Source organism: Photorhabdus laumondii subsp. laumondii (assembly GCF_003343245.1).
GTDB classification, from domain to species: domain Bacteria; phylum Pseudomonadota; class Gammaproteobacteria; order Enterobacterales; family Enterobacteriaceae; genus Photorhabdus; species Photorhabdus laumondii.
Window position 1 is genome coordinate 1 of record NZ_CP024901.1, and the last position, 230,686, is coordinate 230,686.

Annotated in this window: 216 protein-coding genes, 2 tRNA genes, 3 rRNA genes and 7 pseudogenes (1 of these 228 cut by a window edge); 125 read left to right on the top strand and 103 right to left on the bottom strand. The window is 41.7% G+C overall.

Annotated features, from left to right (window positions below; all coding sequences use genetic code 11):
- Positions 1-233: 233 nt before the first annotated feature.
- The 5 genes from dnaA to PluTT01m_RS00025 all read left to right on the top strand — a co-directional run bounded on the left by dnaA (position 234) and on the right by PluTT01m_RS00025 (position 6,894).
- Positions 234-1,622: a chromosomal replication initiator protein DnaA gene (dnaA, locus tag PluTT01m_RS00005; protein WP_011144414.1), complete on the top strand. Its 1,389-nt coding sequence runs from the start codon at positions 234-236 to the stop codon at positions 1,620-1,622.
- A 4-nt stretch (positions 1,623-1,626) separates the two neighbouring features.
- On the top strand, positions 1,627-2,727 hold the full coding sequence (gene dnaN, locus PluTT01m_RS00010) for a DNA polymerase III subunit beta (RefSeq protein WP_011144415.1): 1,101 nt from the start codon (positions 1,627-1,629) through the stop codon (positions 2,725-2,727).
- Between the two features lie 21 nt (positions 2,728-2,748).
- Positions 2,749-3,840 carry a DNA replication/repair protein RecF gene (gene recF / locus PluTT01m_RS00015; RefSeq protein WP_011144416.1) on the top strand — a complete coding sequence of 364 codons (1,092 nt, stop codon included), beginning with the start codon at positions 2,749-2,751 and terminating at the stop codon, positions 3,838-3,840.
- Between the two features lie 19 nt (positions 3,841-3,859).
- On the top strand, positions 3,860-6,274 hold the full coding sequence (gene gyrB, locus PluTT01m_RS00020; RefSeq protein ID WP_011144417.1) for a DNA topoisomerase (ATP-hydrolyzing) subunit B: 2,415 nt from the start codon (positions 3,860-3,862) through the stop codon (positions 6,272-6,274).
- A gap of 140 nt (positions 6,275-6,414) precedes the next feature.
- Positions 6,415-6,894, top strand: a complete 480-nt coding sequence (locus PluTT01m_RS00025; RefSeq protein ID WP_011144418.1) for an Hcp family type VI secretion system effector — start codon at positions 6,415-6,417, stop codon at positions 6,892-6,894.
- Between the two features lie 795 nt (positions 6,895-7,689).
- On the opposite strand, the gene PluTT01m_RS00030 is transcribed toward PluTT01m_RS00025, so the two are convergent.
- From PluTT01m_RS00030 to PluTT01m_RS00080, 11 genes are all read right to left on the bottom strand, one after another.
- Positions 7,690-8,013: a hypothetical protein gene (locus PluTT01m_RS00030; protein WP_041379844.1), complete on the bottom strand. Its 324-nt coding sequence runs from the start codon at positions 8,011-8,013 to the stop codon at positions 7,690-7,692.
- Positions 8,013-8,768, bottom strand: a complete 756-nt coding sequence (locus tag PluTT01m_RS00035) for a DUF4225 domain-containing protein (protein WP_011144419.1) — start codon at positions 8,766-8,768, stop codon at positions 8,013-8,015. Before PluTT01m_RS00035 ends, PluTT01m_RS00030 begins: the two co-directional genes overlap by 1 nt.
- 166 nt (positions 8,769-8,934) lie before the next feature.
- On the bottom strand, positions 8,935-10,041 hold the full coding sequence (gene asd, locus PluTT01m_RS00040; RefSeq protein ID WP_041379845.1) for an aspartate-semialdehyde dehydrogenase: 1,107 nt from the start codon (positions 10,039-10,041) through the stop codon (positions 8,935-8,937).
- Between the two features lie 209 nt (positions 10,042-10,250).
- Positions 10,251-10,472, bottom strand: a complete 222-nt coding sequence (locus tag PluTT01m_RS00045; protein ID WP_011144421.1) for an ogr/Delta-like zinc finger family protein — start codon at positions 10,470-10,472, stop codon at positions 10,251-10,253.
- A gap of 76 nt (positions 10,473-10,548) precedes the next feature.
- Positions 10,549-11,634: a phage late control D family protein gene (locus tag PluTT01m_RS00050; protein ID WP_011144422.1), complete on the bottom strand. Its 1,086-nt coding sequence runs from the start codon at positions 11,632-11,634 to the stop codon at positions 10,549-10,551.
- A complete protein-coding gene (locus PluTT01m_RS00055) occupies positions 11,631-12,095 on the bottom strand; it encodes a phage tail protein (RefSeq protein WP_011144423.1) in 465 nt (154 codons plus the stop codon). Before PluTT01m_RS00055 ends, PluTT01m_RS00050 begins: the two co-directional genes overlap by 4 nt.
- Before the next feature lie 2 nt (positions 12,096-12,097).
- Positions 12,098-14,524, bottom strand: coding sequence for a phage tail tape measure protein (locus PluTT01m_RS00060; RefSeq protein ID WP_232507890.1), 2,427 nt, complete (start codon positions 14,522-14,524; stop codon positions 12,098-12,100).
- Positions 14,517-14,636 carry a GpE family phage tail protein gene (locus PluTT01m_RS00065; RefSeq protein ID WP_011144425.1) on the bottom strand — a complete coding sequence of 40 codons (120 nt, stop codon included), beginning with the start codon at positions 14,634-14,636 and terminating at the stop codon, positions 14,517-14,519. Before PluTT01m_RS00065 ends, PluTT01m_RS00060 begins: the two co-directional genes overlap by 8 nt.
- A 14-nt stretch (positions 14,637-14,650) precedes the next feature.
- Entirely contained in the window at positions 14,651-14,968 is a 318-nt protein-coding gene (locus tag PluTT01m_RS00070; RefSeq protein WP_011144426.1) for a phage tail assembly protein, read from the bottom strand.
- A gap of 26 nt (positions 14,969-14,994) precedes the next feature.
- On the bottom strand, positions 14,995-15,510 hold the full coding sequence (locus PluTT01m_RS00075; protein ID WP_011144427.1) for a phage major tail tube protein: 516 nt from the start codon (positions 15,508-15,510) through the stop codon (positions 14,995-14,997).
- Between the two features lie 10 nt (positions 15,511-15,520).
- The gene (locus PluTT01m_RS00080) at positions 15,521-16,693 is read right to left on the bottom strand and encodes a phage tail sheath protein (protein WP_011144428.1); all 1,173 of its coding nucleotides are present in this window, start codon (positions 16,691-16,693) and stop codon (positions 15,521-15,523) included.
- A gap of 417 nt (positions 16,694-17,110) precedes the next feature.
- Between PluTT01m_RS00080 and PluTT01m_RS27310 the strand changes: the two genes are divergently transcribed.
- The 3 genes from PluTT01m_RS27310 to PluTT01m_RS28125 all read left to right on the top strand — a co-directional run bounded on the left by PluTT01m_RS27310 (position 17,111) and on the right by PluTT01m_RS28125 (position 18,380).
- Positions 17,111-17,662, top strand: coding sequence for a hypothetical protein (locus tag PluTT01m_RS27310; protein WP_011144430.1), 552 nt, complete (start codon positions 17,111-17,113; stop codon positions 17,660-17,662).
- A 15-nt stretch (positions 17,663-17,677) separates the two neighbouring features.
- Positions 17,678-18,208, top strand: a complete 531-nt coding sequence (locus PluTT01m_RS00095; protein ID WP_011144431.1) for a tail fiber assembly protein — start codon at positions 17,678-17,680, stop codon at positions 18,206-18,208.
- Positions 18,209-18,287: 79 nt separating this feature from the next.
- Positions 18,288-18,380 (top strand): tail fiber assembly protein, encoded by a 93-nt coding sequence (locus PluTT01m_RS28125; RefSeq protein ID WP_071824074.1) that lies wholly within the window; start codon positions 18,288-18,290, stop codon positions 18,378-18,380.
- 57 nt (positions 18,381-18,437) lie between these two features.
- Here the strand turns inward: PluTT01m_RS28125 and PluTT01m_RS00105 are convergent, their stop codons facing one another.
- The 9 genes from PluTT01m_RS00105 to PluTT01m_RS27065 all read right to left on the bottom strand — a co-directional run bounded on the left by PluTT01m_RS00105 (position 18,438) and on the right by PluTT01m_RS27065 (position 24,586).
- The gene (locus tag PluTT01m_RS00105) at positions 18,438-19,034 is read right to left on the bottom strand and encodes a tail fiber assembly protein (protein WP_011144432.1); all 597 of its coding nucleotides are present in this window, start codon (positions 19,032-19,034) and stop codon (positions 18,438-18,440) included.
- Complete coding sequence (locus tag PluTT01m_RS00110; protein WP_011144433.1) at positions 19,034-19,522, bottom strand: phage tail protein; 489 nt, start codon at positions 19,520-19,522, stop codon at positions 19,034-19,036. The genes PluTT01m_RS00105 and PluTT01m_RS00110 overlap by 1 nt, the downstream gene beginning before the upstream one ends.
- Positions 19,522-20,649 carry a phage tail protein gene (locus PluTT01m_RS00115; protein WP_011144434.1) on the bottom strand — a complete coding sequence of 376 codons (1,128 nt, stop codon included), beginning with the start codon at positions 20,647-20,649 and terminating at the stop codon, positions 19,522-19,524. Before PluTT01m_RS00115 ends, PluTT01m_RS00110 begins: the two co-directional genes overlap by 1 nt.
- Complete coding sequence (locus tag PluTT01m_RS00120; protein WP_011144435.1) at positions 20,646-21,260, bottom strand: phage tail protein I; 615 nt, start codon at positions 21,258-21,260, stop codon at positions 20,646-20,648. Before PluTT01m_RS00120 ends, PluTT01m_RS00115 begins: the two co-directional genes overlap by 4 nt.
- Positions 21,253-22,251: a baseplate assembly protein gene (locus PluTT01m_RS00125; RefSeq protein WP_011144436.1), complete on the bottom strand. Its 999-nt coding sequence runs from the start codon at positions 22,249-22,251 to the stop codon at positions 21,253-21,255. The genes PluTT01m_RS00120 and PluTT01m_RS00125 overlap by 8 nt, the downstream gene beginning before the upstream one ends.
- 4 nt (positions 22,252-22,255) lie before the next feature.
- Positions 22,256-22,597, bottom strand: a complete 342-nt coding sequence (locus PluTT01m_RS00130) for a GPW/gp25 family protein (protein ID WP_011144437.1) — start codon at positions 22,595-22,597, stop codon at positions 22,256-22,258.
- Complete coding sequence (locus PluTT01m_RS00135; RefSeq protein WP_011144438.1) at positions 22,597-23,439, bottom strand: phage baseplate assembly protein V; 843 nt, start codon at positions 23,437-23,439, stop codon at positions 22,597-22,599. The genes PluTT01m_RS00130 and PluTT01m_RS00135 overlap by 1 nt, the downstream gene beginning before the upstream one ends.
- A gap of 496 nt (positions 23,440-23,935) precedes the next feature.
- Complete coding sequence (locus tag PluTT01m_RS00140) at positions 23,936-24,139, bottom strand: tail protein X (protein WP_011144439.1); 204 nt, start codon at positions 24,137-24,139, stop codon at positions 23,936-23,938.
- Positions 24,140-24,421: 282 nt separating this feature from the next.
- Positions 24,422-24,586 carry a hypothetical protein gene (locus PluTT01m_RS27065; RefSeq protein ID WP_164488458.1) on the bottom strand — a complete coding sequence of 55 codons (165 nt, stop codon included), beginning with the start codon at positions 24,584-24,586 and terminating at the stop codon, positions 24,422-24,424.
- Positions 24,587-24,982: 396 nt separating this feature from the next.
- Between PluTT01m_RS27065 and PluTT01m_RS00145 the strand changes: the two genes are divergently transcribed.
- Entirely contained in the window at positions 24,983-25,597 is a 615-nt protein-coding gene (locus PluTT01m_RS00145; protein ID WP_011144441.1) for a helix-turn-helix domain-containing protein, read from the top strand.
- Positions 25,598-25,879: 282 nt separating this feature from the next.
- Here PluTT01m_RS00145 and PluTT01m_RS00150 read toward each other — a convergent pair whose 3' ends face one another.
- Entirely contained in the window at positions 25,880-26,452 is a 573-nt protein-coding gene (locus PluTT01m_RS00150; RefSeq protein WP_011144442.1) for a recombinase family protein, read from the bottom strand.
- Positions 26,453-26,543: 91 nt separating this feature from the next.
- On the opposite strand from PluTT01m_RS00150, the gene PluTT01m_RS00155 reads away from it, so the two are divergent.
- Both PluTT01m_RS00155 and PluTT01m_RS00160 read left to right on the top strand, forming a co-directional pair.
- The gene (locus PluTT01m_RS00155; RefSeq protein ID WP_049789712.1) at positions 26,544-27,587 is read left to right on the top strand and encodes a phage tail protein; all 1,044 of its coding nucleotides are present in this window, start codon (positions 26,544-26,546) and stop codon (positions 27,585-27,587) included.
- Complete coding sequence (locus PluTT01m_RS00160; protein ID WP_041379846.1) at positions 27,587-28,219, top strand: tail fiber assembly protein; 633 nt, start codon at positions 27,587-27,589, stop codon at positions 28,217-28,219. The genes PluTT01m_RS00155 and PluTT01m_RS00160 overlap by 1 nt, the downstream gene beginning before the upstream one ends.
- Positions 28,220-28,636: 417 nt before the next feature.
- Here PluTT01m_RS00160 and PluTT01m_RS27315 read toward each other — a convergent pair whose 3' ends face one another.
- From PluTT01m_RS27315 to asnC, 19 genes are all read right to left on the bottom strand, one after another.
- Positions 28,637-28,978 carry a tail fiber assembly protein gene (locus tag PluTT01m_RS27315; protein WP_011144445.1) on the bottom strand — a complete coding sequence of 114 codons (342 nt, stop codon included), beginning with the start codon at positions 28,976-28,978 and terminating at the stop codon, positions 28,637-28,639.
- 9 nt (positions 28,979-28,987) lie between these two features.
- Positions 28,988-29,986 (bottom strand): pyocin knob domain-containing protein, encoded by a 999-nt coding sequence (locus tag PluTT01m_RS27320; RefSeq protein ID WP_049789711.1) that lies wholly within the window; start codon positions 29,984-29,986, stop codon positions 28,988-28,990.
- Between the two features lie 426 nt (positions 29,987-30,412).
- Positions 30,413-30,553, bottom strand: a complete 141-nt coding sequence (gene ykgO, locus PluTT01m_RS00175; RefSeq protein ID WP_011144448.1) for a type B 50S ribosomal protein L36 — start codon at positions 30,551-30,553, stop codon at positions 30,413-30,415.
- A 19-nt stretch (positions 30,554-30,572) separates the two neighbouring features.
- Positions 30,573-30,827, bottom strand: a complete 255-nt coding sequence (locus PluTT01m_RS00180; protein WP_011144449.1) for a type B 50S ribosomal protein L31 — start codon at positions 30,825-30,827, stop codon at positions 30,573-30,575.
- Between the two features lie 148 nt (positions 30,828-30,975).
- Positions 30,976-32,805: a glutamine--fructose-6-phosphate transaminase (isomerizing) gene (glmS, locus tag PluTT01m_RS00185; protein ID WP_011144450.1), complete on the bottom strand. Its 1,830-nt coding sequence runs from the start codon at positions 32,803-32,805 to the stop codon at positions 30,976-30,978.
- Between the two features lie 107 nt (positions 32,806-32,912).
- Positions 32,913-34,286 carry a bifunctional UDP-N-acetylglucosamine diphosphorylase/glucosamine-1-phosphate N-acetyltransferase GlmU gene (gene glmU, locus PluTT01m_RS00190; protein ID WP_011144451.1) on the bottom strand — a complete coding sequence of 458 codons (1,374 nt, stop codon included), beginning with the start codon at positions 34,284-34,286 and terminating at the stop codon, positions 32,913-32,915.
- Between the two features lie 128 nt (positions 34,287-34,414).
- Entirely contained in the window at positions 34,415-34,837 is a 423-nt protein-coding gene (locus tag PluTT01m_RS00195) for a F0F1 ATP synthase subunit epsilon (RefSeq protein ID WP_011144452.1), read from the bottom strand.
- Positions 34,838-34,858: 21 nt separating this feature from the next.
- Positions 34,859-36,241: a F0F1 ATP synthase subunit beta gene (gene atpD / locus PluTT01m_RS00200; RefSeq protein WP_011144453.1), complete on the bottom strand. Its 1,383-nt coding sequence runs from the start codon at positions 36,239-36,241 to the stop codon at positions 34,859-34,861.
- A gap of 34 nt (positions 36,242-36,275) precedes the next feature.
- Positions 36,276-37,139 carry a F0F1 ATP synthase subunit gamma gene (atpG, locus tag PluTT01m_RS00205; protein WP_011144454.1) on the bottom strand — a complete coding sequence of 288 codons (864 nt, stop codon included), beginning with the start codon at positions 37,137-37,139 and terminating at the stop codon, positions 36,276-36,278.
- 58 nt (positions 37,140-37,197) lie between these two features.
- A complete protein-coding gene (gene atpA / locus PluTT01m_RS00210; protein ID WP_011144455.1) occupies positions 37,198-38,739 on the bottom strand; it encodes a F0F1 ATP synthase subunit alpha in 1,542 nt (513 codons plus the stop codon).
- A gap of 14 nt (positions 38,740-38,753) precedes the next feature.
- Complete coding sequence (gene atpH, locus PluTT01m_RS00215) at positions 38,754-39,287, bottom strand: F0F1 ATP synthase subunit delta (RefSeq protein ID WP_011144456.1); 534 nt, start codon at positions 39,285-39,287, stop codon at positions 38,754-38,756.
- Positions 39,288-39,299: 12 nt separating this feature from the next.
- Positions 39,300-39,770 carry a F0F1 ATP synthase subunit B gene (gene atpF / locus PluTT01m_RS00220; RefSeq protein ID WP_011144457.1) on the bottom strand — a complete coding sequence of 157 codons (471 nt, stop codon included), beginning with the start codon at positions 39,768-39,770 and terminating at the stop codon, positions 39,300-39,302.
- A gap of 58 nt (positions 39,771-39,828) precedes the next feature.
- On the bottom strand, positions 39,829-40,068 hold the full coding sequence (atpE, locus tag PluTT01m_RS00225; protein WP_000429386.1) for a F0F1 ATP synthase subunit C: 240 nt from the start codon (positions 40,066-40,068) through the stop codon (positions 39,829-39,831).
- Positions 40,069-40,121: 53 nt separating this feature from the next.
- Positions 40,122-40,946 (bottom strand): F0F1 ATP synthase subunit A, encoded by an 825-nt coding sequence (gene atpB / locus PluTT01m_RS00230; RefSeq protein WP_011144458.1) that lies wholly within the window; start codon positions 40,944-40,946, stop codon positions 40,122-40,124.
- Between the two features lie 30 nt (positions 40,947-40,976).
- A complete protein-coding gene (gene atpI, locus PluTT01m_RS00235; RefSeq protein ID WP_011144459.1) occupies positions 40,977-41,354 on the bottom strand; it encodes a F0F1 ATP synthase subunit I in 378 nt (125 codons plus the stop codon).
- A gap of 610 nt (positions 41,355-41,964) precedes the next feature.
- The gene (gene rsmG / locus PluTT01m_RS00240) at positions 41,965-42,585 is read right to left on the bottom strand and encodes a 16S rRNA (guanine(527)-N(7))-methyltransferase RsmG (RefSeq protein WP_011144460.1); all 621 of its coding nucleotides are present in this window, start codon (positions 42,583-42,585) and stop codon (positions 41,965-41,967) included.
- A gap of 13 nt (positions 42,586-42,598) precedes the next feature.
- On the bottom strand, positions 42,599-44,488 hold the full coding sequence (gene mnmG / locus PluTT01m_RS00245; protein ID WP_109791223.1) for a tRNA uridine-5-carboxymethylaminomethyl(34) synthesis enzyme MnmG: 1,890 nt from the start codon (positions 44,486-44,488) through the stop codon (positions 42,599-42,601).
- A 380-nt stretch (positions 44,489-44,868) separates the two neighbouring features.
- The gene (gene mioC / locus PluTT01m_RS00250; RefSeq protein WP_011144462.1) at positions 44,869-45,309 is read right to left on the bottom strand and encodes an FMN-binding protein MioC; all 441 of its coding nucleotides are present in this window, start codon (positions 45,307-45,309) and stop codon (positions 44,869-44,871) included.
- A 91-nt stretch (positions 45,310-45,400) separates the two neighbouring features.
- A complete protein-coding gene (asnC, locus tag PluTT01m_RS00255; RefSeq protein WP_011144463.1) occupies positions 45,401-45,862 on the bottom strand; it encodes a transcriptional regulator AsnC in 462 nt (153 codons plus the stop codon).
- A 166-nt stretch (positions 45,863-46,028) separates the two neighbouring features.
- Here asnC and asnA point away from each other — a divergent pair, with 166 nt between their 5' ends.
- A complete protein-coding gene (gene asnA, locus PluTT01m_RS00260; RefSeq protein WP_011144464.1) occupies positions 46,029-47,021 on the top strand; it encodes an aspartate--ammonia ligase in 993 nt (330 codons plus the stop codon).
- A gap of 6 nt (positions 47,022-47,027) precedes the next feature.
- Here the strand turns inward: asnA and viaA are convergent, their stop codons facing one another.
- Positions 47,028-48,485, bottom strand: a complete 1,458-nt coding sequence (viaA, locus tag PluTT01m_RS00265; protein ID WP_011144465.1) for an ATPase RavA stimulator ViaA — start codon at positions 48,483-48,485, stop codon at positions 47,028-47,030.
- Positions 48,486-48,489: 4 nt separating this feature from the next.
- The gene (gene ravA, locus PluTT01m_RS00270) at positions 48,490-50,001 is read right to left on the bottom strand and encodes an ATPase RavA (protein WP_011144466.1); all 1,512 of its coding nucleotides are present in this window, start codon (positions 49,999-50,001) and stop codon (positions 48,490-48,492) included.
- 252 nt (positions 50,002-50,253) lie between these two features.
- Here ravA and rbsD point away from each other — a divergent pair, with 252 nt between their 5' ends.
- The 6 genes from rbsD (at position 50,254) to rbsR (ending at position 56,076) form a co-directional block, all read left to right on the top strand.
- Entirely contained in the window at positions 50,254-50,673 is a 420-nt protein-coding gene (rbsD, locus tag PluTT01m_RS00275) for a D-ribose pyranase (protein ID WP_011144467.1), read from the top strand.
- A 7-nt stretch (positions 50,674-50,680) separates the two neighbouring features.
- Entirely contained in the window at positions 50,681-52,186 is a 1,506-nt protein-coding gene (gene rbsA, locus PluTT01m_RS00280) for a ribose ABC transporter ATP-binding protein RbsA (RefSeq protein WP_011144468.1), read from the top strand.
- A 6-nt stretch (positions 52,187-52,192) separates the two neighbouring features.
- The gene (gene rbsC / locus PluTT01m_RS00285) at positions 52,193-53,164 is read left to right on the top strand and encodes a ribose ABC transporter permease (RefSeq protein WP_011144469.1); all 972 of its coding nucleotides are present in this window, start codon (positions 52,193-52,195) and stop codon (positions 53,162-53,164) included.
- 24 nt (positions 53,165-53,188) lie between these two features.
- Positions 53,189-54,079: a ribose ABC transporter substrate-binding protein RbsB gene (gene rbsB, locus PluTT01m_RS00290; protein WP_011144470.1), complete on the top strand. Its 891-nt coding sequence runs from the start codon at positions 53,189-53,191 to the stop codon at positions 54,077-54,079.
- A 63-nt stretch (positions 54,080-54,142) separates the two neighbouring features.
- A complete protein-coding gene (rbsK, locus tag PluTT01m_RS00295) occupies positions 54,143-55,072 on the top strand; it encodes a ribokinase (protein ID WP_011144471.1) in 930 nt (309 codons plus the stop codon).
- A 2-nt stretch (positions 55,073-55,074) separates the two neighbouring features.
- Positions 55,075-56,076, top strand: coding sequence for a ribose operon transcriptional repressor RbsR (gene rbsR, locus PluTT01m_RS00300; protein WP_011144472.1), 1,002 nt, complete (start codon positions 55,075-55,077; stop codon positions 56,074-56,076).
- Here the strand turns inward: rbsR and mdtD are convergent.
- From mdtD to PluTT01m_RS00315, 3 genes are all read right to left on the bottom strand, one after another.
- On the bottom strand, positions 56,073-57,464 hold the full coding sequence (mdtD, locus tag PluTT01m_RS00305; protein WP_011144473.1) for a multidrug transporter subunit MdtD: 1,392 nt from the start codon (positions 57,462-57,464) through the stop codon (positions 56,073-56,075). The genes rbsR and mdtD overlap by 4 nt on opposite strands.
- A 69-nt stretch (positions 57,465-57,533) precedes the next feature.
- Complete coding sequence (locus tag PluTT01m_RS28130) at positions 57,534-57,767, bottom strand: FCD domain-containing protein (protein ID WP_049789713.1); 234 nt, start codon at positions 57,765-57,767, stop codon at positions 57,534-57,536.
- A complete protein-coding gene (locus PluTT01m_RS00315; protein ID WP_049789714.1) occupies positions 57,760-57,981 on the bottom strand; it encodes a hypothetical protein in 222 nt (73 codons plus the stop codon). The genes PluTT01m_RS28130 and PluTT01m_RS00315 overlap by 8 nt, the downstream gene beginning before the upstream one ends.
- Before the next feature lie 455 nt (positions 57,982-58,436).
- On the opposite strand from PluTT01m_RS00315, the gene PluTT01m_RS00325 reads away from it, so the two are divergent.
- From PluTT01m_RS00325 to PluTT01m_RS00355, 7 genes and pseudogenes are all read left to right on the top strand, one after another.
- Positions 58,437-59,981, top strand: a 16S ribosomal RNA gene (locus PluTT01m_RS00325).
- 82 nt (positions 59,982-60,063) lie between these two features.
- Positions 60,064-60,139 (top strand) — tRNA-Glu (locus PluTT01m_RS00330).
- Between the two features lie 187 nt (positions 60,140-60,326).
- Positions 60,327-63,235: ribosomal RNA gene (locus PluTT01m_RS00335) — 23S ribosomal RNA — on the top strand.
- 143 nt (positions 63,236-63,378) lie between these two features.
- A 5S ribosomal RNA gene (gene rrf / locus PluTT01m_RS00340) occupies positions 63,379-63,494 on the top strand.
- Together the 16S, 23S and 5S rRNA genes with 1 tRNA gene alongside form the textbook arrangement of a ribosomal RNA operon.
- 170 nt (positions 63,495-63,664) lie before the next feature.
- Positions 63,665-63,967 carry an IS66 family insertion sequence element accessory protein TnpA gene (gene tnpA / locus PluTT01m_RS00345; protein WP_011144474.1) on the top strand — a complete coding sequence of 101 codons (303 nt, stop codon included), beginning with the start codon at positions 63,665-63,667 and terminating at the stop codon, positions 63,965-63,967.
- Entirely contained in the window at positions 63,961-64,296 is a 336-nt protein-coding gene (gene tnpB / locus PluTT01m_RS00350) for an IS66 family insertion sequence element accessory protein TnpB (protein WP_011144475.1), read from the top strand. The genes tnpA and tnpB overlap by 7 nt, the downstream gene beginning before the upstream one ends.
- A 63-nt stretch (positions 64,297-64,359) precedes the next feature.
- Positions 64,360-65,864 (top strand): annotated as a pseudogene (locus PluTT01m_RS00355) (IS66-like element ISPlu20 family transposase).
- A gap of 279 nt (positions 65,865-66,143) precedes the next feature.
- On the opposite strand, the pseudogene PluTT01m_RS00360 reads toward PluTT01m_RS00355, so the two are convergent.
- The 5 genes and pseudogenes from PluTT01m_RS00360 to acs all read right to left on the bottom strand — a co-directional run bounded on the left by PluTT01m_RS00360 (position 66,144) and on the right by acs (position 73,256).
- Positions 66,144-67,093, bottom strand: a pseudogene (locus PluTT01m_RS00360) (IS1595 family transposase).
- A gap of 324 nt (positions 67,094-67,417) precedes the next feature.
- Positions 67,418-68,491 (bottom strand): phosphoethanolamine transferase, encoded by a 1,074-nt coding sequence (locus tag PluTT01m_RS00365; protein ID WP_011144476.1) that lies wholly within the window; start codon positions 68,489-68,491, stop codon positions 67,418-67,420.
- A 787-nt stretch (positions 68,492-69,278) separates the two neighbouring features.
- Positions 69,279-70,928, bottom strand: coding sequence for a cation/acetate symporter ActP (gene actP / locus PluTT01m_RS00370; RefSeq protein WP_011144478.1), 1,650 nt, complete (start codon positions 70,926-70,928; stop codon positions 69,279-69,281).
- Complete coding sequence (locus PluTT01m_RS00375; RefSeq protein ID WP_011144479.1) at positions 70,925-71,236, bottom strand: DUF485 domain-containing protein; 312 nt, start codon at positions 71,234-71,236, stop codon at positions 70,925-70,927. Before PluTT01m_RS00375 ends, actP begins: the two co-directional genes overlap by 4 nt.
- 64 nt (positions 71,237-71,300) lie before the next feature.
- Positions 71,301-73,256, bottom strand: a complete 1,956-nt coding sequence (gene acs, locus PluTT01m_RS00380; RefSeq protein WP_011144480.1) for an acetate--CoA ligase — start codon at positions 73,254-73,256, stop codon at positions 71,301-71,303.
- A 373-nt stretch (positions 73,257-73,629) separates the two neighbouring features.
- Between acs and sodA the strand changes: the two genes are divergently transcribed.
- From sodA to PluTT01m_RS00400, 4 genes are all read left to right on the top strand, one after another.
- Positions 73,630-74,256 (top strand): superoxide dismutase [Mn], encoded by a 627-nt coding sequence (gene sodA, locus PluTT01m_RS00385; protein WP_011144481.1) that lies wholly within the window; start codon positions 73,630-73,632, stop codon positions 74,254-74,256.
- Positions 74,257-74,374: 118 nt separating this feature from the next.
- Positions 74,375-75,046, top strand: a complete 672-nt coding sequence (gene yiiM / locus PluTT01m_RS00390; protein ID WP_011144482.1) for a 6-hydroxyaminopurine reductase — start codon at positions 74,375-74,377, stop codon at positions 75,044-75,046.
- A gap of 384 nt (positions 75,047-75,430) precedes the next feature.
- A complete protein-coding gene (locus PluTT01m_RS00395) occupies positions 75,431-76,021 on the top strand; it encodes an RNA polymerase factor sigma-70 (protein WP_011144483.1) in 591 nt (196 codons plus the stop codon).
- Positions 76,014-76,214 (top strand): anti-sigma factor family protein, encoded by a 201-nt coding sequence (locus tag PluTT01m_RS00400; RefSeq protein ID WP_011144484.1) that lies wholly within the window; start codon positions 76,014-76,016, stop codon positions 76,212-76,214. Before PluTT01m_RS00395 ends, PluTT01m_RS00400 begins: the two co-directional genes overlap by 8 nt.
- Positions 76,215-76,224: 10 nt before the next feature.
- Here the strand turns inward: PluTT01m_RS00400 and PluTT01m_RS00405 are convergent, their stop codons facing one another.
- The 16 genes from PluTT01m_RS00405 to pilM all read right to left on the bottom strand — a co-directional run bounded on the left by PluTT01m_RS00405 (position 76,225) and on the right by pilM (position 88,946).
- A complete protein-coding gene (locus tag PluTT01m_RS00405; RefSeq protein ID WP_011144485.1) occupies positions 76,225-76,704 on the bottom strand; it encodes a DoxX family protein in 480 nt (159 codons plus the stop codon).
- Between the two features lies 1 nt (position 76,705).
- Positions 76,706-77,455 carry an HvfC/BufC N-terminal domain-containing protein gene (locus PluTT01m_RS00410; RefSeq protein WP_011144486.1) on the bottom strand — a complete coding sequence of 250 codons (750 nt, stop codon included), beginning with the start codon at positions 77,453-77,455 and terminating at the stop codon, positions 76,706-76,708.
- Entirely contained in the window at positions 77,424-78,347 is a 924-nt protein-coding gene (gene bufB, locus PluTT01m_RS00415; protein WP_011144487.1) for an MNIO family bufferin maturase, read from the bottom strand. The genes PluTT01m_RS00410 and bufB overlap by 32 nt, the downstream gene beginning before the upstream one ends.
- Before the next feature lie 27 nt (positions 78,348-78,374).
- A complete protein-coding gene (locus PluTT01m_RS00420; RefSeq protein ID WP_011144488.1) occupies positions 78,375-78,668 on the bottom strand; it encodes a BufA1 family periplasmic bufferin-type metallophore in 294 nt (97 codons plus the stop codon).
- Between the two features lie 194 nt (positions 78,669-78,862).
- On the bottom strand, positions 78,863-78,976 hold the full coding sequence (locus PluTT01m_RS28135) for a DUF4160 domain-containing protein (RefSeq protein WP_109791225.1): 114 nt from the start codon (positions 78,974-78,976) through the stop codon (positions 78,863-78,865).
- A gap of 394 nt (positions 78,977-79,370) precedes the next feature.
- Positions 79,371-80,408 (bottom strand): tryptophan--tRNA ligase, encoded by a 1,038-nt coding sequence (gene trpS, locus PluTT01m_RS00430; RefSeq protein ID WP_011144490.1) that lies wholly within the window; start codon positions 80,406-80,408, stop codon positions 79,371-79,373.
- Positions 80,409-80,412: 4 nt separating this feature from the next.
- Positions 80,413-81,117: a phosphoglycolate phosphatase gene (locus PluTT01m_RS00435; RefSeq protein ID WP_011144491.1), complete on the bottom strand. Its 705-nt coding sequence runs from the start codon at positions 81,115-81,117 to the stop codon at positions 80,413-80,415.
- Entirely contained in the window at positions 81,107-81,787 is a 681-nt protein-coding gene (rpe, locus tag PluTT01m_RS00440) for a ribulose-phosphate 3-epimerase (protein WP_011144492.1), read from the bottom strand. The genes PluTT01m_RS00435 and rpe overlap by 11 nt, the downstream gene beginning before the upstream one ends.
- A 60-nt stretch (positions 81,788-81,847) precedes the next feature.
- On the bottom strand, positions 81,848-82,660 hold the full coding sequence (gene dam, locus PluTT01m_RS00445) for an adenine-specific DNA-methyltransferase (RefSeq protein ID WP_011144493.1): 813 nt from the start codon (positions 82,658-82,660) through the stop codon (positions 81,848-81,850).
- Between the two features lie 84 nt (positions 82,661-82,744).
- Entirely contained in the window at positions 82,745-83,671 is a 927-nt protein-coding gene (locus tag PluTT01m_RS00450) for an SPOR domain-containing protein (protein WP_011144494.1), read from the bottom strand.
- Between the two features lie 292 nt (positions 83,672-83,963).
- Complete coding sequence (gene aroB, locus PluTT01m_RS00455) at positions 83,964-85,064, bottom strand: 3-dehydroquinate synthase (RefSeq protein WP_011144495.1); 1,101 nt, start codon at positions 85,062-85,064, stop codon at positions 83,964-83,966.
- 47 nt (positions 85,065-85,111) lie between these two features.
- Positions 85,112-85,633 (bottom strand): shikimate kinase AroK, encoded by a 522-nt coding sequence (gene aroK / locus PluTT01m_RS00460; protein ID WP_011144496.1) that lies wholly within the window; start codon positions 85,631-85,633, stop codon positions 85,112-85,114.
- 369 nt (positions 85,634-86,002) lie between these two features.
- The gene (pilQ, locus tag PluTT01m_RS00465; protein WP_011144497.1) at positions 86,003-87,037 is read right to left on the bottom strand and encodes a type IV pilus secretin PilQ; all 1,035 of its coding nucleotides are present in this window, start codon (positions 87,035-87,037) and stop codon (positions 86,003-86,005) included.
- Complete coding sequence (locus PluTT01m_RS00470; protein ID WP_011144498.1) at positions 87,030-87,575, bottom strand: hypothetical protein; 546 nt, start codon at positions 87,573-87,575, stop codon at positions 87,030-87,032. Before PluTT01m_RS00470 ends, pilQ begins: the two co-directional genes overlap by 8 nt.
- Positions 87,562-88,116: a PilN domain-containing protein gene (locus tag PluTT01m_RS00475; RefSeq protein ID WP_011144499.1), complete on the bottom strand. Its 555-nt coding sequence runs from the start codon at positions 88,114-88,116 to the stop codon at positions 87,562-87,564. The genes PluTT01m_RS00470 and PluTT01m_RS00475 overlap by 14 nt, the downstream gene beginning before the upstream one ends.
- Positions 88,116-88,946: a pilus assembly protein PilM gene (gene pilM / locus PluTT01m_RS00480; RefSeq protein WP_011144500.1), complete on the bottom strand. Its 831-nt coding sequence runs from the start codon at positions 88,944-88,946 to the stop codon at positions 88,116-88,118. Before pilM ends, PluTT01m_RS00475 begins: the two co-directional genes overlap by 1 nt.
- Positions 88,947-89,065: 119 nt before the next feature.
- Here pilM and mrcA point away from each other — a divergent pair, with 119 nt between their 5' ends.
- Entirely contained in the window at positions 89,066-91,594 is a 2,529-nt protein-coding gene (mrcA, locus tag PluTT01m_RS00485; RefSeq protein ID WP_011144501.1) for a peptidoglycan glycosyltransferase/peptidoglycan DD-transpeptidase MrcA, read from the top strand.
- A gap of 43 nt (positions 91,595-91,637) precedes the next feature.
- Here the strand turns inward: mrcA and nudE are convergent, their stop codons facing one another.
- Positions 91,638-92,186: an ADP compounds hydrolase NudE gene (gene nudE, locus PluTT01m_RS00490; RefSeq protein WP_011144502.1), complete on the bottom strand. Its 549-nt coding sequence runs from the start codon at positions 92,184-92,186 to the stop codon at positions 91,638-91,640.
- Positions 92,187-92,662: 476 nt separating this feature from the next.
- On the opposite strand from nudE, the gene PluTT01m_RS00495 reads away from it, so the two are divergent.
- From PluTT01m_RS00495 to pckA, 4 genes are all read left to right on the top strand, one after another.
- A complete protein-coding gene (locus PluTT01m_RS00495) occupies positions 92,663-94,795 on the top strand; it encodes an intracellular growth attenuator family protein (protein WP_011144503.1) in 2,133 nt (710 codons plus the stop codon).
- 67 nt (positions 94,796-94,862) lie between these two features.
- Positions 94,863-95,279 carry a ribosome-associated heat shock protein Hsp15 gene (gene hslR / locus PluTT01m_RS00500; protein ID WP_011144504.1) on the top strand — a complete coding sequence of 139 codons (417 nt, stop codon included), beginning with the start codon at positions 94,863-94,865 and terminating at the stop codon, positions 95,277-95,279.
- A 22-nt stretch (positions 95,280-95,301) separates the two neighbouring features.
- Positions 95,302-96,174, top strand: coding sequence for an Hsp33 family molecular chaperone HslO (hslO, locus tag PluTT01m_RS00505; protein ID WP_011144505.1), 873 nt, complete (start codon positions 95,302-95,304; stop codon positions 96,172-96,174).
- A 239-nt stretch (positions 96,175-96,413) separates the two neighbouring features.
- The gene (gene pckA / locus PluTT01m_RS00510) at positions 96,414-98,033 is read left to right on the top strand and encodes a phosphoenolpyruvate carboxykinase (ATP) (protein ID WP_011144506.1); all 1,620 of its coding nucleotides are present in this window, start codon (positions 96,414-96,416) and stop codon (positions 98,031-98,033) included.
- A gap of 47 nt (positions 98,034-98,080) precedes the next feature.
- Here the strand turns inward: pckA and PluTT01m_RS00515 are convergent, their stop codons facing one another.
- Positions 98,081-98,776 (bottom strand): pirin family protein, encoded by a 696-nt coding sequence (locus PluTT01m_RS00515; RefSeq protein ID WP_011144507.1) that lies wholly within the window; start codon positions 98,774-98,776, stop codon positions 98,081-98,083.
- A gap of 717 nt (positions 98,777-99,493) precedes the next feature.
- Between PluTT01m_RS00515 and PluTT01m_RS00525 the strand changes: the two genes are divergently transcribed.
- From PluTT01m_RS00525 to PluTT01m_RS00560, 8 genes are all read left to right on the top strand, one after another.
- A complete protein-coding gene (locus PluTT01m_RS00525) occupies positions 99,494-100,831 on the top strand; it encodes a sensor histidine kinase (protein WP_041379851.1) in 1,338 nt (445 codons plus the stop codon).
- Positions 100,831-101,457: a response regulator transcription factor gene (locus tag PluTT01m_RS00530; protein ID WP_011144509.1), complete on the top strand. Its 627-nt coding sequence runs from the start codon at positions 100,831-100,833 to the stop codon at positions 101,455-101,457. The genes PluTT01m_RS00525 and PluTT01m_RS00530 overlap by 1 nt, the downstream gene beginning before the upstream one ends.
- Positions 101,458-101,564: 107 nt before the next feature.
- Positions 101,565-102,059 carry a GlcG/HbpS family heme-binding protein gene (locus PluTT01m_RS00535; protein ID WP_011144510.1) on the top strand — a complete coding sequence of 165 codons (495 nt, stop codon included), beginning with the start codon at positions 101,565-101,567 and terminating at the stop codon, positions 102,057-102,059.
- 703 nt (positions 102,060-102,762) lie between these two features.
- A complete protein-coding gene (pulA, locus tag PluTT01m_RS00540) occupies positions 102,763-106,035 on the top strand; it encodes a pullulanase-type alpha-1,6-glucosidase (protein ID WP_011144511.1) in 3,273 nt (1,090 codons plus the stop codon).
- Between the two features lie 354 nt (positions 106,036-106,389).
- Complete coding sequence (locus tag PluTT01m_RS00545; RefSeq protein ID WP_011144512.1) at positions 106,390-107,850, top strand: DUF3375 domain-containing protein; 1,461 nt, start codon at positions 106,390-106,392, stop codon at positions 107,848-107,850.
- 51 nt (positions 107,851-107,901) lie between these two features.
- Positions 107,902-108,795 (top strand): DUF4194 domain-containing protein, encoded by an 894-nt coding sequence (locus PluTT01m_RS00550; RefSeq protein ID WP_011144513.1) that lies wholly within the window; start codon positions 107,902-107,904, stop codon positions 108,793-108,795.
- Between the two features lie 13 nt (positions 108,796-108,808).
- Positions 108,809-112,204, top strand: a complete 3,396-nt coding sequence (locus PluTT01m_RS00555) for an ATP-binding protein (RefSeq protein WP_041379852.1) — start codon at positions 108,809-108,811, stop codon at positions 112,202-112,204.
- Positions 112,201-113,397 (top strand): Wadjet anti-phage system protein JetD domain-containing protein, encoded by a 1,197-nt coding sequence (locus PluTT01m_RS00560; RefSeq protein WP_011144515.1) that lies wholly within the window; start codon positions 112,201-112,203, stop codon positions 113,395-113,397. Before PluTT01m_RS00555 ends, PluTT01m_RS00560 begins: the two co-directional genes overlap by 4 nt.
- 41 nt (positions 113,398-113,438) lie before the next feature.
- On the opposite strand, the gene cynR is transcribed toward PluTT01m_RS00560, so the two are convergent.
- On the bottom strand, positions 113,439-114,341 hold the full coding sequence (cynR, locus tag PluTT01m_RS00565; RefSeq protein ID WP_011144516.1) for a transcriptional regulator CynR: 903 nt from the start codon (positions 114,339-114,341) through the stop codon (positions 113,439-113,441).
- Positions 114,342-114,685: 344 nt separating this feature from the next.
- Between cynR and PluTT01m_RS00570 the strand changes: the two genes are divergently transcribed.
- Both PluTT01m_RS00570 and cynS read left to right on the top strand, forming a co-directional pair.
- Positions 114,686-115,345, top strand: coding sequence for a carbonic anhydrase (locus PluTT01m_RS00570; RefSeq protein ID WP_011144517.1), 660 nt, complete (start codon positions 114,686-114,688; stop codon positions 115,343-115,345).
- Positions 115,346-115,372: 27 nt separating this feature from the next.
- Positions 115,373-115,843, top strand: a complete 471-nt coding sequence (gene cynS / locus PluTT01m_RS00575) for a cyanase (RefSeq protein ID WP_011144518.1) — start codon at positions 115,373-115,375, stop codon at positions 115,841-115,843.
- A 155-nt stretch (positions 115,844-115,998) separates the two neighbouring features.
- On the opposite strand, the gene PluTT01m_RS00580 is transcribed toward cynS, so the two are convergent.
- The gene (locus PluTT01m_RS00580) at positions 115,999-116,874 is read right to left on the bottom strand and encodes an alpha/beta fold hydrolase (RefSeq protein ID WP_011144519.1); all 876 of its coding nucleotides are present in this window, start codon (positions 116,872-116,874) and stop codon (positions 115,999-116,001) included.
- A 753-nt stretch (positions 116,875-117,627) separates the two neighbouring features.
- On the opposite strand from PluTT01m_RS00580, the gene PluTT01m_RS00585 reads away from it, so the two are divergent.
- From PluTT01m_RS00585 to PluTT01m_RS00605, 5 genes are all read left to right on the top strand, one after another.
- Positions 117,628-118,125 carry a hypothetical protein gene (locus PluTT01m_RS00585; protein WP_011144520.1) on the top strand — a complete coding sequence of 166 codons (498 nt, stop codon included), beginning with the start codon at positions 117,628-117,630 and terminating at the stop codon, positions 118,123-118,125.
- On the top strand, positions 118,125-118,598 hold the full coding sequence (locus tag PluTT01m_RS00590) for a hypothetical protein (protein ID WP_011144521.1): 474 nt from the start codon (positions 118,125-118,127) through the stop codon (positions 118,596-118,598). Before PluTT01m_RS00585 ends, PluTT01m_RS00590 begins: the two co-directional genes overlap by 1 nt.
- A gap of 1,632 nt (positions 118,599-120,230) precedes the next feature.
- Positions 120,231-120,443 carry a hypothetical protein gene (locus PluTT01m_RS00595; RefSeq protein ID WP_041379853.1) on the top strand — a complete coding sequence of 71 codons (213 nt, stop codon included), beginning with the start codon at positions 120,231-120,233 and terminating at the stop codon, positions 120,441-120,443.
- Positions 120,436-121,644 (top strand): ATP-grasp domain-containing protein, encoded by a 1,209-nt coding sequence (locus PluTT01m_RS00600; protein WP_041379854.1) that lies wholly within the window; start codon positions 120,436-120,438, stop codon positions 121,642-121,644. Before PluTT01m_RS00595 ends, PluTT01m_RS00600 begins: the two co-directional genes overlap by 8 nt.
- Positions 121,645-121,668: 24 nt before the next feature.
- Positions 121,669-122,880: an MFS transporter gene (locus PluTT01m_RS00605; RefSeq protein WP_011144523.1), complete on the top strand. Its 1,212-nt coding sequence runs from the start codon at positions 121,669-121,671 to the stop codon at positions 122,878-122,880.
- 280 nt (positions 122,881-123,160) lie between these two features.
- Here PluTT01m_RS00605 and PluTT01m_RS00610 read toward each other — a convergent pair whose 3' ends face one another.
- Positions 123,161-124,345: a BaiN/RdsA family NAD(P)/FAD-dependent oxidoreductase gene (locus PluTT01m_RS00610; RefSeq protein ID WP_011144524.1), complete on the bottom strand. Its 1,185-nt coding sequence runs from the start codon at positions 124,343-124,345 to the stop codon at positions 123,161-123,163.
- Between the two features lie 269 nt (positions 124,346-124,614).
- Here PluTT01m_RS00610 and pitA point away from each other — a divergent pair, with 269 nt between their 5' ends.
- Positions 124,615-126,105 carry an inorganic phosphate transporter PitA gene (gene pitA / locus PluTT01m_RS00615; protein WP_011144525.1) on the top strand — a complete coding sequence of 497 codons (1,491 nt, stop codon included), beginning with the start codon at positions 124,615-124,617 and terminating at the stop codon, positions 126,103-126,105.
- A 54-nt stretch (positions 126,106-126,159) separates the two neighbouring features.
- Here the strand turns inward: pitA and uspB are convergent, their stop codons facing one another.
- Complete coding sequence (uspB, locus tag PluTT01m_RS00620; RefSeq protein ID WP_011144526.1) at positions 126,160-126,495, bottom strand: universal stress protein UspB; 336 nt, start codon at positions 126,493-126,495, stop codon at positions 126,160-126,162.
- 464 nt (positions 126,496-126,959) lie between these two features.
- Here uspB and uspA point away from each other — a divergent pair, with 464 nt between their 5' ends.
- Together uspA and gdhA are read left to right on the top strand one after the other, a co-directional pair.
- Positions 126,960-127,391, top strand: a complete 432-nt coding sequence (gene uspA / locus PluTT01m_RS00625) for a universal stress protein UspA (RefSeq protein ID WP_011144527.1) — start codon at positions 126,960-126,962, stop codon at positions 127,389-127,391.
- A 261-nt stretch (positions 127,392-127,652) separates the two neighbouring features.
- Positions 127,653-128,996, top strand: a complete 1,344-nt coding sequence (gdhA, locus tag PluTT01m_RS00635) for an NADP-specific glutamate dehydrogenase (protein ID WP_011144528.1) — start codon at positions 127,653-127,655, stop codon at positions 128,994-128,996.
- A gap of 37 nt (positions 128,997-129,033) precedes the next feature.
- Here gdhA and rsmJ read toward each other — a convergent pair whose 3' ends face one another.
- On the bottom strand, positions 129,034-129,777 hold the full coding sequence (rsmJ, locus tag PluTT01m_RS00640; protein WP_011144529.1) for a 16S rRNA (guanine(1516)-N(2))-methyltransferase RsmJ: 744 nt from the start codon (positions 129,775-129,777) through the stop codon (positions 129,034-129,036).
- A 6-nt stretch (positions 129,778-129,783) separates the two neighbouring features.
- The gene (gene prlC / locus PluTT01m_RS00645; RefSeq protein WP_011144530.1) at positions 129,784-131,826 is read right to left on the bottom strand and encodes an oligopeptidase A; all 2,043 of its coding nucleotides are present in this window, start codon (positions 131,824-131,826) and stop codon (positions 129,784-129,786) included.
- A gap of 235 nt (positions 131,827-132,061) precedes the next feature.
- Here prlC and PluTT01m_RS26520 point away from each other — a divergent pair.
- From PluTT01m_RS26520 to PluTT01m_RS00660, 4 genes are all read left to right on the top strand, one after another.
- Positions 132,062-132,156: transfer RNA gene (locus PluTT01m_RS26520), tRNA-Sec, on the top strand.
- Positions 132,157-132,318: 162 nt separating this feature from the next.
- Positions 132,319-133,533 (top strand): tyrosine-type recombinase/integrase, encoded by a 1,215-nt coding sequence (locus PluTT01m_RS00650; RefSeq protein WP_011144531.1) that lies wholly within the window; start codon positions 132,319-132,321, stop codon positions 133,531-133,533.
- A gap of 62 nt (positions 133,534-133,595) precedes the next feature.
- Positions 133,596-136,847, top strand: coding sequence for a hypothetical protein (locus PluTT01m_RS00655; RefSeq protein ID WP_011144532.1), 3,252 nt, complete (start codon positions 133,596-133,598; stop codon positions 136,845-136,847).
- Between the two features lie 188 nt (positions 136,848-137,035).
- Positions 137,036-138,652: an IS1634-like element ISPlu4 family transposase gene (locus PluTT01m_RS00660; RefSeq protein ID WP_011144533.1), complete on the top strand. Its 1,617-nt coding sequence runs from the start codon at positions 137,036-137,038 to the stop codon at positions 138,650-138,652.
- Positions 138,653-138,834: 182 nt separating this feature from the next.
- On the opposite strand, the pseudogene PluTT01m_RS00665 reads toward PluTT01m_RS00660, so the two are convergent.
- Positions 138,835-139,229 (bottom strand): annotated as a pseudogene (locus tag PluTT01m_RS00665) (VOC family protein).
- A 194-nt stretch (positions 139,230-139,423) separates the two neighbouring features.
- On the opposite strand from PluTT01m_RS00665, the gene PluTT01m_RS28140 reads away from it, so the two are divergent.
- Complete coding sequence (locus PluTT01m_RS28140; RefSeq protein WP_082302939.1) at positions 139,424-139,591, top strand: DNA alkylation repair protein; 168 nt, start codon at positions 139,424-139,426, stop codon at positions 139,589-139,591.
- Positions 139,592-139,634: 43 nt separating this feature from the next.
- Here PluTT01m_RS28140 and PluTT01m_RS00675 read toward each other — a convergent pair whose 3' ends face one another.
- Positions 139,635-140,231, bottom strand: coding sequence for a hypothetical protein (locus PluTT01m_RS00675; RefSeq protein ID WP_011144536.1), 597 nt, complete (start codon positions 140,229-140,231; stop codon positions 139,635-139,637).
- 279 nt (positions 140,232-140,510) lie between these two features.
- Between PluTT01m_RS00675 and PluTT01m_RS00680 the strand changes: the two genes are divergently transcribed.
- From PluTT01m_RS00680 to PluTT01m_RS26765, 9 genes and pseudogenes are all read left to right on the top strand, one after another.
- Complete coding sequence (locus tag PluTT01m_RS00680; RefSeq protein ID WP_011144537.1) at positions 140,511-141,641, top strand: ISAs1-like element ISPlu17 family transposase; 1,131 nt, start codon at positions 140,511-140,513, stop codon at positions 141,639-141,641.
- A gap of 314 nt (positions 141,642-141,955) precedes the next feature.
- The gene (locus PluTT01m_RS00685; protein WP_125043731.1) at positions 141,956-142,423 is read left to right on the top strand and encodes a hypothetical protein; all 468 of its coding nucleotides are present in this window, start codon (positions 141,956-141,958) and stop codon (positions 142,421-142,423) included.
- A gap of 137 nt (positions 142,424-142,560) precedes the next feature.
- Positions 142,561-143,034 carry a RadC family protein gene (radC, locus tag PluTT01m_RS00690; RefSeq protein ID WP_011144539.1) on the top strand — a complete coding sequence of 158 codons (474 nt, stop codon included), beginning with the start codon at positions 142,561-142,563 and terminating at the stop codon, positions 143,032-143,034.
- Positions 143,035-143,076: 42 nt separating this feature from the next.
- Positions 143,077-143,403, top strand: a complete 327-nt coding sequence (locus PluTT01m_RS00695) for a type IV toxin-antitoxin system YeeU family antitoxin (RefSeq protein WP_011144540.1) — start codon at positions 143,077-143,079, stop codon at positions 143,401-143,403.
- Between the two features lie 74 nt (positions 143,404-143,477).
- A complete protein-coding gene (locus PluTT01m_RS00700; protein WP_011144541.1) occupies positions 143,478-143,765 on the top strand; it encodes a TA system toxin CbtA family protein in 288 nt (95 codons plus the stop codon).
- Positions 143,766-143,878: 113 nt separating this feature from the next.
- Positions 143,879-144,712: a DUF4942 domain-containing protein gene (locus tag PluTT01m_RS00705; RefSeq protein WP_011144542.1), complete on the top strand. Its 834-nt coding sequence runs from the start codon at positions 143,879-143,881 to the stop codon at positions 144,710-144,712.
- Positions 144,713-144,799: 87 nt separating this feature from the next.
- Positions 144,800-145,837 (top strand): virulence protein RhuM, encoded by a 1,038-nt coding sequence (rhuM, locus tag PluTT01m_RS00710; protein WP_011144543.1) that lies wholly within the window; start codon positions 144,800-144,802, stop codon positions 145,835-145,837.
- A gap of 129 nt (positions 145,838-145,966) precedes the next feature.
- Positions 145,967-146,113, top strand: a pseudogene (rhuM, locus tag PluTT01m_RS00715) (RhuM family protein); the annotation flags it as partial.
- Between the two features lie 239 nt (positions 146,114-146,352).
- Positions 146,353-146,523, top strand: a complete 171-nt coding sequence (locus tag PluTT01m_RS26765) for a hypothetical protein (protein ID WP_157852154.1) — start codon at positions 146,353-146,355, stop codon at positions 146,521-146,523.
- Here PluTT01m_RS26765 and PluTT01m_RS00720 read toward each other — a convergent pair.
- On the bottom strand, positions 146,502-147,272 hold the full coding sequence (locus PluTT01m_RS00720) for an IclR family transcriptional regulator (protein WP_011144544.1): 771 nt from the start codon (positions 147,270-147,272) through the stop codon (positions 146,502-146,504). The two genes, PluTT01m_RS26765 and PluTT01m_RS00720, sit on opposite strands and share 22 nt — an antisense overlap.
- Positions 147,273-147,416: 144 nt before the next feature.
- Here PluTT01m_RS00720 and PluTT01m_RS00725 point away from each other — a divergent pair, with 144 nt between their 5' ends.
- The 10 genes from PluTT01m_RS00725 to PluTT01m_RS00775 all read left to right on the top strand — a co-directional run bounded on the left by PluTT01m_RS00725 (position 147,417) and on the right by PluTT01m_RS00775 (position 156,471).
- A complete protein-coding gene (locus tag PluTT01m_RS00725; protein ID WP_011144545.1) occupies positions 147,417-147,917 on the top strand; it encodes a cupin domain-containing protein in 501 nt (166 codons plus the stop codon).
- Positions 147,918-147,960: 43 nt separating this feature from the next.
- Entirely contained in the window at positions 147,961-148,938 is a 978-nt protein-coding gene (locus tag PluTT01m_RS00730) for a hypothetical protein (protein WP_011144546.1), read from the top strand.
- A 19-nt stretch (positions 148,939-148,957) separates the two neighbouring features.
- Complete coding sequence (locus PluTT01m_RS00735; RefSeq protein WP_011144547.1) at positions 148,958-150,427, top strand: aldehyde dehydrogenase family protein; 1,470 nt, start codon at positions 148,958-148,960, stop codon at positions 150,425-150,427.
- 21 nt (positions 150,428-150,448) lie between these two features.
- Complete coding sequence (locus tag PluTT01m_RS00740; protein ID WP_011144548.1) at positions 150,449-151,312, top strand: CoA transferase subunit A; 864 nt, start codon at positions 150,449-150,451, stop codon at positions 151,310-151,312.
- A 26-nt stretch (positions 151,313-151,338) separates the two neighbouring features.
- Positions 151,339-152,088, top strand: a complete 750-nt coding sequence (locus PluTT01m_RS00745; protein WP_255562998.1) for a CoA-transferase subunit beta — start codon at positions 151,339-151,341, stop codon at positions 152,086-152,088.
- Positions 152,085-153,149 (top strand): maleylacetate reductase, encoded by a 1,065-nt coding sequence (locus PluTT01m_RS00750; protein ID WP_011144550.1) that lies wholly within the window; start codon positions 152,085-152,087, stop codon positions 153,147-153,149. Before PluTT01m_RS00745 ends, PluTT01m_RS00750 begins: the two co-directional genes overlap by 4 nt.
- A 60-nt stretch (positions 153,150-153,209) precedes the next feature.
- Positions 153,210-154,418 carry a 3-oxoadipyl-CoA thiolase gene (gene pcaF, locus PluTT01m_RS00755; protein WP_041380485.1) on the top strand — a complete coding sequence of 403 codons (1,209 nt, stop codon included), beginning with the start codon at positions 153,210-153,212 and terminating at the stop codon, positions 154,416-154,418.
- Positions 154,419-154,611: 193 nt separating this feature from the next.
- The gene (locus tag PluTT01m_RS00765) at positions 154,612-154,998 is read left to right on the top strand and encodes a Rieske (2Fe-2S) protein (RefSeq protein ID WP_011144553.1); all 387 of its coding nucleotides are present in this window, start codon (positions 154,612-154,614) and stop codon (positions 154,996-154,998) included.
- Positions 154,999-155,735: 737 nt separating this feature from the next.
- On the top strand, positions 155,736-155,909 hold the full coding sequence (locus PluTT01m_RS26770; protein ID WP_157852157.1) for a hypothetical protein: 174 nt from the start codon (positions 155,736-155,738) through the stop codon (positions 155,907-155,909).
- Positions 155,910-156,024: 115 nt separating this feature from the next.
- On the top strand, positions 156,025-156,471 hold the full coding sequence (locus PluTT01m_RS00775) for a hypothetical protein (RefSeq protein WP_125043733.1): 447 nt from the start codon (positions 156,025-156,027) through the stop codon (positions 156,469-156,471).
- Here PluTT01m_RS00775 and PluTT01m_RS27330 read toward each other — a convergent pair.
- Positions 156,468-156,665 (bottom strand): annotated as a pseudogene (locus tag PluTT01m_RS27330) (IS982 family transposase); the annotation flags it as partial. The gene PluTT01m_RS00775 and the pseudogene PluTT01m_RS27330 sit on opposite strands and share 4 nt — an antisense overlap.
- A gap of 344 nt (positions 156,666-157,009) precedes the next feature.
- On the opposite strand from PluTT01m_RS27330, the gene PluTT01m_RS00785 reads away from it, so the two are divergent.
- Together PluTT01m_RS00785 and PluTT01m_RS27190 are read left to right on the top strand one after the other, a co-directional pair.
- Complete coding sequence (locus tag PluTT01m_RS00785) at positions 157,010-158,869, top strand: DEAD/DEAH box helicase (RefSeq protein ID WP_011144555.1); 1,860 nt, start codon at positions 157,010-157,012, stop codon at positions 158,867-158,869.
- Positions 158,866-159,291, top strand: coding sequence for a hypothetical protein (locus tag PluTT01m_RS27190; RefSeq protein WP_011144556.1), 426 nt, complete (start codon positions 158,866-158,868; stop codon positions 159,289-159,291). The genes PluTT01m_RS00785 and PluTT01m_RS27190 overlap by 4 nt, the downstream gene beginning before the upstream one ends.
- Before the next feature lie 388 nt (positions 159,292-159,679).
- Here PluTT01m_RS27190 and PluTT01m_RS00800 read toward each other — a convergent pair whose 3' ends face one another.
- A complete protein-coding gene (locus PluTT01m_RS00800; RefSeq protein ID WP_011144557.1) occupies positions 159,680-160,579 on the bottom strand; it encodes a DNA-3-methyladenine glycosylase 2 in 900 nt (299 codons plus the stop codon).
- Between the two features lie 144 nt (positions 160,580-160,723).
- Here PluTT01m_RS00800 and PluTT01m_RS00805 point away from each other — a divergent pair, with 144 nt between their 5' ends.
- The 15 genes from PluTT01m_RS00805 to PluTT01m_RS26775 all read left to right on the top strand — a co-directional run bounded on the left by PluTT01m_RS00805 (position 160,724) and on the right by PluTT01m_RS26775 (position 180,393).
- Positions 160,724-161,662, top strand: a complete 939-nt coding sequence (locus PluTT01m_RS00805; protein ID WP_011144558.1) for an alpha/beta hydrolase family protein — start codon at positions 160,724-160,726, stop codon at positions 161,660-161,662.
- Positions 161,663-162,597: 935 nt separating this feature from the next.
- On the top strand, positions 162,598-162,900 hold the full coding sequence (locus PluTT01m_RS00810; protein ID WP_011144559.1) for a hypothetical protein: 303 nt from the start codon (positions 162,598-162,600) through the stop codon (positions 162,898-162,900).
- Between the two features lie 763 nt (positions 162,901-163,663).
- On the top strand, positions 163,664-164,764 hold the full coding sequence (locus PluTT01m_RS00815) for an amidinotransferase (protein WP_011144560.1): 1,101 nt from the start codon (positions 163,664-163,666) through the stop codon (positions 164,762-164,764).
- A gap of 9 nt (positions 164,765-164,773) precedes the next feature.
- A complete protein-coding gene (locus PluTT01m_RS00820) occupies positions 164,774-165,784 on the top strand; it encodes a fatty acid desaturase family protein (RefSeq protein WP_011144561.1) in 1,011 nt (336 codons plus the stop codon).
- 91 nt (positions 165,785-165,875) lie between these two features.
- Positions 165,876-166,739, top strand: a complete 864-nt coding sequence (locus PluTT01m_RS00825) for a 2OG-Fe(II)-dependent halogenase WelO5 family protein (RefSeq protein ID WP_041380490.1) — start codon at positions 165,876-165,878, stop codon at positions 166,737-166,739.
- 159 nt (positions 166,740-166,898) lie between these two features.
- Complete coding sequence (locus PluTT01m_RS00830) at positions 166,899-167,780, top strand: DMT family transporter (RefSeq protein WP_011144563.1); 882 nt, start codon at positions 166,899-166,901, stop codon at positions 167,778-167,780.
- A 372-nt stretch (positions 167,781-168,152) separates the two neighbouring features.
- A complete protein-coding gene (locus PluTT01m_RS00840; RefSeq protein ID WP_011144564.1) occupies positions 168,153-169,745 on the top strand; it encodes a serine hydrolase domain-containing protein in 1,593 nt (530 codons plus the stop codon).
- Positions 169,746-169,904: 159 nt separating this feature from the next.
- The gene (locus PluTT01m_RS00845) at positions 169,905-170,411 is read left to right on the top strand and encodes a hypothetical protein (RefSeq protein WP_133148733.1); all 507 of its coding nucleotides are present in this window, start codon (positions 169,905-169,907) and stop codon (positions 170,409-170,411) included.
- 492 nt (positions 170,412-170,903) lie between these two features.
- Entirely contained in the window at positions 170,904-172,496 is a 1,593-nt protein-coding gene (locus PluTT01m_RS00850) for a serine hydrolase domain-containing protein (protein ID WP_011144566.1), read from the top strand.
- 434 nt (positions 172,497-172,930) lie between these two features.
- Positions 172,931-174,523, top strand: coding sequence for a serine hydrolase domain-containing protein (locus PluTT01m_RS00855; protein WP_049789717.1), 1,593 nt, complete (start codon positions 172,931-172,933; stop codon positions 174,521-174,523).
- A 308-nt stretch (positions 174,524-174,831) separates the two neighbouring features.
- Positions 174,832-176,427, top strand: coding sequence for a serine hydrolase domain-containing protein (locus PluTT01m_RS00860; RefSeq protein WP_011144568.1), 1,596 nt, complete (start codon positions 174,832-174,834; stop codon positions 176,425-176,427).
- A gap of 92 nt (positions 176,428-176,519) precedes the next feature.
- Entirely contained in the window at positions 176,520-178,109 is a 1,590-nt protein-coding gene (locus PluTT01m_RS00865) for a serine hydrolase domain-containing protein (protein WP_011144569.1), read from the top strand.
- Positions 178,110-178,717: 608 nt separating this feature from the next.
- Positions 178,718-179,968, top strand: a complete 1,251-nt coding sequence (locus PluTT01m_RS00875; RefSeq protein WP_228956905.1) for an anti-phage dCTP deaminase — start codon at positions 178,718-178,720, stop codon at positions 179,966-179,968.
- 27 nt (positions 179,969-179,995) lie between these two features.
- Positions 179,996-180,226 carry a hypothetical protein gene (locus tag PluTT01m_RS27335; RefSeq protein ID WP_228956904.1) on the top strand — a complete coding sequence of 77 codons (231 nt, stop codon included), beginning with the start codon at positions 179,996-179,998 and terminating at the stop codon, positions 180,224-180,226.
- Positions 180,223-180,393 carry a hypothetical protein gene (locus PluTT01m_RS26775; RefSeq protein WP_011144571.1) on the top strand — a complete coding sequence of 57 codons (171 nt, stop codon included), beginning with the start codon at positions 180,223-180,225 and terminating at the stop codon, positions 180,391-180,393. The genes PluTT01m_RS27335 and PluTT01m_RS26775 overlap by 4 nt, the downstream gene beginning before the upstream one ends.
- A 341-nt stretch (positions 180,394-180,734) precedes the next feature.
- Here the strand turns inward: PluTT01m_RS26775 and uxuA are convergent, their stop codons facing one another.
- From uxuA to PluTT01m_RS00890, 3 genes are all read right to left on the bottom strand, one after another.
- Entirely contained in the window at positions 180,735-181,922 is a 1,188-nt protein-coding gene (uxuA, locus tag PluTT01m_RS00880; RefSeq protein WP_011144572.1) for a mannonate dehydratase, read from the bottom strand.
- Positions 181,923-181,959: 37 nt separating this feature from the next.
- On the bottom strand, positions 181,960-182,703 hold the full coding sequence (locus PluTT01m_RS00885; protein ID WP_011144573.1) for an FCD domain-containing protein: 744 nt from the start codon (positions 182,701-182,703) through the stop codon (positions 181,960-181,962).
- A gap of 118 nt (positions 182,704-182,821) precedes the next feature.
- Positions 182,822-183,802, bottom strand: coding sequence for a TRAP transporter substrate-binding protein (locus PluTT01m_RS00890; RefSeq protein WP_011144574.1), 981 nt, complete (start codon positions 183,800-183,802; stop codon positions 182,822-182,824).
- A gap of 297 nt (positions 183,803-184,099) precedes the next feature.
- Here PluTT01m_RS00890 and PluTT01m_RS00895 point away from each other — a divergent pair, with 297 nt between their 5' ends.
- The 6 genes from PluTT01m_RS00895 to PluTT01m_RS00920 are packed head-to-tail and all read left to right on the top strand — an operon-like array spanning position 184,100 to position 190,465.
- Positions 184,100-184,606: a TRAP transporter small permease gene (locus PluTT01m_RS00895; protein WP_011144575.1), complete on the top strand. Its 507-nt coding sequence runs from the start codon at positions 184,100-184,102 to the stop codon at positions 184,604-184,606.
- Positions 184,607-184,633: 27 nt separating this feature from the next.
- Entirely contained in the window at positions 184,634-185,947 is a 1,314-nt protein-coding gene (locus PluTT01m_RS00900; protein ID WP_011144576.1) for a TRAP transporter large permease, read from the top strand.
- A gap of 27 nt (positions 185,948-185,974) precedes the next feature.
- Entirely contained in the window at positions 185,975-187,456 is a 1,482-nt protein-coding gene (locus PluTT01m_RS00905; RefSeq protein WP_011144577.1) for a fructuronate reductase, read from the top strand.
- Positions 187,453-188,877, top strand: a complete 1,425-nt coding sequence (uxaC, locus tag PluTT01m_RS00910) for a glucuronate isomerase (protein WP_011144578.1) — start codon at positions 187,453-187,455, stop codon at positions 188,875-188,877. Before PluTT01m_RS00905 ends, uxaC begins: the two co-directional genes overlap by 4 nt.
- The gene (locus tag PluTT01m_RS00915) at positions 188,874-189,818 is read left to right on the top strand and encodes a sugar kinase (RefSeq protein ID WP_011144579.1); all 945 of its coding nucleotides are present in this window, start codon (positions 188,874-188,876) and stop codon (positions 189,816-189,818) included. Before uxaC ends, PluTT01m_RS00915 begins: the two co-directional genes overlap by 4 nt.
- Positions 189,819-189,835: 17 nt before the next feature.
- On the top strand, positions 189,836-190,465 hold the full coding sequence (locus PluTT01m_RS00920) for a bifunctional 4-hydroxy-2-oxoglutarate aldolase/2-dehydro-3-deoxy-phosphogluconate aldolase (protein ID WP_041379857.1): 630 nt from the start codon (positions 189,836-189,838) through the stop codon (positions 190,463-190,465).
- A gap of 82 nt (positions 190,466-190,547) precedes the next feature.
- Here the strand turns inward: PluTT01m_RS00920 and PluTT01m_RS00925 are convergent, their stop codons facing one another.
- Both PluTT01m_RS00925 and PluTT01m_RS00930 read right to left on the bottom strand, forming a co-directional pair.
- Positions 190,548-191,036 carry a GNAT family N-acetyltransferase gene (locus PluTT01m_RS00925; RefSeq protein WP_011144581.1) on the bottom strand — a complete coding sequence of 163 codons (489 nt, stop codon included), beginning with the start codon at positions 191,034-191,036 and terminating at the stop codon, positions 190,548-190,550.
- Positions 191,027-191,299: a type II toxin-antitoxin system TacA family antitoxin gene (locus PluTT01m_RS00930; protein ID WP_011144582.1), complete on the bottom strand. Its 273-nt coding sequence runs from the start codon at positions 191,297-191,299 to the stop codon at positions 191,027-191,029. Before PluTT01m_RS00930 ends, PluTT01m_RS00925 begins: the two co-directional genes overlap by 10 nt.
- A gap of 1,135 nt (positions 191,300-192,434) precedes the next feature.
- Here PluTT01m_RS00930 and cpmA point away from each other — a divergent pair.
- From cpmA to cpmH, 8 genes are all read left to right on the top strand, one after another.
- Positions 192,435-193,940, top strand: a complete 1,506-nt coding sequence (gene cpmA, locus PluTT01m_RS00935) for a carbapenam-3-carboxylate synthase (RefSeq protein WP_011144584.1) — start codon at positions 192,435-192,437, stop codon at positions 193,938-193,940.
- A gap of 2 nt (positions 193,941-193,942) precedes the next feature.
- The gene (cpmB, locus tag PluTT01m_RS00940) at positions 193,943-194,692 is read left to right on the top strand and encodes a carboxymethylproline synthase (RefSeq protein ID WP_011144585.1); all 750 of its coding nucleotides are present in this window, start codon (positions 193,943-193,945) and stop codon (positions 194,690-194,692) included.
- Between the two features lie 13 nt (positions 194,693-194,705).
- Positions 194,706-195,527 (top strand): (5R)-carbapenem-3-carboxylate synthase, encoded by an 822-nt coding sequence (gene cpmC / locus PluTT01m_RS00945; protein WP_011144586.1) that lies wholly within the window; start codon positions 194,706-194,708, stop codon positions 195,525-195,527.
- Between the two features lie 76 nt (positions 195,528-195,603).
- Positions 195,604-196,788, top strand: a complete 1,185-nt coding sequence (gene cpmD, locus PluTT01m_RS00950) for a carbapenem biosynthesis protein CpmD (protein WP_011144587.1) — start codon at positions 195,604-195,606, stop codon at positions 196,786-196,788.
- Positions 196,775-197,029: a carbapenem biosynthesis protein CpmE gene (cpmE, locus tag PluTT01m_RS00955; RefSeq protein WP_011144588.1), complete on the top strand. Its 255-nt coding sequence runs from the start codon at positions 196,775-196,777 to the stop codon at positions 197,027-197,029. The genes cpmD and cpmE overlap by 14 nt, the downstream gene beginning before the upstream one ends.
- 7 nt (positions 197,030-197,036) lie before the next feature.
- On the top strand, positions 197,037-197,885 hold the full coding sequence (gene cpmF, locus PluTT01m_RS00960) for a carbapenem biosynthesis protein CpmF (protein ID WP_011144589.1): 849 nt from the start codon (positions 197,037-197,039) through the stop codon (positions 197,883-197,885).
- Entirely contained in the window at positions 197,875-198,411 is a 537-nt protein-coding gene (gene cpmG, locus PluTT01m_RS00965) for a carbapenem biosynthesis protein CpmG (protein ID WP_011144590.1), read from the top strand. The genes cpmF and cpmG overlap by 11 nt, the downstream gene beginning before the upstream one ends.
- The gene (gene cpmH, locus PluTT01m_RS00970; RefSeq protein ID WP_011144591.1) at positions 198,408-198,953 is read left to right on the top strand and encodes a carbapenem biosynthesis protein CpmH; all 546 of its coding nucleotides are present in this window, start codon (positions 198,408-198,410) and stop codon (positions 198,951-198,953) included. The genes cpmG and cpmH overlap by 4 nt, the downstream gene beginning before the upstream one ends.
- 164 nt (positions 198,954-199,117) lie before the next feature.
- Here the strand turns inward: cpmH and PluTT01m_RS28145 are convergent.
- Positions 199,118-199,259: pseudogene (locus PluTT01m_RS28145) on the bottom strand (IS5 family transposase); the annotation flags it as partial.
- A 261-nt stretch (positions 199,260-199,520) separates the two neighbouring features.
- On the opposite strand from PluTT01m_RS28145, the gene PluTT01m_RS00980 reads away from it, so the two are divergent.
- Positions 199,521-200,075 (top strand): hypothetical protein, encoded by a 555-nt coding sequence (locus tag PluTT01m_RS00980; protein ID WP_011144592.1) that lies wholly within the window; start codon positions 199,521-199,523, stop codon positions 200,073-200,075.
- A 222-nt stretch (positions 200,076-200,297) separates the two neighbouring features.
- Here the strand turns inward: PluTT01m_RS00980 and PluTT01m_RS00985 are convergent, their stop codons facing one another.
- On the bottom strand, positions 200,298-201,185 hold the full coding sequence (locus PluTT01m_RS00985) for an alanyl-tRNA editing protein (RefSeq protein ID WP_041379858.1): 888 nt from the start codon (positions 201,183-201,185) through the stop codon (positions 200,298-200,300).
- A gap of 345 nt (positions 201,186-201,530) precedes the next feature.
- Between PluTT01m_RS00985 and PluTT01m_RS00990 the strand changes: the two genes are divergently transcribed.
- Positions 201,531-201,761: a hypothetical protein gene (locus PluTT01m_RS00990; RefSeq protein ID WP_011144594.1), complete on the top strand. Its 231-nt coding sequence runs from the start codon at positions 201,531-201,533 to the stop codon at positions 201,759-201,761.
- A 276-nt stretch (positions 201,762-202,037) separates the two neighbouring features.
- On the opposite strand, the gene glpD is transcribed toward PluTT01m_RS00990, so the two are convergent.
- The 6 genes from glpD to gntX all read right to left on the bottom strand — a co-directional run bounded on the left by glpD (position 202,038) and on the right by gntX (position 207,198).
- Positions 202,038-203,540 carry a glycerol-3-phosphate dehydrogenase gene (gene glpD / locus PluTT01m_RS00995; protein ID WP_011144595.1) on the bottom strand — a complete coding sequence of 501 codons (1,503 nt, stop codon included), beginning with the start codon at positions 203,538-203,540 and terminating at the stop codon, positions 202,038-202,040.
- 240 nt (positions 203,541-203,780) lie between these two features.
- The gene (locus PluTT01m_RS01000; RefSeq protein WP_011144596.1) at positions 203,781-204,539 is read right to left on the bottom strand and encodes a DeoR/GlpR family transcriptional regulator; all 759 of its coding nucleotides are present in this window, start codon (positions 204,537-204,539) and stop codon (positions 203,781-203,783) included.
- A 17-nt stretch (positions 204,540-204,556) separates the two neighbouring features.
- A complete protein-coding gene (gene glpG / locus PluTT01m_RS01005) occupies positions 204,557-205,405 on the bottom strand; it encodes a rhomboid family intramembrane serine protease GlpG (protein WP_011144597.1) in 849 nt (282 codons plus the stop codon).
- A gap of 8 nt (positions 205,406-205,413) precedes the next feature.
- Positions 205,414-205,749, bottom strand: a complete 336-nt coding sequence (glpE, locus tag PluTT01m_RS01010; protein ID WP_011144598.1) for a thiosulfate sulfurtransferase GlpE — start codon at positions 205,747-205,749, stop codon at positions 205,414-205,416.
- Positions 205,750-205,879: 130 nt separating this feature from the next.
- A complete protein-coding gene (gene nfuA, locus PluTT01m_RS01015) occupies positions 205,880-206,455 on the bottom strand; it encodes a Fe-S biogenesis protein NfuA (protein WP_011144599.1) in 576 nt (191 codons plus the stop codon).
- Positions 206,456-206,514: 59 nt separating this feature from the next.
- Positions 206,515-207,198: a DNA utilization protein GntX gene (gene gntX, locus PluTT01m_RS01020; protein ID WP_011144600.1), complete on the bottom strand. Its 684-nt coding sequence runs from the start codon at positions 207,196-207,198 to the stop codon at positions 206,515-206,517.
- A gap of 39 nt (positions 207,199-207,237) precedes the next feature.
- On the opposite strand from gntX, the pseudogene PluTT01m_RS27340 reads away from it, so the two are divergent.
- A pseudogene (locus PluTT01m_RS27340) lies at positions 207,238-207,366 on the top strand (pimeloyl-ACP methyl ester esterase BioH); the annotation flags it as partial.
- Between the two features lie 180 nt (positions 207,367-207,546).
- Entirely contained in the window at positions 207,547-208,746 is a 1,200-nt protein-coding gene (gene tyrS, locus PluTT01m_RS01030) for a tyrosine--tRNA ligase (RefSeq protein ID WP_011144601.1), read from the top strand.
- Between the two features lie 10 nt (positions 208,747-208,756).
- Here the strand turns inward: tyrS and PluTT01m_RS01035 are convergent, their stop codons facing one another.
- A complete protein-coding gene (locus PluTT01m_RS01035; protein ID WP_011144602.1) occupies positions 208,757-209,200 on the bottom strand; it encodes a TylF/MycF/NovP-related O-methyltransferase in 444 nt (147 codons plus the stop codon).
- A 16-nt stretch (positions 209,201-209,216) separates the two neighbouring features.
- On the opposite strand from PluTT01m_RS01035, the gene PluTT01m_RS28150 reads away from it, so the two are divergent.
- A complete protein-coding gene (locus tag PluTT01m_RS28150) occupies positions 209,217-209,531 on the top strand; it encodes a hypothetical protein (protein WP_350404442.1) in 315 nt (104 codons plus the stop codon).
- 175 nt (positions 209,532-209,706) lie between these two features.
- Here the strand turns inward: PluTT01m_RS28150 and PluTT01m_RS01045 are convergent, their stop codons facing one another.
- Positions 209,707-210,000, bottom strand: a complete 294-nt coding sequence (locus PluTT01m_RS01045) for a hypothetical protein (RefSeq protein WP_041379860.1) — start codon at positions 209,998-210,000, stop codon at positions 209,707-209,709.
- Between PluTT01m_RS01045 and bioH the strand changes: the two genes are divergently transcribed.
- The 3 genes from bioH (at position 210,000) to PluTT01m_RS01060 (ending at position 211,489) form a co-directional block, all read left to right on the top strand.
- On the top strand, positions 210,000-210,785 hold the full coding sequence (bioH, locus tag PluTT01m_RS01050) for a pimeloyl-ACP methyl ester esterase BioH (protein WP_011144604.1): 786 nt from the start codon (positions 210,000-210,002) through the stop codon (positions 210,783-210,785). The two genes, PluTT01m_RS01045 and bioH, sit on opposite strands and share 1 nt — an antisense overlap.
- Before the next feature lie 76 nt (positions 210,786-210,861).
- A complete protein-coding gene (locus PluTT01m_RS01055) occupies positions 210,862-211,194 on the top strand; it encodes a type II toxin-antitoxin system RelE/ParE family toxin (RefSeq protein ID WP_011144605.1) in 333 nt (110 codons plus the stop codon).
- Positions 211,187-211,489: a helix-turn-helix domain-containing protein gene (locus PluTT01m_RS01060; RefSeq protein ID WP_011144606.1), complete on the top strand. Its 303-nt coding sequence runs from the start codon at positions 211,187-211,189 to the stop codon at positions 211,487-211,489. Before PluTT01m_RS01055 ends, PluTT01m_RS01060 begins: the two co-directional genes overlap by 8 nt.
- Before the next feature lie 122 nt (positions 211,490-211,611).
- Here PluTT01m_RS01060 and PluTT01m_RS01065 read toward each other — a convergent pair whose 3' ends face one another.
- The 5 genes from PluTT01m_RS01065 to greB form a co-directional block, all read right to left on the bottom strand.
- Positions 211,612-211,851, bottom strand: coding sequence for a FeoC-like transcriptional regulator (locus tag PluTT01m_RS01065; RefSeq protein ID WP_011144607.1), 240 nt, complete (start codon positions 211,849-211,851; stop codon positions 211,612-211,614).
- 9 nt (positions 211,852-211,860) lie between these two features.
- The gene (gene feoB, locus PluTT01m_RS01070; protein ID WP_011144608.1) at positions 211,861-214,173 is read right to left on the bottom strand and encodes a Fe(2+) transporter permease subunit FeoB; all 2,313 of its coding nucleotides are present in this window, start codon (positions 214,171-214,173) and stop codon (positions 211,861-211,863) included.
- Positions 214,174-214,225: 52 nt separating this feature from the next.
- Complete coding sequence (gene feoA, locus PluTT01m_RS01075) at positions 214,226-214,459, bottom strand: ferrous iron transporter A (protein WP_011144609.1); 234 nt, start codon at positions 214,457-214,459, stop codon at positions 214,226-214,228.
- A 397-nt stretch (positions 214,460-214,856) separates the two neighbouring features.
- Positions 214,857-217,187, bottom strand: a complete 2,331-nt coding sequence (locus PluTT01m_RS01080; RefSeq protein WP_011144610.1) for a Tex family protein — start codon at positions 217,185-217,187, stop codon at positions 214,857-214,859.
- Between the two features lie 422 nt (positions 217,188-217,609).
- Complete coding sequence (gene greB / locus PluTT01m_RS01085) at positions 217,610-218,083, bottom strand: transcription elongation factor GreB (RefSeq protein WP_011144611.1); 474 nt, start codon at positions 218,081-218,083, stop codon at positions 217,610-217,612.
- An 853-nt stretch (positions 218,084-218,936) separates the two neighbouring features.
- Between greB and ompR the strand changes: the two genes are divergently transcribed.
- From ompR to PluTT01m_RS01135, 10 genes are all read left to right on the top strand, one after another.
- Positions 218,937-219,656, top strand: coding sequence for an osmolarity response regulator transcription factor OmpR (gene ompR, locus PluTT01m_RS01090; RefSeq protein WP_011144612.1), 720 nt, complete (start codon positions 218,937-218,939; stop codon positions 219,654-219,656).
- The gene (gene envZ / locus PluTT01m_RS01095) at positions 219,653-220,984 is read left to right on the top strand and encodes a two-component system sensor histidine kinase EnvZ (protein WP_011144613.1); all 1,332 of its coding nucleotides are present in this window, start codon (positions 219,653-219,655) and stop codon (positions 220,982-220,984) included. The genes ompR and envZ overlap by 4 nt, the downstream gene beginning before the upstream one ends.
- A gap of 338 nt (positions 220,985-221,322) precedes the next feature.
- Positions 221,323-222,363 carry a phosphate ABC transporter substrate-binding protein PstS gene (gene pstS, locus PluTT01m_RS01100; RefSeq protein WP_011144614.1) on the top strand — a complete coding sequence of 347 codons (1,041 nt, stop codon included), beginning with the start codon at positions 221,323-221,325 and terminating at the stop codon, positions 222,361-222,363.
- Positions 222,364-222,494: 131 nt separating this feature from the next.
- A complete protein-coding gene (gene pstC, locus PluTT01m_RS01105; protein ID WP_041379861.1) occupies positions 222,495-223,451 on the top strand; it encodes a phosphate ABC transporter permease PstC in 957 nt (318 codons plus the stop codon).
- Position 223,452: 1 nt separating this feature from the next.
- Entirely contained in the window at positions 223,453-224,337 is an 885-nt protein-coding gene (gene pstA / locus PluTT01m_RS01110) for a phosphate ABC transporter permease PstA (protein ID WP_011144616.1), read from the top strand.
- Positions 224,338-224,363: 26 nt separating this feature from the next.
- On the top strand, positions 224,364-225,140 hold the full coding sequence (gene pstB / locus PluTT01m_RS01115) for a phosphate ABC transporter ATP-binding protein PstB (RefSeq protein WP_011144617.1): 777 nt from the start codon (positions 224,364-224,366) through the stop codon (positions 225,138-225,140).
- A gap of 14 nt (positions 225,141-225,154) precedes the next feature.
- Entirely contained in the window at positions 225,155-225,874 is a 720-nt protein-coding gene (gene phoU, locus PluTT01m_RS01120; protein ID WP_011144618.1) for a phosphate signaling complex protein PhoU, read from the top strand.
- A gap of 168 nt (positions 225,875-226,042) precedes the next feature.
- Positions 226,043-226,879, top strand: a complete 837-nt coding sequence (locus tag PluTT01m_RS01125; protein WP_011144619.1) for an ABC transporter substrate-binding protein — start codon at positions 226,043-226,045, stop codon at positions 226,877-226,879.
- A gap of 81 nt (positions 226,880-226,960) precedes the next feature.
- Positions 226,961-227,698, top strand: coding sequence for an amino acid ABC transporter permease (locus PluTT01m_RS01130; RefSeq protein WP_011144620.1), 738 nt, complete (start codon positions 226,961-226,963; stop codon positions 227,696-227,698).
- A gap of 1 nt (position 227,699) precedes the next feature.
- Positions 227,700-228,443, top strand: coding sequence for an amino acid ABC transporter permease (locus tag PluTT01m_RS01135; protein WP_011144621.1), 744 nt, complete (start codon positions 227,700-227,702; stop codon positions 228,441-228,443).
- Between the two features lie 426 nt (positions 228,444-228,869).
- On the opposite strand, the gene cdiI is transcribed toward PluTT01m_RS01135, so the two are convergent.
- The 4 genes from cdiI to PluTT01m_RS01155 all read right to left on the bottom strand — a co-directional run.
- The gene (cdiI, locus tag PluTT01m_RS01140) at positions 228,870-229,238 is read right to left on the bottom strand and encodes a ribonuclease toxin immunity protein CdiI (RefSeq protein ID WP_011144622.1); all 369 of its coding nucleotides are present in this window, start codon (positions 229,236-229,238) and stop codon (positions 228,870-228,872) included.
- A gap of 123 nt (positions 229,239-229,361) precedes the next feature.
- Positions 229,362-229,646: an Imm42 family immunity protein gene (locus tag PluTT01m_RS01145; protein WP_011144623.1), complete on the bottom strand. Its 285-nt coding sequence runs from the start codon at positions 229,644-229,646 to the stop codon at positions 229,362-229,364.
- 130 nt (positions 229,647-229,776) lie between these two features.
- Positions 229,777-230,322, bottom strand: a complete 546-nt coding sequence (locus tag PluTT01m_RS01150) for an immunity 42 family protein (protein ID WP_011144624.1) — start codon at positions 230,320-230,322, stop codon at positions 229,777-229,779.
- Positions 230,323-230,327: 5 nt separating this feature from the next.
- A protein-coding gene (locus tag PluTT01m_RS01155) for a DUF637 domain-containing protein (RefSeq protein WP_011144625.1) crosses the window boundary here: on the bottom strand, positions 230,328-230,686 show its 3' portion. The gene runs 4,801 nt beyond the window's last position; only the last 359 of its 5,160 coding nucleotides appear in the window; its start codon lies beyond the right edge, outside the window; the stop codon is at positions 230,328-230,330.

The following is a 230,686-nucleotide window of genomic DNA, read 5'->3' on the forward strand; positions in this document are numbered from 1 at the left end:
GCTTAAACTGTGTAAAAGAATGAAGATCTATATCGTCTTTTGCGCTATGATCCCAAGCCATGATTTGGATCTTATCCTCGGATCATGGGGGAGCGATGACATTAAAAATCGCCATACACATGACAATTGATCCTTCCTCACCTTAGAGGAGTCGTTGTTTTGTACCCAACATAATGAGCTAACCACTCCGATTTCTTTAATTGTTAATTGGCCTTGTTTTAGGGGAGTCCACCGTGTCACTTTCGCTTTGGCAGCAATGTCTTGCCCGATTGCAGGATGAATTACCTGCCACAGAATTCAGTATGTGGATACGCCCCCTTCAGGCAGAGCTAAGTGGTAACACGCTGGCACTTTATGCCCCAAATCGGTTCGTTCTGGACTGGGTAAGAGAGAAGTATATCAACAATATCAATGGATTGTTGAATGACTTCTGTGGAGCAGAAGTACCATTATTACGTTTTGAAGTTGGCAATAAACCCGTTTCCCAAAACGATAGCCCACCACAAAGGGTTGTTACTCATACGCCGGTTGCACCTGCACCACAAAACACATCAGTACGCCCCAGTTGGGATAACACCGCGGTACAACCCGAGCTCTCTTATCGCTCTAATGTTAACCCAAAACATACTTTTGATAACTTTGTTGAAGGTAAATCCAACCAACTCGCTCGTGCTGCTGCAAGACAGGTCGCTGATAATCCCGGCGGTGCCTATAACCCACTATTTCTTTATGGTGGTACCGGTTTGGGTAAAACCCATCTATTACATGCCGTAGGTAACAGTATTATGGCACGTAAGGCAAATGCCAAGGTGGTCTATATGCATTCTGAACGTTTTGTTCAGGATATGGTCAAGGCATTACAAAATAATGCAATAGAAGAGTTCAAACGCTATTACCGCTCTGTCGACGCATTATTGATCGATGATATTCAGTTTTTTGCCAATAAAGAACGCTCGCAAGAAGAGTTCTTCCACACATTCAATGCATTACTGGAAGGTAATCAACAGATTATTCTGACATCAGATCGCTACCCAAAAGAGATCAATGGGGTAGAAGATCGGTTAAAATCCCGTTTTGGCTGGGGACTAACCGTTGCAATTGAACCACCGGAACTCGAAACCCGTGTCGCTATTTTGATGAAGAAGGCAGACGAAAACGAAATCCAGTTACCAGGAGAAGTCGCTTTCTTTATAGCCAAACGTCTGCGTTCTAATGTCCGTGAGCTTGAAGGGGCATTAAATAGGGTAATAGCAAATGCCAATTTTACTGGCCGAGCGATTACCATTGATTTTGTACGTGAAGCATTACGTGATCTGTTAGCATTGCAAGAAAAACTGGTTACCATTGATAATATTCAGAAAACAGTCGCTGAGTATTATAAAATTAAGGTGGCCGATTTACTTTCCAAACGGCGCTCCCGTTCCGTTGCCCGTCCAAGGCAAATGGCAATGGCGCTGGCAAAAGAGTTAACCAACCACAGCTTGCCTGAAATCGGGGATGCCTTTGGTGGACGTGACCATACAACTGTGCTGCATGCTTGTCGTAAAATCGAGCAACTGCGTGAAGAAAGTCACGACATCAAAGAGGATTTTTCTAACTTAATCAGAACATTGTCTTCCTAGTGCTATGAAATTTATCATTGAACGTGAGCAATTGTTAAAACCACTGCAACAGGTCAGTAGCCCGCTGAGTGGGCGCCCTACTCTGCCTATTCTTGGTAATTTATTACTACAGGTTACAGAAGGCTCCCTGTTGCTGACCGGCACAGATTTAGAAATGGAAATGATGGCAAGAGTCACGCTTTCATTGCCACACGAAGTAGGTGCAACCACAGTACCGGCACGTAAATTCTTTGATATCTGGCGAGGTTTGCCAGACGGGGCCGAGATCAGTGTAGAACTGGATGGTGACCGCCTATTGGTGCGTTCTGGTCGCAGCCGCTTCTCACTTTCCACATTGCCCGCATCTGATTTTCCAAATCTTGATGACTGGCAAAGTGAGGTGGAGTTTTCACTGCCTCAGGCCACACTGAAGCGCCTTATTGAATCAACTCAGTTCTCAATGGCTCACCAGGATGTCCGCTATTACCTCAACGGTATGTTGTTTGAAACCGAAGGAGAAGAGCTACGTACAGTTGCAACCGATGGTCACCGTCTGGCAGTCTGTTCTATGGGAATTGGTCAAAAATTGCCTTCCCATTCAGTCATCGTGCCACGTAAAGGCGTTATTGAACTCATGAGATTGCTGGATGGTGGTGATACTCCGCTACAGTTACAAATCGGTAGTAACAATATTCGTGCCCACGTTGGCGACTTTATTTTCACCTCTAAATTGGTGGATGGACGTTTCCCTGATTATCGTCGTGTATTACCAAAGAACCCAGATAAAACTCTGGAAGCTAATTGCGATATGCTGAAACAGGCTTTTTCACGTGCAGCTATTCTCTCTAATGAGAAATTTCGCGGAGTTCGCCTTTATTTCAGTGAAAACCAGCTAAGAATCACAGCAAATAACCCTGAACAGGAAGAAGCCGAAGAGATTGTCGATGTCAGCTACCAAGGGGCTGAAATGGAAATAGGCTTTAATGTCAGTTACGTACTAGATGTTCTCAATACACTAAGATGTGAAGAGGTCCGTTTACTACTGACTGATGCTATTTCTAGTGTTCAGATAGAAGACTGTGCAAACCACAATGCGGCTTATGTCGTGATGCCAATGCGCCTGTAACCGGATTTTTATTTCAGGTATATGACTCTCACGCGTTTACTTATCCGCGATTTTCGTAATATCGCCGCCGCTGATTTGCCTCTAGCTACCGGATTTAACTTTCTGGTTGGCTCTAATGGCAGCGGTAAAACCAGCGTACTGGAAGCGATTTATACGCTGGGTCACGGGCGCTCTTTTCGTAGCATTCAGGCAGGACGGGTAATCCTTCATGGCTGCGATGAGTTCGTTCTGCATGGGCGGCTAGGGCAACAGGAGAATGAGCGGGAACGGTCTATCGGCCTGAGTAAAAACCGTAATGGCGACAGTAAAGTCAGAATTGATGGTAGTGATGGCGGTAAAATTGCAGAACTGGCTAAGATGTTACCTATGCAGCTTATTACTCCAGAAGGGTTTACCCTGTTAAATGGCGGGCCAAAGTATCGACGGGCTTTTATTGACTGGGGGTGCTTTCACAATGAGCCACGCTTTTTTTCTGCATGGGTAAACTTAAAACGGCTACTCAAACAACGCAATGCAGCACTACGGCAAGTTACCCGCTACAGCCAGATACGGCCTTGGGATCAGGAATTGATACCACTCGCTAACCAAATAAATCAGTGGCGTGGTGAATATGTTACAAACATCACTCAGGATATCACGAATACCTGTAAGCAGTTCTTACCCGAATTTACATTAAGTTTCTCTTTTCAACAGGGATGGGACAAAGAGAGTGATTATGCTGAATTACTGGAGCGCCAATTTGAGCGTGACAGAACGTTAACCTATACAGCTTCCGGCCCACATAAGGCAGATCTGCGCATTCGTGCAGAAGGAACGCCAGTAGAAGATATGCTATCCCGCGGTCAATTAAAGTTACTGATGTGCGCACTGCGGCTAGCACAGGGTGAATATTTCACCCGACAGAGCGGACAACAATGTCTGTATCTGCTTGATGATTTTGCCTCCGAACTGGATACCAGCCGCCGTCAGTTGCTGGCCGCTCGTCTAAAATCCACGCAAGCTCAGGTATTTGTCAGCGCGATAAATCCTGACCAAATAACAGACATGCTTGATGGAAATAGCAAGATGTTTCGCGTGGAAAATGGCAAAATAGAGGTTCAACCACAGGATTAAAAATGAGCGAGAAACGTTGATGTCGAATACATATGACTCCTCAAGTATCAAGGTATTAAAAGGGCTGGATGCGGTGCGTAAACGTCCGGGCATGTATATCGGTGATACAGACGATGGTACCGGCTTACACCACATGGTCTTCGAGGTTGTCGACAACGCTATCGACGAAGCCCTCGCAGGCCACTGTAGTGAAGTTATCGTCACTATCCATGCTGATAACTCAGTCTCCGTACAGGATGATGGCCGTGGTATTCCTACCGGTATACACGAAGAAGAAGGTGTTTCAGCAGCCGAAGTTATTATGACGGTGCTGCATGCGGGGGGTAAATTCGATGATAACTCTTATAAAGTCTCCGGCGGTCTGCACGGCGTAGGGGTTTCTGTTGTTAACGCCTTGTCTGAAAAGCTGGAATTGGTTATCCGCCGTGACGGCAAAGTTCATGAACAGACTTATCACCTTGGTGTGCCACAAAGCCCACTGAAAGTCGTTGGAGAAACTGAACAGACAGGTACCCGTGTCCGTTTCTGGCCGAGCATGGATACTTTCCGTGATAACACAGAATTCCAGCACGACATTCTGGCTAAACGCCTGCGTGAACTATCCTTCCTGAATTCCGGTGTATCCATCCGCCTCATTGATAAGCGCACTAATATAGAAGACCACTTCCATTATGAAGGTGGAATTAAAGCGTTTGTTGAGTTCCTAAATAAAAACAAAACTCCCATTCATCCAAATGTTTTCTATTTTTCTACAGAAAAAGATGGCATCGGTGTTGAAATCTCAATGCAATGGAACGATGGTTTCCAGGAAAATATTTATTGCTTTACCAATAATATCCCACAACGCGATGGGGGAACTCACTTAGTTGGCTTCCGTACTGCGATGACACGTACTCTTAATAGTTACATGGATAAAGAAGGGTACAACAAGAAATCCAAAGTCAGCGCCACTGGTGATGATGCTCGTGAAGGTTTAGTTGCTGTTATTTCCGTTAAAGTACCTGATCCAAAATTCTCTTCTCAGACTAAAGACAAACTGGTCTCTTCCGAAGTGAAAACTGCGGTTGAAACGCTGATGAATGAGAAGCTAGTGGAATACTTATTAGAAAATCCAAACGACGCTAAAACTGTCGTCAGTAAAATTATTGATGCTGCCCGTGCTCGTGAAGCAGCCCGTAAAGCGCGTGAAATGACACGTCGTAAAGGCGCTCTTGATCTGGCTGGGTTGCCAGGCAAACTGGCGGATTGCCAGGAACGTGATCCGGCACTCTCTGAACTCTACTTAGTGGAAGGGGACTCTGCGGGTGGTTCGGCAAAACAGGGCCGTAACCGCAAAAATCAGGCAATTTTGCCGCTAAAAGGCAAAATCCTGAATGTCGAAAAAGCGCGTTTCGATAAAATGCTCTCTTCTCAGGAAGTGGCAACCCTGATCACCGCATTGGGCTGCGGTATTGGCCGTGACGAATATAACCCAGATAAGCTGCGTTATCACAGCATTATTATCATGACGGATGCGGATGTCGATGGTTCTCATATTCGTACTCTCTTGCTGACTTTCTTCTATCGTCAAATGCCAGAAATCATTGAACGTGGTCATGTGTTTATTGCTCAGCCGCCACTGTATAAAGTCAAAAAAGGCAAACAAGAACAATATATTAAAGATGATGAAGCAATGGATGAGTACCAACTATCCATTGCACTAGATGGTGCCTCACTTTACACCAATGAGCACGTACCAGCCCTGAGAGGCGAACCGCTAGAAAAATTAGTGACCGAATTTAATGGTGTTCAAAAAATCATTAAACGCATGGAACGTTTGTATCCGCTAAGTTTATTGAATAGCCTAATTTATCATCCGAATCTGACCGAAGAAACATTGTCTGATAAGGCGAAAGTTGAAGAATGGATTGAAATGCTGGTCACCCGTTTGAATGACAGTGAACAAAACGGCAGCAGCTACAGTTATCGCCTCCATGAAAATCGTGAGCGCCAAATGTACGAACCGGTTCTGTGTGTTCGTACACACGGTGTTGATACTGATTATCTATTGGACTTCGATTTTGTCCACGGCGGTGAATATCACCGCATCACTCTACTAGGTGATAAGCTTCGCAACTTGATCGAAGAAGACGCGTACATCGAACGTGGTGAACGACGCCAACCGGTTAGCAGTTTTGAACAAGCGCTAAACTGGTTGACTAAAGAGTCTCGCCGTGGGTTGTCTATACAGCGTTATAAAGGTTTGGGAGAAATGAACCCTGAACAGTTATGGGAAACAACCATGAACCCGGAAACTCGCCGCATGATGCGTGTGACAGTAAAAGATGCCATTGCAACTGACCAACTGTTTACAACTCTGATGGGTGATGCTGTTGAACCTCGTCGAGCATTTATTGAAGAGAATGCCCTGAAAGCAGCTAATATTGATATCTAGTTGATATTATTATAAATTTAAAAAAGCGCTCATATTGATTCTCTATGAGCGCTTTTTTTATCTGTTATTTATAACCAATAAAGTGTAATTTATTTAATGTTTCTGTAAAACATCACTTAAATATAATCTAAGGGTATAATATGGCTGACATGATTTACATGACAATAAAGGGAAAAAAACAAGGATTAATATCGGCTGGATGTTCTTCTGTTGATTCCATTGGTAATAAATATCAAGCAAACCACTTTGATCAGATATTAGTTTATAGCTTAAGCCATGCGATAACACGGACTCAAAATGTCGATCATCAACCCATTATTATCCAAAAACCTATCGACAAATCATCACCATTACTCGGTGTTGCTATTTCTGAGAATGAGTCTCTTGAATGCTCTATTGATTTTTACCGAACTAATTCAAATGGTGCTCAAGAACGTTATTACAATATAAAGATCACTGGTGCCACAATCACTGAAATAAGTGTCTTACATCCACATTCATTGAATCATAATGAGCTTCCACCACAGGAAAGTATTTCGTTAAAATATACCAATATTACCTGGAATCACCTTATCGCAGGTACTGGCGGTTATAGTATTTGGGATGACAGAATTTATTAAATAATCAAAACAAGGCGTTTTAATTTAACGCCTTTTTTCATTAACGAATTTTCTTGGTAGAGCCAAAGCATATAAAACAGAAAATATCACACTACCTATTCTGATTACTTCACTATTTAAATTAATAAACATTGATATAATATCATGGTAACCATCATATTTAACAATAAACAATTGAATTGAACCAAACATTACTATTATAAAGAAACCAAAAACAGAGAGTACATAACTTCTTTTTTTTCTATGGAAATTTTCATAAAAAAAAGAAAAAATAAAATAATCAATGATAAAGAATAGTACAGAAAAATATCCTGCCAATTAGATTGAATGGAAATTGTAACATCTATATAGTCCATCATTATTTTTCCTTTTCTAGCTGACAAATACTCAGAGCTGTAGCGTTATCAACAATTAGTCCAGTAACTAAATTAATTCTGACATTTTATTATATCTTTGAAAAAATCACCTAGAATATCTTCTTGGCATTAAAATAATATACAATAAGGAAAATATAAAACCACCAACCTTTATACTTTCATTTTTAAAATTAATAAAATTAGGTATATTGTACTCATATCCTGTCAAAATCAATTGAACACTAAATAACTTTCCAAAATAGTACTAAACGTTACATAACATATAATTCTATGTATAACAATTAGTTGAAGAAAATCATATATATCGGAATTATGAAACCTTATTTAATATAGCATACTATGTTTTCAATAATTAAACATTAACTTAAAACTTACTCTACCCATTGATAAGTTAATTTTACAACCATTTAATTTTAAATTAATCCCCATATTTTCTTGGTAACATGCACGCATATAAAACAGAAAATATCACACTACCCACTCTAATTACTTCACTATTTAAATTAATAAACATTGATATAATTTCATGATAACCATCATATTTAACAATAAACAATTGAATTGAACCAAACATTACTATTATAAAGAAACCAAAAACAGAGAGTATATAACTTCTTTTTTTTTCTATGAAAATTTTCATAAAAAAAAGAAAAAACAAAACAATCAATGATAAAGAATAGTACAGAAAAATATCCTGCCAAGTAGATTGAGTGGAAATTGTAACATCAATATAATCCATCATTATTTTTCCTTTTCTAGCTGATAAATACTCAAAACTGTAGAAACATCAACAATACCTTCTGTAGTTAAGCTCACAACTCCCATTTCTCTCCATCCTCTGATAAAATCACTATTAATATTTCTAAATAAACTCCAAGATTTCTCTCTTGGCTTCAAAACTTTTCTAAAAATGCCATAACCTGAAAGCACTAAATCAACAGTTGCATAAGTAATATCTGCATCTTTATCACTTAAACCAATTTTATTAGCAACATACCTATATCCTTCTCTGACACCACCATTAATATTTTCTCTGTACAGTAGATAATATCCATTTTCAACAACATTATTATACCCATGGGCCATTAATGGCGCACCGAATGAGGCACATGCTAACCCTAAAGAAGCTTTACAGACTGTATAACCTGCAAGAATTTGAGTGCCGCCACCAACAAACCCGATCTGTTTTAATATAAGATTAGTATAACTTGATTTCTCTTTTTCCCTTTCAATTATTGCATATTGCTTTACTCTGTTTGCTGTCAAACAGAAAGCTTGTTCTTTTAAGTGATCTATTTCAAACTGAATAATCTCAATTGCACCATTTGAAGATAAACAGTGAATACGAACCTGACCTAATATATCCTCTACAAAAAGATTTATTTTTGAATTAAAATCCATTCTTATTTTACTATGAGTTAGATAGCGAAAAGATAAAGTTTTCGCTAACTCTCTTAATTCCCTTACCTTTAAATCCAGTAGGTTATCTTGCTTCATATCTCCCCTTATAAAACCGATTTCTTATTTTCAAATCACAAAACCATTAACATAACTTATGTAACATAACAAAAAAAAACCAATAAAGAAACAATGAACAGAGCTATATAGATAAATCCACTCGAATAACGAGTGGATTTTCACATAAATAGATAGATTAAAATTATTAAATCAAGATACGTAGCATACGACGCAGAGGCTCTGCTGCTCCCCACAGCAATTGGTCACCGACAGTAAAAGCAGATAAATACTCTGGTCCCATATTCAGCTTACGTAAACGCCCTACAGGAGTATCCAAAGTTCCCGTTACCGCCGCCGGAGTTAATTCACGCATACTCAATTCGCGATCATTTGGAATAACACGAACCCAGTCGTTATGCGCAGCCAGTAATTGCTCAATTTCAGGAATCGAAATATCTTTTTTCAATTTCAAAGTAAATGCCTGGCTGTGGCAACGCAGCGCCCCAATACGTACACACAAACCATCCACAGTAATGATGTTATTACCGGTATTCAGGATCTTGTTGGTTTCTGCCTGACCTTTCCACTCTTCACGGCTTTGGCCATTATCAAGCTGTTTATCAATCCACGGAATCAAACTACCTGCCAACGGCACGCTAAATTTCTCAGTTGACATAACTCCGCTACGGGTGAAATCCGTTACTTTTCTTTCAATATCCAGAATAGCCGATGCCGGATCTTGCAACTCTTTTGCTACCTGAGTATGTAGAGATCCCATCTGAACCAGTAGTTCCCGCATATGACGAGCACCTGCACCAGAAGCTGCCTGATAAGTTGCAACAGAAGCCCATTCAACCAAATCATTAGCAAATAAGCCCCCTAAAGACATCAACATTAGGCTAACGGTACAATTACCACCAACAAAAGTTTTTATGCCTTTATTAAGACCTTGCTGAATATGCGTATGGTTAACTGGATCTAAAATAATGATGGAATCATCATTCATACGCAGCGCTGACGCTGCATCAATCCAATATCCCTGCCAACCCGTTGCCCTTAACTTTGGATAAATCTCATTAGTATAATCTCCCCCTTGACAGCTAATAATAATATCCAAAGCACCAAGAGCTTCGATATCGAAAGCATTCTGTAACGTACCTTGCTGACCAGTAAAATCAGGTGCTGGCTGTCCGTGTTGTGATGTCGTGAAGAATACCGGACAAATAACATCAAAATCCTGCTCTTCAATCATACGCTGCATTAATACTGAGCCGACCATACCGCGCCAGCCGATAAAGCCCACATTTTTCATCATTATTGTCCTACTTTGGTAAGTGTTGATCAGTGATTCTGATTACACCAAAGCTGACAAAATATGACTAGGGACGCAAGTGAATTTATTAACTAATTCACAAGATATTTAGCAACGTAGCTAGCAGAAAGATATATAACAAATCGAGCATCCGAGTAAAAAGCCACCTGTTTTTTTGGTGGCAAATATTTACAATTAACTTTTAATTTTCAAGTCACATTCAATTGAGTTTTAGTTTTTTCTTTGGGATGCGGCTTAACACTTATTACTTCACCAGGTTTGGAAATAAAGCGGACAAACGTTTCATGGCTGACGAAAGTTGCACCACAATTGATGTTTTGACATTGATTATAACGTTCTTTTGTATGGCAGGAATGCTCAAAGCTGCTGCGTGCATGAGCCGCTTTACCACAAAGAGGACACTTGATCATATTTTCTTACCCTTAACTAAAACATGAACTCTCATAATGTGAACAATATAGCAATGAGATCTCATTTGAAGAACATTTATTTCATATCGAGATCATCAATTTTTAATTCCAGAGTCAGTGCTGTTGTAAAACCACCATCAGATCCATTCACCGTGTGAGTGACTGTCGTTAATGTCCATTCGGCAGCATCTATTTCTGGTTTAAAGCCGGTAACTTTGATTGGTATTTCAGGGTAGAGATCTGCACGCCCCTGAGCCAGTTGAATCGAAAACGTCGCTGCCCCACGTTGTATTTTCTCCCAAGCAACTTTGGCAGCACGTTTAGCGCTGGCTTCATCAGCATAAATACGGGAAAGTTCCAATACGTTATCTTTGCTACCTACTAAATAAGAGGTTAATTTATCAGCATTTTTCTGACTTTTTCGCTCAACGGTTAAGGTATGTTTTTTCTCCGGTTTACGGACATCCAACCAGTTTGCTACCACGCCGGTATAAGCCTCACGATCGGACAGCGTAAAATTATGATTGTCACCAGACCGACGTGTAATCACTAATCCAGGGATAACCGCACCACTGGCTGTTTTATTCTGTCCTTGCCGAATAAATATCAACTTACCATTTTTTACTGAAGCAATTGCTCCTTCCTGCCTTGCCAAGCGCGTAAGAAAACTACCATCTGACTCATTCGTCTGATCAATATGGTTAATAAATATCTTCGCAATATCCTGATGCAAATCGGCGGTAAGGTTATTTCTCGCCGCGATAGTATGGACAATATCACCTATCGTTTTCTTATGATAAGACTCTTCACGTCTCATATTGAGAGATTCACGGAAATCAGCACTACGGGCACGAATTGTTAATTTATCCGGCGCTCCACTGTGACCAATTTCATCCACAGTAAAACGCCCTTTACTAATCAGTGGCTGATCACGCCATCCTAACGCCAATGAAATTACATTACCTCTGGAAGGTAGCACCAAACTTCCATCTGCATCATCCAGTTCAATATCAAGCTGGTCAGCTTCAAAGCCACGATTATCGGTCATTGTGAGTGACATCAGGCGCGATTGAATGCGCCCGCTGATATCTTTATTGTCAATTTCCAAAAGAAATGCCGGTGCACTGCCTTTTTCGGAACCTCTGCCAAATTCAGATGTCATGACAATACCTCTCTGACTCTATCTGACAAATTGTCTGTAAGCATAGAGAATTGTTCCTGAAGATCACCGAACATTTCACCTAGAGAACTATCCACTCGCCGTAATGTCAATGTGAAATCAATTTTGCGGGCAGAACCATTCGACATAAATTCAGTTTTCGTCTGGTCAATACTCTCAATGACAAACATACCGTAAACCGTGCCACTGCCATCTATAAAGGACCAAGCTTTACCGCTATCAGCCATCACTTGTAATACCGTCAATGATAAACGACCACCGGTAATTTCTGGATATAACGAACCGGAAAGTGTCATTGTGTCGTTACCCGGCCCCAGAAATTGCCAAGCAGGCCGTATCCCGATACGGCTGTTAAAAGCATGCCGCCATGACTGCTGATGTTGCATACTCTGGTATGGTGTGGTCTTCAACATAAAAACAAATAAACCCAGTGCAGCCATCATAATTAGAATTCTCCTCTATCAGAGAATGAACTGCGTAAACGCGCCTGCTGTTTACGTTCCCGATCATCCAATTCGCGCCTAACCGCTGCTGCAATATCCTGCGCAGATTGCCCCGGTGCACCATAGATATTTATATGATAGACCGGTGATTCACTGCGATACTCTACCATCTGCCGTTTGTCTGCTTTCTTTTCCTGAATCTGAGGATAAGCATGAACCGGTAAGCTCTGAACATGCAATGGTGCGGTTCTGGCTGCGGCAGAAGGTGCCATTACGCTCAAAGAAAATGCCGCAGCGGCAGCAAGTTTGGCAGTCTGTCGTCGGCTAATAACATTGACAGGGCCAGTGACAATCTCTGGTCCATATTCACCCACAATACCAAATCGGCCAGCCGGAATAATGCCCCCTTTGTCATGCTTGGGCAGAACCGAACTAACATTAGGACTCACATTATTACTGGCGTCTTTTGAAATATCTTCCTTTGACCGCATCCAGTCAGGGAGATACTCAGACAATGAAGTCAGTTTATTTTTCAGGGCTTCCCATTTTTCATTAATCCCCTCCAATAAACTGTTAACTATCGCTGTGCCAACCTCTTTAAATTTACTGGGCAGATTCATTACGTCAGTAATAATTTCATTCCATTTATCCGAAATCGATATTTTAATATTCTCCCAGATATCCAACGTGTTCTGCTTAACTAATTCCCAAGCATTACTGATATTAGTTTTAATACTTTCCCAGGTTTGCAGAACACTCTGTTTAATGGATTCCCATTTCTCACTTAGGCTAATTTTAATATTTTCCCAAAGCTGAGAAATTTTCGGCCCCAATGTTTCCCAGTTTTGCCAAATATAAACAGCAGCCATAGCAATGACACCAATAATGGCGAGGATTGGGTTAGCCATCATCAAACGACCAACGATCATCATGGTGCTACCCAACATTTTCAGAGCATTCCCGACTAATCCGAGCGCCCTCACACCAGTACTACCAAAGAAAGTAAGACTATATTTCGCTACAGCTAATGGAAGCAATATCGAAGCGATCGCCTGTGCCAATGCGCCAAACACAGTTAATATGCCTCCGACCACCACCGTAATAGTCGCAAGCGTTGCAGCCAAGCGTGGGTTGGCTTCCATCCATTCACTGACTTTATTGACTACATTTGTTACTTGCTGAGTGACTTCTCTTGCAGGACCTTCTACGCCAGAAAACATCTGAACGCCCAGATTACTCCAAGCGGCATTGAGTTTTTGGATATCACCGGTGAGATTATTCGTCACTACAGATGCAACTTTTTGGGATTCGCCTTGAACACGTTTTAGTTCAGCGATAAAAGTTTGCAATCCTCCCTGCCCTGCCTGATTTACCAATACATCCAAAGCAGGAGCAGCATTTTCACCACCAATTGCGGTGAAATAACTCGTACGTTGTTTACCGCTCATTGAACGGGTTTTATCATCTAGTTCAACGAGAATATCAGGTAATTGCCGTAAATTACCTTTAGCATCACGAGTTTTAATATCTAGTTGTTTCAATACGGCAGCAGCAGCTTTAGGCGGTTCAGCCAACCGACTTAGTACATTGCTTAAAGCCTCTCCAGCTTCACTTCCCTTAATATTGGCATCACTTAACTTTCTTGTAGCAGCCGCAACGGTTTCAATATCAATCCCCAAAGAAGTGGCCGCTGGAGCGACAGATTTCATGGTGTCACCCAATCCCGCCAACGTTGTTTTTGAGCCAATAAGCGTTGCCGTCAAAACATCACTAACATGCCCCATCTCTTCGGATTGTAATTTAAACCCTTCCAGTACATTAGTACTAATATCAACCACATTGGCGAAATCTGTACCGCTTGCCTGAGACATTAATACCGCACCAGGCATCACATTCTTTATCTGGTCAGGAGAATACCCCTTGGAGGCATACAGGCTCTGTCCCTGTGCAATCTGACTGGCCGGAATCCCTGTACTTTTGCTCAACTCACGACTTTGGTTAAGCAACATGGCGTATTCAGGAGAATTTTTTTCAATATTGGTTTGTGCCTGAATTTTAGACATTTGAACATTAAGATCATAACCGGGCATCAGAAAGTTTTTACTGGTTGTCAGTATCTTACTACCGGCTGATTTTGCACTAGCACCATATTGACTAACGCGGTCACGAAGCTCTTTGATTTTGCTATAACGACCTTCACCGCGATTTTCTTCCTTTTTGTCACTGGTATGCGCAGTTTCCTGCGCATATTCAGGAGCAGAATAAGATTTAATTGCTTCATAAGTCTGATTTAATCGCTTAAATTCATCACGATTTTGCCGGAGAGAATCTGCCAACCTTTTATTGTTTCGCTGGGCAGATTTCAAGGCGCTGGTCAGCTTATTAACGGACTGTATTACCAATTTAAGCTGTGACTGTGTATTACTCATTTTCTGCACCACTTCGTAAGATGGCCCGATGTCGCCAGTCCAGTAATTCCGGTAGTGACATTTCATCTGTCACTGCCGGAGACCAGTGGAAAACGGTGGCAATATCTGCCACCAATTCATCTACGGTTAGTCGGTCTGGAAACCGGACTTCGCCGACTTCGGTAACAAAAAATTGACCACCTCAACACTGAGATTAATCAGATCGCCGGGTGTCATTGACAACAGGTCGCTTTTAGTGAGCGCTGGTGTGGTAACACGTGGCAAAACCAATATCATTGAATCCACATCCATCTCCAGCAAAGCCTGTAGCCGAGCACCACGCAGCGCGCCACTGTTCGGTTTGCGCACCACCACTTCAGTGATGTTGCTACTACCACGTGCAAGCGGTTCTTCTAATACGATTGTGCGCTGCTCGTCGTTTTGAGTAATTAGTGTTTCTGTCATGGTTCAACCTTGTTTATCCGATTAGATTAAAGACCCATAGCGCGACGGTGATCTGCCAAGCGATCCTCACCATTAACGACTTCAACCATGTTAACGGTATCCACTTCGATCAGAACTTCACCATCCCATGTCAATTTGAAATAGGTGTTTTTAGCGCTGATTTTGGTCTGAGTATTATCTCCCTGCTTATAAGCACCGTGGTCAAACTCATGGAAACGGCCACGCATCACGATTTCAACAGCAATCACATCGCTGGTATCATCGCGCTGGCAGGAGCCCGCAAAGCGCAACATTACGCCATCAGCTTTGGTCAGACCCCATTGCCGATAATGTTGAGCTTCCATACCTCCCAGAGTAAATTCAACGTCCAATGCACCTTCATCCAAGCCTAAGTCCACGGTTGCGCTACCGTTCATACCACCGCCACGATAGGTTTCCAGTTTACGACTCAGCTTAGGCAGAGTAATTTCTTCCACGATTCCCTGATAACTATTGCCATCATTAAACAAGTTCAGGAATTTAAGTTTGCGAGGTAATGCCATCTGTGTCCCCTTAGCCGTTTATGCTTTTCGCGAAATCCATCAGGTAACGATCTGTAATACGCTGGCGTAACATCATGTTTTCCAGTGGTGGTACAGGTGTATAGTCGTAATCGAGGGTCAATTTGCCCGCTTTCAAGGTGTCTTTATCATTGGCGTTTTCGTCATACCAACACTGACCGTCAATAATGTAACCCCCAGATTTCAGTTCGCGGAACTTAGCATTGATACCTTCGATAATGTCTCGTACCAGTGAAGGAGTCAGTGGTTTATCGATTGCCCACATATGTGCTTCCGCCATAGTGTCAGCTAATACTTGGGCAGTACGAGTGTAACTTTCGAACTGGAACAATGGGTCATCAGCGCAAGTACGGGAACCCCAGAAACGGAAACCGTTCTTACGGATAAGTGTCGTGATACCATTTTGGTTTAGCAGGCCTGAGTCTGTTGCTGGATCTTGAAGATCCCAGAAGACGTCTGCTGAAAGACCGGTCACACCATTGACACCGATGTTGGACAGTGTTTTGTGCCAACCTGTTTCTTCATCAATTTTTGCACGCAAACCCAATGCACGAGCAGTCGCGTAGGCGATAGTTTCTTTATTAGAAACCGTATCCCAACTCAGGAAATCAGGCCAAATCAACATCAGTTCTCGTTGACTGAAGTTTTTGCGATATTCGATAACTTCTGAGATAGTCTTACTGCCATAGGCACTGATATAAGCCATTGCTCTCAGTTTCTGCGCGATACTCGCCAACTCAACAGCAACAGCTTTTGTATCCAGCCCAGGGACTCCCAGAATACGAGGCTTCACACCTAATTGGCTTTGTGCTGCCAACAGTGCCTGTATACCGGTTTTCTTACCTTCACTAGTTGTAGTACCAATGATATTGGTGGTGGTATCACCTTCCGTTTCACCTTGTGCTACACGGACAACAACAGTAACGGGTTTAGACTGGTCTGAAATAGCTTTAAGTGCCTGAGGCAATGTACCGGTTTTACCAGCTTTGCCAATGGCGAGTGAAACATCAGTAATCAAGACCGGAGTGTTTAGTGGAAAAGTTTTTTCGTCTGCTTCAGGACCAGTACAGACCATACCAACAATAGCGGTGCTAACTGTAGTGATGGTACGCGTGCCCTCGTTAATTTCCTGTACACGGACGCCGTGATGATAATCTTGTGCCATATTAGCGGTTCTCCTGTTAAGGTGTCCCGCTATGTTGAAGTATCCGAATTATTAAATCATTCGATGGGAAATGTGTGGGAGATGGTACAAATCAGGTTGCTTAATTTATTATTTTTTCTAATTATTCAACTATCTGTACTTTATAGAAAGTGGAAAAGGAAACCTCTATAAATCAATATCTGTTTCTTCTGTCGTGAACTTTTAGTTCTGTTCATTGATTATTTTTTCACAGATTTTCCCTACAAAAATAGATGATAATTTATACACATCAACGCATTTCTCTGTAAACCACAGTTCTGGTCATTTATTGACACCCGAATATAGCCAATCTTCGCCATATGTAACCCTGCCTAATACCATTATGAGACTATTATTATCGAAATTATCACGGATTGGCGAGCTTTTAAAAACCTTGGTTTGATAGAAACCGTTACTAAAGCCGCAGACGCGTTGCAACGCAGCGGTGGCAATGTAACAGGTGACATAACTATTACTACTGATTCTATGCTGAGTTGGAACAGAAACACCGACTTTGCCTCTATCGGTTTTAAAAACACCGGAGATGGTGATGCAGACTCCTATATGTGGTTTAAAACAGGGGATAATGGTAACGAATATTTCAAATGGCAGCATGCCCTTTCTGGAGGGCCAACTAATGAATGGATGAGCCTTAAATCTGATAATCTTCGGGTTAGAGGGTATCAAGTCTATCATGAAGGATATAGACCAACCGCTGCGATTATTGGCGCTTATACAAAATCAGAATCAGACACGCGTTATATTCAAGATATTCGTTTTGGTGCCAAAGAGAGCGCGCAAGTACAGAAAAGTTCTGGAGATACAAACGCAAGTGGGTATGCCATTACTGCTGTAATAAATGGAAACAGAAATGAGCTAGTTGACACCGTAAACCGTAGGCCGATACAGAAGAAAGTTAACGGCATATGGATGAATATATCCAATATTTAGTAAGGTGATTAATATATGCAAAACATTAAAAATTTTTCCCAATATACACCTGACTCAGAACAAGCCAGAAAAATCATTGAAGATTTTAATGTCATTTATTTGAAATCAGAAGACGGTCAAGACTGGTATGAATGCCAGAAAAGCTTTAATCCTGATACAATCAAAGTAATGTATGATTTTAATAATGTAATCCGTTCTATATCAGGAGATGTATCAGCTTTTAATCCAGAGGGAATGAGTGTGGCTGAAGTAAGTAATCTGCTTGATTCTTGTGATATTTCAGGCCAATGGCAATATATAAATGGCGCTATTGTTCCGCGTAAGTACACAAAGGGCGAGTTAGTTGCTCAAGCAGAAAGACGTAAAGAAGAATTGTTAGCCCTTGCCAGCAATACTATTGCTCCCTTACAGGATACCGTTGAGCTAGAAGAAGCAACTCTGGAAGAGATAGAGCGACTCAAAGCCTGGAAAAAATACCGAATGCAAGCAAACCGCATTGATCCCACCATAGCACCAGATATTGAGTGGCCCGCACAACCAGTATAAATAATATAGGCCCGCCGTTCACAAACCGCAGGCCTTTTTCTACTCTGACTCTTTAGGTTAATCAATAAGTATTTACCTAATGTGCCAGGTCTTATTGGAATGGAAAAAATACCTAGCCATACTAAACCGGGTTGATACTTCAAAAGCATCGGAAATCGACAGGCTAACATAGCCTGTCATCACAGAAAAAAGACCGGGGACAGGATAATGCCCGGTCTTGATAATTTTATTATTTTGGTATTTGTGGCCAATCAACATCTGAAACCATTGAAGTATCAACACGGCTCAGTAATACCACATATTTCTTCCAGGCAAGCAATAATGCTTTTTCTGTGTCAGAGGCCATCTCAGTCTCAATAGCATATTGTAATAAAGTCATGACTTCATCAGCCTGTTGGCGAAGAGTGACACGGTGTTGTTCTGCCTGTTCAATCTGACTGTTTTTTTGAGCTTCAATGTCCGTTACCCATTTTTCACCATCCCACTTATCAAAATCAGTGTTTGGTTGTTTGCACGTCAGTGTTTCTGGTAATTCGCCCGGTTTAATGATTTCCTTCTGTTCCCCAGTTTGGGTGTCGTAAGCTATTTTTCCTCGATAATCTGGTACAATTTGCCAATCGGTTAAATCAGATGAACGGCAGGCGATATATCCCTCTTCGGTATCAGGTGGCACGTCTGTGCAAGAATTAGCAGGAAGACCGACACCAACGGGAAGATACTCATCAGAACTGTTTAAATATTCCAGCGTAATCGCATCGTAATTAAACACAACGATACTTCCGGTACTGATAGCAATATTATTTTTATCCAGTACAGCCTTATTCATCAGGCAATCCTCACAATGTAATTAAATGCCACGCTTCGTGGGCGTGTTTCTATTCCTGTTGAAGCAGCAATCGCATTATCCATATAACCGAAACCACCAGCTCCCATTCCCATAGCGATGCCTAGTCCGCGAGGATCAATACCGTAGTTAACGTTTTGGTAGACACTATTGAGAATATAGCTTGGTGTACCCACCTTCTCAGTTCCACCATTTGAGTTGGACCACATCCGTTCAATTCTGTGACTATGTGGAGCAATATCTGCCAATTGAAAGGATAGGAGATATCGACCGACATCCACCCCACGTCCATCATCCCAGCCCCGGATAAATTCACCACGTAAATCAGGTAATCTACCACTGGGATAAGTTTCCGCTAATTTGGGATATAAAGACTTATCAAAGATTGCCCCATTACATTTCACCCAACCATTTGGTGGTATGTCAGTCGGTATTCCTCCCGGGATCTCTTCAAGTACAGACATGAGCATTATGCTGCCCTTACAATATAGTTAAACGCTACGTTACGTGGCCTTGATACCCCTATATAAGCTGCATTGGTAGTCCAGGTTGTTGCTGAACCTCCAGAAGCTCTAGCTCTTAATGGAATATCTTTATTTTGGGGAGTATCCCATTGTAATTTCGTACGCTCATTAACTGAGAAGTTAACAACATTATCAGCAGCTTGTTGAGTTTCCTGTAGTAAATAAGACCCTTCTTGCCATACCAATAATGTACGGTCTGGATCAACGCCACGTTTGTCATCCCAACCGCGAATAAATTCCCCGCGCAAATCGGGCAAATTACCACCAGGATAAGCCTTGGCTAATTCCGGAAATTTCGCTTTATCAAAGGCCGCACCATTGCATTGTAACCACCCATCCGGCAGTGTTGCCGTCGGCCAAGGAAGTGGTACACCTATCGGAATTAGCTTTTCCAATAAACCAAGGTTTTTCACAAAAGCATTTTTATCTAGGATATCCGCGCCATTTTGGTTTTTTGCCAATTTACTATTAGCATTATCATAAGCTGCTTTTACCGCTTTGGGTGTTGCTGCTGTAGTTTCATCATTACTGTTAATGGCACTATTAAGTTTTGTAAAACCTTTCTCTGTCAATGTGGCATCTGGGTGATTACGGCTTTTTTCATGTTTCTGGATAGAGCTATCTACATAATCACGAGTCGCCAGAACGACAGAGGGATCGATTTTCAGCGTTACCGAATCCGTATTGCTGACAATCAAGATCATTCTGATAGTTTGTGTTCTACCCGAACCTTCCTGTAATTGTGGTTTATAGGTTTCCGGGCAGTTTGCTACTGCAATCAAGTTACCTTCACCATCAAACAAACCAATTTCACGCATCCACCAACCACCCTCACCTTCAGGGATAATTTGTTCGGCAATAATTTGGTTTGTGTTTACCGGGTCGACACTTAATGTATTAATTGCAGCACGACGCTTTTCATTAATTAATTTTGTCTGATTGACGTCAGGATCTGGTAATTTACCGCCACCGTCACCAACAGCCATGTGAGTAATATCGACTTTTGTCCCCAAAGCAGCAGCGTTCGCCAGTTTCGCCGCGCCTAGGTTAGTTAAAATTGCAAAGTATTTCATGGTGAAACCCTCAATGTATCTGTCTCGATCAAATGAATTGCAGCTCCTAAAGGAGCATTGTCGCTAGTTGTGATGACGTCAGGGAGATATTGGTAAACAGTGAGGTCATCTCCACTATAACTCGTCGCAGCGCAATAAAACTCGCCCTTAACATCCAGGTTGATTGACAAACCTATCAAATGACGGCTTACAGGCTTGGCATCAGAAATTAGCCGTTCCAGCTCTAAAAAAGTTTCTTCGGTGATCCCATTTTCCTGTACCCCTATCGCCAACCGGAATGTGCCCGGTGTTTCGTTGTTCAGCCACCATTCCTTTATTTGAATGAGATAGCCAAGCGGTTCTACCACACGACGGACAGCACCAATGGTTCCCTTATGTTTGTGCAGAAATAGCGAATTTTTTATTACGTCCCGCTTAGTGCTTACAGGCCAGTTTTCGTCCCAACGATCAACCGACCACGCCCACGCCAGATAGGGTAGTAATTCCTCAGGGCAAATATCAGGATTCCAGAGTTGGCGAAGTGGTACTGGAATATTCTGCAATTGCGAACATGCCTTAGCAGCAGCCAATTCCAAAACCGTAGAACCTGTTGGTAACAGGCGGTCATTCATCAGAACCTCCCACTATCAAACCTGGATTTGGCTTGGAACAATCATCAGTTTGTGTTTTCCCTATTTCCAGTTTTGCACCGGTACAATAAGGAGCCTGATCTTTACACAGAATTATGTCCTTCGTCGGGGCTCTCAGTTCTACCTGTTGTACTCCTGCGACATGCAGGGCAGCATAAATGGCAGATAACCGAATATCTCTCCCCAACTTATGTTGATCTAGCACGTACTTATCCATATTTTGTTGAGCCAGTTTACGGATAGGTTCAGATTCAGGTGTCGGATAGAGATAAAGCACAGCATCAATTTGATATTCCACTATGTTGGCTGACTGTACTTTTACCCGATCAGCAACCGGTCTGACGTTTTCGTCATTAAGTGCCGCAATCACTTTATCCAATAACTCTTGTGAAGCTACACCGCTATGCTCTTTATCCTCTTCGTCTTCTTTATCTTTTTCCCATTTCCATTTCCGCGACAAAACAGTCACCGTCACATTGGCTGGTGATGGGCTGACGACGGAAACATCTGCAACAGTTTGATATTCGCCTTTGTATTCATTTCTATTAGCATGAATACTTTCATTAACTTTAAGGGCATGATATTCATACGCACCTATCGGCCCTGCAACACTTAGCCCTTCGAAGGCTCTTTGGATACGATCACGGAAGGTACTATCAGGCTCCATAACTGCCCGAGTAACGTTATAGTTCGCTCCTAACTGGTCTAAATCTCTATTGGTTGCATAGGCCAACATTACTGCACGAGCGGCTTCATTAACCCGCTGGCGCAATATCAACTCCCGGTACGCGTTTTCCTCAAGTAACTTAACCAGAGGTTCGGATTCCAATTCCAATGTTCGTGTAATAGCATCCCGTTGCTCTTCAGGATAAAGAGATATTAATTTGGCTTTACGTTCAGCCAACAGGCTTTCATAATCCAGTGGCTCGACTACATCAGGTGGCGGCAACTGGCTTAGATCAATGGTCGGCATTGTTTTACCTCACAGGGATAGATAGAGAAAACCCCCCAGGGGACAGCTGATAATGACCAGAGATATCTACTGTCATTTTGCCGTCTTGTTGGGTATTTATGGTGATAGCTGTCAGATTAATTCTCGGTTCCCAGCGGCTGATAGCTGTATAGGTGGCTGCCATCATTTGCAGGCGTAGAGCCGCGTTCTGTGGCCAGTCAATTAATTCGGGTAGCAGGGAGCCATAAGTACGACGTTCCAAACGACTACCAACGGGGGTTAGTAAGATGTCGCTGACAGACTGGCGTACATGATCCAAATCCGTCAGGCTACGACCGGTTTGTCGATTCATTCCAAGGTACATCATTATACTGGGCCTCCTGTTGTTGCACCGCCTGCCATGACACCGGTGTGTTGGTGCGAATGTAGGGTTACACCATTAGAACTGAGTTTTCCGCCTGTGTTCTCGACATTACCTTCCAGTTTCGTGTTACCTTTCAACGTCAGTTCTGATGCCTTCAATTCGATTTTTTCTTCTGCTTCACACTTGACTTCATGTGATTTCAGTTCGAGCTCTTTTTTTGCATCCAGCCCAATCTTGTTGAGTGCTTTCAAGTCAATTTTGTTTTTTGCATCCAGCCCAATCTCGTTGTATGACTCCAATTTAATCTCGTTATATGACTCTAGTTTTATTTCGTTGTTTGCTTTTAGTTTTATATTCGTCGCTTCAAGATCTATAGAATATGAAGCCTGTACCTTAGCAGTCTTAATACCTGTTACCTTTAAGGCTCCAAATTTCGGCTCATATTCCATTCTTGCCCCATCAGGAAAAACAATATGAACAGCTTGTTCAGAACGACCCGATGGTGCCGCAGATTGATTAGAATAGATGGCTGGTAATCCACTATCAGGAAAATCAATATGGTCAAAAGTCGATGGCTCCGGAAATTGATTAGAATAAATAGCTGGCAATACAAAGGAGGTGGTCAATTCACCACCAACAGATAACAGCAAAACTTGCTCACCACGGCTGGGAGCCCACCAAGTTCGGGAATTACCTGCTCGCATTGTTAACCAAGGCCGCCAGTCAGTTTCGAGATTGCCTGTTGCAATCCGGCACACTCCCCGGTTGGTATCTACCTCGGTAACAACACCAGTTCTGATCAGATTACGCAATAAGCGCAAAAGTTCTGTTAGTTGTGTATCCATGTTTGGAAAAATGCCATTTGGTGGTTGTGGGTTTATGTATGAAAGAATGCCAGCAAAGACAGTTGCCAACATCAAAGAGGAATTGTAAGAAAGACAAAACAAGTTTCTTGAAAAGGGAAAAGATAACAATATAAATTAAAAAGCCCCTCCCGTAATCGAGAAGGGCCTTTATGTAATCTATGTTACTAGGTAATTCTTTTGTTAAAGTTTGACTCTAATAGTTCAAAAAATTCAAATTTTCGCTGCTTGACTATATATTAAGTATAACGTTCCAGTTCAACTGTTTATTTATCTAGCCAAAATAGATAAGTTTAATTTCCTGATATATACCTGTCATCTTTCAAGTTGCTTCTTTGTTGGCTGCACTCACTCACCCCGGTCACATCGTTATCTATGCTCCCGGGGATTCGCTCCCTTGCCGTCGCGATGCATCTTGAAATCCATTGGGTATAGAGTGATAACTCTGTTTAAAACCATCAAATTAGTATGGATATCTTTAATCCCATAGTTGCAAAATAGGTTTCGTTGTAGCTGTCATAATTTCCGGCATCTCAACTTCTGTACCATGTGGCAGAATTACACCATATTCAGCCAAACCTGGGTTAACTAATAGTACTTGTTCTGTCATGCCTTGAGTCCGACCATAATGACGCCAGCATAAAGCATCAACAGTATCATTCTGCTGTGCAATTATTTTCATTAGGTATACCCCCCTCTAATTTAGTCAATATTGTTAAGTTAAAGTGTTATGGTGCGCTGAATAGTGGGAGAGAACCAATGAAACAATATTGTTAAGGAAACAGTACAAATGAGAAGCAAGAAGCCACTTTTCAGTGGCTAATTTATAATTAATCATATCTTCCAAAATTTGCTGAGTTCATAGGCAAAGTCTATTTCTCAGCTCATTTTCCAATGCAATCATTATCAACTTAGAAACTTTAGATTATTTATCATACAGAATTCCCACATTTATCTGCCGCATTTATTCTTCAAGCGTTTCGTGGTGGTTAATAAGTTGTTCTGCAAGTGGTGTCGACAACTCAGCAATCCAAACTAAAGCAAGTTCTTTATCTTCAGCATGATTACATTCACAGCTCGTTGCCATTCTGGCTATAAAATTAATACGTTGCGCTATTACTGATTCCATAAGAAAGTCCACTGACAAACTTACCTCCGCATAACATAACTGTATATAAGAACAGTACACTTTGATTAGAAAAATTTAAAGTGGTTTTTCATCTTTTTTGAGAACTATATTTGATAGTGTTAATATATTAATTATTGTTTTTATTGAAATAATTAATGGTTAAAAAGGTTTCTTTCCAATCACAATCCATTGTAATTAATAAGTTTTTCTTATTTTATCGATTAGAAGATTTTTTCTCTTTATTTAGATGATATAGTTTCACAAAGTATATAGATTGAAATTTATATGCCCATGATGCAATATCCCCTATCGGATCTAATAAATTTATTTGGGATCACTATAGCTCTTAATCAGAGGGCTTTGTGGAGATGGCAAACTCACCAAACTGTACTTTCAATGAAAAAAAACATAACTGAGATAAAAATGGGTGCAGATAGTGGAGGAAAACAAGCTATCGAACGCCTTGTTAGTGCATATGGGTTTAAATCGCGTCAAGCATTGAGCGACCATTTAGGTGTGTCTAAAAGCACAATGGCGAACCGTTATTTAAGGGACAGCTTTCCAGCCGATTGGGTTATTCAATGCAACCTTGAAACCAATGCTTCATTGTTATGGCTAAGCACAGGACAAGGAGAGATGTTCCCTGATCGAGAAAAGAAAAAGGAATCTTTAAAAAACATTATTACCCCAAAAATACAACGCGTTAAATTGGTTGGTGGAAAGCTAAGCGATGACGACCCAGTGATTTTAGATAATCAACTTATTGCCAGAAAAATAAAAAAACCTCTTATTATCGATAATAATAATACCTGGTATTTGCTAGATACAGAAGAACATGATGTTCAGGATGGTTTATGGTTAATTGATATTGAAGGCATGCACAGCATTAAAAAAATTACAAAAATCCCAGTCAGTAAGATCCGAGTTTGTGATAATGACGTAACTTTTGATTGTGCAATTAATGAAATCAACTTTATTGGTCGCGTTTACCTAATGATTTCCAGGTACTGACACACTTTTCAAGTGTAAATTAATTTACTTAGATGTATAAATCCTATGCTGATGGCAATTCGTTACCTAAAAACGTCCAGATGCAGTGGATTTCATACACAATAGATTCTTTTGCTAGCAATAGCTGATTGTCAACTTATTCCGTTGTTTCTTTATCTTATAGTGCGGCAGACGTTTTTTGTATAGAAAAGAAACGTGATATATTTTGCATAAATTAATAACCAATTAGCCTTGGACATTACGAATACAAAATTAAACATTTAACTAGCCGCACTGCAAATACTAATTTGATCGACAATTTGTTTTATTTACTGGAAAATATTTATATATTGTAGATAACGATATGTTGTAAATTAATGATAACTGTTTCCGTGTGTGGCCTTTCGCCAGCAATCTTGCTGCTTGTTGTTGTTCAACGAATGAAAGTGATACTGGTCTACCACCAATTCGCCCTTGGGCACGAGCCGCTATTAATCCTGCATTCGTTCTTTCAACGATTAATTCCCGTTCCATTTCAGCTAGTGCACTCATAATGTGAAAGAAAAATCGCCCCATAGAAGTGCTGGTATCAATGCTATCAGTCAAGCTTTGAAAATGAATACCGCGTTCACTTAAATCAGAAATTAAAGTTACCATATTTTTTACGCTACGCCCCAATCTATCTAGTTTCCAAACAACTAGAGTGTCACCTTTTTTAAGTTGTTTTAAAGCTCGTTTTAAACCTGGTCTGTTGGATGTTTTTCCACTAATTTTATCCTCAAAAATTTGCTCACAATTTATACTTATCAATGCGTTTCGCTGTAAATCACTGTTTTGGTCATTTGTTGACACCCGAATATAGCCAATCTTCGCCATATGTAACCCTGCCTAATACCAGTATGAGACTATTATTGTCGAAATTATCACGGATTGGCGAGTTTTTAAAAACCTTGGTTTGATAGAAACGATGAATTTGGCGAAAAATGCTCTTCCTAAGGACTCAACTGAATCATTCACATCAGGCAATCACAATATTAAAACAGGTGGAAATTATTCCAGTTTGTCACTAACAAAGGGAGATGGCCGATATGTTTTCATAGAAACTACTTCTCATGAAGAAGGATCTTTTTGTGCAATAGGACATCGTGAGTCTAATTCCTCAAATATAAATGTTGTTCACCTCCCTCGAAAGAGTGGCTATATTGCAATAGCTAATGAACATTATTCTAAATCAGAGTCTGACAGTCGATTTATTCAGTTAAATACCGATACAAAAACATCAGGTTATATATTAGTTAAAACCGCAAACTATTATGATGATCCTAATTCACGTCATTTGGGGCGTTCGGGATTTTTGAGGCCCAATGGAATTGATAATCTGGGGGCATTAGCAATTCATATAGCTCATCCTGACGTTGATAGTCCGCAGCACGCTCGTGGGCTTTCTTTCGGATATGGCGGTTATTCAGAAGCATTCAGCGTTTCTACTTATGCTTTCGATGAAAGTGGTAACTTTAGGGGGAAACGTAAAATATTAACAGAGGATGATATTCTTGTTGGTATTCCACTACCGTGGTCTAAACCAACTGCACCAGCAGGTTATCTTATTTGTAGTGGTCAGCAGTTTGACAAATCTATGTACCCTAAATTAGGGGAAGCATATCCCTCTGGTGCACTCCCTGATCTACGTGGTGAATTTATTCGAGGTTGGGATAATGGGAGAAGTATTGATTCTGGGCGGGAGATTTTATCTCATCAGAATTCAACAAAGTTACCGAATCTTTACACCCATGCAGCCTCTGAAAATATAGGGCTACTGGTATCTCCTCCTATTAATCATTTTTCAAGTAATTATCCATCAGAAATTATGGCTAGTGATTTTGAGGAAGCAGAATTCGGGAGCGGCCAATATTTTTCGACCCCATTAAATCCTACTGGTTCAGTTTCATTATCTACATTTAGAGTACGTCCCCGTAATATCGCATTTAACTATATAGTGAGAGCAGCGTAATGATAACACAGAAACAAAAATATTCCCTAGAACTAGAAACCGCAATATTGGGAAATAATGGATTAGCAACCAAAGCCGGTTGGTTGATAATCTACCATGCAGAGCCTTATTCCAGAGAATTTATTGGTGCCAGACCAGAATATTTAATGGAAGGAGTGGGACTTCCTGCCAATTCTTATCCAGATGCACCACAACTTCCAGATTCTGATGACATGGCTGTTTGCCGCAGCGAAGATAAAAGTTGTTGGCAAATTGTACCTGATTACCGAGGAAAAATAGTTTATAACACACAAACCTTAGCACAATATGAAATTACAGAGTTAGGTGAACTACCAGAATCTCTGACATTCAAACAACCTGTCACTGATTTTGATAAATGGGATGGTAAACAGTGGGTAACTGACAAATATGCAATAAAGGATAGCCAGATTAAACAGGCAGATCAGCAGCGGGTAGCACTATTACGACAAGCGAATGAAACAGTTACATTATTACAACATGCTGTAGATATTGAGTTGGTTTCAGAAAAAGAAAAATTATTGTTGTTAGATTGGAAAAAGTATTTAGTATTGCTTAGCCGGATTGACATTTCATCAGCACCAGATATTAACTGGCCTGAAAAACCAGAATAAATAATAACGGCCTGTTTTTCAGGCCGTAGATTTAAGACTTATAAACTAAATTGTAGGAGTTTATCATTTCTGAAACCATTTTTATATTAAATTAATCAACAGCTTTTTCAGTAAACGTTTTTAATTCTTGAAATAAAAATCTCACAATTAATTTCAGTAATTTATGTATTTATATTTAATTACATGTTGTTGTAATTAAAACATTAACATTCAATGTCTTCTAGTATCCTACAAAAATCACTAATAATAACAAGGAAATTATAGTTGATTGTTTTTAATCATTGGTGTTGTTTTGAATATAGAATGGAAAGTTTTTAAAATTATATAAACAGCCAACTCAATATGGATGGCTATTTATAAATTTCAATGTTAAATTTTAATTAAATTAACAAATCACCACCTTAAAAATGATTAATTTTATTCTGGTTTTTCCGGCCACTTAATATCTTTTGCCGTGGTATCCATTCTATTTAACGCCACGCGATATTTTTTCAACTCCATCAACATTGTTATTTCACTATCAGTAGCAATGCCTAAATCAATAGCATCTTGCAATGGTGAAATTTTAATTGTTGCTTGTTCTAATAAATAATATTTTTGGCGGTGATAGGTTTTATTTTTCTGTTCGATAATGGCTTGCTGATATAATGCTTGAGCTTCTTGAGCACTGAAACCCATTGAGATTAATTGATGGGGTTCAGCTGGCACATTAACATATTCATAGCCATTTTTGTCTATTAATTTATTTAATATTATCATATATCCTCATTACGGTTTCTTTTGATAACGCGCGTCATATTCAAGAGAATAAGGTACTGTATTATCAGTATATTCTTCACCTAATAATGGATCATTGATGGCTAATGATTTCACCATCCACTTCATTTCCCGTTTAATATCTTCACTTGACCATCTATGTATTTCTGCCTCTCCTTCTTCACGTGAATAATGGATTGACTGAAAATTGCTTGTCGTAAAATAGGTTAAACCACCACGTAAATAACAACCACTATAAACGTAACAATCTACAATATCACCGGATTTTACATCACCATAAAGGGGATATTTGCCGTCAATGGGTCTAGCGATGCTTATCATGGCATGATGGATTGCTTTTACCGTTTTACGATAGGTTTGATTTATGCGTTTAATATTAAGATAGCGGGCATCACCTCCCCATGGCACATCTCCTCCTTCTATTTGTACAAGTAGTCCAGCAACATGTGTCACACCTTCACCGAATGGTTTTTTTTCTGCATCATATGGATAGGGTCTATGAAGTGTTAACCAAGAATTCGCTCCGACATTAGGTGGGAGGCTCCACCAAACCGGATAATAGCGTTCAGTACTTAGGCCAGTAAGATCAATCGTGGTGGTATAGCGCGGTTCACTCTGAATATCCGATGCCGTGGGTCTATTGAGCGTGTTATATTCTTGAGCCCAAGGTGTCCACGGTAAATTATGATATTGGCTGCGCGTATATACTCGACTACTGTTATAAACAAAATAACGCTGAATGATCCCTGCAGCCTGTAAAACAACAAGCGAACCAGCAAGCGGTTCAGGGTAGTTAGCACCATTTTGAGCATAAAGATTGTAATCTTGATAATAAACTCCTGGTATTTTGTAGTTATCCAAATTTGCCTTATCACCCAAATAAACCACTTGCCCATTAAAGATATCCTGAGACGTAATATTGATATCCTCAGTCAGAACTTTGCCATTCACTTTCCGGCTATTTTGCACTGCTCCCTGAGCCAAATTCATCGTTTCTATCAAACCAAGGTTTTTAAAAGCTCGCCAACCCGTGATAATTTCGACAATAATAGTCTCATACTGGTATTAGGCAGGGTTACATATGGCGAAGATTGGCTATATTCGGGTGTCAATAAATGACCAGAACTGTGGTTTATGAAAAAATGTGTTGATAAGAGTAAATTATGAACTATTTTGGAGGATAAATTTGTAGTAAAAGCAACCAATTTAAGGTTTAACTTTATACTATACAACAAGCACTAATAAGGTTTCATTTTGCATAAAATCTAAATCTTATTTATCTTAAACTTAATTACGCTAACTACACTCCCAAATAAAGTTTAGGTCAGTTATTTTTAAGATAATCAGAAGTAAAATTAAATATGGACAATAAACCCGCAGTTATAAGCTGCGAGTTCTACTATTAGTAATTGGATATCAACGTCTCTTTTTCTTTCCCTGAACTGCCTTAAAACGCGGATTAGATTTACAAATAACATATAATCGACCACGACGGCTGACGATTTTACAATCCGGATGACGAGTTTTTGCTGTTTTAAGTGAACTTAACACCTGCATTTTTCCATGATCTCTCAATTTATTTATTACCAATAAAACGCCCGAATTTTTTCTGGAATCGCGCAGTACTGCCTTCCTGAGATAAAGTTTTCTGCTTACCCGTATAGAAAGGGTGTGATTCCGATGACACATCAACAGTGACATATGGATACTCTTCCCCATTCAGAGTAATTGTCCGTTCTGTGCGAATCGTGGAGCCAATTGTAAAATAGGCATTAGCACTGGTATCGTGAAATACAACTACCCGATAGTTTGGATGGATATCTGGTTTCATAATTTCGCCAAATTGTAATAATATAACATTACAATGGCGTGATTTATTTTTATCGGCAAGAAAATAATGAGAAATTTTCTCAGTTCAAAAAAAAGCCTCTGTATTTTTAATGTACAGAGGCTTATTTCAACTTCTTACTATAAAACGATTATTCTACAGTCACTGATTTAGCCAAATTACGAGGCTGATCAACATCAGTTCCTTTGATCAGAGCAACATGATAGGAAAGCAATTGCAGTGGTACTGTATAAAATATTGGTGCAATCAGCTCTTCAACATGCGGCAATGGAATAATCTTCATTCCTTCACTATCGGTAAAACCCGCGTCCTGATCAGCAAAAACATATAGCAATCCACCACGGGCACGTACTTCTTCGATATTAGATTTCAGTTTTTCTAGCAGTTCATTGTTCGGTGCTACAATGATAACCGGCATATCTGCATCAATCAGTGCCAATGGCCCATGTTTTAATTCACCGGCAGCATAAGCCTCAGCATGGATATAAGAAATCTCTTTTAATTTCAGAGCACCTTCAACCGCAATCGGATATTGATCACCACGGCCAAGGAATAAAGCGTGGTGTTTGTCAGAAAAATCTTCCGCCAGCACTTCAATAATTTTATCTTTCGATAACATGCCTTCGATACGGCTTGGCAATGCATGTAATGCATGAACAATTTCTTGCTCCTGTTCTGCATCAACACCTTTCAAACGTCCAAGGTAAGCCACCAGCATCAGTAATACTGTCAACTGAGTTGTAAATGCCTTAGTTGAAGCAACACCAATTTCTGCACCAGCTTTGGTCATCAGAGCAAAATCAGATTCACGTACTAATGAAGAACCCGCTACGTTACAGACAGTTAACGATGTGAGATAGCCAAGTTCTTTGGATAAACGCAGTGCTGCTAATGTATCCGCAGTTTCACCCGATTGAGACAATGTGATCAGTAAGCTTCCTGAACGGCGTGCTGATTTGCGGTAACGAAATTCAGAAGCAATTTCCACATCACAAGGAATACCAGCCAATGCTTCAAACCAATAACGGGAAACCATACCTGCGTTATAGGATGTACCACAGGCAACAATCTGAATATGCTCTACTTTAGCTAATAATTTAGCTGCATTAGGGCCAAGTTCAGACAGATCTACTTGTCCATGACTCAAGCGCCTTTCCAAAGTGCTTTTAATTGCCATTGGCTGTTCATAGATCTCTTTTTGCATGTAATGACGGTAGATACCTTTGTCACCAGCATCGTACTGAATATTGGATTCAATCTGTTCCCGTTCAACCGGTTTGCCCTGAGTATTAAAAATACGCACAGTACGACGAGTGACTTCAGCGATATCCCCCTCCTCAAGGAAGATAAAACGACGAGTAACAGGCAATAGCGCCAACTGATCAGACGCCAGAAAGTTTTCTCCAACGCCCAAGCCTATAACTAAAGGACTGCCCGATCTTGCAGCAATTATTGTTCCAGGATCACGGCTATCCATGATGACTGCACCATAAGCACCACGCAACCGAGGAATAACTCGTTGAATAGCTTCCAACAAAGTACCACCTTGTTTTTGTTCCCAATGAACAAGGTGAGCAATAACTTCTGTATCAGTATCCGAGATAAACTGATAACCGAGTGCAATTAATTGAACGCGTAATTCTTCATAGTTTTCAATAATACCGTTGTGAACAACAGCAATATAATCAGATACATGCGGGTGAGCATTTTTCTCGTTCGGTTCGCCGTGTGTAGCCCAACGGGTATGAGCAATACCTGTCCCACCAAGGACTGGCTGCTTATCAACCTCATCAGCAAGTACTTGTACCTTACCGACTTCACGCAGGCGGAACATATTTTTTTCGTTATCAACAACCGCCAAACCAGCGGAGTCGTAACCACGGTATTCCAAACGACGAAGTCCTTCAATCAGGATTTCGGCAATATCTCGTTGTGCTACTGCACCAACAATTCCACACATCAGTTTTATTCCTAAAAATAGGGCTGATGAAAGCCCTTTATATGTCAAGAGCCTGATTGTTTTCCGGTTTTTCCGGTCCCCGAGCCTGTAGAGTGGGGATTATTATTTTATTTTTTTTCCTTCACAGGGCGTTTCCACCCTTGAATATGTGTTTGTTTAGTTCTGCTTACAACCAGCTCATTTTCAGCGATGTTTTTTGTCACTGTTGTCCCCGCTCCGATTGTAGCGCCTTTAGCAACAATCACCGGAGCAACAAGCTGAGTATCAGAGCCAACAAAAACATTGTCACCAATAATGGTCTTAAATTTATTAGCGCCGTCGTAATTACAGGTAATAGTACCTGCACCAATATTTACATCACGACCAATATCTGCGTCGCCAAGATAAGTCAAATGTCCAGCTTTAGAACCTTTACCCAGATAAGATTTCTTCATCTCAACGAAATTCCCTACATGGGCTTTTTCAGCAAGTTTAGAACCGGGACGCAAACGTGCAAAAGGCCCAACAGTACAACCAGTTTCCATTTCAGAATCTTCAACTATTGTATAGGGGCTAATAATAGAATCATCACCAATGATGCAATTCTTCAACACACAACCGGTACCAATCTGTACGTTATTACCAAGGGTTACATTACCCTCAATAATGACATTAGTGTCAATAACCACATCACGGCCATGAATTAATGTACCACGTAAATCAAAACGGGCAGGATCCAACAACATAACACCCGCTAGTAATAATTGTTCCGCTTGCTCAGATTGATAAATCCGTTCAAGAGCGGAAAGTTGAAGACGGTTATTTACACCTTCCATTTCACTCAAGCGAGTTGGATGCACCGCTTCAATTTTTCTACCTTCTTTATAAGCCAACGCAATCACATCAGTAAGGTAATATTCACCCTGAACATTGTTGTTATCCAATTGGGACAACCAACGTTTTAAATCACTACCATTAGCAACCAAAATACCTGTGTTTATTTCATTGATTTTACGTTGTTCTTCAGTCGCGTCTTTTTGCTCAATGATGCCCGTTACTTCTCCGTTTTCACGAACAATACGACCATAACCTGTTGGATTGTCCAAAATTGCTGTCAATAAACCGATACCACCCTCAGGTTTAACAGCGAGTAGGCGTTCAAGGGTATCTGCACCAATAAGCGGTACGTCGCCATACAATATTAAAATATCTTCATCACCAGCGAAATGTGGTGCTGCCTGCTGCATCGCATGACCAGTCCCTAACTGCTCTGCTTGTAATACCCAGTTCAGTGTTTGATCAGAAAGGGTTTGCTCTATCAGGTCACCACCATGTCCATAAACTAGATGAACATTTTTAGCCCCTAATGCCATTGCAGTATCAATCACATGCTGAACCATAGGTTTACCGGCCAGCAAGTGCAGCACTTTAGGGAGATCAGAGTACATGCGGGTTCCTTTACCCGCGGCAAGGATCACAACACTTTTTGCACTGTTAGACATAAGAAACCCGATAACTCCAATTTAAGAGAGAAAAGTAAACCTGCTTATAAGATAAATTACTACATATTTCGCAATACAAAAAAGCCAGTTAGCTCGCACCAACTGGCTTTTTTATTTAACTGCCTATATTACATCGCTTTTTTTGTTAACTCGATTACACGAAGTTTCGCAATCGCTTTAGACAATTCAGCTGATGCCTGAGCATAGTCAACATCACCGTGAGAATTACGGATGTGTTCTTCAGCTTTACGTTTAGATTCCAACGCCTTAGCTTCATCCAAATCTTTACCACGGATCGCAGTGTCAGCCAGTACGATAACGCCGCTCGGTTGTACCTCAAGGATACCCCCAGAAAGGTAAATGACCTCTTCTTCACCGAACTGCTTAACAATACGTACCATGCCAGGTTTTATGGCAGTCAGTAGCGGAGCATGCCCTGGGTAAATACCCAGTTCACCTTCACTACCTGTCACCTGAATTTTCTGTACCAAGCCTTCAAACATCCGGCTTTCAGCACTGACAACATTCAGATGGTAAGTCATTGCAGCCATGTCAACCTCCGGTCAGCCGTATTAAAGTTTCTTCGCTTTTTCCACAGCTTCTTCGATGGTACCTACCATGTAGAATGCCTGTTCTGGTAGGTGGTCATAGTCGCCGTCTAAGATACCTTTAAAGCCACGGATAGTATCTTTCAGGGAAACGAACTTACCTGGTGAACCAGTAAAGACTTCTGCAACGAAGAACGGCTGAGACAGGAAGCGCTGGATCTTACGAGCACGCGCAACTACTAGCTTATCGTCTTCTGACAGTTCATCCATACCCAAGATAGCGATAATATCTTTCAGTTCCTGATAACGTTGCAGGATAGACTGAACGCCACGAGCAACATTATAGTGCTCTTGACCAACAACCAATGGATCGAGCTGACGACTGGTAGAATCCAACGGATCAACCGCAGGATAAATACCCAAAGAAGCAATTTGACGGCTCAGTACTACGGTCGCGTCCAAGTGGGCGAAAGTCGTCGCTGGAGATGGGTCAGTCAAGTCATCCGCAGGTACGTAAACAGCCTGTACGGAAGTGATAGAGCCGGTTTTGGTAGAAGTAATACGTTCTTGCAGAACACCCATTTCTTCCGCCAGAGTTGGCTGATAACCTACCGCAGATGGCATACGACCAAGTAGTGCGGATACTTCAGTACCTGCCAAGGTATAACGATAGATGTTATCAACAAATAACAGAACATCGCGGCCTTCATCACGGAACTTCTCAGCCATTGTTAGACCCGTCAACGCAACACGCAGACGGTTTCCTGGCGGCTCGTTCATCTGACCATATACCAGAGATACTTTATCCAGTACATTAGAGTCAGTCATTTCGTGGTAGAAGTCGTTACCTTCACGAGTACGTTCACCTACACCGGCAAATACAGAGTAACCCGAATGCTCAATCGCAATGTTACGGATCAACTCCATCATGTTTACGGTTTTACCTACACCCGCACCACCAAACAGACCAACTTTACCACCCTTAGCGAATGGACAAATTAGGTCCATTACCTTAATACCGGTTTCCAGTAGTTCTTGAGAGTTAGATAATTCTTCATAGCTTGGAGCCGGACGATGAATAGCCCAACGCTCTTCTTCACCGATATCGCCTTTCATGTCGATTGGTTCACCCAATACGTTCATGATACGGCCCAATGTCGCTTTACCAACCGGAACTTCAATTGGGTGGCCTAAATCAGTGACACTTAAACCACGGCTTAAGCCATCAGAAGTACCCATTGCAATACAACGAACAACGCCGCCGCCCAACTGCTGCTGAACTTCCAGCACCAGCTTAGCTTCGCCGTTTTGAACCTCAAGAGCATCGTATACTTTTGGTACGGTATCTTGAGGGAATTCGACGTCCACCACGGCGCCGATTACCTGGATAATCTTTCCAGTAGCCATCTTGAATCCTCTACGTAATTCATAAACCTAGCTGTTAAACCGCGGAAGCACCCGAGACAATCTCGGTCAGCTCCTGAGTTATGCTGGCCTGACGAGCTTTGTTATAAACCAACTGCAACTCTTTGATCAGGCTGCCACCATTATCAGTTGCGGCTTTCATCGCCACCATTCGTGCGGCCTGTTCACTAGCCAGGTTTTCAACGACGCCCTGATAAACCTGCGATTCTACATAACGACGCAGCAGTATATCTAGCAACGCCTTAGGATCAGGTTCGTATAAATAATCCCAGGATTTCTTCTTCAGTGTTTCATCATCTCCGGCAGGCAGAGGTAATAACTGAGTAATAGTCGGTTCCTGGGACATTGTATTGATGAACTTGTTTGTCACCACATACAGTTTATCCAGACGTCCCTCATCGTATGCCCGCAGCATGATATTCACTGGCCCGATCAATTCAGACAGTGAAGGGTTATCTCCCATGCCTGTTACCTGAGCAACAACGTTACCCCCAACAGAAGCAAAGAAAGAGGTAGCCTTAGAGCCGATAAGCGCCAGCTCACACTGGACATCTTTATCAGACCAGTCTTTCATTTCTGAAAGCAGTTTTTTGAACAGATTAGTATTCAAACCACCGCACAAGCCACGATCGGTAGAAACAACCAGATACCCGACACGTTTGGTTTCACGCTCTTCAAGGTACGGATGTTTATATTCCAGATTACCTAACGCAAGGTGACCAATCACGCTGCGTATGGTTTCTGCATAAGGACGGCTGGCCGCCATGCGATCCTGCGTTTTACGCATTTTGGACGCAGCAACCATCTCCATCGCTTTAGTGATTTTTTGCGTGTTTTGCACGCTGGCGATCTTGGTACGTATCTCTTTTGCGCCGGCCATTCCTGATTCTCCTCATTAACCAGACGGCCCATGTTTAATTAAACCGGGCCGAATAGTGTTACCAGGACTGAGTTGCCTTGAAGGAATCCAGCAGAGCTTTCAGCTTTGCTTCGATCTCTTCGTTGTAACCACCAGACTGGTCAATCTCTTTTAGAAGATCAGCATGTTCACGGTTGGCATATGCAAGCAACGCAGATTCGAAATCAATAACCTTAGCAATTTCGATATCTTCCAGATAACCACGTTCCGCAGAAAACAGAGACAATGACTGCTGTGCAACAGACATTGGCGCATACTGTTTCTGTTTCAGCAATTCAGTTACTTTTTGACCATGATCCAACTGCTTACGGGTTGCATCATCAAGGTCAGAAGCAAACTGAGAAAACGCTGCCAGTTCGCGATATTGAGCCAGAGCAGTACGAATGCCCCCAGACAGTTTCTTAACGATTTTAGTCTGAGCAGCGCCACCTACACGGGATACGGAAATCCCTGGGTTAACTGCTGGACGAATCCCCGCATTGAACAAACTAGATTCCAAGAAAATCTGACCATCAGTAATTGAAATAACGTTTGTTGGTACGAATGCTGATACATCACCTGCCTGAGTTTCAATGATAGGCAGGGCCGTCAGAGAACCGGTTTTACCTTTCACTTCACCATTGGTGAATTTTTCCACATATTCAGCATTAACACGTGCAGCACGTTCCAGCAGACGAGAGTGCAGATAGAAAACGTCACCTGGGAATGCTTCACGTCCTGGCGGACGACGGAGCAACAGAGAAATTTGACGATAAGCTACAGCCTGCTTAGACAAATCATCATAAACAATCAGCGCATCTTCACCGCGGTCACGGAAGTATTCGCCCATTGCACAACCCGAATATGGTGCCAGGTATTGTAATGCCGCAGATTCTGAAGCAGTCGCAACAACCACAATAGTATTGGCAAGAGCACCATGCTCCTCTAATTTACGAACAACGTTCGCAATAGTAGAAGCTTTCTGACCAACTGCGACATAGACACATTTTATGCCTGAGTCACGTTGGTTAATGATTGCGTCAATAGCCAGTGCTGTTTTACCCGTCTGACGGTCACCGATAACCAGTTCACGTTGACCACGACCGATAGGGATCATAGCGTCAACGGATTTATAACCAGTTTGTACCGGCTGATCAACAGATTGACGATCAATAACACCAGGAGCGATCATTTCAACAGCAGAGAAACCATCATGCTCAACAGGGCCTTTACCATCAATTGGCTCACCCAGCGTGTTTACTACACGACCAAGCAGACCACGACCAACAGGTACTTCAAGAATACGGCCTGTACATTTGACCTTCATACCTTCTGCTAAGTCAGCATACGGACCCATTACAACCGCACCTACGGAGTCACGCTCCAAGTTCAATGCGATTGCATAACGATTGCCAGGCAGTGCGATCATCTCACCCTGCATAACTTCGGCTAAACCGTGAATACGAATGATACCGTCGTTAACGGATACAATCGTACCTTCATTGTGAGCTTCACTCACTACATTGAACTGAGCAATGCGCTGCTTGATCAGTTCGCTGATTTCGGTGGAATTCAGTTGCATATGCTCCAGTCCCCTTAAGACTGCAAGACGTCTGTTAAGCGATCTAAACGGCCACGAATACTGCCATCGATCACCAAATCACCTGCGCGGACAACCACACCAGCAATAACAGACTTATCAATTTTGCAATTCAGCTTAACTTTGCGTGACAGACGTTTTTCCATCGCTACAGAAATTTTAGCCAGCTGTTGTTCTCTCAGTTCGGTGGCAGAAATCACTTCAACATCAACGGTTGATTCAAGTGATGCACGCAATTGAATAAATTGCTGCAAAACTTCCGGCAATGCCAATAAGCGACCGTTTTCTGCCATAACACGAATAAAGTTCTGAGCATGTTCATCGACCTGTTCACCGCAAATTGCGATAAAGGTATTAGCTAATGTTTCCGATGCCAATGAACCAGAAAGCAGCTCACCAACTTGCTCATTACGAGTCACCTCAGCTGTGAACGCCAGCATATTCTGCCATTGTTCAAGCGATTGTTTTTCCACAGCAAAGTCAAAAGCTGCTTTGGCGTAGGGGCGAGCTACAGTAGCAAATTCAGACATGCCCCTCCCTCCTTACAGTTCAGCGACCAGTTTATCAACGATGTCGCTATTAGCAGCTTCATCCACGGAACGTTCGATGATTTTCTCGGCACCTGCGATAGCCAACATAGCGACCTGCTTACGCAACTCTTCCCGAGCACGCTTACGCTCGGCATCAATTTCTGCCTGAGCTTGCGTTACGATTCTGTTACGTTCCTGCTCAGCTTCCGCTTTTGCATCATCAAGGATCTGGGCTTTTTGTTTATTAGCCTGTTCAATGATGACCTGAGCTTCCACTTTCGCTTTCTTCATTTGGTCGGTCGCATTGGCTTGCGCTAAGTCCAGGTCCTTTTTGGCACGTTCCGCAGAAGATAAACCGTCAGCAATTTCTTTTTGACGTTTTTCTATGGCCGCCATGATCGGTGGCCATACGAACTTCATACAGAACATAACAAACAAGACAAACGCAATGGCCTGGCCGAGGATTGTTGCATTAATATTCACAGCACAATACCTCTTTTAAAATTAATGAGTTGACGTAGTTTCAGATTATTTCTACAAACTACGCGACAGCAAACATTACGTACAAGCCAAGGCCCACAGCAATCATTGGGATGGCGTCAACCAGACCCATAACGATAAAGAACTGTGTACGCAGAAGAGGGATTAAATCTGGCTGACGAGCAGCGCCTTCCAAAAATTTACCTCCGAGGATGCCGATACCGATCGCAGCACCGATTGCCGCTAGGCCCATCATTACAGCGGCAGCCATGTACAGCAGATCCATATTCAGGTTTTCCATGACAGTCTCCAGTTTGTTTCAGTTAAAACACAGTTAGTTATTGTGGTAAAAAATTAATGTTCTTCAGATGCCATCGACAGATAAACAATCGTCAGAACCATGAAAATAAAGGCTTGTAACGTAATAATCAGTATGTGGAAAATAGCCCAAGGCAGGCTGAGTAACCACTGCGACCACCACGGTAACAGACCAGCTATAAGAATAAAGATCAATTCACCCGCATACATGTTACCAAACAGTCGCAGACCGAGTGATACCGGTTTTGAAAGCAGGCTAACTCCTTCCAGAATTAAGTTAATTGGAATAAACAGTGGATGATTAAAAGGCTGTAAAGTCAGCTCTTTTGTAAAACCACCAATCCCTTTCATCTTAATGCTGTAGTAGAGGATGAGGACAAAGACACCAATAGCCATCGACAAGGTAACACTGACATCTGCTGTTGGCACGACACGCAGAGCAGGTAAACCAAAGAAATGTTCACCGATATAAGGGAGAAAATCGATTGGCAATAAGTCCATCACGTTCATTAATAACACCCAAACGAACACTGTCAGTGCCAAGGGGGCAATAACCTTGCTCTTGCCGTGATACATATCACGAACGCTGTTATCAACAAAACCCATGATCAATTCTATAGCAGTCTGAAGTTTGCCAGGTACGCCACTGGTGGCATTAACCGCAACCTTTCTGAATACATACAGAAATAAAATCCCTAATACGACTGAGAAAAAAAGCGAGTCAATGTTCAACGTCCAGAACGTTGCAGAACCACCAGAGTTGGGATCGACCAACTCAAAGGTACGTAGGTCCAACTGAAGGTTATTCAGGTGGTGGCCTATGTAGTCCCTTGCAGTTGAAACTTCTCCTGATGCAGACATGATGCCTCTTACCCTTTTATTGTTGAAAACCTAATCGTTTATCACAGCAGGTGCGATAATTTGCACAATCAGCACCGCTAAATAAGCTAAACCTAGTGGTGCAAACGCCGCTTTAAACACGCCTAAAGCAACAACCAGCACAGCTATTGTAATAATAACTTTCAACCCTTCGCCAACAGCGAAAGACCACGCAATACGTACAGGAACCTCTTCTTCTTTTGCTTTTTGAAAACTGGCAAACAGCATGAATATGGCATTAGGTAACCAACATGCTAACCCACCAGCAAAAGCAGAAGCGCCCCATTCTATACTTTTGGTGCAAAAAGCCACACTGAGAACAACAAAAGTCATTAACTGCAAAAAAAGCAGCTTCAGTGCAATTTTACCGCTGTAAAGGGATACAGACATGACTTTTGTTTTCTCCCCTTGCACGCCTTGCATATCAGGTTTTGCTAAATGTTGTATAAAACTGCCTTTGCTTAAGAGTGTCAAGTGACAAAAACGTGCAAATTATACGGGCCACCAAAATGAATTCAATCTATAAGTAGCGAAAAGGTGAACAATTATTTAAATTTTTTATTTTAGTGCCCGATTGCAAGCTAATGATTGTGCTGATTTCTTGTTTTTAATAATTTCATACATTTCAGGCACAAATGTGATTTAAATCACATAAATTTTTTATTTGTTAATTATATTTAACATTCACAGTAAATGAAAATAAAATACATTAATAATAAAATCAATTGGTTAATTTAATTCCATACAAAAGAGTGATTATATTATTGACTTAAATTCCCAAGCTAATTTTTAGCTAGTTTAAAAAAGTGGATCTGATGAAAAAATGCTTTATCTGATTTTTAAAGGTTCAACTATCTTAATATCAAGATAACGTTATTTTTATGTAATAACTCGGTAAATTAAAGCTGAAACGATGCAAACCATAATTAACGATGCTGACTACAGTATAATTGTGCTCAACATCACTAATTATTTATAACTTTATTGACAAATAACAAAATTAGTTTGATTTAAGGATAACCAAATGACGTTGCCCTTCCAGTTCAGGAACATTTAATTTAATAACCGAATCGATAGAAATTCCAAAAGGCAAGATAGTCAGTTCCTCTTCTGGAAGCACACCTTTAAGTGCATAGAAACGTCCATGAATAGGCTCAGGCAAATGACTACACCAAGAGACCATATCTTTTAACGAAGCAAAAGCACGGCTTATTACGCCATCAAAAGGTGGTTCAGAAGAATACGCTTCAACCCTACTTTGTACTGGTTCGATATTTACCAAATCAAGTTCATGCTGAACCTGACGCAAAAATCTCACTCTTTTGCCTAAACTATCCAGCAATGTGAAATGAGAATCTGGACGAACAATAGCTAACGGAATACCTGGCAACCCCGGGCCCGTGCCCACATCAATAAAACGATGGCCTTGCAGATAAGGGCTGACAACAATACTGTCCATGATATGACGCACCAGCATTTGTTCTGGCTCACGTACTGATGTGAGATTGTAAGCCTTATTCCACTTATTGAGCATATCAACATAGGCTACAAGCTGCTGTTTTTGCTGTAGTGACAGTTCTATTCCTGCTTTGGTCAGCAACAATTCTAGTTTGTTAAGCATAATCAAGATCCTCTCAGGAGCTGCGGCGCAATAATCCTTGTTTTTTCAACCACACAAGTAAAATTGAAATTGCCGCAGGTGTTACCCCTGAAATACGTGAAGCCTGACCAATTGAACTCGGTTTATGATCATTGAGTTTAGCGACAACTTCATTGGAAAGACCGCTGATTTGGCGGTAGTCGAGATCGACTGGTAATGATGTGTTTTCATTACGTAGCTGCTTTTCGATTTCTTCCTGCTGACGGGCAATATATCCCTCGTATTTGACCTGAATTTCAACTTGATCAGCGGCTTGTGGTTCTTCAAGACTTGGAGAAAACAGGGGCAATGAGGTCAAAAGTTTATAGTTCATTTCAGGACGACGTAGTAGATCTTCACCATTAGCTTCTTTCGACAATGGCATTTTCAATATATTGTTTATATCATTAAGATTATTTGAATTAGGGTGAATCCAAATATTACGTAAACGCTGGCGTTCTTGTTCAACCATTTCCAATTTACGGCAATAATGTTCCCAACGTGAATCATCTACCAGACCTAACTCACGGCCTTTTTCTGTTAAACGCAGGTCTGCATTATCTTCACGTAACATTAAGCGATACTCGGCTCGTGAAGTAAACATACGGTACGGCTCTTTAGTCCCTAAAGTACATAAATCGTCAACTAAAACGCCAATATAAGCTTGATCACGGCGAGGGAACCAACTTTCTTCTTCTGAAGCGTAACGAGCTGCATTAAGGCCTGCCAAGAGTCCTTGAGCAGCCGCTTCTTCATAACCCGTCGTGCCGTTGATTTGTCCAGCAAAAAATAGACCGTGGATAAATTTACTTTCTAATGTTTGTTTCAGATCTCTTGGATCGAAGAAATCGTATTCTATTGCATAACCAGGACGAATAATTCGAGCATTTTCCATTCCTTTCATGGAGTGAACAATTTGCATCTGTACGTCAAACGGTAAGCTGGTAGAAATACCGTTTGGATAGATTTCATTACTAGTCAATCCTTCAGGTTCAAGGAAGATCTGGTGGGCATCACGATCCGCAAAACGCATGACCTTATCTTCGATTGAAGGGCAGTAGCGAGGACCGATCCCTTCAATGATCCCCGTATACATTGGGCTACGATCTAAATTATTGCGGATCACATCGTGGGTTTTTTCATTCGTATGGGTGATGTAACACGGTATTTGTTGTGGATGTTGCTTCACATTTCCAAGGAAAGAGAATACTGGCGTTGGATTATCACCTAGTTGTTGTGTTAGCTGACTAAAATCGATAGTTCTGGCATCAATACGTGGTGGTGTTCCTGTTTTTAATCTGTTTACACGTAAAGGCAATTCACGTAAGCGCTGTGCCAACGAAATGGCTGGGGGATCACCAGCTCTTCCACCACTATAATTTTCCAAACCAATGTGGATCTTACCGTCAAGAAATGTTCCTACAGTCAAAACAACAGCTTTAGCTCTGAACTTAAGGCCCATGCGTGTTACTGCGCCAGTAACGGTGTCATTTTCAACAATGAGATCTTCTACAGGTTGTTGGAAGATCATTAGATTAGGTTGGTTTTCCAATGCCATGCGTACAGCTTGACGATAGAGAACCCTATCTGCTTGGGCACGTGTTGCACGAACTGCGGGCCCTTTGCTGGCATTTAAAGTTCTAAATTGGATACCAGCTTGATCAGTCGCTTTAGCCATTAAGCCACCAAGCGCATCAATTTCTTTAACCAGATGCCCTTTACCGATTCCACCAATGGCTGGGTTACATGACATTTGGCCCAAAGTGTCAATATTGTGGGTCAGCAATAGGGTTTGACGACCCATACGAGCGGCTGCCATAGCCGCTTCGGTACCGGCGTGACCACCACCGATAATGATGACGTCAAATTGTTCTGGATAAAACATGGTGATGAACCTTTAGTTATAAAAATGCTCAGTGTTGCATTAAGGGAGGAGAATTCTACTCAAGTTTCGGTGATAGACCAAGTGGGTGAGATCACCGGTAATTAAAAGAAGATCTTTTTTATTTAAAGATCTGTTTATTAGATCTTTTATTAGGATCATGATCTTTTGTGGATAAGTTATTTTTCCTTAGAAAGATCATAAAGCTGTAAAGGATCATTTGTTGTGAATGATCCGTGATCCCACAAGGTATAAACTGGGATCTAAATCGGTAGTTATTCACAAGGTGATCATTGTCATATAGTTATACTATGGATAACTACGGGTTAACCCCGGCTTTTTAGATGAGTTATCCACAATCGTTTGCTGTTTTTTTGTTCTTATTAGAGTGTGTTTGCCCAATATTTAACCCATTCTCCTGCTGGATCTTCAGGGATCTCATGTTGTTGAATATCAATTTCCAGACGATCGCCGAGACGTTTAGCACCATTTTCTATCAATAGTTGGTCAAATGATCTTATTGCACCGCAAAAAGTATCGTATTCGGAACTACCAAGGCCAACAGCACCAAACGTTACCTTGCTGAGATCGGGTTTTTGGTCAGAAATTTCTGCGGCCAATGGTTGTATATTTTCTGGCAATTCTCCTGCTCCATGTGTGGATGTGACGACTAGCCAGATTCCTTCCTGAGGAAGTTCATCTAAGGAGGGGCCATGTAGCATTTCAGTGGAAAAACCAGCATCTTCCAGAATTTCAGCCATATGTTCAGCTACATATTCGGCACTGCCCATTGTGCTGCCGCTGATTAAGGTAATAGTAGCCATAGTGATCCCAACAGATTTTAAGAGTCGCTATTGTACGCTGTGAATCTGTTGGGATCTACCTGTGGATAATATGGTTATAACAAATTTTATGTTATGGCTTGATTGTCCGCATAATCGGGTTTTGTAAGGAGATCAGGGTTTCTGTTGATTGAATTTCATCGATAGTCTGTATTTTGTTGATAAGTACATCTTGAAGGGATTCAATTGAACGGCACATAACTTTAATAAAGATGCTGTAGTGGCCTGTTGTGTAGTAAACCTCAACTACTTCATCCAGGTTGTCTAGTTTTTTTAGAGCTGATGGGTAATCTTTAGCACTCTTGAGAATAATGCCAATAAAGCAACACACATCATAACCAAGTTGTTTCGTGCTGATATCGACTCTGGTACCGGTAATGATTCCTGCTTGCTTCATTTTTTCCACGCGAACGTGAATTGTTCCCGGACTGACAGCAAATTTCTTTGCTAGTTCGGCATAAGGTGTACGTGCGTTGTCCATTAAAGCGTGAAGTATGTCACGGTCTAGATTGTCGATCTGATAAATTTCTGCCATTTTCAGCGCCTTTTTTTAATGAATTTTCATTTTTTTAATCTTAAAAATGAATTTTATGAATCATAAAGTCTATTTTTATTAAAGTATATTGAATTTATCCCTCATTTTATTGCTTAATGTTTCCAACAGGACATCAGGGTCACCTAAAAAATTAGAGAATAACATTATGAAAAAGTCGTTTATTGAAAAGCAGCAACAAATCAGTTTTGTTAAATCCTTCTTTTCCCGTCTGCTGGAAAGCAAACTGGGTCTGATTGAAGTACAGGGACCAATCCTAAGTTGTTTGGGAGATGGTATTCAGGACAACTTGTCCGGCCATGAAAAAGCTGTTCAGGTGAAAGTAAAAACTTTACCGGATTCAACTTTCGAAGTCGTACATTCGTTGGCTAAATGGAAACGTAGGACACTGGGTCGTTTTGGCTTTCAGCCTGAACAAGGGCTTTACACTCACATGAAAGCATTGCGTCCAGATGAGGATCGCTTAACACCAATTCACTCTGTTTATGTTGATCAATGGGATTGGGAAAAAGTGATGGAAGATGGGCAACGCTCACTTGCTTATCTTAAACAGACAGTAGGTAAAATCTACGAAGCAATAAAAGAAACAGAAAAAGCTGTCAACAAAGAGTTTGGTCTGGCACCGTTCCTGCCAGATCAAATTCACTTTGTTCATAGCGAAACGCTTCTGAGCCGTTATCCGGATCTGGATGCAAAAGGCCGTGAACGGGCTATTGCTAAAGAATTGGGTGCTGTTTTCCTCATTGGTATTGGTGCGAAATTATCTGATGGTCAATCTCATGATGTGCGTGCGCCTGATTATGATGACTGGACGACACCAAACAGCGATGGTTTCGTTGGTCTAAATGGCGACATCATTGTCTGGAACCCTGTTTTGGAAGATGCGTTTGAGATCTCTTCTATGGGTATCCGTGTTGATGCAGAAGCATTGGAGCGCCAGTTAGCTCTGACTAGTGATGAAGAGCGTTTACAATATGATTGGCATCAGGCGTTACTCAAAGGCGACATGCCGCAGTCGATTGGTGGCGGTATTGGTCAATCCCGCTTAGTGATGTTACTGCTGCAAATGAAACACATTGGTCAAGTTCAGTGCAGTATCTGGTCACCTGAAGTACGCGAAACTGTAGAAGATATGCTTTAATTCAAGTTAGTGACGCCATTTTCGCAGTAAACGGCTTTTAAGTCCGGTATCAAAGTGCCAGATATGATCAAATATCCGCATAATATCGGGCTTACCATATTGGGACATGGAGACCGCATGGAAGCGGTATTGCTGATGCAGTTGCAGATTTTTTATCTGATGGATTAGTGAGTTCGGCAGACGCTGGGCAATGAAATCTGAGATAACAACAGCATCAGCATTTTTCCAACATTTTTCTTTCATTTTTTCTATTGTGCTTGTCAGACAGAAAGCGAGATCTGTCCCTCCTTTGAAAGTTTGGCTGAGAAAACGAGTAGCTTGCTCCAGACCATCTGGTGAAGATAGTTCATAGTGCACAATTCCCGTTGTAAATAGCATGATATGACAGTTGCGATTATCAGCTAGAGCAATGCGTAACAGTGCCAGACAAAAAGCTTTGGCACATTTTTCATTGAATTTCCCCATAGAACCGGAAGTATCTACACAAATAATAAATGGTCCTTGAGGTTTTTCTTCCTGGCTATAATGAGTGACTGGCTGTAATGTTGTTTTTTCTCGCCAGTTATCACCTTGTAAGCGATAGGTCAGGAGTTTTTTTTCCACTAATTTGCGATAAAACTCATATTCCAGATCTTCAATTCCTAATATTGCTAATTCTATTGGTAATAGGCGCAGAATATCATCACTTTGTCCGATACCATTTACCTGTTCAGGAATGATGTCGGGTGTTCGCTCGATTGTAGTAACTGGTTCGAAAAAATGGTTTTCTTGTGGTTTTGATTTTACAGATTGGCTGCGTCCAAGTAATTGAGCTAATTTTTTCAGTTCCGGCTGTTGGTGAAGAAATTCACTATAGTGGATCAATAACTGCTTATCATTTTGAGAATGATTTAACTGACTTTTGCTCATATCCCATAATCGCCCCGCTGCCCTATCATTTTCACTAAAAACAGGATCAAGATTACCGCTTAGTGTCAGCTTTTGTTGCAGTTCTGCCAGTAATTGCTCTTTTTCTTGCTCCAGCAATTGCTTATGGAAGGTTGTAGTTTGCAGGATCAAACTGATCCTCCATCGTTGAATAAATAGGGTTTGTAGTGTATTTGAATCAGCAATGGTGTTGGTTGCGAGTTTCTGTGCTTCTTCACTAAAAGGGGATTCAATTCGGTTCAGCGTTTCTAAAATATCGGGAAGTTTAAGGTAAAAATAATTTGTATTGGCAGACAGTATTTGTTGATATAACTGAAATTCTTCTGCCAGAGTTACAGGAATGAGCGCTTCTTTAATCCTTTGCTGTAAATCGTGTTTCCAGCCAGGGATATCTTTTAATAGTGCACGTTTCAAGCGAGGATGTTTTTCAAAAAAGATAGCTAACTGAGGTGAAGCTAAAAGCGTTAATATGATCTCTTCTATCATCTCTCCTTCGTTTATTGACAGTAAGAGATCAAGGGTTGTCAAACTAATCATTTAATTAGCTGCCTATTTTTATTTTCAACTGCTTAATTTTATCTGATAACTGGATAAAGCTTTGCTCTATCGTAGCAAGCCAATGACTTTCAATAAATAAACATGGCTGATGCTGATTAAACAATTGGTGTTGGTGATGGATTTCTTGATTAAATTTTTCTAATCTTTCCTGCCACTCGTTGTTTTCTTCATTTTGCTGATGTTGATGATCTGGTAAATATAGCGTGGATGAACGGCGGCTGATATCAAAAATCTCTGGCTGATGTGCTGAATTAACTTCGGCTGCTATATTTTGTGGAAAACCAATGCCGTTCAGACGTGCTGATAATTCTCTGCCTTTGTTTATCCAGATATTCAACGCTTTTTTTTCCAATTCAATAAAATTAACTTTAATATCATGGAGATGAAGAGGTGTATGCAGGAATAGAATCAATTTTTCTTCATTGATATGATCGGGTAGAGAATATTGTATTTTACGTCCAAACAGACGGGTTTGTTTTTCCAGCTTTAACGCCTGCTGATCATTTTTATCCTGACAGGCTTGAGTCCATTGGTGATAAAGCGAATCAATTTGTTGAGATAATATTCTTTGCCTATATGCTTGTTCGGTCATCAGAGTATTCAAGTATTGGGGTAATAATTTAAAAGAGTGAAGATCATGCCACAGGCAATCTTTCAGTAATATTAAATCAAGAGGTGATATCTCTTTTCTGCCATTGAAGAAAGCACTTGCTTGTAATAAATGAATGGCTTTCTTCCAGCGCCTGTCTGAAACGTAAGGTGAATGTTCTGTTGCATCAAGTTGCTGACGTAGATGATAAATAATATCAAAACAACTGTCTGGTAAAACTATTTTATCAATCTCTTTTTGCCATTGATGGAATTCTTCACTTGTTATTTGAATGTTTGCCGGAACAGGGTTATCATTTTCATTTTTGTGGCTAGAGAGTAACGCTCGGAAATTCTTCTTTTCTTGAATTTTATCCAGCCAGATACGAATTAGCATTCTGTCATAAAGCGCCTCCAGACTGTTATCTGCTTCAGGTAGCTCATTGGATGCAGTTATAAGTAATCGCATTGGAATTTTATCTTCTGTATCCCCATTTCTGAATTTTCTTTCATTAATTGCAGTCAGTAGGGTATTAAGAATTGCCGGGCCGGCTTTCCATATTTCGTCAAGGAAGACAATTTCAGTTTCAGGTAAGTATCCGTTGGTTAGACGTTGATAACGTCCTTCTTCCTTCAGTGCCTGAATAGAGAGAGGGCCGAAAATTTCTTCAGGGGTTGAAAAGCGAGTCATTAGATATTCAAATGCTCTGGCATCACGAAATGCAAATTTCAATCGGCGGGCTATCAAACTTTTTGCGATGCCTGGAGGACCAAGTAGAAAAACACTTTCCCCACACAATGCCGCTAGCAAACATAAACGAATAGTCTGTTGTCTTTCATACAGACCACTTTCCAGATAATGACTTAAGCAAACTATTTTTTCTGCTAACAACATGATTCTTACCAATATTATCTGTTGGATTAGATAAAACCTAATTAACCTTCTCCATAGATTTTAATCATTATTTGTTGATATAGACAATATTTACCTTAAAAATCGATTCAGCGTCAAATATTCAATAAGTTAACGTTTTTTTTCGTTTCTTTTATTATCGAAACGTTTCGATAGTGATCACATTTTTGTATCACTAATGTTGCATTTTAAATATTACTTTCTATATTACTAAATAGCGAAACGTTTCGCTAATGGAATAAAAAAATGAAAAAAGGTGTATTACTTAATTCTGAAATTTCAGCCGTAATTTCTCAGCTAGGGCATACTGACCAGATTACAATTGGTGATGCTGGATTACCAATTCCTTCTTTAGCCCAGCGGATTGATTTAGCGCTAACCCAGGGAATTCCCAGTTTTATATCCGTTCTTAATGTTGTTACACAAGAAATGCAGATTGAAGCTGCATTCTTAGCTGAGGAGATCATTGGCCATAATCCTTTAATACATCAATTAATATTAACTCAAATTAAAGAGCTTGAGAAACAGCAAGGGAATTCAATTACTGTAGATTATATTAGTCATAATGTGTTGAAAGAAAAAACAAAACATAGCCGAGCAGTGATTCGCACAGGAGAGCATTCTCCTTATGCCAATATTATCCTTGGTGCTGGTGTGACTTTCTGAGGTGATTATGCAGCCTGTACTGGAACTAAAAGGAATTAGTAAATCTTTTCCTGGTGTCAAAGCATTATCTGGTGCGGCATTACGTGTTTATCCAGGTAAAGTGATGGCACTGGTGGGAGAGAATGGTGCAGGTAAGTCCACGATGATGAAAGTGTTGACTGGGATATATACCAGAGATACAGGCACAGTTCATTATTTAGGAAAAGAAGTGATTTTTTCTGGCCCTAGATCCTCTCAGGAAGCGGGGATCGGGATTATCCATCAGGAATTAAATCTTATTCCCCAACTGACTATTGCTGAAAATATTTTCCTGGGACGCGAATTTGTTAATAAATTCGGTGCAATTGACTGGAGAAAAATGTATCAGGAAGCCGATCGCCTGTTAAAAAAATTGAATCTGAGTTACAGCAGTCACCGTTTAGTCGCTGAACTTTCTATCGGTGATCAACAAATGGTTGAAATTGCTAAGGTGCTGAGTTTTAAATCCAAAGTTATCATTATGGATGAGCCGACGGATGCGCTGACTGATACAGAAACTGAATCATTATTTCGCGTAATATATGAACTAAAATCTCAGAGATGTGGCATTGTTTATATCTCCCATCGTTTGAGAGAAATTTTTGAAATTTGCGATGATGTAACGGTATTTCGTGATGGACAATTTATTGGTGAAAAGTCAGTAAAAGAGCTAAAAGAAGAGACTCTGATTGAAATGATGGTTGGGCGAAAACTGGAAGATCAGTATCCTCGCCTGAATTTACCTCGGGGTAAAAAACGACTTGAAGTTAAGCAGATTTCTGGCCCCGGTGTGACAAATGCCAGTTTTTCCCTTTATAGCGGGGAAATTTTGGGTATATCAGGGCTAATGGGGGCTGGCCGCACTGAATTGATGAAAATTATTTATGGTGCGTTGCCAAAAACTCAGGGGCAAATCACACTGGATGGAACCCCCATTGTAATTCGTAACCCTCAGGATGGGTTAGCTTGTGGGATTGTTTATATTTCAGAAGATCGTAAACGTGATGGCTTAGTTTTGGGAATGTCAATCAAAGATAATATGTCTCTTACTGCCTTGCGTTATTTCAGTAACCGGTTAGGTGGTCTTAATCATAAAGAAGAACAGAATGCAGTTAGTGACTTTATTAAATTGTTTAGTATCAAGACACCTTCAATGGGACAAGTTATTGGTTTACTTTCTGGTGGTAATCAGCAAAAAGTAGCTATTGCCCGTGGATTAATGACCAGACCAAAAGTTCTTATTCTGGATGAACCTACGCGTGGTGTAGATGTTGGTGCAAAAAAAGAAATTTATCAGTTAATTAATCAATTCAAGAAAGAGGGGTTAAGCATTATTCTCGTTTCTTCTGAAATGCCAGAAGTGATAGGAATGAGTGATCGTATTTTGGTTATGTGTGAAGGCCAGATCAGTGGAGAATTTTTTGCTGAACAGGCAACTCAAGAAATTTTGATGGCAGCGGCTGTAGGCAAACAATATGGAGCGATTCAGGAGTAATTCAGTATGAATTCTAATATATCACCGACATTTAAACGTTGGTTTACTAAAGAGTGGTTACTGAAACAAAAGTCACTGATTGCGTTGCTAGTGCTGATAGCAGTAGTTTCTTCTCTTAGCCAAAACTTTTTCACTTTAAATAACTTGTTTAATATTCTGCAACAAACATCAGTCAATGCCATTATGGCCGTTGGGATGACATTGGTTATCCTGACATCAGGTATTGACCTGTCTGTTGGTTCATTGCTTGCGTTAACAGGTGCAATAGTAGCTTCATTGGTTGGTACGGAAGTTAATGCTCTGGTGGCTATCGTGAGTGCTTTGGCTTTAGGTGCTGCAATTGGTGCTTGTACAGGAATAATAATTGCTAAAGGTAAAGTACAGGCTTTTATTGCCACTCTAGTCATGATGTTATTACTTCGTGGAATAACCCGTGTCTATACTGATGGTAGTCCAATAAATACAGGATTCAGTGATAATGCCGATCTGTTTGGCTGGTTTGGTATTGGTCGCCCACTGGGAATTCCTACTCCAGTATGGCTGATGTTGATAGTTTTTGTTATCACATGGTATATCCTGCATCACACCCGTTTAGGTCGTTATATTTATGCCTTGGGGGGGAATGAATCGGCTACCCGTTTATCTGGTATCAATATCGATAAAATTAAAATTATCGTTTACTCCTTATGCGGTTTCCTGACGGCATTGGCAAGTATTATTGAAGTTGCTCGTCTTTCTTCTGCTCAACCTATGGCGGGGGGAGGTTATGAATTAGATGCTATTGCTGCCGTAGTTCTGGGAGGAACTCGCCTGGCTGGTGGTAAGGGGTTAATTATTGGTACTTTGATTGGTGCACTAATCCTCGGTTTTTTAAATAATGGCTTAAACTTATTAGGTATTTCTTCTAACTATCAGATGATTGTTAAAGCAATTGTAATATTGTTGGCAGTTCTGGTTGATAACAAAAGTGGTAAATAACCTCACCCTACAGGAAATAACACGATGAAAGTGAAGAAATTAGTAACAATTTTATCTGCTGTTGCGCTAAGTATGACTGTAAGTGTAAATGCATTGGCGAAAGACACTATCGCGTTAGTCATTTCTACCCTGAATAATCCATTCTTTGTCACAATGAAAGATAGTGCTCAAAAAGAGGCGGATAAGTTGGGCTATAACCTAATTGTGTTGGATTCTCAGGATAATCCAGCGAAAGAATTAGCTAATGTTCAGGATTTGACGGTACGTGGTACTAAACTCATGCTAATTAACCCGACTGACTCCGATGCTGTTGGTAATGCTATTATTATGGCTAACAATGCCAAAATTCCGGTTATTACTCTAGATCGGATAGCGAATAAAGGTACTGTTGTCAGTCATATTGCTTCTGATAACCGCTTGGGGGGTAAAATAGCGGGTGATTTTATCGCCGAAAAATTAGGGAATGAAGCCAAAATTATTCAGCTAGAAGGTATTGCCGGCACTTCTGCTGCCCGTGAACGTGGTGAAGGATTTAATAAGGTAGCACAGGAACATAAATTTAATGTGCTAGCTAGTCAGCCTGCTGATTTCGATCGAACCAAGGGACTGAACGTTATGCAGAACTTACTGACGGCTCATCCGGCTGTACAAGCTGTATTTGCTCAGAATGATGAGATGGCGTTAGGTGCTTTGCGCGCTTTACAGACAGCAGGTAAAAGCGATGTATTAGTTGTTGGTTTTGATGGTACTGGAGATGGTATCAAAGCTGTTCAACGTGGAAAACTAGGAGCGACAATCGCTCAGCGTCCTGATCAAATTGGTATCGTTGGTGTTCAGACTGCAAATAAAGTGCTGAGGGGCGAAAAAGTTGAGGCCGTCATCCCTGTAGAATTGGAGTTAGTTATTAAAAAATAAATCGGTATTTATGCCGTTACTTATTGGTGATGGTGACGGCATAATTGAAAAGGAATAAATGTAATGAGTACAGCAAAACTTGCGGTGCTTGGCAGCATTAATGCTGACCATATTTTGAATCTTAAGTCATTCCCTCGACCGGGGGAAACGGTGATCGGAGAACAATATCAGGTTGCTTTTGGTGGTAAAGGTGCTAATCAGGCGGTAGCAGCAGGCCGTAGCGGTGCTGACATTACATTTATTGCTTGTGTTGGTGAGGACGATATTGGTTTTCGTATCTGTCAGCAGTTAGCAAAGGATAATATTAACACTTCTGGCATTGAAGTGATTAAAGGAGAAACAACGGGTGTAGCGTTGATTTTCGTTAATCATCAAGGTGAAAACATTATTGGTATCAATGCAGGCGCTAATGCAGCGTTGACACCGGAATATTTCTATCGCTACCAAAATATTATTGAGGAAGCAGATGCATTATTGATACAACTTGAGTCTCCATTGGAAACAGTGCAACTTGCTGCAACAATAGCTAAACAAAATAATACAAAAGTAATACTCAATCCGGCGCCGGCCCGAAAATTATCTGATCAATTGCTCTCATTGGTGGATATCATTACACCGAATGAAACTGAAGCGGAATATCTCACCGGCATTAAAGTAGAAAATGATTCAGATGCGGAAAATGCGGCTCAAATACTGCATGGGAAAGGTATTGAAACTGTAATTATCACATTGGGTAGCCGTGGGGTATGGTTGAGTGAAAGTGGTCAGAAAGGAAAAATTGTTCCGGGATTTAAAGTTAACGTTGTAGATACTGTTGCGGCAGGAGATACTTTCAATGGTGCGCTGGTGACAGCATTATTGGAAAGAAAATCCATGTTATCTGCCATACGATTTGCTCATTCTGCTGCTGCGATAGCGGTAACCCGTCAGGGAGCTCAGCCTTCTGTTCCGTGGCGAAATGAAATTGATGCATTTTTAATTGAACAGGATTAACTGTGGCTACAATGAAAGATGTTGCTCGTTTTGCAGGTGTTTCTACATCAACTGTATCTCATGTTATTAATAATAATCGTTATGTCAGTGATGGTGTGAAAAAGAAAGTTAATGATGCGATTGAGCAATTGAATTATGCGCCATCAGCGCTTGCACGAAGTCTTAAAATCAAGCAAACCAAAACCATTGGTATGTTGGTAACGACCAGTAATAATCCTTTTTATGCTGAAATTGTAAGAGGGGTTGAACGAAGCTGTTATGAGCGTGGTTACAGCCTTATCTTATGTAATACAGAAGGTGATACCAAACGAATGGATTACAGCATGGAAACGTTGCTGCAAAAGCGAGTAGATGGGGTGCTGATTATGTGTACTGAAAATCAACACAATTCCTGTGATGTTTTGCGCCGTTATCCTCCTTTACCTGTGGTTATGATGGATTGGTCTCCATTTGATATTGTCGGTGATGTTATTCAGGACAACTCCTTGTTGGGAGGTGAGATGGCCACTAATCACCTTATTAGCTGTGGTTTTAAAAAAATAGCCTGTATTGCAGGTCCACAAGATAAAACACCTGCTAATCATCGATTGAAGGGGTATAGAAAGGCAATGGCAAATGCTGGCCTTACTATTCCTGACGGATATGAAATTTACAGTGATTTTGAATTTGCTGGTGGTTTTAAATCAATGCAGGAATTACTACAACATCCAGAACCGCCAGAAGCTGTTTTTGCAGGAAATGATGCAATGGCCGTTGGCGCTTATCAGGCTCTGTACCAAGCCGGACTTTCTGTACCGGATGATATTTCCATCATAGGTTATGATGATATCGACCTTGCCCCTTATATGATCCCACCATTGACAACCATTCATCAGCCAAAAGATGAGTTAGGAAAGTTAGCTGTTGATACTTTGCTTTATCGGATGGATAACCCAGAAAGTGATCCTAAATTATTAGTATTGACTCCGACACTGATTGAGCGTAGTTCAGTTTCTCGTTCTTAAGTGTTCTTTTTCTTGATCATGTTATCTCCATCTTCCTTATGTAATAGTAGGAAGGTGGAAGAAGAGAGTAAAGTGATTATTCCTACGGTAATAAAAGTACTGTGGAAGTTATCAACTGTTGTTCCATTAGGCATAGATTCATAGAAACGAAGAATAGCTGCACTTACCGCAACACCGAAGCTAATAGATAACTGCTGAGTTACAGCTAATAAACTATTTCCTGAACTGGCATTATTATCGGTCAGATCAGCGAGAGTAATGGTATTCATCGAAGTAAATTGAATAGATACAGCCATGCCTAGTAAGAATAGTGGAATAGACAAAAGAACAGCAGACATTTCTGGTGATTGCAGTGAAAATTGAGAAATCATTAATCCAATAATAATGGTTATGCTAACCAGCGTTTTACGATATCCAAAGCCAGTTAATACATTAGTAACGAAAGATTTGGCTATAACAGAACCAATAGCTGTTGGTGCCATCATCATTCCGGCAATGACCGCTGAATAACCAAATCCAACTTGTAGCATCAAAGGCATCAGGAAGGGAATGCAACCCGTTCCCAAGCGTGTAACAATATTACCTATAATACCGATAGAGAATGTGCGAATACGGAATAATTCCAGGCTGATAAGGGGTTGGGGTTGTTTTCTAGCATGCATCAGATAACCAAATAATATCATAAAACCACCAACCATAATTGTCAGAGGTATATAGCCGGGTAACGAACTCTCTCCTAGTAAATCCAAACTGACAGAAACCATGATTAAACTCAGCCCAAAAAGTATGAAACCGAAAAAGTCAAATGAACGTTTTGGCATTGTAAAATTAGGCATATGCTTTTTAGCGTAAATAATCCCCAATAAACCGATTGGAATATTGATAATAAATATCCAGTGCCAGGTAGCATAAGTGACTAATAGCCCGCCGAGCATGGGACCAAGAATTGGTCCTACTAACCCTGGTATGGTGACAAAATTCATAACAGGTAGAAGTTCGCTGCGTGGGTATGCACGTAATAAAGCAAGACGGGCAACTGGCATCATCATTGCGCCACCAATTCCTTGAATTACACGTGAAACCACTAGAAAAGCTAAATTACCTGACAAAGCACAGGCAAGGGAGCCTAAAGAAAATAAGGATACAGCAAACATAAATATCCGGCGGGTACCGAAACGATCTGCTAACCAGCCACTGACTGGAATTAGCAAAGCGACAGTCAGAGTATAGCTGACAACAGCAGATTGCATCGCCAGAGGTGAATGTTTGAGGCTTTCAGCAATAGCGGGCAATGCTGTGTTGAGAATTGTTGCATCTAAAGCTTGCATAAAGAAAGCTATTGCAGCAATCCAGGGTAGCCCCGCCATATTACGAGCGGTTTTTACCATTAATAGTCCTGCTTATTTTATCTAGACAATGTTTGGTTGGATATTAATCTAATGCACTACTATATAAGATCATTCGCGTTCTGTTAATAACTTTCGGCAAGCGAGAAGTGCACTGTAACTGTCACCTTGGGTAATAGAATTAACAATTGTTTTATGAGCTTTCAGTGGTACAACTTTATCGAAAATAATAGCTTCAAAGCAGTTCTGGTAAACTAGGTTAAACAGGTTGGCAAAAGAGCATAAGAATGGATTTCCACAAGATTTATAAATGGTGTAGTGAAACTGGTAATCGATCCTATCCATTTTTCCCGGTTTTTAGTAGATACATTTCATCTATTATCTGTAAGAGCTGCTTCTTTTGCTTTTGTGTGGCATTTTGTGCAGCAAGAAAGCAAACTTGTGGTTCTATTACTAATCTTACTATATGGAAATGTTCGACCACTTGACTAAGATTGTCACGATTCATCCACCACTTTAATAAATCCTGATCAAGGAAATTCCAATGAATCGTTGGCATGATTCGAGTACCAATACGTGGAATAGTACTTTAGTTTGGGAATAATTATTGTCGATGCCATCAATTTTGTATGAAAAAAACACGAAATCGCGGATTTTGTTGAAAAAAACTGCGAACGGCAGTTTTTTTTTAATAAATGCTTGCCAGCGTCAAAGAACGCCCTATAATGCGCCACCACTGACCGACACAACGCTGATAAACATTGTGAGGTCGGGCAGAGAAAGCGATAATCAGTGCTTGACTCTGCGGGTGAACAGCGTAGTATACGCAGCCCGGCTGAACGAGAATGTTATTTTTTATGTCAGCCTGCTCTTTAACAATTAATCAGACAATCTGTGTGGGCACTCACAAGACCGTATCACAAAAAAATACGTTTTAAAGTCTTGAAGAGTGAACAACAGTTAATTCATTACGAAATAATTAGTCAGAATTCTTTGAGCATCAAACTTTGATTTAAATTGAAGAGTTTGATCATGGCTCAGATTGAACGCTGGCGGCAGGCCTAACACATGCAAGTCGGGCGGTAACAGGAAAGCGCTTGCGCTTTTGCTGACGAGCGGCGGACGGGTGAGTAATGTCTGGGGATCTGCCCGAGGGCGGGGGATAACCACTGGAAACGGTGGCTAATACCGCATAATGTCGCGAGACCAAAGTGGGGGACCTGAAAGGGCCTCACGCCGTCGGATGAACCCAGATGGGATTAGCTGGTAGGTAGGGTAATGGCCTACCTAGGCGACGATCTCTAGCTGGTCTGAGAGGATGACCAGCCACACTGGGACTGAGACACGGCCCAGACTCCTACGGGAGGCAGCAGTGGGGAATATTGCACAATGGGCGCAAGCCTGATGCAGCCATGCCGCGTGTATGAAGAAGGCCTTCGGGTTGTAAAGTACTTTCAGCGGGGAGGAAGGGTTTAGCCTGAAGAGGGTTAGATTTTGACGTTACCCGCAGAAGAAGCACCGGCTAACTCCGTGCCAGCAGCCGCGGTAATACGGAGGGTGCAAGCGTTAATCGGAATGACTGGGCGTAAAGCGCACGCAGGCGGTCAATTAAGTTAGATGTGAAATCCCCGGGCTCAACCTGGGAATGGCATCTAAGACTGGTTGACTGGAGTCTCGTAGAGGGGGGTAGAATTCCATGTGTAGCGGTGAAATGCGTAGAGATGTGGAGGAATACCGGTGGCGAAGGCGGCCCCCTGGACGAAGACTGACGCTCAGGTGCGAAAGCGTGGGGAGCAAACAGGATTAGATACCCTGGTAGTCCACGCTGTAAACGATGTCGATTTGGAGGTTGCGGTCTTGAACGGTGGCTTCCGAAGCTAACGCGTTAAATCGACCGCCTGGGGAGTACGGCCGCAAGGTTAAAACTCAAATGAATTGACGGGGGCCCGCACAAGCGGTGGAGCATGTGGTTTAATTCGATGCAACGCGAAGAACCTTACCTACTCTTGACATCCTCAGAATTTGCTGGAGACAGCGAAGTGCCTTAGGGAACTGAGAGACAGGTGCTGCATGGCTGTCGTCAGCTCGTGTTGTGAAATGTTGGGTTAAGTCCCGCAACGAGCGCAACCCTTATCCTTTGTTGCCAGCACGTGAAGGTGGGAACTCAAAGGAGACTGCCGGTGATAAACCGGAGGAAGGTGGGGATGACGTCAAGTCATCATGGCCCTTACGAGTAGGGCTACACACGTGCTACAATGGCGGATACAAAGTGAAGCGACCTCGCGAGAGCAAGCGGAACACACAAAGTCTGTCGTAGTCCGGATTGGAGTCTGCAACTCGACTCCATGAAGTCGGAATCGCTAGTAATCGTAGATCAGCATGCTACGGTGAATACGTTCCCGGGCCTTGTACACACCGCCCGTCACACCATGGGAGTGGGTTGCAAAAGAAGTCGGTAGCTTAACCGAAAGGGGGGCGCTGACCACTTTGTGGCTCATGACTGGGGTGAAGTCGTAACAAGGTAACCGTAGGGGAACCTGCGGTTGGATCACCTCCTTACCTGAGAGAGGTTGAGTGCAGTGCTCACACAGATTGTCTGATGAAAATAGAGTGCAAATGAGTCTGCGAAGCTGACCTGCGGGTCCCCTTCGTCTAGAGGCCTAGGACACCGCCCTTTCACGGCGGTAACAGGGGTTCGAATCCCCTAGGGGACGCCATATTGCGGGATGACGGGTGAAAGGCGTTGTCAGGTTATCTTTAAGCGGATTTAGGTGAATCTGTTTAGCGATAGATGCTCTTTAACAATCTGGAACAAGCTGAAAAATTGAAATACTCAATAATATCGCCGAGGTATTGTTGAGGTGTCTCTCAAGCTGAACAGTCCGAGACAGTTTCGGGTTGTGAGGTTAAGCGACTAAGCGTACACGGTGGATGCCTAGGCAGTCAGAGGCGATGAAGGACGTGCTAATCTGCGAAAAGCGTCGGTGAGCTGATATGAAGCGACAGAGCCGGCGATGTCCGAATGGGGAAACCCAGTGCAATGCGTTGCACTATCATTAACTGAATTCATAGGTTAATGAGGCGAACCGGGGGAACTGAAACATCTCAGTACCCCGAGGAAAAGAAATCAACCGAGATTCCCCCAGTAGCGGCGAGCGAACGGGGAGGAGCCCAGAACCTGCATCAGCGATAGCATCAGAGGAACGGTCTGGAAAGGCCGGCGAGAGAGGGTGACAGCCCCGTACTCGAAGATGGTATGGCTGTGAGTTCGATGAGTAAGGCGGGACACGAGAAATCCTGTCTGAAGGTGGGGGGACCATCCTCCAAGGCTAAATACTCCTGACTGACCGATAGTGAACCAGTACCGTGAGGGAAAGGCGAAAAGAACCCCGGCGAGGGGAGTGAAAGAGAACCTGAAACCGTGTACGTACAAGCAGTGGGAGCCGTGATTAATCAGGGTGACTGCGTACCTTTTGTATAATGGGTCAGCGACTTATATTCTGTAGCAAGGTTAACCGGATAGGGGAGCCGCAGGGAAACCGAGTCTTAACTGGGCGAAAGAGTTGCAGGGTATAGACCCGAAACCCGGTGAGCTAGCCATGGGCAGGTTGAAGGTTGGGTAACACTAACTGGAGGACCGAACCGACTAATGTTGAAAAATTAGCGGATGACCTGTGGCTGGGGGTGAAAGGCCAATCAAACCGGGAGATAGCTGGTTCTCCCCGAAAGCTATTTAGGTAGCGCCTCGTGAATTCATCTTCGGGGGTAGAGCACTGTTTCGGCTAGGGGGCCATCCCGGCTTACCAACCCGATGCAAACTGCGAATACCGAAGAATGGTATCACGGGAGACACACGGCGGGTGCTAACGTCCGTCGTGAAGAGGGAAACAACCCAGACCGCCAGCTAAGGTCCCGAAGTCATGGTTAAGTGGGAAACGATGTGGGAAGGCCCAGACAGCCAGGATGTTGGCTTAGAAGCAGCCATCATTGAAAGAAAGCGTAATAGCTCACTGGTCGAGTCGGCCTGCGCGGAAGATGTAACGGGGCTAAACCATGCACCGAAGCTGCGGCAGTGACACGCAAGTGTTATTGGGTAGGGGAGCGTTCTGTAAGCCGGAGAAGGTGGCGCTGTGAGGCCTGCTGGAGGTATCAGAAGTGCGAATGCTGACATAAGTAACGATAAAGCGGGTGAAAAACCCGCTCGCCGGAAGACCAAGGGTTCCTGTCCAACGTTAATCGGGGCAGGGTGAGTCGACCCCTAAGGTGAGGCCGAGAGGCGTAGCTGATGGGAAACAGGTTAATATTCCTGTACTGAATGTGACTGCGAAGGGGGGACGGAGAAGGCTAGGCCATCCGGGCGACGGTTGTCCCGGTTTAAGCGTGTAGGTGGGAGGAGCAGGTAAATCCGCTCTTCTGTGAACACTGAGGCGTGATGACGAGCCGTTACGGCGGTGAAGTGGTTGATGCCCGGCTTCCAGGAAAAGCCTCTAAGCCTCAGGTCATATTGAATCGTACCCCAAACCGACACAGGTGGTCAGGTAGAGAATACTCAGGCGCTTGAGAGAACTCGGGTGAAGGAACTAGGCAAAATGGTGCCGTAACTTCGGGAGAAGGCACGCTGGCGGTAGGTGAAGGGGTTTGCCTCCGGAGCTGAAGCCAGTCGCAGAGACCAGCTGGCTGCAACTGTTTATTAAAAACACAGCACTGTGCAAACACGTAAGTGGACGTATACGGTGTGACGCCTGCCCGGTGCTGGAAGGTTAATTGATGGGGTTAGCCGCAAGGCGAGGCTCTTGACAGAAGCCCCAGTAAACGGCGGCCGTAACTATAACGGTCCTAAGGTAGCGAAATTCCTTGTCGGGTAAGTTCCGACCTGCACGAATGGCGTAATGATGGCCAGGCTGTCTCCACCCGAGACTCAGTGAAATTGAACTCGCTGTGAAGATGCAGTGTCCCCGCGGCAAGACGGAAAGACCCCGTGAACCTTTACTATAGCTTGACACTGAACATGGAGCCTTGATGTGTAGGATAGGTGGGAGGCTGAGAAGTGCGGACGCCAGTCTGCGTGGAGCCATCCTTGAAATACCACCCTTGAATGTTCGATGTTCTCACCTGGGCCCGTAAACCGGGCCGGGGACAGTGTCTGGCGGGTAGTTTGACTGGGGCGGTCTCCTCCCAAAGGGTAACGGAGGAGTACGAAGGTTGGCTAATCACGGTCGGACATCGTGAGGTTAGTGCAAAGGCATAAGCCAGCTTAACTGCGAGAGTGACGGTTCGAGCAGGTACGAAAGTAGGTCTTAGTGATCCGGTGGTTCTGAATGGAAGGGCCATCGCTCAACGGATAAAAGGTACTCCGGGGATAACAGGCTGATACCGCCCAAGAGTTCATATCGACGGCGGTGTTTGGCACCTCGATGTCGGCTCATCACATCCTGGGGCTGAAGTAGGTCCCAAGGGTATGGCTGTTCGCCATTTAAAGTGGTACGCGAGCTGGGTTTAGAACGTCGTGAGACAGTTCGGTCCCTATCTGCCGTGGGCGCAGGAAGATTGAAAGGGGCTGCTCCTAGTACGAGAGGACCGGAGTGGACGCACCGCTGGTGTACGGGTTGTCATGCCAATGGCATAGCCCGGTAGCTAAGTGCGGGAGAGATAACCGCTGAAAGCATCTAAGCGGGAAACTTGCCTTGAGATGAGTCTTCCCCTGACTGAGGTCACGGAAGGAACGTTTAAGACGAAGACGTGGATAGGCTGGGTGTGTAAGTGCAGCGATGCATTGAGCTGACCAGTACTAATGAACCGAGAGGCTTAACCTTACAACACCGAAGGTGTTTTGGTGTTCAGAGGGCAGCCGGCAGAAGCCGGTTGACAGCAGAGAGATGACTTTTCAGCTTGTTCAGAGATTGATTCGGGTGGTTGTGGCAGAAGAGCGACAACGGCCGGAAGAAAACCGAATATGCCTGGCGGCGATAGCGCGGTGGTCCCACCTGACCCCATGCCGAACTCAGCAGTGAAACGCCGTAGCGCCGATGGTAGTGTGGGGTCTCCCCATGTGAGAGTAGGACACTGCTAGGCTTCAAATACCGTAGAAACCCTCAGCGAAAGCTGGGGGTTTTTGCATTTATGAGCCAGATACAGATATAGCGTGCATAGTTCATCTGTAAACGTCCGGTCATCTCACCTTGTTCTTCCTCTCCGGCCCATGCACGCTACCGCTTCCTTATCTTCACCTGGAGACTGACACCATGAGCCGTAGCCGATATACCCCGGAACAAAAACAACACCATGTGACCCAATGGCGCCACAGTGACCTGACCCGAAAACAGTATTGCGAACAGCATCAGCTGAGTTTTTCCGCTTTCCGCGACTGGATTGCCGACAGTAACAACATCCCCCAACCTCTCAGCCAGACACTGCCCGCCCTCTTACCGGTTTCACTCCAGCCTGACGACGCGCGCACCGTCACCCTGCATACCCCAGACGGCTATGCCATCGCCTGTCCATTGACGCTGTTGCCTGACGTGATGCGGGTACTGACCCGATGCTGAAACCGCAACAGCTCTTTCTGGTGCGAGAGCCCGTCGACATGCGCCGGGGCATTGATGCCCTGACCCAGCACCTGGAGGGGCTGAATTTGCGCTGGCAGGACGAAGCCGCTTTTATTTTCTGCAACAAGGCCCGCTCCCGTCTCAAGGTGTTGCGCTGGGACCGACACGGCGTCTGGCTGTGTACCCGCCGTCTGCACCGGGCCCATTTTGTCTGGCCGAAGCAGGGCGAGCGCAGCTGGGTGATGACGCCCGCCCAGTTTGACTGGCTCATCCGCGGCATTCACTGGCAACAGGTCGAGGGAGATGACCTGTCCGGCTGGCGAAACTAATTCCGCTACCCCGGTCACACTTTTACCGGATAACGACGGGGAATTATCCGGTACACTGTCGGCATGACGCTCAATGACTTAATCGCGCTGGATGACCCCGGCCAGTTCCGCCTGCGGGCACTGGCGCTGCTTCAGCAACAAGGTGATTATATTCGCCAGCTGGAAGAGGCCCTGAAACAGGCGCAACGCTGGCGTTTTGGCGCGCACAGCGAAACCCTGCCTGCCGGTCCCAAACGCAGTCAGTTTGAGGAAGATGCCGATACCGATATCGCGGTGCTGGAAACCCGGCTGTCACGCCTGCATATCAAGGAAAACGCGACCCCGGCCCAGCCTAAACGTCAGCCTTTGCCGGCGACTTTACCCCGTGAAGATATCCGGCTGGCGCCGGAGACGGAGAGCTGCCCGGATTGCGGTCATGCCCTGCGCTTTTTGCGTGATGAAATCAGTGAGCGACTGGAATACCGTCCGGCCACGTTTATCGTCCGGCGCTATATCAGCCCGCAGTACAGCTGCGCGCGCTGTCAGTGTGTGCATGCTAAAGCCCAGCCCGCCCATCTTATTGAAAAGGGCCTTCCAGAGCCGGGGTTGCTGGCTCAGGTGGTGGTCGCTAAATATCGTGACCACCTGCCGCTCTACCGTCAGCAGCAAATCTATGCCCGCAGCGGTGTCACCCTGGCCCGCAGCACCCTGTCGGACTGGGTGGGGCAGGTGGCGGTGGCGTTGCAACCGTTAGCCGATGCCCTGAAGCAGACGCTGCTGACGTCCCCGGTGCTGCATGCCGATGAGACCCCGTTGCCGATACTGGCCCCGGGAAAAGGCCAGACCCAGCGAGCTTACCTGTGGACGTCTGTCACCGGCCCCGATACCTCGCCGGCAGTGGTATACTATGAGCTGCATCCCGGCCGCAGCGGCCGTTATGCCCAGAGCCTGCTGAAAGACTGGTCGGGCGGCACGTTGGTGACGGATGACTATGCCGGTTACAACGCACTGCATGCCCGGGCGGATATCACCGAAGCGGGTTGCTGGGCTCACGCCCGCCGCAAATTCTTTGACCAATACAAAGCGAGCCAAAGTCCGGTGGCGAAACAGGCGCTGGATGGCATTCGTGACCTGTACAAGCTGGAGCGAAAAATCAAACACCAGCCGCCGGATAAACGGCGTCAGTGGCGGCAGCGTTATGCCCGGCCGTGGCTGAATGAGTTCCGGTCCTGGTTGCAAACGATGCAGACCCAAACGGCCCCCAACTCGGGGTTACGCAAAGCGATAGATTACACGCTGAAGCGCTGGTCGGCGCTGGTGTGTTATCTGGATGACGGGGGGTGCCGATAGACAACAACCGGGCGGAGAATGCGGTCCGGGGTGTGGCGCTCGGCCGAAAGAACTGGCTTTTTGCGGGTTCACTGGCCGCGGGGCAACGGGCGGCCATGATAATGAGCCTGCTGGAAACGGCCAAAGCCAACGGACATGAGCCCTGGGTCTGGTTACGTGATGTCCTCAGCCGGCTGCCTGTCTGGCCGAACAATCGGTTGAATGAGCTGTTGCCCTGGCCTGAGAATCCCTTCCGTTAACATCCCATTTTGTGGTTATCTGACCACGCAAGGTGAGTTCACCGGAACATTACGTTCATCTAGGCATGTTTTCTGGTCAGGGGTCTGATACTGCCAAATCATTTAGGCACACTTCATGTGTAATCGCTTCTGTTACGGCTACGGCTCATTGAGAGGTAGAGTTTGAAGGCGGTTGCATACAAGGGGTAGGAAGGTGAGAACCATTTTTAGAGCCCATATGGATGCAGAAGGCTGTTTAGTTATTTTGGATTTCCATCTGGTGAGCATTCTTTTACCTGATTACCATCGAATCTCAGCTAGCTTGAGTAAATACTCAGGTATAGGTGCTGCCCGGATACATGAATAAATAAGCTGTTCGAATGTTTTTTTAAGGTTAAAGCGCCAATTGAACTTGAAACAGAATTCGGCAAGATAACGAGGTAAATACTTTTTGCTAATCGAATGATATGTTCCGCGTATCGAATTTTTTACATTACTTATCATTGTGTTAACCCACTGAAAATAAGGAAGCTTAACACTCTGCGCTCCACCGCCGGTGACGCGGGGCAAATGGAAAGTCCCGGCTTGCTTAATCCCCCGAAAGCAAGCTAATCCATTTGAAATAACAAGGGATTTTGGTTTAAGATACACTTTAGCCCAACGGGTAAGTTCCTCGGTCTTAAACCCTTTCACAACGCTGAAACGCATGAACATAGGGTGGCCCTTTTCATTCATTGAAACCTCCGCAACGAAAGGGCATTTCCCTTTTGCCCCTCGCCCTCGGGGCCATGCTGAGCCCCTCCCCAGTATGCGTCGTCAAGCTGAATAAACCCGCCGAGAGGCTTTTCGTCATCCCGTTCTTTCATTGCTTTCATTAGCTTGTGTTTCATACGCCATGCCGCGTTGTAGGAAATGCCCAGTTGACGTGACAATTCAAGTGCAGAAATCCCATTTTTCTCCTGAGTCATGAGATAAATCGCCAAAAACCACACAGTTAAAGGTAATTTTGACGCAGAAAACAATGTGCCGGCCGTCAAAGATGTCTGATGATGGCATTGATTGCACTGATAAAGGAGACGAGATTTTAACTGGCAATACTTATCATGCCCACAATGAGGGCAGTGATACCCCGTAGGCCAGCGCATATCGAACACCTGTTTCTGGCATTGTTCTTCATGACCATATAATGAAATAACCTCATGAATAGAAATGCCTTTTTGGAATTGAATCTGATTTTTAGCCATTTTCATTTACCTCCACACAGACTTATTTTAAGTATACGCCTATGGGAGCTGAATTTAAGTGATAATCAGGTTCTTTTAAGAAAATTAGCCAGCTCTTATCTATCCGTTAATAATTAAAACCCGCTATAAGTAGCTGATACGAAAAATAACTCAAACCTATTTTTTAAGCTTATATAAAGTCAGTAGTGAAATTCCAAATTTAATTCATCATTATGGCTTATTATTGTATTAAAAATTTGAGAAATTACAGATTGTGGTTATCCTTCTTTCATGTATATGAATCATTTATTTGAGTTGATGCCAAGGATAATAGACTTAAACATCTGGGAATCACTTGTTTGAATTTTTGATATATTTTTCACCAAGAAGATCATTATATTTTATTAAGTTTTTATTACCATCGATCACCATTAGATCTTTCTCTGATTTGAAACAATTGCTTAATGGTGAACGGCAGTATTCTGGAGATTTATGATAAATACCTAGCCAATCACTGATAAGGTAATAATTATCTGAAGTTGAGAAAGGGGTATTTATTACACCAGTATGATGATATCTTGGATTAACATTATCGTTATACCAGATAAATAAGGGGACATTATAAGCCTCTTTTCGAGGATGACTAACTCCGTGGTGATAACGGATGTCACCATTTTTATCTAAACGTTGTAATCCATGATCTGAAAAATAGAGAATAGATGCTTTATAATCTTTGATTTTATTAATAACTTTCTCTATTAGCTGATCTGTATAAACTATTGAGCTGTCATAGCAATTATCATCTTCGTTCGATGAAAAAGATATTAGTTTATTTTCGGGAAATCGGTTACAGGATGGCTCATGACTGCCATAGATATGCATAATAATAAATTTCTTACCTTTCTGTTTTAATGAATCATCTAAATAGGTTAGTAACTCTTCATCATATCCAATATATTCATTCCATTTTTGGCTTTCAGCCATATTAGCAATAATTGTGATCAGACTATTGTTTTTACCTGATCTTCCTTGGTTACTTATCCAAGTTGTCTTAAACCCTGCATCTTTAGCTAAAGATATAACATTGTCAGCATAATGAGCCTTATTTCTGAGCTGGTATAAAGTAATATTAGAAAGTGAAATAGGTACGGATAATATAGTAACTGGAGCTGGAGAAATAGCTTGATTGAATATCAGCATATTTTTCTGCATCGTGTCTAATGTTGGTGTTGTGGTTTTCTCATAACCGTACAGAGACATATGATCTCTTCTTGCTGATTCTCCTATCAGTAATATGTAGATATCAATATCTTTATCTTCTTTTATATAATTAAAATTCACTTTAACAGAAGAAATATTTTTAATTTGTTGATTATCATATATTGCTTTTACCATTGCTGATGAGTTATAGAATGGTGTTCCCATTAAAAAGTGTTCTGATAAAATAATATCATCTGAATATTTTTTTCTGAGATATAGTAGTCAATAGGCCCTAATAGGCAGAAAAAAATAAAAACCCATAAACTGAATTTTAGTAATCTTTTGTCTATATTATTTGAGAGCCATCTAATAGACAAAAAATATATTAACAGCATGAAAATAAAGAAAAATACATAGTATTTATTGTAGGACAACATACCTACAGCTTCATTGCTATTTGTATTGATAAAAGTGTTGGCAATAGTTGAAGAAAAATTTATCTGATGTTCATTAAAGAAAAAAAATGATGTGGATATATTAAGCGACCACAATATAGAAATAAGTAAAACCAATGGCTTAAGATATTTATAACAATAAAAAAATGCGTTAACATTTGCTAGTAAGAAACTCAGTAATATTATTTTTAACTTATACTCACCTTTTAAATCACTAATGAAGATTATCGGTAGTAAAGAGAGAGTCAAAAAAATAATAATCGGCCATTTATTTCGCATACAGATTAATAACTTAATTAATATACCCAATGGATTTCAAGATGGATCGCGACGGCAAGGGAGCGAATCCCCAAGAGCATAGATAACTATGTGACCGGGGTGAGTGAGCGCAGCCAACAAAGAGGCAACTTGAAGGATAACGGGTATAAATTGAAATAAAAGAGTTAATCATTAACCTGGGATTAAAACAAGAGGTTAATTTGTGAAATAGCTCTGAATTCAGATGGCTTTTAATGAAAATACCTCTCCCGAAGGAGAGGTTGGCCATACAAACGTAATTAATGTGTTTTTCCTTGTGCGATACCAAGTCCTGTTTGTGATCGAATAAATTGGATTCTAAATTGTTCTCTTTCCTGCATACCTTGTTGTGAATTATCGGTGATAGAAAATAGCCATGAACCAATAAAAGCGATAATCATTGAGAATAATGCTGGATATTCATAAGGATAGATTGGTTTCTCGTGACCGAGAATGCTGACCCAAATTGTTGGACCGAGAATCATTAAAACGACAGCTGTAATTAATCCTAGCCAACCTCCGACTAACGCACCACGGGTAGTGAGTTTATGCCAGTACATAGACAAAAGAATGATTGGGAAGTTACAGCTTGCAGCAATAGAAAATGCTAATCCAACCATGAAAGCTATATTCTGGTTCTCAAATAGAATACCTAATCCGATTGCGATAAACCCAAGTATCACAACTGTTATTTTTGAAACTCTCAGTTCATCTCGTTCATTGGCTTTACCGCTTTTAATGGCGTTTGCATATAGGTCATGTGATACTGCTGATGCGCCAGCCAGCGTTAGCCCCGCAACAACGGCTAGAATTGTGGCAAAGGCGACAGCAGAGATAAAACCCAGAAACAGGTTGCCTCCAACTGCGCTAGCGAGGTGAACGGCTGCCATGTTAGTACCACCAATGAGTGCGCCGGTAGTATCTTTAAAGGAAGGGTTTGGACTAACCAGTAAAATAGCACCGAAGCCGATGATAAAAGTCAGAATGTAAAAATAACCAATAAAGCCAGTAGCGTAGAAAACGCTCTTTCGGGCTTCTTTCGCATCACTTACAGTAAAGAAACGCATGATAATATGAGGTAAACCAGCAGTACCAAACATCAATGCCAGACCAAGAGAAAGTGCGGATATTGGGTCAGATACCAACCCTCCTGGACTCATGATGGCTTCACCTCTTGAGTGGACTGCAATGGCTTCTTTGAACAACGTATTGAAATTGAAGTTTACTATTTTCATGACCATAAGGGCCATAAAGGTGGCACCAGCTAGTAATAGGATAGCTTTGATAATTTGTACCCAAGTCGTTGCTAGCATACCGCCAAACAGAACATAAAGTACCATTAGGATACCAACCAATACGACCGCTACATGGTAATTAAGCCCAAAAAGCAATTCGATAAGTTTACCTGCACCAACCATCTGAGCAATAAGATAAAGGGCGACAACAAACAGCGAGCCAATTGCAGATAATATACGGATTGGGCGTTGCTGTAACCGATAAGACGCGACATCGGCAAAAGTATAGCGCCCAAGGTTTCTTAATCTTTCAGCAATCAGAAATAGGATAATAGGCCAGCCAATCAAGAAGCCGATAGAATAAATTAGTCCATCATAACCAGACGTATAGACTAAAGCGGAAATGCCGAGGAATGATGCTGCGGACATAAAATCTCCCGCAATTGCCATTCCATTTTGGAAACCCGTAATACGTCCCCCCGCCGTGTAGTAATCAGTCCGGGAGCGTGTTTTTTTTGAGGCCCAGTAAGTGATATAGAGTGTGAAACCAACAAACAGGACAAACATGATAATAGCCTGAATGTTGACAGGTTGCCTTTCTCCAGTTTCAGAGATTACGTTAGCCCAAGTAAGATGAGGAAATAACATTATTGCTAATAACAGGAAATTTTTCATTTCGTTACCTCACTGAGAATTTGTGAGGTAAGGTGATCAAACTCGCTATTGGCTCTGATGACATATAGGCCGGTTAAGATGAATGAAATAACAATTAAACCAATACCAACCGGTATTCCGCGGGTAATATTGGAACCATTATAAAGGGGAGTGCCTAGCCATTCAGGTGCAAATGCAATGAGAAAAATAAAACTGACATACAGAATTAATGTGATTATTGATAGCAACCATGCAAAACGTCCTCGCTTTTCAACCAATTCTTTGAAACGCGGGTTATTCTCGATCCCTTGGTAAATGTCATCATTCATCGGAGTATATCCTCATTATATTTATTATATTTTGATTACAGCCGCCTTACGGCGGCATGATTTGTCACGAAATACTCATTGTTTGTTTTTCTTCTAACAATTTTTCTACTACTCCTGGATCTGCTAGTGTTGAAATGTCCCCTAGATTGTTGGTATCGCCGGAGGCTATTTTGCGCAGGATACGACGCATAATTTTTCCTGAACGGGTTTTTGGTAAGGAGTCTGTCCAGTGTAGGATATCTGGTGTAGCAATCGGGCCGATTTCTTTACGTACCCAATTACGGACTTCTGTATAGAGTTCTGGAGAGGGTTCTTCACCGTGATTTAAGGTGACATAGGCATAAATTGCCTGCCCTTTAATATTATGTGGGGTACCTACGACAGCAGCTTCTGCAATTTTAGGATGGGAGACCAAAGCTGATTCAATTTCAGCAGTACCTAGACGGTGGCCGGAAATATTCAGCACATCATCAACACGACCAGTTATCCAATAGTAGCCATCTTCATCACGGCGTGCGCCATCACCACTAAAATACATTCCCTTAAAGGTAGAGAAATAGGTTTGTTCGAAACGGTCATGATCGCCAAATAGTGAGCGTGCTTGTCCTGGCCAGGAATCGGTAATAACTAGGTTTCCTTCACAAACACCTTCTAGTTGTTCACCAAGATTATCAACCAATGCGGGCTGAACACCGAAGAAAGGTAGCGTTGCGGAACCTGCTTTTAGTTCGGTTGCGCCTGGTAGTGGTGTGATCATGAAGCCACCAGTTTCTGTTTGCCACCAGGTATCGACAATCGGGCATTTGCTGTTACCAATTTTCTGGTAATACCATTCCCAAGCTTCCGGATTAATCGGTTCGCCAACTGATCCCATAATACGCAGGGAAGTACGTTTTGTTCCTTCAATAGCTTTATCACCTTCCGCCATTAGGGCACGAATCGCTGTGGGTGCTGTATATAGGATATTTACCTGATGTTTATCAATAATCTGACTTAGGCGGTTAACCGCAGGATAGTTTGGTACGCCTTCAAACATTAGGGTAATAGCACCACAGGAAAGGGGGCCGTAGAGCAGGTAGCTATGTCCGGTAACCCATCCCACATCGGCTGTGCACCAATAGACTTCCCCCGGCTGATAATCGAATACGTATTTAAATGTTAGAGATGCATATACAAGGTAACCTCCAGTGGTGTGCAGTACCCCTTTGGGTTTACCGGTAGAGCCTGAGGTATAGAGAATAAACAGCGGGTCTTCTGCATTTATCTCTTCAACTGGACAGTCAGCACTCGCGTCTGCGACCAATTCATGCCACCAAAGGTCACGGCCAGATTGCCAGTGACCAATATTTCCAGTACGTTTAAAAACGATTACATTGGATACATTGACAACGGCTGCATTATTTAATGCGTCATCAACATTCTTTTTCAGGGGGATTGTACGTCCGGCTCTTAATCCTTCATCGGCGGTAATGACCAATTTGGTGTTTGAATCGATGATACGCCCGGATACAGCATCAGGAGAAAAACCTGCGAAAATAACAGAGTGAATAGCACCAATGCGGGCACATGCTAACATGGCAACCGCTGCTTCTGGCACCATCGGCATGTAAATAGCAACAACATCGCCTTTTTTAATACCCATATTTTTCAATACATTGGCAAACTGACATACATCATGGTGTAGTTCACGATAGGTTATTGCTTTGGATTCTGTTGGATCATCACCTTCCCAGATAATAGCGGTTTGCTCACCACGTTCTTTTAGATGACGATCGAGACAATTTGCGCTTAAGTTTAGTGTTCCATCTTCAAACCAGCGGATATTGATATGTCCAGGATCAAAAGAGGTATTCTTTACCTTGGTGTAAGGCTTAATCCAGTCAACAATTTTTCCTTTTTCACCCCAGAACCTGTCGGGATCTTGCAACGATAATTGGTAGTCTTGCTGATATTGTTGCTCATTCATCAGGGCATGTTCTGCAATGGCGATAGGAATAGGGTGCTTCATTATTTTGGTCATGTAATATTCTCCTTACGAATGTTAATATTATGTCAAATCAAAGTTAACTAAAGTGTAAAGAGAATTTTTGTTTTTTTTTTGCGCGGAAGATCACGCAATAAAAAGAATATTTTTCACGTGATTGTCATTTAGTGTTGCAGGTTTATTTAGGTTTAATTGCTAATCAAAAATAGTAATTCAAAATCCTAATCCAATAATAATGTTTAATATAGACAAATTGACTGATAAGTTACTGAAACACAGTTGTATGATAAAACCATAATAAGAATATGGTATTGATAAGCATTTCCAATAATATTTAATTAACTATAATGATCACGTTGTTCACAAGGTGTGGACTTTGAACCATTCTTATATGACTGGAGTACATGATATGAGCTATTCATTACCTTCTCTTCCTTATTCTTATGAAGCTCTGGAACCTCATTTTGATAAGCAGACGATGGAAATCCACCATACCAAGCATCATCAGACTTACGTTAATAATACCAATAGCGCCCTAGAAGCCTTCCCTGAGCTGGCAGGACTGGGTATTGATGATCTGATTCAGCAATTAGATAAGATACCTGCTGATAAACGTACTTTTGTTCGTAATAATGCTGGTGGGCACGCTAACCATAGCTTGTTTTGGAAAGGTCTGAAATTAGGCACAACTCTGCAAGGCCCATTAAAAGAAGCTATTGAGCGCGATTTCGGTAGCATAGATTCTTTTAAAGAGAAATTTGAGCAGGCAGCGGCTACCCGTTTTGGTTCTGGCTGGGCGTGGCTAGTACTGAAAGATGATGGCAAACTGGCAGTTGTATCGACTGCTAACCAGGATAGCCCATTAATGGGTGAAGCGATTTCTGGTGCATCTGGTTATCCGATTACTGGTCTGGATGTTTGGGAACACGCTTATTACTTACAGTACCAAAACCGTCGTCCTGACTATATTAAAGCGTTCTGGAGCGTTGTTAACTGGGATGAAGCAGCGAAGCGTTATCAGGAAAAAGTGAAATAACTTGCTGAATAATTTCTCTTTTCTGCTATGCCGGCTGATATGACTGCCGGCATTTTTATTGGTTGAATGTTGGTTTATGATGGTGATGTCAGACTGATTTCAATAAGGAAAGTGAATTATGTATTGTCCGCAGGTATATACGGGTAAAATTGAAATATCAGGAAAACTTTCTGCCAGCGCAATTAACAAACGGATGGTTGATGGTGGCCTGCGTCTGACTTCTCTAGGATTAGACGGTGATGAGCAGGCCGAAACCCATTTCCACGGCGGCCCTGATCGTGCACTTTGTCATTATCCTCGTGAACACTATGATTTCTGGAAACATCAATTTCCTGATCAAGAAGATTTTTTTATTGCTCCAGCGTTTGGTGAAAATATTTCCACAACTGGGTTGACTGAAGAAAATATTTGTATTGGTGATATTTTCAGTTGGGGAGAGGCAATGATTCAAGTAACTCAGCCTCGTTCGCCTTGTTACAAACTTAATTGTCATTCTGGTATCAGCAATTTTTCTGCCATTATGCAGGAGAGTGGCCGTTGTGGCTGGCTTTATAGAATTATTGCAGCGGGAAATGTCAGCCCAGATGAACCTCTTGTTCTTGTTTCCCGTAATAGTGATGTTTTCGTTAGGGAAGCGATAGCAATTGCTTTTAATATGCCATTTGACGAAGAGCAATATCGTCGGTTGATGAGTGCCGCTGGGTTATCTGCCAGTTGGAGCCTGACTATGCAAAAGCGGGTGATGTTTGGAAAGATTGAGGATTTTAACCGTAGGTTGTTCGGGAAATAATAAAATGTGCACGTGGTGAACGTGCACATTAGCGCTGACACTGTTTTTCTGATATCCATTGCATTTCGTCTTAATCTATTAGTTGGGCAACGACAAGAATGTTTCCAGCCTCCGTGCGATCCAACAGACGGTTAAACTTAGTTCGCTAGCTAGCAGTTACTGAACTACTGATACTTTCCTCCATGATCTGATGGAGGTGAACGAAAAATAAGCTGCTCTGGGGAAAGACACTTCCCCTGCTGTACAAAAAACAGATTTAATTTAGAATTGTCCCCGTTTCCCAAACGGTCCCTAAGTCATGTGAGTGAATTTAAGCGATTCCGCCAAAATGGTGTTTCGTAATATCCGGTTATCCCGAATAATCCTGTTAAGATAGAAGCCACAATGTCCGATATCAATAATCTGCTGCGGGATCCGCAGTTTTTTTCCATGCTGCATAAACAGATGTTGCAGTTTGCCATCTTGCAGTTGAATGATTTTCATCAGGCGGAAGATGTTGTTCAAGAGGCGCTGGAAGGGGCGATGAAGAATGCCTCTTCTTTTGCCGGACGAGCCGCCTGGAAAAGCTGGGTGTTTACGATCCTGCGCAACAAAATCTCGGACGCCTTGCGTATGCGTTATCGGCACAGCAGCGTGCAACTGACTGATGATGTTGATGAGCAAAATTTCGAAGCGCTGTTTGATGAGTCTGGTCATTGGCCGCGAAACGAGCATCCGCAGTGCTGGCATTTACCGGATGAAGTGGCCGAGCAGGAGCAATTTTGGACGATTTTCGAGCTTTGTCTGACACAGTTGCCAACGCAAAACGCGCGGGCATTTATGATGCGCGAATTTATTGGTCTTGAGACTCAGGAGATCTGTCAGGAGATGGCGCTCTCTGTCAGCAATCTGAATGTGATGCTCTGGCGTGCGCGTATGCGTTTACGTGAATGTTTGTCACAACGCTGGTTTTCCCATGAGGATAAATATGCTTAGTTGTTACCAAGCTACACGCCTGATGTCTCAGGCGCTGGATGAAAAAATCGTGCTTTCTCAACATGTTCAGCTAATGCTGCATTTGAAAATATGCGACGGGTGCCGAAACTTCAGACAACAGCTTGCCGACCTGCGCACTATGACTTCCGCATTCGCTCGTGGCGAAAACGAGAATCAAAATAAAGTAACGTAGGGAAGGGGAATCAGGTACGATGGCGGTAAATCAGGCGATCAAGCGAAAACCTCCCACCGCCATAAGTCATCAGATACAACTGAGCCGTCAGCCAGGTAGCATGGACAGGCCAGGCATCTGGATAAACAAATATCTGAATCACCAGCGTCATCACCATTAATGCTAGCGCGGAGAAGCGTGTTGCTAATCCGACAATCAGCAGCAGCGGAAACAAGTGTTCTGCGGTCGCGGCCATGACAGCAGCAACATCAGGTGGTAGCAGAGGAAGCTTGTACTCGTTGGTAAAGAGCGACACGGAGCTGTCGGTAACGCGCGGAATCCCTAGTTGCCAGGGTGTGCGTGTCTCCAGAATATCTATGTTTAATCCAACCACTTTGCTTTGGCCCGATAGCCAAAATGTTGCGGCAAGGCTAATGCGTGCCAGAAGGGGAAGAACATTTTCCTGCGCAATATGTTGCCCTTTTGACCCTAATGTTTTGAGTAATGCCATCTTAGCGCTCCGTGTTGCTATATAGAGAAAGGATCAGTCCATAGTGTTGCATGCGTTGTAAAACCGACTGAGGTTCAAAAGTTGCATCCTCTCCGGCGGCGATCTCTAAGGCTTCGGTAAGACATCGACCAGACTGGAGCATGGTAACAAACTGCATTTCCGCACGGCTGAGCAACATTATTCGTACGTCGTCGTCAACGCGGCACAGTAGCATATGTTCCGGCTGGAATGGGTCCAGCATCATCTCGTTTTCACTTTGTTGGTGTGAGGCCCACAGGCTGAAGACGGCATAATCTGAACTGAAGAGCCGTACCGAAGGATGGAGCGCCATCAGCAACTGTGCGGGATCGTCAATGGGGGCCGCTTCTGCCGTCTGTTCGGCAGGGTCCGCCGCGTGCAGTGATTCGATAAACAACATTTCCAGCCGGGTGAGATCGCTCAGCCAAGGCCAGTCTGCCAACGGCTGAAATGTCGCAATCCAGTCCGGCAATTGTGCGCCATAGCCTGCCAAAACAGGAGAGGGAGGCGGTTGTTGACGTATAAACTCCGCTGCCATCGCACGAAAAAAGCACTCTCCGAGCTGAGCGAGAAGGACGGGGCAGTTTTCGGCCAGTGCATCGATTAGCGATGCTATGACATTATTACGATAAACCGCAAAACGTACCGCCGGATCGCTACCGTTCCAGGTTGTCAGCCCCTCTGGTACCATGAGGTCGGGATCAAGAAGTGCTTGATACAGTTGTTGTTGCATGTTTCTTGCTCTCCGTAATGTAATGCTGGGCATGGCTGGCTTCGTTCAGCAGCACGTCTAATGGTGGAATATTGCTGTCCCATTCGATCAGGGTGGCGATCGGCCCTGTTTTCCGCAGGGTTTTGTTATAGAGATCCCAGACAGGTCCGGTCACATGACTGTCGTGTGAATCAATCAGCAGCAGGTCGTTTGCCCCATCGCGGCTTTCCGTATAACCTGCCAGATGAATTTCACCGACACGGTGAAGTGGCAGCTCTAATAACATCTGCCTTGGGCAGCGATTATGGTTGACGCCACTGATGTAGAGATTGTTCACGTCCAGCAGTAGCCCACATCCGGTGCGGCGTACCACCTCGGAGATAAAGTCAGTCTCGCTCATGGTTGAGGCACTGAACTCAATGTAGGTGGATGGGTTTTCCAGCAGAATGGGACGACGCAGCGCATTCTGTACTTGATCGATGTGTTCGCAGACCCGCGTCAGCGTGACGTCGGTATAAGGCAGTGGCAGCAGATCATTGAGAAATAGATCGTTGTGAGTCGACCAGGCAAGGTGTTCAGAAAAAACGGCCGGCTGGTAGCGTTCAACCAGCGCAGCAACCCGCTGTAAATGGGTCTGATTCAGAGGATTTTCTCCTCCGATGGACAGGCCCACACCATGAATAGAGAGCGGATAATCTTGGCGAATGGTGGTCAGTGCCTGATGAAATGGACCACCCGCAACCAGATAATTTTCCGCGTGAATTTCAAAAAAACCAATGTCGGGTTTATTGTGCAGAATAGCGCGAAAATGCTCCGGCTTTAACCCGATCCCTGCTCTGGCTGGAAGCCTATTTAGCATGAGGCGGTCAGGAGCATCACGAGAGACGCTATGTGAGGGCAAAGAAACTGTCATCGTATGAGCTCCTGTTTAATGTCGGAATTACACTTCTTTAAATGCGTCCAGTTGACCAAAACCAGTCGGGGAGGTCGGAGACTTCATTTTTACGCAGGAACCCGCCGGTACCATTTTCCAGGCATTACCCTGATAATCCTTTTTTGAGGTACCAGCACAGGTGGTGCCTGCACCTGCTTTACAGTCGTTTTTCCCTTTCAGAGAAACGCCATAGCATTTCTCCATTTTGCTGCCGGAATCCGCCATTGCTGAAGTGCTTGCCGTAATAAATACGCTGCCTAAAGCCAGGGCCAGTAATGCTTTTGTCGTTTGCTTAGTCATAGAACATTCCTTTTATATTTGTGTAGAAGGTGAATTACTGCTTTGCTGAAACAAGCATTTGCTTCACTCGATTAGTCGCACCACACATTAATTTCTTACAGTTAATATGAGAAAAAAAATGATTTTTTTATAGTTGACTGATTTTTAATGACTTATTTTTGTGAATCAGATATCGGTCTGTACAAGAAACAGGCTTATTTTAGGATGTTTTCTATATGTTCATCGTAGTAGGCGTGAAAGCGGGGTGGGTTGTGGTCGTCATAGTACATTTGTATCAGGATGCCAAAAAACTTCCGATTAAACCTCATAAAAAGCAGGTGTTAAAAGTGGTAAAAACAACGGTCAAAACCTTATACCGATTAAAACTAGAAGGTAAAACAACGGCCTTTAATCATGGTTTAAAATCTGCCCATCATAAAACTATTAATGGAAAATAAACCGCTTTAATAATATTTTCAACCGCAGAATAAATTTTTTAATAAACCAGTTAAATAATCGAATATGAAAAATATGAATACCTTAAATAGGTCAGCTTAAGCTTGCTTTACACGGTTTTAATCTGCCCAATCGTATTGCTTTTCTGTCTGATTAAGCTACCAGGCTTTTTATCATCGATGATGTAAAAATACGCCTCGTTTTTTAAATGGATTTTTCTGTAGTCTGAAATGTGCACGTAGTAAACGTGCACATTTTATCTTTTAATTAAGGGTGAGCAATAAAGCCAACAGCTTCATACACTTTATCTAGCGTAATTTGGGCACGGGCTTTTGCCTTCGCTGCACCTTCTGCCATGATTTTGTTCAGCAGGATTTCATCATTACGGAAATAGTGGAAACGCTCTTGTAGCTCAGTCAACATACCGGAAACGGCATCAGCAACAGCACTTTTTAGATGACCATACATCTGGCCTTCAAATTCTGCTTCCAGTTCGGGAATGGTTTTGCCAGTAACACCCGCGAGGAGATCTAATAAGTTGGAAACCCCCGGCTTTTGTTCCAGATCGTAGCGAACACGAGGAGGTTCTTCTGAATCTGTGACCGCGCGTTTTATCTTTTTAGCCGCTGATTTTGGATCTTCCAACAGAGCGATAACGTTGTTGCGGTTATCATCTGACTTGGACATTTTCTTTTCTGGGTCTTGAAGAGCCATAACACGGGCACCACCGGTTGGGATAAACGGCTCTGGTACAGCAAAGATATTGCCGTAGATGGCATTAAATCGTTGAGCAATATCACGGCTCAATTCAAGGTGTTGTTTCTGATCGATGCCTACAGGAACCTGATTTGTTTGGTATACCAAAATATCCGCCGTCATCAGTACCGGATAGTCAAACAAGCCTGCATTGATGTTTTCGGCATGACGAGCTGATTTGTCTTTAAACTGAGTCATGCGGCTGAGTTCACCGAAATAGGTATAACAGTTTAGAATCCAGCTTAACTGAGCGTGTTGTGGGACATGAGATTGGACAAAAATGGTACTTTTCTCTGGGTCAATGCCACAAGCCAGGTAGAGCGCCAGTGTATCCAGAGTGCGTTTTCTCAACTCTTTTGGGTCCTGGCGCACTGTAATTGCATGTTGGTCAACAATGCAATAGATGCAGTCATAATCATCCTGCATTTTAACCCACTGACGTAACGCCCCCATGTAGTTACCGATGGTTAATTCACCGGAAGGTTGTGCGCCGCTGAATACAATAGGTTTTTGGGAGTTTAGTGTTTCAGATACAGTGGGTTCATTCATTTTATTATGCTTCCTGAAGTTTTAAAGATGGGAGGCCAATTGTGGATAGTAGATCCGAAAAATTCGTTAATATGCAATCTGGATTGCTTAATGCAATAGATTCACCGTAGTTATATCCATAAGTTAAACCAACACAAGGGCAACCAGCCGCTTGTGCTGCTAAAATATCATTACGGGAATCACCGACAAAGAGCAGTTCTTCCTTACGCAGTCCGAATGTGCCCATTGTTAAATAAATAGGTGCCGGATGTGGCTTTTTCTCTTTAACATCATCACCACCTAACACTAATGAAAAATATTCACTGATGTCTAAAGAAGCTAACAGAGGAGCAATGAAAGGTGTTGGTTTATTGGTGATGATACCCATTGGCAAGTTGTGTTTTGCCAGTTCAGCCAATGTAACTTTGACTTCCGGGAACAGTTGGCTGCCTGTTGTTACGGTTGTTTCATAGAAACGGTCGAACAGCTCACGGGTTTCTTTATGCAGTTGCGCAGTCAATTTGGTTCTAGCCCATGTCAACGCACGTTCGACCATAATGTCTGCGCCATTACCGACCCAAGCTGCAACTCGTTCTTTTCCCGCAGCAGGGAGACCTTTGGCTAACAGCGCTTGATCCAGTGCATCAGCCAAACCACCGGCGCTGTCTACCAGTGTGCCGTCCAGATCAAAAGCGATAGCACGAATACCTTTTAATACCTTACTTGCCATGAGATACCTTTGACAATTCACTACGCATATTATCAATAACAGTTTTGTAATCAGGCTGGCTGAAAATAGCTGAGCCAGCAACAAACATATCTGCTCCTGCGGTTGCTGCTGCGGCAATATTACTAGCTTTAATGCCACCGTCTACTTCAAGACGAATATCATAACCGCTTTCATCAATAATTTTGCGAACCTGACGCAGTTTCTCTAGTGTTCCAGGGATGAAAGATTGGCCACCGAAACCGGGATTTACCGACATCAATAGAATGATATCCAGTTTATCCAGGACATAATCGAGATGACTCAGAGGCGTTGCAGGATTGAATACCAAGCCAGCTTTACAACCATGCTCTTTGATGAGTTGTAAACTGCGGTCAATATGCTCACTGGTTTCTGGGTGGAAGGTAATGTAAGTTGCTCCTGCTTTGGCAAAATCAGGGATAATGCGGTCAACCGGTTTTACCATCAAATGAACATCGATTGGTGCAGTGATACCATAATCTCTTAGAGCCTGGCAGACCATCGGCCCGATAGTCAGGTTAGGGACATAATGGTTGTCCATCACATCAAAGTGAACAACGTCAGCCCCTGCTGCCAGCACCTTATCTGTATCTTCACCCAGCCGCGCAAAATTTGCAGATAAAATGGATGGGGCAATCAGAAAGTCTTTCATTATCTTCTCCAAATCGTTTCTATCATCCCTTAATTGCCAAGCAAAAGGGGAGTGGATAAATCAGCGATATAATGCCAAAAGTTCGTCTACCTTACTGCGAGCAAGGATATTCCTGCTGATAGTACGACGTGCTTTGACAATATGAAGTGAAGCCTGATAGTACCATTTTCGCGTCATTGGCGTATCGTGGTTGGATATCAAAACAGGAATTGCACGTTCTGATGATAACTTAAATGCAATATTTGCCAGATTTTCCTGATCTGCAATGTTAAAACTATTGGTGTGATACGCCGTAAAGTTTGCTGTTGCTGACAAAGGAGCATAGGGGGGATCACAATAGATAACTGAGTCTTTATGTGCTTCGTTCAACGTGTGTTGGTAGTGCTCGCAGATAAAAGTCGCATTTTGGGCTTTTTCAGCAAACCAGTGTAATTCTTCTTCAGGAAAGTAGGGTTTTTTATAACGGCCAAAAGGTACGTTAAATTTACCATGAGAATTATAACGACAGAGGCCGTTGTAACAATGGCGATTGAGATAAAGGAATAATACGCTGCGATGGAACGGGTCAGTGCTTTGGTTAAATTGCTCCCGTAACTGATAAAAATGTTCGGCTGTATTGTATTCTTGGGTAAACAGAGGGCGTGTGTGGACTATAAACTCATCAGCCCTGAGCTTTACTGTGTTGTACAGGTTAATCAGGTCACTGTTGATATCAGCGAGGATATAAGAATCGTAGTCTGTGTTCAAAAAGACAGAACCTGCGCCAACAAATGGCTCTATCAGACGACTACCGGCTGGCAGATGACGTTTGATATCATCTACCAACGGGTATTTTCCACCGGCCCATTTTAAGAAAGCGCGTTTTTTTTTCATGCTGTCAATTAATTACTCAATCATTCCAGAGCCGCAGATTGTACTCTGTTTAGGACAGCATATCAGCGCCTAATAAATATTGTTTTATTTTCTTAGATCTTGTTGCACTTGCTGCATCGTTCTAACCCAAGGTTTTTTCGCCTGAATCTCGGCCGGTAGAGATGAAACAGCCCGTTTGGCTTCAGAAACGGAAGGGTAATCACCATGAATTAAAACAAACCAAACTTTTTCATTACGTTTAGTTTCATAAACTTTGTAATGGGTAAGATTATGCTTTTTAGCAAAAGCGGTCAGTGTATCTGAGCGGCTGGCACTACTTAATTGCAAAGTGTAGTGGTTTGCCGGGGTTTTTAATTGATCACTACTGGTGCTACTGACCACATTGTTTTTACTGCTAGCATGACTTGTCGATGGTTTTGATTTAGCCGGTGTTTCTGATTTCAGTGGACGGATATTTTCTGATTTCTGCTGTACCACCGGTGGTGGTGTTACTGGCTGTGATTGTTGGGCTTGATTCAGATTCTGTACTGCGTGATTTATATTACTCTGTTGTTGAGTCAGTGCATCAGGAATATTTCCTGGTAATTCAATGCGCTGATTTTGGGTTTTGCCATTGTTAGTTTGAAGCTGATGAGGTTGAGTTGAAGTACCACTGACAGGAGGAACATGGATTTCCTGTGGTCTGTTGATTGTATCTGTGGTGGTATTCTCTGATGTTATGGATTGATTATCATCGTTGTTGGATGATGAATTTGATAAATCAATATTCTTCTCAGCAACATTTGGCGATTGCTGTTTTTCATGTTCAGTTGGGGCTTTTAAGGCAGAACTGATAGCAATAATCAGCAGTAGCAGCACTAAAATCCCAATGCCGAGCATCATTTGCTGACGTGAAACTGCAAATTTGGGTTTGTTTAATGGCTGACGCGAGCGTGAAGGACGGCGATCTGAGGTATCTGGCCTAAACTCGTTATTTGCTCTTTGTTCATTTTCTGATTTGAATTCGTCCATATGCCCTCCAAACAGAGCCAAGTACTGCCAATTGCAATTGAAGTCAGTCCGGCAGGCTGACTTAACGAAGATAGAAATTTGTCTGATAGAGTCGTTATTTTATGACACAACAACCAGATGTATGCAAAAAAACATTTATACCCGTTATCTTTCAAGTTGCCTCTTTGTTGGCTGCGCTCACTCACCCCAGTCACATAGTTCTCTATGCTCCCGGGGATTCGCTCCCTTGCCGTCGCGATCCATCTTGAAATCCATAGGATATGATACAATAAGCATACAACTTACTTAAAATTTACACATTTTCATACGGTAAACACTGAAGGATAGCGTCAACAACACAGTTGTGTTCAATATCTGAGCGAAGATCAGCTTTACCTATTTTTGTTGGAAGAACCAGTCGTAATTTACCTGCTATAACTTTCTTATCTCGCATCATATGTGGGAGGTAGGCTTCTGGTGGCATGTTTTGTGGCCCGTGTACCGGCAGATTTGCTCGCTCCAACAATCGGATAATACGTTGAGTATCCTGTTCAGAGAAATTATCAATAAGTTGAGCTGTTCTTGCTGCCATGACCATTCCGGCGGAAACTGCTTCCCCATGTAACCAGACACCATATCCCATTTCTGTTTCGATGGCGTGACCGAAGGTGTGACCAAGATTCAGCAGGGCACGCAAGCCACTCAATTCTTTCTCATCTGCGGCGACAACTTCAGCTTTCAATTCGCAGCAACGACGGATGCAGTGAGCCATTGCTTGGTTGTCAAGAGCCAGGAGTTTATCCATATTATCTTCAAGCCAGCTAAAAAATGCGCTGTCAAGAATGATACCGTACTTGATGACCTCTGCCAGACCGGAAGAGAGTTCGCGGGCTGGAAGCGTTTGCAGGCAGTTGAGATCGACCATCACAGAGGCTGGTTGATAGAATGCACCTATCATATTCTTGCCAAAGGGATGGTTTACTGCGGTTTTTCCTCCGACAGAGGAATCAACTTGGGCAAGAAGGGTGGTAGGCATTTGAATAAAACGGACACCACGTTGATAACAGGCAGCGGCAAAACCAGTTAAATCACCGATTACGCCGCCACCGAGAGCGATAAGTGTTGTGTCCCGGCTGTGGCTATTTTCCAGCAAAGCAGAAAATACGTCATTTAATACAGAAAGAGATTTGTACTGTTCACCATCAGGTAGAATCACTTCATCTACCCGAATCCTGGCTTGTTGCAAAGTAGCTTTTACTTTTGCCAGATACAGCGGAGCTAGGGTTTGATTCGTCACCAGCATAACTTGCTGGCCTGCTTTTAATGGTGCAAAAGCAGAAGGATCGTCAAATAGCCCTTTTGCAATGGTAATTGGGTAACTACGTTCCCCTAAAGTGACAGTGATCTTTTCCATAAGCAGCCTTCGCCTTAATTATTTATCGCTGTACAGACTTGCTTGAATCAGTTTTTTTCCAGTAACTCAATGATTTGGTTAGCGACAACTTTAGCGCTCTGTTCATCGGTACGGATAGTGACATCAGCAATTTCCTCATACAGAGGATTACGTTCGTTTGCTAAATTTTCTAAAACTTCACGTGCTGGTGCATCAACTTGAAGTAAGGGACGTTTTTTATCGCGCTGAGTGCGTGCTAACTGTTTTTCAATGGTGGTTTCCAAGTAGACCACGACCCCACGGGCTGACAGACGATTGCGGGTTTCTCTGGATTTCACAGAACCTCCGCCAGTCGCCAGTACAATGCCTTGTTTTTCCGTGAGTTCGTTAATCACTTTTTCTTCGCGTTCGCGGAAGCCTTCTTCGCCTTCCACATCGAATACCCAGCCCACGTCAGCTCCGGTACGTCGCTCAATTTCTTGATCGGAGTCGTAAAACTCCATATTGAGTTGCTGAGCTAACTGACGACCAATAGTGCTTTTGCCGGCACCCATAGGCCCAACCAGAAAGATATTACGTTTCTCTGCCATGTTTTTGGTATTACTAAGACTATTCGTTAATGATAACCCGCCCCGCTAATCAAATCAGCAGCGGGACCTAAACTGAAACCTCATGAGCGGTAATGTGAGATCAGATAACAAAATTATCTCAGTACATCAGCCAGTTTTGCAACTATATAAATCAACGACGAGCTTTTTGTGACGGAAGCTCTGGTTTCATTGGCTGATTATTGTGATGTTAAACCCGACCACTCAATTAGTTAACTCTTGTATGCTAAATTGGACTCAGCGTCAAATCTATAAACAGGATTAGTTGGAAAAATCTGCGCATCATCATACGGAATAGTTAAGTTTTTTATATCCAACTCACTGATATAACGGTTATATTTTTATTTTTGATCAAATGTCCATCAATTGAGGTGTGATAAATATGACTAACTCACGTCGGCTGTGTTTATGAGCTTTTTGGTTAAATAATGAGCCGAGTAGTGGGATGTCTGATAGATAAGGGACCTTTTGGGTTTGCTCGCCTTTTTTCTGTTGAAAAATGCCACCGAGAATAAGTGTTTCACCATTTTTTACAGTAACTTGAGTTATTATTTCCTGTTTGTCGATGGTTAAATTTTCACCTCCTCCTTGACTTATTGAGATCCCTGGCATGTTTTGACTGATTTTTAGAGAGAGTCTGATTTTGTTTTTTCTCAGTATATGGGGTGTGACTTCCATTCCTAGTACGGCTTCTTTAAATTGCACGGTACTTTTCTCTTTTTCTTGGCTGACGTAGGGAATATCAGAGCCTTGCTTGATGCTGGCTAACTGTTGATGTGAGGCGGTTAGTCTTGGGCTAGCGATAATATCTAGTTGGTTTTCTTGTTCTAAGGCACTGAGCTCCATTTCCAGCAAACTGGTGTGAATGCGGGCAATATTGAATGCAAATCGATGCATGTTATCGTTGGCTGCTTGGTTGATATTGAGGCGGTTTATACCCGTTGATGTATTAATCTGCTCTCCTATCGGCATACCCCAGTAAATGCCGAGTTCATGTAATGCTTCTCGGCTACTGGTCACGATATGTGCAGTAATCTGCACTTGTTGCTGTGGTGTATCTATCTCTTTCAGCCAGCTTTTTATCTGTGCGATGGCGATGGGGGTATCCTGTAAAATCAGACTGTTAGTTTCAGGATCAAAATCAACTTTACCCTCTTTTGTTATCAGTGCGGGCGTATTTTGCCTGAGATTCATGGCGATTCTTTCTGCATCTGCATATTGTAATACGGTTGAAAGGGACTGAATTTCGGTCTCATTGACTGATTGATCAAATAACTCAACCGATTGCTCTTCTGTCTCTATCATCGGGGGAACAAAAGGATTTCTTATTTCTGCAACAACAATAGCGGGCAGAAAAAGGATGAATAGAATAAATTTTTTAGTCATAAAATTCCTCATGTGAGGCTTCTGACAGGGTGATTTTGACGTTTAGAGATTCACCTGATGGTGAAATGGAAAGCTGTTTAATTAGCAGCGGTGGATATAACGTTTGTAACGCCTCAAGAAAACTCAGCATCTGTTCGTAGTTCAAATAAATTGTGATTTGCCAGAGCGTTTTTTCCCCTTCTTTTTTACGTTGCCACTCAAGAACTTGCGCACCAGAGTTTATCAATGGCTGTTGTAATTGTTTTATTGCGGTAATTTTTACCTCATTTTGTCGCGGCTTACTGAGTTTATTTTCTATTTGGTTGATGTGTTGTCGTATACCTCCCAATAGCGGTAGCTGATTTAGCCGTTCATTGGCTGCTTTGGTATTGATTTGTTGGGCTGCTATTTTTTGCGCCAGGCTACTTCGTTGTTCAGTTCTTTCTTGCCAGAAGAAAAGATAAAACAGAATCAGAAATAGCATGATGATAGCTTGCTGCCAGATAAAGAGCAGCCAGGTTGGTTTGGCAAACCACCATAGATAGTCACTTTTTATCATCGGATATCTCCGTCTGCCAGTTAGCGTCAATAATAAATTGCCTGATTTGTTGTTCGGTAGTGGTCATCTTTTTTAGTTGAATTTCAGACAATTGCCCGTTGTTTTCAAGATTATCCAGCAGAGACGTCATACTGGAATAATCCAGACTATTAGCAACCAGTTTTAATTGGCCTGCCTGATCATCGAAAGCGGTTAACCAACTTCCTTCTGGTAATAATTCAGGTAATTCATTAAATAATTGCCAATGTTGTTGGTTCTGTTTCAGCCACGTTTGTTGTTGTTTTAATTTATCGGCCAGTTTGTTGTGAAGATTGACCGCCTCCTCTGTCTGAGTTATCTGTTGTTGCAAATATAATTGTTGCTGGTTGAGTTGCTGCCATTGTCTTTGATACTGGTTAATCGTTTCCTGCTGTTTTAATAACATCCAGACGAGTACTGTCAGCCACAACATCAATTGCAATAAGAGAAGAATCGCCCACCAACGATAACGATGTCTTAGCCGGGTTTGGCGCCAAGGTAGAAAATTAACCTGATACATCATTACTTATCATCCGGTCTGAGTGCTAAACCACCGGCTATCACATATTCCATCAGTTGGATTGGCAGTGGTGGTTGATAGTGACGAAATGCTGTCAACATATCCCAAGAATAAGTTCCTTCAGGTAGAGCTTCTTGTTGGTAGCTGCTGTAGTAAACCGGCTGTTCAGCCATAGATGAAGCAGATAATTGACGGATAATCTGCTGTGGAGAAACAGCCGTATTTGCTGATACTAAATCATAAGCGAAGGGGGCATTGGCAGGAGATACCCATAGCCAACCAGATTGTTGCCTATGTAACAGCCAACTATCAGCGGGAACGCCGGCATATTGTGCTATATAGCGTAGGGCACAAGGGGCAATATCAATGGCGTCTGGAAATATTCCTGCTTGTGCAAGACATTGTAGCCAGAGGTTGAGATCTTTCTGGCGAGCGGCACTGATGTAGGCGTTTTGTTCAATAATACGGTAATCCAGCGCCAGTTCTCGGGTATTAAAGGGGAATTGTTTCTCGGCACTGGCGTTGATAAACCAGCCTTGTTCCGGCTCTTTAAGATTGATATCTGGAGGTAAAATCAGACTCTTCTGCAATGTTTGTTGTACAGGTAGGGCGAGCCTGAAACTGATTTTTTTAGGTAATTCTTGGCGCCATTGATTTAAAATATCACATAATATTTCTGGCCGTTGTAAACGGCCCTCTGGCATGACCGCATCAGATAAAAGATATTGCCAGCAGTGGCGAAGCTGCCAGCCATCTCGGCGTTTTATAGCTGCGACGGCGCGAAGGATGCCATTTTGGATGTCCAATCCGACATACCATTTTGGTGAATACATATATCGATCTCCATATCAGTAATTTTAATAAAAGACCATATTCAAGGTGCTGTGTAACCTTTATACTACGCGCCGATTGTTTATAAACCACCCGACTAACATGGCATGGGAAATTTCAGGTGAAGTTCGTAAAGTATTTTCTAGTCTTTGTTGTGAGTTGCATTTTTCTGGGAACGGCCTCGATTTTTGGTATGTATAAATATATCGAGCCTCAGTTACCTGATGTGGCGACATTAAAGGATGTTCGATTACAGACACCAATGCAGGTGTTCAGTGCAGATGGCGAGCTGATTGCTCAATATGGTGAAAAGCGCCGTATGCCTCTTGAGCTGCCCGAAATTCCACCCATTATGGTGAAGGCGTTCATTGCAACGGAGGACAGCCGTTTTTATGAACATCACGGGGTTGACCCTGTAGGGATTATCCGGGCAGCTTCTGTCGCGATGAGTTCAGGTCATGCATCACAAGGGGCAAGTACCATTACTCAGCAACTGGCGAGAAATTTCTTTCTCACTCCTGAGAAGACGTTGATGCGTAAAGTCAAGGAAGCTTTTCTGGCCATCAGGATTGAGCAATTGCTGAATAAAGATGAGATCCTCGAACTCTATCTCAATAAAATTTACCTTGGTTACCGGGCTTATGGTGTTGGAGCTGCGGCTCAAGTTTATTTTGGTAAGAGTGTCAATGAGTTGACACTGAGTGAAATCGCCATGATTGCTGGTTTGCCAAAGGCACCTTCTACGTTTAACCCGCTTTATTCTTATGGCCGAGCGATTAACCGCCGGAATGTGGTTCTGAGCCGTATGCTCAATGAGGGCTATATTACTCAGCAGCAATATAATCAAGCTAGAAGTGAAAAACTGGTAGCGAATTATCATGCACCTCAGATTGCTTTCTCTGCGCCCTATTTGTCCGAGATGGTGCGTCAGGAGATGATTGAGCGTTATGGTGAGAATGCTTACACCGACGGTTATAAGGTTTATACCACGATTACCCGTAAACTTCAGTTAGCTGCCGTGGATGCGGTTCGTAATAACCTCATTGATTATGATGTGCGTCATGGCTACCGTGGGGCGCAGGAAGTTTTGTGGAAAGTGGGTGAACCTGCTTGGGATCGGGAACAAATTGTCAAGAAGCTTAAGACCTTACCAAGTTATGGGGCGTTAATGCCGGCTGTAGTGACCAAAGCAGGTACTGATCAGGCGATAGTGATGTTGCCTGATGGCAGCAGTGTAGAATTGCCCATCGCGGGTGTCCGTTGGGCCAAAAAGTTCAAATCTGATAGTGCACAGGGTGCGGTTCCTCGTAGTGTGAATGAAGTGGTTCAAGTGGGTGAACAGGTTTGGGTTCGGAAAGTAAAGGATATTTGGTGGTTGGCACAAGTGCCGGAAGCTAATGCTGCTTTGGTCTCTATTGATCCGAATGATGGTGCTGTGAAAGCGCTGGTTGGTGGGTTTGATTTCAACTTGAGTAAATTTAACCGTGTCACTCAGTCATTACGTCAAATTGGTTCTAATATTAAACCATTTCTCTATACCGCAGCGATGGATAAAGGGCTGACATTAGCTTCATTGTTGAATGACTTACCCATTAGTCGTTGGGATGCAGGAGCTAGTACTGACTGGCGTCCGAAAAACTCACCACCGGCTTATGTTGGGCCAATCCGTTTGCGTCAGGGATTAGGGCAATCGAAGAACGTCGTGATGGTGCGAGCAATGCGAGCAATGGGAGTCGATTATGCCGCTGATTACCTGCAACGGTTTGGTTTTCCGGCACAAAATATTGTACGTACCGAATCTCTGGCTTTGGGATCACCATCATTCACTCCAATGCAAATGGTACGAGGGTATTCGGTCATGTCCAATGGTGGCTATCTGATCGATCCTTACTTCATTACTAAGATTGAAAACGAAGATGGCGATGTTCTCTTTGAGGCTAAACCGAAAATTGCATGTCCGCAGTGCGATATTCCAGTAATTTATGGGGATACGGTACGTTCAATCGAACTTTCTGAAAACTCGATAGAGAATGTTGCTCAATCTCATGTTGGCCAGCAAGAGATATTGCCGTTACCTGAATTAGAAAGAGCACCGGTCATTGATGGCCGTGAAGGTGCGCAAGAATATGCTCCTCATGTTATCAGTACTCAGTTGGCATTTTTGATCCATGATGCTTTGAATAGCAATATTTTTGGTGAGCCGGGTTGGTCTGGTACGGGTTGGCGCGCCTCGCGCGATCTGAAACGTCGTGATATTGGTGGCAAAACTGGGACAACTAATAGTTCAAAAGATGCCTGGTTCTCAGGTTATGGGCCGGATATTGTCACGACGGTTTGGATTGGTTTTGATGATCACCGTAGAAGCCTTGGTCGTACAGCAGCCAGTGGCGGTGAGGCGGGTGCTAAGAGTGCGCAGCCAATTTGGGATGATTTTATGAAAATTGCACTGGAGGGGGTTCCTGAAAAAGAAGTTACACCTCCTCCGGGGATTGTTTCTGCCGTGATAGATCGTAAAACAGGTAAACTTGCTGGCGGCGGCGGAGATACCCGTAGTGAATACTTCATTGACGGCACTCAACCTACAGAAAGTGCGGTGCAGGAAGTTGGCACAATTTTAATTGAGAATGGTGAAAGTCAGGAGCTATTCTGATGATAGAGCAGGCACAACGGAAGCGCTGTTGTGCCTGTGAACTTCAACGGTGTATTAAGTATTTTTGTGCCAGAAATAGGGCGCAGACGTTGCGTGCTTCGTTGAAATCAGCGTGATCCAGTAATGACATCATATCTGCTATTGGCCAACGTATTTGTGATAGCGGTTCAGGCTCATCCCCTTCCAGGCTTTCTGGATAGAGATTTTCGGCAATAACAATGTTCATTTTGCTAGAAAAATAGGATGGGGCCATAGTGAGTTTGGCTAATTGTTCTATTTTTCTGGCACCAAAACTGACTTCTTCTTTTAATTCACGGTTAGCGGCTTCAAAGATACTTTCCCCTGGGTCGATCGCGCCTTTAGGAAAGCCCAATTCGTACTGCTCAATGCCGACTGCATACTCACGAATAAGCAACAATTCCTCCCCAATGACCGGGATTATCAGAACAGCTTCCCGATTGGCCGGACGCATCCGTTCATAAACGCGTTTTACACCGTTACTAAATTCGAGATCAACTGACTGAATATGAAATAAACGTGAATGGGCAATGTCCTCTATGTTGAGGATTTTAGGGTTTTTCAGGTCATTCATAATTGCCCCTGATGGTTTAATATTGGTTGAGTTGAGTGCCTGTGCATTATTACGTCTTAAATTATTTCATTAACCTTAGATTTTATGATGAAATTAGGTACACTCCATAGCTTGACTAAATATGGCCGATTATTTTGATAAATGATAGTGATTATCGCTGGTTATTGTTGTTACTGTTATCTTTATCCTCTCTGGAAATAGATCTATGTTGTATATAGTTTAGCGAGTTATCATATATACCCGTTATCTTTCAAGTTGCCTCTTTGTTGGCTGCGCTCGCTCACCCCGGTCACATCGTTATCTATGTTCCCGGGGATTCACTCCCTTGCCGTCGCGATGCATCTTGAAATCCATAGGGTATAACTCATTGTAAAATAAATTAAAAAAATAAATAGAAATAACCTAATTCAGAACTTAATGTGTAGTCGCTAATTTGCAAACAACAATAGTAAGATTGTCATGGGTATGGGGATAAAATGAGCGTAACAGTCGTTATATTGGCTATCTTGATAATTAGCTTGATTGTCATGGCTTCCTTTCTGATCTTCAAATGGAAGCTACATGATAATGACCGCTATCTGCCTTCTGTTGCTGCACCGACCTATCGTAAACTTAATGCTGATGAATACCAGGCTATTGAATGTTATTTGAATCGAGTGTTGCCGCCAGTTGTAACAAACCGTATTAATAAAACAAGTTGGCCAATTCTGATGGGTAAAAATGATATGGTTTATACTATCTGTCATTCCATTACCCGGTTTTCTGTTGCCTCAGATGAACGACATAGCTGGCGTTATTATATTGATATGGCAGAAATTCATTTGCCGTTTTTCCTTGAGCCTTTTATTAAACAGCAGAATATTATTGATGTTATTCACACCGCGACAATACCACTGGTTATTTCGATTAATGGTCACTTTCTGAAAGATTTTCAACAGGATTTTCCTTCTGCTCCGGTAATCGCAGATATATCGCATCAGCAGGCATCGATCCAAAAAAATGGTGAAACCAGCGTAAAGTTACAAAATATTCGTAAAGAGACCTTGGAAGAATACCGGTTGAATCACTCATCGGGTATTTGGGAAGGGGGATTTTTGTGTTTCGGATTTTTCATTTGGTTTTTTGCGTTACTTTCACCGGCACTGCTTTTGCCGTGGCTGATGTTGATTGCAGGTAGTTTAGTCGTTGTCAGTTTTTGGCCATTACTTTGCCCACTTTCAATATGCAGGCGCCAGGATATTCACTGTTTTACCGGTATACCCAAACGATGGGGATTATTTGGCGAATTTGAACAAGGGCAAATGAGTAATATTTCTCTTGGTGGGATTGATTTAATCTATCCTCCTCATTGGGAACCCTATGTTGCTTACTATTTTGATCAGAAAACCAGTATTGATATTTACACTAACGGTCAGGTAGTCAGGCAAGGGCATTATCTCTCTTTGCATGATGAAGAGAAAAATTACCCTTATCGCCGTTATGGAAAAAATCTCATGATGATCGCTAGCTGCTTGCTTATTATGTTACTACTCTATTTTTATCAGCCGGTTAGTGTACCGATGAAACTCAGTTTTGCTTGGTTGCATGGCAGCAGCACAAAAGTTATTACTGACGCTAATATGATGGAAGGGATGGAATTGCGAGTTGGGGATATCCTGAAAGCAAAAGGGGTTGGTATGTGTTATATGCCCCCAAACAATATGAACGGTAAAGGCGACACCTATTTTTCTCCGTTCGATTGCTCGGGGATATATTGGAATAGAGTTAATCCACTGCCAATACCAGAATCAGAAATTATAGAAAATGCCGCTAAACTGATTGCAACTGTTAATAAGCAATTACGTTTACAGGAAAATAACGATGTAATAAATCCAGACCTTCCCCAGGAGATTTTCAAATCTGGTATGATCTTATTGGATAATTTCTCTGATATTGTATTGAAAACTAAAGAATTATGTGAGAAAGAAGCAGACTGTTTACGATTGAAAAATGCTTTGGTTAACCTGGGTAGTGCTATTGATTGGCTAACTTTGTTAAAGAATGCAGAAAGTGGCAAACTGGATGGCACTCATGTTTTATTGCGTCCGGCAGGCGCTGAAGCTTTGGGGAAATTGGTTGATGCGACGACATCATCATTTATCTACCGGGAAATAGATAAAGTCGCAATGCTGCTTAATAGCCCTTCTCCTGGCGGAGTTCTACTTATCAGTGATGAAGGCAAACAACTGGTTGAGTATATAACGCCGGCCATCATCTCTTATGACCATAGTGTGTTGGAAGACCATAGTGCGTTGGAACAATGGCGTGAGTTACAGCGGTTATCGGATATGGTATTGCAAACACCCTTTGAGACAACGGGAATTGTCACGGAATTGTCCGTAGATAGTCATGGAACCCGTCGGATTGTGCTGCATAGTGAACTAGATGCCATGACACTTGCTCGTTGTATTGGTACCACTATTTTATTCTTGGCTCTTTTTACGACCTTAATCATTAATTTTGTGCTGGTTGTTAAGAAAAATAGGCAGAACAAACAACGTCTAAACAAAATCAAGCAATATTACGATAACTGCTTTAATACACTTTTTCCGCCTACGCGTTGGCGATAATCGACAATGGTATGTTAGGCTTTGGGTTATTTGCCAAAGCTGATCAAAGCTGATAGTAGGAGGAAAAATGAAGGGTAATTCAGACTCCGATCAAGCTGTCCGTCTGGATAAGTGGCTGTGGGCGGCTCGTTTTTATAAAACACGGGCTATTGCACGGGAAATGATAGACGGTGGTAAAGTTCACTATAATGGTCAAAGAAGTAAACCGAGTAAATTGGTTGAGCTAGGGGCTGAAATTAAACTGCGTCAGGGTAATGATGAACGTATAGTTGAAGTTCTTGTACTAAGCAATCATCGGCGCGGTGCGCCGGAGGCGCAACAACTTTACCAAGAGACGGAAGCGAGTATGACTAACCGGGAAAAAATGGCAATTGCTCGAAAAATGAATGCATTAACTATGCCTCATCCTGATCGCCGGCCGGATAAAAAAGAAAGACGCACGCTGATTAAGTTTAAAAACACCAAATTAAATGGGCAGGAATAACCTGCTCGAATGAGAGATTGTTATGTTTAAACAAGACCAATTACACCGCTTTTTATTTAAGAATTATTCTGTACGTGGTGAGCTGGTTTTAGCCAGTGAAACTTACCAGCATATTTTGGAAAATCATGATTACCCTCAGCCGGTACAGCAATTATTGGGAGAACTGTTGGTAGCAACCAGCCTATTAACTGCAACCCTGAAATTTGATGGCGATATTACGGTCCAGATTCAGGGAGATGGCCCGGTCAAATTAGCCGTTATTAATGGTAATCATCAGCAACAAATGCGTGGTGTTGCTCGTATTGATGGATTAGTGGCTGAAAATAGCAGCTTGAAACAGATGGTGGGTACAGGCTATATGGTTATTACCATTACGCCAACTCATGGTGAGCGTTATCAGGGAGTGGTTGCACTGGAAGGTGAAACATTGGCGGATTGTCTTGATGATTATTTCAGACAGTCTGAACAGCTACCGACTCGTCTCTTTATTCGTACTGGCATTCAAGATGGCAGAGTTGCTGCTGGTGGGATGTTGTTACAGATTCTGCCAACAGCGGAACAGGGGAGTGCAGAAGCTTTTGATCATCTGGTGCAACTTACTGCAACCATTAAAGGTGAAGAGTTATTTTCATTGGAAGTTAAGGAGATCTTGCACCGCCTTTATCATGAGGAGGATGTCATATTATATGAACCGCAAGCGGTTGAATTCCGTTGTACTTGCTCTCGCCAACGTTGTGCTGACACATTAGTGACACTTTCCGATGAGGATGTTAATCATATTTTGCAGAAAGATGGCAACATTGATATGGCGTGTGAGTATTGCGGCACGCACTATATTTTTGATGCTGATGATCTTGCTGCGATCAGAATAGAAAAAAAGAACCGGCTCCATTGATATTCTATCTATATCCGTTCCATAGGGTATAAACACACTTTTTCACCTTTTAAGGCGCGGATCCGCGCCTTTCTATCAAATCCATCATAATACTCAAAACTGTTTTCGTGCCTTTGGCCCAAGATCAAACTTAAAAAAATGGTGGGTTTTCAATTTTTTGATAACTATCGCTGTTAATTAATCATAACTATTTATTATTGCTCACAGAAAAAGTGTGACTACCCACCAGGAGCAATGACATGAGTGTTAAAGGCATTACCCCGCAGGAACTCGCGGGTTACGGAATCCATGATGTTAACGAAATTATTTATAATCCAAGCTATGAGTTGTTATTTTCAGAAGAAACCAAACCTTCACTCGAAGGCTGCGAGAGTGGCACTCTGACCAACCTGGGGGCTGTGGCTGTCGATACGGGGATCTTCACGGGTCGTTCCCCAAAAGATAAGTACATTGTTCGTGATGATGTCACCCGTGACACCGTATGGTGGGCTGACCAGGGAAAAGGTAAAAATGATAACAAACCATTACAGCAGGAGACATGGACATATCTGAAAGGCTTGGTAACTAAGCAGCTTTCAGGCAAACGTTTGTTTGTAGTTGATGCTTTCTGTGGTGCTAATGCAGATACACGACTGAAAGTCCGCTTTATCACAGAAGTTGCGTGGCAGGCCCACTTTGTTAAGAACATGTTTATCCGCCCATCAGATGAAGAGTTGGCTGAGTTCAAACCAGATTTTATTGTGATGAACGGTGCAAAATGCACCAACCCGCAATGGCAAGAACAAGGTTTGAACTCTGAAAACTTTGTTGCGTTTAACCTGACAGAGCGTATGCAGCTTATTGGTGGTACCTGGTACGGTGGCGAAATGAAGAAAGGGATGTTCTCTATGATGAACTACCTGTTGCCACTGAAAGGTATTGCCTCGATGCACTGTTCTGCCAATGTGGGTGAGAAAGGGGATGTTGCGGTCTTCTTCGGCTTGTCTGGTACAGGTAAAACCACACTTTCTACTGATCCAAAACGTAAGCTGATTGGTGACGATGAGCACGGTTGGGATGATGACGGTGTATTCAACTTTGAAGGTGGTTGTTACGCGAAAACCATCAATCTGTCCAAAGAGGCGGAACCTGATATCTACAATGCGATTAAACGTGATGCGTTGCTGGAAAATGTTACTGTACTGACAGATGGCACGGTTGATTTCCGTGATGGTTCAAAAACTGAAAACACCCGTGTTTCTTATCCTATCAACCATATTGAAAACATTGTTAAGCCGGTTTCTAAAGCGGGCCATGCAACTAAGGTCATCTTCCTGACTGCGGACGCATTTGGTGTGTTACCTCCGGTATCTCGTTTGACACCCGAACAGACTCAATATCACTTTCTATCTGGTTTTACGGCAAAATTGGCAGGTACCGAACGCGGTGTGACTGAACCAACACCTACATTTTCTGCTTGTTTTGGTGCCGCATTCCTGACTTTGCATCCAACCCAATACGCGGAAGTGTTGGTAAAACGTATGCAGGCCGCAGGTGCTAAGGCTTATCTGGTGAATACTGGCTGGAATGGGACGGGTAAACGAATCTCGATTAAGGATACCCGTGGGATCATTGATGCCATCCTAAATGGTGATATTGAAGAAACTGATACCATTACATTACCTATTTTCGATCTGGCGGTTCCGACAGCGTTGCCGGGTGTTGATACCGACATTCTTGATCCACGTAAGACTTATGCAGATAAATCTCAATGGGAAGAGAAGGCGAAAGATTTGGCTCATCGTTTTGTCGACAACTTTGATAAATATACCGATACCCCGGCGGGGGAAGCTTTAGTGAAAGCGGGTCCTAAACTGTAATTGTGAATTTTTTAGCCTCATCCGTTAGGGTGAGGCTTATTTGATATTTATGTCGGAGGAAGGTCAAACAACAATATTTCACTATCGTTGCTGCTGCTAAGTTGAAGATTGATTTCATCTCGGATAGCCAGACCATCGCTGGTGGTGGCTTTGACACCATTAACCGTCACTTCGCCACGAATGACTTGTATCCAAATATAACGGCCTTTTTCTGCGACATATTCGGCGGTTTCGTGATCCTTAAGTATCCAACGCCATAAAGTCATATCCTGAAATACTTTCAGTGAACCATCCCGTGCATCAGGCGAGAGCACCAGTTGGCGGCTTTGTACATCATCAAAGCGACGTTGTTCATAGCGCGGTGTTAAACCCGTTTTACTTGGGATGATCCAAATTTGATATAGATGTAATTGGCAATCACTGTTCGGATTGTATTCTGAATGGCGAATGCCAGTACCTGCGCTCATAATTTGGAATTCACCAGCAGGTACCCGCTCTTTATTTCCTATACTATCCTGGTGTTCAACGGTACCGGAAAGAACATAGGTCAGTATTTCCATATCTTTATGCGGATGGGTACCAAAACCTTGACCTGCTTCGATGAAATCTTCATTAATGACTCTCAATGCTGAGAAATTCATAAAATTAGTATCGTAATAGCTGGCAAATGAGAAGGTATGCCAGCTAGTTAACCAGCCATGATCGGCATGGCCGCGATCTGATGCTTTGCGTAAATGGATCATATTCAAATCTCCTCAATGGTTTTTACAGTCTAATTGAGAAGAGATAGCATTAAAGCTTAAAAACTTGACTTAAAAATTCAAATATTTTGAACAATGGATGATTGGATGAATTAATAAAAAGAAGCCAGCACTTGGCTGGCTAAAGTAAACACTGGAAGCAATGTGAGCAATGTCGTGCTTTCATCTGTACCCCGAAGGCAGTTCATCTGAAAGCGATACGAATGATAATAATTATCACTATCGATTGTAAAGCGTTTTTTCTGGTCAAATATAGAATAATGATGAGGTTTCATCTCAACTTATTGATAAATATTGCTATTTTTATAAATATCGGTGTGATACCCAAGGGAAAGAAAACCTTTCACCAAGTCGATTTATTGGGTGATTATCTTAGATTATTCAGTAAATTTGACATGATATTAAGAGCTTTGACAGGGGTTATCGTAAACCCATATCTGGGGTCTATCTGTCGAAATAATTTGATCAGGAGCTAAAATATGCTTAGACAAAATAAGCTAGAGCTGGAGTTTCATTTACCATAGCCAACTATTTATTTTAAGAAATGTTTTGATGAAATAATCACGCTATAATGAATTTTAATATGCTGCTCAATGCCAAATGTTCTCTAGAATTCAACTCATTCTGTTTAATAGCCGTTTCCTTTATATATTCTGACTGTATTTTAACGTCATGAAAGATATTTTTTCAGGTAATCATATGTGGCATTTTTTGGCGTGGATTGTGTTAACAGGTTTGACTATTTGGGGAATGATTAATCATTCACTAAATCAGAATTATCAACAACAAACAGTTTCATTTAATATTCTTTATCGAGAGCTGAGTGAAAAGCTGGCACAACATGACGCGATTGTATCGCTAACGGATACTAATATCGAATTGGAGCAGCTACAGGAAAACTTTCCACAAATCGTCGGATTACAAGAGATGCCAATGAATGTATTAATATTCCCTATAGTCAGTGAAGAGGAAGAGGGAAGATATTGGCTTAATAGTAAACGTGATAATATCCGGTTATTAATAGATCTTAATATCCTGATAAAAGATCTATCATTATTGTCACAATTTCGAATGGTACAACTGGATTGGAATAATCGCCCATTGATTACGTATGGACTGGAGAAAGATCACTATTTTTGGCGCTGGGAGAAAAAGTTAACCAATCGTTTTCAGCCTTTTGTGCTTAAAGTGGGTAACGATCAACAATGGTCTAAAATTCCGTGGGGTTATATTGCTTGTCTGAGCTTTTTATGGGCAGTGATTATCTGTTTTATCTTTTTAATTCAGAAGAATAAAAGGTTGAGGAAAATTTCTGATTTACGAGCACATTTCTTTGAATTTACCCGATTAAATACAATGGATGAAGTGGCAACAGGTGTTGTTCATGAATTAAATCAGCCTTTGACTGCGATTATGAGTTATAACCAAACCGCATTGCGGTTAATGAAAAAGCAGCAATATGATAAAGTGACGCCAATATTGGATTCATCAATTTTGCAAACTCAACGCATCGCAAATTTATTAACGCAATACCGTCAAAAACTGACGACCGGTAATATTATTTTACAACCTGTGAATATTCAAACGATATTAGGTCGAGTTGAGATATTGCTCGAAAATGAAATTAAGGTCGGTAAGATCAAGATAATAAAGCATATTTGTGATGAACTACCAATGATATCTGCCGAACCGCTGTGGATTGAACAAATATTTCATAATTTAATCAGCAATGCCATTCAGGCACAGCAAGAGCAAGGTCGGTCAGAATATCAAAATTGGATCTGTATTGATATCACCTATATCGATGACATGATAAAAATCATGATAACAGATGGTGGCCCTGGATTAAGTGATGAAGCTTTAAAGAACGTGTTTATTCCATTCTTCACAACACGCCAGCAAGGTATGGGGTTGGGAATGACGTTAACAGAAACATTAATTCATAAACTTGGTGGCGATATTAATGCTGAAAATTGTGAAACAGGAGGAGCGCGTTTTATTATTTGGTTACCAACTAATAAAGGTAAGGAGAAATAATGGCGACAGTAATTTATCTTATTGATGATGATGAAGCAATCCGTGACTCATTATCTATGTTATTAGAAACAATGAATTGGCAGGTAAGTTCATTTCCTGGTGCGCAAGAATTTCTTGATAGAATTGATAGCGAGAATATTGCAGTGCTTCAGGGGTGTATTTTATTGGATATTCGTATGCCGGGAAAACCTGGATTGGCATTGCAGGCCGATCTTTTAAAACTTAATAGTACATTACCGGTTATTATCATGACCGGACACGGAAATATTGATATTTGTCGTCGCGCTTTTAAAAACGGTGCTTTCGAGTTTTTAACCAAACCTATTGATGCAGATTTATTAATTGAAACAGTTTCAAGTGCATTATTATTTCATCAGAAAGTATTTAGGCAACGTCAGATATATGAGCAGTTGAAAACGAAATTTAGCCAATTATCTGAACGTGAAAGGGAAGTGATGAAAATTATTTTGGAAGGTAAAACCAGCAAACAAATTGCTCAACAGTTATCGTTATCACCACGTACTATTGAGGTTCATCGTGCCAATATATTTCATAAATTGGATATACATTCTTTACCACAGTTAGTCAAAGAGTATGAATTATTTAAGTCATTATCTTATGACTAAGTATTTCTACTGAGTCGAATAAGTAATTGGCCGAATAGCTATAGCCGATAAATCTCATTAAGTTAGAACAGGATAATTCATCAACTTAAACTTAATGAGGTTTACCTATGAAACATTCTCTTTTCTATACTGTTTTGGCAGCAGGTTTATTCGCTCAATCTGCTTTTGCTTCATCACTAATTACTGAACGTAATATTACTCTTGAGGTAGCAAATAAATTAGCTTCTGAAGCAATTCAATCTTGTGCGGCTAATAACTACAACGTAACGGTTTCTGTTGTTGATAAAAGTGGGGTTCTGAAAGTGGTTCAGCGTATGGATAAAGCCGGATTGCATACCGTTGATGCGAGCAAAATGAAAGCTTATACCGCGTTATCTACTCAGAGAACGTCAGAGGACGTAATGAAAACGGCGCAATCAAATCTTGGTGCTCAATATTTAGGGGATATTCCAGGCTTCCTATTACTTGGTGGTGGTGTTCCTGTTAAATCTAGTGATAATCAAGTGATTGGTGCAATCGGTATTGGTGGCGCTCCGAGTGGTTCTTTAGATCAACAGTGTGCTTTTGATGCAATTCAGAAAATTTCATCAGATTTATCTTAATCATAACGATTTATAAAATGTACGGGGTAACGATAATGAATTAAATATCTATTTCTACTTAGGAATGTAGAGTTTAGGTTTAATATATTCCATTATCATAATTTGCACAGAGGCAATAACTGGAATGAAGTTATTGCCGCTCATTGATTTTATTTATGGTTAATAGGTCATGTTTAGTTTCAGCTTTATTTTAAAATAGCGACTTTATATACCCAATGGATTTCAAGATGCATCGCGACGGCAAGGGAGTGAATCCCCGAGAGTATAGCGGACTATGTGACCGGGGTGAGTGAGTGCAGCCAACAAAGAGGAAACTTGAAAGATGGCGGGTATATATCTAATGCAAGAAACATGCAGGATTAGGAGGAAAGGAATTACTTAATGATTTTGTATCACAAAAAATGCTTTTTTGCAGAAACAATAAAATTTGTGAAAATATATAAAAATGACTGTATTTGACATCATTTTAACCTGTATCTGATGGAATAATATAAATAAATTCACACCAGCCTTATGTAATAAAAGATCATTACATTATTATTGTGCGCAATATCACGAAAAAGTATCTCCTCCTAACTCCTCCTCCCTCTTAGTATCAAAGCTAGGAGGATGCTGACTCATCTGAGACATTATTTAATATTTCATTCCTATTTTATTAACAATAATATCGGCGACGATTTATTTCTATTAAAAAGGTCTGATTATGGTAGCTCCCTTCTGGAAAAGGGCTTACCTGGCCCTATTAAGCAGTACATTCGTTTTGCTACTGGCTAGCTGTGATAACAATCGTTCTTTACCCAAAACCCCGGAGAAACCGATGGCGCATATCCCTAATAAAGTACCCAGTGAAGCTGCCACTGCCGGCAATTTTCAGGCAGTGATCCACTTGGTGGACATTGCTAAATTAAGTCAAAGCCCAACAACGAACCGTGACTACAGTACCAACACCCTCTACTTATGGAACGATAAAAATTGTGATGCCTTGGCTTCCCTTTCATCAAGCTGGAACGACACCAGTGCAACTCCGACGGGTAGCGATAGTTATGGGCCTTACTGGGTGATACCGTTAACCAAGAACGAGGGCTGTATCAATTTTATCGTGCGTGATGGTAACAATAATAAATTGATCGACAGTGACCTGAAAATCTCCTTCTCCGATTTCAGTAACCGTACCGTCTCTGTGATACCCGGCAATTATCAAATCTATGGCAGTCGTGCGGCAGCCTTTAATTCTGTGTTTGGCGTTTCTCAGGCTTCGGCACATTGGGTCGATAATCAGACGTTGTTATGGTCGGGTGGCGCGGATAAGCCCTATGTCCGCTTATATTACAACCGGAATGGCAAGGTGGAAGCTAATGATGAAGGAAATTTCATCGATAGCTATCTGACGTTAACGCCGACGACTCTGAGCCAGAAGACGGCTGAGCGATTCCCGCACTTGAAGAAGTTAACAGCGTTCCACCTGCCAGAGGACACGGATGTTGATACACTGCTTACCGGTGAGTTGGTGGCGTTGGCGACCAATGAAGCTGGCTTGCTATTGTCGGCGACTCAAGTACAAACGGCTGGTGTGCTGGACGACCGCTTCGCTAACGTTGCTGACACCCTAGAATATGGAGCACTAATCAACGATACCGGTGTTACCTTCCGCTTGTGGGCACCGACTGCTCAGCATGTTGGGTTGGTTATCTATGATGCAAATAAACAGATCATTGCCAATCATGCAATGAAGCGTGATCCTGCTAGTGGTTCTTGGTCATGGCAAGGTGATAAAGAGCTGGTTGGTGCTTACTACCGCTATGCTTTAACGGTATACCATCCATATTCCCGTCATGTGGAGCATTATGAGGTTACCGATCCCTATTCCCACAGTTTGTCTACCAATTCGGAGTACAGTCAAGTCATCAATTTGGATGACGAGGCACTGAAACCACAAAATTGGGATAGCCTGATCATGCCGCGTTCGCAAAATACACCGGCTGACATTGCGCGTATGACCATATATGAAGCTCATATTCGTGATCTCTCTGTTGCAGATGGCACGGTAACAGAAACTTGGCGAGGTAAATATCTGGCTCTCACCGCTGACAACAGCGATATGTTCAAACACCTTAAGACATTGAGTCAGGCAGGGGTGACTCATATGGAGCTATTGCCGGTATTCGATGTGGCTTCCATTAATGAATTCAGCAATGAAGTGGCTGATCTGAATCACCCGTTTAGCCGTTTGTGCCAGGTTAACCCAAGGGTGAAAAATAGCCGCTTCGCGAATTATTGCAGTGGTTCACAGACTGTGGGTGAGGTATTACAGGCATTGCAGCGCGGTGACAACGCCAATAACCCGCAGGTACAAGAGCTGAATGCAATGATTGCAGAAACCGACTCCTACAACTGGGGCTACGATCCGTTTCATTACTCGGTACCGGAAGGTTCTTATGCTACAGATGCGGAAGGTTCGGTACGTATAAACGAGTTTCGCGCCATGATTCAGGCCATCAAGCAACAATTGGGGATGAATGTGATCATGGACGTGGCGTATAACCATACCAACGCAGCCGGGCCGGCGCACCGATCCTCAGTATTAGATAAGGTAGTGCCTTGGTACTATCATCGTTTGGATGAGATCACGGGCAATGTTGAATCTAACACTTGTTGTCACGATACGGCTCCAGAGCACCGCATGTTCGCTAAACTCATTGAAGACTCGTTGGTGACTTGGGTTAAGGACTATAAAATCGACGCGTTTCGATTTGACTTAATGGGCTACCATCCTAAGGCGCAGATGTTATCGGCGCTGGCAAAAGTACGCGCAATTAACCCATCGGTCTACTTCTTCGGTGAAGGTTGGAACTCTGGGCAGGATGACCGTTTCGAAATTGCTTCACAGATTAATCTTAAAGGCACTGGGATTGGTACTTTCTCTGATCGACTGCGCGATGCGGTACAAGGTGGTGGGCCGTTTGATTCTGCTGACACTATTCGTATTAATCAGGGGGTGGGCAACGGTGCGGGAACGTTACTGAACGAAATGGCTTGGTTAGATGCTAATGAGACGCGTCATCTGGCGGATCTGGTACGTCTTGGCATGGCGGGCAATTTGGCTGATTTTGTGCTGATTAATAAAGATGGGGCGGTAAAAACGGGTCGGGAAATTAACTACAAAGGGGCTATAGCCGGTTATGCCGCTGATCCAATTGAGGTGATTAATTATGTCTCTAAGCACGATAACCAAACGCTGTGGGATATAATCAGCTACAAAGCGGCCCGTGAGGCGAATCTGGCAACACGGGTTCGTATGCAGGCAATATCCCTCGCCACGACATTCCTTGGACAAGGATTGGCCTTTGCTCAACATGGATCGGAGCTACTACGTTCAAAATCTTTTACCCGTGATTCCTATAATTCCGGCGATTGGTTTAACCGTGTTAGCTACACCTACCAGGATAACAACTATGATGTTGGTATGCCGGATCAGCGTGTTGATGGCGAAAATTACGCATTGATTGAAAAAGTGAAAAATGTGGTAGATAAACCGGGCCGGACTGAATTATTACAGATGACGGCTTTTTATCAGGAATTGCTGCGTTTGCGTCAATATTCACCACTGATGACGCTTGGTGATGGTACATCGGTTAAACAACGTGTTGATTTCCGTAACGTTGGGCCGCATCAGCAGCTTGGATTGCTGGTGATGACCATAGATGACGGTAATACTACGGGTGATGACCGTGATTCGCGATTTGACGGTTTGGTGGTGATGATTAATGCGGCTCCGTATCCTGCCACAGTAAGAGATCTTAACGTCAAAGGGTTGAAGTTGAATGATATTCAAAGGGAACTGGGCCACACATCTCTGGCGGCGGGGACCAGAATTGCGAAAGATGGCACGGTCACGCTGCCGGCTTGGTCAGTAGCCGTGCTGGTTTTACCGCAAGATGGGAAGCGTGGTATTGGTTTGCCTGTCCGTAGAAAGTAACGCGTAGGAATTTTCCATTGGTTTACATCGGGCGGTTTATCCAGACCGCCCATTTTTACCTTGAAAGGGTACTCCTGCTACTTTTCTTGTTGATGATAATTGAGGCATTGTTTATCTCCTTATTATCTGTCTGCGCTAGCAGTTTTTGTTTTTCATCATGTTGCTGCTTTTTTCACAAAATTGGGTGGACTTATAAGCTTAATTTTCCCATGGGTCACAGCGCTGAATAGTTTAAAAGCCAGTAATTTGTGTTGACATAATAAAAAAATATGATGATATAGTTTTATTCGATTGTAAATTATACAAAATTCTTGGTGGTGGTTTTTTACTTATCACCACATAGAGGGAGGCAAGTTGAATTTCCAAGGGTTACAGGCAAAGTACCGCCGTCTATTTCAGGAAAGCGCTGCCTGGAAACTGTTGAGAGCTGATAATGCTCCTGTAATTTTGGCATTTTTGGGGGAGTTATTTTCCGAGGATAGTGAAGTCCCTTTTAGTCGTGCCCGGGTGTCACTTGATGCAGAGCTGGTACGCTGTCGTGAACTTGGCCTTTGGGAAACTGAAACAGGAGCGGGTACTTATCTCAATAAATGGATTCGGGAAGGCTGGTTGCGTGAGATGGATGACACATTAACTAAAACGGATGCCAGTGAAATTGCACTCCGCTTTAGCCAAGGGCTTGATGAACGCAATTCAGGAACCACTGCGTCTCATCTTCGAATTGTGCAGGAAGCGGTCAGGGACTTTGCAATAGCGATTAGCCCAAATGCCGATGAGCGTGTCGCGTTTTTGGAAGATAGAAAATCCGAGATTCAGAGAGAGATTGATGCTCTGAGGGCTGGCGTTGTGACCGAATTAACCAAGGCTGAGCAGCGGGAAAGAATTCGTGAAATTTACCAACTGGCTTCTGTTTTAACGGGTGATTTTCGCCGTGTTGAAGATGAAATTCGTCAGTTGGATCAGGAAATTCGTATTCAAATTATTGAGGGGGACTCTACCAGAGGAGATATCCTTCTTGCTGTTTTAGAAAAAGAAGCATTACTGGCTAAAACGGATGCCGGTAGTGCGTTTGAAAGCTTTTTTGATTTGTTATGTGATCAAAATAGAACGATGGAGCTACGAGATCAGCTTCGAAGTATTTTAAGTCGTCCGGTCGCAGAACACTTAAGTACCCAACAACGCCAATTCTTAAGTCAGCTCATGAGAGAACTGAGCCGCGAGAGTGACAGAGTTTTTCAAATCAGGCGAAGAACGGAAGAGAGTTTGCGTGCTTACATAGAGAGTGGCACGGCTCAAGAAAATCGTGCTGTTGATAGATTGCTTGGTCAATTGGAACGACTCGCCATTGAATTGAAGAACTTAGGTTATGACTTGCAAACGGCAACAACGCTGTCACTGCCCGTTGGCGCGGCAAGTATTAGCTCTCCTGAAAGCATGCTGCTTAAATCACCTGATGAAAAGCTGGATACCTCAGACGCTGAAGAACAGCTCAATTCTCGCGAACCGAGTATGCAAATGCTGGATTGCCTTGATGTTGTTCAAATTCGATTAATCGCTGAGAGGGCGCTAGAAACGTTAAAAGAGTTTGGTCCAATGACGATTGCGTCTATTGCAAATTATCAGCCGATTAATTCAGGGTTGGAGGAGTTAGTTGCCTATTTAAGAGTGGCCAAATCTGTCGGGGCGGCATTATTGGAAGAAAAGGAATCAGTTGAAATCAGTGACAAACGGGGAGCTCGCTTGCGGGCGTCTATACCCACTTTCTTGCTGAGTGCGGACCTGTTTCCAGACAGTTTGGATGAATTGGTTCTTTAGATGGTGAATGGAAAATGGTTGTAGAGATATATATAGTGAGGGTTGTAATGCATGGTAGGTAAAAAGTTGAATAAAGATAATGGTGCCCTCGCTACCCTTGGTAAGTCTGATTCCAATCCTCAGGAAGAACAGAAGACAGGGTTCTTCGATCAGTTGATAAAACACCATACTCAATCAGAGTATGACCCGCTTACAGATACAGCCGGCGTTGAATCTGATGTTGCTTTTTCGATTGTCAATCAAAGCCCATCCTGTGAGGCTGATGATGTATTAGTCAGTAAGCACGCTGAAAACTCAAACAGTGATATGCCGCCTGATGCGCGCCGGGTGCTGGTTAGCTTGCTGCGTCAAGGTGTTATTTTGTCTTCGCAGAAAGCTAAATTGTTTGAATTACTTTGTCGATACCAATCTGCTGTACGCAAACATCTGTCAGAAGTCTATTTGAGGTTAGTTTTAGATGAAAAAGCAGGTGTCGCCTTTATCGCTGGCTTTCAGAATGAGGAAGATACTGAATCATTGGGTATAGATGATGAAGAGGTTGTCTCTCTGATTAGCCGAAGGACGCTCTCTTTATACGATACCTTGTTGCTGTTAGTGCTGCGTAAACACTACCAGGACCGGGAAACTTCGGGAGAGCAAAGGGTTATCATTGATATTGAACGTATAGAATCTCATCTGACACCGTTTTTACCGCTGACAAACAGCACGAAATCTGACCGAAGAAAACTCAAGGGCGCTCTTGATAAAATGGTGACGAAAAAAATATTGAGTTCGGTCCGGGGAAGCGAGGATCGCTTCGAGATTACGCCGGTGATCCGCTATGTAGTCAGCGCTGAATTTCTCGAAAGCATGCTTAATGAATACCTGAAAATGGCGGGAGAGAAGGGTATTGAGCTAAATAAAAATGGCAGCGACGCTGTTGATTATCAAGATGAAGAGGAATAGACAGGAGATGAAAATGACTGATCAAACTCTTTCGGCTAATTCATTATTTCACGTTGGTCAAATCAGATTAGCTGAACTCTCAGTGTATAACTGGGGGTCATTTAATGGCTTGCATACCGCGTTGATCGATCCTATGGGAACGCTGGTCACTGGAGATAATGGTGCCGGAAAATCGACATTTATTGATGGCCTTATGGCTTTGCTGCTTCCTGCCGGAAAGGCAACTTTTAATGTGGCTGCGGCGCAGGGTGATCGTTCTGACCGGACTTTACTTTCCTATATGCGGGGAAGTTTTGGATCTGCCCATGACGGAGCGGGGACGAGAGTCAGAAGTAAGCGTGAATTTGGCGTGGTGACTGGGCTTAGGGCTTTGTATCAGGGTGATGATGGGTCAAAAATTACGCTTGCGGCGCTTTTCTGGATTACTAAATCGACGAATGTGCTTGCGGATGTGACACGCGTTTATGTTGTTGCCAAAAGAGATCTGACTCTTAAGGAAATGCTTAATGCTTTTGGGAACGGTAATGCCCGGGCATTCAAGCAATGGCTTCGTGATGATCCGACGATTACGTGCTGTGATGATAATTTTTCTGATTATCAGGAGTTGTACCGAAAGCTCCTGTATATGGACAATAAGAATGCGCCTGCACTGTTATCGCGGGCGTTAGGTCTGAAAAAAATTGATGATTTAACCGGGTTGATTCGTGAATTAGTACTGGAACCGAGTACGGTCAAGGATGATGCTAAAAAGGTCGTGGAAGAGTTTGCTGATCTGGTGGCAATTCATAGTCAATTAGTGGATGCAAGAGCACAAAAGGTGCACTTATCCAGGTTACCTGAACTCAACTCAATTATCGAAAAAACAACCAAAGAATTTGCGGAGCTAATGGCTGAGAAAAATAGTCTCCCGGTCTACTTTGGTGAGATTTTTGCACAATTGTGGAGTGAAAAAATTACTGATATTGAGGCTGAACTGGAAGCGCTACTTCTAAAAATTAGCCAAGTTGAAGGGCAGAAAGTGGATGCGAATAAGCTGGTTGAGCGAAGGCACGAGGAGTACCTTCAATTTGGTGGGGATAAAATAGAGTCGCTAAGAAAGGAAGTTGATCATACCCAAACTCAGTTGAATCGGGTGGTTAGAAATTCATCTCAATATCAAACTCATGCCAACGAACTGGCTCTCCCTTCTGTATTAGAGGAGGCGGTATTTCTCAAAAATCAATCCACCGCATCAACTCGGCTTGCCAGTATTCAGCAAGAAGAAGGAGAGTATCAGGACAGGTTTGCCACCATCAGTGCTAAATTCAGTGAGCTACAAGCCAATATCCATGATATCTCTCAAGAAATTCGGGAAATCGAGGCAAGACCCGATTCCAATATTGATGTGAAATATCAGCAATTGCGAGATGAACTGGTTAATTCTTTAGAATTAAGTAAAGAGCAATGTGTATTTATCGGTGAGCTTATCGATGTCGAAGATCGTGAAAAGAGCTGGCAGGGCGCGATAGAGAGGGCGTTAGGCGGGTTACGAACAACACTTGCTGTGCCACATCATTGTTATTCAATGGTGACTCGTTGGTTAAACGCTCGGCATACGGGTTTACATGTCCGTGTTCAAGTTGTGAATAATTCTACAACTCAAGGCCAATCGGTGGTGTTTAAGTCTGATGGTTATCTAAGGAAACTGGTTTGGCGCACTCACCCTTATCGAGAGTGGCTCAAGCACCATTTGCAACGATTTGACCTGCAATGTGTTTCAAGCACGGAAGAATTGGATCAAACCCCGTTTTCGATGACACAACAGGGGTTAATGCACATGGATAAAGGGCGCTTTGAGAAAAAAGATCAGTACCGAATAGATGACAGAAGACGCTGGTGTCTGGGTTTTTCAAACAAATCACGTTTAGCCATTCTGAATAACGATAAAAAAGAGTTAACTCTGCAATTGGCGGAAACCGAGAAAAAGGTGAGTCAGGCCCGTCAAGATTTGAATTCTGTTTCTGATCGTAAAATTCTTTGGGAGAAGATCCAAGGTTACCGCTGGGATGATATTAATGCTCCTTACTGGCACGAAAAGCTTTCTGATTTGCAGGTTGACCTTAAGATGTTGGAACAGTCAGGTGGTGATCTTGATAAGGCCAGAGAGCGTTGGGAGTCGGCTAAAGAGCAGCTAGTTCAAATTCAATCGGTATTAAATCAGCTCAACTCTGATTCTGGTGGCGTTAAAAATACGCTGAAAAATGCAAAAGAAGAATGGAGCAAAGCGCAGGCAAAAGCGTCGAAAGGATTACCTGATTCAGCCAGACAATTACTTGCGATTCGGGTTGGCGTGCTTAATACAAACGATTTAGGCCGGATGTCTGAATTGGTGTTGAAAGTTGAAGAAGATTTAGAACGTCTGTTAGATATTAGCCGAAACAGTAAAGACAAAGCAGAAAGATTAGCCATTAGCATTATGGTCTCATTCAGATCTAACGATAAATGGCAAGTCTTCACGGTTGACTGGCAAAGTAATATTGGTGGCTTACCTGATTATCTTAATCATTTACGACAACTGGAAGAGGAAGGGCTTCCCAACCTTGTGGAGCAGTTTATTGAACGTTTGAATAAGCATGCAACGCAGTCACTAGCGCGGATTAAAACTAAGCTTGAATCTGAACGGGAAGATATCCTTGAGCGGATTGATATTATTAACCGGGTCCTCAAGCGTACAGAGTTTCGATCAGGGACACATTTAAAGCTAGGTTCAAAGAGAGAGAAATTTCCGCATGTTAATGAGTTTGAACAGCATTTGCGTAAGGTGCTGAGTCAGGTAACCAGTGATGACCATGAAGCACGGTTCCGTCAATTGGCTAAAGTAGTTGAAATACTTGGCAAAGCGAGTGCCCCTGGCTCCTCAAATACATTGGAAAGTTTAAGGCTGCTTGATCCTCGTTATCAGATGTCATTTTATGCCGAAGAGTTGGATAGTAATACCGGTGAGATTCGGGATGTCTTGGAGTCATCTAGTGGAAAGTCCGGTGGCGAGAAAGAGTCGTTTGCGGCGACTATTGTCGCGGCAAGTTTGGCCTATGTTTTGACGCCGGATGGCTATGATCGACCGGTTTACTGTACTGTTTTCTTGGATGAAGCATTCTCAAATACGGCTGAAACAGTAAGTCGGCGGGTGCTCCGAGTATTTAGGGAGCTCCATATTCACGTTAATTTGATTACGCCTTATAAGAACTTGAATCTGGCAAGAGAATCTGCTCGTTCACTGCTCATTGCGGAAAGAGACCAGGAAAACCATGACAGCCATTTATGTGAAGTGACTTGGGAAGAGATTGACCGGAGAATGGGCGAAGAGAAGGAGAAAAAGTTGCCTGATGAGGCGGCTGATTTGGGTATTGAGTTTGAGAAACTGACATGAAAAGAGGGCAGTATGAGGTGCGTTGGGGGTTATTGCCATCACAAGTTAAGAGCATCATTAGGCAACGTGAGTGGGATAACCTTTCCTCACTAAAATCCCGGTTACTGGGCATCAAGGCATTCCCTATTCGCGTTGGCTTGAAACCGCCCAAAGGGAATTCTGCCATATTAGATATAGCTCATTTTCAACGGTTTATTGATGAGTGGAAATCATTTCCCCATCAAGATCTTGTAGAGTGGTCTTCCAAAAATTTCAGGGAGCTATCTGAACAGCGCATTCCAACTTTTGTTGTCATTGAATCGATGCAATGTCTGATTCAATTTTTAGGGAATGATGCCCTTTCCCGAAGTAAGGTGTGGGAAAGAAATATGAAGCCATTTTTGCGGGTTGATAAAGATCTCTATCCTGCATTGGTTAAGTGCATAGATATTGTGGAAAAACTCTCGTTGAGGGATGCGGAATTATTAGCAAAATTGTTGCCACAATTAAAGCAAGGCTTAGGGGAAGGGCAATATCTAAGAGCACTGCCACTCATTGGAATTGATACTAAGTTTCTTGAGAACCACCAAATCCTGATCGAAGAGCTGGCCGATATCATTCACAAGGGAGCTGTTTCGGCATCAGGTGGTCTTATCGCTTGGTTGGGATGTTCAATAAATCCTAAAGGCTGGTTAACTATCAGGCCGCTTTGCCGTGCTGCAACTGTTGCGCTTGGGGGAATGCCGATACTACAAATACCTAGCGAATTACTTAGAAGGCATGAACTTCCGGCATCGAATATATTAATAGTTGAAAACTTACAGTCTGGTTTAGCATTACCCGAAATGTCTGACACGATAGCGGTGATCGGCGGGGGGAAAAACATTGCTTGGATGGATGCAGCTTGGTTGAAAGGTAAGCGTGTAGGGTATTGGGGAGATATTGATACTTGGGGTTTATCTATTCTCAGTGATGCCAGAAACAAGTTTATGGATATTGAGCCTCTGATGATGGATGTTAAAACTGTTAAAGCTCATGAAGATAGAATGGTTCCTGAACCAAATCCAGTTGAATCTAATCCTACATTGCTAAATGAGGATGAAGCAAAGTTGTTTAATGATCTCATTTCTGGCCGGTTCCAATCTTCACGTTTAGAGCAGGAGCGCCTTTCATCTGATTACATTAGAAACAAGCTTACGAATTGGCTGTCCTAATACGGAAGGGAAGCGGTCAGACGCGATGTGTTTTCTATTTATCAAAAATCGTCACTTTCTTGGTGTACATCGAAATGGTGTGTGATGAGATTGGCAAACGCTTGGCTTGCCGCGCTTCGATATGCACCACGGCGCCACAACAGTACTGCATTGCGTTGCGGTAACGTAGGTTGAATTGCAATGGAATAGAGCCCGGTCTGTTCGTGGGCGATGACATCAGGTAACAGAGTTGCGAGTCGCCCTCGACGGACAATTTCTACGATTGCACTGATGGAGTTGGCCTCAATTGCAATGCGTGGGGTGATCCCCTGTTTCTGGAAGTACAAATCAATATGGCTTCGCGTTGCAAAGTCTTTACTTAGTAGCGCTAGCCCTTCATGTTCCAACATTTTCGCCGTCAATGATGTTTGTTGACCAATAAATCGATGCGATTGACCAACGATCAGGCTAAGTGTTTCGATGAACAATGGTTCGCTATCAATGTCGGGGGAACGTACGTCTGAGAACGCGATGCCGAGATCGAGTTGATTCTCCGCTAAAGAGATCTCTATCTGGTCTTGTGTCATTTCCTTGATATTCAACGAAATTCCTGGATAGAGTGCGTTGAAACGTTCTACCCAATGGCCGATGAAGTAAGTGGTGAAGGTGGGTGTCATTGCTAGCCTGAGCAATCCGCGGCTTAAATCCTGCACATCATGAATCGCACGTTGCCCCGCATCCAGATCCTGCAATGCACGACGGGCGTAACTTGTGTATACCTCGCCAGCATCGGTGAGTCGCACACTCCTTCCAGAGCGGTCGAACAGTTGCACGTGCAGTGACTCTTCAAGTTGTCTGATTTGTTGCGATAGGGTCGGTTGCGAGACATGAAGTTCTTCTGCGGCGCGGGTGAAGTTCTGGTGTTCGGCAACTGCCAGCAGATAACGAATGTGTCGTAGCAGCATATCAATTAACTATTTGAAAATAATATGGAAGTAATGACATCCTGAGCTTTGAGACTATAGAAAAATTCGTTCATTCTTCACCTGTTAGCTGTCTTATCGGCCACGATGGAGTGAAGACTATAAGGGCTTCCTGAACATGTCAACGCTGGTTTGTTGTTCTGTACGCTAGTGCTTGAAACAAAAAGAGGTGACTACTGGATTATTAACAAATGTGTCGCTGCAGAATAACAATGAACTATTGGAAAATACTATAGCGATGATAGTAATCCGATCTTTGACGCTATAGATAAATTCGTTCATTCTTTATCCATCCGTTTTCTTATCGATCACGATGGAGTGAAGACATGCAGGATATTATTGAAGGCTTTTTACAATTCCAGCGCGAGGTATTTCCAAAGCGTTGCGAGCTTTTCAAGCGGCTTGCCACCAGCCAAAATCCGCGTACTTTGTTTATCACGTGCTCCGACAGCCGTGTGGTTCCAGAGCTTCTGACTCAGAGTGAGCCAGGTGATCTGTTCGTGATACGCAATGCGGGTAACATCGTTCCGTCGTACGGTGCAGAATCTGGCGGTGTTTCCGCTACCGTTGAGTATGCGGTCGCTGTGCTTGGAGTCACCGACATTGTGATCTGCGGACATTCAGATTGTGGTGCCATGACCACAATTGCAAGCTGTAAATGTATGAATCACCTGCCCGCGATTACAAGCTGGTTACGCTATGCGGATTGTGCGAAAGCGATTAGTCAGGCACGTGTGCACGTTAACGAGACTGCTCAAATTGATTCGATGGTGCGTGAAAACGTAATCGCTCAAATTGCTAATATCAAAACCCACCCGTCCGTGGCACTCGGGCTGGAACAGAGGCACTTGAATCTACATGGCTGGATTTACGACATAGAGGCTGGTTCGATCGATGCTTTAGACGGCTTGGCCGGTCAATTTGTTTCCCTTGCGGACTATCCGCATGTTTCTGCAACGCAATCCGTGTTTCACCACGGCATTTAAATAGCTTATTAATCCAAAGGAATCATTATGACACAATCTCAATACTCCCAAACTCCCCGGCTGGCCCTTACTGATGCTATCATCGACGCCAAGGCACGCAAGAATTTGACGTTCGAGGATATTGCACAAGGAACCGGTCTGAGTCTCGCATTCGTCACTGCTGCACTACTCGGCCAGCACCCATTGCCTGCCGATGCTGCGAGGGTTGTGGTTGACCGACTTGAACTTGAAGAAGATGCCTTCTTTCTGCTGCAAACTATCCCTGTACGCGGCAGTATCCCCGGTGGTATACCGACTGATCCGACTATTTACCGATTCTATGAAATGGTGCAGGTTTATGGCTCAACGCTTAAGGCGCTTGTCCACGAGCAGTTTGGTGATGGCATTATCAGTGCGATTGACTTTAAACTTGATATCAAAAAAGTCGATGATCCTAATGGTGGTTCACGAGCTGTAATTACGCTAGATGGGAAATATTTGCCGACTAAGCCATTCTAAAACAATTGCAATTGTTGGCATCGGCAAGAGGTTTGAATTTGAGAGATAAGCCCCTTGCCGTTTCAAAATTACTGAGTGTCAACTTGACCGCTAAAAGTTCCCCACAATCATTGATAAAGCAATGCCTGCTATAGCTCTCCAGAGAATTAAAGGGATTATGGCAGGTCTGAAGGGATTATGGTTCCAGCAGGATAAAACGAAGGGTTCGCGCAGAATTGGTCAATAATTTGTGCCAACTGCGCAGGACGTTCATAAACGACTGCATGTCCACACGCTATCTCTGCAAAGCGTGCATCCTGAATTGCAGCAAACAGCGCTTTGCTGTGGCGGATGGGCGTCATTTGATCATGCGTACAGCCAATAATCAGTGTTGTGGCTTTTATCGTAGGAACAATTTGAGTGATATCAACCCGGCCATTAAGGTCCATTTGTAATGCTTCAAATTCCTCTGGTATGGCATTTTCAAAGCTGATTGCAAACTGATCTGGAGACATATTTGCATGGCTGGCATCGCTGAAAGCGCAAAACATTACAAAGTCTGCAATAGCTGGTGATTGGATCTCATATAACTGACGCCAGACAGATAAAAATCGCTCTAACTGTAAATCTGTTTTCATCCACCCTGCGATCAGAACTAAATTACGAACCAGATCCGGACGCTTAGCGGCAACAGAAGCAGTAATAACAGCTCCCAGCGAGTAACCTATCAGTGTGACAGTCTCTCCCAACGCTGCTGCTTCAATAACGGCTTCGACCTGTTTTTCAAGATGTTCAAAGGTAAGCGTTTCGTTTGTTTTTACTGGTTGAGAAAAATCCAGGGATATAATTTGATTTTCCGAGGCAAGCAGTTGAAAGAGATAACCGAAATGTATCTCTGTGCTGCCGCCAGTGCCATGTACCAGGACGATAGGATTTCTCTTGGCGTTATTCTTATTTGGATCGAGAGGTTGGGATGTGAAGAACTTTACCTCTTTTCCATCTACGTTGATGACACTTTCGTTGATATTAAATTTTTGCTCGGATTTATTCATGGTGATTAAATATCTCCTGATAGATATAGGTTATTAAACAATTATCTTGTTAGTTGCTTAATTAAATTAATAACCAAGTATAGAGTTATTGTCAAATTATAAAACTAAAATAGTGTCGCATTTGAATATTCCTATTATTACAAACCTCAATATTAGGTATTGATTATTGTATTTTGGCGATATTGCAGGTAGAGGAAATAAATTGCAATTCATTAATTAAGCTATGAATATTTTGTCAGGCTGAGTGGCAGAAATATCAAAATATTAAAAAGCCCATATGCTGGATTATCTTATTAATTTCTTATTCCATATTGACAGATTTTCATCCTCATACCATAGTGATTACATCACTTTTTTTATGTGATTGCATTATTAAATAATTTGATTCATTTATTGCTTGGATATTATTGATTGATAATTTATATAATTAGGAGTTATCAGTAATACACCAAAAATCATTTTTCGAAATATTTTATGAAGTGTTTTTTTCGCTCTGACAGCATTCTGCTATAACGTTCGACTCAGTTTATACCCTATGGATTTCAAGATGCATCGCGGCGGCAAGGGAGAGAATCCCCGGGAGCATAGATAACATAGATAACTATGTGACCGGGGTGAGCGAGTGCAGCCAACAAAGAGGCAACTTGAAGGATAACGGGTATATACCATTCATCAGCGTGTATAGTCTACTTCAGAGGGATAAAACTGAATGGCATCATCAGATATTTAACACACCTATTCAGGAGATGAAAAATGTCTACTCGAATCGTGAATGAACGAGATCCGCAATATGTGGTGGCAGAAGGTGAGAAACGAGCTATACGCACGATTAAGCTATTTATTTCTTTGGGCTTTATCGCAGAGTCTGGATTTCTTTTAATGGGGCTTATTTTGTTTCCCGATAATGGCCCTTTGGTATGGCGTCTCGTATGGGCGCTTGGTTTATGTGGTATTGGCATGGGGGCCGCCGTTGGGGGGTTGACTTACTTGGTATCAGCACGTTTCACGCCTGGAAGTACCGGCGCTTATATCATGACCGCAGTAAGTAGCACTCTGTTATTCAGTGTTTGCCAAACACTTTGTTGGGGCTTGGACCACAACGTGGGGCTGAATTATTGGGGTTCAATAGAAATGCCGTTGCTATTCCTGATTAAAGGATATACTGCCGCACTTATCGCTGGCATTTTGGGCAGCTTTCTTCTTAACTCAGTAACTGGTGCGAGATTTCTTGCTCGTCTCAAGGTCTTTTAGTGAATAAGAAATTAACTTTGCCCAATAGCTTTGCCGTTTCCGTATTTCTGGCTGTGTTGGCTGCATGCCTGAATCTTATATTATGGCGCGCTGATATATTAGAAATGGCACATAGCATCCCGCTGAAGGGGTTAATGATTATTTGGTATATTTTGGGATGGGGTTTTGCTCCGGGCTGCCTGACCGTGCTCACCATCAATTCAATCAGAGGAAGATTACCTCGGAGGGTGGGTGCGGTGGTCGTCACGCTTATAAGCTTTCTGTTGGTTACAGGGATTTGCGGTTTGGTTTATGCCTACCTGACAAACTCTGTTTTTATGCAAATTGCTATGGGAGGAGAAGCTCATCATCATTCCTCGGTAAATCACGGAACTATTCTTGGTTTTATTACGCAACTACTGCCCAGTTTATGTGCAACGGTTATCTCTATCGTGAATGCTTTTTCGATAAAAATGGGAAAGCAGTTTAGGTGATAAGATCTGAATAAATTCTTGGTGGCTAAACCGCTATTATTATGTTGACAGTTTATTACTTGTGAATCAGAGCTTCCAAAGCATAGCCAGTCGACGGTTTTTCTCCCATCCTGTCATGATGCTCAGTTCCCCGACATAAAGCGAAAGATATTAGGCCCCAGTTTTGCGAATGCAAGATTGGGGCTTCCTCACTAATACAGCTTTACAGTAAGCTTTTTTAAGTCCGCTGACGCTCCTTATCCTCTCTGTGTGCTGGATACAGAGTTCACTGGCGTCGATTCCTCTACCGTCTGGTATTGTTAGATTTATTCCTCTAATTACCCTAGTTTTTCGTTACAGTCGTGCCTTTAAGCCCAAGGGAAAAGTTTTGACTGATGTGTAAGAACGTCAGAAATCGACAAATAGACGGAAAGGAAACCAACAAATAGACGCTATCAAAACCAGCATTTGGACGATGGAATAGCCAGCAAATAGACGCTGTACAAACCAGCATTTAGACGAGAGCATAAGCTTCATTGGCTGACAGAGATTGGCAGGGTGGCATCTTACTTTACACAGGTAACAATTGCCTGCCAATTAGCCACATACCGAACACATTTGCAGTACCAATGAATGCTCTTTGGGGGCATTGATATCTACCACGTCCTAAAGGACGTGGCTCCCTACAGGTTTCAGAGCGTAGTCTGGATATCTTCAATGGGTTTATGCTTCTCTTAGCTTCACAGAAGGTTATTTAGCGTACAAATTTTTTATCTGACCAGGAAACGCGTTTAGTTAAAAAATCACTCTCTTGGCCTGCAACTTTCCTGAAAGCAGAGTGTGGTAATCGGTTCGAGCGTTTTTCCCATCCCAAAACGGTTGTTGGTGGCTTGTCACATTTTGATGAGGAAGCTATCAGGCACTGAGCTGAGTGGGTTTATGCTGCAATGAGATAATGGTTAATAAGGCCAGAGAGCTGACCTGTGGTTTTCACAAGGCAAGTAATTGGTTAACCGCTCTGAGTCTGTTACTCAATTGGTGAATTTTATTTGCTGTATTCTTATGTAACTAAATGATTCTTTGTTTCTTCTGCGGGATTTTAATCAATAGTTCCTGATAAGCTTGTAATTCATAAAGATTAGTACAGCTTTGCCCAGTGTCCCGCCCATTCTCTCGAAAAGTTCACTCACTGTCATTCATTACACTATGTGGTAAATTGGTTATAAATCGCAAGTTAGGACGATCGTAATAGAAATTCCCTGTTTCCAAGTCATCAGCAATCAATCAGTTATGATACCTATCGTGCAATATTTGTTTTTGTAGTTCAGGTGGCATAGAAGGGTGATTAAGGTCGATAAGTCCGAGGGGGGACATTTCCACTAAAAAGAAGTTTAAGTTTAGAATCCGCAATTCTTTATTGATTGGATATGATTATAGTTTCCATGAAACACTTTCCAGAAATACTGTAATATGAATTATCGCATCTGGTTTTTATTGAATTTAAGCCTCTCAGTTTTTATACTATCGTTTTTTCTGTCTTACTTCTCCGTTAATGTGACAAAAATATTTTTTCTTGGCTATCAAAAAACACTTGAAAATAACTATGCAAATGATAAGTTTTAATTTCAAACATTCTAGGCAAGGAAAATAAAAATGACAAATAAACCGATTGTCTATGATTTCCATGGTGATAAACCATTAAGTAAACCTGTTACTGATATAAAGCCCCAAGACATTCATATTTATCTTGATGAAATTAACGATCTTGTTAATAAAAGATTAAACGGTGTGTTAAAGAATGGGTGTTTTTCTCGTGAGCTAATGAATAACCTCTCTAGTAGATCGATAGAGATTAAAAATGTCTAATAGATTATTGGTAATAGAAAAAAAACCATCCGGTTCGATTGAGTTAAAAAAAGCAAAAGAGCTGGGCGCTTATATTATATTCATTGGATCAAGGAAGTACTATAATAAAGTATCTGATAATGATTTACTCTATATTGATGAATTCTTCGAAGCAGATACTAATGACGATGAACTTGTTATAAATATGGTTGAGTATATCAATGCTAAGAAAAAAATACAGGGTGTTATTACATTTATGGAGTTCTATGTTCCCCTTGTGGCTAAGGTAGCAGAAACATTAGGTCTTAAAGGAATAACATATGAAAATGCATTGAGAGCGAGAAACAAACACCTAATGAGAGAGTCTTTTAGGCAAAAAAATGTTCCTATCCCTAAATACGCTCTAATTTCGAATATTGACAGCGCAAAAATAGAAGCAGCCAAAATTGGGTATCCAAACATTATAAAACCTATTAACATGGCCGGAAGTCGAGGTGTTTTACGTAATGATAATGTCATCGAATTGGAAAGGAATTTCCGTGAAGTCTGTGAAATAACTCCTCCATTTGGAGTAAAAAAATCTTCTTTATTTTTGATAGAAGAATATCTAGAAGGACAAGAATACAGTATTGAATCTATTTCCTTTAATGGTGTTGTGAACATTGTCACAATTACTAAAAAATACGTATCAAGTAATGGTTATTTTGTTGAATTAGGGCATACATTGCCTGCTAATATACCATTACAACAAAAAATCGAAATAGAAAAAGTGGTAACTCAAGCCTTGTTCGCGTTAGGTATTTATAATGGGGGAGGACATACCGAGGTTAAGGTAACAAGTGATGGTGTCAAAGTCATTGAAGTAGGAGCTCGGTTAGGAGGAGATCATATTCCTGAATTAGTGGAAATGGCTACTGGTATTGATATGTGGAAAGCAGTTATCCAAGTTTCGTTAAATATTTCACCTGACTTGAGTAAGAAGTTCAGTAAATATGCCGCTATTTCTTATATCACAGCACCTTCTGGCATTGTTAAAAAGGTAAATTACATAAAGAATGGCTTTATCCATTTTGATGTTAACGTTGGAGAACATATTGAGTCACTGAAAAATAGTTCTCAACGATTAGAATATGCTATTGCGTGTGGTGTAACAGCGGAACAGGCTGAATTTGAAAGTCACCACCTTAAAGAAAATATTATTATAGAAATAGCGTCAGAGTAACTCAATACGTATCCTGGTGAACCAATGGCATCTCTATTCAGATTATCTTTATTAAAACATTTACCTCCCCCAATTTTTATCATGTTACTGGGGACACTGTTAACAAGAGCCGCCTATTTTATGGTTTGGCCTTTTTTAGCGATGATCCTTTATCGGCAGTTTAACATGTCAGCGACAGGGATTGGCGGATTATTGGCGCTATCAAGTATCTTAGGCTCAGTGACAGGCATTTATACTGGATATTTATCTGATATTTTTTGCCGCAGAACAATAATGCTTATCGGGGTGATGATAAGCATTATTTCGTTCATCATGATGTCCTTCTCATCTTCACCTATCTTATATTTAATCGCTATATCCGGAATTAGTATTGGTCGTGCTTTGTTAGAAGCGTGTAGTAAAGCCTTAATTGGCGATTATATTGACTCTCCTAAAGAAAGAGAGTCAATCCAATACTATCGATATTATTTGATCAATGTTGGCGCTGCAATTGGTCCTTATATTGGATTAGCTTCTGGTCTATCGGCACAGAGAGAAACTTTTCTAATTACAGCTATTGTTTATTTTGTTTATGGTATTATGTTGCGTGTCTTTTTATTATCTTCAAAAAAGGAAGAGAAAATAAAAAAAGTCAGCAATGACATTAGCTTTACAAAAACATTGAACATAATTATTTCTCACCGAGCATTCGTGATACTTCTATTATGTAATGTTCTTGTTATGTTTGTTTATGCTAACTTTGATTCTACGCTTGTTCAGTATTTATCTAGATCAAATATCAACAATGTTACCAATTTTATTGCTTTATTAGTTATTGTCAACTCATTGACAATTATCACTTTGCAAATCCCAACTTTAATTTTATTAAGAAATTTTACACCAAGAATAAAAATATTAATTGGTATCGTGTTAATTGCCATAGCTCAAATCATTTTTGCGTTCTCACCTATTAATACAGTTTATTATCTCTGTGTCGCAACTGTCATTCTGAGTTTTGGGGAAATAGTTGCCATACCTACGTTTAATGTCGAAGTTGATAGGCTCACTCCTCACCATTTAAGAGGAGCTTTTTTTGGTGCTTCTAATATGTCAAGTATCGGAGCAGCTTTAGCACCTATTTACGGAGGGATCATGCTTGATTTATTTAATGCTACTCTACTGTTTTCATTATTATCCCTAATTAGCTTGATAACTCTATTGATTTATTATACTTTTTTAATTAAAAAAAATAATTAATGGTGGATGTATGAATTGCAATTTTGATGTTGTATTCGATCGTTCTGTTTTTTCATCCACTAAATGGACATACCCTCAAGACCCACTGTATGCCGATAACAAGCCAATACCATTATGGGTGGTAGCTTATCAACATTAAATGCGATTACAGACTGGCAAAAAAACAGGCATGACTGGACAATTAAACCCGACTGGATTGTTCAGAGCACATATATGGTTGCCGGTAAGAACATAAGGAAAATTGCTCTTACGGGCAAACTTTATTGTCTCTCCACAACAGTCACAACGCCTGCGCACATGCCCAGGCGGAACTCCATGCCCACTGGAAGTTATAGCCACCAAGCCAGCCGGTGACGTCCACTACCTCACCAATAAAGTAGAGTCCTTTTACCTGATTAGCTTCCATCGTTTTAGATGAAAGCTGATGAGTATCAATACCGCCCATCGTCACTTCGGCTGTACGATAGCCTTCCGTACCGTTGGGTTGTACCCGCCATGATTGGAGGTTTACCGCCAACTGTTTTTGCTGATTTGGGGTTAGTTGTTTAAGAGCAATATCTGGGATTTGACCGAGCGCTTGCAGGCATTCTGTCAGCCGCTTTGGTAATAATTTTGCCAAAGCATTTTTTACGCTTTGGTTTGGGTGAGAACTCCGCTCTTTCTCCAGAAGGGCTTCCAGATCACTATCTGGAAGTAAGTTAATACTTACAAACTCTCCTGATTGCCAGTAACTGGAAATTTGTAAGATTGCTGGACCAGAGAGTCCTCGGTGAGTAAACAGGATATTTTCTTTGAACAGAACGCCATTTTCGGCAGTGACAATGGCGGGAACGGACACACCAGAGAGCATATGAAGTTGCTCCAGTAGTGGTTTATGCAGAGTAAAAGGTACAAGGGCGGCGCGGGTTGGCAAGACTTTCATGCCGAACTGTTCTGCAATCCGATAACCAAAAGGCGTTGCTCCAAGACCAGGCATAGATAATCCCCCGGAAGCAATGACAAGTGAGCGTGTACTTACTTCTTTTCCGTTAACGATGATAACAAAACCTTGCTCATTTTTTTCTACCTGGCTAACTTCGCTGCGCAGGCGAATAGTGACCTGACCGGCTTCACACTCTTTCAGTAACATGTCAACTATCTGTTGGGCGGAATCATCACAAAAAAGCTGCCCCAGTGTTTTTTCATGGTGAGCAATGCCATGACGCTGAACCAGTTCGATAAAATCCCATTGTGTATAACGGGCTAGAGCAGATTTACAAAAATGGGGGTTAGTAGAAAGATAAGCTGATGGTTCTGTGTACATATTAGTGAAGTTGCAACGTCCACCACCGGACATCAAAATCTTACGCCCGGCTTTTTTACCATTATCCAGAACGAGTATCCGTAAACCGAGCTGTCCAGCCTGAGCTGCACAGAACAAACCTGCTGCACCAGCACCAATAATCACCGCATCAAATTTTTCCACTGTTTTTCTCTTTATGACTAAATAATTTAGTGGGGAATATCCCCTAATATGTTGTATTTTTGATAAGTTTGTAGGGAAAAAGTCCTTTATAACTTAGAATTGTCAATTTTTTAAAAGATATGTAATTTAATGATATATAAGGAGTATTCCTATTTCTTATTGTTATCTAGTTGTCATGAAATCAAAAAAAGTTCATATTTCACTTCCCCCGCTAGCATTTGTCACTGATAATGCGCCGCGTTCATGTCCAACTAACTGGCTTAACGTTTATGCTACATCTTTTTACTGGCCTGGATTTTCACACCAGCCTAATGTTAGTACTGGCACTACTGTTTGTGCTATTTTATGAAGCCATTAATGGCTTTCATGATACCGCGAATGCGGTAGCAACAGTTATTTATACCCGTGCTATGCGAGCACAGTTCGCCGTTGTTATGGCTGGGGTATTTAACTTCTTTGGTGTTCTTCTTGGTGGATTAAGTGTCGCTTACGCGATTGTACATTTACTTCCAACCGATCTTCTTCTTAATGTCAGTTCTGCTCATGGCCTTGCTATGGTGTTTTCCATGTTGCTGGCTGCGATTGTCTGGAACCTTGGGACCTGGTATTTCGGTTTACCTGCATCCAGTTCTCATACCCTGATTGGTTCTATCATTGGTATCGGTTTGACCAATGCGATCGTAACCGGTTCTTCTGTGGTTGATGCGTTGAATGTGCCGAAGATGATACAGATTTTCCTGTCGTTGATCCTCTCTCCTTTAATCGGATTGATCATTGCGGGGGCAATCGTGTTTCTACTGCGCCGTTACTGGAGTAGCACCAAGAAACGTAAACGTATTCATCTGACTCCCGCTGAACGTGAAAAGAAGGATGGTAAGCGTAAACCTCCTTTCTGGACACGGACTGCGCTGATTTTATCTGCGGTAGGTGTAAGCTTCTCTCATGGGGCGAATGATGGTCAGAAAGGTATCGGTCTGATTATGCTGGTGCTAATTGGTGTAGCTCCAGCGGGATTTGTCGTAAACATGAATGCTAATGGTTATGACATTGCCCGTACCTACGATGCCATTACTCACTTGCAGCAATATTATCAGCAGCATGGTGCAGCGTTATCCCATGCAATTGAACTGACGCCATCGGTCGTTGTTGCGGAAGATGAACCGGAAGGGCGATTCCATTGTGATATTACGCGTGCTGTCGTTGTTCTTGACCAGACAGAAAGCCTATTAAAAGGCATTCAGAGCTACAGTGAGCTGAATGCTGAACAGCGTAACAATATGCGCCGCATGTTGATGTGTATTGCTGATACGGCTGAGTCTCTGGCTAAACTGCCGGAAACCCGTGCTGAAGACGCCCGTTTCCTGAATAAATTGCGGAAAGACTTATTACACACCGTTGAGTATGCACCAGTCTGGATCATCATTGCGGTAGCACTGGCTCTGTCTTTGGGGACACTGGTTGGTTGGAAACGTGTTGCAGTCACTATTGGTGAGAAGATTGGTAAAAAAGGTATGACCTACGCACAGGGTGTTTCAGCTCAGATGACTGCTGCTGTTTCAATCGGTGTGGCGAGTTATACCGGGATGCCAGTTTCAACTACACAGGTTCTTTCCTCTGCGGTAGCGGGGACGATGTTGGTTGATGGCGGTGGTGTTCAGGGTAAAACTATCCAGAATATCATGTTGGCTTGGATACTGACGCTGCCGGTTTCAATCGGGTTGTCTGGTACGCTTTACTGGTTCGCTTTGAAACTGATTTAATTGTTTTGATGAATAATTTGAAGGCGGTATGGGTTAACTATACCGCCTTTCTATTTAATACCAAATCAACATAGAAATCAGGCAAATAACAACTAATCCACTCAGTGAGCTGGTCAAAATAAATTGTTTTCTCAACCTTTCACAACGAAGAACAACTTCTGGATCATGGTGATCAAGGTAACGTTGTGAATTGATATAGTTTACTAGCCGTATTTGCTTATTAAGTTGCCCATGTGTAGTGAAAAAGCCGTTACCGTCTACTGATTGATAAAGCAAGGGATCAGATTGACGAAGAATGGACAGCAATGCTCGTAGTGAAGAGAAGTAGCGCATCATATTGATAATGCAGACAAGACACAGTGCCCAAAACAGTGCGATTGTACTGAACATAATCCCCTCCTTAGAATGGTTAGCTAGAGCTGTCACAGAAAAGAAAAAATCAAAATTGCAGGTGGTGACACCTTTATATTTATTGTAGGAAAGATAGTCAGATAGTACAAAAAACCTGTTTTGTATCAGTTGGGACAAAACTGGTGGAAAAACGTCATAAACACTCATCTAGTCAGTTCTATCCAACCATGCAATCCCAGAGAGACCGGTTAGTTGTTCGCGTAAATCTATTGAGTTTCAAGGAAGGCTATAAATTCAGAGTAGGATTTTGTTATCCATCAAGTAGCAGGAAGAGCAATTGTGGTATATGTTGTTTGTTTGGTGGATGTTCTTTGCTCAGTCGTTAAATATGATGGGCTGTGATCGAAACAATTTTGAAGAACATTCTCAGTAGTAATAAACACAGGATAGTGGCAATTTGCCCTGCCAACTCACTAACTCGGCATTATGGAAGGAGTTCGCTTATGGCTTACAAACATATTCTTGTTGCGGTTGATTTATCCCCGGAAAGTCAGGTTTTGGTGAGAAAAGCTGTTTCTATGGCTAAACCGGACAATGCCAAAGTTTCCCTGATCCATGTTGATGTTAACTATTCCGATCTCTACACCGGTTTGATTGATGTTAATCTCGGTGATATGCAGCAACGTATTTCTGAGGAGACCCGCAGTGCGCTGAAAGCTCTCTCGGCAGATTCAGCCTATGACATTCAGGAAACCCTGAGTGGTAGCGGTGATCTGGGGCAAGTACTCGTTGATGCAATTAAGAAATATGGCATAGATATGGTTGTTTGCGGTCATCATCAGGATTTCTGGAGCAAATTGATGTCTTCTGCTCGTCAGTTAATTAACACGGTGCATGTTGATATGCTGATTGTTCCTCTGCGTGATGATGAATGACAACAGATTGAAAAGTTATTCGATAAAATCGCCTGCTTATGCAGGCGTTTTTTTGGGTGAAATGGAGTGTTGTTTAGTTTATGCCCGGTGCAATCAAGAAATTTTTTTTACCTTTCTGCAAAAAAACTTCTTGAAAGATGAATATAGAACAGTGATATATTCAAAGGGCAAACACAACTTACCTCACATTTTCGACAAAAATAATTATTAGAAAATGGCTGGGGTGCCATTACAACCGAAGTAGAAATAAGGAATAACTAAATGAGCTGTTTACTATCTTTGTCTTCATTTCTTGGATCGATTCAACGCAGGGATGAATATCAACCAGAATATCTCCAGGCTGTTCGGGAAGTATTCACCTCTCTTTGGCCGTTTCTTGAACAAAACCCGAAATACCGTGAATACAGCTTACTGGAGCGTATGGTGGAGCCAGAAAGGGTTATCCAGTTCCGGGTTTGTTGGGTAGATGATCAAGGTAAAGTTCAGGTAAACCGTGCATGGCGAGTGCAGTTCAGCTCAGCCATTGGGCCATATAAAGGTGGTATGCGTTTTCATCCATCGGTGAACCTCTCTATTCTGAAATTCTTGGGCTTTGAACAAACCTTGAAAAATGCACTGACAACCTTACCAATGGGTGGTGGTAAAGGCGGTTCAGATTTTGATCCTAAAGGAAAAAGTCAGGGCGAGGTTATGCGTTTTTGTCAGGCATTAATGACAGAATTGTACCGTCATTTGGGGCCAGATACTGATGTTCCCGCAGGTGATATTGGTGTGGGTGGCCGTGAAGTGGCTTTCATGTCAGGGATGATGAAAAAGCTTTCTAACAACACGGCTTGTGTATTTACCGGCAAAGGTCTCTCTTTTGGCGGTAGTTTGATTCGCCCGGAAGCAACCGGTTATGGTCTGGTCTATTTCGTCAATGCCATGTTGAAACGTCATGGCATGGGGTTTGAAGGTATGCGCGTATCGGTTTCCGGTGCTGGTAATGTCGCGCAATATACGATTGAAAAATGCATGGCATTGGGAGCGAAAGTGGTCACCGCTTCGGATTCCGGCGGTACCTTAGTTGATGAGGATGGGTTCACACCAGAGAAACTGACTCATCTTGAAGAGATAAAAAACCAACGCTATGGCCGAGTGGAAGAATATGCCAGAGAGCGGGGTCTGACTTTCTTGAAAGGGTTACAACCGTGGTCTGTACCGGTTGATATCGCTTTGCCATGTGCCACCCAGAATGAGCTGGATTTGGATGCGGCTAAGGTCCTTATCAAGAATGGTGTTAAAGCTGTTGCTGAAGGGGCGAATATGCCAGCAACTATTTCAGCGACGGAAGCCTTTATTGAAGCAGGTGTGCTATTTGCACCAGGTAAAGCAGCCAATGCGGGTGGCGTGGCAACATCTGGTCTGGAAATGGCACAAAATGCGGCCCGTTTAGGCTGGAAGGCTGAAAAAGTGGATGCACGTTTGCATCATATCATGCTAGATATTCACCACGCTTGTGTTGAGTATGGTGGCGAGGGCAAACAGATCAATTATGTTCAGGGGGCGAATATCGCTGGATTTGTGAAAGTTGCCGACGCTATGCTTGCTCAAGGTATTCTGTAGGTTAAAAGATATCAGCCGCAATATACGGCTGATTTTTTTAACAAGGATAAATGTCAAAACGGTGGTTTTTCGTGGTGATAGCTGCTGATGCAGCGACTCCAGCTAAGGGTTCTGCATAATCAGGCCGCTTTACCACGACGCGGCGTTTTGCCAAAACGCGTGCAGGGGATAGCAAACTATCAGCATCTTCATCAGCGCCAACCAGAGATTGGAACACTCGCATCTCTTTTTTCACCAGTGCACTTTTCTGCTTATGTGGATACATAGGATCAAGATAAACGACATCGGGTTGTGGCGTAATATCGGCCAACGCTGTAATGCTGGAGGCATGGAGCAGTGTCATGCGTTGTTGCAACCAGCCACCAATTTCTTCATCCTGATAACCGCGTTGCAGCCCATCATCCAGCAATGCTGCGACCACCGGATGGCGTTCCAGCATTCTTACATGACAACCCAATGATGCCAGTACAAAGGCATCTCGCCCTAGACCTGCGGTAGCATCCACGATTGTTGGCAGATAATCTTTTTTGATCCCTATGGCCTTAGCGACTGCTTCGCCGCGTCCGCCGCCAAAGCGGCGGCGATGTGCCATTGTACCTGATACAAAATCGACATAGATGCCACCTAGCTTTGGTTCATCCCGTTTGCGAAGTTCAAGGTGCTGAGGAGTAAGGACCAACGCCATAATAGCGTTTTCGTCATGCACCAACCCCCAGCGCTCCGCGAGTTGAGATAAGGCGCTGTTATCAGCGCCTTGTTCACAGATTAAACAGATTCCCACCTTAAATTACCCTTTAATACCGGCCTTGCGCAGCATTGCATCCAGTTTTGGTTCACGGCCACGGAAGCGTTTGAACAGCTCCATTGGCTCTTCGGAACCACCACGGGACAAAATGTTATCAAGGAAAGATTGTCCGGTTTCGCGGTTAAAAATGCCTTCTTCCTCGAAGCGAGAGTAAGCATCGGCTGCCAACACATCAGCCCACAGATAACTGTAGTAGCCAGCAGCATAACCGCCAGAGAAGATGTGGGTGAATGAGTGTGGGAAACGGCCCCATTCAGGTGAAGGCACTACCGAGACCAATTTCTTCACTTCCTTTAAGGTCTTCATGGTTTGAGCGCCTTTCTTTGGATCGTAGTTAACATGCAGACGGAAATCGAACTGACCAAACTCAAGTTGACGCAAGATCCGCATAGCAGCCTGATAGTTTTTGGCTGCTAACAGATTATCCAGCAGGGCTTGTGGTAGAGGTTCTTTAGTCTCGTAGTGACCAGAGATGAATGCCAGTGCTTCTGGCTCCCAGCACCAGTTTTCCATGAATTGGCTTGGCATTTCGACCGCATCCCACGGTACACCATTGGTACCGGAGACACCGGCAGTTTCAATCTGAGTCAGCATCAGGTGTAGACAGTGACCAAACTCGTGGAACAGCGTATTGACTTCATTGTGGGTGAATAGCGCGGGTTTATTACCAACAGGTTTGTTGAAATTGCAATTCAGATAAGCGACAGGTTTTTGCAGTTCGCCGTTGGAACGACGCATTTTGCTGATACACTCATCCATCCAAGCGCCACCACGTTTATTCTCGCGTGCGTACAGATCCATATAGAAGCTACCGCGCAGCTCATTGGTGTCATCGTACAGATCAAAGAAACGGACATCCGTATGCCAGGTTTCTACATCATGGCGCTCTTTGGCAGTAATACCATAGATACGGCGAACAACTTCGAATAATCCTTCAACAGCCTTTTGTTCAGGGAAATAAGGACGTAACTGCTCATCATTGATAGAGAACTCGTACTGTTTTTGTTTTTCGCCATAGTAAGCCATATCCCAAGCTTCTAGCTTGTGGGCACAATGATGCCATTTAGCAAAACCTTTTAACTCATCTACTTCTTCTTCGCCCTGTGGATGTGCGCGTTTTGTCAAATCATTCAGAAAATCCAACACTTCCTTAGGGGTTTTTGCCATCTTGGTTGCAAGGGATTGTTCAGCATAATTTTTGAAACCAAGCAATTGAGCCTGTTCGTGACGCAGCGCAAGGATTTCGGCGATTACTTCGCTGTTATCCCATTTACCTGCATTTGGGCCTTGATCGGATGCGCGGGTATTGTAGGCGTGGTAAATTTCCCGACGCAGTTCACGGTTATCTGCATAAGTGATAACTGGCTGGTAGCTTGGTGCTTCTAAAGTCAGTAGCCAGCCTTTTTGACCTTTAGCTTCTGCTTGAGCTTTAGCGGCGGCAATCGCGCTTTCAGGCAGACCAGACAGATCTTTCACATTAGTAATTAATTTGGTCCAGCCCATAGTGGCATCGAGCACATTATTGTTGAATTGCGAACTTAAATCTGACAAACGTGCGCTAATCTCGCCATAACGTTTCTGCTTCTCTTCGGGCAGACCAATACCGGATAGTTTAAAATCACGCAGTGCATTTTCGACAACTTTGCGTTGAGGCACAGAGAGCTTCTCAAACTCAGCACTTTCACGTAATGACTTATACGCTTGATATAATCCCTTGTGCTGACCTAACCAGGTACTGAATTCGGACAGTAATGGCAAACTTTCTTCATAGACGGCGCGTAATTCTGGGCTGTTTTTAACCGAATTCAGATGATTGACAGGTGACCATGCACGGGACTGTTTATCACCTGCTTCGGCCAGTGGTTGACACAGATTATCCCAGGTAAAAACGGTATTCTCGGCCAATATTTTTTCGACGGTTTGGCGATAATTGGCAATGACTTCCTTTACAGCCGGAACAACATGTTCTGGTTTAATAGAAGAAAATTTTGGTAAACCTGATGGAACGAGTAACGGGTTAGTCATATAAAGCGTCCTTTTATGTGTTGGATACATTGCTGAGCGGAGCAACGCTGTATCGTAATGGGTATCGGCTAATAAGATGTAGGTAAAATTCGACAAACTCAACGCGAATATTGAGCTTATGAACAATAAAATTTAATGCTTTTTAGGAAATTGAGAATGATTTCAGCTAACGGATTCAGAAGCCAGATAATATGCGCTATGATGAGTTGCTTTTCATAATTCTTAGTATTCATATGGAAGATCATCGTCCCCGGTGGGGCGGCTGGACTTCAAATCCAGATGGGGCCGCCAGCGGTCTCTGGCAGGTTCGACTCCTGTGATCTTCCGCCAATTAGCCTCTCCTGAACTCCACTGTCTCAAGTAAATCCCCTATAATACCCGCAATTACTGCTGATTATGTTCTCCCGAGGTCAACTGTCTCTACCAGAATCAAGTGCATTTTGGGGGCATAATGGGGGGCATGATTTATAGCCCCATTTTGAGATGCCCCCAATGAAGCTAACAGTCAGACAAATCGACACAGCCAAGCCCAAAGAGAAGCCGTACAAACTATCTGATGGTGGAGGCCTCTACCTTGAAGTAACCACCAACGGCTCACGCTACTGGCGTTTAAAGTATCGTTATGCGGGTAAAGAAAAGTGCCTTGCTTTCGGCGTTTATCCTGAGGTTTCTCTCGCTCAAGCCCGTGAAAAGCGTGAAGCTGCGAAAAAGTTACTATCTGCTGGAAGCGATCTCGGAGAGCTAAAGAAAGCAGAGAAAATTGCTCAAAAACTCAACTATGATAATACCTTCGAAGCTATTGCCCGTGAATGGCATCAGCTGAGAGCGGATCGTTGGTCATTACGTTATCGTGATGAAATTATTGATACCTTTGAAAAGGATATTTTCCCCTACATCGGTAAGCGTCCCATAGCTGAAATTAAGCCCATGGAATTGCTGGAAACCCTTCGTCGTATGGAAAAGCGTGGTGCATTAGAAAAGATGCGCAAAGTCAGACGGCGCTGCGGTGAAGTATTCCGTCATGCAATCGTGACCGGACGCGCTGAATACAATCCTGCACCCGATCTCGCTACAGCCCTCGCAACACCAAAGAAAACGCATTTTCCTTTCCTGACTGCTGAAGAACTCCCTCACTTTCTTAAAGATCTGGCCGGTTATACTGGAAGCGTTATTACCAAGACTGCAACACAAATCATCATGCTTACAGGGGTACGAACTCAGGAATTACGTTTTGCCCGCTGGGAGGATATCAATTTTGAAAAGCGGCTCTGGGAGATCCCTGCTGAAGTGATGAAGATGAAACGACCACACATCGTTCCGATGTCGGATCAGGTTGTCGAGCTCTTTGAGTCACTTAAGCCTATTACTGGGCTATACCCGCTGGTATTCGTCGGACGCAATGATCGAACGAAGCCGATCTCAAAGGAAAGCGTTAATCAGGTGATTGAGTTGTTGGGGTATAAAGGAAGGCTGACGGGGCATGGTTTCCGCCACACGATGAGTACCATTCTTCATGAAGAAGGCTTTAACTCCGCGTGGATAGAAACGCAGCTAGCGCATGTGGATAAGAACGCGATACGTGGGACTTACAACCATGCCCAGTATTTGGAGGGGCGTAGGGAGATGATGCAGTGGTATAGTGATTACATAGTTAGCTTGCCTGAAGATAATACATCACTGGTGTTTTATTCAAAAAAAGTAGTATGAATAAAAACTCCAGCGGATAAACACAAAGGTTTGATGTCGGTGACACATGGAGCATAACAATCATGAAAGTACAGGAAGCCAAATTTTCATCTAAAGAATTTCTAAAGCGTCGTCGTCCAGAAAAATTTTCTGATTCAACGATCCGAGAGACAGGGTCTTTAGATAGAGTTGTACTTGAACATTTTCTTTCTACTCTAAATACAAGAAATCAAGAATTGCAATTCGAAGATTTTGCAAAAAGAATATGTGAGAAAATAATTTGCCCTAATCTCCTTGAGCAGACAGGCCCTGTAGCTGGTGGCGATGGTAAAACTGACACACAAACCTTTCCAGTTTCGGAACAAAGTAAGCTTCTTTGGTTCGAAGGAGTTAATGATACATCAAATAAAGAGCGCTGGGCCTTTGCGGTGAGTACGCGTAAGGACTGGAAGAAAAAATGCCATGAAGATGTACTTAAGATAAAAGAAACAGGGCGCGGATATACTAAAATATTTTGTGTGACGAATCAATCTGCAAAGTCCAATGTTCGTTCAGAGGTTGAGGATACACTAAAAAACAAAACTGGGATAGATGTTCGTATATTAGATATTAATTGGTTGCTAGATCAAATATACAAAAACCATTTTGAGAAATTGGCGATTGATACACTATCAGTTCCAACGCAATATAAAAGAGAAATTATTTTTGGGGAAAATGACTATAAGAAGAATAAGAAATATGAAGAACTAATAGAGTATATCAGAGATAAAGTAAACCCTGCTGAAATTTCATATGAGCAAGTGGATATTTTCTTAGAAGTTGCAGAGTTAAGCGCTGAGCTTGAAAAAGCGATAATTGAAACACAAGGTCTATTTGAAAGAGCGATAAAAATCTCAAAAAAATTTGGGACAAACCAACAATTGTTGGATGCTTATTATCAATACGCTTGGAAGTCCCATTTTTGGATGGAAGATTTTAACCTTTTCGAAGAAAATCTTCAATTAGCGTATGAATGTATAGCATCATCAACTAACTCCTCAAAATGGGAGAAAGTTTTAAACTTAGTAACAGTCCATAAAAGTTATATTAGACTTAACAACGCAACATCTACAATCGACATTGAGAATATTGAACGTAATATGCTCGCTAAACTAGATGAGATAGCTGACGATGAATCACGTCCCAGTAATGCACTCACAGCGAGAACTCACAAAGCCATTTATAAAATGACAACGTTTTCAGATGTAGAAGATGCTTCGGTTGTATTTGAAGAGTTACATGAAATTTTTAAAAATAGTGGAAATTTAATAGGCTATCCCTTTGAGAAAAACTTCCAACTTTTGAACGAACTGGATGACATCTTTTTCGAGGTTGATGCATATGAAAATTTATTAGACTATATGACTGAGCAATCCGCTCTTAGAGGCGGTGAAGTTAAAGGGGCATTATTAAATTTACGAAGAGGCATAAAGAGGATTCAAAATGGTCACCCTTATCAGGCAATCAAGTATTTAGGAAAATCTTTTATTCCACTCTATAAAGAAGAATCACGAGATAAATTTATATTAGCATTAAAAGCTATAGCCTATGCTTACGAATCCATTGGGTTGCTATGGAGTTCACGTTCATGCTTGCTTCTATCCGCTTCGTTGATTACAGATGACTACTGGAAGTATGATGAGATATCATTAAAGCAGGTTGAGATTTATTATGGTTTATGCCTAACAGAAATAAAACTAGGAAAATTAGCACATGCCCTTTTATGGTATGAATTGTTTTTAATAGTTAACCAGAATATCAGTGATAGCTCGCTCGGTGATAAAGAAAATCAACAAGTTGATTTTTACATAAGCCAGCTCATTTTGAACACTGATCTAAAACAAATAAATCGACAGATCAATATCCCTGATGAACTTGATAGATTGGATCTTTTTGTATCATCGGGATGTCTTAAATATGCTTTAGGTTATATTGAAGAGTTTGAGCGTGAGTACGAAGTTACTGCCGATAATGATAATAATGATTTTTTGCAAAAAATACGTGACTTTGATGCAGGATTTAATAGTAAAGGTATAAAAGATAACCATGACAAACGTGGAGTACATACATCTTTTATTTTTGGATGCGCCATAGAAATTAACTTTCCGAATCGGTCACCATTTATAGAGTTTTCAACTAATGTCTTATCACTTTTAGAGAGTGCTTTTGCAACTTGTACGATTGATAACATCCATCTGAAAGAAGCATTTTTAAATATTGAAGTAATAGCAGATGACGAAGATGACTTATCCTTATCACATGAAATAAATAGCAATAGTGGAAAACTAAACCTTACAATAAATTGCGCTGGTTTTGATACAAGTGATTTTAGAATCGAAGCTCAACAAAAAATCACCAATGAATTCAAGAAAATAGTATTTGATCTTCTCCCTGAATTATTTTTTATAAAAAATACAGAATACATTGAAAAAATGATCTTCGAAGATGCAGCATTCGACAGAGCAATTAGTTTCGGTGCCTGTATCAAAGCTATTGAAAATGTTCTTGGAAATGATATTGATCAAAAAATTAAGAAAATTTATTCCACTAGTGCTGAAAAGAAAACTTACCCCCTTCTAAGAGATAAATCCTGGGATAGTGAATTTCCTAAAGTGTTGGAGATCGAGGATATAAATGATCCAATATTTGGAAAAGGAAAAATGCCTGAAGAGGAACTTAATGCTGAAAATATAACACATAAAGATTATTCCATACAAAGTCTAATCAAACCTCGTCTGTGGGATAGAACACGCTGGAAAGGGGTGGGCTTCGTTCAAGTCAAAACATGTCACCCAGGATTATATCTTTTATTTAAAGACTCCAGTGTGGGTGAAGATATTTTTAAAGATCTTATATCATCAGTAGGCTTGTTAGATACTAAAGCCAGATTACGGGTTTGTATTGTCAAGGGTATTTCAGTTAAAAACCCAACTCATTATAGAGTACTCATATCTGAAAATATGAAGACAACCCCACGGACTAAAAGAATGACAATGATCAGTAGAATTAATACGATGACTCCCGATAGCAATGTCAATTTGGAAAGATTTATTGCTGCGTATCATGCCTGTGGAAAATTCTATCTAGGATGTGATGCGATGTTAAAAAATATTAATCCTGAACATCCACAAAAAGATAGTTTAGGTATAGAAATGAGTACGTTAGACGTTCGGTGGGCTTGGGAAATTGGATTAAATGATGTTGATTGTATTGGGGTTAATTTAGAAGAAGATGACCCCTATATTCCTAATGATGTAACTGACGTCCCATTATTGAATTTAATAAACAGTAAATAGAACTGCTCGCTAGGAATGCCGCCTCTTAAGGAGGCGGGTTCTAACAAATCATAGAACCGTCATTCCGCACCGTATTTCTGATTTAAAAATAATGTGATCTTACACAGGTTTTTTGTATTGATGACATCGGTGGGGTTGACGGTAATCGCCAATTTTGATCTATTACTTTTATTTGCCGGAAAGCGAATATGTCCACACCCATACCTGCCATTAAACGTCTCGATCATCTTGGCCTTATCGCCGCTTTTTGTCATGAAGCCGGTTTACCCCGCATGATTGATGCCATTATCCCAAAATATTCATCGCATACCGTCTCTCACGGCGACGCTTTTCTGGCGATGATCCTTAACGGGCTGGGGTTTCACAGCCGGACATTGCACATGTTTTCCGGCTTTTTTCAACATAAGCCGATTGCGCGTTTAATTGGCGCAGACATTGAAGCTGAACACCTTAATGATGATGTGCTCGGCCGAACACTGGATGCCTTATATGAAGCGGGGGTGTCGGAAGTTTATCAGGTGCTTGCTGAGCAAGTGGTTGATAAATTAGGGTTAAATCCCGATTCCGTTCATTTGGATATCACGAGTTTTCATGTCGATGGTGACTATGACAGCGCGTTGGGAGATGACACAAAACGCATTGCACTGGTGCCGGGTTATAGCCGGGATCACCGGCCCGAACTGAACCCGGTTGTCCTTGAACTGATTTGCGAAAATCAGGCAGGTATCCCTGTCTACATGCAGGCCATGAGCGGGAATACGAATGATGCCAAAGCCTTTGCCCAGACGATCAAAACCCATATTCAATGTCTGAAAGCGGCACAAAACAGCCGCTACTTTGTGGCCGATGCCGCCCTTTATACTGAAGCCGCGATCGCTTCGCTTCATCAGCAAAAACAACGATTTATTACGCGTGTTCCCCTGACGATCAAGGAAGCTAAACAGTCTCTCCTGAACGTGACAGCGGAGCAATTCAGCCCCATCAGTGAGGGCTATTCAGGCTGCTGGGTGACGTCATCGTATGGCGGCGTTCCTCAGCGTTGGTTACTGGTGAACAGTACGGCGGCAGAAAAACGTGAAAACCAGACTTTCCGGAAAAACACACTCAGGGAAACAGAAAACGAGTCTAAACAGTTCGACAAACTGGGCAAAAAGCCCTTTGCCTGCCGGGAGGATGCCTTACAGGCACTGCATGATTTTGAGTCTCAATGCCAGTTTATCGGCATCGCCTCGCCGGAAATTCAGGCGATTACCGCGTATGCGGGGCGCGGGAAACCCGGCAAGCATCAACCCCCCAAATCGGTTCATTATCAATTAGCCGGTCAGGCTTATACCCGGTTAGACAAGGTGAAGCAGGCCAGATTGCGGGTCGGGAGGTTTATTTTAGCGACCAATGAACGGGATGAAGGACGGCTTGATATGGCGGCGTTACTGGCTAATTATAAGGCACAACAAAAGGTGGAGCGGGGTTTTCGCTTCCTGAAAAGTCCGGAATTCCTGACGTCTGCCATTTTCCTGAAAAAACCGGAGCGGATAGAAGCGCTGTTAATGGTGATGACATGTTGTCTCATGGTTTATGCGGCGCTGGAACATAAAATTCGCCATGAATTGAAACAAAATGTGCCGTTTTTCCCCGATATGAAGAACAAACCGACACAATCCCCCACCGCGCGTTGGGTATTTCTGGCCTTTGAAGGGATCAGCACCTTTGAATTTCAAGAACATAAAATGGTGACAGGAATGCAATCTTACCACCATGAGCTTTTGAGTTTATTAGGTGCACAATATAAAGCGGTTTATTCCTGAATTAGGTGCGGAATGAAGGATAGAAAACTGCGCCTCTAATCTGAATTAACTCGGACTCGTACTGACAGCTTCCGCACGCAGAATGTAATCGAATCTGACCGTCTGCTCTGAGCGACTAGAGCAGACGTAACAGCAGTTACCGGCTACATACTGACAAAGTAGCCGGAAGATAGTTTTTAGCCTTACTTGTTCTGATAAAGATCCCAGCGATTGCCGTAAAGGTCCTCAAATACGACAACTGTACCGTATACCTCATCACGAGGTTCCTCAGAAAACTCTACGCCTTTTGATTTCATGGCATTGTAGTCGCGCCAGAAATCATCAGTCTGGAGAAAAAGAAATACCCTACCGCCGCATTGGTTGCCGATGAAATCTTCTTGCCTCTCGTTGGAGGCTCGCGCCAGAAGAAGATTGCAATCGCTTTCTGGGTCGGGGAAACGACTACCCATCGTTTCCCCGGCTGTGGAATATCCTCAACAAGGGTAAAACCCAGTTTTTCAATGTAATACTCAATTGCGCGGTCATAGTCATCAACTACTATGGCTACATATCCCATACATCGTTTCTGAGTTCGCATTTCCACTCCTATTAAAGCTTCACACATAACTAGCCTGAAACTTCTTTTTAACACAAGTAGTTGCGATTTGTAGTAAGGATTTACCCCTGGCGAAGAGATCCGCTGTTGGCACGTAGCGGATGTTGGCAATTGTAATCACCGTCAAGGTGGACATTACTGGTATTGGTGTGTGTTAATCTACGGGAAGCAGGTCAATAGATCGCCTTTACCATTACTCTGATTTACTATCATCAGAGAATGAGTCCTTTATTAGAAAAGCGATTGGATGGGCACTTAAAGACTATGCCCGATGGAATCCAGAATGGATAAAAAATGTTATTTCAAAGAAGAAGGATGAATTTTCAGGCTTAACCATTCGTTAAGCATCCAAACATCTAAAATAAAAAAGCACCCGGAGGTGCTTTTTTATTTCCCAAACATTCCACCATTTTCATCAAACATCTCCAACAGTTCATGAAGTCTCATGACTTCATCAAGAATAGGTTGAACATTATGTCTTTCCCCCAATACTTGATAAATTCCATCATTTAGATAGTAGGCTCTGAAGATGTGATGCGGCACATCTGTTTCTTCTGGCTTGTTCAAGATTAGACTTGGGAAGATATTTCCTACAATTCCACCTTCAAGATACATATCCAGTCGTTCATCAAAGTGCTCTATTGCATTTCTAAGTTTCTTATCATGCAAAGGGCTGCTTTCTGTCACATCAAAAATCTGCCTAAGAAACTCAGCACGGTTCTTATATAAAACCTTCTCACCTTTTCCACCAATCATTGATGGAAAGAAGTACCGAGCTATAGCAGCACTATGATTGATGAAGTTTTGTAGACAGTCTAGAAGCTCATCTTTCCGATCTTGTGGCCCTAGTTTCCCTTCACTGATAGCTTGGATGTACTTAGATGCTCTATCCACGGCCTGTAGAGCCGATGTTGTATTGAACAACATAGATTGGATATAGAAGACTTGGTATGGAGGCCATAATGTTGGCTCATTTTTATCCATTATCTATCCTTTGCTAGATTGTAGTGGCATGCCGATTTTGGCCACATTAGCAGAAGTGTGGAATGTCCGCTCCTAGCACACAAGGGGCGTTCAGGCCTCTCCGGCTACCGCCTGACGGACTGCCAATTCTGGTCATAGTAAAGCACCCAGAGGAGGTTCGGTCATCTTTATCAGTCGGCATCTATCGCAGGGCAAGATCGTGAATATTTTGTTAAAAAAATCAGATTTGACCGACGGTAATAGTTATGATCTCATACTCTCTTTTTGAGAGCAAAAACCCTGTGCTTTGATATTTTTACTGAACATTTCTCAGACATTCAAGATCCCCGTCAAAGCGCCAAAGTTGCCTACCCTTTATTCGATATTTTATTTGCCTCATTGTGCGCTGTTCTGGGCGGCGCCGATGGTTGGAGTGAGATCCAAGAGTATATTGAAGGCCACCATGAATGGTTTCTTGAACATAATATGTTCAAGGAGGGGATCCCTGTTGATGACACGATTGCCCGACTTCTCTCACGGATTAATCCGGAACAATTTAATCTTTGTTTTATCAACTGGATGCGTTCGGTTCATCAGGTCACTCAGGGGGAATTAGTGGCGATTGATGGTAAAGTTTTACGGGGTGCCTATGCCCCGGGAGAACGCGGTTCGGCTCTCCACCTTGTGAGTGCTTATGCGACAGCCAATAAAATGGTCATCGGCCAGGTTAAAACCCAGAAAAAATCTAATGAAATTACCGCAATCCCGGAACTCATTAAGTTGTTGGAACTGAAAGGCGCGCTGATTTCCATTGATGCGATGGGATGCCAAACGCAGATCGCTCAGGAGATTATTGATGCCGGCGCGGATTATTTATTAAGTGTGAAAGACAACCAAAAACGTCTCCATCGTGCCATTCAAAAAGCCCTGGAAGCCCAGCGCGTTTTGCCCTTAACACCCGAAAAAGCGCGGATAGAACAGGGTCATGGTCGTCTGGAAATCAGAGAAAGCCATGTGCTGAATGCCGAGACATTCAAAGCCGATTTTCCGGAATGGGCGGGATTAAAAACCCTGGGTGTCACAATCGGATACAGGCAAGAAAACGGCAAATTGCCCAGTCTGGAGTACCGTTACTACATCAGTTCAGCCAGACTGACAGAAGAACAATTTTCTCAGGCAGTACGCAGCCATTGGCAAATAGAGAATAATCTTCACTGGGTGCTTGATGTGACGTTTAAGGAAGATGATTGTCAAATTTACCGTGAAAATGCGGCGGAAAACATCGCGATATTACGACGTATTTCGTTAAACATGCTGAAAAAAGAAACGAGTCAATTAAGCATCAAAGCGAAGCGTAGACGAATATGGATGAAAACCCAATTTTTGGAGCGAGTATTACAGGCGGGTTTTGCTAATGTGAGTGATATTTAATCATTCATGCGGTTGCCCTAGGGGAATATGAACTGGGAGAACTGGAAAAACAATTTCAGGAACATGGAAATATATATAATAGCATCTACACAAATGAATTCTTAGTTAATAGAATCATAAAGAAAACAGAGCACTCAAAAAACCAGAATGACTCTACACAGGCAATACTTTTAGGTACATCTTTACCAAAAAAAGTTAACACAGGTTTCAGATGCCAGATACCTTTTATTGAAGCCATTATGCCCAGAAGGATTAACAAGGGTAATTTAAAGAGATTTATAATAGATGATTTGCAGGGGAAACTTCCGATGTATATGCCAGAGATCCCGCCGTGGATAAATCTGGTAATTATTACCGAAGCAAATATCACATTCCAGAAAATGAACGGAAAAGAAACTGCTGATGTGGATGTAAACTACTGTTTTCTATTAACGCCTTTATATCCGCAGGGCGGCGGAGAACAATATTATCATCTCGATCTGATGAATATTAAATATATGCGATTTGCCGAAGTATTTAGAAAAAATGGTCGTTACAGAAAATATTTACAAATGCTCCATATCAATGAAGCAAAAACACGTGGATCAGGAGGCTACTTTGTTGGTGTACTCAATGAACCTGTGCAAATTAAAAAGATGGTAGACATGCAAAAAGTGTCTGAAGACATTTTCAGCAATCATTATATTACCTTTGCTGACAATCAGATTATCAGCGTTAAGCTAAGAACCTTTCCAAAGCCTGAAGATCCTTTTATTAATGACGATTCAATTTCTAAAAAATAACAGGTCTTTAATATCAGAGTGAAATGGGAGATTGTTTCTTTCACCTTCCTTAACTGTCGGGTTCATCTGGTTGCATTATCAAACATCCCATGCCCTGCGCTAAACTGCGGCGGGGCTTTTACTTTTCAGGAGTCACTATGTCTGGACTAATTTTAACTCCAGCTTTTTCGGTAAATGATCAACGTATTATTCGACGGGCACTGCGATTGCTGGAAAAATACCAGCGCCAACCGGGAGAGCAGTTTCTTGCTGCCAGTTATACGAAAACCTGGCTACAACTGCATCTGGCACGGCAGGAGAGAGAAGTCTTTGTCGTACTCTACCTCGATAATCAACATCGCCTGCTGGAACATGAAACTCTATTTCTCGGCACGATTAGCCATACCGAAGCACATCCCCGTGAAATTGTGAAATCAGCACTGCGCCATAACGCGGCAGCGGTGATTCTCGCACATAACCATCCGTCAGGGATTACGGATGCCAGCAAAGCAGATCGCACTATCACTGACCGGATCGTAAATACCCTGAATCTGGTGGAAGTACGGGTACTGGGTCATTTCATTATCGGTGATGGCAATACGCTGTCTTTTGCTGAGATGGGCTGGCTGTAACACCGACTCCGCGTACTTATCTGCTCTGAATAGGAACCTACTATGGAAAAAAACGATAACCCTGAATGGGGGCTTCGGTACGATTTAATGCCTCGCTTTACCGCAAGGTTAGTACAGGAAGGCAATCGACTACATTATTTAGCTGACCGCGCCGGGATAACTGGCACTTTCAATGAGGAAGAGTGCCACCAACTGAATGCCGCATTTCCACACTTTATTAAACAGATGGAGCTGATGCTGCTCTCTGGTGAGCTTAACTCCCGCGATGCACACCGTGTAACGCTGTACCACAACGAACTGACCTGTGAAGCGGATACGCTCGGTAGCTGTGGCTACGTTTACATCGCTATCTATCCCACTCAACGTTAACTCAATTTCCCAACAGAATCCCTATGACAACTTTTCCTGCAAATCAGCGGGTGGCGAAGCCATGACCGCCACCTGTGCTTGTCTGGCAAACTCTACTTACACGTCTGCTGGAGCAACATTATGGCCTCACCCTGAATGACACGCCGTTCAGCGATGAAACTGTTATTCAGGAACATATCAACGCTGGTATTACATTGGCTGATGCCGTTAACTTTTTGGTAGAAAAGTACGAACTGGTTCGTATCGACCTCAGGAGGTTTAACTGTCAGGAGCAATCACCTTATCTTCGGGCTGTAGATATTTTACGGGCAAGGCAAGCAACCGGCCTTTTGCGGCAAAGCCATCATCCTTCAACTCGCTGAATCTTGCGAGCCGTCTTCCCGAATTACATTCCCGATCTTTCTTCCTTATTTACTCACTACATAATGCGCCTGCCACTCCCGGCAGGCGCGTTTGCTTTTATACGGACAAAAACATGCAAACAGAAGCTGAAGTCTTAACTGACCATAATGAGCTAATTTGCTCGACCAGTATTGAACGTATCGTCACAGGACGTGATGCTGCGCTGAGCCTGATAGAAATTCTGATCCATAAGCTTGATGATATCTCACGGCTAACCTCCAGCATCGGTGGTGATGTGGCGGAGCATTGGGCGATGCGACAGGGCCATTCCTTTGACTGCTGGCTGATGCAACCAGTAGATAAAGCAATGCCGGTGATTACCCGCAATATCGACCGCAGTATCTGGCGCGATCTCATGCTGAAGTCCGGGATGTTGACGTTAATGGACGCTGAGGCGTGTAGTCAGTGGGCTAAGAACCTCGAAGAAGGCGATCTTCCGGCAATCAGCGAAGCGAATATCCTGAGTACGTTTGAGCAGCTTCATCACAACAAACAGGAGGTCTTTGAACGTGGCATCATCAATGTGTTCAGGGGATTAAGCTGGGACTACAAAACCAATAATCCCTGCTGTTTCGGCAAGAAGATCATCATCAACAATCTGGTGAAGCATGACCGATGGGGCTACAGCCTGAACTGGGGCTGGCGGCGTGATCAGTTAGCCGATCTGGAACGGATGCTTCACCTGCTGGATGGTAAAACCATTCCCGATAATCGGCATGATGTTTCTATCCGGTTTATGGATTTTGTCCGCGATAATCCACATCAGCAGGTCTTCGAGGATGATCTCTTTATCATTCGTTATTTTCAGAAAGGCAGCGGACATATCACGTTTAAACGCCCTGATCTGGTAGAGAAGATGAATGATATCGTGGCGAAGCATTATCCTGGGGCGCTACCAGCAAAATAAACGCTATCTGCGTAATGAGCTTCACCAGGGATATCTGGCATACTAAGCGGATTACAGCATTATGAGTCAGATGTAAGCGGAGGCGGCATGACAGATAAATACTTAACCCAATCCCCGGCAGGCGAATTTGTTATGTTTGCCAGCGATGACGGTGATGTACGTGTTGAATGCCGCTTTGAGCAAGAAACACTATGGCTCCCTCAGGCAACCATCGCAAACCTTTATCAGATCACCCCCCAGGCCGTTACCCAGCACATTAAAGCGATCTATGAAGAAGGCGAGCTTGAACAAAACGCAACCTGTAAGTCTTACTTACAAGTTCAACAGGAAGGTAGTCGCCAGGTAAGTCGCAATCGGCTTCACTACAGCCTGCCTGTCATCCTTGCTGTTGGCTATCGCGTTCGTTCCCCTCGCGGCACACAGTTCCGCCAGTGGGCCACCCAGACGCTTCAGGAATACCTGATCAAAGGTTTTGTGATGGACGATGAGCGGCTGAAAAATCCGCCTGTTGGTTCTTCTGCTGTACCGGACTATTTCGATGAGATGCTCGAACGCATCCGCGATATTCGGGCCAGCGAGCGCCGGGTGTATTTGCGGGTGCGGGAGATCTTTGCATTAGCGGCTGACTATCAACCGTCGTTGAAAGAAACCACGCAGTTTTTTCAAACCATCCAGAACAAGTTGCATTTTGCCTGTACCGGACATACCGCCGCTGAACTCATTCATCTGCGTGCTGACGCCAGCCAGCCGCACATGGGCTTGACCAGTTATAAAGGCAAAGAGGTGCGCAAATGTGATGTGACGGTGGCAAAAAACTACCTTAATCAGGATGAGGTCAGCGAACTCAATCGTGTGGTTAACATGTGGCTGGATTTTGCCGAGGATCAGGCCCGTCGTCGTCAGCAGGTCTTTTTACGCGACTGGCAGGATAAGCTGGATCAGTTCCTGCAATTTAACGACCGCGAGGTTCTGCAAGGCGCAGGTAAAGTCAGTAAGAAAATGGCCGATGAAAAAGCGCAGGCGGAATATAGTCAGTTTGCTGAACAACACCGGCGCTTAAAAGAAGCCGAAGGTGAGAAGGATATCGCCGGTTTGCTACAGTGGAAAACAGAGCCTAAAAAGTAGCTCAGGATGCCCCCGAACCCTACAAGCAAAATCATTTGGGGGTGCTTATGGGGGTTACTCATTTATCCAATACGAAATGACAGAATTAAATCAACAAGTTAATAATCAAATACGACTCCTGTGATCGAGCGGTTGAAAAAGATTTTCACGATGGCAGCAGACTATGAACCATCTAATAAAGAAACAACACGTTTCTTTAAGACAATTCAAAACAAATTACATTTTGCTTGTACGGGTATGACTGCTGCTGAACTTATCGCCAACCATTTTTCTGCTTGTTCTGCGGAAACTTTTTCATTTTGAGAGAACCTTTAAATACTTCCCTTGATCGCGAAAGTAAAATATATACCCAATGGATTTCAAGATGGATCGCGGCGGCAAGGGAGCGAATCCCCGGGAGCATAGATAACGATGTGACCGGGGTGAGTGAGTGCAGCCAACAAAGAAGCAACTAAAGAAGCAACTTGAAAGATGACGGGTATAAACAATGTTGTTCCTGACAAGGTGATCTCGTCATGATGACTCGCTCTGCATTGAAAAAAGACAAACAGGTCCCTGAATACCCTCGCCGAAAAATTGATGAACTGGGCGATCCGTTGCTTGCGCTGGATCTTGCATATTCAGCAGCACTGATGTCAGTGCTGCATCTCTGGCGAAGGTATGGTCACACAGGCAGACGGTCATAGATACATTTGGCGGCCTGACGCAGGCTGGGCAGAATTTTTTCCAGCAATACGGATTCGGATGTGCGTGTTGGCTGTGTGGATACATTAATGGCTGCAATAACCTGATCACGTTGATTCATAATGGGAACCGCGATGGATCTTAAGCCCAGTTCAAGCTCCTGATTGACTATCGCATATCCTTGGGCCTGCACCTGTGTCAGAATCCCCAGTAATGCATTACGTTCTACCAACGTATGGGGAGTGTAGCGTTCCAGTATATAGTTTGCCAGAAAGGCTTGCTGCTCCTCAGGTGTTTTATAGGCTAATAAAACGCGTCCCATAGAGGTGGCAACAGCAGGCAGGCGTGTACCAATTCCCAGATTGACTGACATAATATGATGTGTCATATATCTGGCTACATAGACGATTTCAGAACCATCTAAGACTGAAACCGAGCAGGATTCCCCGGTTTCGTTACTGACCTGTTCAATAAACGGTTGAACAATGTTCACGATTGGCTGTGATGCTAAATAGGAATACCCCAGTTGCAGCACTTTTGGCGACAGCCAAAAAAGTTTCCCGTCACTCTCTGTATACCCCAACACGCTGAGTGTAAATAAAAAGCGTCGGGCAGTTGCCCTGCTCAGCCCGGAAAGCTTGGCCACCTCACTTAAAGACAGCTTATTTGCTGCTCGATTAAAGACCTGGATCACAGAAAGACCACGTGCCAGTGACGTAACGAACTCTTTTGACTCTTCAGGTATTGACATTTTATTAACACGTTTCCAATATCTAATTGGTGTTCGCATGGTGATTTTTTTGTTCTCTATGCGAACACGGAGTGACTTGATGATATAAAAATAAAATCCATTTCAAGGTCTCAATCCATACTTTCGTTAAGGAGATAAAACATCATGTTAGTGCAATATAAAACAGCATTCGCATCAATCGATAATTATCACAAAGGTGGGATCCAAGCGCTGGTTGAAGATCCCAAACGTTACGTTTTTTCCAACATGTATGAAATCGCGGCAACCAGTGCACCCTACGACCGTATCGTTGCTGCGATCAATTTAGACTATACCATCGAGATCGCTCGTGCCGAAGGGACATCGCCCTGGTTTGCCTGTGCGCACGACGAATTTGTGGTTGCTATGGATTATGATGTTGAGGTGCATTTTGTCAAGCTGACTGATGAATCGGTCATTGATGAAGATAAAGATGGCGCTGTTAAGCTGAATGGCACTCCCGATGGGCAAAAAATGGGATGTATCTACCTCAAACGTGGGCACCAGGCCCTCCTGCCTGAAAAAGTGGCTTATCGCTTCCATGCTGATAAGCCTGCAACTCTGATGATTCAGTCAATTCTCGGTGATGTCTCAGTCCAGAAATGGGCTGATATCTGCCTGAATTAATTGAATTTGATGGTTTTTCCCAGCATAACTGAGGGCTGAAAAAATGAATACGAATTTAAAATGTACAATAGATAATACCGAAACGGGCTATCAAACTTTTACCGCTGGCCATTTTACGTTTGATCGCTGCGAGTACTTCGCCTACATCAGTTGCCCGACAGGGGAACATATGATACCGATCGATGACTACCTCAAAGCTTTGATGCGTGATATTGCCTGGGGATTTTTTTATGGCACTGTTGCGTTTGATGATGTACTGGGCACGACTAATCATTACGGTAACGTCGATTTGTACATGGGGTCATTCCATAAAGAATGGACCCGTGCTGGCCGTGATTATAAAGAGAATTTCAAATCTGACGAGCTGATGGCGATTTTCAAAGCCATGATTTCTGACTGGACCAACACCGGGTTTGATCCCTTCGCTGCACCGCAGGAAACGGGAGTGGCGTGGGGACGCAAAAATGGCAATGAAGATCGTTTAATCGGGCGTAAACGTGAAGTGGCTAAACGCATGGTGGGCATTCCGGGTGATGCGCCGCTGCGTTCAGATGATAATGGTCATCCGGTTAACCGGGCTTTCATGGATGTAAATCAGGAGCAGCCCGTCGTGAAAGCTGAACCAGGCTTTGAAGGTGAACTGCATGCGTTCAACCTGTTTGGTTATCTCTCCCGTTCGGATATGACCTGGAATCCGTCAGTGGTTTCCGTGGTGCGTCAGAGTCTGTTTTGCCCGACTACCGAAGAGTTTATTCTTCCTATTGACCACGGTAATGACCGTGCCGAATGGTTCATCCAGTTGTCTGATGAAATTGCCTGGGATATCAAGGATGGCAAGAGCAGCAGCCCACTGGCGAAAGTCACCATGCGTGCCGGGGATATTGCTGCCATGCCAGGAGATATTCGCCATCAGGGAATGTCGCCCAAGCGCTCCATGTTACTGGTGTGGGAAAATGGTTCGCCTGAAATCATGGACATGATCAAGGATGGTACCATTCCGATGGTTCCGGTGACATTCTAATCAGGGTGAGGATATACCCATGCGTATACAGAACAAAATGCTGATAAACGGTGACTGGATAGATGCGTCCGACGGTCAGACTATTGAAGTCATGAATCCTCATGATGGCTCACTTATTACCCGGGTTGCTGAAGCAAAAGAGGCCGATGTGGATTGTGCAGTGGCTGCTGCAAAAGCCGCCTACCCCGCTTGGGGTAGGTTGCAGGCATCTGAAAGAGGGGCTTTGTTGCTAAAACTGGCTGATAAAATTGAAGAACATGCAGCAGAACTCGCTCAACTGGAAACTATGGATACAGGACATCCGATCCGCGATACGCTGAATATAGATGTTCCCCGCACGGCATACTGTTTCCGCTATTTTGGTGGAATGGCAGATAAACTTGAAGGCAGCGTAATTCCGGTAGAAGAAGGTTTTCTGAACTATACCACACGTGAGCCCATTGGCGTGGTGGGTCAAATCGTCCCCTGGAACTTCCCTTTGATGTTTACCAGTTGGAAGATGGCACCAGCTCTTGCTGCCGGTAACACGATTGTGATCAAGCCTTCGGAAATCACGCCTCTGAGTACGCTGCGTATTGCTGAACTGATGATGGAAGTGGGCTTTCCTCCTGGCGTGATTAACGTGGTGGTGGGATATGGGAATAGTGCCGGAGCGAGATTGTCGGAGCATGAAGATGTGGGCAAAATTGCTTTTACCGGATCGACAATGACCGGGCAGAGCATTGTTGCCGCCTCAGCGGGTAACCTGAAGAAAGTACAGTTGGAGTTGGGCGGCAAAGGGGCCAATATCATTTTTGAAGATGCCGATCTGACCAAAGCCGTTGGCGGCAGTGCTTGGGCCATCTTTCATAATCAGGGGCAGGCGTGTATTGCCGGATCGCGCATTATCCTACATGAAAGTATTGCTGATGCTTTTCTGGAGAAGTTCCTAACGCTGGCCGGTTCCATCCGTCTGGGCGATCCTTTGTTACCGGAGACGGAAATGGGGCCGGTGACCTCTTTGCAACACAGGGAGCGCGTGTTGGCTTACTGCGACGTTGCCCGTTCACAAGGGTGTGAGATCCTGCTGGGCGGTAAGCCGCCAGCGGATCCCGCTCTTGCCAATGGCTGTTACATTGAACCAACCGTCGTCAGGGCGAAATATTCCGATCGCATTGCACAGGAGGAGGTGTTCGGCCCCTTTGTGACGGTTATTACCTTCAAGAATGATGAAGAAGCGCTGGCGATTGCCAACAGCACCGAATATGGGCTGGGTTCAGGGCTATGGACCAAAGACATCAGCCGTGCTCACAGGTTTGCCCGTGATATGCATGCTGGCATGGTGTGGATCAATTGCTACAAGCGCGTCAACCCGGCCAGTCCGTTTGGTGGCGTGGGGCGTTCAGGCTATGGTCGTGAGATGGGGTTTGAAGTGATGCGTGAATATACTCAGGTGAAATCTGTGTGGGTCAATGTTGATGCAAAAATCCCGCCTTTTTACCAGAGATAAATTCGCATCAGGGGGAACGCTATGACAAAAATAATAGCACTGAAACAGGCTGTCTGCGAACTGGTACAGGACGGTAATATCCTTGCGCTGGAAGGATTTACTCACCTGATCCCCTTTGCTGCGGGACATGAGATTATCCGGCAACGCAAAAAAGATCTGACATTGATCCGCATGACGCCGGATGTGATTTACGACCAGCTTATTGGCATGGGGTGTGCCAGAAAGATAATTTTCTCCTGGGGCGGAAACCCCGGAGTGGGATCGCTGCACCGCTTGCGCGATGCGGTGGAAAAGGGCTGGCCTCATACGCTAGAGATCGAAGAGCATGCCCATGCAGATATGGCCAATGCCTATGATGCGGGAGCGGCAAATCTGCCGTTTGCCGTCCTGCGTGGCTATCTCGGCTCTGATATTCCCAAATACACGACGACGATTAAACAGATAAATTGTCCGTTTACGGGGCAGAGGCTGGCAGCAGTACCCGCGATCCGTCCTGATGTCACGATAATTCATGCCCAACAGGCTGATAGAAAGGGCAATGTTCTGTTATGGGGCATCATTGGGGTACAGAAAGAGGCCGTACTGGCGGCCCAAAAAGTCATCGTGACGGTGGAAGAAGTGGTTGACGTCCTCAAGCCCGCGATGAACCAGGTAGTACTTCCCGGATGGGTGATTGACGCGATCTGCGTGATCCCCGGCGGGGCGTTTCCTTCATATGCGCAGGGTTACTATAAGCGTAACAATGCGTTCTACCAGAACTGGGACAGCATTGCCCGTGACCGCCAAACGTTCAGCGACTGGATGGAGAAACACGTACTAGGGACGGCAGATTTCGCTGCCTTCAAACTGAGCTTGGAGAAAGAGCAAAAAGGAGAGGTAGCGTGAGCAATACCTATACATCTTCTGAAATGATGACGGTTTGTGCTTCCCGGATGCTCAAAGAGGGTCAGGTGTGTTTTGTGGGGATCGGTATGCCCAGCGCAGCGGCCAATCTGGCTCGCCTGACCCGCACGCCCGATATTGTCCTGATCTATGAATCCGGCACCATCGGCACGAAACCTGACGTTCTGCCTCTGTCCATCGGTGATGGGGAACTGGCAGAAACGGCTGATGTGGTGGTTTCGGTGCCTGAGATGTTTCGTTACTGGCTACAGGGTGAACACATCGATGTTGGTTTTCTCGGAGCCGCTCAGATTGATAAATACGCCAATATCAACACCACGGTGATTGGCGATTATCACTCGCCGACAGTCCGTTTGCCCGGCGCGGGCGGTGCACCGGAAATCAGCACTAACTGCAAGGAAGTATTGATCATTCTGAAGCAAAACAGCCGTTCTTTTGTTGAACACATGGATTTCATCACCTCACCAGGTTACCTGCAAGGCGGAGATTCGCGTGAAAAGCTTGACCTGACCAATGGAGGGCCTCGGGCTGTCATTACCGATTTGGGGATTCTGGAGCCCGATCCGGTGACCAAAGAGCTGGTTATGACTTACCTTCACCCCGGTGTCACGACAGAGCAGGTTCTGGAGAATACTGGTTGGTCGTTGCGGATAGCCTCAGTATTAAACACGACGCAACCGCCCACAGAACAGGAACTGAAAGTATTACGGGATCTCAATGAGCGTACAGAGCGTGCGCATACAGAAGTGGCATCATGATGAATTTTATTTACCAAGCTTTGCCCGGCAGAGTTATCTTCGGTGCCGGTAAAATCGCTGAAACAAAAGCGGAGGCGCAATTGCTGGGGATCACTCGGGCTCTGGTGATCTCAACGCCACAGCAGCTTAATCTGGCAACTGATGTGCAGTCGATATTAGGCGATATTGCTGCTGGTATTTATGATAAAGCCGTCATGCATGTCCCAGCAGAAACAGTAGCGGATGTCATGCGCGTTGTGGACGAGTTGCGCGTTGACGGTTGCGTGGCAATTGGTGGCGGCTCGACAGTCGGATTGGCAAAGGCGATAGCCCTGCAAACCGCACTACCGATTCTGACGATCCCTACGACTTATGCTGGCTCAGAAATGACGCCGGTCTGGGGTATAACCCGGGACGGGATTAAAACCACCGGGCGCGATGTGAATGTATTGCCAAAGACCGTGATTTATGATCCTCAATTGACCCTCAGCCTGCCAGCTTTTATCTCCGGTCCCAGCGGCATGAATGCGATTGCCCACTGTGTGGAAGGATTGTATTCACAGAATCACAATCCGATCACATCCATGATGGCGGAAGAAGGGATCAGGGCATTGCGCTTAAGCCTGCCTGAAGTTGTGATACGCCCAGAAGATATCAATGCACGTGCGCAGGCATTGTATGGAGCATGGCTGTCCGGCAGCGTACTGGGTTCTGTAGGGATGGCTATTCACCACAAGCTCTGCCATACGCTGGGAGGAAGTTTCAATCTGCCGCATGCGCAAGTCCATACCGTGATTATTCCTCAGGCAACCGGGTTCAACCAGACGTATGCCCCGCAGGCAATGCAGGCTATAGGGCGTGCGCTGGGGGTAAAAGCGCAGGATGCAGCCGCTGGATTGTATGATCTGGCAAAAGCAATTGGTGCGCCCGTGGCACTGAAAGATATCGGGATGCAGGAAAAAGATCTGGATAAAGCAGCGAAGATTGCCACAACTGATCCTTATTATAATCCGCGTCCGGTTGACTGTATGGCAGTCAGGGAATTATTAGAAAAAGCGTTCTGGGGGATTCGCCCAGAATAAAGCCAATTACTGCGGCACTTATTTCTGTCAGAAAGAAATCTTCATTTAGGAACCATGATGATGAGAGAAGTCTTTATTTGTGATGCGATTCGTACGCCGATCGGGCGCTATGGCGGCGTATTGTCCAAGATTCGTGCAGATGACTTGGGGGCAGTGCCGCTGAAATATTTTCTGCAAAAATACCAAGATCTGGACTGGTCGGCGGTGGATGAAGTGATTTATGGCTGTGCCAATCAGGCAGGAGAAGATAACCGTAATGTTGCACGTATGTCGGCACTGTTGGCCGGCCTGCCGGTGACGGTTGCGGCGACCACGGTCAACCGCTTGTGCGGCTCTGGCATGGATGCCATCAGCATCGGTGCCCGGGCGATTAAAGCCGGTGAAGCTGATCTCATCATTGCAGGTGGCGTTGAATCAATGTCCCGTGCTCCTTTTGTGATGGGAAAAGCTGAAACCCCATTCAGCCGGGAAGCTAACGGACTGCACGATACGACGATTGGCTGGCGCTTTATCAATCCGCAAATGGCCGAGCTGTATGGTGTGGATTCCATGCCGGAAACGGCAGAAAACGTTGCTGAAACGTTTGGTATCTCCCGTCAGGATCAGGATCTATTTGCTTTTCGCAGCCAGCAAAAAGCTAAGGCTGCCCAGTTATCAGGGCGTTTCAGTTTGGAGATCGTTTCAGTCAGCGTGCCACAGAAGCGGGGAGAGTTTCTGGTGGTCGATCAGGATGAGCACTTGCGGCCTGAGACAACGCTGGAAGGACTGGCAAAACTGCGTGCTCCCTTTCGTGCAGGAGGCTCAGTGACGGCTGGGAATGCTTCGGGGGTGAATGACGGAGCCTGTGCGCTGATCCTGGCCTCTGCTGAGGCTGTGCAACGGCATGGATTGACACCGCGCGGCAAAGTTATTGCAGCAGCGACGGCGGGAGTGGAACCACGCATTATGGGCTTTGGTCCGGCTCCGGCCACGCAAAAACTTCTGTTGAAAACGGGGATTAGCCTTGATGAAGTAGACCTGCTGGAACTCAATGAAGCTTTCGCCTCGCAGGCGCTGGCGACACTGCGTGCTTTGGGGGTGAGGGATGACGATGAGCGAGTGAATCCTAATGGAGGCGCAATAGCTCTGGGACATCCGCTGGGCATGAGTGGTGCCCGACTGGTTACCACCGCCTTGCTGGAACTGTCGTTGAGGCAAAAGCGATATGCCATTTGCACCATGTGCATTGGCGTGGGACAAGGGATAGCTATCCTGATTGAGCGCGTCTGAAAGGAAAAGGAACCGTGTATTTTGTCGTTTTGGCTACTGACAGACCTGCTCGGGAGACGCTGCGTGCCCGCATCTGCCCGGCACACCGGGTGTATGCATTTTTAAAGGATGACCCTTACATGCTGGCGAGGGTATGGAGAAATTATCGTTCGCCCTTGGCTGTTGGGGATTGGTGCTCCACGGGAGGAGTAAAATGAAAGTCTGGTATCAGGAAAAAAATGCGCCTCTGCCAGGAACATACCTGTGTTCTGTTTTTGATATTACATCTGGCGGAGTGATGGAATTTTGCTTTGGGAAACACAGAAAAACGCAGTTTCGCATGTTTATCTACAATGATGCAGGTCAACTACGGGCATATATGAATGTTTGCCCACATTTTGATGTGCCTTTGAATGTTCGCTCCGGCGAGATATTTACCTCGGACCGCAGTCAGTTTATGTGTTCGATTCATTATGCCAGATTTAATTTTCATGATGGTCATTGTACAGAAGGACCGTGTGAGGGTATTGGCCTAGAATCGATCCCGCTGACTATTACCGGAGAAAGTGTATTTATTGCGAAATATGATTTACATAAATAACCTGAACTCTGGATAAAAGATGTAACTCAATGCCTGTTCCAAGATCAAAAATTTCGACCAAGAAAAAAGAGAATTTATGAGGAACAGGCATGGATCAATTTGATGATTTAAATGCAACAGGCGTACCATCAATTCGGTGTAGTTACGTAACTTCACCAGACAGCTTTCCGGATCGGAGTGAACCTAGCATTCCGCCATACCAGCTAAGGAAATGAAAACTAACAACAACATCAATACCCTGCACTTGATTCTTATCGCCATAAATGTGCGGCTAATAGGGCTTTCCAAGGGGCGAAATCTGCCAACCATTTTTCTGCTTGTTCTGCGGAAACTTTTTCATTTTGATTGAATAATCTTTGGATATTACGTCTTACTGCAACGTCGCCATGCAATGAGCCATTTAAATAGTTGAATCCCCGTAACAGGGAATAATTAATTGTTCACATACCAATGCCTTTTATAGTGAGTAGATTATCTGTTAATTGCTGAATATCTTGCTCATCATTAGAGATTGCTAATGTTAATTCACCAGACTCAATTAATTGGCTTAAGCGGAGTAATGCTTTGGCTTTGCTGATATAGTTAATACTTATAAGGATAAATATAACAAAGAGAATTGCCCTATTATAGATCTTAACATCCGGCAGTTTGCTGCCCTTAAGGACGCAGATCAGACAATTGATTTACTCAATAACCAGATAGGGCGTAGGATTGCCCTACAGAGCAGGAACTCGTCAATGAAAGCGCAGGCCAAGGCAGTGTTGAATCGCTTTCATAAAGAGGGACTGTATGTTGCCAAGAAAAATGCGATGGGGTTTGAGATTGTCAAAGAAAAAATCACCGATGAGCAGTTTTCTTATATGAACTCGGTATTTGAAAGAGGAAATGAAGATGGCTTTTCACCTGAGTAACTATTGGCGATGTAATTGGAACAGCAGAAAAAATAAAATCATTTTTTTTTCATGCACGTTGCTGATAGTTTTTTTTATGTTCAATAGTAACCGACAGTTTAGCATTGTTAAGAGTATGTTTGATTATGCTGATAAACATTGCCAGCAAAACACAGACTGCTTGGTTAACATCAGCAAAATTACGCCGTTTAAATGGGACACTTTGTATGTTATTGATAGTGGTTGGAATCTTGATGAAATTAAGTCTGTCATTGGTGCGGAGTTAAAGGAAAGGACTGATATCTTTTCCAAGATTATCTTTGTTAAGGATGGGCAAGTGGTTTATTTCGAAGAGTATCATTATTATCCGGATTCAGGGGATGAAAAAATCTTGGTTCTCGATTTTGATTATGAAAATCAGGAAAAAGGGCTTATAGCTTATTATCGTGTTCCCAGAGAGGCTCCCAAAATTGTCATAAAAATGAAAGGAGACCCATCAGTAGAAGACAAAATTTACTATTTATTTTCTTCCGTTAATGAGCAGCAGGTTCAGAGGAACCCTGCATCGTTCCGAAAACGATGATATTTCCAGAGGTGTTCCAAATAGAAAGCGTTAAAATTACAGTAATGTGACATGTTAAAGAGGATAAAAATGGTCATTATTTCATTGGGATACATGTAATCTTACCGATGGCGCAGACGGTATCCGTTATCGAAACAAAACGGTTCCTACTGGGGTATTAAAAAGCTGCAAAAATCATCGACATTACAGAAAATTTCAACTCACTTATCCATGACCTGCTCCTCCCCGGAGCTGTTTTAGGCGTTCACTAAAACTTTGTTCCTAGAACAGGATTCCCGTCAATTTCTTATCCAGAATTCGGGTTATTATTAGATAATTAAATTATTCATAGGATTATATACTGTGAAATATTATTGTGTTTTCATTGAAATAGATAGCGTAAATGAAACAATTAGGAAAAAATGAAAAGTAATTTATTGAGCGACCAAGTTATAAATTTCGTGCTATTAGTCAAGATTTTGTCCATACTACATAGACTATTTTGCATGAATATGGGTTTAATAGTGATTATATAATTGGTAGAGTAAAAGGAATATGTATGTCTTATTTTTTTGATACAGCAGTTAATATTGAGGGAAATAAGAAATTAAGAACGCCTCAGATTGAGGCATACATCAAGATTAGAGAGTATTTTAATCAGCCAGATAATAAAGAAGCATTAGTAGTACTACCGACAGGTACAGGGAAAAGTGGTTTAATTTCTATTGCGCCATATGGAGTTTCAAATAAAAGAGTTCTCATCATAACTCCTGGGCTTGTTACTAAAGATAGTATACGAAAAACTCAAGAGGTGTTAGAGGACAATTTCTGGGTGAATTGTGATGTTATATTTAATAGTAAAGATATTCCTGTGGTGAATGAATATCTTCAAGATATCAGTGATGAGCATTTATTTGCTAGTCATATTGTTTACTCTAATATACATCGAGTATCAAGTAAGCGTGAGACAAGTCTAATAAGTAGAGTTCCACAGGATTTTTTTGATTTTATTATTATTGATGAGGCTCACCATGCTCCTGCCCAAAGTTGGCGTGAAGTTTTGGGATATTTCCGCGAGGCTAAGATACTTCATGTTACAGGAACACCATATCGAGGTGATAATCAAGAAATTCCTGGAGAAAAAATACATGAAACTCCTCTTTCAGAGGTTATGAAAAATAATTATGTGAAGTGGTTAAGAAAAGAGACGGTTAATGCACATGAGTTGTATTTTTCTATAAAAGAAAATGAGGAAGTTAAATTATCAAAGGAAGAGGTATTGGCATTTAAAGATAAAGAATGGATAGAGAAAAGTGTCGCTCTGTCTGAGGAATGCTCAAAAGATGTTATTGAATATAGCATATTAAAATTAAATGAGTTAAAGAAATTATCTAGTAAAGTTCCCCATAAAATATTAGCTGTAGGTTGTAGTATTTCTCACGCAGAAGATTTATATCATTGGTATAAAGAAAAGGGATTAAATTCTATTATTGTTCATAGTGAAATGTCCTTAGATGAATTACGTAGAGCTTTTAGAAATATTGAAAATCATCAATGTGATGTCGTAATTTCAGTTAACATGTTGATGGAGGGTTATGATCATAAATACTTAAGTATTCTGGCTATATTTAGGCCATATAGAAGTATTAATGCGTTTGCACAAGTGGTTGGTAGAATATTGCGTGCAATACCTGATGATGAAATAACAGCTTTTGAAATTGATAATAATGGATTGGTAATATTTCACGAAGAAATTGGACTCAACACAATGTGGAATGTATTTCAAAAGGAAGTTGATAGAGCTAAAAGAGGAAGTATCCGGGAATATACATTTAGTGATAGAGAATATATTGAGAGAGAAAATTCATTAGCTAGTGTAAATAGTGAGGGGGCTTTTATTAGTAATAAAGATTCATATCTTGATGATATAGATTTTAATGAATTATTTGAAAGAAAGAGAGCGGAGATAAATGCATTAGTATCCGAAAATATAAATAAAATTATTCAATCGGGAGTAGATCTACCATTAGATGTGCTTGAAAATTTGAAAGATTCTCTTGTAGAGAGAGAAATTCGTGAAGCTGCTAAATTAATAGACCCTGAGTTGATAGAGAAGCGGCCTGCGCAAGCAAGAAAAATGATGCGACAAATCTTGAGTACTCGAATACAGGATGAGGTTGCTAATCTTTTGATTGAAAATGGTATTGATGAAAAAGGCTCTGAGCTTTATCATGTTTTTAATCGCTGTATTCCTAATCTAAAGACAACAGATGTTAATGATGGTATTGTTGTTCGTTTTATTAATAGCAAATTATCCAAGATATATGGGGCGGTTAAGGATCGGGATAATAAAACATTGCTAAAATCAATAGGGGCATTAGCGGGAATACTTGAAGAAGTTAAGAGGGTGATACGATGATCGACTCATTAAAAGTAAACGAGATTATAGAAAGAATGGTAGCCTTTTGCTTAGTGAAAGGTGTTCAGCCTGATGAGCTCATAACTGCTATTTTTGAGAGTGAATACGATAGCATTGAAACCATTAAGAAATCTAATGATATTCATATGATTATCACCTATAAAGAAAATGTAGATAACGAGGTGAATATTATTAGAATGAAATATATATATAAAGAAAATAAACAGTTACAGAGAATAGAACAAAAGATAAATTCGGCAGCTTATAAAGTCCAATGGGATAGAACGGAGAAACTAGAATCTATTATTAATGAGCTTTTAGAAGCTATCGGGGCCGACAAAAAAATATTATCAGATATTAAAGAAAAAATTCCGGCAGAGTTTCAAAGTATTGTTTACCTTAAGTTAAAACTTGTTTGCTAAGTGTGCGCTGATTAAGGGGGGAACACCTCCTTTTTTATCGATAGGATTTTCAGTAGTACATTTAAGAGTATTAGAAATTTTTTCTTTTAATAAATCATCTAAAAAAGAAGAAATGAGAATAGACTCATAACAATTTGATTTATTGGAAACTTTGTCGGTCTTATCATAGAATTTATATTCACGAAAAAAGTTGTTTTCAAGGTTAATCGTTCTATACCCTATGGATTTCAAGATGCATCGCGACGGCAAGGGAGTGAATCCCCGGGAGCATAGATAACGATGTGACCGGGGTGAGCGAGTGCAGCCAACAAAGAGGCAACTTGAAGGATAGCGGGTATATAGCAACAATACACGATACCAGCTAAGGAAATGAAAATTAACAATAACATCAATATCCTGCACTTGATTCTTGTTGCCATAAATGTGCGGCTAATAGGGCTTTCCAGGGGGCGAAATCTGCCAACCATTTTTCTGCTTGTTCTGCGGAAACTTTTTCATTTTGATTGAATAATCTTTGGATATTACGTCTTACTGCGACGTCGCCATGCAATGAGCCATTTAAATAGTTAAATCCTCGTAACAGGGAATAGTTAATTGTCCACATACCAATGCCTTTTATAGCGAGTAGATTATCTATCAATTGCTGAATATCTGTCTCACTATTAGAGATTGCTAATGTTAATTCACCAGATTCAATTAATTGACTTAAGCGGAGTAATGCCTTGGCTTTGCTGACGGAAAATCCGCATTGGCGTAATTCATCTTCTGAATGGTTGATAATTTGTCTGGCGGTTGGAAAGCACCATAGCCCGGAAGAGTGCTGAACGCCCATTGCCTGAATAAATCTCCTGCGAATAGAGATGGCTGCACTGACGCTGATCTGTTGGCCGATAACCGCCCAACTTAATGCTTCAAACGGTGTGGCCGATTGATAAATTCTTAAACCTGATTGTCTGGCAATAAGTGAACCGATAACTGGGTGCCTTTTATATAAACACTCAAATAGATGAACAGGCTGTAGAAGCCCTGGCATATGTGATGCTAAAGTAGATAAGCGCTCATCAGGGCCTGTTGTGTCACCATCAATCTTAAGTTGTATATGTGCGGTTTTTGCATTAATCGCTATGGTTAATTCCGCAGGTTTGTCATCCCACATCATCCCTTTTTGAACTTTATTCTGTTCCACAATTTCAGCGATATTTTGTTTATCCCTTTGATGAAGAGCGAAAAAATCGTGGGTATGATAATTATCGGGTAATGTAATTTCTGTGGATAAAGTGGTTTGCATTTCTTCTCTCCAAAGGTATGGGTGTTTTAGTTAGCACTTTGGATAAAAAACTCTGAACCTTGTTTTTAAATTTTAAAATTTTTTCTGACAGGAACAATATCGTCAATTTGTGGTCTTTGTATATGTCAATTAAAGGAGAGATTAATGAAAGCATATTATTTTAATTTACGACAGAGAATTTTGACATTTGCTCTGCTTTTTTCATGTTATATAGGTTTTGCTTACTCAAATACAAATGCACATAAACAGTTTTTCCGTCATGATGGTAGTGAAATAACTTACTATCTTAAGCAAAGAGGTGGTAAGAATCTATTGGTGCTGATACAGGGCTCTGATTGTAATAGTATCGCTAATAATAAGTTTGTGAATAATACATTCAGCGATATTTATCCCGATAGTGATGTTCTGACTGTGGAAAAGTATGGCATTAATGCATCACTCCCTTGGTCTGATGTTGTTGAGCGTTCAGATTGTCCTAAAGCTTATATTAGGTTGGATACGCCAGAACAGCGAGTTAAGGATTATATTCAGATCATTGATTATCTGAAACATCAGAATAAATATAACAAGATCATTATTTTGGGTGGAAGTGAAGGGGCAGTGGTTGCTAATTTAATTACATCACAAGTCAATTATATTGATAGAACTGTGTCACTGAATGGTGGAGGTCGGTATTTCGCTGATGATGTTATTCATAGTATAAAAAGTGAAGCGCCACCAGAATATCTCAATGAAGAGATTAAAGGATTTAGGGATTTTCAGCAAAAAATAGCTGCCGGGGATAATATGAGTCATATAGAAATGAGTAATCATGGTGCTAATTGGTGGAGAGTCTCACTTGGTATTGATCAATATAAAGTGTTAAGTCAGACTAAAAGACCTATTCTGATTATTCAAACACTAAATGATAATTCAGTTAACCCTAGTGCAGCGATGAAAATGGAAGAGCAATTAAAGAAAGAGAATATTACCTTTTATCAATACCCTGGCCTAAGTCATGGATTTAGAAATAGTGAAGGTGTTTTGCAAATTACTCCTATTGTTGAGGATATAAAGAACTGGTTGTCCAGAGATTATGGATAAAAGTCTGTTATCTAAAGTAGTATTAATTCGTCGGTGGTTTTTCTATATTGTAAAGTGATATTAAATTTAGTAATAAAACGTGGTATAGTTAAAATTGACACCACGTTTTTTTTAGTATTATTTTTACATATTAACTGTTATTAATTCGATATCTCATTTGGCAATGAAAAATATATATAAATATATCCGTCATCTTTCAAGTTGCCTCTTTGTTGGCTGCACTCACTCACCCCAGTCACATCGTTAGCTATGCTCCCGGGGATTCGCTCCCTTGCCGTCGCGATGCATCTTGAAATCTATTGGGTATAACAAGTTGATGATTAATGATTTGTAATAAATTTAATAATATAATTGCTTGAGATTTATTTTATATTCTTGTTATTATAATAGATGAATGGGATGTAATTATAATATTTACTATAAATCATCACTTGATTAATATACCGCTTGTTATTTCCAGAAAATATAGTACTAAAACGTTATGAATTATTTGTTGCTTCTGAGATGATTTCTTCGGTTTTACCTTTTGTAGCATAGAAGGTAAATATCTGTTTATTTCTCATTATCATTTATCGCTGTCATTATATTTTCTAGAAAAAATTACTAAAAATATCCTGCTCATTACAGGATGTAATATCTTTTCTATTTTTATTGGGTAATAAAATATTGATTTTAAATTAATTAAATTTATTTTTTTATTTTATTGACAATACATTAATCGCATCTATAGTTATATGTATTAGATAAAGCGTCAATATGGCATTGAAAATGCTGTATATGTTATCTAAGTACTGGATAAATTCCTGATAAACACCTTGTTTTCTAGTGAAAATGGTTACTGTTTTGTGTGGGCAAGATAAATGGCTTATTGTATTCATTTTTGAATGATATAAGTTATTTATCAATCGGTTAGATTAAATTTTGGAGTTTATGTCATGATAATTAAGAAAGATATTTTGTTAAATGAAGAGCTGATTGTCGATGATGATCTTAAAGTGGGTAAAGTAGAGAAGGTCAATATTGATATTCTGTCACCCAGCTCAGTCATTGTTAGTCTGAATATTTTAGGCGTAGTTGATGATTTTCATCTATTACTAGTTGATGATAAAGATAAAGATAAGATTGTGCTGCTCTATCTTTCTCTTTTACGTGTTCTTCATGAAAAATTAGATGTAAAAGTAAAAGTCGCAAAAAGTAAACTTACTAAGATAAAATATATAGTAGGTGTTGAAATTTAAGAAGTATTTGTTAAATTTCTAAATGGGTGCGTGAATTAAAATATTTCTTAGAATAACTGGATTTGATTTAAGCAATATAATCAGTTATCAAATACAGTATTATTACTAATTGAAATTAAATGTAATGTTTATTTGTATGATGAAACTGGTTTTATTCAAATCCTAAATGTACTTTCTATTAAATACACTTAACTACAGGCAGAATGGTAATATTACTGTTCTGCCTGTGTTTATATTGAGGTTCATTATTATAGAATTAAAAAAACAATGTTACTATAAATAAGCTTTTATTTATCTGTGTTAATATTTATAAAGTCAATAATTATATAGCAAACAATCACATTAACTCTATTTTACAATGCTTAAATTTAATTTCTTTACAAATTCAAATGTCCATATATTATTGCTCGCAGACAAATTTATATTCTTATTTTAGCGTTATAAAACTACGGTGAAACTATAAAGTTGTTTTTTATATTATTACCTTAATTGAAAGTTTTATGATGAAAAAATAAATTTTATAACAGTTTTTCACTGTTTTAAATAGCCAATATTATGATTTGTTGTTGGATTTGTTAGTTATAAAAAATCATAGTTAATTTGACTTTTTAAACGGAAAGAAATGTAAATCTATAATATTATGTATGATGACATATTGAAATTGAATTTTTTCTAAGAGGTTTATATTGATGAAAATAGGGTCGCAATTAATACAGTTGTTATAGTTTTAAAGCGACATAATATTAAAATATCAGGAGACGACATGCTTGATTCAAATTTAACAGATTGTAATAGTAAGAATTCTTCCCCGGTTTGTTCTTTTAATGAATGGGATCCACTTGAGGAGGTTATTGTCGGTGTAGTCGATGGTGCCAGATTTCCCGGTTGGCATATGGCGACAGAGCCAATATTACCACCGAATCAAGTTGATAATTTTCATCGATATGCAGGTCGGTCATTTCCGCAAGAGCAAATTGATGCAGCATCTAGAGAGTTAGAAGAGTTTGTCCATATTCTTGAAGGTGAAGGTGTGACAGTACGTCGTCCGGAGCCGCAAGACCAATCTCAAGTATTTGGTGCACCAGGCTGGAGTAGTACAGGGTTTTATTGTGCCATGCCTCGCGATGTGCTGTTAGTTATTGGAAATGATATTATTGAATGCCCGCTAGCATGGCGTTCCCGTTATTTTGAGACAGCGGCATATAAGACTTTACTTAAAGATTACTTTAAGAAAGGGGCAAAATGGAGCGCTGGGCCAAAGCCGCAGTTGACTGAGGAACAATATAATTTCGAATGGCATCGGCCTAATAGTAAGGAGCGTGTTCCCCTTGCTATAACTGAATTTGAACCAACTTTTGATGCTGCGGATTTTATTCGGTGTGGGCGAGACATTATTGCTCAAAAGAGCCATGTTACAAACGAATTTGGTATTGAATGGCTTCGTCGTCATATAGGTGATGAATATCGTATTCATGTTTTTGAATTTAACGATGATAGCCCTATGCACATTGATGCCACCTTTGTTCCTATGGCGCCAGGAAAACTGTTAATTCACCCAGAAAAAGTATTAAAAATTCCTGAACTATTTAGGAACTGGGATGTATTACATGCGCCGAAACCGGTTATTCCTGATGACCATCCTCTGTATACCACCAGTAAATGGATCAACATGAATATTCTGATGTTGGATGAACAGCGCGTGATTGTTGAAAAGCAGGATGAACCAATGATTGCTGCGATGAAACGCTGGGGCTTTACGCCAATTCCATGTAATTTCAGGAATTTTAATACGTTCGGCGGTTCCTTCCATTGTGCAACAGTGGATGTAAGACGGCGCGGAACTTTACAGTCTTATCTTGACTAGGAATAAATAATGATGGCTATCTGGAGATATTCCCCTTGGGATGCAGTAATGTTTGCATTAAGTATCTTGCATACGGTAGCCACTATTACGCTAGTTGTGTATTGGAATGGTTTCACTATTATGGGGTGGTTGACTCATGTTATTCTCCTTACATTGATGACAACTTACAACATAGTAGTGATCTCGCATTTTTTTACCCATACTCCTTGGTTTGTTTCTAATGCCTTGAATATGTTTGTGTCTATATTGAATTCAATGAATATTGGGCAATCTATACAGTCTTATCATTTGTCCCATGTTCGTAATCACCACAAATATAATAACGACCGGGGAGTCGGCGAAAGTGGGCCGCAGGATACCTCTTCAACCTTTATCAATGGAAAAGAAAGAGGGGAACATAATACTCTTTGGAATTATTCTACCATTGGTGGAATATTTACTCTTTATAACAGTTTAATGCGTATGTTATGGGCTATATTTATCTGGCATAAACCGCTTAGTAAAGCGGATAAAGGATATGAAAAACTTCTTTCAAGAGTGAAAGTTAGGAGAATGAAAGAGCTGTGGCAATTGAGACTGGATAGATTATTTCAAGCGATGTGGGTGATTATCTTATTCACTTGGTCTTGGGAATGGAGCTTATTTTGCTATCTACCTTCTCTCTATTTTGCCTTTGTTCTGGTTAATATACAAAATTATTATGAGCATTATGGTGCATTGCCGGGAAATAAATTTGCAAATTCAGTGAGTTACTATGGTCGTGTCTATAATTTTTTGATGTTTAATGATGGCTATCACCAAGAACATCATATCTCAGGAAACACGCATTGGAGTCTATTACCTGATTTACGTAGGAAATATTCGACTCAGCTTTCTGCACAGAAGAGAGTTATTAGTCCGGTACCTGCAATACTGGGTTTTTTACACAGACATAGATCTTTACTTCATAGATCTATATACCCTATGGATTTCAAGATGCATCGCGACGGCAAGGGAACGAATCCCCGGGAGCATAGGTAACTATGTGACCGGGGTGAGTGAGTGCAGCCAACAAAGAGGCAACTTGAAAGATGACGGGTATAAATCAAAAATAATGGGTGAATCTACTATAATGCAAGAAAAATTCGAGATTAGAGGAGCAACACTGGCAGAATCGGAGTTTATGATATACGAAACATCAAACAATATATCTGTACACGCACTTTCTGCCCTTTTGGATGGCCACCTTGCAGCTTGTCGGGTTCGTAATTTTCTTCCGTCAGAACAAAGCAGGAAAATAATTGAGAACTTTTGGCGTTCTTCGGCACGGACTCCTCGTTACGGAGAAGGTATTGAAGGTGTTGAGGGGTACTTCATTGGAGCATCTCATATTGAAAAAGATACCCGCCAATATATTGAAGAAGCAGAAAATTTCCGTTCAGCAATTAATGAGGTGTTTCAAGATACGATCAATCCCATTGATCGTTTTATTGATCAAATAGTTCATTTTAGTAGTAATAACCTACGGGTAATGCGTCCTGCAATGTATCATGGTGTTGCGGCGGGTAATGTAAAAATTGTGTATTGGAATAATTTTGGCGAATTCCTTTTATTACCTCATGATGATCTTGCGCAGTTAAGTGATCCGCGCCAGAGTGATTTTGAGATCCAACAGATTAATCGTGTTATGGCGGTAAATTTTTACGCTGACGTTCCTCAAAATGGCGGACAATTAAAAGTATGGAACATTCAACCTGACGACCAATCGCGTAGTGCCCTTGGTTTAACTTACAGTGGTTTTCCATACCCGTCGGAATTATTGGAAGATCATGCAAGTATGGTGATTAATATTGAGGCGGGAGATTTGGTATTACTGAATGGGAACTTGGTCCATGCGGTACTGAATGGCAATACTATCTCTGCACCAGAACGGCGTTTACTGGTGACCTGTTTTATGGGATTACAGCAAAATGGTGATCTTATTTGGTGGACCTAACGCAACGTGCTCATGGAGATTGAAAACTGCTTACAGATATTTATCCATAATCGTGTAATATGATTGCCTCTGAGAGAGGGTTGATATTTAATCGGTGTCAGATTTGGCTAGCTGCGTTGACTTGGGTACATAAAATGTAAGACAGGGTGTGGATTCTCTATGATTTCTAAAGCTCAATGGATCTCTTATAGTTCGACTTTGATTTTTGTTTTATTGTGGAGCAGTGGTGCGATTTTTTCTCGGTGGGGACTCGATCATAGTACCGCATTTGCCATTCTTACGATGCGTTTTGCTATTGCACTTATTTTTTTGATATTTCTAGGATTATTATTCAGGCATAAGGGCTATTATTTACCTGAACATGGTACTCGCAAACAGATTGCGGGTACCGGTGTTTTGTTAATTGGCGGCTATTCTATTTGTTACTTTTTTGCTTTGGATAACGGGATCACGCCTGGCGTTTTGGCTACAGTGATGGGGATTCAACCGATTATCACATTGTTGGTGATCGAACGTCGTTTCTCGGTTGTACGTTTAGCGGGTTTGTTATTAGCATTATTGGGCTTGGTATTAGTGGTGTATCAAAGCTTGGTGCTGTCTCGGTTTTCTATTGCTGGTATTACTTTTGCCTTAGCAGCATTGGCTTGTATGAGTATTGGTGCGATTTTACAGAAACGAATTCATCAAGCTCCTTCTGCGGTTTTACCCCTGCAATATAGTGTTAGTCTACTACTTTGTTTATTGTTTGTTCCTTTCCAACCTTTTGAATTTCAACTGGTGCCTGGCTTTATTATTTCATTATTATGGTTAGGGCTAGTTATCTCTGTTGTGGCTCAATTATTACTTTACCGACTCATTCAGGCAGGTAATTTAGTGAATGTAACCAGTCTTTTTTATCTCGTTCCTGGTGTAACCGCTGTAATGGATTATTTATTTTTAGGAAATTCGTTACCTGCTCTAAGTTTGTTGGGAATGGCCGCCATTTTATCAGGACTTGTATTAGTCTTTCGTACAAAGAAAGGTTCCCTTGCCACTGAATAAATCTGGATTACCGGGCTTACAATAAGTCCGGTAATTGCTTTTTTATGAATGTCGAAATCAGCACTAGCACTAATTCACCTATTCCGATGAGTAACGGCAGTTACTTTCTGTTTCTCTTTATATCCGTTATCTTTCAAGTTGCCTCTTTGTTGGCTGCACTCGCTCACCCCGGTCACATAGTTACCTATGCTCCCGGGGATTCACTCCCTTGCCGTCGCGATGCATCTTGAAATCCATAGGGTATATATATTAAATGATAATCGTTATTACTTGGATGTTGGTTATTTCCGTCTTACAGTACTGCCCGCATATATCGTATTACCAGATTGCATATGTGCTCTATTTGTATAACATTAAATTATTAGGAAATTAATGATGGAATCGATGATATCTAAAGATAATATTCAGTTATTTATCAAGAAAATAGATGAACTGGTTAATATTGAAAATGAAAAAAAAGGGGGAGCTCTTGCAGTTGCTATTATCCACGATGATAAGATAATTTATCAGCGTCATATCGGACAAGCTAGTATTGAACATGCTGTTGCTATACAGCCTAATACTAAATTCTATTTGGCGAGTGCCTCAAAACAATTCACGGCTTTTTGCATAGCCTTGCTGGAGAAAGAAGGAAAGCTTAACGTCAAAGATAAAGTCAAACAATATTTTGATTATTTACCCGCGCATTTCTCTGATATTACCATTGAGCATCTTATTCATCACACTAGTGGGTTACGGGATATATTTTTACTTTATAATTTGGCAGGTAAAAACTCAAGTTTTGACTACTGTCATGCTGATTTAGTGAGAAAATTGATCCAACGACAACAGACATTTAACGCTCCTATTGGGGAGTATTATATTTATAGCAACACGGGCTATTATTTGCTAGGGGAAATCGTCAGCATAGTTTCAGGTAAGTCGTGGAAGAAATATGCAGAAGAAAATATTTTCGCTCCATTAGAGATGAAAGATACCATTATCTGTGATGATATAACCGAGATTATCTCTAATCGGGCGATGGGTTACACTTATAATCAAAATTCGCAACAGTGGATAAGAAGTGATATTAACAATTCTGTGATCGGTAGTGCAGCGGTTCACTCCACCGTGAATGATTTATGTCGTTGGGCTAGGGCGTTTTATTCGCCATCAATTGTTCAGGATCTACTGCCTCAATTATCCCGTACCCCGAATTTAACCAATGGCAATCGCAACAATTATGCTTACGGTTTTATTATCGACCAACGTGAAGGGCAAAGGATAATACAACACAGTGGTACCTATGCCGGCTTTCGAGCGAATATTTGTATTCTACCGGATGCTAAATTAGGTATAGCGATGACGGCTGCAAGCGATGTTGATGTTGGTAAATGGACGGATAAGTATATGGATATCTTGTTTAACACCCATCTTGAACCGGAAAAACCACATTGCCTAACCAGTGATGTTGATATCACCGGTATTTTCCGAGGAATAGAGCCTTATCCTTATATTATTACCAAAGAAGATGTTTATTTTTTAGGTAATTTATTTACAAAAGGTAACCCAATTATTTTTAACTCTGACGGTACATTCCAGGAGCAAGGAGGTAAAATTAAGTTCAGGCCCGTCATTGAAAATGACAGTGTTATCGCACTGGAGCATATTGATGAAAATGGTAATGTTTTTTATTTGAAAAAGATGAACAATGAAGATAGTGTCGATATTCAGTTATTGTCAGGGCGCTATTATAGTCACGAAACAGAGGCGATAATTAATATTATATCATCTGGTGATGATCTTTATATCGATGGGATTATCCATCCTGTAAAAAAAGAGGCTTTGCGACATATTTATGGCAATAGTTATTTCTCACCCAGTGCTGAGTTTGTTATTGATTTTGAATTTGATCCTGATACCAATAAATCTCGTCTTTATATCGGCAATGCACGTTGCTTGAATGTGGAATTTGTTGCAGTTTAATTCACAGGTTAGTACGTGGAAATTTAGATCAGCGTTTCGTTAGCAGGATAGAATGAATGTTATTGAGGGCCTAAAGATATTTTATATTAGATGAACCTTGTTCCAGACAGAACTATTATATTTATGTTCTGTCTGTTTTTTATAAATATGAGGAGATTAATGATGAAACTAACAATATCCACAGATAATATTAAATTCTTTCTCAAGAAAATAGATGAATTAGTTGATATTGAGAATAAAAAAGAGGAAATCCGATTACTTTTAACTCTGACGGTACATTCCAAGCGAAAGAAGGTAAAACCCGGTTCAGACCTATCATTGAAAATAACAATGTTATCGCACTGGAACAGATTAATGAAAATGGCAATGTTTTTTTTAAAAAAAATGAACAATGAAGGTATTATTGATATTCAGTTATTGTCAGGGCGCTATTATAGTAATGAAACAGAGGCGATAGTTAATATTATACCGTATGGTGAAGGTATTTATATTTATGGGATTGTCTATCCTGTAAAAAAAGAGGTTTTGCGGCATATTTATGGAAATAGTTACTTATCTCCAGGAACTAATCTTATTATTGATTTTGAATTTGATCCAGATAAAAATACATGTCTTCTCTATATCAGTAATTCTCGTTGCTTGAATTTGGAATTCATTGCAGTTTAATGGACAGGTTAGTAAATACAAATTTAGAATAGTATTTTGCTAGCAAGATAGGATTGATGCTATTGTGAGAGTATGGAGATCTTTTCTATTAGATACACTTCATTCTAGGCAGAACGGTTATATTTATGTTCTGCCTGTTTTTGTAAATATTAGATCGAAAATGATTTCTGAAAGAAAATAATGTTTATAAAATTTAGATAATTTTAATTTTCATCCGCAGTTACTTTATATTGTCATTCACACATTAAATGATAGTCATTATTACTTGGATATTTCTTGTTTACGTCTTACAGTACTGCCCATATATGTACTGCTATCAAGTTGTATATATATATACCCGTCATCTTTCAAGTTGCTTCTTTGTTGGCTGCACTCACTCACCCCGGTCACATAGTTTGCTATGCTCCCGGGGATTCGCTCCTTTGCCGCCGCGATGCATCTTGAAATCCATAGGGTATATGTTCTGTTTTGTAACCTTAAATAGGGAAATTCATGATGGAATCGATGATATCTAAAGATAATATTCAGTTGTTTATCAATAAAATAGATGAGCTGGTTAATATTGAAAATGAAAAAAAAGGTGGAGCTCTCGCAGTCGCTATTATCCACGATGATAAGATAATTTATCAGCGTCATATCGGGCAAGCTAGCATTGAACATGCTGTTGCTATACAGCCTAATACTAAATTCTATTTGGCGAGTACTTCAAAACAATTCACGGCTTTTTGCATAGCTTTGCTGGAGAAAGAAGGAAAGCTCAACGTTAAGGATAAAATCAGACAATATTTGGATTATTTACCCGAACATTTCGCTGATATTACTATTGAGCATCTTATTCATCACACCAGCGGATTACGGGATATATTTTTACTTTATAGTTTGGTAGGTAAAAACTCAAGTTTTGACTACTGCAATGCTGATTTGATGGAAAAACTGGTTCAACGACAACAGACATTTAACGCCCCTGCTGGAGAATATTATATTTATAGCAATACGGGCTATTATTTATTGGGGGAAATTATCAATGTGGTTTCAGGTAAGTCGTTAAGAGACTATGCAGAAGAAAATATTTTCGTTCCATTAAAGATGAAAGATACCGTTATCTGTGATGATATAACCGAGATTATCTCTAATCGGGCGATGGGTTACACTTATAATGAGAATGCGCAACAGTGGATAAGAAGCGATATCAACAATTCTGTGATGGGTAGTGCAGCGGTTCACTCCACCGTGAATGATTTATGTCGTTGGGCTAGAGCGTTTTATTCGCCATCGATTGTTCAGGAGCTACTGCCTCAATTATCCCGTACACCAGATTTAACCAATGGCAATCGTAATAATTATGCTTACGGTTTGATTATCGAACAACGTGAAGGGCAAAGGATAATACAACATAATGGTACCTTTGCTGGCTTTCGAGCGAATATTTGTATTTTACCGGATGCTAAATTAGGTATGGCGATGACTTCTGCAACTGATGCTGATGTTGATCAATGGACGGATAATTATATGGATATCTTGTTTAACACCCATATTGAACCGGAAAAACCATATTGCCTAACCAGTGATATTGATATCACCGGTATTTTCCGGGGGATAGAGCCTTATCCTTATATTATTACCAAAGAAGATATTTATTTTTTAGGTGATTTATTTAAAAAAGGTAATCCGATTATTTTTAACTCTGACGGTACATTCCAGGAGAAAGGAAGTAAAATTCAGTTCAGACCCGTTATTGAAAATGACAGTGTTATCGCACTGGAGCATATTGATGAAAATGGTAATGTTTTTTATTTGAAAAAGATGAACAATGAAAGTAGTGTCGATATTAATTTATTGTCAGGGCGCTATTATAGTCACGAAACAGAGGCAATAATTAATATTATATCATCTGGTGATGATATTTATATTGATGGGATTATCCATCCTGTAAAAAAAGAGGCTATGCGACATATTTATGGCAATAGTTATTTCTCATCCAGTACTGAATCTGTTATTGATTTTGAGTTTGATCCTGAAACAAATAAATATTGTATTTATATTGGTAATTCACGTTGCTTGAATGTGGAATTTGTTGCAGTTTAATTGGCTAGTTAATATACCCTATGGATTTCAAGATGGATCGCGACGGCAAGAGAACGAATCCCCGGGAGCATAGATAACTATGTGACCGGGGTGAGTGAATGCAGCCAACAAAGAGGCAACTTGAAAGATGACGGGTATAAATATAAATTTAGAATAGAGTTTCACTAGCAGGATAGCATTAATGCTATTGAGGGATTAAAAATACTTTCTATTATTAGATGTACTTTGTTCCAGACAGAATTATTATATTTATGTTCTGTCTGTTTTTTGTAAACATCCGCTCCCATAGTTACTTTATATTGCCATTCACACATTAAATGATAATCATTATCACTTGGATATTTCATGTTTACGTCTTACAGTACTGCCCGCATATGTATTGCTGTCAGGCCGTATATATATATTTTGTTTGATAACCTTAAATAAGGAAGTTCATGATGGAATCTACTATAGCCACAGATAATATTAAATTATTTCTCAAGAAAATAGATGAATTGGTTAATATTGAGAATAAAAAAAAGGGGGGCGCTCTCGCTGTTGCTGTTACCCACGGCAATAAAATCATTTATCAGCGTCATATCGGAAAAGTTAGCATTGAACATGCTGTTGCTGTAAAGCCTAATACTAAATTCTATTTGGCGAGTGTTTCAAAACAATTCGCGGCTTTTTGTATTGCTTTGCTGGAAAAAGCAGGAAAGCTTTGCGTCAAGGATAAAGTTGGACAATATTTGGATTATTTCCCCACGGAATTTTCTGATATTACTATTGAGCATCTTATTCACCATACCAGTGGATTACGGGATGAGTTTTTACTTTATGAGTTGGCAGGTAAAAATTCGGACTTTGACCACCGCCATATTGATTTAGTCAGAAAACTGACTCAACGGCAACAAGCGCTTAACTTTACGCCGGGGGAATATCATCTCTATAGCAATACGGGCTATAATTTGCTGGCGGAAATAGTTAGAGTGGTTTCTGGTAAATCATTAAAAGAATATGCAGAAGAAAATGTTTTTGCCCCATTAAAGATGAAAGACACCTTTTTCTATGATGACATAACCGAGATTATTCCTGATCGGGCAATGGGCTACACTTATAACAAGAACTCTCATCAGTGGATAAGAGATGATCTTAACGATACGGTGGTCGGTGGTTCAGGGCTTCATTCTACGGTAAATGATTTGTGTCGTTGGATCAGAGCATTTTATTCACCATCCATTGTTCAGGATCTGTTGCCTCAATTATCCCGTACCCTGAATTTAACCAATGGTAATCGTAATAATTATGCTTACGGTTTTATTATCAGCCAACGCGAAGGGCAAAAGATAATACAACATGGTGGTTCTTATACGGGTTTTAAATCTCATGTTTGTATTTTACCGGATGCTAAATTCGGTATCGCGATTACCGCTGCAACAGGTGTTGATGTTTCTACATGGGTGGAGCAGTATATTGATATCTTATTTGACACCGATATTAAGCCAGAAGAACCGCATTGCTTAACCAGTGATATCGATATTACCGGTATTTTCCGGGGGGTGGAGCCTTATCCTTATATTATTACCAAGGAAGAGACTTATTTATTAGGTAATTTATTTGAAAAAGGTAACCCGATTATTTTTAACGCTGATGGTACATTCCAAGAGAAAGGCGGTAAAATCCGGTTCAGACCCATCATTGAAAATGGCAGTGTCATTGCATTAGAACAGATTGATGAAAATGGCAATGTTTTTTATCTTAAAAAGAGAGTTGATGACGGTAGTGTCGATATTCAGCGATTGTCAGGGCGTTATTATAGTCATGAAACAGAAGCAACGATCACGGTTTCCGCTTCTGGCGATGGGATTTATATTGATGGGGTTGTTTATATTGGTAAAAAGGAAGTCTTACGGCGGATTTATGGGAATAGTTATTTTTCTCCCAGCACTGAACTGATTATCGATTTTGAATTAGATACTGAAACTAATAAACCTCATCTCTATATCAGTAATTCACGTTGTTGGAAGATAGAATTCGTTGTAGTTTAATTTATAAAGTGATAAATCAGAATGAATAATGGCATTGTTATAGCCGGATGGAATTAATGCTATTGAGGGGTTAAATATATTTTCTATTAGATGCATTTTTCTCCAGGCAGAACTATTATATTTATGTTCTGTCTGTTTTTTATCAACATTAGCTCCGGTAGTGACTTTATATTGCCTTCCATACATTAAATGATGATGATTATCACTTGGATGATTTGCTATTTACGTTTTACAGTAATTACTCGTATATGATATTGCTATTAGGTCATATATATGTTCTGTTTTATAACCTTAAAATAAGGAAGTTCATGATGGAATCTACTATATCTACAGATAAAGTTAAATTGTTTCTCAAGAAAATAGATGAATTGGTTGATATTGAAAATAAGAAAAAGGGTGGCGCTCTTGCTATTGCTGTGACCCACGGTAATAAAACGATTTATCAGCGCCATATCGGAAAGGCTAATATTGAACATGCTGTGACTGCAAAACCTAATACTAAATTCTATTTAGCGAGTGTTTCAAAACAATTCACCGCTTTTTGCATAGCCTTATTAGAGAAAGAAGGAAAGCTTAGCGTCAAGGATAAAGTCGGGCAATATCTGGATTATTTCCCGGTAGAATTCTCTGATATTACTATTGAACATCTTATTCATCATACCAGTGGATTACGGGATGAATCTTTACTTTATCGTCTGGCAGGTAAAAACTCGCGTTTTGATTACCATGATATTGATTTGATAAGAAAACTGACGCAGCGGCAACGAACACTTAATTTTACACCTAGCGAATATTATGCTTATAGCAACACTGGCTATTATTTGCTGGCGGAAATAGTCAGTGTGGTTTCAGGTAAATCATTGAGGGAATATACAGAAGAAAATATTTTCGCTCCGCTAAAGATGAAAGATACTACTTTCTATGATGATGTCACAGAGATTATTTTTGATCGGGCGATGGGTTACACTTATAGCAAGGAACCGAACCGGTGGGCAAGATATGATCTCAATGGTTCTGTGGTAGGTGGCACAGGGCTTTATTCTACAGTGAATGATTTGTGTCGTTGGATCAGAGCATTTTATTCACCATCGATTGTTCAGGAGCTGTTGCCTCAATTATCTCGTACACCAGATTTAACTAATGGCAATCACAATAATTATGCTTACGGCTTGATTATCAGCCAACGAGAAGGGCAAAAAATAATACAACATGATGGTTCTTATGCTGGTTTCAAATCTGATGTTTGTATTTTACCTGATGCTAAATTAGGTATCGCTATTACCTCTGCAACAAATATTAATGTCATTCAATGGATTGAACAGTGTCTTGATGTGTTGTTTAACTCGAATATAGTTGAACCGGAAAAACCACATTGTCTAACTAGTGATATTGATATTACCGGTATTTTCCGAGGGGCAGAGCCTTATCCTTATATTATTACCAAGGAGGATTGTTATTTATTGGGAAGTTTATTCGGAAAAGGCGACCCGATTACTTTTAACCCTGACGGTTCATTCCAACAGCAAGGAAGTAAAACCCGATTTAAACCTATCATTGAAAATGATAATGTTGTCTCACTGGAACAGACTGATGAAGATGGCAATGTTTTTTATTTTAAAAAGATGACTGATAATGGTGGTATTGATATTCAGCGATTGTCAGGGAATTATTATAGTCATGAAATAGAAGCAACGATGACTATTTCCGCTTCTGGAGATGGAATTTATATTGATGGGGTTACTTACCCTGAGAACAAAGGAGTTTTACGGCGGGTTTACGGTAATAGCTATTTCTCCCCGGGCACTGAATTTGTTATCGATTTTGAATTGAATTCTGATACAAATAAACCGCATCTCTATATTAATGATGGGGGTTGCTGGAGGGTAGAATTTGTCGCAGTTTAATTTATAAAGTGATAAACCAGATTAGATACACTTTGTTCCAGACAGAACTATTATATTTATGTTCTGTCTTATAACCTTAAATAAGGAAATTCATGATGGAATTGACGATATCTAGAGATAACATTAAGTCTCTTGTTAATAAAATAGACAATTTAATTGATATTGAAAATAAGAAAAATGGCGGTGCCCTCGCGGTTGCTGTTACCCACGGAAATGAAACTATTTATAAGCGCTATATCGGGCAAGCTAGCATTGAACATGCAGTTGCCATAACCCCCAATACGAAGTTCTATATGGCGAGTGTTTCAAAACAATTCACCGCTTTTTGTATTGCTTTGTTGGAAAAAGAAGGAAAGATCAATGTCAAGGATAAAGTTGGAAAATATGTGGATTATTTCCCGGCACATTTCTCTGATATTACCATTGAGCATCTTATTCATCATACCAGTGGGTTACGGGATAAATATGCCCCTTATGGTTTGGCGGGTAAAAACTCAGATTTTGACCACCGCAGTATAGATTTATTAAGAAAACTGATTCAACGGCAACAAAAGCTTAATTTCACGCCTGGGGAATATTTTAGCTATACCAATATGGGCTATAATTTATTGGCAGAAATCATCAAAGTGGTTTCGGGTAAATCGTTAAGAGAATATGCGAAAGAAAATATTTTTATTCCATTAAAGATGAATAATACCTCTTTCTATGATGATGTTACTGAGGTTATCTCTGACCGGGCGATAGGTTATGTCTATAACGCAGATTCAAATCAATGGATAAGATCGGATCATAACGATTCAACTATAGGTAGTGCGGGGCTTCGTTCTACAGTGAGTGATTTATGCCGTTGGATGAAAGCATTTTATTCACCATCGATTGTTCGGGATATGTTGCCTCATTTATCTCGTATGCCAAATTTAGCCAATGGCAATCGTAACAATTATGCTTACGGTTTGATGATCAGCCAACGTGAAGGTCAAAAGATAATACGGCACGATGGTGCCTATGATGGTTTTAAAGCTGAGGTTTGTGTTTTACCTGATGCTAAATTAGGTGTTGTGATTACTGCTGCAACAGGTATTAATAGTGTTGAGTTTACTAATCAATGTCTTAATGTATTATTTAACACTGACATGGCTGAGCCAGAGCATTGCCGAACCAGTGATATTGATATTACCGGTATGTTCAAGGGGGCTGATCCCTATCCTTATATTATTACCAAGGAAGATTGCTATTTATTAGGTAATTTATTCGAGAAAGGTAATCCGATTATCTTTAACGCCGATGGAACATTCCAAGAGAAGGGGGGAGATATCCGGTTCAGACCGATCATTGAAAATAACCGTGTTATCGCACTGGAACAGATTGATGAAAATGACAATGTTTTTTATTTGAAAAAGATGACTGATAAAGGTGATATTGATATTCAGCGATTATCAGGTCGCTATTATAATCACGAAACAGAATCAATGCTAAGTATTGAAGTATCCGGTGATGAACTTTATATTGATGCGGTTATCTTGCCAGGGAAAAAAGAGGCGTTAAGGTGGGTTTACGAGAATAGTTATTTCTTACCCAGCATTGAATTTATTATTGATTTTGAATTTAACCCTGATACGAAGGAGCCTCGTCTTTATGTCAATGATGCACGTTGTTGGAAGATAGAATTCATACCCGTTTAGTTTAATTGATAGGGTTGTAAATATGAATTAAGAACCGTTTTTTCTGGAAGGATAAGAAAATTAGATTGAGATCATAAAGATATTTTCTATCTAATCTATTTATTTTCAGGCAGAACTATTATGATAATGTTCTGCCTGTTCGACATGATTTTGATATTTTAATTGCTTCATGGATTGTTTTTGGTTTATATTCTCATCGTCCTGGATACGTCAAGGATACACCTTTCCTCTAATTAGAGATACAATTTAGTCCTTATTATAATAGAAGGGAGGTGAATTTATGAAAAAGGGTAAATTATGTGATGTTAATTCATATTTCCTAATCTGGTATTAGAGGAAGAGTTTAAATAAGAATGTACAGGGTATAGTAAATAAAAAGTCTATATTTAGCTACGGAATTATATTTTTTTGAATGTTATTGTCCGTTTTTTACAAATGTAATTAACGGCTATTTTAAATAGAGTAAAACGATAATAGGTAGAAATACTTAACATGATTAACATACCTAATGGATTTCGAGATGCATCGCGGCGGCAAGTGAGCGAATCCCCGGGAGCATAGATAACGATGTGACCGGGGTGAGAGAGTGCAGCCAACAAAGAGGCAACTTGAAAGATAACGGGTATATAAATAAAACATATCTATTTGAGGGTGATCAGATGATGCCTTGTGATTTTGATTCTGAGGTCGTTATTGCGTTAGTTGGTGCTGTAGGAACGGATCTGGAAATAATTAGAGATTCTATAACAAAGAAACTTAATGCGTTCAGGTATGATGTACAGGAGATAAGAATATCTTCTGAAATCATTTCGGTATTAAGAGATATTCCCTCAACAAGGGATAATTATGAAAGGATAAGTTGTTTAATGTCGGAGGGTAATTATTTAAGAGAGTCTAGTCAGGATAGTTCTATATTAGCATTGGCTGCGGTGGCAGAAATAAATAAAAGAAGGGAGAAGAAGCATTTCTCATCAATACCATCTATTAGGAGGGCATATATTATAAATTCTCTCAAACACCCGGATGAAGTCAATGCTCTAAGGGATATTTATGTAAATGGTTTTTTCTTGATAGGTGTATATACGAGTGAATCTCAGAGATTAAGAAATCTTATCGTTGATAAATGTATTGATGAAGTAAAAGCCAGAGAATTGATTAATCGTGATTCCAATGAAGGGAATAAGTGGGGGCAGCGTAATCGAGATACTTATGAGTTATCAGATTTCTTTATAAATTATGATGGAAATAAAAATAGGACCGACAATAATATATGGAGAATATTAGATCTGATTTTTGGTAACCCATATGTCACGCCAACCTTTGATGAATACGCTATGTTCATGGCTTTTTCTGCTTCTCTGCGATCAGCAGATCTTTCCCGTCAGGTTGGTGCGGTATTAACCAAAGATAAGAATATAATCTCAACTGGAGCTAATGATGTGCCACGATTTGGCGGAGGATTATATTGGCCTGATTATGTAGGAGATTCAATTGAAGATGCTGAAAATGGTAGAGATTATAAAGTAGGTGAAGATTCAAACGCTAAAGAGAAAAGATTAATTATTGAAGATATACTTGAAGATATTGAAGAGGAACAAAAAGAAAAGTTTAGAGGATGTCTCCTAAATAGCAAGATAAAGGATATTACCGAATATGGCAGGGTTGTACATGCTGAAATGGAAGCAATCTTGGCGTGTGCAAGAAGTAACATTAGTACTCATAATGGGATATTATACTGTACTACATTTCCTTGTCATAACTGTGCAAAACATATCGTTGCTAGCGGTATACGGCGAGTTGTCTATATTGAGCCTTATCCTAAAAGTAAAGCTTTTGATTTTCATCCTGATTCTATTTAAACACCTGAAGAGTCTTATGATAATAAAGTGATTTTTGAACCATTTGTGGGTGTTGGGCCTCGCTGTTTCTTTAATTTGTTTTCAACAAATCTGGGGATAGGATATAAAATAAAAAGAAAAAATAAGGGTGGCAAAGTTATTAAGTGGCGTAGAAAGGATGGAAGGCTGAGAATGAAGATGCTATCATTATCTTATATAGAAAAAGAAACCGAATCAGCAGCTAACGTAGATAACTTAATAAAGGAGTTAAAAAAATGACTAAGAGAGAGGAGTTTTTAGCTTATTTAAGTGAAGCGAGTAAAATAGTTGAACAATGGCCAGATTGGAAGAAAGGTGGATTGAGAACCTATCGTAACCCGCAGACATCTGGTCAAAATAAACCTAAGGACTATACGACAGGTGAGACTGAAAATAAATTGGCATAACCTATTCTTATTTATTGAAAAATAGAAAGATCGATAAGAATTTTTTGTTTTCATCCCAAATTTATATATTAATAAATCAACTAAAATAATAAATTAAAATTTTAGTTTAAAATGAGCCTGTACATATACCCTATGGATTTCAAGATGCTTCGCGACGGCAAGGGAGAGAATCCCCGGGAGCATAGCAAACTATGTGACTGGGGTGAGCGAGTGCAGCCAACAAAGAGGCAACTTGAAAGATGCGGGTATAAAGTTGTAGTCAATCGCTTTAACATGGCTTCATCTAAATAAAGTAACCCTTTTTAGGGTTACTAGTAAATATAGTGAATAACGTAAATTCATTATTTATTTTCAAAAAACGCTCGCCTTAAACCTAATTCCAGACCGCGAATTTCTGCCAAACCTTTTAATCGACCAATACAGGAATAACCGGGATTAGTCTGTTTTTTCAGGTCATCAATTATTTGATGGCCGTGATCAGGGCGCATAGGTATCAAACGGTTATCTCCAACCTTCTTACGGCGATATTCTTCACGCAGGATTTCCATCACTACATTATACATATCCACATCACCTGCCAGATGAGTGGCTTCATGGAAAGTTTTGCTGTTTTCTTCCCGTTGGGTGGAGCGCAGGTGAGTGAAATAGATTCGGTTGCCATAGTGTTTAATTATCTCAACCAAATCATTATCACTACGAACACCATAGGAGCCAGTACACATTGTAATACCGTTAGCCGGGCTTGGTTCAATGGTGGTCAGCCATTCAATATCTTCAATGGTGGAAATAATACGCGGTAAGCCCAGAATAGGACGCGGCGGATCATCCGGGTGAATTGCCAGACGTAAACCATATTCTTCACATACAGGAACAATCTGGTGCAGGAAATAAGCCAAATGTTCACGCAGTTTATCGCGGGTAATATCTTTGTAGCGATCTAATTGCGCCTGAAATTCTGCTAACGTATAGCCCTCTTCGGCCCCCGGCAGACCGGCAATAATATTAGTGGTGAGTTTCTTAATATCAGCCGCAGACATGTTGTCGTGATAGACTTTTGCCTGAGCTTGCTCTTCAACGGTGTAATCAGCTTCTGCATTTGGTCGTTTGAGGATATAGATTTCAAATGCGGCGAAGGCAATTTGGTCAAAACGCAGGGCCTTAGAACCATCAGGGAGTGAATATTCCAGATCGGTGCGTGTCCAGTCCAGCACGGGCATAAAATTATAGCAGACGGTATCAATGCCACATTCCGCCAAATTTTTCAGTGAAGTTTTGTAGTTATTAATCCATTGAGAATAGTGACCGGTCCGGGTTTTAATCTCTTCATGGACAGGCACACTTTCAACAACTGACCAGATAAGCCCCTTATTTTCGATGAGGGTTTTACGGGCCAAGATTTCGTCTTTGTTCCAAATATGTCCGTTAGGAATATGGTGTAATGCGGTAACGATGCCGGTTGCGCCAGCCTGACGGATATCATCTAAAGAAACAGGATCATTTGGGCCGAACCAACGCCAGGTTTGTTCCATTGTTATTTACCTTATATACAAACGCCAGAATAAAAACTTATTTACAGGGATATGAGTTAAAGAGATAGCCGTCGAAATAGGGATCGTCAATATCAGACAATTCCAGTAAACGTAATTTTACATTCTCCAGATGTTGCCACATCGCTTGTTTGGCCGCCGCCGGATCTTTCTTGATCATGGCGGATAAAATGATCTGATGGTCATGCAGCCATTCTTTACGATAATCTTTATCGGTAATTCGAGTGTGCAGTTTCTGCCACATGGGATTATTTTCCCGCCATGCCCAAGATTGTTTAAGCAGTTCAACTAACATGCTGTTATGGGTTGCTTCCGCAATCGCCAGATGGAATTCTCTGTCACCGGATTCATCTTCACCGGAGGCCAAATCTTCGGATTCCTTTTGCAAGGCTCGACGCATATTCGCAATGTTATTTGGTGTCACTTGCATGGCGGCAAATTCGGCAATATTACTTTCCAGCAATTGGCGAGCTTGTAATAACTCAAAAGGTCCCGCTGCGTTAACTGAGCATGAAGAGGAAGTCGGCAGGTGAGGGCGGTTAATAATATAGATCCCGGAACCTTTGCGCACTTCAATAAGGCTTTCTAGTTCGAGCATAATTAATGCTTCACGCACAACGGTTCTGGAAACCTGTAGTAATTCAGCAAGTTCTCGCTCCGGTGGTAAGCGATCCCCGATACGATATTGCTGGTTGGCAATCATCTCTCTTAATGAAATGCCAACTTCTTGGTAAGGACGTTTTGGCTCAAGTAAATGCTTCATGGTGTCACTATTGTTGTCGTGATTATCGATGGTATTGTATGGATAATAGTCAAAAATAGAAATTGGTCAACCAAAAATGCCGCTCAAGGGCGAAGGCCATTTGGCCTTCGCCAATGATTTATCTGACTGCGCGGATGCGCTCTACCATACGGTAAAGCATTGGGTCGCTTTTCTTAATGTCGTCGTACATCGGTTTGACCGCCTCTTCAAACGATTTTTGATCCACATCGACGAACTTAACGCCAATTTTCTCTGCATTCTGGCGCTCTTTCTCCTCTGATTTTTCCCATAATTTCGTCATATATTGAGAAGAGTTAATGGCCGCGGTTATAAGAATTTTTTGCTGTTCTGATGACAGTTTATTTAGCGATTTAGTAGAAATAACAAGGACATCTGGCACCATAGTATGGTTATCCAGCGAGAAGTATCTGGCAACTTCACTGTGACGGCTCAGGCTAAAAGAGGGAATATTATTTTCGGCGGCATCGACCACACCCTGTTGTAGAGCAGTATACAGTTCACCGTAAGCCAGTGGAGTTGGGTTACCGCCTAAATTTTTCACCATTGAGATGGCTGTTGGGCTTGGCTGAACCCGAATTTTCATGCCTTTTAGGTCCTCAGGTGTGCGGATAGGCTTTTTGGCGTAGAAGCTACGTGCGCCCGCTTCATAGTAGGTTATACCAATAAAGCCACGGTTTTTGCTGGATGTCAGAATCTCTTTACCAATCTCGCCGTTTTTAATTTTTTCGTAATGGGCTTTATCGCGAAACAGATAAGGTAAGTTAAAAGCAGAATAAGTGGGCGAAAAAGCTTCCAGTTCTGCGGCATTGGATTTGACTAAATCCAATGCACCATTTTGCATCAGTTCCATCGATTCCCGCTGGTTACCCAATTGTGCGTCTGGATAGATCCGAATACGAACATCACCATTCGTTTTTTGGCGAACTTCATCTGCAAACTGAGTCATTGCCTTGTGCACTGCATGATCGCGGTTATGGTTATGGCTGAGTTTTAATGTTGTTACTGCCATAACTTGTGACGCGCTTAAGGCAAATATCGCACCGATTACAGTAGATAAAATTCGCTTAGAATTGCTCATTGTTCGTTCTCCAATTGTTGTAAATAGGTTACGGGCACAACTGAACTGACGGTCAAACCATAAGCATCACTTCGGATTTCGTCAAAAAGTAAAAGTGATTTGGTTGACCAATATCACAAAATAATCGGGCCAACGGGTGGACCAGTCAGTTTGTGATCCCGCTCACTGGATGTTTTTTTGACCTGGATCTTATAATCCAAGCAACGTAAAGCTTCCTTTACTGATTTTGGTCAGACAGTTTGCCCTATTTGGTCGATCAAATCGGGCACATGTTGAGGCCAATAAGGACAAAGCCCCGTGAAAAACCTTGTGTATTGCCTCAATAAAGGTTTGGCATTTTTTACCGTCAGCCTTTCCGTTTTTTTGGTGTTTTGTGTCACATGGCAGGTGGTTTCCCGCTATGTGTTTGGTACGCCAAGTACGGTAACGGATGAACTCGCTCGTTATCTGTTTATGTGGGTCGCCATGATTGGCGCGGCATATACCACAGGTCAACATCGTCATTTAGCTATCGACCTGTTAACGATGAAACTTAAGGGAATAGGCAAAAATAGTGTGGGTTTGGTGATCCAGGCCGCGATCATGCTGTTTGCTTCGATCGTGCTGGTGTATGGCGGATCGGTACTGGTGATCTCAACCCTTGAAACCGGGCAGATCACGCCCGCGCTGGGATTACCGATGGGATATGTCTATTTATGTCTGCCAATTAGCGGTGTTCTGATGATCTGCTATGTGCTAGTAGACATTGTTGCTCTTATTCGGAATTTTTCAGGTAAAGACGCGGTTATTTCTGAAAATCAATAAAGTCACTAGGCAGAAGAGGATGGGCTTATGGATTGGCAAGTGGTTTTAGCGTTGTTCGGTAGTTTTGCCGTGTTGCTGGCACTGGGTGTACCGGTATCCTTTGCGATTGGTTTGTCATCATTACTGGCAATTATGATGACTTTACCAATGGAAGCGGCGATTACCGTGGTTGCTCAACGTATGGCAGTCGGTGTTGATAACTTCTCTTTGCTCGCTATCCCGTTCTTTATTCTGGCGGGAAATATTATGAATCAAGGGGGAATCGCTGCCCGTCTAATTAATCTGGCGAAAGTCATGGGCGGCCGTTTGCCCGGTTCTCTGGTGCACGTCAATATTATAGCGAATATGTTTTTCGGTGCGATTTCGGGCTCAGCAGTGGCATCGGCTGCGGCGGTCGGCGGAACGATGGCACCAATGCAGAAAAAAGAGGGTTATGAGCCGGAATACTCCGCTGCTGTAAACATTGCTTCCTGTCCTGCCGGTTTGTTGATCCCGCCAAGTAATACTTTGATTGTTTACTCACTGGTTTCTGGTGGCACATCAATTGCCGCACTGTTTTTGGCGGGTTATATTCCCGGTATTTTGATGGGGGCATCTTTGATGATTGTGGCGGCAATCATTGCCAAGCGCCGTGGTTATCCGGTATCACCCAAGCCGACATGGAACGAATTTTTCACCACATTAGTTCGTGCATTGCCTTCTCTGATGCTGGTTGTGGTTATTATGGGAGGGATCATTGCCGGTATTTTTACCGCCACAGAAGCCTCGGCGATTGCTGTGTTGTACAGCTTTATATTGGCAGTATTGATTTATCGTGAAGTCAGTATCACTAAATTACCCAAAATCATTCTGGATTCTGCGGTGACCACTTCCATTGTTTTGTTGCTGATTGGTGCATCAATGGGCATGTCTTGGGCAATGGCGAATGCGGATCTGCCCTATTTGATCGCTGATGCACTCATGGCGTTTTCTGAAAACCCTCTGGTTATTCTGCTGGTCATTAATCTGGTTCTGTTGTTGGTCGGAACCTTTATGGATATGACACCGGCGATTCTGATTTTTACGCCGATTTTCCTGCCAGTAGCGCAGAATATGGGCGTTGATCCGGTACATTTCGGCATCATTATGACCTTCAACCTAGCTATTGGTATTTGTACACCGCCGGTAGGGAGTGCGCTGTTTGTGGGTTGTTCTATCGGTGAGGTCAGCATTAATAAGGTATTGAAACCGTTAGTTCCCATGTATTGCGCTTTGGTTATCGCGTTGATGTTGGTGACCTTCATACCGCAACTGAGCTTGTGGTTGCCTCAGATGTTACTGAATTACTCAGTATTTAAGTAATCCGCGTCATTAAACAGGAATTGTTCTATGATCCGTAATATAGCCAACAGTAAAATTAACCCCGCTATTTCTCTGCCTTCTTATGATCGTCAGAAGTTGGTTGCCCGTGTTGTCCATCTGGGATGTGGCGCTTTTCACCGTGCCCATCAGGCGGTTTTTACTCATCATATGTTGGAAAAAACGGGCAGTGATTGGGGAATTTGTGAAGTCAGTTTGTTCTCCGGTCATCGGTTGATTCAGCAACTTAAACAGCAAGATTGCTTGTGCACCATTGCGGAGAAGGGGACAGAACAAACTGAGTTGAAAATTATCGGCTCTATGGTTGATGCTTTACACCCTGAGTTTGTGGGTCAGCAAGGTATTCTGGAAACGATAGCGCAGCCGCAAGTGGCGGTTATTTCTCTGACGATTACTGAAAAAGGGTATTGCATCGATGCAGCCAGCGGCAAGCTGGATGTGAATAATGCATTAATTCAACGGGACTTAGCTAACCCAACCGAACCAACATCGGCCATTGGTTATATCGTCGAGGCGCTTCGTCTGCGTTATGAACGTGACTTGCCGCCATTGACGGTGATGTCCTGCGATAATATCAGAGAGAATGGCAACATTGCCCGTGAAGCGGTGGTGGGTTTTGCCCGCTTACGTGATGAAAAGCTGGCGCAATGGATTGAACTGAATGTGACTTTTCCATGCACAATGGTTGACCGTATTGTTCCTGCGGCTACGCCAGAATCGGTGGCGGAGATAGCCGGACAGCTAGGTGTATACGATCCCAGTGCAATCACCTGTGAACCTTTCCGTCAGTGGGTGATTGAGGATAACTTTGCCAATGGCCGCCCAAACTGGGATGTGGCAGGAGCCCAATTCGTTAAAGATGTGATGCCTTTTGAAACCATGAAATTACGGATGCTAAACGGTAGCCACTCATTTTTAGCCTACCTGGGCTATTTAGCGGGATATGCGCATATTGCTGACACAATGGCGAACCCCGATTACCGGCAAGCCGCTTTGGATCTGATGTTGAAAGAACAAGCGCCAACTTTGACGATGCCGGTAGGAACCGATCTTTTTCAATATGCTCATCTGTTGATTGAACGTTTTAGTAACCCCAACCTTAAGCATCAAACCGGGCAGATAGCAATGGATGGCAGCCAGAAGCTGCCACAACGTATGTTTGATTCTGTCATTTATCATCTGGCAAACGGCAGCGATTACCGCCATTTAGCCTTGGGTATCGCCGGGTGGATGCGTTATGTCAGTGGAAAAGATGAACAAGGCAAATTGATTGATGTGCGTGATCCGCTGGTTGAGCAGTTTAAATCCATTTACCAGCAATATGGGTTATCTGTTGATGTAGTACCCGCGTTGTTGGCGATTTTTGGTAACCCAGTGTTAGCTAATCCGCATTTTGTCCGGGCGGTTACCGCAGCTTATCAATTATTATTGGATTGCGGCGCTCGTCATGCTGTGGCGGCACTCGATTTAGCTGACAGGAAAATGATATGAAAAATTTTATGTGTGACGATTTTCTTCTGAACAATGAAACTGCCCGTCAGCTATATCATGAACATGCCGCAGATATGCCGATTTATGATTATCACTGTCATCTTAATCCGCGTGAAATTGCTGAAAATCGCCGGTTTGATAACCTTGGTCAGATTTGGTTGGAAGGGGATCACTACAAATGGCGGGCTATGCGCTGTGCGGGTATTGATGAATCACTGATTACCGGCAAGCAAACCCGTGATTATGAAAAATATCAGGCATGGGCAGAAACAGTACCGTTGACCTTAGGAAATCCACTTTATCACTGGACACATCTAGAATTACGTCGTCCATTTGGTATTAGCGGGATATTGTTTGGGCCGCAAACCGCGGATGAAATTTGGCATCAATGCAACGAAAAGCTGGCAGCCCCGGCGTTTTCAGCGCGTGGCATCATGCAGCAAATGAATGTACGTATGGTTGGAACCACGGATGATCCGGTGGATTCTTTGCAATATCACCGCCAAATCGCGACAGATGAGAGTTTCGATATCGAAGTATTACCAAGCTGGCGTCCTGATCGGGTATTTAAAATCGAGTTGGCGGGTTTCATTGACTATATCAAACAGCTTGAAGCCGTGGCTGATGTATCGATTGTTGCTTTTGCTGATGTGTTGAACGCGTTGGAGCGTCGGCTTGAGCATTTTGCTGCTCATGGCTGCCGGGCTGCTGATCACGGCATAGAAAATTTGCGCTATGCTCCTATTCCTGATGAAACGGTATTAAATGGCATCCTGCAAAAACGGCTGGCAGGGGGCATTCTCTCTGAGCTTGAAATTGCACAGTACACCACGGCGATTCTGGTATGGCTTGGCCGGCAATATGCCGCCCGTGGTTGGGTGATGCAAATGCATATCGGCGCTATTCGCAACAATAATAGCCGGATGTTCCGCTTACTTGGCGCGGATAGCGGCTTTGATTCCATTGGTGATAACAATATTGCTTGGCCGCTATCTCGCTTGCTGGATAGTATGGATGTGACGGATGAGTTGCCGAAAACGATTCTTTACTGTCTGAATCCACGAGATAACGAAGTGATTGCTACGATGGCCAGTAACTTTCAAGGTGGCGGTATCGCCGGTAAAGTGCAGTTTGGTTCGGGCTGGTGGTTCAATGATCAGAAAGATGGCATGTTGCGTCAGCTTGAACAACTTTCCCAACTTGGGTTGCTGAGTCAATTTGTTGGTATGTTGACCGATTCTCGTAGCTTTCTTTCATACACGCGGCATGAATATTTTCGCCGCATTCTGTGTAATGTGTTAGGGCAATGGGCAGAAAAGGGCGAAATTCCTAACCACAAAGCCATGTTAGGGCAGATAGTTGAGGATATTTGTTTTAATAACGCCCGCCGTTATTTTGCTTTGCCGGGAGAAAATCTATGAAGCAGATTGCACTCCTTGGTGAATGTATGATCGAACTTAATGGTGCCCCTTTTTCGACCATGCATCAGACTTTCGGTGGTGATGTCTTGAACAGTGCGGTTTATTTAGCACGTGCAAGCCGACAGAAGATTGCTGTTCATTTTGTGACTGCGTTGGGCTTGGATTCGCTCAGTGAAGGGATGATCACACGTTGGCAAGACGAGGGTATTCGCACCCATCTGATTTTGCGTGATCCGGTTCGCCAACCGGGACTGTATTTGATTCAACTTGATGGACAGGGAGAGCGCACCTTTCTGTACTGGCGTAATAATTCCGCTGCCCGTTATATGGTGCGCCATCCTGATTTCTCTTCGGTTATGCAAGCATTACAGCAGATGGATGCCATTTATCTCAGTGGTATCAGTTTGGCTATCTTGCCTGTTGATGATCGTGAAAAGCTACTAAACTTGCTGGCTGAGCTGGCTGCTCAAGGAAAAACCATCATTTTCGACAGTAATTATCGTTCGGCATTATGGCAAAGTGTGGAGGAAACCCAAGTTTGTTATCAGAAATTACTCGCCTTTACCTCATTGGCACTGGTGACAGATGACGATGAATGTAAGCTGTGGGGCGATAAATCGGTTACAGAAACCATGATTCGTCTTAAACAAGCAGGAGTTAAAGAAGCCGTGATTAAAGCGGGGGCTGCCGGTTGCTATTATCAGCATTTGGTACAGGATACTCCGATTGAGCTGATCCCAACGGTGCCGGTTGTTAACGTGGCCGATACCACGGCGGCGGGAGACGCCTTTAATGCTGGGTTTCTGGCAGGATTTCTGACGGATTGTCCGATACAACAAGCGGCAATTATGGGGCATTGTCTGGCTGGTACCGTTATTCAGCATAAAGGGGCGATTATTCCAATCAGTGCAACTCAAGCAGTGACTGACAGTTTCTTTTAACAGCGGAGAGAAAATTGATGAAACAGATGATTGAACAGTTACGCCAGTTAAAAATTGTACCCGTGATTGCTGTTGACCGAGCGGAAGATATTATTCCGTTGGGTAAAGCATTGGCTGACAACGGCTTGCCGGTAGCCGAAATTACTTTCCGTTCTACGGCAGCGGCGGAAGCTATTCGTTTGTTGAGAGCAGCTCAGCCGAATATGCTGATTGGTGCAGGTACTGTTCTGAACCGTGATCAGGTGGTTGCTGCAAAACAGGCTGGCGCTGATTTTATGGTTTCGCCGGGTTTTAATCCAAATACGGTCAAAGCCTGTCAGCAATTGAATATTCCTATTATTCCGGGTGTGAATAATCCAAGTGCGATTGAAGGTGCAATGGAATTGGGGCTAAAACTATTGAAATTCTTCCCGGCAGAACCTTCCGGCGGTTTGCCAATGATTAAAGCGATATTGGCACCTTATACTGAATTGCAAATTATGCCGACTGGGGGAATCGGGCCAAATAATATTCGCGATTATCTTGCTGTACCGCGTATTGTGGCGTGTGGTGGTTCATGGATGGTTAGTCAAGCGCTGGTGGGCAGCCAAAACTGGCAGGAAATCGGTCGCCTGACTCGTGAAGCGGTGGATTTGGTGAATACTTAAGGAATAGTGGTTCTTGTCTTGGGATAAAATATTATTCCGACAATAATACCAAAGGGAAAAAAAGGGTTTAGTAAAAATTCTTTCACTTCTGTTTGCCTAATGGAAGCATCAGCGTGTATGGCTCCAACGGTGACTGGACGAAGCCAAGACGCGTATAGAACGTTCGAGCGCTCTCATCAAGTGCGTGGACGATTATAGCTGAAATGCCCACCTGTTCTGCTGTGCTGGCGACACGCTTCCAAGCATCTTGGAGAAGCAATGCCCCGAGCTTCTTCCCCTGATATTCCACATCGACAGCCAGACGGCCAAGAAGCACTACAGGGATAGGATCTGGCATATTGCGTTTAAGCGATGGTGTAGATTCAATATGATTAATTGAACCGGCGCTTAGACAATAATAACCGATAACGTCTTTTGTGCCTTCCTTGCAAATAACAAATGTGCGGCTCGCGCCGAGCTTATTATTTTTTAAAGCCCGGCGTGAAAGCCATTCGTTTAATGTTTCATGCTGGCAATAAAAATCATTTATATTATGTTCAGCCGTTAATATTTCAGGTGTGCTTATTCCCACGGTGCTTTATATCCCATCAGTTTTTTAAAACCTTCATTATCAGAAAGCGGTTGCTCCAGCATCTGCATGAACATATGGTATTTTTCGTCGTTAACGAAAAAGTGGCGCTGATCGAGTATGGCATCTTCGGCTGCGCGGCAGGCAGCGTCCAAGATGAAATCAGTTCGGGTCTTTGAGAGCAGGTTTGCTGCATGGTCAATAAGCTCCCGCTGGAAGGCTTTCGCCCGGATGTTGATCGGGGTTTCTTTAGGTTGTGTTCTCATAAATCACCTGTGTAGCAAATTGGTAGACAGTCATTATAGCAGTTGTATAACTAATAGATATACATTTAGCGTCTCCATTTGAAATCTTATGAAACGTAAGCATGCTGGGTTATCCAAAATATAGTGGCTAGTCTTCTGCTGACTGGCGTCGGCCTAATTTATATGAACGTTAGACACCAGAACAAACTTTGTTAGAATTACTGACAGTGAGCTTGATACCTGAAAATATCTTAATGCGGTTGAAACTTAAGTTTGGGGTTAAATTTGAACAACTAGAAAACCTTGATCGAATGATTTTAGCGACAGTGGCTGTAGAAGGATGGATTAGGTTATGTCCCTCAATTAAATTATGGCTTTAAGAAAAAGGTCGTAACGAGCCATAACATGTTGTTTCCGAAAGTCAGAGCCAGATAGATTATTCTATCTCAGCCTATTGCGGGACACAGCCTAGTACGTTGTTGGGTATGCTCTCGGTGAACTACCTTAACCAGAACAACCATACATTACATGTAATTGGTCGACCTGACTGAACGGTAGTTATATTTGATAAATCCATAATTAATCTACAATAATTAGTGAGCGCAAGGATTTGTTAATTTCTTAATAGACAATTTTGTTATATTTAATTTATATAACTATTAGTTGGCTTCTTTTGCTAAGGACACATACCTGATGATACCGCGCGTGATAAATACGATTGCAATTTACCCATTTTTTCTTTGAATCTGTAGCACGGTAACCAATTCTGCACAGTTAGACGGTATATTTTGCACTCATTAAACGGGGTTAGCTTCTCTATCATAATGCACAGTACAGAATAAAATTCCTAATCAGATGAAAATGATTGGAATGCATACAACTATGATTTTAGCTGAACTTGTACCTACTTGGATCCATGAAAGATACATAATATATCAGAGGGAATGTAACCATGCGTGATTGTCACTGGTACAATAATATTGCGAGTTCTATATTTAAAAACAAATAGTTAATTAGATATATAAATAATTTTAATTTTAATGATCAAATGCATTGATAAATTAATTTAATATGATACTATTATTAACACCAGATTAATTTTTAGAAGTATAACTATTTAAAATACTTTTATAAAGTTATAAAAAGGAATTTAAAATTGAGCTCAGAGTTTTGCTTTGTTAAATATGGTTTTGATAAAAATTTAAATAAATTAATAAATGAATTTCAATTTGATGAATTATCTACTGGAACCATACTCTTCCGTAGTACAACAAAGGTATCTAAATTTAAAAGTGAAAGATATACTGCTTTTTTAATTGGTAATATATATAACATATCTACCATCAGATCCATTCTTGGAAAAATAGAAGGAAGATCTAGTGTGCTTAGTGATGTGGAAATTTTATTATTAAGTAGAGATAAATTTGGTAATTCCATTATTTCTATAGCAGAAGGAGATTATTGCCTTTTTATTGAGGATAAAAAGGGAAATATAGAAGTAATAACAGAGTCTAGAGGATTAAATTTAGTAAATTTAGTACAGACAGATTTGATTTGGATTACTAATAGTTTGAAGATTGTTGGTAAGGTAGAGGGAGATAAAGCTTTTGATTTCAAACCTGAAAGCGAAGTTATTAAGAACTCACTAAAACCAGATAATTTTTCACCAATAAGAAATGTGTCCAGATTAAAGCCTGGTACAATAAATAAATTAACATTTGATGAACAGAGATATCTTCATTTGGAAGTTGAATATGTAATATCTCCTGTAGAGGAAAATTCTTTTGATATAAAAGAAAGTGTTCTTCTTGAAATAATTGATTCTGATTTGAGAAACTCTATTTCCCGGTTATCTAAAAATAATGAAACTATAGGTGTTCCACTATCAGGAGGGTTAGATTCGAGTTTAGTTACTGCTTTAGCATCAAAGTATTTTGATAAAGTAAAAACATGGTCTATAGGAACAGAATTAAGCAATGAATTTGAATTTTCTAAAATTGTTTCTGATTATCTTGGTACAGAGCACGAAGTTAAAATTCTTAGTGAAGATGAAGTTATATCAGGTGTAGTAAAAGCTATTTATTATAATGAAATATTTGACGGATTATCTTCTGAGATTCAATCAGGATTATTTAATGTTTATGAATTAGCAAAAGGAAAAGTTAATTCATTGATAACAGGATATGGTTCTGATCTATTATTTGGAGGTATATTAGACCCCGAAAAATCCTATATTGAACCAAATAAAATATTGTCTGAGCAAGTTTATAGAACTAAATGGACAGGAGAATTTTCAACTCATGGAGCAGGAAATTATGGGTTGAATGTTTATCATCCATTTTGGACTAATAATCTTATATCTTTATGTCATAATTTGGATCCATACTTTAAAATAAGAGATAACGAAGTTAAAAATATTTTACGAGAGTATGCAAATAGTATAAATATCCTCCCAAAAGAAATAGTGTGGAGAAAAAAAATAGGTATTCATGAAGGATCATCTGTTAATAAATCTTTTGCAACAATGATAGGAACTGAAGTAAATAACTATCAAGATAAAACAAGGTTTAGTTATTCTATATATAAAGAATTTTTGACAGGAAGATTGTCAATTGAGGAAGCAAATTCAACCAAGTTGTGTGAAATCATAAGAAGGAATTAGATATGGTAATAGAAAGAGATTTTAGCTCAATTAGGGTAATTATTCTTAACCATGAAAATAAGCATAATCCATTTAGTGAAAGTTTAGAAAACTCAATTAAAAAATCTTTAATTAAAGCTGATCAAGATGACAATGTTAAAGCCATTGTTGTTTATGGTGGGGAGAATCGTTCTTTTTCTTCAGGGGGAGATTTCAGTGAAGTTAAAAATCTATCAGGAGAAAGTGTGGAACGTTGGATAGATAGAGTGATTGATCTATATTGTGCTGTTTTAAACGTAAACAAACCAACAGTAGCTGCGGTAGATGGTTATGCTATAGGAATGGGATTTCAATTTTCTTTAATGTTTGACCAAAGAATTGTATCAAGTGAAGCTAAATTTATAATGCCTGAATTAAAACACGGTATTGGTTGTTCTGTAGGTGCAGCTATACTTAGTTTTACACATGGACATAATATAATGAAAAAAATTGTATTTGAATGCGAAGAGATTTCATCAGAAATGTGTATTGAATACAATATTGCAAATCAAGTAATAGATAAAGAAATTCTTTTAGAAACAGCAATAGAACGCGCTAATTTACTAGCAACATATCCGAAAACAGCATACTTAAACACAAAAAAATTTATGAACAAAAAATTCGTTGATATCTTGGAAGATAGCAGAAAAGAATCAAAATTAGTTCATAAAAATTCGTTTGGCTCTAGAGATTCTCAAAAGCATTTTAAAAAAGTACTTGGTGAGAAATATTAATAAGGATAATTAAATGAATAAAAATTTACAATGGTCGCCAATAATGAAGTCAGGTTTTGGTGCTAACATTAGTGCAGATGATTTTTTGAAAGTTTCTGCTGAAGAAATTAAAAATCTTCTAATGAGGCAAGGCTTTGTTGTAGTCAATAAAATAAACCTTAATGCTGATGAATTTCGTGATATATACAGCAAATATGGAACAATAGTTGAATATGCAGATGAAAAAATAGATGTTGGTTTTGGGTATCGTGATACATTAAAACTTGAGGGCGAAAAAGGAAAAGTTGTCACTGGACGTGGACAACTCCCATTTCATGCTGATGGTGGGTTATTGTTATCGCAAGTAGATCAGGTTTTTTTATATGCCGCAGAAATAAAAAACATGAAGTTTCGAGGAGCAACTACTGTTTGTGATCATGTTCTTGCATGCAAAGAAATGCCTAAGCATTTATTACATGTTTTAGAAAATGAAATTTTTGAAGTAAGGGTTCTGGAATATGGCTACTATGTAGATGTATCTCCTGCTGGATGGTTTCAAGTTCCTGTATTTACTGACCTTGGATGGGTGAGAAAAATGCTAATATATTTTCCATTCGATGAGGGACAACCAGCCAGCTGGGAGCCAAGAATTATTGGGTTCACAGATGAAGAAACAAAGAGATTTTTTGCTGAGCTTACTGAATTTATGAAAAATCCCCGCTATTATTATAAGCATTATTGGGAAAGAGGTGATTTAATTATAATGGATAACAGAAGAGTTATTCATGAAAGGGAAGAATTTGATGACGATAATATCGTTCGTCGTCTTTACCGTGGGCAAACTGCTGATATTTAAATTCCTCCCCCTTCATAGAAGGGGAGGTAAAAATAAAGTGACATATGAGTTGTTATAACTATAGAAATTACAAATAATGGCTAATAAAAAATCAAACAATAATAAGGTTTTTAAAGACGAAACATCACTGTATTCTAGATATAGTATATCAACCCTTTTTCTTAAGTTTTTTGTAACTTTATTGTTAACAAATAAAATCACAAAAAAAATTTCCTTATGGATGATGAGATTTATTTTAAATAAAAAAAATAAGTTTTTTATTAGGTTTTTAAATGGGGTTTATTTTGGTGGTGAAAGTATAGATGAAGCAAAGGCTAATGTGATTTTTCTATCAAAAAATAATATTCATAGCATATTAGATTATGCAATTGAAGGGAAAAACGACGAAATTTTCTTTGATAATGCGCTAGAGTCAACATTAAAATTAATTGATCTCGCTAGCAAAGAGTCCAATATACCATATGTTGCCATTAAGCCTTCATCACTAGGAGATATTCATCTTTATGAAGAAAAAATGAGAGGTTGGAATTTTTTTGGAGAAAAAATTAATTCTTGGAGTAGGATATTAGAACGTTATGAAAAAATATTTCATTATGCAGAAATTAAATCAGTTAAAGTTATGATTGATGCAGAGCAATCTTGGATTCAGGCAGCAGTAGACAAGATTGTCATAGATAGCATTATTAAACACAATAAAATATTACCTATTATAACATTAACAATACAATCCTACAAAAAAGAATCCATTGATCTTCTGATGTTACTACATAAAATTGCTATTGATAATAACATTAAAGTTGGTATTAAGATTGTTAGAGGAGCTTATTTAGAAGAAGAGATTAAAAATAAAGAAAAATCAATTGGAACATTTTTTTTAAATAAAGAAGAGACTGATTTAAATTATAATTATTTAGTTGAATACATATCAAAAAGAATTGAGTATTTTTATCCTTTTTTTGCAACTCATAATGAAAATAGTATATCAATCATATTAAATAAGAATGAATTAAAAAATAAATCATTTTGGATTGGACAATTGTACGGGATTGGAGATCATATTTCATCAAAATTAGCTTACAATGGTATTAGGACGTGTAAATATTTGCCATATGGGCCAATTGATAAATCATTGCCATATTTATTAAGAAGGATAAATGAAAATGCAGTGGCTTCAGATACCTTTGTTACAGAAAACAGAAAGATAATGAAAGAGATTATTTTAAGATTAAAAAATACGGGAGATAAAAATGGATGTCTTTAAATTAAAAATTGGAAATGATTCTTTTGATATATCATCGAATGAAACGATTTTGAAATGTGCTTATAAGAATGGAGTTAAATTAAAATATCATTGCGCTTCTGGATATTGTGGTAAATGTCAAGTAAAGCTTATTTCTGGTGAAGTTAATTTAGATCATTCTGGTGGAATATCTAGAGATAAAATATCTTCTGGATATATACTGACTTGCTGCTCATACCCGAAAAGCAACATTGAAATATAGGAAAAAAATGAAATATATTTATTTGTTTTTATCTATAATAATGTCATCAAAAGCATATTCATTTGATAACATGAAACTCAGCTTTGTTGAAGGCGGTGATTTTTACGTTGGTAGTGTGTTTGGCGCTCAAAATTATGAATCTCATTCTAATGTTACATTAAATTCTTTTTATATCATGAAGAATGAAGTTACTTATTCAGAATATAAAGAGGTATATGAATGGGCTATATTAAATGGTTATGATTTTGATGATGGATGTAATGGGTCACATTATGAAGATTGTCTTCCTCCTGAGCAGGATGAAGGCAGGCATCCTGTGACTAGTATTAAATGGTTAGATACCATTCTTTTTTCAAATGCATTAAGTGAGAAATTAAAACTCACTCCAGTATATTTTCAAAAAGGAAATAAAATTATTAGAAAAAAAGACAAAAACTTAGAGATCTTTATAAATACAAACGCTAATGGCTATCGTTTACCTACCTTAAATGAATGGCATGTTGCAGCAAGGGGCGGAGAACCTGCCTTACGATTAGGAAGATATGGATACTATCACTCTGGAAGCAATGATTCTAAGAAGGTGGCATGGTATCCAGAGTTTAATACAAGTAATTTTGGAACACAGGTTGTAGGTAAATTATCTCCAAACGACTTAGATTTATACGATATGAGTGGAAATGTTTCTGAATGGGTCTATGATAGTTATGAACTTGGTACAGTTAAGTTGTACTATTTTTGTGGTGGAAGTTATCTTTCCCATGCAAACAGCTTATCCAGTTGTGATAACCATAGTTCAGGATATATTATGCCAGATGTTGGATTTAGATTAGTTAGGAGCTATTTAAATGAAAAATAAATTTTACCTTATTTTTATTTTACTTTTCTCGTTTGAGGCATTTTCTCATTGCGGAAATAAGGTAAATCTAAAGGATGGAATCAATCTTATAGATTTGAATGGTGATGGAAAAAAAGATGTAATTTTTTATGCCAAATTTGAAAACAATACATCTCATCCAAGTAACACATTAACTGTTTTTATAAAAAATAAAAATGGGAAATTTAATATAGTTCCACTCCCAAATGATACTGGTTTTACTTGGTTTGATTTTAAATTATCTGCTTCTGAAATAAAAATACAAGATTACGAGCTAGGGGTAAAAAATGGAGTTTATTATATTATTTTTTTTCGCAAAAAAAATAATGATGATGACATATTTGGAGAATACCCAGTAGAATTTATTAAATATGATATAAAATATAACAATGAAGTGCCTGGTATTTCAAATTATTATTGGGATTATACTAAATCCTATCTTACAAAGAAAAAATATAAAAATGTTAGTGATGCCATGACAGAATATAATATGGAGTGTAGTTTATGAAATTTTTTTTATTTTTTTTTGTTTTTTTATCTTTTTTTTGTCATTCAGGAGAAAATGAATCTTTTAGAAAAAAAATACAAAAAAAAATTGACGATAAAATATTATTATGCCTAGGTGAAACTGAATGGCCAGTATCAATTAATGAAAATTCTATATGGGTTAATGCGAACATGGAATCTCTTGTTGATGCTGGATTAGTGAAATTGGATTTTAAAAGAGGAAAAAATAAATTATGGAACTTAACCAAGTTAGGAAAAAAAGAATTTAATAAAAATGGTGATTTTTGTTACGGTAGAATGATGTTAAAAGACATTCTAAATATAAATTACATAAATAAAAAAAGAGGATTTATAGTTTTTAACTACTATGTACACTTATTACCTGAATGGGCTAAGAACAAATCAATAAGGTTTGCATATTCTTATCTAGATAATATTATCACAGGCATTGACAATGAAAAATATCAAATTGAATTTGAAAAATCTGACACTGGGATTATTAAAATAATAAGTGATCCTATTCAACTTGAAATTCTTTACTAATTTTAAGCAATAATAGAGTTCAGAAACAACGGAATAGTACACGCCGTTAAGTAACTATTTAAATTACAGCCTCAATTTTTCAGAAAGATGGTCTGTTGCTTGCGCTGGATCACTCTGTTGATTTTTCTGAGGCATAAATCCGATTTCTAGGTTATGTCCCTCAACTAAATTATGGCCTTAAGAAATAAGCAGATACAACCTAATTTCACCATAGCGTGCTGTCTTTTCATAACGGGTGGCGATGCGACGATGCTCTTTGAGTCGACCAATACATCTTTCTACAACATTTCTTCTTCGATACGTTTCATGGTCGAATTTAACCCGTCCATCTGACCACGCTTTTTCATTTGATTTATAGAGAATTATCACTTTTATTCCCTGACTTTTTAACCGGTTATAAGGGGAGCAATCACTCCCATGCTTCATCAGGAAGGTCGTAATGAGCCATAACATGTTTTTTCCGAAAGTCAGAGCCAGATAGATTATTCTATCTCAGCCTATTGCGGGACACAGCCTAATCATCAGCGGGCCTGTGAGTTAACAACGCTACACTCCCGAGAAGTCACTTTGGCCTTTCCTCGCCTTGAGAATAAAGGATTTTTAGTCTCATCAGGTGAGAAGCGTAATAAGTCTTATACATTGCCGGGTATGTCGTTACCAAGCCCTGAAGAACTTTTCTCTGCTGGAACAATAAATAATATTAATAATAAATTGGACTTACCCCATAAGGAATCTAGCTTGCCTCATTCATATTCAGGTATTCAAATCCACCGAGATGAGTTAGGGCGTCTTGCTCCTTCATCGTTTAGCCTGCCATTTATTGATGACTTAAAGTACATAACATCCGATTTAAGAGAAAAATTGCGAGAAATTGCTAAACCAGCTTATGAAAATCGTCGATTAGATCTAGAACAAATGCAATCGATTATTATGAAACTTTGTCAATCTCACTATATCCGTATTGATGTGTTAGGCATACTACTTAATCGTTCTGCAAAGAATCTCAGACAGCGCCATATAAAACCACTGCTTAATAAGCAGAATCTAATGATGGCATTTCCACAGACACCGAATCATCCCAATCAAGGATATACTGTCAAAGATGTATTACAGAAGGATTGATATTTCTTATGGTAGAACAATAGAGAAGTATTTAATTTATTTATACCCGTTATCTTTCAAGTTGCCTCTTTGTTGGCTGCACTTACTCACCCCGGTTACATAGTTATCTATGCTCCCGGGGATTCGCTCCCTTGCCGTCGCGATGCATCTTGAAATCCATTGGGTATATAGGATAAAACAACCAGCAGAAGATAGAAATAAAGTAGGTCGAGGTTCATAGTTTTATACTCTGCAATAAGTCGTTACTTGAATAAAATCAGCAGATTCACCGATTTTTATTTCAACATTTACGTCTTTGACTTCATTAATATTATTTATATGTGTGCCTCCGCATGGGATAGTGACTACCTTAGAGTCAATAGTCGATTTCCATAATCTAGTGTCATTAATCTCTTTTGATTTATATTCAATGGTTATTTCCGCACCCTGAGATAACCAATTATTGAGTGTGTTATTAACTTCTCTATTAATTTTATCCAGATTTTTAATTAGTATATTTTTATCAAATCCTTTCTTTTTGATCGATTTACCAAAGCGATAAATATCAACGGATTTAAGTTCTGTAATAGAAGATTGGTAAATGGCAGCTTTATCTAAATTATAGTTTCCCAAATCATCGGTATCGTACACTTTGGACCATATATGATGTGTTGCTTTATTTACAGCAAGGGACATAAAGTGGGCCATAGAGTGTGCAGCACTTACCTTATACCTTGTTTCATCGTTCACAGATAGAGTTACTGTTTTCCCTATAAGATCTCTCTCAGAAATTCCGTGTAAATCAGGTAAGTAGTGTGCTGGCATAATTTTTTCTGGCGACGTTGTTTGTTTCGTTATTTCCTGATCTATATATAAAAGACCATCAATAAGGCCCGCAGTGTAAACTTTTGTCACAGCAAGTTCTTTATCGCCTATTGAAATTATTCCATTATCATGTAGTTGGTCTGGCCACTTATAGTTCTTTGGGTAGAATGGACTATCTTGGGTTATCAAAAGGGTGCCACTTTCGTACTTCATAACCTCGATAATGTTGGATTCTAATGTCAGGGTCCCTAGCATAAATGAAGCTTCTGCTTTTAATAGTTGATCAATATCTATATCAATAGTCATGTAATATCTCACAAGTTATAATTTTGGGGCATCTATTGCTACCAGGTTGTTTGTTAAGTTCATTCCCTAAAAATAACTTAACAATTTGTTTTTATTTGAATTTTTATCTAATCAAAGATAGGGTTAAACAGTATCGATATGTATGTAACAGCTTTATTTATAGATTATTTTAGGTATTGTTGCAAATGGAAAAGTCACATGTTTTAAATGTTTTGTTTACATGATCAATAGATATTTTCAGAGTAAAATCTGTTGATTAGTTATCACAATAATTTTTTGGATCAAAAAATACACAGTCGAACTAATGAGGTATATGATACATATACCTGATAAGGGGAAATAAATATGGTTGCTATGGTAGAAATTAATATAAATCTGCTGGAAGAAACAATTAAAAAGCGTGAAATTGTAGAGAAATGTTCTCCTGATAAGTCACGTGCTACACAGAGCCGAAGAGCGGTAGATACTTATCTTGATGCTAATATTCCAGAACAGAATAATAGCGTTTTTGGTTTATGGGGGGATAAAAAGTTGGATGGATTGAAATATCAAGGTAAGTTACGCGAAGAATGGTAATGATTGCTATGAAGTTGCTAGTATTGTTTATATAAGAATCTTAAAATGTTCGTGGTTAATTGCTCCAACAGGGAACATGAGGCAGTATTTTACACTGAATATATATAATATTTGGCTAATTTATGTGTCAATCAGGAATTGGAAAGATTGATATAACATTGGAGGGAGAAATCGGATATAAATTCTACGCAATAAAAACCGCGAGAAAGGTTTTAATATTCTCGCGGTAGTCACGTTTTCTAAACTGGAAGATCAATGATTTTCTGTGAAGAAAAATCAAATCTCAGTGCGTGGTTTAGCATTCTCCGCTAACCATGCTGCAATGCGTTGCTTCTGCTCTTCTTTTAGCCACATACCCAATTTGGTACGGCGCCAGATTGCGTCATCCAGTTCAACGACCCATTCATTATCGACCAGATAACGAAGCTCTGTTTCATACAGGCCGTGACCGAAGGATTCGCCTAGATCGGTCAGATTATTAGCACCTTGCAGAATGAGTTCGCTGTTGCTGCCGTAAGTACGCGCATAACGTACAGCAACGCCTTCCGGTAACCAGTTGTAACGTTTACGCAATAAACGGGCATAACCATCACGATCGCATCCTTCCAAATTACCCCCCGGTAACTGACCATTTCTGGTCCAGGCTTTTCCGGCCGTGGGATAGTATTGCATGAGCTTTTCGGTTGCGTGTTCTGCCAGCTTACGGTAAGTAGTTAATTTACCGCCGAACACAGACAGTAATGGTGCTTTGCCCTGTTCATCATGTATGTCAAGGGTATAGTCGCGCGTAATGGCCTGAGGTGAGTCGGATTCATCATCACACAGTGGACGTACGCCAGAATAGGTCCAGACGATATCGTCACGGTTAAGTTGTTTCTTGAAGTGGTCGTTATAAACTCTCAGCAGATAATTAATCTCCTGATCGTCAATCTTCGCCTCTTTTGGATCACCTTGATATTCCACATCGGTGGTTCCGATAATGGAAAATTCATCCATCCAAGGAATAACAAATACGATACGATGATCTTCATTTTGCAGAATATAAGCTTGCGGCTCATCATGCACTTTTGGCACCACAATATGGCTGCCTTTGATCAGGCGAATACCATAAGGTGATTTCAATTTCAGACCATCGTCAAAGAATTCTTTAACCCAAGGGCCGGTAGCATTAACCAGACCTTTTGCACGCCAAGTATAGGTCTTACCTGTACGCAGATCTTCGGCTTCAACCATCCAACCCTCTTGTTCGCGCCATGCACGGGTCACTTTTGTTCGGGTACGGACTTCCCCGCCACGTTTTTTGACTTCTTGAGCGTTAAGGACAACTAAACGAGCATCATCAACCCAGCAGTCAGAATATTCAAAGCCACGGACCAATTCTGGTTTCAGAACAGAATTGGCACCGAATTTTAGCCCTTTACTGCCAGGCAGGCTGACTCGTTTGCCCAAATTGTCATAGAGGAACAGGCCAATGCGGATCATCCATGCTGGACGTAAATGTGGCTGATGCGGCAGGCGGAAACGCATCGGAAAAGCGATGTGTGGTGCAAGATTCAGTAAAACTTCACGTTCTGCCAGCGCTTCACTGACCAAACGGAATTCATAGTGTTCTAGATAGCGTAAGCCACCGTGGATCAATTTTGAACTGGAGGATGATGTGGCTTTGGCTAAGTCTTGTGCTTCCAGCAATAGAACAGAGAGCCCCCGGCCAGCAGCATCTGCTGCAATTCCGGCACCGTTGATCCCGCCGCCGATCACAATCAAGTCTTTAGTTTCCATGCATCCCCCTAAAATGTTCGAAACAGTTCTTTAATGCTCGTTTTCGCTCATGATTGTAATCAGAAATCGATCAATAGCCAACTATTTGTTAAGAAAAAACATGCTCACGTGATATGGATAGCAAATATTACCTTATCCATATAATTTGCATGGCATTAATGAAGAAGCTAAAAGATAGTGTAATTGTGGAACGGCAAGGAGATAGGGGATAGCGCTATCCCCCGAATATAGAGAAAATTCTTAGCAGAGTTCAAGCTGCACGTTATGTTGCTCAATCACTTTATGGATGCTTGGCGGGGGAAGTTGGTCAGTAAAGAGGTGATCAATGAGATTCATGTTACCCAGATTAACCATAGCATTGCGGCCAAATTTAGAATGGTCAGTGACTAGCATAACGCAACGGGAGTTTTCGATAATTGCGCGTTTAATGCGTACTTCATGGTAATCAAATTCCAGTAATGAGCCATCCATGTCAATGCCACTGATGCCGAGAATGCCGTAATCAAGCCGAAACTGAGAAATAAAATCCAGTGTGGCTTCACCGATAATCCCACCATCACGGGAACGAATCTCCCCTCCCGCCAAGATTAAACGGAAGTCCTCTTTTGTCATCAACAGAGTAGCGACGTTGAGGTTGTTAGTGACAATTCGCAGACCTTTATGATTTAACAATGCGTGAGCGACAGCTTCGGGTGTGGTGCCAATATCAATAAACAGTGCTGCGCCATCCGGGATATGGCTAGCAACACGTTGTGCAATACGTGCTTTCTCTTCTGACCACATGATTTTGCGATCGTGATAAGCAGTATTAACTGAACTTGATGGCAACGCGGCACCGCCGTGATGCCGCTGTATTTTGTTTTTATCTGCCAGGTCGTTCAAATCACGGCGGATAGTCTGGGGGCTGACATTAAAGTGTTCAACCAACTCTTCAGTACTGACGTAGCCCTGAAGGCGTACCAGCTCAACTATTGCATCATGCCGTTGAGTTTGCTTCACGATAGTCCCCTAAGTTTCTAAAAATGTCGGTTATTATTTTTGAATGTATGACGGTTATCCCATAACGCCATCAGTAAGCCGATAATTAAACCGGAGAAATGGGCGGCGTTGGCAATCGATAGCCCAAATGCATCGAAGTATCCAACAATTAGCCAGAAGAGCGAAAAAGCCATCAAACCACGGGGAACACCAATACCACGTTCGGGCGCACGTTCACCGGTTAGCCAGACATAACCAATTAAAGCGTAAACAACACCAGAAAGGCCGCCAAAGTGAGAACCACTGAATAATGATTGTCCCCAACCGCTGAAAACCGCGGAAACAATCATAATGACAAACAGTTTTCCTGTACCGAGGTGCTTTTCTGTTTGTCCGCCAAGATACCACCACCACATGAGATTAAAGATGATATGCAGTAGTGAGAAGTGCAATAAGCCGTGGGTGACCCAACGCCATAGTTCCATATGTTGGCTATCGTTAGGCCAGGCCAGCCAAGACATCACCTGATAATCGCCGGCAAATTGCATCCAGAGATAAACGACGATATTTAGGAGTAAAATGGTAAGGGTTAATGGGCCAGCCTGACGACTTAAGTATTGCCAATTCAGATTATTGTGGTACTTCAATGGGTGATTCACATCGCCAGATTGCCAACTGGCCGCTTGATAACGTTCATTTAGCGGATCGCGAGTAAATTGCTCCAACTCTTGCTGAACTAGAGTAAGTTTAGTGTCATCTTCTAGCCACAGTTCGACGTGTTGCCCATCGTGACTGGGGCGCATAGTGAGATGGACCTGATGGGTTGCCATATAATCGATAAAGGCTTGCGCTAGACGCGGGTTTGAAATAGCGATTACGCGGATCATGAGGTGTGTTATGCCGGATTATGTAAGGAGTCAACAGCGTGAGGATAGTCTCTGCGCCAGGCTTCAAAGCCGCCATTAATGCTGTAGACAGTTTCAAAACCGATGTTTAATAAATACTGAGCGGCACTCTGGCTGCTATGACCGTGATAACACATGACCATAACAGGTTGTTCGAAATTGGCTTGTAACATCAATTCATTCAACGTGTCATTAGTCAAATGAAAAGCGCCACATGCATGACCTGTCCGGAAACTCTGTGGATCACGGATATCCACCATAATCGCGGATTTATTCTGCCAGTGTTGATAAGCCTGCTCAGGGCTGATAGTCTGAAAATGTTCCATATATATTGAATTGCTCTTAGAACTTATCCCGTTGGTTATTATTGTAATAATGTTTTCCCGACGATTATCCGAGCGGGAAAATTTGTTATCAGTAATACGTTATTAGTAATACATTTTTAGTAATACATTTTTAGTAATAAGAGTGTTCACCGCGCTGGTGTTCAGTTAAGTCTTTTACCCCTTTTAGTTCCGGGAACATGTTCAGTAACTCTTTTTCAATCCCTTCTTTTAGAGTGACATCAACCATTGAACAGCCATTACAACCGCCGCCGAATTGAAGGATAGCAAAACCATCATCAGTGATTTCCATCAGACTGACGCGGCCACCGTGACCGGCTAACTGTGGATTAATTTGTGACTGCAAAACGTATTCCACACGTTCGGCAAGTGGGGAATCGTCAGAAACTTTACGCATTTTGGCGTTAGGGGCTTTTAATGTTAGCTGAGAGCCTAACTGATCAGTGACAAAATCAATTTCAGCTTCTTCAAGGAAGGGGGCACTCAGTTCATCGACGTAAGCTGACAGTTGATCAAATTTCAGTTCAGTATCTGTTGCTTCAACGGCATCAGGCGGGCAGTAAGATACGCCACACTCAGCAGTAGGTGTACCTGGATTGATGACAAATACGCGAATTTGTGTACCTGGTTCTTGGTTTGCCAGTAATTTGGCAAAATGAGTTTGCGCTGCTTCAGTAATATTAATCATATCATTTGCTCAATAGTTGACTGCTATAGTTGGTTATAATACGCCCATTTTCGTATTGACTACAAGGTTCGACAGATCGCCCAAACCTGCACTGAACGGGCGCCAGCACGAATTAACAAACGGGAAATCTCGGTCATGGTCGCACCGGTGGTAATCACATCATCAAGTATGGCGACATGTTGTCCCGTAACGGAGCCACAAAGCTGAAATGCTTTCCTGAGATTAATTTTACGCCGTGCTGCCGATAAATTTCTTTGTGGTAGTGTAGCATGCGTCCGCTGTAGAAAGCTTTGCTGGTAATCGCATTGTAGCCATTCTGATAACTGCTTTGCCATTAATACACTTTGATCAAATCCCCGTTTCCATCGTCGGTGTCGATGCAGTGGCACACTGAGCAGAATGTTGGGTTTATACCATCTTCCATCACGATAGCCCTGTTGCCAGTGCAGCAGAAACAGACGCGCCAGAACTGACGCAAGTTGTGGGGTGCGGTGATATTTATAGCGACGGATCAGGCCACTCAGTGGTGGGCAATAGTCGGTAATCGCTATCATATTCTCCCATAGAGGCGGTTTTTTGAGGCAGCGCCCACAAGGCAGTGACGGGAGTTCTGAGGGTAGAGCACAGCACGGGCACATGTTTGCCAAACGTTTCAGCCGCTTGTTGCAAAAGCTGCATACTCCATGATGTGGAAACCAAAGAGGCTGATGGCATAGCCAACAGTACCCAACCATTGTTAGCATAGACTTCTTCCTTGATGGCAAATAAAGTTGAGAATAACAATGGCTGATCTGTTTTGGCAGACTTCTGATGAAGGTTCGCGTGATCTTGTGTTGCTGCACGGATGGGGGTTGAATGCGGAAGTTTGGCGTTCCATTGAAATGCGATGTGCTCCGCATTTTCGTTTGCATCACGAAAGAGGACAAGACGACCTAATTAAAAAACAAACGACATATTTTTGCATACTACATCGTCGTTAATGCAACAAGACCAGAATGAATAATTATTTACTTGACAATAGAGATTGTTATAAACATGGTATAAAGTTGTTTTATTCATCGTTAATAAACGTAATTATTTAGGTTACCTATATGAAAGAGAATATTGATAAGTTGCTTTCAAACATCGCAATTATGGAGCCACCCTTAGGGTTACAGGATAAACTTGCTCTTGCAAGACAAGAAAATAGAAAACTGACAATAAAATTAGGCTTTGATCCGACTGCACCTGATTTGCATTTGGGCCATGCGGTTGTATTACAAAAGCTTAAAGATTTTCAGGATGAAGGGCACCGGATTGTTGTTATCATTGGGGATTTTACGGCTGGAATTGGTGACCCGACCGGGAGAAATAAGCTTCGTCCTCCATTAACACCTGAACAAATTAATAAAAACAGTCAGACTTATATAAATCAGCTTGCAAAAGTTATAAATATCGAAAATATTGAAATAAGGAAAAACTCAGAATGGTTTAACAATATGCCATTCAGTAATGTCATAAAGTTAATCTCTAAAATCACTCTTGCACAAATCATGCACCGAGATGATTTTAAAACCCGATTTGAATCAAAAGCACCAGTCCATTTGCATGAGATTATTTACCCTATTCTCCAAGGATATGACTCAGTTATGATTGATGCTGATATCGAGCTTGGCGGAACAGATCAGTTATTTAATAACTTGGTAGGGAGAACACTTCAAGAAGCCTATGAGAAAAAAGGGCAAATAGTAATAACAATGCCATTATTAGAAGGGCTAGATGGCATTGAAAAAATGAGTAAGTCAAAAAATAATTATATTGGGTTAACTGATAATGCAAATGATATGTATGGCAAAGTAATGTCAATTCCTGACAGTGTCATTATCAATTATTTGACACTTGCTACAGACATGGAGGCAGAAAAACAATCTGCGATAGTCAGTCAACTAGAATTGGGCCTTAACCCAATGAAGATCAAAAAAGATATCGCTTATAATATTGTTAAAAGATATCACGATGACATATCTGCAAAAGAGGCCACTGAGCATTTTGAGCGTGTAGTACAAAAGCGGACACCTGAAGAGGCTGATCATGATGTATTGATTTTACCAAAAGGCTCTTATATAACACTGCTGGATCTTTGTTCAGTAGCCTTGCCAGCGATAAGCCGTTCTGAACTAAGGCGATTAATTCGTTCAGGGGCTGTTCGTGTTGATAAAAGTAAAGAAGATGATGAAATTAAAAATATTGAGGTTATCCCGGGCACGCTTATATGGATAGGTAAACGATATAAATTCCGTATTGGCAGTTGAAGGAATATTATTAAAGTAGTGGTAGAGAAGGTGTATCAGGTTTTGTTATTTTTATTAGTTTCTTTTTCCTGATACCCACTACTATAGGTGGCAGAGTACCTATTTCATTGAGCCAAAAATTCACATCCTCAAAAACATCAAGAACAAGTGGTAAGTGGCCGTCTTGTGAATAAAGACTACCACCTGGTGTCAACCATGGATATAGATATTTGAGACAGTCGCGAGTTGATTTTTGAAGATCGACATCCAGATAGATTGCAGCTATTGGTCGTGACCAATTAGCCAAGGATATTTCAAACCACCCTTTAATAAATGTACAGGAACTGATATTACCATATTTTATAATATTATTTTTTACTTCCTGAAGAGAACCTGAGAAATCACCTTCCCTAAACACCGCTTCCCTTCCTTCAATACTGATGCCATGAACTTCATTATGAAACGGAAGGCCCATATTTTGTATCCTCGGTATTTTGGGTTTTATCTATTCTGAACAGAACTTGATTTATTGGATAATTGCAATATTTTCTTTCTCGTTGGGAGAGATCATTTTTATCCCCGTCCTTTACGCGCTTACTGACAGTATAGCACCTGAGGGGTTAAGGGGGCATTACTTCGCAATACAAAACCTAGGCAGTTTGGGTGCAGCTGTCAGTCCTGTTCTGATGGGATATTTAATTTCATATTATAAATCCCCTTATATTTTTCTCATTCTTATCGTCGCAATTTCCTTTTCTTATTTTATACTTCTAGTTGTAAAGCGTGCCTATATAAAACAATGGTAATTATTTTTCATTTTACACTTTCTTTGACTTAAATCTTTTAATCTATTCTCTAGTGATATTTATAGCGGCGGATCAGGCCGCTCAATGGTGGGCAATAGTCGGTAATCGCTATACCCGTTATCTTTCAAGTTGCCTCTTTGTTGGCTGCACTCGCTCACCCCGGTCACATAGTTACCTATGCTCTCGGGGATTCTCTCCCTTGCCGTCGCGATCCATCTTGAAATCCATAGGGTATATCATATTCTCCCATAGAGGCGGTTTTTTGAGGCAGCGCCCACAAGGCAGTGAAGGGAGTTCCGAGGGTAGTGCACAGCACGGGCACATGTTTGTCAAACGTTTCAGCCGCTTGTTGCAAAAGCTGCATACTCCATGATGTGGAAACCAAAGAGGCTGATGGCATAGCCAACAGTACCCAACCATTGTTAGCATAGACTTCTTCCTTGATGGCAAATAAAGTTGAGAATAACAATGGCTGATCTGTTTTGGCAGACTTCTGATGAAGGTTCGCGTGATCTTGTGTTGCTGCACGGATGGGGGCTGAATGCGGAAGTTTGGCGTTCCATTGAAATGCGATGTGCTCCGCATTTTCGTTTGCATCTGGTGGATTTGCCGGGTTATGGCCGTAGCCAGAAATATGGCCCGATGAATCTTGCTGACATGGCGGATGAAGTCTGGCGATATGCGCCTGAAAATGCGCTATGGCTAGGTTGGTCGTTGGGAGGTCTGGTTGCCAGCCGGATAGCGCTTGACCATCAGGATAAAGTTGCCGGATTAATTACCGTGGCTTCTTCACCACATTTCAGCGCAGAAAGTGACTGGCCGGGGATTAAGCCGGAAGTTTTGCACGATTTCGAACATCAGCTTAGTAAAGATTTCCAGCGCACAGTTGAGCGTTTTCTTGCTTTACAGACATTAGGTACTGACAGCGCTCGTCAAGATGCGCGATTACTGAAATCTGTTGTGCTGGCGCAGCCGATGCCTTCTGTTGAAGTGCTGCATGTTGGTTTGGAAATTTTGCGTACCGAAGATTTAAGGCAGCCTTTGGCTGAGCTTGCCATACCGTTCTTGCGGATTTACGGTTATCTGGATGGGTTGGTGCCAAGAAAAATTATCAACATTCTTGATGAAAAATGGCCGCGTTCAGTTTCAGCCATGATGCGCCATGCCGCTCATGCGCCTTTTATTTCTCATCCGGATGAGTTTGTTGGATTGTTGACTGAATTTGCTAGTAGAGAAGTATTGCAAGGTCGATGAGATAACAGATTTTTATTGGCGTGATTTGGAAAGGTAAAGCGTCTGCCGCGTGAATGCTGTTGGTACGCATAATTTTTTGAGTGATTTTATTGGGAGTATATCTGCGCTCAAGGAGCTTTCTAAGCTACCTGTTGGTCTCAAAGTTTCAATGATTGAAGCCATTGAAGAATTGGAAGCTGCTGGAACAGATTTAAAAGAGCCTAAAGTCAGAGACATTGGAAACGGGCTTAAGGAGTTAAGAGTGAGCGCTTCTGAGGGTATTGCAAGGGGATTTTTCTTTTTTGCAGTTGGACAACAGTTTTATGTTGTTCATATACTGCAAAAGAAAACCCAAAAAACGCCGAAGAAATCGCTCGATCTGGCAAACCAACGAATGCAAGAGGTTAAACGGAGTCTTAAAAATGTCTGATAATGATTATGATATTATCCCGTTTTCTGAAGCCAAAACGCTTCTCTTAGAAGATGCCGCGACTCTGGAAGCATATAACGATATCCAGATCCGTAAGGCGTTGATGAAACAGCTGAAAGATGCACGTAAAGCGTTACATCTTACTCAACAAGATGTTGCTCAGAAGATTGGCACTCAGAAGCAAAATATTAGTCGTATGGAAAATGGTAAAAGTGTGCCAAATCTGGATACTTTAAGCCGCTATGCTGCCGCGCTTGGAGGAAGATTTATTTTCCAAATGCCTGTAAGTCAATAGATTGTATGTGTTTAGTTATGGCTTATGACTCTTTGGACCAACAGATTGTTGATAAGCCCCCCTTTAAAAGAGGGGAGTTGTCTCAGATTAACTATATATGATTAGCCATTCTATAATATGGCTCAGTATCCCCCAGCGATCCGATAAACCACCGTGTCACATTGCTGTACTTCCGGGCACTGTTTGCAACTGCCACTCAGGCAGGCAGTTGCATTGAGCTTTTCCAGTTTGCCCATTACGGTGAGTTGTTCAAGCATCGCTTCTACCATCGATAATGAAGCAGAAAGCTGGTGGCTTAACAACTTAGCATCTGCTCGCCCATTCAGAGCGACGGCATCCCTTACTTGTAATAGGCTAATCATTTTCAATTCCTAGTGACAGTTTCCACTGGAGCAGTGGCAACTATTTCCCGGGTTGCTGATTAACTTCATCGTCACACGGCTGCGTGCCCGCCGCAGGAAGCAGAATACCAGCGCGTTAAATAGAACGACGGTCAAAATGATGATCAGGCTGCTTTGTGGATGCTGTGAGAAAGTTACCACCTGGTAGAACAGGGCTGAAATTGAATAAGCCACGTTCAATCCCCACAGAATGGAAAATGTCATCCAGCCACGGCTGGTTTCACGAGCGATCGCGCCCATCACCGAGACACAAGGCACATATAACAGAACAAAGATCAGGTAACTGTAAGCTGAAATAGAGGAGCCAAATTTGGCACTCATTGTTCCCATAGAGCTACTATCCATTTCACCGTCACCTTTACTGGCTTCGATTGGGTTGGTCAGCACGCTCAGAGTGAATGTCTCTTTCAAACTATCCCAAGTTTCACCAACTGCATCTTTCAGCTCAGCAAACAGGTTGAACTCATCTGCGTTAAACGGTTCATTAGCAATGTTTTCTGCGGTATACAGAGTATTTAATGTTCCAACTACCACTTCTTTTGCCATAGCACCAGTTATCAAACCAACAGTTGCTTGCCAGTTATCTGAGTGAACGCCAATTGGCTGTAATACTGGCGTAATAATCTTGCTAACCGAAGCCAGAGCGGATTGGTTGATGCTATCCACTGTCTTACCAGAGAATGAGAAGCTGTTGAGTGCACCAATAAACATACTGGCGATAACGATTACTTTACCGGCACGGATAACAAAACCTTTCAGACGTTGCCATGTTTGCAGAAGCAAGGTTTTTAGATGTGGAATATGGTAAACCGGGAGTTCCATAACGAAGGGTGAAGCTTCGCCACGCATAATGGTGTATTTCAACATCAGGCCAGTCAGAATAGCGACGACAATGCCCAATATATAAAGGGAAAAAACAATGGTTGCCCCGTTTTTGCCAAAGAATGCGGCGGTAAATACGGCAAAGATGGCTAATCGTGCACCGCAAGACATAAAGGGTGCCATCATAATCGTGATTAAGCGTTCACGCGGCGCATCTAGCGTTCTCGCCCCCATAATGGATGGGACGTTGCAACCGAAGCCAACGATCAACGGGACAAACGATTTACCCGGTAGTCCTAAAACTTGCATCAGACGATCCATGACAAACGCAGCCCGCGCCATATAACCGGAGTCCTCAAGAAAAGAGAGGAATAAATACATCATGCCGATTTGTGGTACTAGCGGCAAAACCGTGTTGATACCCCCACCGAGACCTTGTGCGAGGAAAATCGTCAGCCATTCTGGAAAACTTAAGGTATGACCAAGCCATTGAACCCCATGAATGAAAATAGCAACAGAACCACTGTCAAAGATAGGTTGTAGCGCACCACCGATATTAATTGCCAGCACGAACATTAAATACATAACCGCCAGGAAAATAGGTACACCTAACCAACGATTGAGGATAATTCTGTCAATTGCCTGAGTGAGTTTGTTTGGCATGGCTTTTTGGGTATCAATCACGGCCATGCACAATGTATTGATGCTTTGATAGCGCGCATCGGCAATCACCAGTTCAGGCTCTTCATGTTGCTGTTGTTGCAAACGTTCTTTGGATTTAATCAGCATTGAGGTAGCAAGGCCGGAACGTTCCAGGCTGTAAATATCCCCTTCAAGCATCTGAAGCGCTAGCCAGCGGCGTTGTTGAGCATGAAAATTGTCTGAAATTACACCAGATAACGTCTCAACTTCTTGCAACAGGCAATCAGGGTAGTGAATCAGTGACTGCCCGAAATTCTGCTTATGGTGGTCAATTGCCCGTTTCAGCTCATTCACTCCAGTTGCACGAGTCGAAACCATTGGAATGACTGGACAGCCGAGGCGTTGTTCCAGTTCGGCAATATCAATTTGGATATGCTGACTGTCAGCAATATCCAACATATTGAGTGCAACGATGCATGGAATGCCTAATTCCAACAGTTGTAACGTCAGATAGAGATTTCGTTCAAGGTTAGCAGCATCTACGACGTTGATCAGCATGTCAGCATCACCGCTCAGGATGTAGTGGCAAGCTATCTGCTCATCCAGTGATGTTTGTTCGGAAATCGTGGTCAGAGAGTAAGTTCCCGGTAGGTCAACTAACTCAATTTTATGGTCCGCAGTGGTAAAACGGCCAACTTTTCGTTCTACCGTAACGCCAGCCCAGTTGCCTACACGTTGGCGAGCGCCAGTAAGCTGGTTAAATAATGTCGTTTTGCCGGCATTGGGGTTGCCAATTAAGCCAATGGTCAGTGCTTTCATGTTGTTGGTGCCAAATTAGATTAGGAGTAACCGTTTCGTTGCTTGCAACGGATTATGCGTTGCATTGAACGCTGTCTAATGTGAGAAATTCCAAGTCTTTTTTTCTCAGAATTAGGCTGACTCTGCGAGTCTCAATTTGTATCGGATCACCAAAAGGCGCTAAGCGGATAACATGAAAAGAAGAACCGGGTAACATACCTAATGACAGCAATTTTTGTCGGTAAGCCGGGCTGATCTTCGGCGAAAAACCAATGATCTTGTAACTATGGTCTGGAAGAAGTTGCATATGACCTTCCGGGATATGTGATAAGTAAGATATACCCGTTATCTTTCAAGTTGCCTCTTTGTTGGCTGCACTCACTCACCCCGGTCACATAGTTCGCTATGCTCCCGGGGATTCGCTCCCTTGCCGTCGCGATGCATCTTGAAATCCGTAGGGTATAATATCGAAAATGAGTCATACTCATTATTATGAAGTATGATTTGCATCCAATTCATAATAATTGCAAATGAGAATAATAACCAACATTAATTTCAATGTTAATCCTATTTTCATTTTTGGTGTTAATTTAATCACTTAGTCACTCAGAGTTGATATGAATCTGTGAGTTTGGATTCTTTCTGGCAGGAACTATGAGACGTGCACTGCCGAAGCAGTGCATCTGTTTACAGTGATAGGAATCTTAACGTTTTTTTCCAAATGCAGCAGCTAGTGCATCACTCATCGCACTGTTTCCGGCTGAGGTAGAAGAACCGGAAGTATTACGGTTCCTGTTATTTTGTTCAGGGCGGCGGTCAGTTTGTGGATTGTTATTGTTACTGCGGCGTGAGTGGGTTTCTCCCGGTTGCTCATCAAGACGCATGGTCAGAGCAATGCGCTTGCGGTTCAGATCAACTTCCAACACTTTTACTTTAACGATATCACCCGCTTTTACTACGGTGTGAGGATCTTCTACAAAGCGATTGGACAGCGAAGAGATATGAACTAAACCATCTTGATGAACGCCGATATCGACAAATGCGCCAAAGTTAGTCACGTTAGTGACCGCACCTTCCAGCACCATTCCCGGATGCAGATCATTCATGGTTTCTACACCTTCCGCGAAAGTCGCGGTTTTAAACTCTGGGCGTGGATCTCGGCCAGGTTTTTCCAGCTCTTTCAAAATATCGGTAACGGTTGGAACACCAAATTGCTCGGTGGTGAAGTCCTGAGGTTGTAATCCACGTAATGAAATAGGGTTACCCATCAATTCTTGGAGTTTCTGCTCAGTGGCCGCCAGAATTTTTTCCACTACCGGATAAGCTTCTGGATGAACGGTTGATGCATCCAGCGGGTTATCACCGTGATTAATCCGTAAGAATCCGGCACATTGTTCAAAAGCCTTTGGCCCAAGACGATTGACTTTCAGTAATTGTGCACGGTTATTGAAACGGCCATTCTCATCACGCCAGTTGATGATATTCTGGGCAATCATACGGGTCAACCCGGCAACTCTGGTTAGCAGTGGAACAGAAGCGGTATTGAGATCTACGCCGACGGCGTTTACGCAATCCTCAACGACTGCATCCAATTTTTTGGCAAGCTGACTCTGACTGACGTCATGTTGATACTGACCGACACCGATGGATTTCGGATCGATTTTCACCAATTCGGCCAGTGGATCTTGCAAGCGACGGGCGATAGAGACTGCTCCACGGAGTGAAACGTCCAGATCAGGAAATTCTTGTGCCGCCAGCTCAGAGGCAGAATAAACAGATGCTCCTGCCTCACTGACAATCACTTTTTGGGCTTTTATCTCTGGGAACTGTGTTTGCACATCCGCGAAGAAACGTTCTGTTTCACGGGAAGCCGTTCCGTTACCGATGGCGACCAGTTCCACTTGATGTTTGAGACACAATGCTGCCACGCTTGCAGCAGCTTTAGCCGTTTGCCCGGTGTGTGGATAGATGGTGTCTGTGGCAATCAGTTTGCCGGTTGCATCGATAACAGCTACTTTGACACCGGTACGTAGACCGGGATCGAGCCCCATTGTTGCGCGCATACCCGCTGGCGCGGCCATCAATAGATCTTGCAGGTTACGGGCGAATACTTTGATGGCTTCATCTTCCGCTTTCTCTCGCAAGGTACTCATCAATTCAGTTTCAAGATGCAGCAATACCTTAACGCGCCAGGTCCAGTTTACGACGGCTTTACGCCAGTTATCTGCCGGTGCATTATTCAGGCGCAGATGAAGATGCTGCGTAATAATCTGTTCGCAATAGCTCTCTTTTGGTGATTCATCAAACTGGGGATCAGCATTTAGCGAAAGTTGCAGTATGCTCTCATTACGACCACGGAACATAGCTAGTGCGCGGTGAGAAGGGACTTGTGCGATAGGTTCATGATGATCAAAATAGTCGCGGAATTTAGCGCCTTCTTCCTCTTTTCCGGCAACGACTTTAGCGACCAAATGGGCATTCTTCCACAGATAGTCACGTACTTTCGCCAATAACGCGGCATCTTCGGCAAAACGTTCCATTAGGATATAACGTGCACCATCCAGCGCGGCTTTGGTATCCGCTACACCTTTATCGGTATCAACAAAGGTAGTGGCAACCTGCTCTGGTTCTTGCTGTGGATCTTGCCACAAGGAATCCGCTAGTGGTTCAAGACCGGCTTCAATAGCGATTTGTCCACGGGTACGACGCTTCGGTTTATATGGCAGATAAAGATCTTCCAGCTCTGTTTTGCTCTGGGTGCCATTAATGGCTTCGGTCAGTTCTGGGGTTAGCTTACCTTGCTCGTCAATGGATTTAAGAATGGTTTGGCGGCGGTCCGACAGTTCGCGTAGATAACTAAGGCGGGTCTCAAGTTGGCGAAGTTGGGTGTCATCCAGACCGCCGGTGACCTCTTTACGATATCGTGCAATAAAAGGGACAGTATTCCCTTCATCAAGCAGGCTAATCGCAGAAAGTACCTGTTGTGGCTGCGCCTGTAGCTCACTTGCAATAATTTGGCTCAGAGATTCATTCATGTTGCATTTTCTTCTGGTGGATAAGCTTTAAATATTCATAAAGCCTTCTTTATACGTTCTGAGAGAAATAATTTCCAGTTTACGTCTAATCTTATTTTGACGAGTTACGCTATAGCAACCGCGATTGAACTCAAATGTGAAAAGTTGTCGCTGGAACCCTAAGTGGGTTACCGGATTTGCTATGAGCTGTTTCCGAATATCAGAATTAAACTAAAAGGATAGCTAGAATAGGAAAAACTTGAGTTTCATCGCATTATTCCAGAAGCAGGTAACTAATTAATTACAAATCTACTTTTGATTTTCGTTAAAAATGGAGGAATTACTTAAAAAATTTATTTAATGGAATACGAACATGTTTACTTCCAGATTAACAATGTTGCACTTAATTATGTGAATCTACCCATTTTAAATTTTTTAATGGGCTATTTCGTATATTCGATCTCATTCACGTACCACAACACTTTTCCTGTTGGTGTATGAACGATTGCACTGTCTCCAACTTCTTTCTTCAATAAAGCCCGGGCCATTGGAGAATCGATGGATATGTAATCTTTGCGACCAAAAATTTCGTCGTACCCGACAATACGGAAGCGTTTAATCTCACCTTGATCATTTTCGATCTCTACCCATGCACCGAAGAACACTCGTCCATCTTGTTGAGGGGAGTAATCAACACACCGCAATTCTTCTAAGCTTTTGGTTAGATATCGGACTCTGCGATCAATCTCCCGTAGCCTCTTCTTGTTATATTGATAATCTGCGTTTTCACTCCGGTCACCGAGGCTTGCTGCCCAAGTCACTTTTTTAGTCACTTCTGGGCGCTCTTCACGCCAGAGATAATCCAGTTCTTCCTTTAATTTGTTGTAGCCTTCACGGGTTATCAGTTTAGTTTTCATTTTATCTTGATGTAGATACCGTAGTTAATCTCATATAAGTGTATACCCGTTATCTTTCAAGTTGCCTCTTTGTTGGCTGCACTCGCTCACCCCGGTCACATAGTTTGCTATGCTCCCGGGGATTCGCTCCCTTGCCGTCGCGATGCAACTTGAAATCCATAGGGTATATAAAACAGCCCATTTTGGTCGATGTCAAATTAAGACTCGGTTTTTAGTCATTATCGGTAACAAGATTGCTTTACCTGTCTGCTCATTATGATATTTGGCTCTAATATTTATAACGTTCATCATATAATTTATGGTTCTGTGTACTGAATAGTATGTATGCTGTGAATCTTGCTGGTGATGAAACAGGCTGTTAAGGTTTAAGTGAAGAAAAAACAAGCGAAATTGTTTACTATAGTCAGGAAAGGTGACGAAAATTCGACCGTCGCGTGATTTCTTGTTCAAACGTTGGTGAGCTGAACATTATCGATCCAGATCCTCGTTAGTAAGGGAAAACCGTGGCGGAGGTAAGCAGATAATATGCAGCAAAGGGCATTTTTCGTTTAGTCTGCCTGATGAATTTAATCCCGCTAATAAATAGATTTCTATCGATTTGCCGGTCACCAGGGTGCTAATTGATGGATTGGTGGATGGCAAAATAACGGTAGAAATTCGATAGTTGACAGTGAATTACTGCGTTCTCATTGTCAGTAATAAACCACTAAATTAATCATTCGAATTAATAACCGTGGAAATAAGTCCTATTAGGAATAGTCTCAAAATACAGATATCTGGTTTCTATCTTTGGGTTAATCTCTTTCAAAATGATAAATTTATCAAAGCATGTAGTGTTTTTTGGAGTTTGATAATGCAAGTAGATAACAAGATCCTTGTGGTGGATGATGACATGCGTTTACGAACGTTATTAGAGCGTTATCTGACAGAACAAGGTTTTCAGGTACGTAGTGCTGCTAATGCGGAGCAGATGGACCGCTTACTGACACGGGAATCTGTTAGCTTAATCGTATTGGATTTAATGTTACCAGGAGAGGATGGGCTTTCTGTTTGCCAAAGGCTGAGAAACCAAAGTAATCCGGTACCGATTATTATGGTGACCGCGAGGGGAGAAGAGGTAGATCGTATTGTTGGGCTGGAAATTGGTGCTGATGATTATATTCCGAAGCCATTTAATCCCCGTGAGCTATTAGCGCGTATCCGGGCGGTATTACGTCGTCAGGCGAATAAGTTATTGGGCCTACCGGCTGAGGATGATGCGATTATTAATTTTGGTAAGTTTAGCCTCAATTTGAGTACGCGGGAAATGTTTCAGGGAGATGAACATATTCAATTAACCAGTGGAGAATTTGCTGTATTGAAAGTACTGGTTTCTTATCCTGGCGTGCCACTGTCCCGTAATAAGTTGATGAATTTAGCGCGTGGCCGGGAATATAGCACGATGAAGCGATCGATTGATGTCTTGGTTTCACGTCTGCGCCGTGTGATTGAAGAAGATCCTACACATCCTCGCTATATCCAGACTATCTGGGGTCTGGGCTATGTCTTTGTGCCAGACGGAATTCGTGTATGAGATTATTGCGATTCTCCCCTCGCAGCACGTTTACCCATACTTTATTCCTGATTATGGCTATGCTGTTTATCAGTCTGGTAACCAGCTACTTGGTTGTTGTGAATTTCGTTATTATGCCAAGTTTGCAGCAGTTCAATAAGGTATTAGCGTATGAAGTTCGTACCCTAATGGCTGAAAAATTGAAGTTAGAGGATGGCTCTTTTCTGGTGATATCGCCGGTAGTTCGCCGGGAGATTTATCAGGAATTGGGTATTACGCTCTATTCTGAATCTGATGCGGAGATACAAGGTTTATGTTGGGCCAGACGTTATGATTTCCTGAGTGAGAAGATGGGCGAGTACCTTGGTGGCAAGGCTGATCTTCGTCTGGAAATAAACACAGATAGCCCTATACTTTGGCTTAATTCTTATTTGGCCCCCGATATTTGGGTCAGGGTTCCTTTGACTGAGATCGAACAAAATCAATTCTCTCCTATTTTCCGCTATACACTGGCAATTCTATTACTGGTATTCGGTTGTATCTGGCTTTATATCCGTTTTCAGAACCGGCCTTTACTGGAAATGGAGTATGCCGCCAGGCAAACAGGTAAAGGTATTATGATGCCGGCGGTGCGGGAAGCGGGCTCTCTGGAAGTTCGTGCAGCCATTCGCGCATTTAACCAAATGTCCGCCGGGATAAAACTATTGGAAAGTGACCGCACGATATTAATTGCCGGCGTAAGCCATGATTTGCGTACGCCGCTGACACGTATTCGACTGGCAACAGAAATGATGAGCAAGGAAGATACTTATCTGTCTGAATCTATCAATAAAGATATTGAAGAGTGTAACGCCATTATTGAGCAATTCATTGACTATCTCCGTACCGGGCAGGAAATGCCAATGGAGTTTTGTGAACTGAATTCTATTCTCAAAGAGGTTATTTCCGCCGAGAATGGCTATGAACAGGATATTGAAAACCATCTGTCTCTTCACCCAATAACCGTTAACGCCAATCCGATTTCTATTAAACGGGCATTGGCTAATCTGTTGGTTAATGCCAATCGTTATGGTAACGGCTGGATTAAAGTGAGTAGTGGTCAGACAAATAAATTTGCTTGGTTTCAGGTAGAAGATAATGGAGCCGGCATCAAACAGGAAGATTTGCCACGGTTATTTCAGCCATTTGTTCGTGGCGAAAGAGCGCGCAGCAGCAGTGGAACAGGGTTAGGTCTGGCGATTGTTCAGCGAATTATTGATGCTCATGATGGGAAAATTGAAATGGGCACCAGCCTCAGAGGGGGATTATCTATCCGTGTCTGTATTCCTGTTGTGGAAGATAATTTTTAACGGCTTGATAATCATCTCCTATATTTGATTTTTATGGTGTGTGGAGATGACAGTTTTATGTCAATTACAGGTTAAGTGCCGATTGCGCTATCATAAAAATGTCATAATTAAGACATTTTGCTGTAATTAAATTGACCTATTTTCCTCTTGCACCTTTTTTGATTTGACGAATATACCCTATGGATTTCAAGATGCATCGCGACGGCAAGGGAGCGAGTCCCCGGGAGCATAGCGAACTATGTGACCGGGGTGAGCGAGTGCAGCCAACAAAGAGGCCACTTGAAGGATAACGGGTATACATTTCTTTGTTGATTCTCAATATCCCATTAGGAGGGATTATGAAACTGATGCGTACCACCGTAACCGGCATAATGGCAGCGGCGTTTTCTTTGACAACCCTGCCTGTATTTGCTGCCACTAGTTTAACCGGGGCAGGTGCGACATTTCCCGCACCGGTGTATGCCAAGTGGGCGGATTCTTATCAAAAAGAGACAGGTAATAAAGTCAATTATCAAGGCATCGGTTCTTCCGGTGGCGTAAAACAAATTCTGGCAAATACCGTTGATTTCGGGGCTTCCGATGCCCCTTTATCTGATGAAAAGTTAGCTGCTGATGGTTTGTTTCAATTCCCGACCGTCATCGGTGGGGTGGTACTGGCGGTTAATATCCCGGGGATTAAATCTGGTGAATTGACATTGGATGGTAAAACTTTAGGCGATATTTACTTAGGTAAAGTGAAAAAGTGGAATGATCCAGCAATTACTCAATTGAATCCGGGAGTCAAACTGCCGGAACAAGATATTGCTGTGATACGTCGTGCTGACGGTTCCGGTACTTCCTTTGTATTTACTCGCTACCTCTCTAAAGTGAATAAAGCGTGGCAAGAAAAAGTTGGCGTGGGTTCCACCGTAAGCTGGCCTATTGGTTTGGGTGGTAAAGGTAATGATGGGATTGCCGCATTTGTTCAACGTCTGACGGGTTCCATTGGTTATGTTGAATATGCTTACGCTAAACAGAATCATCTGGCTTATACCAAATTGGTATCTGCTAATGGCAACATTGTTAGCCCGACAGAAGAGAGTTTCAGTGCCGCAGCGAAGAAAGCAGAATGGCATAAAACGTTTGCTCAGGATTTGACAAACCAGCAAGGTGAAAATGTGTGGCCGATGACTTCCACTACATTTGTTCTGGTTCATCAACAGCAAAAAGATGCAGTGAAAGGGGCAGAAATATTGAAATTCTTTGACTGGGCTTATGAGAAAGGCAGTAAACAGGCAAACGATCTGGATTATGCAACTCTGCCTAAAGAGGTGATTGAGCAAGTTCGTGCGGCTTGGAAAACCCAGATAAAAGATAGCAATGGCAAGGCCCTGTATTAAGTCGTGTTGATAGTGACTGTTTTAAATATCGATTGTTTTAAATATCGATTGCTTTAAATATCGATTAAATTTGTCGTTTTAATTTCTTCCCCGTTTAAGGGGGGAGTTAACCCCGAATGAGAATAAGCTCTATGGCCGAACAAAAAACGGCAATGAAAGCACCCAGTAAAAATGGCGATATTATTTTCAGCGCACTGGTTAGGCTAGCTGCGCTGATAACTTTATTTTTGTTAGGAGGCATCATTATCTCGCTGATTATTGCCTCCTGGCCTAGTATTCAGCAGTTCGGCATCTCTTTCCTCTGGCAGAAAACGTGGGATGCCCCGGCAGAGCAATTTGGGGCCTTGATACCGATTTACGGTACATTGGTTACTTCGCTAATTGCGCTGATTATCGCAGTGCCTGTTAGTTTTGGGATTGCTTTGTTTCTAACAGAACTGGCACCTAACTGGCTGAAACGTCCGCTCGGTATCGCCATTGAGTTACTGGCCGCTATCCCAAGTATTGTGTATGGCATGTGGGGGTTGTTTGTTTTTGCGCCGCTATTTGCCACCTATTTCCAGCAGCCCGCCGGCAATCTCCTCGCCAGTATGCCGATTGTGGGCGAATTGTTCTCCGGCCCTGCCTTTGGTATCGGTATTCTGGCGGCGGGTGTTATTCTCGCTATCATGATTATCCCTTATATCACTTCGGTGATGCGTGACGTTTTCGAACAAACACCGGTGATGATGAAAGAATCGGCTTATGGTATCGGTTGTACCACTTGGGAGGTTATCTGGCATATCGTGTTGCCTTACACCCGAAATGGCGTGATTGGTGGTGTCATGTTGGGCCTTGGTCGTGCGTTGGGGGAAACGATGGCGGTGACTTTTATCATCGGTAACACCTACCAGCTCGATAGTTTCTCACTGTTTATGCCGGGTAACAGCATCACTTCTGCGCTAGCGAACGAATTCGCGGAAGCAGAATCTGGCTTGCATACCGCAGCATTGATGGAGCTTGGTCTGATTCTATTTGTGATCACCTTTATTGTGCTGGCGTTATCAAAATTGATGATTATGCGCTTGGCGAAGAATGAGGGGCGCTGATATGGCAACGATAGACAGACAAAAGCCTATTGATGCTAATGTACGTAGCTGTAAACAGGCATGGCGCCGTCAAAAAAATCGCATCGCTCTGCTGTTATCAATGGCGACCATGTTGTTTGGTCTGTTTTGGTTGGTGTGGATTCTGTTTTCTACCGTCACCAAAGGTTTCGACGGCATGTCACTGGCGTTGTTCACCGAAATGACACCGCCACCGAATACGGAAGGTGGTGGTTTGGCAAATGCCATTGTGGGCAGTGGATTACTGATCCTGTGGGCGACAGTTATCGGTACGCCTCTGGGGATCATGGCGGGTATCTATTTGGCGGAATATGGCCGCCGGTCATGGCTGGCAGAGGTGATCCGCTTTATAAACGATATCTTGCTGTCAGCCCCTTCTATTGTTGTCGGTTTATTTGTTTACATGGTCGTTGTGACAAAAATGCAGCATTTTTCCGGTTGGGCGGGGGTGATTGCTTTGGCGTTGTTACAGGTGCCGATTGTGATCAGGACCACAGAAAACATGTTAAAACTGGTTCCTGATAGCCTGCGCGAAGCCGCTTATGCCTTAGGTACACCGAAATGGAAGATGATTTCAGCCATCACGCTGAAAGCATCGGTATCCGGCATTATCACCGGTGTGCTGCTGGCGATTGCTCGAATTGCTGGGGAAACAGCGCCATTGCTGTTCACCTCTCTTTCCAATCAGTTCTGGAGTACTGACCTGAGCCAGCCAATTGCTAACTTACCGGTCACCATCTTTAAATTTGCTATGAGTCCATTCTCCGAATGGCAGCAACTGGCGTGGGCCGGCGTATTATTGATCACCCTGTGTGTATTGCTGATTAACATTGTGGCGCGTGTGCTGTTTGCCAAGAAAAAGCACTGACCGATATTTTCAACAGAGAGAAGTAAATGAACATAGTTAATGATATCGCTAGCAGCAAAATTCAGGTCCACAATCTGAACTTTTACTATGGCAAATTTCACGCGCTGAAAAACATAACGTTGAATATTGCAAAGAATAAAGTAACTGCTTTTATCGGTCCGTCGGGTTGCGGTAAGTCTACGTTACTACGAACTTTCAACAAAATGTATGAACTGTATGGTGAACAGCGGGCGGAAGGTAAAATTCTGCTGGATGGTAAGAATATCCTGACTGATAAACAGGATGTGGCGCTGCTACGAGCCAACGTTGGCATGGTATTCCAAAAACCAACGCCATTTCCAATGTCTATTTACGACAATATCGCGTTTGGTGTCCGTCTGTTTGAAAAACTCTCCAGAGCAGAAATGGATGAACGTGTTCAGTGGGCTTTGACGAAAGCGGCTTTATGGAGTGAAACCCGGGATAAGCTATATCAGAGCGGATACAGTCTATCTGGTGGGCAACAACAACGTTTGTGTATTGCGCGTGGCATTGCGATCCGGCCAGAAGTTTTGCTATTGGATGAACCTTGCTCAGCCCTTGACCCGATTTCTACCGGTCGAATTGAAGAGTTGATCAGCGAATTGAAATCTGAATATACCGTGGTGATTGTGACTCATAATATGCAGCAGGCTGCGCGTTGTTCAGACCACACTGCGTTTATGTACCTTGGTGAATTAATTGAATTCAGTGATACAGACACATTGTTTACCACACCGAAAATGAAACAAACTGAAGACTATATTACCGGTCGTTATGGTTGATTATGGGGCGTAACATGGACAATCTGAATCTCAACAAACATATTTCTGGTCAGTTTAACGCTGAGCTGGCACATGTCCGTACTGAACTGATGGCAATGGGTGGGCTGGTGGAGGAACAACTCTCTAAAGCCATTACCGCGATGCATAATCAGGATGCTGCATTGGCGCGTGAAGTGATTGAGGATGACCATAAGGTCAATATGATGGAAGTGGCTATTGATGAGGCGTGTGTTCGCATCATAGCTAAGCGTCAGCCAACGGCCAGTGATCTGCGGCTGATTATGTCAATTTCGAAAACAATTGCTGAACTGGAAAGAATTGGTGATGTCGCAAATAAAATTTGCCAGACGGCACTTGAGAAATTCTCACATCAGCATCAACCCCTGTTGGTTAGCTTGGAATCCCTGGGCCGCCATACCATCCAGATGCTGCATGATGTGTTAGATGCCTTTGCCCGCATGGATCTGGAAGAAGCGATTCGTATCTATCACGAAGATAAAAAGGTGGATAAAGAGTATGAAGGTATTGTCCGCCAGTTGATGACTTATATGATGGAAGATCCTCGAACCATCCCCAGTGTACTGACCGTCCTGCTTTGTGCCCGTTCTATCGAACGCATTGGCGATCGTTGTCAAAACATCTGTGAATTCATTTTCTACTATGTTAAAGGGCAGGATTTCCGGCATGTAGGTGGTGATGAACTGGAAAAGCTGTTGACAAAAGATAACGAATAGCTCGCTGACCACTTGGTCAATAGTCTGAATGCTGGTATTTTTACCGGCATTTTTTTTATCTTATAATTGCTGATAGTTATAAATATAGTTATTTATATTATTTCATGCACTATAGTGAAATTGATAGCTTGTGATTAATAAAGAATTAATTGTTGTCAGGAGAGTTTAATGAAATCTCGCGTTGTTATTACGGCGTTATTGGCCGGGTTAACACTGGTTACTGGTGCTGCGAAGGCGGATAAACTGGATGATATTAAAAAAACCGGTGCCGTGCGGATCGCTGTTTTCGACAGTAATCCTCCGTTTGGTTTTATTGACCCGCAAACCAAAAAACTGGCAGGTTATGATGTAGATATCGCAAACGCGATTGCCAATGACTTGGGTGTTAAATTGGAACTGCGCCCGACTAACCCAGCAAACCGTTTACCTCTGTTGGCATCAAAGAAAGTTGACTTGATTGCTGCCAACTTTACCGTCACTCATGAGCGTGCTAAACAAGTTGATTTTTCAATCCCTTACTTTGCTACTGGGCAAAAATTTATTGCCCGTAAAGGTATTTTAAAATCGCCCGAAGACATTAAAAACTTACGTATTGGTGCTGATAAAGGCACAGTACAGGAAATTACGCTGCGCGAGCATTACCCGACAGCCAAAGTGATCTCTTATGACGACACACCTCTGGCCTTTGCTGCGCTACGTAACGGCAATGTGCAAGCCATCACGCAGGATGATGCTAAGTTAGTCGGTCTGTTGGCTAATGTACCGGAAGCCCAAAAAGCTGAATTTGAGATCTCTCCTTTTAGCATCACCCGTGAATATCAGGCAGTCGCTGCGGCGAAAGGACAAGAGCGCTTGGTTGAGGCGGTGAACCAAACTTTGCTGAAATTGGAAAAAGAGGGTGAAGCAGCGGAAATTTATAACCGTTGGTTTGGCCCGGAAACCAAATCGGCTCAACCGAGAGGTGACTTTAAGTTTGCGCCTTTGGAGCAGCAAACTCAGTCTTAATGAGTAGTAAGTTATTGATAATTTTAGCCTCGCCTTTTGTTGCGGGGCTTTGTCATTGGTAATACCTGGTAATAGTAAGATATGTTTGAATTATTTGTTACAGAACAGTTACTTGCTCCCCAATATTTGGGATGGCTTTGGCAAGGTTTCCTGATTACATTGTGGATATCCGCTTGTACCGTTATCGCTTCCACCTTGCTAGGGTTTGTACTGGCTGCTGCTCGTGACAGCCAATTGAAAATTCTCCGTTGGCTGGTAACCGCTTACACCACGCTATTTCGCAATACGCCTTTGCTGGTGCAACTGTTTTTCTGGTATTTCGCCTCAGGGCAGATACTGCCGCAAGAGGTGATGTTTTGGCTGAATACACCCCATGAAATCAATCTGTTAGGTCTATCATTGGCCTGGCCTTCATTCGAATTTTTGGCTGGATTTATTGGTTTGACTCTCTATTCAGCGCCATTCGTGGCGGAAGAGCTACGCGCCGGTATTCAGGGTATAGGGCGCGGGCAAAAATATGCAGCTCATGCACTGGGACTCACTGGCTGGCAAGCAATGCGTTATGTGGTATTGCCACAAGCGTTGAAAATCGCAACGCCGCCATTGCTAGGGCAATATATGAATATTGTGAAAAACTCGTCACTGACAATGGCAATTGGCGTGGCTGAGTTGTCATATGCTTCCCGTCAAGTAGAAACCGAAACATTAAAAACGTTTGAAGCATTCGGTGTTGCAACGGTGTTGTATATCGCCACCATTGCCGTCATGGAAGGTTGGGGACAATGGCGTCAACAACAAGCTATAACGAGAGGACATTAGAATGGATTTTTCGGTCATTGCAGAAAACTGGCGCTATCTACTGTTAGGTACATTTCCTGATGGTCCTCTTGAAGGGGCGGCGTTGACATTGGTTATTAGCCTGATAGCCGGGACGATTTCTATTGTATTGGGTACAGTTGCCGGTATTGCTTTGGCAATGCTGAAAGGATTTTGGGTTAACCTGTTAGCTGCGGTATTGGGCTTTTTCCGTGCAATTCCAGTCATTATGCTGATTTTCTGGACTTACTTCCTGTTGCCGGTGATGCTGGGTATGGAAATTCCAGAAATTACCACGGTGGTTTGCGCTCTGGCGTTGATCACATCGGCTTATTTGGCTCATGGGGTAAAAGCGGGGATTATTGCGATTGGAGCCGGTCAGTGGCAAGCAGGGCTATCATTAGGTTTTAACCGTTGGCAGGTACTTTGGTACATTGTATTGCCACAAGCGTTGCGTATGATGGTGCCTTCCTTTATTAATCAGTGGATTGCGCTGATAAAAGATACCTCTCTGGCTTATATTGTTGGCGTGGCGGAATTATCATTTCTGGCAACTCAGGTTAATAACCGCAGCATGGTTTACCCGACAGAAGTCTTTTTATTTGTCGCGTTAATTTATTTCGTGATGTGTTTGGCATTGGAATTGACAGCAAACTATCTTGTTCGCCGATTTACTCTACAGCGTAGGAAAATATCGTTTTTCCGTTTCTGGCGGAAAGAAAAATTAGTTTTGGCTCCCCAATATTAGTTTTTCTCTTTACTTAATTATCTTTATCTAAGGCATAATCTCCCTATTTTAACGATAGGGGGATTTTTAATTTTAATTAGCAACTTTATGAGAATAAGGAAAGAATATTAAAATAACAGAATAAATAATCTTTTTAGATAATATGATGGTAATTAGCCTTTAAAATAAGTAAAATATTACGATAACTCTGATCTTTCTTCTGACTTGATATACTTATATTCTCTGTCTTTTGTTCTCCGTTCTCCGTTCTCCGTTCTCCGTTCTCTGTCTGTTATACGAAAGATCGAAAATTTCGCAATTTTTTGGAACAGATAACTCATGAATATGTCGATTCCCGGCCCTGAAAACACTCAGGGCTTGCTTGAATGTGTGTTTAATCAACCGACTGAGAAAGATCCTAGCATTCAATGCTAGGATCATTCTGATTTAAGGGAGTTGAACAAGTAAGGATTTTACTTGCTCTGTATCTTCTGGATGTAATTGAAGATATTTCTCACAGGCTAGTTTTACATATTTGAAACAGGTTGCTTCGCTTACAATTATTGTTGGTGCTTGTTCTGGTGGATAGCCCCATGTAAACTCAACCCCTTCAAAATGTTCTTCTTCAAAAAAACTATTCATATCTGGAAAATTACAGTAGGCACCATCTGTAGAAAAACCATGTCTTTTTATAATATTTTCTATAACATCATAAAAATAATTTTTCCCCTTTTGGTACATCACATCAAAATAACCTTTCAGAATCCACTCAGGATTACTTTCATCATATGGTTGACCAAATAATTTTTGCTTCATTGTTATTTTCTTGTTACTAGTAAATATTTCAGTTAATGGGCATTGTGACATTTTTTGAATTACAGAATGAACTGTACCAGCAGGTAATAATGTCTCCTTTATTGTATTCCCATCATCAACACTTCAAATTAGGCAATCATTTTGGCTTGTTTTCATAAAGTAAATATAATAGCCATTATCCCCCATTGCAGTACAGGTCATATCAAACAAGCCATCAATAAGATCTTCTCCTTCTCCTGTAAAATAACTTTCTGCATTTCTGTATAAGGTAATAGGATCAAAGGGAATATCATTACATGCCAACTCATCTATTTTCATATTTGAGTAAAAGTCAATTGTTGTTCTTAATTCGAAAACATCAACAATGTCAAATTGAAGAGAAAATAAAAATGGATCACCATAAATCATTTTAGTTTCACTCCTAGATTTTTCTGAATATCACTTGGCACCTGTTTGCTTGTTAAGGCATTGTTAATATCTCCGGAGCTGCCATTCCAAATAACCCCAACTGTAGTTGGGGTTATATATGGAGACTATATTACAATGATATATAATATTTTTTTATATTGGAAATTATTTCTTTAACTTCATCTTTATAAATTTTTGTTTCATAGAAATCAGGTTTAGGAATATCTTCCCAGTAACCACAACCATTATTATCATATCTTAAGATACGTCGTTTTGCTCCGATGATTCTAACAATATCATCGTAAGATACAGCAAATACAGAACTACCAAAATCATCAATATTCTCTGTTGAAGCTTTATAAATATATGACGATTCAAAATCTTCTGGCACATCTAGGTTACTATCTACCAGATTAGGAGATATCATACCTAACATCGTGTTAAATGCTTCTTTAATTTCTTTATCAAATAGCTCTTTATTTTCAGGAAAAGAAACTAATGCATTTTTTTCATCTAAAGAAAAAACATCCACATTTAATGTTGCGGTAGTTAGTTCATCAGGGAACATTTTCCCATTAATATAAAAATGGAATAACCCATTTTTAAATGAACTATCACTCCAATAGGGAATATATTCTACTAATATCGCAAAACGATATGGATCACCAAAAATCATAATTTCTATCTCCATTTACCAGGTAAACCAAAATTTTTCTTTACATCATTAGGAATTTCTTGTCTGTCTAATGGATTTTTTTGATCTCCAGTACTACCAGACCAATGCCATGTACCATCATTACTGTAAGAAAAGCGATGAACATTTTTTTCAGAATCAATGGAATATCTTTGCTTTTCTTTAGAAGCAGAAGAAATAGAATGACTAAATAAATCCACCGAGCCCTTAGGTTCAATTCCTGCATTGGGTCGATTACCTTGCTGACCAAGAGTGTGTTTAGGGTTTGATTTGTAAGTTAGCCCATTAGAAGCGACTATTGGCTCCAGTACTGGTATTGCGCTTCCTCTGTGTTTCCCAACAATCG

Coding starts and splice junctions, on each gene's coding strand:
- dnaN (WP_011144415.1), top strand. CDS start 1,627: ATGAAATTTATCATTGAACGTGAGCAATTGTTAAAACCACTGCAACAG.
- recF (WP_011144416.1), top strand. CDS start 2,749: ATGACTCTCACGCGTTTACTTATCCGCGATTTTCGTAATATCGCCGCC.
- gyrB (WP_011144417.1), top strand. CDS start 3,860: ATGTCGAATACATATGACTCCTCAAGTATCAAGGTATTAAAAGGGCTG.
- PluTT01m_RS00025 (WP_011144418.1), top strand. CDS start 6,415: ATGGCTGACATGATTTACATGACAATAAAGGGAAAAAAACAAGGATTA.
- PluTT01m_RS00030 (WP_041379844.1), bottom strand. CDS start 8,013: ATGATGGATTATATTGATGTTACAATTTCCACTCAATCTACTTGGCAG.
- PluTT01m_RS00035 (WP_011144419.1), bottom strand. CDS start 8,768: ATGAAGCAAGATAACCTACTGGATTTAAAGGTAAGGGAATTAAGAGAG.
- asd (WP_041379845.1), bottom strand. CDS start 10,041: ATGAAAAATGTGGGCTTTATCGGCTGGCGCGGTATGGTCGGCTCAGTA.
- PluTT01m_RS00045 (WP_011144421.1), bottom strand. CDS start 10,472: ATGATCAAGTGTCCTCTTTGTGGTAAAGCGGCTCATGCACGCAGCAGC.
- PluTT01m_RS00050 (WP_011144422.1), bottom strand. CDS start 11,634: ATGACATCTGAATTTGGCAGAGGTTCCGAAAAAGGCAGTGCACCGGCA.
- PluTT01m_RS00055 (WP_011144423.1), bottom strand. CDS start 12,095: ATGATGGCTGCACTGGGTTTATTTGTTTTTATGTTGAAGACCACACCA.
- PluTT01m_RS00060 (WP_232507890.1), bottom strand. CDS start 14,524: ATGAGTAATACACAGTCACAGCTTAAATTGGTAATACAGTCCGTTAAT.
- PluTT01m_RS00070 (WP_011144426.1), bottom strand. CDS start 14,968: ATGACAGAAACACTAATTACTCAAAACGACGAGCAGCGCACAATCGTA.
- PluTT01m_RS00075 (WP_011144427.1), bottom strand. CDS start 15,510: ATGGCATTACCTCGCAAACTTAAATTCCTGAACTTGTTTAATGATGGC.
- PluTT01m_RS00080 (WP_011144428.1), bottom strand. CDS start 16,693: ATGGCACAAGATTATCATCACGGCGTCCGTGTACAGGAAATTAACGAG.
- PluTT01m_RS00095 (WP_011144431.1), top strand. CDS start 17,678: ATGCAAAACATTAAAAATTTTTCCCAATATACACCTGACTCAGAACAA.
- PluTT01m_RS28125 (WP_071824074.1), top strand. CDS start 18,288: ATGTGCCAGGTCTTATTGGAATGGAAAAAATACCTAGCCATACTAAAC.
- PluTT01m_RS00105 (WP_011144432.1), bottom strand. CDS start 19,034: ATGAATAAGGCTGTACTGGATAAAAATAATATTGCTATCAGTACCGGA.
- PluTT01m_RS00110 (WP_011144433.1), bottom strand. CDS start 19,522: ATGCTCATGTCTGTACTTGAAGAGATCCCGGGAGGAATACCGACTGAC.
- PluTT01m_RS00115 (WP_011144434.1), bottom strand. CDS start 20,649: ATGAAATACTTTGCAATTTTAACTAACCTAGGCGCGGCGAAACTGGCG.
- PluTT01m_RS00120 (WP_011144435.1), bottom strand. CDS start 21,260: ATGAATGACCGCCTGTTACCAACAGGTTCTACGGTTTTGGAATTGGCT.
- PluTT01m_RS00125 (WP_011144436.1), bottom strand. CDS start 22,251: ATGCCGACCATTGATCTAAGCCAGTTGCCGCCACCTGATGTAGTCGAG.
- PluTT01m_RS00130 (WP_011144437.1), bottom strand. CDS start 22,597: ATGATGTACCTTGGAATGAATCGACAAACCGGTCGTAGCCTGACGGAT.
- PluTT01m_RS00135 (WP_011144438.1), bottom strand. CDS start 23,439: ATGGATACACAACTAACAGAACTTTTGCGCTTATTGCGTAATCTGATC.
- PluTT01m_RS00140 (WP_011144439.1), bottom strand. CDS start 24,139: ATGAAAATAATTGCACAGCAGAATGATACTGTTGATGCTTTATGCTGG.
- PluTT01m_RS27065 (WP_164488458.1), bottom strand. CDS start 24,586: ATGGAATCAGTAATAGCGCAACGTATTAATTTTATAGCCAGAATGGCA.
- PluTT01m_RS00145 (WP_011144441.1), top strand. CDS start 24,983: ATGAAAAAAAACATAACTGAGATAAAAATGGGTGCAGATAGTGGAGGA.
- PluTT01m_RS00150 (WP_011144442.1), bottom strand. CDS start 26,452: ATGGCGAAGATTGGCTATATTCGGGTGTCAACAAATGACCAAAACAGT.
- PluTT01m_RS00155 (WP_049789712.1), top strand. CDS start 26,544: ATGAATTTGGCGAAAAATGCTCTTCCTAAGGACTCAACTGAATCATTC.
- PluTT01m_RS00160 (WP_041379846.1), top strand. CDS start 27,587: ATGATAACACAGAAACAAAAATATTCCCTAGAACTAGAAACCGCAATA.
- PluTT01m_RS27315 (WP_011144445.1), bottom strand. CDS start 28,978: ATGATAATATTAAATAAATTAATAGACAAAAATGGCTATGAATATGTT.
- PluTT01m_RS27320 (WP_049789711.1), bottom strand. CDS start 29,986: ATGAATTTGGCTCAGGGAGCAGTGCAAAATAGCCGGAAAGTGAATGGC.
- ykgO (WP_011144448.1), bottom strand. CDS start 30,553: ATGCAGGTGTTAAGTTCACTTAAAACAGCAAAAACTCGTCATCCGGAT.
- PluTT01m_RS00180 (WP_011144449.1), bottom strand. CDS start 30,827: ATGAAACCAGATATCCATCCAAACTATCGGGTAGTTGTATTTCACGAT.
- glmS (WP_011144450.1), bottom strand. CDS start 32,805: ATGTGTGGAATTGTTGGTGCAGTAGCACAACGAGATATTGCCGAAATC.
- glmU (WP_011144451.1), bottom strand. CDS start 34,286: ATGTCTAACAGTGCAAAAAGTGTTGTGATCCTTGCCGCGGGTAAAGGA.
- PluTT01m_RS00195 (WP_011144452.1), bottom strand. CDS start 34,837: ATGGCTGCAATGACTTACCATCTGAATGTTGTCAGTGCTGAAAGCCGG.
- atpD (WP_011144453.1), bottom strand. CDS start 36,241: ATGGCTACTGGAAAGATTATCCAGGTAATCGGCGCCGTGGTGGACGTC.
- atpG (WP_011144454.1), bottom strand. CDS start 37,139: ATGGCCGGCGCAAAAGAGATACGTACCAAGATCGCCAGCGTGCAAAAC.
- atpA (WP_011144455.1), bottom strand. CDS start 38,739: ATGCAACTGAATTCCACCGAAATCAGCGAACTGATCAAGCAGCGCATT.
- atpH (WP_011144456.1), bottom strand. CDS start 39,287: ATGTCTGAATTTGCTACTGTAGCTCGCCCCTACGCCAAAGCAGCTTTT.
- atpE (WP_000429386.1), bottom strand. CDS start 40,068: ATGGAAAACCTGAATATGGATCTGCTGTACATGGCTGCCGCTGTAATG.
- atpB (WP_011144458.1), bottom strand. CDS start 40,946: ATGTCTGCATCAGGAGAAGTTTCAACTGCAAGGGACTACATAGGCCAC.
- atpI (WP_011144459.1), bottom strand. CDS start 41,354: ATGTCTGTATCCCTTTACAGCGGTAAAATTGCACTGAAGCTGCTTTTT.
- rsmG (WP_011144460.1), bottom strand. CDS start 42,585: ATGCTTAACAAACTAGAATTGTTGCTGACCAAAGCAGGAATAGAACTG.
- mnmG (WP_109791223.1), bottom strand. CDS start 44,488: ATGTTTTATCCAGAACAATTTGACGTCATCATTATCGGTGGTGGTCAC.
- mioC (WP_011144462.1), bottom strand. CDS start 45,309: ATGGCTACTATTACCTTAATCAGCGGCAGCACAATGGGCAGTGCCGAA.
- asnC (WP_011144463.1), bottom strand. CDS start 45,862: ATGGCAGAAATTTATCAGATCGACAATCTAGACCGTGACATACTTCAC.
- asnA (WP_011144464.1), top strand. CDS start 46,029: ATGAAAAAGTCGTTTATTGAAAAGCAGCAACAAATCAGTTTTGTTAAA.
- viaA (WP_011144465.1), bottom strand. CDS start 48,485: ATGATTAGTTTGACAACCCTTGATCTCTTACTGTCAATAAACGAAGGA.
- rbsD (WP_011144467.1), top strand. CDS start 50,254: ATGAAAAAAGGTGTATTACTTAATTCTGAAATTTCAGCCGTAATTTCT.
- rbsA (WP_011144468.1), top strand. CDS start 50,681: ATGCAGCCTGTACTGGAACTAAAAGGAATTAGTAAATCTTTTCCTGGT.
- rbsC (WP_011144469.1), top strand. CDS start 52,193: ATGAATTCTAATATATCACCGACATTTAAACGTTGGTTTACTAAAGAG.
- rbsB (WP_011144470.1), top strand. CDS start 53,189: ATGAAAGTGAAGAAATTAGTAACAATTTTATCTGCTGTTGCGCTAAGT.
- rbsK (WP_011144471.1), top strand. CDS start 54,143: ATGAGTACAGCAAAACTTGCGGTGCTTGGCAGCATTAATGCTGACCAT.
- mdtD (WP_011144473.1), bottom strand. CDS start 57,464: ATGGTAAAAACCGCTCGTAATATGGCGGGGCTACCCTGGATTGCTGCA.
- PluTT01m_RS28130 (WP_049789713.1), bottom strand. CDS start 57,767: ATGGATAGGATCGATTACCAGTTTCACTACACCATTTATAAATCTTGT.
- PluTT01m_RS00315 (WP_049789714.1), bottom strand. CDS start 57,981: ATGCCAACGATTCATTGGAATTTCCTTGATCAGGATTTATTAAAGTGG.
- tnpA (WP_011144474.1), top strand. CDS start 63,665: ATGAGCCGTAGCCGATATACCCCGGAACAAAAACAACACCATGTGACC.
- tnpB (WP_011144475.1), top strand. CDS start 63,961: ATGCTGAAACCGCAACAGCTCTTTCTGGTGCGAGAGCCCGTCGACATG.
- PluTT01m_RS00365 (WP_011144476.1), bottom strand. CDS start 68,491: ATGGGAACACCATTCTATAACTCATCAGCAATGGTAAAAGCAATATAT.
- actP (WP_011144478.1), bottom strand. CDS start 70,928: ATGAAAAATTTCCTGTTATTAGCAATAATGTTATTTCCTCATCTTACT.
- PluTT01m_RS00375 (WP_011144479.1), bottom strand. CDS start 71,236: ATGAATGATGACATTTACCAAGGGATCGAGAATAACCCGCGTTTCAAA.
- acs (WP_011144480.1), bottom strand. CDS start 73,256: ATGACCAAAATAATGAAGCACCCTATTCCTATCGCCATTGCAGAACAT.
- sodA (WP_011144481.1), top strand. CDS start 73,630: ATGAGCTATTCATTACCTTCTCTTCCTTATTCTTATGAAGCTCTGGAA.
- yiiM (WP_011144482.1), top strand. CDS start 74,375: ATGTATTGTCCGCAGGTATATACGGGTAAAATTGAAATATCAGGAAAA.
- PluTT01m_RS00395 (WP_011144483.1), top strand. CDS start 75,431: ATGTCCGATATCAATAATCTGCTGCGGGATCCGCAGTTTTTTTCCATG.
- PluTT01m_RS00400 (WP_011144484.1), top strand. CDS start 76,014: ATGCTTAGTTGTTACCAAGCTACACGCCTGATGTCTCAGGCGCTGGAT.
- PluTT01m_RS00405 (WP_011144485.1), bottom strand. CDS start 76,704: ATGGCATTACTCAAAACATTAGGGTCAAAAGGGCAACATATTGCGCAG.
- PluTT01m_RS00410 (WP_011144486.1), bottom strand. CDS start 77,455: ATGCAACAACAACTGTATCAAGCACTTCTTGATCCCGACCTCATGGTA.
- bufB (WP_011144487.1), bottom strand. CDS start 78,347: ATGACAGTTTCTTTGCCCTCACATAGCGTCTCTCGTGATGCTCCTGAC.
- PluTT01m_RS00420 (WP_011144488.1), bottom strand. CDS start 78,668: ATGACTAAGCAAACGACAAAAGCATTACTGGCCCTGGCTTTAGGCAGC.
- PluTT01m_RS28135 (WP_109791225.1), bottom strand. CDS start 78,976: ATGAGGTTTAATCGGAAGTTTTTTGGCATCCTGATACAAATGTACTAT.
- trpS (WP_011144490.1), bottom strand. CDS start 80,408: ATGAATGAACCCACTGTATCTGAAACACTAAACTCCCAAAAACCTATT.
- PluTT01m_RS00435 (WP_011144491.1), bottom strand. CDS start 81,117: ATGGCAAGTAAGGTATTAAAAGGTATTCGTGCTATCGCTTTTGATCTG.
- rpe (WP_011144492.1), bottom strand. CDS start 81,787: ATGAAAGACTTTCTGATTGCCCCATCCATTTTATCTGCAAATTTTGCG.
- dam (WP_011144493.1), bottom strand. CDS start 82,660: ATGAAAAAAAAACGCGCTTTCTTAAAATGGGCCGGTGGAAAATACCCG.
- PluTT01m_RS00450 (WP_011144494.1), bottom strand. CDS start 83,671: ATGGACGAATTCAAATCAGAAAATGAACAAAGAGCAAATAACGAGTTT.
- aroB (WP_011144495.1), bottom strand. CDS start 85,064: ATGGAAAAGATCACTGTCACTTTAGGGGAACGTAGTTACCCAATTACC.
- aroK (WP_011144496.1), bottom strand. CDS start 85,633: ATGGCAGAGAAACGTAATATCTTTCTGGTTGGGCCTATGGGTGCCGGC.
- pilQ (WP_011144497.1), bottom strand. CDS start 87,037: ATGACTAAAAAATTTATTCTATTCATCCTTTTTCTGCCCGCTATTGTT.
- PluTT01m_RS00470 (WP_011144498.1), bottom strand. CDS start 87,575: ATGATAAAAAGTGACTATCTATGGTGGTTTGCCAAACCAACCTGGCTG.
- PluTT01m_RS00475 (WP_011144499.1), bottom strand. CDS start 88,116: ATGATGTATCAGGTTAATTTTCTACCTTGGCGCCAAACCCGGCTAAGA.
- pilM (WP_011144500.1), bottom strand. CDS start 88,946: ATGTATTCACCAAAATGGTATGTCGGATTGGACATCCAAAATGGCATC.
- nudE (WP_011144502.1), bottom strand. CDS start 92,186: ATGAATGACCTGAAAAACCCTAAAATCCTCAACATAGAGGACATTGCC.
- PluTT01m_RS00495 (WP_011144503.1), top strand. CDS start 92,663: ATGAGCGTAACAGTCGTTATATTGGCTATCTTGATAATTAGCTTGATT.
- hslR (WP_011144504.1), top strand. CDS start 94,863: ATGAAGGGTAATTCAGACTCCGATCAAGCTGTCCGTCTGGATAAGTGG.
- hslO (WP_011144505.1), top strand. CDS start 95,302: ATGTTTAAACAAGACCAATTACACCGCTTTTTATTTAAGAATTATTCT.
- pckA (WP_011144506.1), top strand. CDS start 96,414: ATGAGTGTTAAAGGCATTACCCCGCAGGAACTCGCGGGTTACGGAATC.
- PluTT01m_RS00515 (WP_011144507.1), bottom strand. CDS start 98,776: ATGATCCATTTACGCAAAGCATCAGATCGCGGCCATGCCGATCATGGC.
- PluTT01m_RS00525 (WP_041379851.1), top strand. CDS start 99,494: ATGTGGCATTTTTTGGCGTGGATTGTGTTAACAGGTTTGACTATTTGG.
- PluTT01m_RS00530 (WP_011144509.1), top strand. CDS start 100,831: ATGGCGACAGTAATTTATCTTATTGATGATGATGAAGCAATCCGTGAC.
- PluTT01m_RS00535 (WP_011144510.1), top strand. CDS start 101,565: ATGAAACATTCTCTTTTCTATACTGTTTTGGCAGCAGGTTTATTCGCT.
- pulA (WP_011144511.1), top strand. CDS start 102,763: ATGGTAGCTCCCTTCTGGAAAAGGGCTTACCTGGCCCTATTAAGCAGT.
- PluTT01m_RS00550 (WP_011144513.1), top strand. CDS start 107,902: ATGGTAGGTAAAAAGTTGAATAAAGATAATGGTGCCCTCGCTACCCTT.
- PluTT01m_RS00555 (WP_041379852.1), top strand. CDS start 108,809: ATGACTGATCAAACTCTTTCGGCTAATTCATTATTTCACGTTGGTCAA.
- PluTT01m_RS00560 (WP_011144515.1), top strand. CDS start 112,201: ATGAAAAGAGGGCAGTATGAGGTGCGTTGGGGGTTATTGCCATCACAA.
- cynR (WP_011144516.1), bottom strand. CDS start 114,341: ATGCTGCTACGACACATTCGTTATCTGCTGGCAGTTGCCGAACACCAG.
- PluTT01m_RS00570 (WP_011144517.1), top strand. CDS start 114,686: ATGCAGGATATTATTGAAGGCTTTTTACAATTCCAGCGCGAGGTATTT.
- cynS (WP_011144518.1), top strand. CDS start 115,373: ATGACACAATCTCAATACTCCCAAACTCCCCGGCTGGCCCTTACTGAT.
- PluTT01m_RS00580 (WP_011144519.1), bottom strand. CDS start 116,874: ATGAATAAATCCGAGCAAAAATTTAATATCAACGAAAGTGTCATCAAC.
- PluTT01m_RS00585 (WP_011144520.1), top strand. CDS start 117,628: ATGTCTACTCGAATCGTGAATGAACGAGATCCGCAATATGTGGTGGCA.
- PluTT01m_RS00595 (WP_041379853.1), top strand. CDS start 120,231: ATGACAAATAAACCGATTGTCTATGATTTCCATGGTGATAAACCATTA.
- PluTT01m_RS00600 (WP_041379854.1), top strand. CDS start 120,436: ATGTCTAATAGATTATTGGTAATAGAAAAAAAACCATCCGGTTCGATT.
- PluTT01m_RS00605 (WP_011144523.1), top strand. CDS start 121,669: ATGGCATCTCTATTCAGATTATCTTTATTAAAACATTTACCTCCCCCA.
- pitA (WP_011144525.1), top strand. CDS start 124,615: ATGCTACATCTTTTTACTGGCCTGGATTTTCACACCAGCCTAATGTTA.
- uspB (WP_011144526.1), bottom strand. CDS start 126,495: ATGTTCAGTACAATCGCACTGTTTTGGGCACTGTGTCTTGTCTGCATT.
- uspA (WP_011144527.1), top strand. CDS start 126,960: ATGGCTTACAAACATATTCTTGTTGCGGTTGATTTATCCCCGGAAAGT.
- gdhA (WP_011144528.1), top strand. CDS start 127,653: ATGAGCTGTTTACTATCTTTGTCTTCATTTCTTGGATCGATTCAACGC.
- prlC (WP_011144530.1), bottom strand. CDS start 131,826: ATGACTAACCCGTTACTCGTTCCATCAGGTTTACCAAAATTTTCTTCT.
- PluTT01m_RS00650 (WP_011144531.1), top strand. CDS start 132,319: ATGAAGCTAACAGTCAGACAAATCGACACAGCCAAGCCCAAAGAGAAG.
- PluTT01m_RS00655 (WP_011144532.1), top strand. CDS start 133,596: ATGAAAGTACAGGAAGCCAAATTTTCATCTAAAGAATTTCTAAAGCGT.
- PluTT01m_RS00660 (WP_011144533.1), top strand. CDS start 137,036: ATGTCCACACCCATACCTGCCATTAAACGTCTCGATCATCTTGGCCTT.
- PluTT01m_RS00675 (WP_011144536.1), bottom strand. CDS start 140,231: ATGGATAAAAATGAGCCAACATTATGGCCTCCATACCAAGTCTTCTAT.
- PluTT01m_RS00685 (WP_125043731.1), top strand. CDS start 141,956: ATGCCAGAGATCCCGCCGTGGATAAATCTGGTAATTATTACCGAAGCA.
- radC (WP_011144539.1), top strand. CDS start 142,561: ATGTCTGGACTAATTTTAACTCCAGCTTTTTCGGTAAATGATCAACGT.
- PluTT01m_RS00695 (WP_011144540.1), top strand. CDS start 143,077: ATGGAAAAAAACGATAACCCTGAATGGGGGCTTCGGTACGATTTAATG.
- PluTT01m_RS00705 (WP_011144542.1), top strand. CDS start 143,879: ATGCAAACAGAAGCTGAAGTCTTAACTGACCATAATGAGCTAATTTGC.
- rhuM (WP_011144543.1), top strand. CDS start 144,800: ATGACAGATAAATACTTAACCCAATCCCCGGCAGGCGAATTTGTTATG.
- PluTT01m_RS26765 (WP_157852154.1), top strand. CDS start 146,353: ATGATGACTCGCTCTGCATTGAAAAAAGACAAACAGGTCCCTGAATAC.
- PluTT01m_RS00720 (WP_011144544.1), bottom strand. CDS start 147,272: ATGTCAATACCTGAAGAGTCAAAAGAGTTCGTTACGTCACTGGCACGT.
- PluTT01m_RS00725 (WP_011144545.1), top strand. CDS start 147,417: ATGTTAGTGCAATATAAAACAGCATTCGCATCAATCGATAATTATCAC.
- PluTT01m_RS00730 (WP_011144546.1), top strand. CDS start 147,961: ATGAATACGAATTTAAAATGTACAATAGATAATACCGAAACGGGCTAT.
- PluTT01m_RS00735 (WP_011144547.1), top strand. CDS start 148,958: ATGCGTATACAGAACAAAATGCTGATAAACGGTGACTGGATAGATGCG.
- PluTT01m_RS00740 (WP_011144548.1), top strand. CDS start 150,449: ATGACAAAAATAATAGCACTGAAACAGGCTGTCTGCGAACTGGTACAG.
- PluTT01m_RS00745 (WP_255562998.1), top strand. CDS start 151,339: ATGACGGTTTGTGCTTCCCGGATGCTCAAAGAGGGTCAGGTGTGTTTT.
- PluTT01m_RS00750 (WP_011144550.1), top strand. CDS start 152,085: ATGATGAATTTTATTTACCAAGCTTTGCCCGGCAGAGTTATCTTCGGT.
- pcaF (WP_041380485.1), top strand. CDS start 153,210: ATGAGAGAAGTCTTTATTTGTGATGCGATTCGTACGCCGATCGGGCGC.
- PluTT01m_RS00765 (WP_011144553.1), top strand. CDS start 154,612: ATGAAAGTCTGGTATCAGGAAAAAAATGCGCCTCTGCCAGGAACATAC.
- PluTT01m_RS26770 (WP_157852157.1), top strand. CDS start 155,736: ATGAAAGCGCAGGCCAAGGCAGTGTTGAATCGCTTTCATAAAGAGGGA.
- PluTT01m_RS00775 (WP_125043733.1), top strand. CDS start 156,025: ATGTTTGATTATGCTGATAAACATTGCCAGCAAAACACAGACTGCTTG.
- PluTT01m_RS00785 (WP_011144555.1), top strand. CDS start 157,010: ATGTCTTATTTTTTTGATACAGCAGTTAATATTGAGGGAAATAAGAAA.
- PluTT01m_RS27190 (WP_011144556.1), top strand. CDS start 158,866: ATGATCGACTCATTAAAAGTAAACGAGATTATAGAAAGAATGGTAGCC.
- PluTT01m_RS00800 (WP_011144557.1), bottom strand. CDS start 160,579: ATGCAAACCACTTTATCCACAGAAATTACATTACCCGATAATTATCAT.
- PluTT01m_RS00805 (WP_011144558.1), top strand. CDS start 160,724: ATGAAAGCATATTATTTTAATTTACGACAGAGAATTTTGACATTTGCT.
- PluTT01m_RS00810 (WP_011144559.1), top strand. CDS start 162,598: ATGATAATTAAGAAAGATATTTTGTTAAATGAAGAGCTGATTGTCGAT.
- PluTT01m_RS00815 (WP_011144560.1), top strand. CDS start 163,664: ATGCTTGATTCAAATTTAACAGATTGTAATAGTAAGAATTCTTCCCCG.
- PluTT01m_RS00820 (WP_011144561.1), top strand. CDS start 164,774: ATGATGGCTATCTGGAGATATTCCCCTTGGGATGCAGTAATGTTTGCA.
- PluTT01m_RS00825 (WP_041380490.1), top strand. CDS start 165,876: ATGCAAGAAAAATTCGAGATTAGAGGAGCAACACTGGCAGAATCGGAG.
- PluTT01m_RS00830 (WP_011144563.1), top strand. CDS start 166,899: ATGATTTCTAAAGCTCAATGGATCTCTTATAGTTCGACTTTGATTTTT.
- PluTT01m_RS00840 (WP_011144564.1), top strand. CDS start 168,153: ATGATGGAATCGATGATATCTAAAGATAATATTCAGTTATTTATCAAG.
- PluTT01m_RS00845 (WP_133148733.1), top strand. CDS start 169,905: ATGATGAAACTAACAATATCCACAGATAATATTAAATTCTTTCTCAAG.
- PluTT01m_RS00850 (WP_011144566.1), top strand. CDS start 170,904: ATGATGGAATCGATGATATCTAAAGATAATATTCAGTTGTTTATCAAT.
- PluTT01m_RS00855 (WP_049789717.1), top strand. CDS start 172,931: ATGATGGAATCTACTATAGCCACAGATAATATTAAATTATTTCTCAAG.
- PluTT01m_RS00860 (WP_011144568.1), top strand. CDS start 174,832: ATGATGGAATCTACTATATCTACAGATAAAGTTAAATTGTTTCTCAAG.
- PluTT01m_RS00865 (WP_011144569.1), top strand. CDS start 176,520: ATGATGGAATTGACGATATCTAGAGATAACATTAAGTCTCTTGTTAAT.
- PluTT01m_RS26775 (WP_011144571.1), top strand. CDS start 180,223: ATGACTAAGAGAGAGGAGTTTTTAGCTTATTTAAGTGAAGCGAGTAAA.
- uxuA (WP_011144572.1), bottom strand. CDS start 181,922: ATGGAACAAACCTGGCGTTGGTTCGGCCCAAATGATCCTGTTTCTTTA.
- PluTT01m_RS00885 (WP_011144573.1), bottom strand. CDS start 182,703: ATGAAGCATTTACTTGAGCCAAAACGTCCTTACCAAGAAGTTGGCATT.
- PluTT01m_RS00890 (WP_011144574.1), bottom strand. CDS start 183,802: ATGAGCAATTCTAAGCGAATTTTATCTACTGTAATCGGTGCGATATTT.
- PluTT01m_RS00900 (WP_011144576.1), top strand. CDS start 184,634: ATGGATTGGCAAGTGGTTTTAGCGTTGTTCGGTAGTTTTGCCGTGTTG.
- PluTT01m_RS00905 (WP_011144577.1), top strand. CDS start 185,975: ATGATCCGTAATATAGCCAACAGTAAAATTAACCCCGCTATTTCTCTG.
- uxaC (WP_011144578.1), top strand. CDS start 187,453: ATGAAAAATTTTATGTGTGACGATTTTCTTCTGAACAATGAAACTGCC.
- PluTT01m_RS00915 (WP_011144579.1), top strand. CDS start 188,874: ATGAAGCAGATTGCACTCCTTGGTGAATGTATGATCGAACTTAATGGT.
- PluTT01m_RS00920 (WP_041379857.1), top strand. CDS start 189,836: ATGAAACAGATGATTGAACAGTTACGCCAGTTAAAAATTGTACCCGTG.
- PluTT01m_RS00930 (WP_011144582.1), bottom strand. CDS start 191,299: ATGAGAACACAACCTAAAGAAACCCCGATCAACATCCGGGCGAAAGCC.
- cpmB (WP_011144585.1), top strand. CDS start 193,943: ATGGTAATAGAAAGAGATTTTAGCTCAATTAGGGTAATTATTCTTAAC.
- cpmC (WP_011144586.1), top strand. CDS start 194,706: ATGAATAAAAATTTACAATGGTCGCCAATAATGAAGTCAGGTTTTGGT.
- cpmD (WP_011144587.1), top strand. CDS start 195,604: ATGGCTAATAAAAAATCAAACAATAATAAGGTTTTTAAAGACGAAACA.
- cpmE (WP_011144588.1), top strand. CDS start 196,775: ATGGATGTCTTTAAATTAAAAATTGGAAATGATTCTTTTGATATATCA.
- cpmF (WP_011144589.1), top strand. CDS start 197,037: ATGAAATATATTTATTTGTTTTTATCTATAATAATGTCATCAAAAGCA.
- cpmG (WP_011144590.1), top strand. CDS start 197,875: ATGAAAAATAAATTTTACCTTATTTTTATTTTACTTTTCTCGTTTGAG.
- cpmH (WP_011144591.1), top strand. CDS start 198,408: ATGAAATTTTTTTTATTTTTTTTTGTTTTTTTATCTTTTTTTTGTCAT.
- PluTT01m_RS00985 (WP_041379858.1), bottom strand. CDS start 201,185: ATGACTATTGATATAGATATTGATCAACTATTAAAAGCAGAAGCTTCA.
- PluTT01m_RS00990 (WP_011144594.1), top strand. CDS start 201,531: ATGGTTGCTATGGTAGAAATTAATATAAATCTGCTGGAAGAAACAATT.
- glpD (WP_011144595.1), bottom strand. CDS start 203,540: ATGGAAACTAAAGACTTGATTGTGATCGGCGGCGGGATCAACGGTGCC.
- glpG (WP_011144597.1), bottom strand. CDS start 205,405: ATGATCCGCGTAATCGCTATTTCAAACCCGCGTCTAGCGCAAGCCTTT.
- glpE (WP_011144598.1), bottom strand. CDS start 205,749: ATGGAACATTTTCAGACTATCAGCCCTGAGCAGGCTTATCAACACTGG.
- nfuA (WP_011144599.1), bottom strand. CDS start 206,455: ATGATTAATATTACTGAAGCAGCGCAAACTCATTTTGCCAAATTACTG.
- gntX (WP_011144600.1), bottom strand. CDS start 207,198: ATGCTAACAATGGTTGGGTACTGTTGGCTATGCCATCAGCCTCTTTGG.
- tyrS (WP_011144601.1), top strand. CDS start 207,547: ATGAAAGAGAATATTGATAAGTTGCTTTCAAACATCGCAATTATGGAG.
- PluTT01m_RS01035 (WP_011144602.1), bottom strand. CDS start 209,200: ATGGGCCTTCCGTTTCATAATGAAGTTCATGGCATCAGTATTGAAGGA.
- bioH (WP_011144604.1), top strand. CDS start 210,000: ATGGCTGATCTGTTTTGGCAGACTTCTGATGAAGGTTCGCGTGATCTT.
- PluTT01m_RS01060 (WP_011144606.1), top strand. CDS start 211,187: ATGTCTGATAATGATTATGATATTATCCCGTTTTCTGAAGCCAAAACG.
- PluTT01m_RS01065 (WP_011144607.1), bottom strand. CDS start 211,851: ATGATTAGCCTATTACAAGTAAGGGATGCCGTCGCTCTGAATGGGCGA.
- feoB (WP_011144608.1), bottom strand. CDS start 214,173: ATGAAAGCACTGACCATTGGCTTAATTGGCAACCCCAATGCCGGCAAA.
- feoA (WP_011144609.1), bottom strand. CDS start 214,459: ATGCAACTTCTTCCAGACCATAGTTACAAGATCATTGGTTTTTCGCCG.
- PluTT01m_RS01080 (WP_011144610.1), bottom strand. CDS start 217,187: ATGAATGAATCTCTGAGCCAAATTATTGCAAGTGAGCTACAGGCGCAG.
- greB (WP_011144611.1), bottom strand. CDS start 218,083: ATGAAAACTAAACTGATAACCCGTGAAGGCTACAACAAATTAAAGGAA.
- ompR (WP_011144612.1), top strand. CDS start 218,937: ATGCAAGTAGATAACAAGATCCTTGTGGTGGATGATGACATGCGTTTA.
- envZ (WP_011144613.1), top strand. CDS start 219,653: ATGAGATTATTGCGATTCTCCCCTCGCAGCACGTTTACCCATACTTTA.
- pstS (WP_011144614.1), top strand. CDS start 221,323: ATGAAACTGATGCGTACCACCGTAACCGGCATAATGGCAGCGGCGTTT.
- pstC (WP_041379861.1), top strand. CDS start 222,495: ATGGCCGAACAAAAAACGGCAATGAAAGCACCCAGTAAAAATGGCGAT.
- pstA (WP_011144616.1), top strand. CDS start 223,453: ATGGCAACGATAGACAGACAAAAGCCTATTGATGCTAATGTACGTAGC.
- pstB (WP_011144617.1), top strand. CDS start 224,364: ATGAACATAGTTAATGATATCGCTAGCAGCAAAATTCAGGTCCACAAT.
- phoU (WP_011144618.1), top strand. CDS start 225,155: ATGGACAATCTGAATCTCAACAAACATATTTCTGGTCAGTTTAACGCT.
- PluTT01m_RS01125 (WP_011144619.1), top strand. CDS start 226,043: ATGAAATCTCGCGTTGTTATTACGGCGTTATTGGCCGGGTTAACACTG.
- PluTT01m_RS01130 (WP_011144620.1), top strand. CDS start 226,961: ATGTTTGAATTATTTGTTACAGAACAGTTACTTGCTCCCCAATATTTG.
- PluTT01m_RS01135 (WP_011144621.1), top strand. CDS start 227,700: ATGGATTTTTCGGTCATTGCAGAAAACTGGCGCTATCTACTGTTAGGT.
- cdiI (WP_011144622.1), bottom strand. CDS start 229,238: ATGAAGCAAAAATTATTTGGTCAACCATATGATGAAAGTAATCCTGAG.
- PluTT01m_RS01145 (WP_011144623.1), bottom strand. CDS start 229,646: ATGATTTATGGTGATCCATTTTTATTTTCTCTTCAATTTGACATTGTT.
- PluTT01m_RS01150 (WP_011144624.1), bottom strand. CDS start 230,322: ATGATTTTTGGTGATCCATATCGTTTTGCGATATTAGTAGAATATATT.